201 protein-coding genes, 7 tRNA genes, 1 other RNA gene and 6 pseudogenes (2 of these 215 running past the window's edge) are annotated in these 228754 nt (G+C 73.3%); 57 read left to right on the top strand and 158 right to left on the bottom strand.

Annotated features, from left to right (window positions below):
• The 6 genes from RF647_RS10455 to coaD all read right to left on the bottom strand — a co-directional run.
• Positions 1-616 carry the 5' portion of an NAD(P)-dependent alcohol dehydrogenase gene (locus RF647_RS10455; protein WP_368811635.1) on the bottom strand. 428 nt of this gene lie to the left of the window's left edge, so the window shows 616 of its 1044 coding nt (coding positions 1-616); the start codon lies at positions 614-616; its stop codon lies beyond the left edge, outside the window.
• A 364-nt stretch (positions 617-980) separates the two neighbouring features.
• The gene (gene mutM / locus RF647_RS10450; RefSeq protein WP_368811634.1) at positions 981-1922 is read right to left on the bottom strand and encodes a bifunctional DNA-formamidopyrimidine glycosylase/DNA-(apurinic or apyrimidinic site) lyase; all 942 of its coding nucleotides are present in this window, start codon (positions 1920-1922) and stop codon (positions 981-983) included.
• A gap of 20 nt (positions 1923-1942) precedes the next feature.
• The gene (gene rnc / locus RF647_RS10445) at positions 1943-2641 is read right to left on the bottom strand and encodes a ribonuclease III (protein ID WP_017833173.1); all 699 of its coding nucleotides are present in this window, start codon (positions 2639-2641) and stop codon (positions 1943-1945) included.
• 5 nt (positions 2642-2646) lie between these two features.
• Positions 2647-2850, bottom strand: coding sequence for a 50S ribosomal protein L32 (gene rpmF, locus RF647_RS10440; protein WP_031282896.1), 204 nt, complete (start codon positions 2848-2850; stop codon positions 2647-2649).
• A gap of 2 nt (positions 2851-2852) precedes the next feature.
• Positions 2853-3365, bottom strand: a complete 513-nt coding sequence (locus RF647_RS10435; RefSeq protein ID WP_165440247.1) for a DUF177 domain-containing protein — start codon at positions 3363-3365, stop codon at positions 2853-2855.
• A gap of 170 nt (positions 3366-3535) precedes the next feature.
• Positions 3536-4003, bottom strand: a complete 468-nt coding sequence (gene coaD, locus RF647_RS10430) for a pantetheine-phosphate adenylyltransferase (protein WP_368811633.1) — start codon at positions 4001-4003, stop codon at positions 3536-3538.
• A gap of 83 nt (positions 4004-4086) precedes the next feature.
• Here coaD and RF647_RS10425 point away from each other — a divergent pair.
• The 3 genes and pseudogenes from RF647_RS10425 to RF647_RS10415 all read left to right on the top strand — a co-directional run.
• Positions 4087-4605: pseudogene (locus RF647_RS10425) on the top strand (wax ester/triacylglycerol synthase domain-containing protein); the annotation flags it as partial.
• A gap of 107 nt (positions 4606-4712) precedes the next feature.
• Positions 4713-5348 carry a WS/DGAT domain-containing protein gene (locus tag RF647_RS10420; protein ID WP_368811664.1) on the top strand — a complete coding sequence of 212 codons (636 nt, stop codon included), beginning with the start codon at positions 4713-4715 and terminating at the stop codon, positions 5346-5348.
• Positions 5349-5358: 10 nt separating this feature from the next.
• A complete protein-coding gene (locus RF647_RS10415; RefSeq protein ID WP_368811663.1) occupies positions 5359-6591 on the top strand; it encodes an aminotransferase class I/II-fold pyridoxal phosphate-dependent enzyme in 1233 nt (410 codons plus the stop codon).
• Positions 6592-6687: 96 nt separating this feature from the next.
• Here RF647_RS10415 and RF647_RS10410 read toward each other — a convergent pair whose 3' ends face one another.
• The 5 genes from RF647_RS10410 to thiL form a co-directional block, all read right to left on the bottom strand.
• A complete protein-coding gene (locus RF647_RS10410) occupies positions 6688-8013 on the bottom strand; it encodes a UDP-glucose/GDP-mannose dehydrogenase family protein (RefSeq protein WP_368811632.1) in 1326 nt (441 codons plus the stop codon).
• Positions 8014-8102: 89 nt separating this feature from the next.
• Positions 8103-8702 carry a 16S rRNA (guanine(966)-N(2))-methyltransferase RsmD gene (rsmD, locus tag RF647_RS10405; protein WP_368811631.1) on the bottom strand — a complete coding sequence of 200 codons (600 nt, stop codon included), beginning with the start codon at positions 8700-8702 and terminating at the stop codon, positions 8103-8105.
• A gap of 50 nt (positions 8703-8752) precedes the next feature.
• The gene (locus tag RF647_RS10400; protein WP_368811630.1) at positions 8753-11050 is read right to left on the bottom strand and encodes an ATP-dependent DNA helicase RecG; all 2298 of its coding nucleotides are present in this window, start codon (positions 11048-11050) and stop codon (positions 8753-8755) included.
• A gap of 12 nt (positions 11051-11062) precedes the next feature.
• Positions 11063-11989, bottom strand: coding sequence for a DAK2 domain-containing protein (locus RF647_RS10395; protein WP_109243454.1), 927 nt, complete (start codon positions 11987-11989; stop codon positions 11063-11065).
• Positions 11990-12011: 22 nt separating this feature from the next.
• Positions 12012-13118, bottom strand: coding sequence for a thiamine-phosphate kinase (gene thiL, locus RF647_RS10390; RefSeq protein WP_368811629.1), 1107 nt, complete (start codon positions 13116-13118; stop codon positions 12012-12014).
• A gap of 64 nt (positions 13119-13182) precedes the next feature.
• On the opposite strand from thiL, the gene RF647_RS10385 reads away from it, so the two are divergent.
• Together RF647_RS10385 and RF647_RS10380 are read left to right on the top strand one after the other, a co-directional pair.
• Positions 13183-13674 carry a DUF3515 family protein gene (locus RF647_RS10385; RefSeq protein WP_095651683.1) on the top strand — a complete coding sequence of 164 codons (492 nt, stop codon included), beginning with the start codon at positions 13183-13185 and terminating at the stop codon, positions 13672-13674.
• 142 nt (positions 13675-13816) lie between these two features.
• Complete coding sequence (locus tag RF647_RS10380; protein WP_017833185.1) at positions 13817-14122, top strand: DUF4193 domain-containing protein; 306 nt, start codon at positions 13817-13819, stop codon at positions 14120-14122.
• A gap of 31 nt (positions 14123-14153) precedes the next feature.
• On the opposite strand, the gene RF647_RS10375 is transcribed toward RF647_RS10380, so the two are convergent.
• Together RF647_RS10375 and RF647_RS10370 are read right to left on the bottom strand one after the other, a co-directional pair.
• Positions 14154-15434, bottom strand: a complete 1281-nt coding sequence (locus RF647_RS10375) for an ABC transporter permease (protein ID WP_035928937.1) — start codon at positions 15432-15434, stop codon at positions 14154-14156.
• Positions 15431-16228, bottom strand: coding sequence for an ABC transporter ATP-binding protein (locus tag RF647_RS10370; RefSeq protein ID WP_368811628.1), 798 nt, complete (start codon positions 16226-16228; stop codon positions 15431-15433). The genes RF647_RS10375 and RF647_RS10370 overlap by 4 nt, the downstream gene beginning before the upstream one ends.
• A 482-nt stretch (positions 16229-16710) precedes the next feature.
• Here RF647_RS10370 and RF647_RS10365 point away from each other — a divergent pair, with 482 nt between their 5' ends.
• Both RF647_RS10365 and RF647_RS10360 read left to right on the top strand, forming a co-directional pair.
• A complete protein-coding gene (locus tag RF647_RS10365; RefSeq protein WP_368811627.1) occupies positions 16711-17397 on the top strand; it encodes a hypothetical protein in 687 nt (228 codons plus the stop codon).
• Positions 17398-17595: 198 nt separating this feature from the next.
• Positions 17596-18198 (top strand): class F sortase, encoded by a 603-nt coding sequence (locus tag RF647_RS10360; protein ID WP_368811626.1) that lies wholly within the window; start codon positions 17596-17598, stop codon positions 18196-18198.
• 34 nt (positions 18199-18232) lie between these two features.
• Here RF647_RS10360 and RF647_RS10355 read toward each other — a convergent pair whose 3' ends face one another.
• The 6 genes from RF647_RS10355 to leuC all read right to left on the bottom strand — a co-directional run bounded on the left by RF647_RS10355 (position 18233) and on the right by leuC (position 24851).
• Positions 18233-19351 carry a D-alanine--D-alanine ligase family protein gene (locus tag RF647_RS10355; RefSeq protein WP_368811625.1) on the bottom strand — a complete coding sequence of 373 codons (1119 nt, stop codon included), beginning with the start codon at positions 19349-19351 and terminating at the stop codon, positions 18233-18235.
• The gene (locus tag RF647_RS10350) at positions 19348-20469 is read right to left on the bottom strand and encodes an NAD(P)H-dependent glycerol-3-phosphate dehydrogenase (protein WP_368811624.1); all 1122 of its coding nucleotides are present in this window, start codon (positions 20467-20469) and stop codon (positions 19348-19350) included. Before RF647_RS10350 ends, RF647_RS10355 begins: the two co-directional genes overlap by 4 nt.
• A complete protein-coding gene (locus tag RF647_RS10345; RefSeq protein ID WP_368811623.1) occupies positions 20466-21215 on the bottom strand; it encodes a lysophospholipid acyltransferase family protein in 750 nt (249 codons plus the stop codon). Before RF647_RS10345 ends, RF647_RS10350 begins: the two co-directional genes overlap by 4 nt.
• A gap of 13 nt (positions 21216-21228) precedes the next feature.
• The gene (murA, locus tag RF647_RS10340; protein WP_095651676.1) at positions 21229-22545 is read right to left on the bottom strand and encodes a UDP-N-acetylglucosamine 1-carboxyvinyltransferase; all 1317 of its coding nucleotides are present in this window, start codon (positions 22543-22545) and stop codon (positions 21229-21231) included.
• A 171-nt stretch (positions 22546-22716) separates the two neighbouring features.
• A complete protein-coding gene (gene leuD, locus RF647_RS10335) occupies positions 22717-23316 on the bottom strand; it encodes a 3-isopropylmalate dehydratase small subunit (protein ID WP_109222471.1) in 600 nt (199 codons plus the stop codon).
• Positions 23317-23348: 32 nt separating this feature from the next.
• A complete protein-coding gene (gene leuC / locus RF647_RS10330) occupies positions 23349-24851 on the bottom strand; it encodes a 3-isopropylmalate dehydratase large subunit (protein ID WP_284563613.1) in 1503 nt (500 codons plus the stop codon).
• 114 nt (positions 24852-24965) lie between these two features.
• Between leuC and RF647_RS10325 the strand changes: the two genes are divergently transcribed.
• Positions 24966-25778 (top strand): IclR family transcriptional regulator, encoded by an 813-nt coding sequence (locus RF647_RS10325; RefSeq protein ID WP_368811622.1) that lies wholly within the window; start codon positions 24966-24968, stop codon positions 25776-25778.
• Positions 25779-25847: 69 nt separating this feature from the next.
• Here RF647_RS10325 and RF647_RS10320 read toward each other — a convergent pair whose 3' ends face one another.
• Genes RF647_RS10320 through RF647_RS10305 form a run of 4 tightly spaced genes read right to left on the bottom strand, consistent with a single transcriptional unit; the run spans position 25848 to position 31200 of the window.
• Complete coding sequence (locus tag RF647_RS10320) at positions 25848-27536, bottom strand: dynamin family protein (RefSeq protein ID WP_368811621.1); 1689 nt, start codon at positions 27534-27536, stop codon at positions 25848-25850.
• On the bottom strand, positions 27533-29296 hold the full coding sequence (locus tag RF647_RS10315) for a dynamin family protein (protein WP_368811620.1): 1764 nt from the start codon (positions 29294-29296) through the stop codon (positions 27533-27535). The genes RF647_RS10320 and RF647_RS10315 overlap by 4 nt, the downstream gene beginning before the upstream one ends.
• Positions 29297-29353: 57 nt before the next feature.
• A complete protein-coding gene (locus RF647_RS10310; protein ID WP_368811619.1) occupies positions 29354-30274 on the bottom strand; it encodes an NADP-dependent oxidoreductase in 921 nt (306 codons plus the stop codon).
• Between the two features lie 50 nt (positions 30275-30324).
• Entirely contained in the window at positions 30325-31200 is an 876-nt protein-coding gene (locus RF647_RS10305) for a potassium channel family protein (RefSeq protein WP_368811618.1), read from the bottom strand.
• A gap of 161 nt (positions 31201-31361) precedes the next feature.
• Between RF647_RS10305 and RF647_RS10300 the strand changes: the two genes are divergently transcribed.
• Positions 31362-32609 carry a cation:proton antiporter gene (locus tag RF647_RS10300; RefSeq protein ID WP_368811617.1) on the top strand — a complete coding sequence of 416 codons (1248 nt, stop codon included), beginning with the start codon at positions 31362-31364 and terminating at the stop codon, positions 32607-32609.
• A 51-nt stretch (positions 32610-32660) separates the two neighbouring features.
• The gene (locus RF647_RS10295; protein WP_368811616.1) at positions 32661-33218 is read left to right on the top strand and encodes a DUF421 domain-containing protein; all 558 of its coding nucleotides are present in this window, start codon (positions 32661-32663) and stop codon (positions 33216-33218) included.
• Between the two features lie 68 nt (positions 33219-33286).
• Here RF647_RS10295 and RF647_RS10290 read toward each other — a convergent pair whose 3' ends face one another.
• The 4 genes from RF647_RS10290 to RF647_RS10275 form a co-directional block, all read right to left on the bottom strand.
• The gene (locus RF647_RS10290) at positions 33287-33562 is read right to left on the bottom strand and encodes a hypothetical protein (RefSeq protein ID WP_035928915.1); all 276 of its coding nucleotides are present in this window, start codon (positions 33560-33562) and stop codon (positions 33287-33289) included.
• Positions 33563-33711: 149 nt separating this feature from the next.
• Positions 33712-34413 (bottom strand): esterase/lipase family protein, encoded by a 702-nt coding sequence (locus RF647_RS10285; RefSeq protein ID WP_368811615.1) that lies wholly within the window; start codon positions 34411-34413, stop codon positions 33712-33714.
• On the bottom strand, positions 34410-35189 hold the full coding sequence (locus RF647_RS10280; RefSeq protein WP_368811614.1) for an alpha/beta fold hydrolase: 780 nt from the start codon (positions 35187-35189) through the stop codon (positions 34410-34412). The genes RF647_RS10285 and RF647_RS10280 overlap by 4 nt, the downstream gene beginning before the upstream one ends.
• Complete coding sequence (locus RF647_RS10275) at positions 35186-36346, bottom strand: glutamate--cysteine ligase (protein WP_368811613.1); 1161 nt, start codon at positions 36344-36346, stop codon at positions 35186-35188. Before RF647_RS10275 ends, RF647_RS10280 begins: the two co-directional genes overlap by 4 nt.
• A 305-nt stretch (positions 36347-36651) precedes the next feature.
• On the opposite strand from RF647_RS10275, the gene RF647_RS10270 reads away from it, so the two are divergent.
• From RF647_RS10270 to RF647_RS10255, 4 genes are all read left to right on the top strand, one after another.
• On the top strand, positions 36652-37701 hold the full coding sequence (locus tag RF647_RS10270; protein ID WP_368811662.1) for a TerC family protein: 1050 nt from the start codon (positions 36652-36654) through the stop codon (positions 37699-37701).
• 205 nt (positions 37702-37906) lie between these two features.
• Positions 37907-38293, top strand: coding sequence for a hypothetical protein (locus tag RF647_RS10265; RefSeq protein ID WP_368811612.1), 387 nt, complete (start codon positions 37907-37909; stop codon positions 38291-38293).
• Between the two features lie 121 nt (positions 38294-38414).
• The gene (locus RF647_RS10260) at positions 38415-39671 is read left to right on the top strand and encodes a heparan-alpha-glucosaminide N-acetyltransferase domain-containing protein (protein WP_368811611.1); all 1257 of its coding nucleotides are present in this window, start codon (positions 38415-38417) and stop codon (positions 39669-39671) included.
• A gap of 146 nt (positions 39672-39817) precedes the next feature.
• Positions 39818-40249: an OsmC family peroxiredoxin gene (locus RF647_RS10255; protein WP_368811610.1), complete on the top strand. Its 432-nt coding sequence runs from the start codon at positions 39818-39820 to the stop codon at positions 40247-40249.
• Positions 40250-40418: 169 nt separating this feature from the next.
• Here the strand turns inward: RF647_RS10255 and RF647_RS10250 are convergent, their stop codons facing one another.
• From RF647_RS10250 to RF647_RS10175, 16 genes are all read right to left on the bottom strand, one after another.
• A complete protein-coding gene (locus RF647_RS10250) occupies positions 40419-41387 on the bottom strand; it encodes an NAD(P)/FAD-dependent oxidoreductase (protein ID WP_368811609.1) in 969 nt (322 codons plus the stop codon).
• A 24-nt stretch (positions 41388-41411) separates the two neighbouring features.
• Positions 41412-41750 (bottom strand): hypothetical protein, encoded by a 339-nt coding sequence (locus tag RF647_RS10245; protein WP_017833209.1) that lies wholly within the window; start codon positions 41748-41750, stop codon positions 41412-41414.
• A gap of 198 nt (positions 41751-41948) precedes the next feature.
• Positions 41949-42024 (bottom strand) — tRNA-Glu (locus RF647_RS10240).
• A 151-nt stretch (positions 42025-42175) separates the two neighbouring features.
• Positions 42176-42251 (bottom strand) — tRNA-Glu (locus RF647_RS10235).
• 22 nt (positions 42252-42273) lie between these two features.
• Positions 42274-42345, bottom strand: a tRNA-Gln gene (locus tag RF647_RS10230).
• A gap of 88 nt (positions 42346-42433) precedes the next feature.
• Entirely contained in the window at positions 42434-43012 is a 579-nt protein-coding gene (locus tag RF647_RS10225) for a cupin domain-containing protein (protein WP_368811608.1), read from the bottom strand.
• Positions 43013-43146: 134 nt separating this feature from the next.
• On the bottom strand, positions 43147-44661 hold the full coding sequence (gene gltX, locus RF647_RS10220; RefSeq protein ID WP_368811607.1) for a glutamate--tRNA ligase: 1515 nt from the start codon (positions 44659-44661) through the stop codon (positions 43147-43149).
• Between the two features lie 109 nt (positions 44662-44770).
• Entirely contained in the window at positions 44771-45544 is a 774-nt protein-coding gene (locus tag RF647_RS10215; protein ID WP_368811606.1) for a fumarylacetoacetate hydrolase family protein, read from the bottom strand.
• Positions 45545-45614: 70 nt separating this feature from the next.
• Entirely contained in the window at positions 45615-46724 is a 1110-nt protein-coding gene (locus RF647_RS10210) for a branched-chain amino acid aminotransferase (RefSeq protein ID WP_368811604.1), read from the bottom strand.
• A 98-nt stretch (positions 46725-46822) separates the two neighbouring features.
• A complete protein-coding gene (locus RF647_RS10205) occupies positions 46823-47899 on the bottom strand; it encodes a 3-isopropylmalate dehydrogenase (RefSeq protein WP_368811603.1) in 1077 nt (358 codons plus the stop codon).
• Between the two features lie 79 nt (positions 47900-47978).
• Positions 47979-49541 carry a methionine--tRNA ligase gene (gene metG, locus RF647_RS10200; protein ID WP_368811602.1) on the bottom strand — a complete coding sequence of 521 codons (1563 nt, stop codon included), beginning with the start codon at positions 49539-49541 and terminating at the stop codon, positions 47979-47981.
• Between the two features lie 10 nt (positions 49542-49551).
• Positions 49552-50181 (bottom strand): CPBP family intramembrane glutamic endopeptidase, encoded by a 630-nt coding sequence (locus tag RF647_RS10195; protein ID WP_368811601.1) that lies wholly within the window; start codon positions 50179-50181, stop codon positions 49552-49554.
• Positions 50182-50247: 66 nt separating this feature from the next.
• Positions 50248-51273, bottom strand: coding sequence for a ketol-acid reductoisomerase (gene ilvC / locus RF647_RS10190; protein WP_368811600.1), 1026 nt, complete (start codon positions 51271-51273; stop codon positions 50248-50250).
• Between the two features lie 103 nt (positions 51274-51376).
• On the bottom strand, positions 51377-51886 hold the full coding sequence (ilvN, locus tag RF647_RS10185) for an acetolactate synthase small subunit (protein ID WP_017833218.1): 510 nt from the start codon (positions 51884-51886) through the stop codon (positions 51377-51379).
• A gap of 3 nt (positions 51887-51889) precedes the next feature.
• Positions 51890-53782, bottom strand: a complete 1893-nt coding sequence (locus tag RF647_RS10180; protein WP_368811599.1) for an acetolactate synthase large subunit — start codon at positions 53780-53782, stop codon at positions 51890-51892.
• A gap of 287 nt (positions 53783-54069) precedes the next feature.
• Positions 54070-55077 (bottom strand): NAD(P)-dependent oxidoreductase, encoded by a 1008-nt coding sequence (locus tag RF647_RS10175; RefSeq protein ID WP_368811598.1) that lies wholly within the window; start codon positions 55075-55077, stop codon positions 54070-54072.
• A gap of 166 nt (positions 55078-55243) precedes the next feature.
• Between RF647_RS10175 and RF647_RS10170 the strand changes: the two genes are divergently transcribed.
• Positions 55244-55319: transfer RNA gene (locus RF647_RS10170), tRNA-Lys, on the top strand.
• Between the two features lie 219 nt (positions 55320-55538).
• On the opposite strand, the gene RF647_RS10165 is transcribed toward RF647_RS10170, so the two are convergent.
• Positions 55539-56075 carry a MarR family transcriptional regulator gene (locus tag RF647_RS10165; protein WP_336649761.1) on the bottom strand — a complete coding sequence of 179 codons (537 nt, stop codon included), beginning with the start codon at positions 56073-56075 and terminating at the stop codon, positions 55539-55541.
• A 228-nt stretch (positions 56076-56303) separates the two neighbouring features.
• Here RF647_RS10165 and bcp point away from each other — a divergent pair, with 228 nt between their 5' ends.
• The 6 genes from bcp (at position 56304) to RF647_RS10135 (ending at position 64271) form a co-directional block, all read left to right on the top strand.
• Positions 56304-56777: a thioredoxin-dependent thiol peroxidase gene (gene bcp, locus RF647_RS10160; RefSeq protein WP_368811597.1), complete on the top strand. Its 474-nt coding sequence runs from the start codon at positions 56304-56306 to the stop codon at positions 56775-56777.
• A 36-nt stretch (positions 56778-56813) separates the two neighbouring features.
• A tRNA-Leu gene (locus RF647_RS10155) sits at positions 56814-56897 on the top strand.
• Between the two features lie 78 nt (positions 56898-56975).
• Positions 56976-58583, top strand: a complete 1608-nt coding sequence (locus RF647_RS10150) for an ABC transporter substrate-binding protein (RefSeq protein WP_368811596.1) — start codon at positions 56976-56978, stop codon at positions 58581-58583.
• A gap of 112 nt (positions 58584-58695) precedes the next feature.
• Positions 58696-60180 (top strand): malate:quinone oxidoreductase, encoded by a 1485-nt coding sequence (locus RF647_RS10145; protein WP_368811595.1) that lies wholly within the window; start codon positions 58696-58698, stop codon positions 60178-60180.
• A gap of 202 nt (positions 60181-60382) precedes the next feature.
• Complete coding sequence (locus RF647_RS10140) at positions 60383-63580, top strand: efflux RND transporter permease subunit (RefSeq protein ID WP_368811594.1); 3198 nt, start codon at positions 60383-60385, stop codon at positions 63578-63580.
• A gap of 232 nt (positions 63581-63812) precedes the next feature.
• The gene (locus RF647_RS10135; RefSeq protein ID WP_031282916.1) at positions 63813-64271 is read left to right on the top strand and encodes a MarR family winged helix-turn-helix transcriptional regulator; all 459 of its coding nucleotides are present in this window, start codon (positions 63813-63815) and stop codon (positions 64269-64271) included.
• 19 nt (positions 64272-64290) lie between these two features.
• Here RF647_RS10135 and RF647_RS10130 read toward each other — a convergent pair whose 3' ends face one another.
• Positions 64291-65115, bottom strand: a complete 825-nt coding sequence (locus RF647_RS10130) for a transglutaminase family protein (protein WP_368811593.1) — start codon at positions 65113-65115, stop codon at positions 64291-64293.
• A gap of 172 nt (positions 65116-65287) precedes the next feature.
• Between RF647_RS10130 and RF647_RS10125 the strand changes: the two genes are divergently transcribed.
• The 3 genes from RF647_RS10125 to RF647_RS10115 all read left to right on the top strand — a co-directional run bounded on the left by RF647_RS10125 (position 65288) and on the right by RF647_RS10115 (position 68414).
• Positions 65288-66403: a YihY/virulence factor BrkB family protein gene (locus RF647_RS10125; RefSeq protein WP_368811592.1), complete on the top strand. Its 1116-nt coding sequence runs from the start codon at positions 65288-65290 to the stop codon at positions 66401-66403.
• Between the two features lie 176 nt (positions 66404-66579).
• Positions 66580-67677, top strand: coding sequence for an S-(hydroxymethyl)mycothiol dehydrogenase (locus RF647_RS10120; protein ID WP_368811591.1), 1098 nt, complete (start codon positions 66580-66582; stop codon positions 67675-67677).
• Complete coding sequence (locus tag RF647_RS10115) at positions 67674-68414, top strand: MBL fold metallo-hydrolase (RefSeq protein WP_368811590.1); 741 nt, start codon at positions 67674-67676, stop codon at positions 68412-68414. The genes RF647_RS10120 and RF647_RS10115 overlap by 4 nt, the downstream gene beginning before the upstream one ends.
• A gap of 93 nt (positions 68415-68507) precedes the next feature.
• On the opposite strand, the gene RF647_RS10110 is transcribed toward RF647_RS10115, so the two are convergent.
• A complete protein-coding gene (locus tag RF647_RS10110; protein WP_368811589.1) occupies positions 68508-69815 on the bottom strand; it encodes a hypothetical protein in 1308 nt (435 codons plus the stop codon).
• A 139-nt stretch (positions 69816-69954) separates the two neighbouring features.
• Positions 69955-70893 carry an aquaporin gene (locus RF647_RS10105; RefSeq protein WP_368811588.1) on the bottom strand — a complete coding sequence of 313 codons (939 nt, stop codon included), beginning with the start codon at positions 70891-70893 and terminating at the stop codon, positions 69955-69957.
• 142 nt (positions 70894-71035) lie between these two features.
• Here RF647_RS10105 and RF647_RS10100 point away from each other — a divergent pair, with 142 nt between their 5' ends.
• Entirely contained in the window at positions 71036-72163 is a 1128-nt protein-coding gene (locus RF647_RS10100) for an ADP-ribosylglycohydrolase family protein (RefSeq protein ID WP_368811587.1), read from the top strand.
• On the opposite strand, the gene RF647_RS10095 is transcribed toward RF647_RS10100, so the two are convergent.
• The 8 genes from RF647_RS10095 to clpS all read right to left on the bottom strand — a co-directional run bounded on the left by RF647_RS10095 (position 72132) and on the right by clpS (position 78017).
• Complete coding sequence (locus tag RF647_RS10095) at positions 72132-72779, bottom strand: 3'-5' exonuclease (RefSeq protein ID WP_368811586.1); 648 nt, start codon at positions 72777-72779, stop codon at positions 72132-72134. The genes RF647_RS10100 and RF647_RS10095 overlap by 32 nt on opposite strands.
• A gap of 22 nt (positions 72780-72801) precedes the next feature.
• Positions 72802-73674 (bottom strand): phosphotransferase family protein, encoded by an 873-nt coding sequence (locus tag RF647_RS10090; protein WP_368811585.1) that lies wholly within the window; start codon positions 73672-73674, stop codon positions 72802-72804.
• Between the two features lie 27 nt (positions 73675-73701).
• Positions 73702-74346: an RdgB/HAM1 family non-canonical purine NTP pyrophosphatase gene (gene rdgB, locus RF647_RS10085; RefSeq protein WP_133410885.1), complete on the bottom strand. Its 645-nt coding sequence runs from the start codon at positions 74344-74346 to the stop codon at positions 73702-73704.
• Positions 74339-75124, bottom strand: a complete 786-nt coding sequence (gene rph / locus RF647_RS10080; protein ID WP_035928869.1) for a ribonuclease PH — start codon at positions 75122-75124, stop codon at positions 74339-74341. Before rph ends, rdgB begins: the two co-directional genes overlap by 8 nt.
• A 56-nt stretch (positions 75125-75180) precedes the next feature.
• Entirely contained in the window at positions 75181-76008 is an 828-nt protein-coding gene (locus RF647_RS10075) for an MBL fold metallo-hydrolase (protein ID WP_017833240.1), read from the bottom strand.
• 59 nt (positions 76009-76067) lie between these two features.
• Positions 76068-77003 carry a glutamate racemase gene (gene murI, locus RF647_RS10070; protein ID WP_368811584.1) on the bottom strand — a complete coding sequence of 312 codons (936 nt, stop codon included), beginning with the start codon at positions 77001-77003 and terminating at the stop codon, positions 76068-76070.
• A gap of 115 nt (positions 77004-77118) precedes the next feature.
• Entirely contained in the window at positions 77119-77679 is a 561-nt protein-coding gene (locus tag RF647_RS10065; RefSeq protein ID WP_017833242.1) for a DUF2017 domain-containing protein, read from the bottom strand.
• The gene (gene clpS, locus RF647_RS10060; RefSeq protein ID WP_017833243.1) at positions 77679-78017 is read right to left on the bottom strand and encodes an ATP-dependent Clp protease adapter ClpS; all 339 of its coding nucleotides are present in this window, start codon (positions 78015-78017) and stop codon (positions 77679-77681) included. Before clpS ends, RF647_RS10065 begins: the two co-directional genes overlap by 1 nt.
• Positions 78018-78081: 64 nt before the next feature.
• Between clpS and RF647_RS10055 the strand changes: the two genes are divergently transcribed.
• Both RF647_RS10055 and RF647_RS10050 read left to right on the top strand, forming a co-directional pair.
• A complete protein-coding gene (locus RF647_RS10055; protein WP_260987102.1) occupies positions 78082-79422 on the top strand; it encodes a nicotinate phosphoribosyltransferase in 1341 nt (446 codons plus the stop codon).
• A 126-nt stretch (positions 79423-79548) separates the two neighbouring features.
• Positions 79549-80160 carry an isochorismatase family protein gene (locus tag RF647_RS10050; RefSeq protein WP_368811583.1) on the top strand — a complete coding sequence of 204 codons (612 nt, stop codon included), beginning with the start codon at positions 79549-79551 and terminating at the stop codon, positions 80158-80160.
• 55 nt (positions 80161-80215) lie between these two features.
• On the opposite strand, the gene RF647_RS10045 is transcribed toward RF647_RS10050, so the two are convergent.
• The 6 genes from RF647_RS10045 to RF647_RS10020 all read right to left on the bottom strand — a co-directional run bounded on the left by RF647_RS10045 (position 80216) and on the right by RF647_RS10020 (position 86731).
• On the bottom strand, positions 80216-82018 hold the full coding sequence (locus RF647_RS10045; RefSeq protein ID WP_095651715.1) for a DEAD/DEAH box helicase: 1803 nt from the start codon (positions 82016-82018) through the stop codon (positions 80216-80218).
• Between the two features lie 120 nt (positions 82019-82138).
• The gene (locus RF647_RS10040; protein ID WP_035928859.1) at positions 82139-82474 is read right to left on the bottom strand and encodes a DUF3039 domain-containing protein; all 336 of its coding nucleotides are present in this window, start codon (positions 82472-82474) and stop codon (positions 82139-82141) included.
• 57 nt (positions 82475-82531) lie between these two features.
• Positions 82532-84187 (bottom strand): hypothetical protein, encoded by a 1656-nt coding sequence (locus RF647_RS10035; protein WP_368811582.1) that lies wholly within the window; start codon positions 84185-84187, stop codon positions 82532-82534.
• Positions 84169-85026, bottom strand: a complete 858-nt coding sequence (locus RF647_RS10030) for an ABC transporter ATP-binding protein (RefSeq protein ID WP_035928856.1) — start codon at positions 85024-85026, stop codon at positions 84169-84171. The genes RF647_RS10035 and RF647_RS10030 overlap by 19 nt, the downstream gene beginning before the upstream one ends.
• A 170-nt stretch (positions 85027-85196) precedes the next feature.
• The gene (locus tag RF647_RS10025; protein WP_368811581.1) at positions 85197-86159 is read right to left on the bottom strand and encodes a tetratricopeptide repeat protein; all 963 of its coding nucleotides are present in this window, start codon (positions 86157-86159) and stop codon (positions 85197-85199) included.
• Between the two features lie 230 nt (positions 86160-86389).
• Positions 86390-86731, bottom strand: coding sequence for a hypothetical protein (locus tag RF647_RS10020; protein WP_017833251.1), 342 nt, complete (start codon positions 86729-86731; stop codon positions 86390-86392).
• A 69-nt stretch (positions 86732-86800) separates the two neighbouring features.
• Here RF647_RS10020 and nucS point away from each other — a divergent pair, with 69 nt between their 5' ends.
• Positions 86801-87496: an endonuclease NucS gene (gene nucS, locus RF647_RS10015; RefSeq protein ID WP_031282930.1), complete on the top strand. Its 696-nt coding sequence runs from the start codon at positions 86801-86803 to the stop codon at positions 87494-87496.
• A 324-nt stretch (positions 87497-87820) separates the two neighbouring features.
• Positions 87821-88024 carry a cold-shock protein gene (locus RF647_RS10010; RefSeq protein WP_017833253.1) on the top strand — a complete coding sequence of 68 codons (204 nt, stop codon included), beginning with the start codon at positions 87821-87823 and terminating at the stop codon, positions 88022-88024.
• Between the two features lie 75 nt (positions 88025-88099).
• Here the strand turns inward: RF647_RS10010 and murA (RF647_RS10005) are convergent, their stop codons facing one another.
• The 15 genes from murA (RF647_RS10005) to RF647_RS09935 all read right to left on the bottom strand — a co-directional run bounded on the left by murA (RF647_RS10005) (position 88100) and on the right by RF647_RS09935 (position 102301).
• On the bottom strand, positions 88100-89377 hold the full coding sequence (murA, locus tag RF647_RS10005) for a UDP-N-acetylglucosamine 1-carboxyvinyltransferase (RefSeq protein ID WP_017833254.1): 1278 nt from the start codon (positions 89375-89377) through the stop codon (positions 88100-88102).
• Positions 89378-89506: 129 nt separating this feature from the next.
• The gene (locus RF647_RS10000; RefSeq protein WP_031282932.1) at positions 89507-89782 is read right to left on the bottom strand and encodes a F0F1 ATP synthase subunit epsilon; all 276 of its coding nucleotides are present in this window, start codon (positions 89780-89782) and stop codon (positions 89507-89509) included.
• Between the two features lie 2 nt (positions 89783-89784).
• The gene (gene atpD, locus RF647_RS09995; RefSeq protein ID WP_133410894.1) at positions 89785-91251 is read right to left on the bottom strand and encodes a F0F1 ATP synthase subunit beta; all 1467 of its coding nucleotides are present in this window, start codon (positions 91249-91251) and stop codon (positions 89785-89787) included.
• 55 nt (positions 91252-91306) lie between these two features.
• The gene (locus RF647_RS09990; protein WP_368811580.1) at positions 91307-92218 is read right to left on the bottom strand and encodes a F0F1 ATP synthase subunit gamma; all 912 of its coding nucleotides are present in this window, start codon (positions 92216-92218) and stop codon (positions 91307-91309) included.
• A 60-nt stretch (positions 92219-92278) separates the two neighbouring features.
• The gene (atpA, locus tag RF647_RS09985; RefSeq protein ID WP_133410896.1) at positions 92279-93904 is read right to left on the bottom strand and encodes a F0F1 ATP synthase subunit alpha; all 1626 of its coding nucleotides are present in this window, start codon (positions 93902-93904) and stop codon (positions 92279-92281) included.
• A 151-nt stretch (positions 93905-94055) separates the two neighbouring features.
• Positions 94056-94868, bottom strand: a complete 813-nt coding sequence (locus RF647_RS09980) for a F0F1 ATP synthase subunit delta (protein ID WP_368811579.1) — start codon at positions 94866-94868, stop codon at positions 94056-94058.
• Positions 94868-95419, bottom strand: a complete 552-nt coding sequence (locus RF647_RS09975; RefSeq protein WP_133410898.1) for a F0F1 ATP synthase subunit B — start codon at positions 95417-95419, stop codon at positions 94868-94870. Before RF647_RS09975 ends, RF647_RS09980 begins: the two co-directional genes overlap by 1 nt.
• Positions 95420-95466: 47 nt before the next feature.
• Positions 95467-95670 carry an ATP synthase F0 subunit C gene (atpE, locus tag RF647_RS09970; protein ID WP_017833261.1) on the bottom strand — a complete coding sequence of 68 codons (204 nt, stop codon included), beginning with the start codon at positions 95668-95670 and terminating at the stop codon, positions 95467-95469.
• A gap of 118 nt (positions 95671-95788) precedes the next feature.
• A complete protein-coding gene (atpB, locus tag RF647_RS09965; RefSeq protein WP_133410899.1) occupies positions 95789-96583 on the bottom strand; it encodes a F0F1 ATP synthase subunit A in 795 nt (264 codons plus the stop codon).
• Positions 96584-96616: 33 nt separating this feature from the next.
• Positions 96617-97006, bottom strand: coding sequence for a hypothetical protein (locus RF647_RS09960; protein ID WP_368811578.1), 390 nt, complete (start codon positions 97004-97006; stop codon positions 96617-96619).
• Positions 97003-97437 carry a hypothetical protein gene (locus RF647_RS09955; RefSeq protein WP_368811577.1) on the bottom strand — a complete coding sequence of 145 codons (435 nt, stop codon included), beginning with the start codon at positions 97435-97437 and terminating at the stop codon, positions 97003-97005. The genes RF647_RS09960 and RF647_RS09955 overlap by 4 nt, the downstream gene beginning before the upstream one ends.
• On the bottom strand, positions 97434-98546 hold the full coding sequence (locus RF647_RS09950) for a glycosyltransferase family 4 protein (protein WP_368811576.1): 1113 nt from the start codon (positions 98544-98546) through the stop codon (positions 97434-97436). The genes RF647_RS09955 and RF647_RS09950 overlap by 4 nt, the downstream gene beginning before the upstream one ends.
• Complete coding sequence (locus RF647_RS09945; protein ID WP_368811575.1) at positions 98543-100471, bottom strand: polysaccharide biosynthesis protein; 1929 nt, start codon at positions 100469-100471, stop codon at positions 98543-98545. Before RF647_RS09945 ends, RF647_RS09950 begins: the two co-directional genes overlap by 4 nt.
• A gap of 68 nt (positions 100472-100539) precedes the next feature.
• On the bottom strand, positions 100540-101379 hold the full coding sequence (locus RF647_RS09940) for a glycosyltransferase (protein ID WP_368796825.1): 840 nt from the start codon (positions 101377-101379) through the stop codon (positions 100540-100542).
• 4 nt (positions 101380-101383) lie between these two features.
• Positions 101384-102301, bottom strand: a complete 918-nt coding sequence (locus RF647_RS09935) for a glycosyltransferase (RefSeq protein ID WP_368811574.1) — start codon at positions 102299-102301, stop codon at positions 101384-101386.
• A 238-nt stretch (positions 102302-102539) separates the two neighbouring features.
• Here RF647_RS09935 and RF647_RS09930 point away from each other — a divergent pair, with 238 nt between their 5' ends.
• The gene (locus RF647_RS09930) at positions 102540-103511 is read left to right on the top strand and encodes an NAD(P)-dependent oxidoreductase (protein WP_133410905.1); all 972 of its coding nucleotides are present in this window, start codon (positions 102540-102542) and stop codon (positions 103509-103511) included.
• A 39-nt stretch (positions 103512-103550) separates the two neighbouring features.
• On the opposite strand, the gene RF647_RS09925 is transcribed toward RF647_RS09930, so the two are convergent.
• From RF647_RS09925 to argS, 9 genes are all read right to left on the bottom strand, one after another.
• On the bottom strand, positions 103551-104594 hold the full coding sequence (locus tag RF647_RS09925; RefSeq protein ID WP_368811573.1) for an L-threonylcarbamoyladenylate synthase: 1044 nt from the start codon (positions 104592-104594) through the stop codon (positions 103551-103553).
• Positions 104591-105490, bottom strand: a complete 900-nt coding sequence (gene prmC / locus RF647_RS09920) for a peptide chain release factor N(5)-glutamine methyltransferase (protein ID WP_368811572.1) — start codon at positions 105488-105490, stop codon at positions 104591-104593. Before prmC ends, RF647_RS09925 begins: the two co-directional genes overlap by 4 nt.
• Positions 105491-105504: 14 nt before the next feature.
• On the bottom strand, positions 105505-106587 hold the full coding sequence (gene prfA / locus RF647_RS09915) for a peptide chain release factor 1 (RefSeq protein ID WP_109222118.1): 1083 nt from the start codon (positions 106585-106587) through the stop codon (positions 105505-105507).
• A gap of 108 nt (positions 106588-106695) precedes the next feature.
• Positions 106696-108984, bottom strand: coding sequence for a transcription termination factor Rho (gene rho / locus RF647_RS09910; protein ID WP_368811571.1), 2289 nt, complete (start codon positions 108982-108984; stop codon positions 106696-106698).
• Positions 108985-109309: 325 nt separating this feature from the next.
• Positions 109310-110260, bottom strand: a complete 951-nt coding sequence (thrB, locus tag RF647_RS09905) for a homoserine kinase (protein ID WP_368811570.1) — start codon at positions 110258-110260, stop codon at positions 109310-109312.
• 6 nt (positions 110261-110266) lie between these two features.
• On the bottom strand, positions 110267-111376 hold the full coding sequence (gene thrC, locus RF647_RS09900) for a threonine synthase (RefSeq protein ID WP_368811569.1): 1110 nt from the start codon (positions 111374-111376) through the stop codon (positions 110267-110269).
• A 127-nt stretch (positions 111377-111503) separates the two neighbouring features.
• Positions 111504-112826, bottom strand: a complete 1323-nt coding sequence (locus tag RF647_RS09895) for a homoserine dehydrogenase (RefSeq protein WP_368811568.1) — start codon at positions 112824-112826, stop codon at positions 111504-111506.
• Positions 112827-114275 carry a diaminopimelate decarboxylase gene (gene lysA / locus RF647_RS09890; RefSeq protein WP_368811567.1) on the bottom strand — a complete coding sequence of 483 codons (1449 nt, stop codon included), beginning with the start codon at positions 114273-114275 and terminating at the stop codon, positions 112827-112829.
• Between the two features lie 4 nt (positions 114276-114279).
• Positions 114280-115950 carry an arginine--tRNA ligase gene (argS, locus tag RF647_RS09885; protein WP_368811566.1) on the bottom strand — a complete coding sequence of 557 codons (1671 nt, stop codon included), beginning with the start codon at positions 115948-115950 and terminating at the stop codon, positions 114280-114282.
• Between the two features lie 105 nt (positions 115951-116055).
• Between argS and RF647_RS09880 the strand changes: the two genes are divergently transcribed.
• Positions 116056-116131 (top strand) — tRNA-Arg (locus RF647_RS09880).
• 61 nt (positions 116132-116192) lie between these two features.
• Here the strand turns inward: RF647_RS09880 and RF647_RS09875 are convergent.
• From RF647_RS09875 to RF647_RS09855, 5 genes and pseudogenes are all read right to left on the bottom strand, one after another.
• Positions 116193-117569 (bottom strand): annotated as a pseudogene (locus RF647_RS09875) (APC family permease).
• 58 nt (positions 117570-117627) lie between these two features.
• Positions 117628-117999: a hypothetical protein gene (locus tag RF647_RS09870; protein ID WP_368811565.1), complete on the bottom strand. Its 372-nt coding sequence runs from the start codon at positions 117997-117999 to the stop codon at positions 117628-117630.
• A 140-nt stretch (positions 118000-118139) separates the two neighbouring features.
• Positions 118140-118967, bottom strand: coding sequence for an ABC transporter ATP-binding protein (locus tag RF647_RS09865; RefSeq protein WP_017834405.1), 828 nt, complete (start codon positions 118965-118967; stop codon positions 118140-118142).
• Between the two features lie 3 nt (positions 118968-118970).
• A complete protein-coding gene (locus RF647_RS09860; protein ID WP_031283500.1) occupies positions 118971-119909 on the bottom strand; it encodes an ABC transporter permease in 939 nt (312 codons plus the stop codon).
• Between the two features lie 151 nt (positions 119910-120060).
• The gene (locus RF647_RS09855; protein ID WP_368811564.1) at positions 120061-121065 is read right to left on the bottom strand and encodes an ABC transporter substrate-binding protein; all 1005 of its coding nucleotides are present in this window, start codon (positions 121063-121065) and stop codon (positions 120061-120063) included.
• Positions 121066-121239: 174 nt separating this feature from the next.
• Here RF647_RS09855 and hrpA point away from each other — a divergent pair, with 174 nt between their 5' ends.
• Positions 121240-125277: an ATP-dependent RNA helicase HrpA gene (hrpA, locus tag RF647_RS09850; RefSeq protein ID WP_368811563.1), complete on the top strand. Its 4038-nt coding sequence runs from the start codon at positions 121240-121242 to the stop codon at positions 125275-125277.
• A gap of 12 nt (positions 125278-125289) precedes the next feature.
• On the opposite strand, the gene RF647_RS09845 is transcribed toward hrpA, so the two are convergent.
• Both RF647_RS09845 and RF647_RS09840 read right to left on the bottom strand, forming a co-directional pair.
• A complete protein-coding gene (locus tag RF647_RS09845; RefSeq protein ID WP_368811562.1) occupies positions 125290-125718 on the bottom strand; it encodes an HIT family protein in 429 nt (142 codons plus the stop codon).
• A gap of 57 nt (positions 125719-125775) precedes the next feature.
• Complete coding sequence (locus RF647_RS09840) at positions 125776-126438, bottom strand: MBL fold metallo-hydrolase (RefSeq protein ID WP_368811561.1); 663 nt, start codon at positions 126436-126438, stop codon at positions 125776-125778.
• Between the two features lie 113 nt (positions 126439-126551).
• Here RF647_RS09840 and RF647_RS09835 point away from each other — a divergent pair, with 113 nt between their 5' ends.
• A complete protein-coding gene (locus RF647_RS09835) occupies positions 126552-126983 on the top strand; it encodes a Fur family transcriptional regulator (RefSeq protein WP_017834399.1) in 432 nt (143 codons plus the stop codon).
• The gene (locus RF647_RS09830; protein ID WP_368811560.1) at positions 126976-127932 is read left to right on the top strand and encodes a diacylglycerol kinase family protein; all 957 of its coding nucleotides are present in this window, start codon (positions 126976-126978) and stop codon (positions 127930-127932) included. Before RF647_RS09835 ends, RF647_RS09830 begins: the two co-directional genes overlap by 8 nt.
• A 73-nt stretch (positions 127933-128005) precedes the next feature.
• On the opposite strand, the gene RF647_RS09825 is transcribed toward RF647_RS09830, so the two are convergent.
• The 3 genes from RF647_RS09825 to RF647_RS09815 form a co-directional block, all read right to left on the bottom strand.
• Positions 128006-129088, bottom strand: a complete 1083-nt coding sequence (locus RF647_RS09825) for a hemolysin family protein (protein ID WP_368811559.1) — start codon at positions 129086-129088, stop codon at positions 128006-128008.
• Complete coding sequence (locus tag RF647_RS09820) at positions 129085-130446, bottom strand: hemolysin family protein (RefSeq protein ID WP_368811558.1); 1362 nt, start codon at positions 130444-130446, stop codon at positions 129085-129087. The genes RF647_RS09825 and RF647_RS09820 overlap by 4 nt, the downstream gene beginning before the upstream one ends.
• Positions 130447-130640: 194 nt before the next feature.
• Complete coding sequence (locus tag RF647_RS09815) at positions 130641-132098, bottom strand: GuaB1 family IMP dehydrogenase-related protein (RefSeq protein ID WP_368811557.1); 1458 nt, start codon at positions 132096-132098, stop codon at positions 130641-130643.
• 270 nt (positions 132099-132368) lie between these two features.
• On the opposite strand from RF647_RS09815, the gene RF647_RS09810 reads away from it, so the two are divergent.
• Positions 132369-136214, top strand: a complete 3846-nt coding sequence (locus tag RF647_RS09810) for a multifunctional oxoglutarate decarboxylase/oxoglutarate dehydrogenase thiamine pyrophosphate-binding subunit/dihydrolipoyllysine-residue succinyltransferase subunit (protein ID WP_368811556.1) — start codon at positions 132369-132371, stop codon at positions 136212-136214.
• Between the two features lie 134 nt (positions 136215-136348).
• Positions 136349-136948: a GDSL-type esterase/lipase family protein gene (locus RF647_RS09805; RefSeq protein WP_031283102.1), complete on the top strand. Its 600-nt coding sequence runs from the start codon at positions 136349-136351 to the stop codon at positions 136946-136948.
• Between the two features lie 326 nt (positions 136949-137274).
• Here RF647_RS09805 and rsrA read toward each other — a convergent pair whose 3' ends face one another.
• A complete protein-coding gene (gene rsrA, locus RF647_RS09800; protein WP_133411264.1) occupies positions 137275-137541 on the bottom strand; it encodes a mycothiol system anti-sigma-R factor in 267 nt (88 codons plus the stop codon).
• A gap of 2 nt (positions 137542-137543) precedes the next feature.
• Positions 137544-138212 carry a sigma-70 family RNA polymerase sigma factor gene (locus RF647_RS09795; RefSeq protein ID WP_368811555.1) on the bottom strand — a complete coding sequence of 223 codons (669 nt, stop codon included), beginning with the start codon at positions 138210-138212 and terminating at the stop codon, positions 137544-137546.
• Positions 138213-138521: 309 nt separating this feature from the next.
• Here RF647_RS09795 and RF647_RS09790 point away from each other — a divergent pair, with 309 nt between their 5' ends.
• The 4 genes from RF647_RS09790 (at position 138522) to hisN (ending at position 142429) form a co-directional block, all read left to right on the top strand.
• On the top strand, positions 138522-139061 hold the full coding sequence (locus RF647_RS09790) for a DoxX family membrane protein (protein WP_017833665.1): 540 nt from the start codon (positions 138522-138524) through the stop codon (positions 139059-139061).
• A gap of 17 nt (positions 139062-139078) precedes the next feature.
• Complete coding sequence (gene aroA / locus RF647_RS09785; protein WP_368811554.1) at positions 139079-140461, top strand: 3-phosphoshikimate 1-carboxyvinyltransferase; 1383 nt, start codon at positions 139079-139081, stop codon at positions 140459-140461.
• Positions 140451-141560: a ribosome small subunit-dependent GTPase A gene (locus tag RF647_RS09780; RefSeq protein WP_368811553.1), complete on the top strand. Its 1110-nt coding sequence runs from the start codon at positions 140451-140453 to the stop codon at positions 141558-141560. The genes aroA and RF647_RS09780 overlap by 11 nt, the downstream gene beginning before the upstream one ends.
• A gap of 71 nt (positions 141561-141631) precedes the next feature.
• Positions 141632-142429, top strand: a complete 798-nt coding sequence (gene hisN, locus RF647_RS09775) for a histidinol-phosphatase (RefSeq protein WP_368811552.1) — start codon at positions 141632-141634, stop codon at positions 142427-142429.
• A gap of 71 nt (positions 142430-142500) precedes the next feature.
• On the opposite strand, the gene RF647_RS09770 is transcribed toward hisN, so the two are convergent.
• The 3 genes from RF647_RS09770 to smpB all read right to left on the bottom strand — a co-directional run bounded on the left by RF647_RS09770 (position 142501) and on the right by smpB (position 144396).
• Complete coding sequence (locus RF647_RS09770; protein ID WP_368811551.1) at positions 142501-143268, bottom strand: DUF4190 domain-containing protein; 768 nt, start codon at positions 143266-143268, stop codon at positions 142501-142503.
• Positions 143269-143437: 169 nt separating this feature from the next.
• Positions 143438-143832: a transfer-messenger RNA gene (gene ssrA / locus RF647_RS09765) on the bottom strand.
• 87 nt (positions 143833-143919) lie between these two features.
• On the bottom strand, positions 143920-144396 hold the full coding sequence (gene smpB, locus RF647_RS09760; protein ID WP_368811550.1) for an SsrA-binding protein SmpB: 477 nt from the start codon (positions 144394-144396) through the stop codon (positions 143920-143922).
• Between the two features lie 178 nt (positions 144397-144574).
• On the opposite strand from smpB, the gene RF647_RS09755 reads away from it, so the two are divergent.
• The gene (locus RF647_RS09755; RefSeq protein ID WP_368811549.1) at positions 144575-145810 is read left to right on the top strand and encodes a polysaccharide pyruvyl transferase family protein; all 1236 of its coding nucleotides are present in this window, start codon (positions 144575-144577) and stop codon (positions 145808-145810) included.
• 77 nt (positions 145811-145887) lie between these two features.
• Here the strand turns inward: RF647_RS09755 and prfB are convergent, their stop codons facing one another.
• A complete protein-coding gene (gene prfB, locus RF647_RS09750) occupies positions 145888-147009 on the bottom strand; it encodes a peptide chain release factor 2 (RefSeq protein WP_368811548.1) in 1122 nt (373 codons plus the stop codon).
• Between the two features lie 88 nt (positions 147010-147097).
• Between prfB and RF647_RS09745 the strand changes: the two genes are divergently transcribed.
• Positions 147098-148258: a glucose-1-phosphate adenylyltransferase family protein gene (locus RF647_RS09745; protein WP_368811547.1), complete on the top strand. Its 1161-nt coding sequence runs from the start codon at positions 147098-147100 to the stop codon at positions 148256-148258.
• A 79-nt stretch (positions 148259-148337) separates the two neighbouring features.
• Here the strand turns inward: RF647_RS09745 and RF647_RS09740 are convergent, their stop codons facing one another.
• The 9 genes and pseudogenes from RF647_RS09740 to RF647_RS09700 all read right to left on the bottom strand — a co-directional run.
• The gene (locus RF647_RS09740; RefSeq protein ID WP_368811546.1) at positions 148338-149483 is read right to left on the bottom strand and encodes a glycerol dehydrogenase; all 1146 of its coding nucleotides are present in this window, start codon (positions 149481-149483) and stop codon (positions 148338-148340) included.
• 182 nt (positions 149484-149665) lie between these two features.
• Positions 149666-150559, bottom strand: coding sequence for a LamG-like jellyroll fold domain-containing protein (locus RF647_RS09735; protein WP_368811545.1), 894 nt, complete (start codon positions 150557-150559; stop codon positions 149666-149668).
• A 354-nt stretch (positions 150560-150913) separates the two neighbouring features.
• Complete coding sequence (locus RF647_RS09730; protein ID WP_368811544.1) at positions 150914-151447, bottom strand: pilus assembly protein TadG-related protein; 534 nt, start codon at positions 151445-151447, stop codon at positions 150914-150916.
• Positions 151444-151827: a hypothetical protein gene (locus RF647_RS09725; protein WP_133411272.1), complete on the bottom strand. Its 384-nt coding sequence runs from the start codon at positions 151825-151827 to the stop codon at positions 151444-151446. Before RF647_RS09725 ends, RF647_RS09730 begins: the two co-directional genes overlap by 4 nt.
• A gap of 133 nt (positions 151828-151960) precedes the next feature.
• Positions 151961-152368, bottom strand: coding sequence for a TadE/TadG family type IV pilus assembly protein (locus RF647_RS09720; RefSeq protein ID WP_368811543.1), 408 nt, complete (start codon positions 152366-152368; stop codon positions 151961-151963).
• 2 nt (positions 152369-152370) lie between these two features.
• The gene (locus RF647_RS09715) at positions 152371-152595 is read right to left on the bottom strand and encodes a hypothetical protein (RefSeq protein WP_284563569.1); all 225 of its coding nucleotides are present in this window, start codon (positions 152593-152595) and stop codon (positions 152371-152373) included.
• A 52-nt stretch (positions 152596-152647) separates the two neighbouring features.
• Positions 152648-153592, bottom strand: coding sequence for a type II secretion system F family protein (locus RF647_RS09710; protein ID WP_368811542.1), 945 nt, complete (start codon positions 153590-153592; stop codon positions 152648-152650).
• Positions 153589-154446 carry a type II secretion system F family protein gene (locus RF647_RS09705; RefSeq protein WP_368811541.1) on the bottom strand — a complete coding sequence of 286 codons (858 nt, stop codon included), beginning with the start codon at positions 154444-154446 and terminating at the stop codon, positions 153589-153591. The genes RF647_RS09710 and RF647_RS09705 overlap by 4 nt, the downstream gene beginning before the upstream one ends.
• Positions 154443-154811, bottom strand: a pseudogene (locus tag RF647_RS09700) (CpaF family protein); the annotation flags it as partial. The pseudogene RF647_RS09700 and the gene RF647_RS09705, both read right to left, overlap by 4 nt.
• Positions 154812-155514: 703 nt before the next feature.
• Between RF647_RS09700 and RF647_RS09695 the strand changes: the two are divergent.
• Both RF647_RS09695 and RF647_RS09690 read left to right on the top strand, forming a co-directional pair.
• A complete protein-coding gene (locus RF647_RS09695; protein WP_368811540.1) occupies positions 155515-156987 on the top strand; it encodes a DUF3578 domain-containing protein in 1473 nt (490 codons plus the stop codon).
• Positions 156988-157227: 240 nt separating this feature from the next.
• A complete protein-coding gene (locus RF647_RS09690; RefSeq protein WP_368811539.1) occupies positions 157228-158442 on the top strand; it encodes a hypothetical protein in 1215 nt (404 codons plus the stop codon).
• Positions 158443-158575: 133 nt separating this feature from the next.
• Here the strand turns inward: RF647_RS09690 and RF647_RS09685 are convergent, their stop codons facing one another.
• From RF647_RS09685 to RF647_RS09645, 9 genes and pseudogenes are all read right to left on the bottom strand, one after another.
• The gene (locus RF647_RS09685; protein ID WP_368811538.1) at positions 158576-159007 is read right to left on the bottom strand and encodes a hypothetical protein; all 432 of its coding nucleotides are present in this window, start codon (positions 159005-159007) and stop codon (positions 158576-158578) included.
• Positions 159008-159606: 599 nt separating this feature from the next.
• Positions 159607-160527, bottom strand: coding sequence for a hypothetical protein (locus RF647_RS09680; RefSeq protein ID WP_368811537.1), 921 nt, complete (start codon positions 160525-160527; stop codon positions 159607-159609).
• 16 nt (positions 160528-160543) lie between these two features.
• Positions 160544-160702, bottom strand: coding sequence for a hypothetical protein (locus RF647_RS09675; protein WP_368811536.1), 159 nt, complete (start codon positions 160700-160702; stop codon positions 160544-160546).
• Positions 160703-160878: 176 nt separating this feature from the next.
• On the bottom strand, positions 160879-162213 hold the full coding sequence (locus tag RF647_RS09670; RefSeq protein ID WP_368811535.1) for a DUF3631 domain-containing protein: 1335 nt from the start codon (positions 162211-162213) through the stop codon (positions 160879-160881).
• The gene (locus RF647_RS09665; RefSeq protein WP_368811534.1) at positions 162210-162548 is read right to left on the bottom strand and encodes a hypothetical protein; all 339 of its coding nucleotides are present in this window, start codon (positions 162546-162548) and stop codon (positions 162210-162212) included. The genes RF647_RS09670 and RF647_RS09665 overlap by 4 nt, the downstream gene beginning before the upstream one ends.
• A 357-nt stretch (positions 162549-162905) precedes the next feature.
• Entirely contained in the window at positions 162906-163085 is a 180-nt protein-coding gene (locus tag RF647_RS09660) for a helix-turn-helix transcriptional regulator (RefSeq protein ID WP_368811533.1), read from the bottom strand.
• A gap of 431 nt (positions 163086-163516) precedes the next feature.
• On the bottom strand, positions 163517-164407 hold the full coding sequence (locus tag RF647_RS09655; protein WP_368811661.1) for a recombinase family protein: 891 nt from the start codon (positions 164405-164407) through the stop codon (positions 163517-163519).
• A gap of 69 nt (positions 164408-164476) precedes the next feature.
• Positions 164477-164920: pseudogene (locus RF647_RS09650) on the bottom strand (recombinase family protein); the annotation flags it as partial.
• A 35-nt stretch (positions 164921-164955) separates the two neighbouring features.
• A pseudogene (locus RF647_RS09645) lies at positions 164956-165861 on the bottom strand (CpaF family protein); the annotation flags it as partial.
• Between the two features lie 340 nt (positions 165862-166201).
• Between RF647_RS09645 and RF647_RS09640 the strand changes: the two are divergent.
• Entirely contained in the window at positions 166202-167149 is a 948-nt protein-coding gene (locus RF647_RS09640) for a glycerophosphodiester phosphodiesterase (RefSeq protein ID WP_368811532.1), read from the top strand.
• 16 nt (positions 167150-167165) lie between these two features.
• On the opposite strand, the gene RF647_RS09635 is transcribed toward RF647_RS09640, so the two are convergent.
• Together RF647_RS09635 and RF647_RS09630 are read right to left on the bottom strand one after the other, a co-directional pair.
• Entirely contained in the window at positions 167166-167582 is a 417-nt protein-coding gene (locus RF647_RS09635; RefSeq protein ID WP_109243504.1) for a DUF2304 domain-containing protein, read from the bottom strand.
• 40 nt (positions 167583-167622) lie between these two features.
• Positions 167623-168288 (bottom strand): glycosyltransferase family 2 protein, encoded by a 666-nt coding sequence (locus RF647_RS09630; RefSeq protein WP_240722694.1) that lies wholly within the window; start codon positions 168286-168288, stop codon positions 167623-167625.
• Between the two features lie 143 nt (positions 168289-168431).
• On the opposite strand from RF647_RS09630, the gene RF647_RS09625 reads away from it, so the two are divergent.
• On the top strand, positions 168432-170474 hold the full coding sequence (locus RF647_RS09625) for a DUF6541 family protein (RefSeq protein ID WP_368811531.1): 2043 nt from the start codon (positions 168432-168434) through the stop codon (positions 170472-170474).
• 103 nt (positions 170475-170577) lie between these two features.
• Here the strand turns inward: RF647_RS09625 and RF647_RS09620 are convergent, their stop codons facing one another.
• The 6 genes from RF647_RS09620 to RF647_RS09595 all read right to left on the bottom strand — a co-directional run bounded on the left by RF647_RS09620 (position 170578) and on the right by RF647_RS09595 (position 177234).
• On the bottom strand, positions 170578-171345 hold the full coding sequence (locus tag RF647_RS09620; RefSeq protein WP_368811530.1) for an ABC transporter ATP-binding protein: 768 nt from the start codon (positions 171343-171345) through the stop codon (positions 170578-170580).
• Positions 171346-171347: 2 nt separating this feature from the next.
• Positions 171348-172208: an ABC transporter permease gene (locus tag RF647_RS09615; protein ID WP_017833641.1), complete on the bottom strand. Its 861-nt coding sequence runs from the start codon at positions 172206-172208 to the stop codon at positions 171348-171350.
• Positions 172208-174211, bottom strand: a complete 2004-nt coding sequence (locus RF647_RS09610) for a glycosyltransferase (protein WP_368811529.1) — start codon at positions 174209-174211, stop codon at positions 172208-172210. Before RF647_RS09610 ends, RF647_RS09615 begins: the two co-directional genes overlap by 1 nt.
• Positions 174208-175395, bottom strand: coding sequence for a UDP-galactopyranose mutase (glf, locus tag RF647_RS09605; RefSeq protein ID WP_133411283.1), 1188 nt, complete (start codon positions 175393-175395; stop codon positions 174208-174210). Before glf ends, RF647_RS09610 begins: the two co-directional genes overlap by 4 nt.
• 104 nt (positions 175396-175499) lie before the next feature.
• Positions 175500-176678: a glycosyltransferase family 4 protein gene (locus tag RF647_RS09600; RefSeq protein ID WP_368811528.1), complete on the bottom strand. Its 1179-nt coding sequence runs from the start codon at positions 176676-176678 to the stop codon at positions 175500-175502.
• A 157-nt stretch (positions 176679-176835) separates the two neighbouring features.
• Complete coding sequence (locus RF647_RS09595) at positions 176836-177234, bottom strand: hypothetical protein (RefSeq protein ID WP_109268064.1); 399 nt, start codon at positions 177232-177234, stop codon at positions 176836-176838.
• Between the two features lie 312 nt (positions 177235-177546).
• On the opposite strand from RF647_RS09595, the gene RF647_RS09590 reads away from it, so the two are divergent.
• Positions 177547-177795 (top strand): WhiB family transcriptional regulator, encoded by a 249-nt coding sequence (locus tag RF647_RS09590; RefSeq protein ID WP_017833636.1) that lies wholly within the window; start codon positions 177547-177549, stop codon positions 177793-177795.
• A gap of 73 nt (positions 177796-177868) precedes the next feature.
• On the opposite strand, the gene RF647_RS09585 is transcribed toward RF647_RS09590, so the two are convergent.
• The 4 genes from RF647_RS09585 to RF647_RS09570 form a co-directional block, all read right to left on the bottom strand.
• The gene (locus RF647_RS09585; RefSeq protein ID WP_368811527.1) at positions 177869-179422 is read right to left on the bottom strand and encodes a sensor histidine kinase; all 1554 of its coding nucleotides are present in this window, start codon (positions 179420-179422) and stop codon (positions 177869-177871) included.
• Positions 179423-179473: 51 nt separating this feature from the next.
• Complete coding sequence (locus tag RF647_RS09580) at positions 179474-180856, bottom strand: CpaE family protein (RefSeq protein ID WP_368811660.1); 1383 nt, start codon at positions 180854-180856, stop codon at positions 179474-179476.
• Entirely contained in the window at positions 180856-181131 is a 276-nt protein-coding gene (locus tag RF647_RS09575) for a hypothetical protein (RefSeq protein WP_368811526.1), read from the bottom strand. Before RF647_RS09575 ends, RF647_RS09580 begins: the two co-directional genes overlap by 1 nt.
• Before the next feature lie 144 nt (positions 181132-181275).
• Entirely contained in the window at positions 181276-181509 is a 234-nt protein-coding gene (locus tag RF647_RS09570; RefSeq protein ID WP_368811525.1) for a hypothetical protein, read from the bottom strand.
• 241 nt (positions 181510-181750) lie between these two features.
• On the opposite strand from RF647_RS09570, the gene RF647_RS09565 reads away from it, so the two are divergent.
• A complete protein-coding gene (locus RF647_RS09565; protein ID WP_017833632.1) occupies positions 181751-181966 on the top strand; it encodes a helix-turn-helix domain-containing protein in 216 nt (71 codons plus the stop codon).
• A 27-nt stretch (positions 181967-181993) separates the two neighbouring features.
• On the opposite strand, the gene RF647_RS09560 is transcribed toward RF647_RS09565, so the two are convergent.
• On the bottom strand, positions 181994-182557 hold the full coding sequence (locus tag RF647_RS09560; RefSeq protein WP_368811524.1) for a hypothetical protein: 564 nt from the start codon (positions 182555-182557) through the stop codon (positions 181994-181996).
• 209 nt (positions 182558-182766) lie between these two features.
• Here RF647_RS09560 and RF647_RS09555 point away from each other — a divergent pair, with 209 nt between their 5' ends.
• Together RF647_RS09555 and RF647_RS09550 are read left to right on the top strand one after the other, a co-directional pair.
• Complete coding sequence (locus RF647_RS09555) at positions 182767-183564, top strand: LysM peptidoglycan-binding domain-containing protein (protein ID WP_368811523.1); 798 nt, start codon at positions 182767-182769, stop codon at positions 183562-183564.
• 64 nt (positions 183565-183628) lie between these two features.
• Positions 183629-184150, top strand: a complete 522-nt coding sequence (locus RF647_RS09550; protein WP_368811522.1) for an Rv3235 family protein — start codon at positions 183629-183631, stop codon at positions 184148-184150.
• A 71-nt stretch (positions 184151-184221) separates the two neighbouring features.
• Here RF647_RS09550 and secA read toward each other — a convergent pair whose 3' ends face one another.
• The 10 genes from secA to RF647_RS09500 all read right to left on the bottom strand — a co-directional run bounded on the left by secA (position 184222) and on the right by RF647_RS09500 (position 197117).
• The gene (secA, locus tag RF647_RS09545) at positions 184222-186936 is read right to left on the bottom strand and encodes a preprotein translocase subunit SecA (protein WP_368811521.1); all 2715 of its coding nucleotides are present in this window, start codon (positions 186934-186936) and stop codon (positions 184222-184224) included.
• Between the two features lie 190 nt (positions 186937-187126).
• On the bottom strand, positions 187127-187813 hold the full coding sequence (raiA, locus tag RF647_RS09540; RefSeq protein ID WP_017833627.1) for a ribosome-associated translation inhibitor RaiA: 687 nt from the start codon (positions 187811-187813) through the stop codon (positions 187127-187129).
• 89 nt (positions 187814-187902) lie between these two features.
• The gene (locus RF647_RS09535; RefSeq protein ID WP_368811520.1) at positions 187903-188697 is read right to left on the bottom strand and encodes a ComF family protein; all 795 of its coding nucleotides are present in this window, start codon (positions 188695-188697) and stop codon (positions 187903-187905) included.
• Between the two features lie 95 nt (positions 188698-188792).
• On the bottom strand, positions 188793-190487 hold the full coding sequence (locus tag RF647_RS09530) for an LpqB family beta-propeller domain-containing protein (protein WP_368811519.1): 1695 nt from the start codon (positions 190485-190487) through the stop codon (positions 188793-188795).
• The gene (mtrB, locus tag RF647_RS09525) at positions 190484-192238 is read right to left on the bottom strand and encodes an MtrAB system histidine kinase MtrB (RefSeq protein ID WP_368811518.1); all 1755 of its coding nucleotides are present in this window, start codon (positions 192236-192238) and stop codon (positions 190484-190486) included. The genes RF647_RS09530 and mtrB overlap by 4 nt, the downstream gene beginning before the upstream one ends.
• Positions 192235-192918, bottom strand: a complete 684-nt coding sequence (gene mtrA, locus RF647_RS09520; protein ID WP_017833623.1) for an MtrAB system response regulator MtrA — start codon at positions 192916-192918, stop codon at positions 192235-192237. The genes mtrB and mtrA overlap by 4 nt, the downstream gene beginning before the upstream one ends.
• 184 nt (positions 192919-193102) lie before the next feature.
• Positions 193103-194155 carry a hypothetical protein gene (locus RF647_RS09515; RefSeq protein WP_368811517.1) on the bottom strand — a complete coding sequence of 351 codons (1053 nt, stop codon included), beginning with the start codon at positions 194153-194155 and terminating at the stop codon, positions 193103-193105.
• Positions 194152-194553, bottom strand: coding sequence for a chorismate mutase (locus RF647_RS09510; RefSeq protein WP_368811516.1), 402 nt, complete (start codon positions 194551-194553; stop codon positions 194152-194154). Before RF647_RS09510 ends, RF647_RS09515 begins: the two co-directional genes overlap by 4 nt.
• Positions 194554-194563: 10 nt before the next feature.
• Positions 194564-195766, bottom strand: a complete 1203-nt coding sequence (gene mnmA, locus RF647_RS09505; protein ID WP_368811515.1) for a tRNA 2-thiouridine(34) synthase MnmA — start codon at positions 195764-195766, stop codon at positions 194564-194566.
• A 145-nt stretch (positions 195767-195911) separates the two neighbouring features.
• Positions 195912-197117, bottom strand: coding sequence for a cysteine desulfurase family protein (locus tag RF647_RS09500; RefSeq protein WP_368811514.1), 1206 nt, complete (start codon positions 197115-197117; stop codon positions 195912-195914).
• A 58-nt stretch (positions 197118-197175) separates the two neighbouring features.
• Between RF647_RS09500 and RF647_RS09495 the strand changes: the two genes are divergently transcribed.
• Positions 197176-197643 (top strand): tRNA (cytidine(34)-2'-O)-methyltransferase, encoded by a 468-nt coding sequence (locus RF647_RS09495; RefSeq protein ID WP_017833618.1) that lies wholly within the window; start codon positions 197176-197178, stop codon positions 197641-197643.
• Positions 197644-197689: 46 nt separating this feature from the next.
• On the opposite strand, the gene RF647_RS09490 is transcribed toward RF647_RS09495, so the two are convergent.
• Positions 197690-199165: a S1C family serine protease gene (locus tag RF647_RS09490; protein ID WP_368811513.1), complete on the bottom strand. Its 1476-nt coding sequence runs from the start codon at positions 199163-199165 to the stop codon at positions 197690-197692.
• 279 nt (positions 199166-199444) lie between these two features.
• Here RF647_RS09490 and RF647_RS09485 point away from each other — a divergent pair, with 279 nt between their 5' ends.
• Together RF647_RS09485 and RF647_RS09480 are read left to right on the top strand one after the other, a co-directional pair.
• Positions 199445-201496 (top strand): TPM domain-containing protein, encoded by a 2052-nt coding sequence (locus RF647_RS09485; protein WP_368811512.1) that lies wholly within the window; start codon positions 199445-199447, stop codon positions 201494-201496.
• A gap of 138 nt (positions 201497-201634) precedes the next feature.
• Positions 201635-202378, top strand: coding sequence for a PspA/IM30 family protein (locus tag RF647_RS09480; protein ID WP_133411298.1), 744 nt, complete (start codon positions 201635-201637; stop codon positions 202376-202378).
• 121 nt (positions 202379-202499) lie between these two features.
• On the opposite strand, the gene RF647_RS09475 is transcribed toward RF647_RS09480, so the two are convergent.
• From RF647_RS09475 to RF647_RS09465, 3 genes are all read right to left on the bottom strand, one after another.
• A tRNA-Met gene (locus RF647_RS09475) sits at positions 202500-202576 on the bottom strand.
• A gap of 46 nt (positions 202577-202622) precedes the next feature.
• The gene (locus RF647_RS09470; protein WP_368811511.1) at positions 202623-205610 is read right to left on the bottom strand and encodes a UPF0182 family protein; all 2988 of its coding nucleotides are present in this window, start codon (positions 205608-205610) and stop codon (positions 202623-202625) included.
• A 157-nt stretch (positions 205611-205767) separates the two neighbouring features.
• Complete coding sequence (locus RF647_RS09465; protein ID WP_368811510.1) at positions 205768-206847, bottom strand: PDZ domain-containing protein; 1080 nt, start codon at positions 206845-206847, stop codon at positions 205768-205770.
• Between the two features lie 216 nt (positions 206848-207063).
• On the opposite strand from RF647_RS09465, the gene RF647_RS09460 reads away from it, so the two are divergent.
• Entirely contained in the window at positions 207064-208554 is a 1491-nt protein-coding gene (locus RF647_RS09460; protein ID WP_368811509.1) for a zinc-dependent metalloprotease, read from the top strand.
• Here RF647_RS09460 and RF647_RS09455 read toward each other — a convergent pair.
• A complete protein-coding gene (locus tag RF647_RS09455; RefSeq protein WP_368811508.1) occupies positions 208530-209099 on the bottom strand; it encodes a M48 family metallopeptidase in 570 nt (189 codons plus the stop codon). The genes RF647_RS09460 and RF647_RS09455 overlap by 25 nt on opposite strands.
• Before the next feature lie 163 nt (positions 209100-209262).
• Between RF647_RS09455 and RF647_RS09450 the strand changes: the two genes are divergently transcribed.
• Positions 209263-210075: a hypothetical protein gene (locus tag RF647_RS09450; RefSeq protein WP_368811507.1), complete on the top strand. Its 813-nt coding sequence runs from the start codon at positions 209263-209265 to the stop codon at positions 210073-210075.
• Here the strand turns inward: RF647_RS09450 and RF647_RS09445 are convergent.
• Both RF647_RS09445 and nudC read right to left on the bottom strand, forming a co-directional pair.
• Positions 210066-211898, bottom strand: coding sequence for an ATP-dependent helicase (locus tag RF647_RS09445; protein WP_368811506.1), 1833 nt, complete (start codon positions 211896-211898; stop codon positions 210066-210068). The two genes, RF647_RS09450 and RF647_RS09445, sit on opposite strands and share 10 nt — an antisense overlap.
• The gene (nudC, locus tag RF647_RS09440) at positions 211892-212977 is read right to left on the bottom strand and encodes an NAD(+) diphosphatase (RefSeq protein ID WP_368811505.1); all 1086 of its coding nucleotides are present in this window, start codon (positions 212975-212977) and stop codon (positions 211892-211894) included. Before nudC ends, RF647_RS09445 begins: the two co-directional genes overlap by 7 nt.
• 86 nt (positions 212978-213063) lie before the next feature.
• Between nudC and RF647_RS09435 the strand changes: the two genes are divergently transcribed.
• Positions 213064-214263, top strand: coding sequence for a phosphotransferase (locus RF647_RS09435; RefSeq protein WP_368811504.1), 1200 nt, complete (start codon positions 213064-213066; stop codon positions 214261-214263).
• Here the strand turns inward: RF647_RS09435 and RF647_RS09430 are convergent.
• Positions 214239-217727 (bottom strand): ATP-dependent helicase, encoded by a 3489-nt coding sequence (locus RF647_RS09430; protein WP_368811503.1) that lies wholly within the window; start codon positions 217725-217727, stop codon positions 214239-214241. The two genes, RF647_RS09435 and RF647_RS09430, sit on opposite strands and share 25 nt — an antisense overlap.
• A 50-nt stretch (positions 217728-217777) precedes the next feature.
• Positions 217778-221212, bottom strand: a complete 3435-nt coding sequence (locus RF647_RS09425; protein WP_368811502.1) for an ATP-dependent helicase — start codon at positions 221210-221212, stop codon at positions 217778-217780.
• A gap of 144 nt (positions 221213-221356) precedes the next feature.
• Between RF647_RS09425 and RF647_RS09420 the strand changes: the two genes are divergently transcribed.
• Positions 221357-222211 carry a 3'-5' exonuclease gene (locus RF647_RS09420; RefSeq protein ID WP_368811501.1) on the top strand — a complete coding sequence of 285 codons (855 nt, stop codon included), beginning with the start codon at positions 221357-221359 and terminating at the stop codon, positions 222209-222211.
• Between the two features lie 29 nt (positions 222212-222240).
• Here the strand turns inward: RF647_RS09420 and hemL are convergent, their stop codons facing one another.
• The 7 genes and pseudogenes from hemL to hemG form a co-directional block, all read right to left on the bottom strand.
• The gene (gene hemL, locus RF647_RS09415) at positions 222241-223557 is read right to left on the bottom strand and encodes a glutamate-1-semialdehyde 2,1-aminomutase (protein WP_368811500.1); all 1317 of its coding nucleotides are present in this window, start codon (positions 223555-223557) and stop codon (positions 222241-222243) included.
• 52 nt (positions 223558-223609) lie between these two features.
• Positions 223610-224620 carry a porphobilinogen synthase gene (gene hemB / locus RF647_RS09410; RefSeq protein WP_165979764.1) on the bottom strand — a complete coding sequence of 337 codons (1011 nt, stop codon included), beginning with the start codon at positions 224618-224620 and terminating at the stop codon, positions 223610-223612.
• A gap of 171 nt (positions 224621-224791) precedes the next feature.
• Positions 224792-225586 (bottom strand): annotated as a pseudogene (locus RF647_RS09405) (uroporphyrinogen-III synthase); the annotation flags it as partial.
• Positions 225587-225693: 107 nt separating this feature from the next.
• Positions 225694-226653, bottom strand: a complete 960-nt coding sequence (gene hemC, locus RF647_RS09400; RefSeq protein ID WP_133411311.1) for a hydroxymethylbilane synthase — start codon at positions 226651-226653, stop codon at positions 225694-225696.
• Complete coding sequence (locus RF647_RS09395; protein WP_368811499.1) at positions 226644-227852, bottom strand: ferrochelatase; 1209 nt, start codon at positions 227850-227852, stop codon at positions 226644-226646. The genes hemC and RF647_RS09395 overlap by 10 nt, the downstream gene beginning before the upstream one ends.
• The gene (hemQ, locus tag RF647_RS09390) at positions 227849-228601 is read right to left on the bottom strand and encodes a hydrogen peroxide-dependent heme synthase (protein WP_095650638.1); all 753 of its coding nucleotides are present in this window, start codon (positions 228599-228601) and stop codon (positions 227849-227851) included. The genes RF647_RS09395 and hemQ overlap by 4 nt, the downstream gene beginning before the upstream one ends.
• A 3-nt stretch (positions 228602-228604) precedes the next feature.
• On the bottom strand, positions 228605-228754 hold the final stretch of the coding sequence (gene hemG, locus RF647_RS09385) for a protoporphyrinogen oxidase (protein ID WP_368811498.1). It continues 1389 nt past the right edge of the window; the window shows 150 of its 1539 coding nt (coding positions 1390-1539); the start codon falls outside the window, past its right edge — the gene reads right to left on this strand; it ends in the stop codon at positions 228605-228607.

The raw sequence follows: 228754 nt of genomic DNA, 5'->3' as shown, positions 1-228754 counted from the left end.
GGGAGAGCACCGTCACCTCCGCGCCCATGGCGTGGGCGATCTTCACGCCCAGGTGCCCCAGCCCGCCCAGACCCACGACGGCGACCTTCTTGCCGGGGCCGGCCTTCCAGTGGTTCAGCGGGGAGAAGGTGGTGATGCCGGCGCACAGCAGGGGCGCGGCGACGTCGAGCTCGATGCCCTCCGGGATGCGCAGCACGAAGTCCTCGGTGACCACCACGTGGGTGGAGTACCCGCCTTGGGTGACGGTGCCGTCGCGGTCCTCGGCGCCGTAGGTCATCACGGCGCCGTCGAGGCAGTACTGCTCGTCGCCGGCCCGGCAGTTGGCGCACTCGCCGCAGGAGTTCACCATGCACCCGACCCCGACCCGGTCGCCGACCGCGTGGCGGGTGACGTCGGCGCCGACCTCGGTGACGATCCCGGCGATCTCGTGCCCGGGGGTCAGCGGGTACTGCTGGGGGCCCCAGTCCCCCTGGACGGTGTGCAGGTCGGAGTGGCAGATTCCGGCGTACTTGATCTCGATGAGGACGTCGTGGGCGCCGAGGTCCCGGCGCTCGAGAGTGGTCGGGACCAGCGGTGCGCCGGCGGACGGGGCGGCGTAGGCGTTGACGGTGCGCAAGAGGTGCTCCTCGGAGGGTGTGGGTGCAGAAGTGCGGGTGCTGAAGAATGCGGGCAGCAGTGCGGGTGCCGCGGGAGGGGATCCCCGGGGTGCCCGACCGGGCGCACGGCGGCCCCCGGAACCGGGTGCGGCTCCTGGTGCCGGCGGTGACCGGGGGACGCGACCGCAGGGGCGGCCGCCACGGAAGGTGGAGGACGGTGCGGGGTCTCCCCGACGGGATCATGTCGGGCCGCACGTCCCCGACGAGCCTACACGCGCAGGAAGTTGGAAAGGAAGCTGATCGATCCCGGGCCGCCGGGGGCCGGCGCCCCCGCGCCCAGCGTGGCACGGACCGTGACCCGTACGCCCGCCCGGGGGCCCGGTCTCAGAACCGGGCGTTGCGGGGCGTGCGCTGGCAGACCGGGCAGCGGTAGGAGGAGCGGTTCATGAACTGCTCCCGCACGATCAGGGTGCTCCGCCCCTCCTCCGCGCAGCGCGGGCAGGGCAGGGAGGCCCGGCCGTAGGCGGAGAGGGAGCGGGCGAAGTAGCCGGACTCGCCGTTGACGTTGACGTAGAGGGAGTCGAAGCTCGTCCCGCCGGCCGCCAGAGCGCGGTCCATGACCTCGCGGACGGCCGCGACGAGGCGCAGCGTCTCGGGCCGCCGGAGCGTGTCGGTGGGGCGCGCCCAGTGCAGGCGCGCCTGCCACAGGGCCTCGTCCGCGTAGATGTTGCCGATCCCGGAGACCAGCGCCTGGTCCAGCAGGGCGCGCTTGAGCCCCGTCCGGCGCCGGCGCAGCCGGTCGTGGAGGCGCTCCGCGTCGAAGGCGGCGTCCAGCGGGTCCCGGGCGATGTGGGCGGCTCGGGCGGGCACCAGCGGGGCGCCCGTGGCCGAACGGCCGCCAGGGGCGCCGTCGTCGGTGAGGACGAGCCGGTCGAGGAGCATGCCGCCGAAGATCCGCTGGTCCACGAAGCGCAGCTCCGCCGGGGTGCCGGGGCGCTCGGACAGGCCCAGCCGCACCTTCAGGTGCTTCTCGTCGGGCAACCCGGCGTCCTTGACCAGCAGCTGCCCGCTCATTCCCAGGTGCACCAGCAGCGCCTCCTGCGGCGGGGCGCCGTCCGCCCCGGTCAGCGGCAGCCACAGGAACTTGCCGCGGCGCACCGCGTCGGCCACGACCGCGCCGTCGAGCTCGTGGCCGAAGGAGACGGGGCCGGGCTCGTGGCGGCGCACCGAGCGGGGGTCCAGGACCTGCACGGACTCGATCCGGCGGCCGACCACCCAGCGCTCCACCCCGCGGCGGACCACCTCGACCTCGGGCAGCTCAGGCACGGGCGCTCCGGGGCGCGCGCTCAGCCACCGCGGCGGGCCACCAGGGTCGCGTAGGCCTGCGCCGCGGCGGAGCGCTCGGCCTCCTTCTTGGTGGTACCGGTGCCCGTGCCGTGGTCCTGACCGCCGACGAGCACGTGCGCCTCGTAGCGGCGGTCGTGGTCGGGGCCCGTGCCCTCCACGGCGTAGCGCACGGGGCCCAGGGCGCGGGCCGCCGCGAGCTCCTGGATCTCGGTCTTCCAGTCCCGGCCCTCGCTCATCACGAAGCCGTCCTCGAGCAGGGGCACCACGAGCCGCAGCACGAAGGCCCGGGCCGCGTCGAGGCCGGTGCTCACGTACACGGCGCCGATCAGTGCCTCCATGGTGTCGGCGAGGATCGAGGCCTTCTCGTGCCCGTTGGTGCGCACCTCGCCCTTGCCCAGGCGGATGTGGGGGCCCACGTCCAGGGACCGGGCGAGGTCGGCGAGCGTGCGGGTGCTGACCACGGCCGAGCGGATCTTCGCGAGGTTGCCCTCGGAGTCGTCGGGGTAGCGGTGAAAGATCTCGTCGGTGACCGCGAGACCCAGCACGGAGTCCCCGAGGAACTCGAGCCGCTCGTTGTGGCCCTGTCCCTCGTGCTCGTACGCGTAGGAGCGGTGGGTCAGGGCAAGACGAAGCGTCCCGGCGTCGATGTCGACGCCGAGACGCTCCAGCAGGTCCTGAGGTGTCGCGGTGGAGGTCACCGTGGTCAGGCGTCGGCCACCTTGCGGCCCTTGTACTCCAGGAACAGCGCGGTGCCGGCGGAGTCGGTCACGACCTTCGCCTGGTGCGGCAGGCTGTAGGTGACCTTGCCGTTCTCGACGGTCTTGACCAGCTTGGGCGCGGTCGCCTTCCACTGCGAACGGCGTGCACGGGTGTTGGCACGGGACATTTTCCGCTTCGGAACAGCCACGGCTATCTCTCTTCTCTCGGTTCGGTCGTCTGGGTCGAGGTGTCCTGCTCGAGCAGCCCCGACAGGGCGCTCCAGCGAGGATCGAGCACCTCGTGGTGGTGTCCCGGGTCGTCCTCCAGACGCGCGCCGCACTGGGCGCACAACCCCTGGCAGTCCTCCCGGCACACCGGTTGGAACGGCAGCTGCGTGATCACTGCGTCCCGAAGCATGGGCTCGAGGTCGATGGTCTCGTCCTGAACTTCATACATCTGGTCGTCCTCGGAGTCCTCCCCACCGTCGGCGGCGGGGTCGAAGACGTAGAGCTCCTGCACGTCGACGTCCAGATCGTAGTCGATCGGGTCGAGGCACCGGCTGCACTCGCCGTGGATGGCCACGGCGGCCGTGCCGGACACCAGGATCCCGTCGTGGACGGATTCCAGCCGGAGGTCCAGGTCGATGTCCGAGCCCTCCGGGGCGCCGATGAGTGCGTTGCCGAAGTTCTCCGGCGCGGGCACAACTTCTTCCAGGCGTCGCATCGTCCCCGGGCGGTGCTCGAGGTCCCGGACACCGATGGTGAGGGGCGAACTGTTCTCGCGACTGATGACTGACTCCTGGTGAAATTCTGACCGACAGACCATGTTAGCGTGCCGCCCCGCGCGTTCTCAAACGGACCGGGTCCGGGCGCGCCGGGACGGGGCGCGCCCGCTCAGCCCTGCAGGGCCCGCAGCACGGGCGCCGGCACGAACCCGGAGACGTCGCCGCCGAGGCCCTGGACCTCCTTCACGAGGGTCGAGGACAGGTGCAGGAACCGGGGGTCGCCGGGCAGGAAGACCGTCTCCACCCCCGTGAGGTGGCGGTTCATCGTGGCCATCGGCACCTCGTACTCGAAGTCCTCGCCCGAGCGCAGCCCCTTGACCAGGGCCACCGCCCCCCGCTGCGCCGCGTACTCCGCGAGCAGGCCTGCGCCCATGGGCTCCACGACGACGCCGGCGACGTCCGCGAGGCTCTCCTCCACCAGGGCCAGCCGCCGGTCCGCGTCGAAGCGGTAGCGCTTGTGCGGGTTGGTGGAGACCGCGACGACGACCTCGTCGAAGAGCGCCGCGGCGCGCGCGACGACCTCCACGTGGCCGTTGTGCAGGGGGTCGAAGGAGCCGGGGCAGATCGCTCGGTGCATGGATGCCATCCTAGGGGCGCCTCGCGCCGGGGCGGCGTACCGTGGTGGACGAGGGAGTCCTCCGGCCAGAGCGGAGCACCGACATGGGCATGCAGTGCCGCCGGGCGCGGACCGGGGAGCGGATCAGCGTCCTGGACGAGGCCAACCTGCGCGTGGAGCGGCGCGGGGTGCCCATGCACGTCGCGGCCCTGGCCCTCCTGGAGGCCGGTCCCCTGCTCGATGCCGGCGGGCGCGTCCGGCTGCCGGAGGTCCGGGAGCACGTCGAGCGGCGCCCCCGGGACGTCCGGCGGCTCCGCCGGCTGCTCGCCCGCCCCGGGGGCGGACGCCCCGTGTGGCTCGACGACCCGGTCTTCGACGTCTCCCGGCACGTGCGCAGCCGTCCGGTGCCGCCGCCCGGGGACGAGGAGAGCCTCCTCCGGGTGTGCGCCGGGATCGCCGCCGTCCCGCTGCCCCGGGACCGGCCCCTGTGGGAGCTGTGCCTGCTCCCCGGCCTCGCCGGCGACCGGGTCGGCCTGCTGATCCGGTGGCACCACGTGCTCGCCGACGGTCTCGCGGCGCTGACCCTGCTCGCGCCCCTGTTCGATCCCGCGCCCGGCGGCGCCCCGCGCGCCCCGGACGCGCCGGGTCGCCCGGGGACGGGCGGCGGCCCGCCGCCCGAGCCTGCCACGGCCCGCGCTCCGGCCCGCGCCGCGGCCCGCACCACCGGGCCGTGCTGGTGCGCGCCGACCTGGCGGCGGTCCGGGAGCGGGCCCACCGGCACGGCGGGACGGTCAACGACGTGGTGCTCACCGCCGTGGCGGGCGGCGCCCGGCGGCTGCTGGCCGCGCGCGGCGAGCTGGCCGGCGTGCCGGAGCTCACGGTGTCGGTGGCCGCCTCCGTGCGCGCTGCGGGGGACCCCGCCGGCGGCAACCGGGCCGGCGTGCGCGTCGTGGCCGTGCCCGTCGACGAGCCCGACCCTGTGGCCGGGCTGCGGCGGATCGCGGCCACCACCTCCCGGCAGCGGGCCCGCCCGCCGTACCGGCCGGGCGGCCGCCTGGCCCAGCGCTGGATGGTCCGGGTCATGGACCGGCAGCGGCTCGTCAACGTGCTGCTCAGCAACGTGCGCGGCCCCGCGGCACCCCTGCTCTTCGCGGGGGCGCCGGTGCTCGAGCTGTTCCAGCTCGGCGCCGTGCAGGGCAACCTGGCTCTCGCCGTGGGCGTCGTCTCCTACGCGGGGACCCTGGGCATCGACGTGGTGGCCGACGCCGACGTGGTGCCGGACCTCCCGGTGTTCGTCGAGGGGTTGGCCGGGACCCTCGTGCGGCTCGGCGCCGGGCCGCCGCCCGGAGCCGCCGCGGGACCCTAGACTGGCGGCCATGGATGCCACCGACGCCGCCGTCCCGTCCACGCACACGTCCGGCCCCCCGTGGGAGCGGATGGCCCGCGGGGGCGGTCTGCTGACCGGTACCGGGGAGCTCACCGGGACCGTCTTCGAGGAGATGTCGCGGCTGGCCGCGCGCACGGGCGCCGTCAACCTGGGCCAGGGTTTCCCGGACGTCGACGGGCCGCGGGAGATGCTCGACGCCGCGGCGGCCGCGCTGCACGGCGGCGGCAACCAGTACTCGCCGGTGGCGGGTCTGCCGCTGCTGCAGGAGGCCGTCGCCGCGCACCAGCACCGGTTCTACGGGATCGACCTGGACCCGGCCTCCGGGGTGGTCGTGACCGTGGGCGCGTCCGAGGGGCTGGCCGCGAGCCTGCTCGCGTTCCTGCGCCCCGGGGACGAGGTGGTCGTGTTCGAGCCGCACTACGACCTCTACGGCGCCGTGGTGGAGTTCGCCGGCGCGCGGCTGGTCACGGTCCCCCTCGAGCCGCCGCGCTTCTCCCCCGATCTCGACCGCCTCGCCGCGGCCTTCGGACCCCGCACCCGCATGGTGATCCTCAACGACCCGCACAACCCGACCGGGACGGTGTTCGACGACGCCGTCCTGGCCCGCGTGGCCGGACTCGCCGCCGAGCACGACTGCGTGGTGGTGACCGACGAGGTCTACGAGCACCTGCGCTACGCCGGCGGGCACCGGCCGCTCGCCGCACTGCCGGAGGCCTTCGAACGGACCCTCACCGTCTCCTCCGTGGGCAAGTCCTTCTCGGTCACGGGCTGGCGGGTGGGCTGGGTCAGCGGGCCGGCGCACCTCGTGGGCCCGGTGCGCGCCACGAAGGCCTATCTCACGCACAGCGCCGCCACGCCGCTGCAGATCGGGGCGGCCACCGCCCTGGGCCTGCCGGACGGGTTCTACGACCGGCTCACGGAGGACTTCCGGCGACGGCGCGACGTGCTCGTGCGGGGCCTGGCCGCGGCGGGCGCCGAGCCGTTCGAGCCGCAGGGCACGTTCTTCGTCGTGGCGGACGTTCGCGGACTGTGCGAGCGGCACGGGGTCGAGGACGCCGCGCACCTGGCCCCGGTGCTGGCCGAGCGGGCCGGCGTGGTGGGCGTGCCCGTGCCGGCCCTAGCCTCCGCGGAGCACCGGGAGATCTACGCGTCCTGGATGCGCTTCTCGTTCGGCAAGCGCCTGGACGTCCTGGAGCGGGCCGGGCGGCAGCTGGCCGGCTGAGCCCGTCCGCACGGCGGGGAGCTCGCCGCCCGCCGGCGTGCCGGCTCCCCGGCGGCGGGAAACCGGCACGCGGGGCGCCGCCCCGCGCGCCGCGGCTCAGACGGCGCTCGCCCGGCGGCCCAGGGCCCGGTAGGTGAAGCCGGCCGCGGTCCAGCGGTCGGGGTCGAGCACGTTGCGGCCGTCGAGGATCTGCGGGACGGCCACCAGCGGGTCGAGCTGCTCCGGGGTCATCGCCTTGAACTCGGCCCACTCGGTCAGCAGCACCACGACCTCGGCCCCGGTGACGGCGGCCTCGAGGGAGTCCACGTAGTCCAGGCGCGGATAGCGCTTGGCGGCGTTGGCGTTGGCCTTGGGGTCGTAGACGGCCACCTCGGCGCCGATCGAGTGCAGCCGGGCGGCGATGTCCAGGGCCGGGGAGTCGCGCACGTCGTCGGAGTCCGGCTTGAAGGCCGCCCCGAGCACGGCGACCTGCCGGCCCACCACGGTCCCGCCCAGCATCTGGGTGACCGTCTCCACCGTGTGGCCGCGGCGGCGGACGTTGATGTCGTCGACCTCCGCGAGGAAGCGCACCGACTGCTCCACCCCGAGCTCCGCGGCCCTGGCGCGCAGGGCGCGGATGTCCTTCGGCAGGCAGCCGCCGCCGAAGCCCACGCCGGCGTTGAGGAACTTGCGCCCGATCCGCTCGTCGAGGCCGATCGCGTCGGCCAGGGTGCGGATGTCCCCGCCGACCGCCTCGGTGAGCTCGGACAGGGCGTTGATGAAGGAGATCTTGGTGGCCAGGAAGGCGTTGGCCGCGACCTTGACGAGCTCGGCGGTCTCGAAGTCGGTGACGATCAGCGGGACGCCGGCCTCCAGCTGCCGGGCGTAGACCCGGCGCATCACGGCCTCGGCGGCCGGGTCCTCGGAGCCCAGCACCATCCGGTCCGGGGCCAGGGTGTCCTCCACGGCGTAGCCTTCGCGCAGGAACTCGGGGTTCCACACCAGGGACACGTCCACGCCCTGCCGCGCCGAGGCCTTCGCCAGGTCCGCCAGGCGGCGGGCGGAGCCCACGGGGACCGTGGACTTGCCGGCGATCACGCAGTCCTTCGTGGCGGCCGCGGCGATGGAGCCGACCGCGGCGTCGACGTAGCGCATGTCCGCCGCGAAGCTCCCGGCCCGCTGCGGGGTGCCGACCCCGACGAAGTGGACGTCGCCGAAGGCGCCGGCCTCCTCGTAGCTCGTGGTGAAGCGCAGCCGGCCGGTGCCCACGTGCTTGCGCAGCAGCTCGCCCAGGCCCGGCTCGTGGAAGGGCAGCTCGCCGCGGGACAGGGCGTCGACCTTCTCGGGGTCCACGTCCAGCCCCAGCACCTCGAAGCCCATCTCCGCCATCGACGCGGCGTGCGTGGCCCCCAGGTAGCCCGTTCCCAGAACCGTGATCCTCATGGACGTCCTCCGTCTCTCCCGGGCCGGGGCCCGTGCTCGATGCTGCCTGTCGAATCTTGTCAAAGGGGGTGCGCCCAGCGGCGCAGGTGTCAGTCCGGCGCGCCGAGGGACGCGGGCGATGTGACGTCCGTCTCGGCGAACCACACGGTGGTCTCCCCGTGCCGCTTCTGCTCGAAGCGGCGCAGCCCGGCCGGCCAGCCGGGCTCCGGGGACCGGGTGGAGCGCTCGACCACGAGCACCCCGCCCTCCCGTAGCCGGCCCACCAGCGGGGCGAGGACCGCGGCGAGCTCCGCCTCCGGAAGCGGGTAGGGCGGGTCGGCCAGCACGAGGTCCCACGGCCCCTCGGCGGGATCCGCGAGGTAGCCGCCCACCGCCCCGTGCCGGACCGTGACGATGTCGTCGCGCCCGAGGGCCCGGTGGACCGTCGCGGCGTTGGCGCGGCAGACCCGCGCCGCGCCTGCGTGCCGCTCCACGAGGGTCACGGCGGCCGCGCCGCGGCTCGCTGCCTCGCAGCCGAGGGCCCCGGAGCCCGCGAAGAGGTCGAGGACCCTGGCGTCCCGGAGCATGCCCCACGCCTCGAGCCGCGCGAAGAGGGACTCCTTGACCCGGTCGGTGGTGGGCCGGGTGTCCCGGCCCGGCACGGGCTGCAGGCGCAGCCCCCCGGCGGCCCCGGCGATGATCCTGCTCATGGGTGCTCCTCTCGGGTGCCCGGCGGCACGCGGCTCGGCGGCACGGGGGCTCAGCCCCGGTCCAGGAACGCCTCGGCGTCCGGGTCGAGGTAGCGCTCGATGGCCTCGGCCAGCTCGGGGTGCTCCAGCAGCTGGGGGTCCTCGCCCAGGATCGTCACGGCGTCCCGGCGGGCGCGCTCGATGAGCTCGGCGTCGTCGAGGGCCCGCAGCAGGCGCAGGGTGGAGCGGCCGCCGGACTGCGCGGCGCCGAGGATGTCGCCCTCGCGGCGCAGCTCGAGGTCCGCCCGGGCCAGCTCGAAGCCGTCCGTGGACCCGGCCACCACCTCGATCCGCTCCCGCGACGGGTGCTCGGCGGGGCGCCGGGTGACGAGCAGGCACGTCCCGGCGTGCCCGCCGCGCCCGATCCGGCCGCGCAGCTGGTGCAGCTGGGAGATGCCGAACCGGTCGGCGTCGACGATGATCATCAGCGTGGCGTTTGGCACGTCCACGCCGACCTCGACCACGGTGGTGCACACGAGCAGCTGCACGTCCCCCGCCGCGAACTCCTCCATGAGCCGGGACTTCCTGTCCGTGTCGAGCCGGCCGTGCAGCACCTCGGCGCGCACGCCGGCCAGGACGGGCTCGGCGGCCACGAGCTCGGCGAGCCAGGTGACGGACGCCATCGTCGCCTCGGACTCCTCGTCCTCGGAGGCCGCCGCGAGGGCGGACTCCGCGAGGGAGGCGTGGGGCGGGGGCTCGTCGTCGTCGCCGATCTTGGGCGCGACCACGTAGACCTGGCGGCCCGCGTCGATCTCCTCCCGGGCGCGTCGCCACAGGCGCCGCTCCCAGCCCGGGTGCTCCACGAGCCCCACGGTGTGGGTGGCGATCGGCTGCCGGCCGGCCGGGAGCTCGTCGAGGACGGAGACGTCCAGGTCGCCGAAGACGGTCATGGCCACGGTGCGCGGGATGGGGGTGGCGGTCATCACCAGCAGGTGCGGGGGCCGCCCGGCCTTGTCCCGCAGCCGGTCGCGCTGCTCGACGCCGAAGCGGTGCTGCTCGTCCACCACGACCAGTCCGAGGTCGGCGAACTGGACGACCTCGGAGAGCAGGGCGTGGGTGCCGATGACGATCCCGGCCTCCCCCGACGCGATCTGCAGCAGGGCCCGCTTGCGCGCCGCGGCGCCCATGGACCCAGTGAGCAGCACGACCTGCGTGCCGTCCGGGTCCCCGCCGAGCAGGCCGGCCTGCGCGAGCGGGCCCAGGGAGCGGACCACGGAGCCGTGGTGCTGGGCGGCGAGCACCTCGGTGGGGGCCAGCAGCGCCGCCTGCGCGCCGGTGTCCACGACCTGCAGCATCGCGCGCAGGGCCACGAGCGTCTTGCCCGAGCCGACGTCGCCCTGGAGCAGCCGGTTCATGGGACGGGTGCCCGCGAGCTCCGCGGCGAGCTGTTCCCCCACAGTCCGCTGCCCGGCGGTGAGCTCGAAGGGCAGCCCGGCGTCGAACCGCGCGAGCACCCCTGCGGGGACGCCCGGGCGGGCGGTGGTGGGGTGGGCGGCGAGCTCGGCGCGGCGGCGGGCCAGGGCGCACTGGAGCAGGAACGCCTCCTGGTAGCGGAACCGGCGGCGCGCCTCCCCGTGCGCCCGGGTGTCCCTCGGGCGGTGGACCTGCCAGTACGCCTCCTCGAGCCCCATGAGCCCCTCCCGCTCCCGGATCCCGTCCGGCAGCGGGTCCGGGACGGCCCCGAAGTCCACGACGGGCAGCAGCGAGTGCACGGCGCGGGCGATCTTGTCCGTGGTCAGCTTGGCCGTGGCCGGGTAGATCGGGATGGGCCGGCCGGCGCGCTCCTCGGCGGTCTCCCCGGCCTCCGGGGCGTCCGGGTCGAGGATCGCGTAGTGCGGGTTCGTCATGGTCACGCCGCCGTTGTACAGCCCGACCTTCCCGGAGAACAGGGCGTGCGTTCCGGGGGGCAGGTCCCTGGCGGCGGTCCAGGCGTTGAAGAAGCTCAGCCGCATCGTCCGGCCCGGGCCCGGGTCGCCGTCCGCGAAGAGCCGCTGCGGGTCGGAGGAGACGCGGTCCGTGATCACCACGTCCGTGATGGACCCGCGCCGCGAGCGCATCTGGCGGGTGGAGGCGTGCACGACCTCGGCCACGATGGTGACCTGCTGGTCGATGCGCAGCTCCGAGAACGGGGTGAGCTCGCCCCGCGGCATGTACCGGCGGGGGAAGTGGTCGAGCAGCTGCCCGATCGTGGACACCGAGAGCTGCCGGGCCAGCTGGTCGGCCGTGGTCCGCCCCAGCAGCCGGGCCAGCGGCTGGTCGAGCTCGGGGACCGGGTCGGGGAACGCCCCGCCGCCGTGGGTCGGGGTCATCTCAGGGGTGCCTCATCCGTCCGCCTCCGAGAGGGAGGTCACCGTGAGGTTGACGGCCTTGCCGCGGGCGCCGATCACCGTGAGGGCGTCCTCGGGCCGCGGCACGTGGACGTGCACGCGCCAGCGGTAGCCGTCACCCGTCTCGGTCACCGCGCTCATGATCACGCTGGTGCCCACCTCGCTGAGCTCGTGGCGCAGCTCCGCGGCGTCCAGCGGGGTCAGCTCCACGGTGCACATCACCTCCACGCCGCCGTGCACGGTGTGCGGGGCGTCCTCGGCGCCGGCGGCCCGGGCCGCGGCGGCGTCGATCAGCGCGTCGAGGGCGTTCTCGTCGCCGGCGTCGTCGCCGCCCACGGTGCGGGCCAGGGCGTCGAAGACCACGAGCATGCCCAGGGCGCCGGCGTCGACCGTGCCGGTCTCGCGCAGGATCTCGAGCTGGTCCGGCGTGACGAGGACCGCGGCGCGGGCGGCGGTGCTGACGCCGGCCAGGAACTCCTTGAGCTGCTGGTTGGACCCGTCCTCCACGCCCTGCGGCACGGGCACGGCGGCGGCGGCCTCCAGGACGGAGAGCATGGTCCCGTCCACGGGGTCCGTCAGGACGCTCCAGGCGCGCACGTGGCCGGCGTGCAGGGCCAGCCGGACGGACTCGGCGCTCATCCTGGTGCTCCCCTCGAGGGAGCGGCCCACGGCCGTGAGGAAGACGGAGAACAGGGTGCCCGAGTTGCCGCGGGCCTCCTCGAGGGCGGCCTGGCCGGCGAGGGAGAGCAGCTCCCCGACGTCGCCGGTCTCGAGCACGGCGGCGGCCTCGGCGGCGGCGCGCACGGTGGTCGCGAGGTTGGTCCCGGTGTCGGCGTCCGCGACCGGGAAGACGTTGAGGGCGTTCAGGACGGGGCTGTGGCGCACGAGATCACGGTGGGCCAGGTCGAGCCACCGTCGCATGACGGCCGCGTTCGATCCGATCCTATGGTTCAAAGTGATCCCATCCTTCGCCGACCGGGTGCCCGAGAGCGAGGTGCGGCGCTCGTCCGTCGAGCAGCACCCCGGGGAGGGTGTCGTCGTGCGCGGGGGGCGCGGGCGCACACGAGCCTATCGCACGGAACATCCCCGGCAGCGGCACGCCCCGGGGGAAGACGGCGAGCAGCCCGTGGTCCTCGCCCCCGGTCAGCACCCAGTCGCGGGGGTCCGCGCCGAGCAGCCGGGCGGCCGGGCGCAGGGGCTCGGCGAGGCCTGCCACGGCCGCGCCGTCGAGGTCGACGACGACCCCGCTGGCGGCAGCGACCCGCCCGGCGTCGCGGAGCAGGCCGTCGGAGAGGTCGATCATCGCGGTGGCCCCGGCGCGGGCGGCCGCGGGGCCGGCGGTCACCGGGGCGCACGGCCGCAGCTGCGCCGCCGCGAGCCCGTCCAGGAGCGCGTCCCGGCCGGGCCGGTAGCGGCGGTCCTCGAGCAGCGCCACGCCCGCGGCCGCCCGCCCGGTGGTCCCGGCGAGCGCCACCGTGCCGCCCTCGCCCGCTCCGGAGCGGCGCACCGGGTCCCGGCCCTCGAGGTCGCCCGTCACCGTGGCGGTGACCGACAGCTCCCGGCCGGCGCCCAGGTCCCCGCCGACCACGGCGCAGCGGTCCGCGCCCATGGCCTCGAACCCGGCCACGAGGCCGCGGGCGAAGTCCTCGGGCCAGGACACGGGCGTGCCCGGCGGCAGGGTGAGCGAGACGACGGCGGCCGACGGGACGGCGCCCATCGCGGCGACGTCCGCGAGGTTCTGCGCCGCGCACTTCACCCCGGTGTCGTAGCCCGTGGTGACCGCGCCGCCGGTCCAGGCGAGCCGGAAGTCCTGGTCCTGCACCTGGGTGTCCGTGGTGATCACGTACCGCCCGTCCGGGGCCGCGACCACGGCGCAGTCGTCGCCGGGGCCGAGCAGCACCAGGTCCGCTCCGGGGCGGGGGGCGGCGGGGCGCAGGAGCAGCGGGAGCACCCGGGCCAGCAGCTCGGCCTCGGAGAGGTCCCCGACGGTGGGCCCCGGACCGGGCGGGGCGTCGGGCACGGGGGACAGCTCCGCTGGGGGTCGGGTCATGGCGCTCATCCTAACGACGGCCCCGGACGCGGGAACGGGCTCCCCCGAGGATTACGCTGGGGGCATGCCCTCGCCCTCCCTGTCCCGATCCGCCCGTGCCCTGCTGGGGGCGGGAGCCCTGGTGGCGGTCCTCGCGGGGTGCTCCCCCGCCGTCACCGTGGACCCCGCCGAGAACGCCGCCGACCCGGGGTGCGCCCCGGCGATGCTGGCCATGCCGGAGACCGTCGGCGAGCACGAGAGGCGCGAGACCACCAGCCAGGCCACCACGGCCTACGGCGAGCCCACGGCGGCGGTCGTGCGGTGCGGCGTGACCCCGCCGGGGCCCACCACGGACGCCTGCTCGTCCGTCAACGACGTCGACTGGCTGATCCGCCAGGACGAGGACGGGAGCACCTGGACCGCCACGACCTACGGCCGGGACCCGGCCGTCGAGGTGGTCTTCGACAGCACCGCTGTGGCCTCCTCCACCCTGCTGGTCGAACTGGGGTCCGCGGTGGAGCAGATCCCCGCCGAGCGCCGGTGCCTGGACCTCCAGGACACCGTGGAGGGCCTCTGAGCCGGGGCCGGACGGAGGGGTCCGCCCCCTCCCCCGGGACGTCCCGGGGGCTCGGGAATAGGCCCGTGCCCCGCCCGGTTGTGGCGTGGACACGCACGCGAGCCCACCACGCCCCACCACCACGCCAGAAGGAGGCACATCCGTGGCCACCGATTACGACGAGCCCCGCGTCAAGCCCGAGGACGAGCCCGCCAACGAGTCCCTCGAGGTGATCCAGGCGCAGCGCAGCGCCACCGCGCAGAGCCCGGCGATCGACGTCGACGACTCGGACACGGCGGAGGGCATCGACCTGCCGGGGGCGGACCTGTCCCAGGAGGAGCTGCTCATCCAGGTGGTGCCCGAGCAGGACGACGAGTTCACCTGCATGTCCTGCTTCCTGGTCCGCCACCGCAGCCAGCTCGCCCGCGAGCAGGACGGCGCCCGGTACTGCATCGAGTGCGAGGGCTGACGGCCGCGGCACCCGCCCCGGGCCCGCCCGGTCACTCGTGGCGCAGGGAGGCGATGGGGTCCTTCCGCGCGGCCCGGACGGCGGGGATCGTCCCGGCCAGGAACGCGATCCCCATGACCGAGAGCACGATCAGGGCCACCCGCCACGACTCGAACGCGAACAGCGACAGCCCCGGCAGCCCGGACAGGAACCCGTCGGCCAGCGCCCCGCTCAGGGCCGACCCGCCGACGACGCCCGTGACGGCGCCGACGACCGCCCCGAGGAACCCGATGAAGACGGCCTCGAGGGAGAACAGGCCGAAGACCCTGCCCCCGCTCATGCCCATGGCCTTCATCAGGCCGATCTCCCGGGTCCGCTCCTGGACCGACATCAGCAGGGTGTTGACGATGCCGAGCCCGGCGGCCACGAGCGCGATGACGGCGCAGGCGTTGAGGATCCACACGATGGCGTTGATGACGGCGCGGAACATGCCGAGCTGGTCCTCGACGGTGAGCCCGAGCATGTCCTGCTCCTCCAGCCGCGCCTGGATCCCGGGGGCCAGGGCCATGTCCTCGACCGTGACCGTGGCCATCGCGAAGCTCTCCGGGACCTCCTCCGGGACGCCGCTGACCTGGTAGTCGTAGAGCCGCTCGTTGAACGTGTCCGACGGGATGGGGTTCAGGGAGGTCCCGACGAGACTGGCCTGCGTCACCCCGGAGATCGTGGCGGGGAACGCCCGGTCCTGCTCCGCCATGTTGGTCATGACCACGTCGACGCGGCCTCCGACGGCCTCCTGCGCGGAGGAGAAGCCCAGGTCGGCGACCCAGCTGTCGGGGACCGCGATCTCGTCCCGGCCCGCGGCGGGCGCTCCTCCGGCCACCATCTGCAGGCCCACGGCGTCGACGGGGATCCCCGGGGAGAGCTGGAAGCGGCTGCCGTCGGCGGCCTCCAGGTAGGTGGGGGCCACGGAGTACATCGGCTTCACGGAGCGCACGCCGTCCAGGTCCTCGATGACCTCGATGTCCTCGGGGGTCAGCCCTTCGAAGGACACGCCGAACCCCGTGCGGATCCGGGTGGTGTCCGGGTCGTACTCCCGCGGGCCCGAGGTCGAGGACAGCTCGATGAGGGGCTGCGACTTCTGGACGTAGAGCGCGTCGGCGTCGCCGAACGCCGCCACGGTGTCGTCGATGTACCGGTTCACCCCGGTGCCCATGCCGGAGGTGAGGGTCAGGGCGAACGCACCGATGAAGACGGCGAGCACGGTCAGGGTGGCGCGGATCCTGGCGCGCGCGGTGTTGGCGACCGCGGAGGCCAGCAGGTCGGACCACCTCACCGGGCACCTCCGACCGCTCCGACGACGACCTCGTCGTCCGCGCCGGCGTCGTCCCCTCCGGCGTCGTCCCCTCCTGCGTCCTGCGCCCCGGCGGCGGGGGCCTGCCGGGGTGGAGGGGCGTCCACGACGAGACCGTCGTGCAGGTGCACCTGGCGTCCGCAGCGCCGGGCGAGGTCCTCGTCGTGGGTGACGACGACGAGCGTGATGCCGCGCTCCCGGTGGAGCTCGAGCAGGAGGTCCTGGACCACCGCGCCGGTGGCCGAGTCGAGGTTACCCGTGGGCTCGTCGGCGAAGATCACGGAGGGGTCGTTGACCAGGGCCCGGGCGATCGCGACCCGCTGCTTCTGCCCGCCCGACAGGTCGGCGGCACGGCTGGAGGCCTTCTCCGCCACGTCCAGGCGCTCCAGCACGTCTAGGGCGCGGCGCCGGCGCGCTCCGGGGCGGACCCCGGCGATCCGCAGCGGAAGCACCACGTTCTCCAGGACCGTCTGGTCCGGGGTCAGGTAGAACTGCTGGAACACGAACCCGAACGCGGCGTTGCGCGTCTCGTTGAGCTCACGGGCCGTCATCGACGCCGCCGGCCTGCCGTCCAGGGACACCGTGCCGCGGGTGGGCGCGTCGAGCAGCGCGAGCAGGTGCATCAGGGTCGACTTGCCCGAGCCGGACTTCCCGACGACGGCGACGGACTCCCCGTGCCGGATGCGCAGGTCCACGCCCCGTAGCGCGGCGAAACGGGTGTCCCCCCGGCCGTAGATCTTGACCAGGTTCTCGGCCTCGAGCACCGCGGACGTCATCGAATTCCCCCTGTCGGGGCGACCGTCCCCCCCGGACGGCCGCCGCGGGACCACGTCCCTCCCCCATCATGTGCGCAAGCGAATGGTGGCGGCGACCCGATCCGTGTCCCCACTAGTGCTGTCCCGTGACCCGCGCGGACCGGGACGGCCGGCGACGACACCCGCGGCGGACCGGTCACGAGGGGGCCGGAGGCGCTCGCCGGGTCCGGTGCCGAAGGCCGGGACTCCTCCCGTCACGTAACAGTTCACCCTTGCTAATGCCGGGATGTGGACGATAGTTAACAGCACAGCTGTTCTTCGGCAGGGGGGTTCCGGCTCCGCAGGACGGGCGCACGCCCCGTCCGCGCCGAACGACGAGCGGCACGACGTGACGGGGGTCCGTCCGCGCGGGGGCGCGGCAAGGACCCCGGTGGGGCCGTGCGGCGCGCTGGCGGTCCTGGGGTGGGCCCGGGCCGACTACGGAGTACAGGAGACGCATCGACATGACAACTACGAGAAGACTGGCCGTTGCCGGTGCCTCGGCGACCGTGCTGGTGGGGGGCCTGTTCCTGGGCGTCCCGGCGGCCGTCGCGGCACCGGGCGACGCCCCACCGGGCGCGGCCGCATCCACCGAGGTGGCCGGTGCCGTGGCGGAGCTGCCGGCCGCGGCGCCCGCGGACGTCCCGGTCGCCGAGGTCCTGGTCGCCGAGGCGGCTCCGCCCGCACCGGCGGAGGTCCCGGTCGCCGAGCCCGCACCGGTCGTCGCCGACGTGGCGGCGCCCGAGCTGCCGGCCGCGGCCCTCGCGGACGTCCCGGTCGCCGCGCCCGTGGACGTCCCGGCTGCCGCGCCCGTGGACGTGCCGGCCGCCGAGGTGGTCCTGCCCGCACCGGCGGAGGCGCCGGCGCCGTTCGTCGCCGACGTGGCGCCGGAGGCACCGGCGCTGTCCGACGCGGCACCCGCCGCGCCGGCCGCAGCCGCGGTCCAGCAGGCGGTGGCCCCGGAGCTCGCGCCCCAGGAGGCAGCCGCCGGGGCCGCGAACCCGGGGCTCAACGTGGACACCCGCCTCACCGCGGCCCCGATGGGGCAGGCAGCCGGCGCCGGTCTGCTCACGGCGCTGCTCGCGGCGGCAGTGGCCCTTCCCGGTGCGCTCGCGTACCGGGCCCGGAGGCTCGGGCGCAGCGGCGCCTGAGCCGCGTGCCGTGCCGGTGGCGCCCGCGGGGCGGCGCCGGCACGGCACCGCACCCGGCGCGCCCGCGCCGGACGGCTCGGGCCGGTGCAGATCGCGCCGGGCCGGGTTAGGTCAGAACGTGCCGGGCCGGGTGAGGACCGGCCGCGGCGGAACGCGCCGGGTCGGAGAACAGGTCAGGTCGGAGGAGGACAGCACAGCATGGCAACGAGCACCGTGGCGGGACCGCCGCGCCCCGTCCCGGCCGAGGAGAGGGATCCCCTGGCCCGGCGGGCGGCGGTGGTGACGCTGTGCGCCGCCGTGCTGTGGGTGGCGCTCATGAACCAGTGGTTCCTCGCCCAGCACCTCCTGGGGCACGTGCCGGCCGCGGCGTCGCCGGTGCGCCTGAGCATCGACTCGGTCGGCTTCGACGCCGACGTGCTCCCCTACGACCCGACCGACGAGGACCTCGAAGGCGGGTCGCTCGTGCCGCCGCAGACCTACAGCGGCTACCGGCTCACGCCGTACGGGATGCCCGGCGAGGGGTCGACGAACACCACGTACATCGCGGGGCACAGCTACGACAAGGTGGAGCTGCCCTTCAACAAGCTGAGCGACCCGGCCCTGGTCGGGGAGGAGCTCGAGGTCGAGACCGTGGACGGGACCCTCGACTACGTGGTGGACTCGGTGACCACCTACGAGAAGGACACGCTGAAGGACAGCGAGATCTGGCGGATCGTCCCGAACCGCATCGTCCTGATCAGCTGCTACACCCAGGACGCGGTCGGCAAGAACGTCGTCGTCACCGCGTCGCCCGCTCCGTGAGCCGGGGGCTCCGCCCCCGGTGGCGTGCCGCGGCTCAGCGCAGCCCGACCGGCCGTTCCAGGGCGAGGCCCAGGAGCTCGTCGATCAGCTCGGCGTAGTCGAGCCCGGAGGCGGCCCACATCCGGGGGTACATCGATATCGGCGTGAACCCGGGCATCGTGTTGATCTCGTTGATGACCACCCGCCCGTCGGGGGTGTAGAAGAAGTCGGCCCGGCACAGGCCCTCCCCGTCCAGCGCCTCGAACGCGGTCACGGCGCTGCGGCGGATCGTCCCGATCGCCTCCTGCGGCAGGTCAGCGGGGCAGCTGAGCCGCGCGGAGGCCTGGGAGACGTACTTCGCCTCGAAGTCGTAGAACGCGTGCTCGTCGACGATCTCGATCTCGCCGGGCATGGAGGTCCGGGCGGCGGCGGTCCCGCGGCCCTGGAGGACGGCGCACTCGATCTCCCGCCCCACGATCCCCGCCTCGACCACCAGCTTGCGGTCGTGCTCGCGGGCGGTCTCGATCGCGGAGTCCAGATCCTCGGCGCGCTCCACCTTCGTGATGCCGAAGGAGGACCCCGCCCGGGCGGGCTTGACGAACACGGGGAAGCCCAGTGCGGCGATGCGCTCGCGCACGTCCTGGGGGTCCACGGTCCACTGCCGGTCGGTCACCACGGTGTAGGGGCCCACCGCCAGGCCCGCAGCCTCGAAGGCGAGCTTCATGAAGTGCTTGTCCATCCCCACCGCGGAGGCCGTGACGCCGCAGCCCACGTAGCGCAGGTCGGCGAGCTCGAGCAGACCCTGCAGGGTGCCGTCCTCGCCGAAGGGCCCGTGCAGCAGGGGCAGCACCACGTCGATGTGCCGGTCCCGGCTGACGGTCTGTCCGCAGGGACCGTCCTGGCGCACGATGAGCTCGCTCTCCCCGACCTTCAGCGGCAGGCTCACGAGCTCGTCGCCCACGGGCAGCTCGGCGATCGGGTTCGCGTCCAGCAGTGCCTCCAGCTCCTCCTGCGGGCAGAGGAACCACTCGCCGGAGGTGGCGATGCCGACGGTCACCACGTCCCACTTGTCCCGGTCGATGGCGCGCAGGACCCCGAGGGCGGTGATGAGGGAGATGGAGTGCTCGCTGGAGCGTCCGCCGAACAGCACGGCGACGCAGGGGCGGGGGGTCATGGGGCGGTCCCTTCGGATTTGATCTCGCGGCCCAGCAGGAGCGGGGCCACGTCGTCGATGGTGATCTCCTCGCGGAGGATGGCCACGACGGCCTCGGTGATGGGCATGTCCACGCCGTGGCGGCGGGCCAGGGCGAGCACGGCGGGGGCGGACTTGATGCCCTCGGCGGTCTGGGTCATCTCCTCCTGGACCTCCGCCGGGGTGAGGCCCAGGCCGAGGAGCCGGCCCGCGGTGCGGTTGCGGGACAGCGGGGAGGAGCAGGTGGCCACGAGGTCGCCCAGTCCGGCGAGGCCGGAGAGGGTCTCCAGCCTCCCGCCGAGGGCGAGCGCGAGCCGGGTCGTCTCGGCGAGCCCGCGGGTGATGATGGAGGCCTTGGAGTTCTCCCCGAAGTGGCGGCCGTCGGCGATGCCCACCCCGAGGGCGATGACGTTCTTGACGACGCCGCCGATCTCGGTGCCCACCACGTCCGTGTTCGTGTAGGGGCGGAAGTAGCGGGTGCGGCAGGCGTGGGCCACCCAGGTGGCCAGGTCCGCGGCGGGGGCCGCCACGACGGAGGCCGTGGGCTGCTCCTCGGCGATCTCCATGGCCAGGTTGGGTCCGGACAGCACGCACGTGCGCGCCCGCCAGTGCCGGGGACCCAGCCCGGTGGCCCGTCCCAGCTCCTCGGCGACGACCTCGCTCATCCGCAGCCCCGTGTCCCGCTCGAGACCCTTGGCCAGGGACAGCACCACGGCGTCGCGCTCGAGGTGCCCGGCCACGGCGGTCAGCTGGGCGCGCAGGGACTGGGCGGGCACGGCGAGGACCACGAGGTCCGCGCCGCGCACGGCGGCGGCGAGGTCGGCGGTGATCTCCAGGCGCTCGGGCAGCCGGATGCCGGGCACGTAGCGGTCGTTGACGCGGGTGCGCGCGGTGTGTTCCATCGCGGGGGCGCTGCGTCCCCACAGGGCCACGGTCCGCCCGATCGGCTCGGCCCGGGCGTGGGCGGACTCACGGGCGCTGTCGGCGAGGATCTTGGCGAAGGTCGTGCCCCAGGACCCGGCGCCCAGCACGGCGATCCTCCGCGGCCCGGCGGCGGGCAGGCCGCCAGCAGGGGCCGCGGCGGTCTCGGGGGGCGTCACAGGCGGCCTCCCCGGCGCCGGTCCCAGAGGGCGGCCGGCGCGTCCGTGCCGCGCAGCACCGCGAGCTCCTGGGTCACGGCGCGCATGACGGCGTCGGTGGCGTCCTCGAGTCGCGCCGCGTGGCGGCCCACCGGATGGGTCAGGTCGGGGACGTCGTCCCGCCACGGGGTGAGGTCCACGGGCGGGCCGATCCGCACGCGCACGTCCTTCCGGGGGAACAGGCTGACCGTGCGCCGGCCGGTGGAGCGGTCGTGGTCGAGGACCTCCTGGTCCCCCCAGTGCGCCACCGGGACCACCGGGGCCCCGGTCGCGAGGGCCAGGCGCGCGGCGCCCGTGTGCCCGGTCATCGGCCACCGGTCGGGGTCCCGGGTGAGGGTGCCCTCGGGGTAGATCACCACGGCGCCGCCGGAGGCGAGCTCGGCGCGGGCGGCCGTGAGCGCCGCCGCGGCGTCGGCCGTGCCGCGCAGCACGGGGACCTGGCCGGTGGCCCGGAGCACCGTCCCCACCCCGGGGGCGCGGAACAGGGACTCCTTCGCCAGGAACCTCGGCATGATCCCGTTGTCGTAGAGCGTGATCGCGACCGTCAGGGGATCGAGCTCGGTGAGGTGGTTGGGCACCACGATGAACCCGCCCTCGGCGGGCAGGTGCTCCTCCCCCGTCCAGCCCAGCCGGGCCACCAGCCGGTAGGCCGGCTTGACGACGCCCGCGAGCACGCGGAAAAGGCGGCGGTTCGAGGTGCGGCTCATCGGCGGGCCCGGCTCACTCGCCGTCGAGCTCGAAGGAGGCCCCGAGCCCCGTCAGCTTGTCGGTGAAGTGCTCGTAGCCGCGCTCGATGAGCTCCACGCCCGTGACGTGGGACGTGCCCTCGGCGGCCATCGCCGCGATGAGGTGGGAGAAGCCGCCGCGGAGGTCGGGGATGTTGATCTCGGAGGCCTGCAGCGGGGTGGGCCCGGAGATCACGGCCGAGTGCACGAAGTTGCGCTGGCCGAAGCGGCACGGCACGGAGCCCAGGCACTCGCGGTGCAGCTGGATCGTGGCCCCCATCCGATTGAGGGCGGCGGTGAAGCCGAAGCGGTTCTCGTAGACGGTCTCGTGCACGATGGACACGCCCGTGGCCTGGGTCAGGGCGACCACGAGCGGCTGCTGCCAGTCGGTCATGAAGCCGGGGTGGACGTCGGTCTCCACGATGAGCGGGTTGAGGTCCCCGCCGGGGTGGTAGAAGCGGATGCCCTCCTCCCGGATGTCGAGGCCCCCGCCGATCTTGCGGAACGTGTTGAGGAAGGTCATCATGTCGGACTGCCGGGCCCCGGCCACGAAGATGTCGCCGCCGGTGGCGAGCGCGGCGGAGCCCCAGGAGGCGGCCTCGATGCGGTCGGGCATGGCGCGGTGCCGGTAGCCGGTGAGCTCGGGGACGCCCTCGATGCGGATCACCCGGTCGGTCTGGACGGTGATGATGGCGCCCATCTTCTGCAGGATCGCGATGAGGTCCATGATCTCGGGCTCGGTGGCGGCGCCGCGCAGCTCGGTGTGGCCGTCGGCCCGGGTGGCGGTGAGCAGCACCTGCTCGGTCGCGCCGACCGAGGGGTAGGGCAGCTCCACCTTGGCGCCGTGCAGGCCGTGCGGGGCGCTCATCCGGATCCCGGACTCCAGCTTCTCGACACGGGCGCCGAAGTGGCGCAGCACGTCGAGGTGGTAGTTGATGGGCCGGTCGCCGATCTTGCACCCGCCGAGGTCGGGGATGAACGCCTCGCCGATGGCGTGCAGCAGGGGCCCGCACAGCAGGATCGGGATCCGGGAGTCCCCGGCGTGGGCGTCGATGTCCGCGTGCCGCGCCGTGGTGACGTTGCAGGGGTCCAGTGACAGCCGGCCGTCCTCGCGCCCCACGTCGACCCCGTGCAGCGCCAGCAGGTTGGTGACGACCTGGACGTCCTTGATCTGGGGCACGTTCTCCAGGACGGACGGTGTGGAGCCCAGGAGGGCGGCCACCATGGCCTTGGGGACGAGGTTCTTGGCACCTCGCACGGTGACCTGCCCGGACAGGGGGATTCCGCCCGTGATGTGCAGTGCGCTGCTCATGACCTTCCGATCTGCTGTTGCCGGGCCACCCCCGAGCGGGAGCGGCACCCGTACAGTGTAGGTTCCCCGGCGCGGGCCCCCGCACAGGGGCGGGCGTCGTGCGTGTCCGGGACAGCACGACGGCCCGGCGGGCCGTGGGGGCTCCGCCGGGCCGTGCCGGGCGTGACGAGGTCAGGTGCGGGCGGGCAGCGTGGTCGGCTTGAAGGCGGGACGGCCCGCCTCGAACGCGGCGATGTCCTCCTCGCGCTGGAGGGTGAGGCCGATGTCGTCGAGGCCCTCCATGAGGCGCCAGCGCGTGTAGTCGTCGATCGAGAACGGCACGGTGACCGTGTCGCACGTCACCGTGCGGGACTCGAGGTCGACCTCGATCTCGGTGCCGGGGTGCTCCTCGATCAGCTTCCACAGCAGCTCGACGTCCGCCTGGTCGACCTGCGCGGCCAGCAGCCCCTGCTTGCCAGAGTTGCCGCGGAAGATGTCCGCGAACCGGGAGGAGATGACGGCCTGGAAGCCGTAGTCGCGCAGCGCCCACACCGCGTGCTCCCGGGAGGAGCCGGTGCCAAAGTCGGGCCCGGCCACCAGCACGGAGCCGTGCCGGTACGGCTCCCGGTTGAGCACGAAGTCCTCGTTCTTGCGCCAGGCGGCGAACAGGGCGTCCTCGAAGCCGGTCTTGGTGATCCGCTTGAGGTAGACGGCCGGGATGATCTGGTCGGTGTCCACGTTGGACTGGCGCAGCGGGACGCCGACACCCCGGTGGGTGGTGAACTTCTCCATGGCAGGGCCTTTCTGGGCTTCGGGTCGAGGGCTCAGGCGCCGGCGGACGCGAGGTCCGTGGGGGCGCCGGCGGGCTCGAGGTCGGACGGGGAGGACAGCGTGCCGCGCACCGCGGTGGCGGCGGCCACCACGGGCGAGACGAGGTGGGTGCGCCCGCCCTTGCCCTGCCGGCCCTCGAAGTTGCGGTTCGACGTCGAGGCGCACCGCTCGCCGGGGGCGAGCTGGTCCGGGTTCATGCCCAGGCACATCGAGCAGCCCGCGAAGCGCCAGTCCGCGCCGAAGTCCTTGAACACCCGGTCCAGGCCCTCGGCCTCGGCCTGCAGCCGCACCTTGGCCGAGCCCGGCACCACCATCATCCGGACGTTCTGCGCCTTGGCGCGGCCCTTGACGATCTCCGCCGCCGCCCGCAGGTCCTCGATCCGGGAGTTGGTGCAGGAGCCCAGGAAGACGGTGTCCACCGGGATCTCCTTCATCGGGGTGCCGGCGGCCAGGCCCATGTACTCGAGGGCCCGGCGGGCGTTGGCCTTGTCGTTCTCGTCCCCGATGTCCTCGGGGTCGGGGACGGACTGGGACAGCGGGACGCCCTGGCCGGGGTTGGTGCCCCAGGTGACGAACGGCTCGAGCTCGTCCGCGTCGAGGAAGACCTCGGCGTCGAAGACGGCGTCCTCGTCGGTGCGCAGGGTCCGCCAGTACTCGACGGCCGCGTCCCAGTCGGCGCCCTGCGGCGCGTGCGGGCGGCCCTGGACGTAGTCGAACGTGGTGTCGTCGGGGGCGATCATGCCCGCGCGGGCGCCGGCCTCGATCGACATGTTGCAGATGGTCATCCGGGCCTCCATGGACAGGGCGCGGATGGCCGAGCCCCGGTACTCCAGGACGTAGCCCTGTCCGCCGCCGGTACCGATCTTGGCGATCACGGCCAGGATGATGTCCTTGGCGGACACCCCCGGGCGCAGCGTGCCCTCGACGTTGATGGCCATGGTCCGGAACGGGGCGAGCGGCAGCGTCTGGGTGGCCATCACGTGCTCGACCTCTGAGGTGCCGATGCCGAAGGCCAGGGCGCCGAACGCGCCGTGGGTGGAGGTGTGGGAGTCGCCGCAGACCACGGTCATCCCGGGCTGGGTGAGGCCCAGCTGGGGGCCCACCACGTGCACGATGCCCTGCTCGGCGTCCCCGAGCGGGTGCAGGCGCACGCCGAACTCGGCGCAGTTGGCCCGCAGGGTCTCGATCTGCTTGCGGGACGTGTCGTCGGCGATGCGGGAGAAGATGTCCTGCGTGGGCGTGTTGTGGTCCTCGGTGGCGATCGTGAGCTCGGGTCGGCGCAGCGGGCGGCCCGCCAGGCGCAGCCCCTCGAAGGCCTGCGGCGAGGTGACCTCGTGGAGCAGGTGGAGGTCGATGTAGAGCAGGTCCGGCCGCCCGTCCTCGCCCTGGCGCACGAGGTGGTCCGCCCAGACCTTCTCGGCGAGGGTGCGCCCGCCCCGGGGTCCGGAGGGTGCGGCGGAGGTCGTGGAGGGGGTCGAGGACTGGTAGTCCGGCATGGCGGATCCTTCCGTGCTGCCTGTGCAACGTGTTTCCTCCATGGTCGGCGCCCGGCTCGCGACGGGCCAGCTTTCGGGCTTGCTTCTCACATTCTGAGACGTCAGTATCAGTGCATGGACACATCTGGACACATGGATCCGTCCGGCGCCCCGCTCGGCACGCCGCTCGGCGGGCAGGGCACCGGGGAGTCGCTCGCGCTGACCGCGACCACCGCGCCCAGCGGGGTGGGGGTGGTCGACAAGGCCGCGATGATCCTCGACGCCCTCGAGGCGGGGCCGGCGACGCTGGCCCAGCTGGTGAGCGCCACGGGCCTCGCCCGGCCCACCGTGCACCGGCTGGCCGTGGCACTGGCCCACCACCGGTTCGTGGGACGGGACATCCAGGGCCGGTTCGTGCTCGGCTCCCGGCTCGTGGAGCTGGCGTCCGCGGCCGGCGAGGACCGCCTGATCGCGGCCGCCGGCCCCGTCCTGATGAACCTGCGGGACGCCACCGGGGAGTCCGCGCAGATCTTCCGCCGGCAGGGCGACTGGCGCGTGTGCGTGGCCTCCGCCGAGCGGCCGATCGGGCTGCGGGACACGATCCCGGTGGGCACGCAGCTGTCGATGAAGGCGGGCTCCGCCGCGCAGGTGCTCGTCGCGTGGGAGGACCACGACCGCCTGCTCGACGGCCTGCGCCACGCGCGGTTCTCCGCGACCGTGCTGGCCGGGGTGCGCCGCCGGGGCTGGGCGCAGTCGCTGGGCGAGCGCGAACCGGGCATCGCCTCCGTCTCGGCCCCGGTGCGCGGGCCCTCGGGCCGGGTGATCGCCGCGGTGTCGATCTCCGGGCCGATCGAACGGCTCACCCGCCAGCCGGGCCGGCTGCACGCCGAGGTCGTGGTGCAGGCCGCGCGCCAGCTCACGGAGGCGGTCCGGGCCACCACCCAGTAGCCGGGCGCCGGCGGCCCCCGCCCCTCCGTCCCCCGCCGTGCGGCGGGGGACGCTCCGCGGCCGCCGCGCTCAGCCGCGCAGGACGGCCAGCGCCCTCCGGAAGGCGGCGAAGGCCTCGAGCTCCGCCCGCACGGGGTCGACGACGGTGCGCCGGGCGGTCTCGGCCACCGACTCGCGCAGTCGGCGCCGCACCGAGCGCTCCCGCATCCGGGCGCCGAAGCCGGCGAGGATCCGGCCGGTCAGGGCCGTGAAGATCCCGAGCACCACCCCGGCGAGGACGAGCAGCGTGGGCACGGGCAGCGGGAAGCCCTCCACGTACGGGGGCGGCGGGACGGGGATCTGGAACCACTCGAGCAGGAACAGGCCCAGGAGCCACAGCAGACCCGCGACCACCGCGAGCATCGCGAGCCACTGGACGACGTCGAGGACGAGCCACCACCAGGAGTTCCGCCCGGCCCGGAAGTCGGTGCGGGCGACGGCCTGGTCGATCGCGTCCGGCAGCCTCTGCTCGTGGGTGCGCGCGGCCTGCCGGACCGACCGGGTCCACGGTTCGGCGGCCCCGTCCGCGGCGTCGTGGGCGAAGGTGCGCACCGCGGAGTCGGCCGCAGCCCGCTGGGCGGCGCCCATGGGCGGCAGGGACGTGCGGTTGACCTCGGGGTTCACGGTCCCGCCCCGGTCGAGGTTCAGCCGACGCATCGGGTCCTTGCGGAACCTCAGCAGCCACCGGGTGGGGATCCACCCCGTGTGCCCCGCCGCGTGCAGGGCGTAGGACCTCCCGGCGGCCCGGGCGATCCCGGGCACGTTGGCGGCCTGCGCCAGGCCGTCGGTGAGCCGCTCCTGCGCCTGCTCGGTGATCCCGGCAGGCTCCCCGTCCCCGGAGGCCTCGGCGAGCAGCGCGGCGGCGTCGTCCACGTCGGCGTCGAGCCGGGCGCCGGCCGCCGCCCGGGTGTCGGCCATCTGGCGGATCCGCGCGCGGAGGGCCTCGACGCCCTCCCCCGTCACCGCGGAGACGGCCACCGGCTTCGACAGCCCCGTGGTGGGCAGCCCGTCCTGGGCCACGAGCTCCTCGAGGGAGGCCATCACGGCGGGGACCTCGGCAGCCGGCAGCCGGTCCACCTGGTTCATCACCACCATGGTCACGGCCCCGTGGCGGGCCAGCGGCGCGATGAACTCCTGGTGGATGACCGCGTCGGCGTACTTCTGCGGGTCCACGACCCACACCACGACGTCGACCATGCCGACGAGGCGCTGCACGATGGTGCGGTGGTGCAGGCTCACGGAGTCGAAGTCCGGCAGGTCGAGCAGGATCAGCCCGCCGGGCGCCTCCGCGGCGGGCGCGCCCGTGATCCGCTCCTTGACGCGCGTCCACCGGCCGGCGTCCGCGTGCCCGGTGGGCAGGGGCGTGTCGACGTGGTGGCGCTGGGTGACGCCGAGCCAGTCCAGCAGGGCCTCGCTGCCCGGCTCCCCCCAGACGGCGGCCAGCGGCTCGGAGGTGGTGGGGCGGCGGGCGGCGGCCCGGGCGATGTCCCGTCCCACGACCGCGTTGAACAGGGTGGACTTCCCGGACCCGGTCGCCCCGAAGAAGCCCACCACGGTGTGGTCGGCGGACAGGGAGCGCCGCTCGGCGGCGCGGTCCAGGACGGTGCGGGACGCCGCCACGGCCTCGTCGTCGAGCCGGCCGGAGGCCAGCTCCGTGGCGCGCGCGAGCGCGGTGAGCCGTTCGGAGAGGCTCGGCGCCGCCTGCCGGGCGGGGCTCATGCGCTCTCCCCCAGCGTCCGCCCCGCGGCGCGGATGCGCTCGGCCACGGCCACGAGCTCGTCGGCCTCCGGGTGCCCGTCTAGGACGTCGAGGCGCCGCAGGAACACGGACGCCTGCTGGTCCATGACCGTGTGGATCCGGGACTCGAGGTTCTTGCGGGCGTCCTCGGCCATCCGCCGCACGGCGTCCTCCCCGAAGACCGCCTCGAGCAGCTTGGTGCCCACCACGCCGGAGCCGCCGGCGATGCCGACCTCCAGCCCGGTGAGCCCGCCCGTCATGGAGAACACGCCGATCATGAGGATCACGGTGAGCGCGTTCACGCCCAGCGACATGGCCCGCGCCCTGGTCCGCTTGTCCGCGCCCTCGCGCTGGATCAGCTCCATGAGGTCGCCCTGCCAGGCGCGCACCTGCTCGGCCGTGCGCTCGCGGAAGTCCGGGGGCAGCGAGCCGAGGTCGGACCCGCCGAGCAGGACCCGGCCCGCGGGCTCGTCCAGCCAGCGGCGCTCCGCGGTCTCGGAGGCGCGCGCGGCCTCCTCCACGATCACGGTCTGCAGACCGGTCTCGATGGCCTCCTCGACCTGGACCTCGGGTGCCGGCCTCCCGCTGAAGAAGGCGGTGAGCCGGTCCCGCATCCGGCCGATCCCGGCCTCGAGGTTGCGGAAGAACTCGCCGGTGCCCACGAAGTCCTGCCAGCGGGCGAGGACCTCGCCGCGCAGCAGGGTCCCGTCCCGGGTCGACTCGATGACGGCGGCGAGCGCCTCGTCGAAGGCGCGGTCCACGTCGTGGCGCAGCTGCGCCTCGACGCGGTGCTGGGAGAGCACCGCCGTCCCGGCCGCGCCGGTGCGCTCGGCGATGGAGCGGACCGCGCCGCCGAGGGTCCGGCGGGCGATCTCCGAGCGGGAGGCGGCGTTGCGCCCCAGTTCGGCCAGGAAGTCCACCACGGGGGCGACGACGTGGGGCGGGAGCATGCCCATCTCGTTGAGCGGTGACTCCGGGACGGTGAACACCGGGGCGTCCTCGAGGCCCTGCTCGGCGAGCATCCGCCGGAGGTCGTGCTCGATCTCGGCCTCGAGCCCGTGCGGGACCCGGTCGAGGACCACGGCCACCGTGATGTCCCGCTGGGCGGCCTCGACGAGCAGCCGCCACGGCACGGCGTCGGCGTAGCGGTTCGCGGTGGTCACGAACAGCCACAGGTCGGCGGCGGCCAGCAGCTGCCCCGCGAGCCGGCGGTTCTCGTCGGAGATCGAGTCGACGTCCGGGGCGTCGAGCAGCGCGACGCCCTCGGGGATCCGCGGCTCGGCGAGCAGCACGAGGGCCTGGCCGTCCGCGGTGCCGGGCAGCGCGGACGGGGAGGCGGTGTCCGCGGCGGTCGAGCCGGCGGGGATGACCTTCCGCGCGTGGATCCGGCTCAGGTGCGGGAGCACCCGCTGGGTCGAGAACGCCTCGGCGTCGCGCGGGTGGTGGATCAGGATGGGCTGCCGGGTGGTCGGGCGGATGGCCCCGGACCGGGTCACGGGGTGCCCCACGACCGCGTTGACCAGGGCCGACTTGCCGGCGCCCGTGGAGCCGCCGACCACCGCGAGCAGCGGCGCGTCGAGGGAGCGCACCCGGGGCAGCACGTAGTCGTCGAGCTGGGCGACGGCACGGTCGATGTCCTCGCGCTCGCGCAGCACGTCGGTCGTGGACAGCGGAAGGGTCGACGCCGCGAGCAGCGCCCGCGCGTCCTCGAGGGCGCTCAGAATCTCTGTCTGGTCGGTCACAGGGACATTGTGCCAGTCAGCCTGCTGTGCACCTACGCGGCGCGGGACGCCGGGGGCTCACGCCATCCGGACGGCGATCTTGCCGCGGACGTGCCCCTCCTGGCTGAGCCGGTAGGCCTCCACGCCCTCGGCCAGGGGCACGCTGCGGGCGAGCTCGATCCGGAGCGCGCCCCGGTCCACCAGACGGCCCAGCTCGGTGAGGTCCTCGGCGGAGGGACGCACCCACATCCACGTCCCGCCGTGGGCCTCGACCGCGTCGTCGGCCACGGAGGCGTGCCGCCCCCCGTCCTTCAGGACGGCGAGCGTCTGCTCCACGACCCCGCCCACGAGGTCGACCACGACGTCCACGCCGTCCGGAGCCAGCTCCCGGACCCGTTCGGGCAGCCCGTCCCCGTAGGCCACGGGCACCGCGCCGAGACCGCGCAGGTACTCGTGGTTGGCCTCCGACGCCGTGCCGATCACGCGGGCGCCCCGGGCCACGGCGAGCTGGACGGCGTAGCCGCCCACGCCCCCGGAGGCGTTGTGCACGAGCACGGTGTCTCCCGCGGCCACCTCCAGGCGGCCGAGGACCTGGTAGGCCGTAAGCCCGGCCAGCGGCAGCGCGGCCGCCCGGTCCCAGTCCACGGAGGCCGGCTTCGGCGCGAGCAGGCGTGCGGGCAGGGCGACGTACTCGGCCATCGTCCCGCCGTGCACCCAGTCCGTGCGGGCATAGGAGATCACCTCGTCGCCCGGGGCCCACTCCGGGACGTCGATGCCGACGGCCTCCACGACCCCGGACACGTCCCAGCCGGGCACCACCGGGAACTGGACCTCCATCAGCGGATCGAGGCCGCCGGCCATGATCTTCCAGTCCACGGGGTTGATCGCGGCGCTGCGCACCTTCAGGAGCACCCAGCCCGGGGGGACCTTGGGCTCGGGGAGGTCGGTGAGCTCGAGGACTTCGGGGCCGCCGTAGCGGGCGTACGTCAATGCCTTCATGCTCCGCGCAACCGACGGTCCCCGGGGATTGTTCCCCGGGGACCGCCGGCTCAGCGGCGCAGGTCCCGCCCGTGGTCCTCGGCGTAGGCGGCGAAGACGTCCGCGGGCGTCTCCCCTGCGCACCCGGAGTTCTCCCGCAGCTCGTGCGCGAGCTGCTCGAGGGCCAGTCCCAGCCGCCGGGCGCCGGTGCGCACCCGCGGCGCGGAGGACGCGGCGGCCCGGTCGCGCAGCTCGAGGGCATAGGCCAGCTGCCGGGCCAGGGAGAGGTCCGGGTCCTCCTCCTGGAAGTAGTACGTCTCGCCGTGCTGGGTGAAGTCGATCCGCGCCTTGGCCACCTCCGCGGCCAGGCCGTCCAGCACCCGGGCCGCCGTGACCGGGTCCTCCTCCGCGATGCCGTCCGCGTAGTCCACCTCGGCGAGGGACGTCAGCTCGAGCGCGAGGGCCCGGCGGCGGGACAGCGGCGGATAGATCTGCGTGAACCACGTCAGTGCCGCCGTGAGCAGGGCGAACCCGGTCAGCGCCTCGAGCGGGGTGGCGAGCCGGAGCCAGGGGCCGGTGGCCACGACGTCCCCGAACCCGAGCGTCGCCAGGGTGACGAACGAGATGTAGAGGGCCTCGAGGAGATCCGGGTAGGCGGCGGGGTCCACCCCCGGCGAGTACGTGAAGCCCCCGGGGACGTGCGGCAGGTAGACCAGGGCCCAGCCGAGTCCCTGCAGGAGCACCCACAGGAGCACCACCGTGATCATCGAGCCCGGACCCACGGCCGAGCCGAAGCGGTGCCCGGTGCGCCGGGAGACCCACCAGACGGCGGCCTGCACCCTTCCACCGATGGCGCCCGTGCCGCTGGGGTGCAGCAGGCTGTGGTACATGTCCCGCAGGCCGAGCACGATCACCGTGGTCCCCAGCAGCGTCAGCAGCACGTCCACGTCGTCGCTCCGTTCCCGTCCGCCGGTGTCCTTTCCCCGCGACCCTACCCGGTGGCTCCCTCTCGGGACCGCCCTTGGCCGCGTGACCATCAGCAGGGTTACGGTAGTGGCACGCGGCACCCCGGGCGGCGCCGTGAGCCCGATGCGACGGAAGGACGCCCATGGACATCAACCTCGTACTGGCACTGTTCGCGGGCACCGTCCTGCTGATCTCGGCGTTCTCGACGCTGCTGCAGCGGGCCGGTCTTCCCGGCCCGGTGCTCGCCCTCGCCTTCGGCGCGCTGATCGGCCCCTACGCGCTGGACCTCGTGCGGATCGAGGACTTCGGCCTGCCCCCGGGAACGCTGCTGGAGCAGGCCGCGCGGATCACCCTGGCGGTGGGCCTGGCCGGGGTCGCCCTGCGCCTGCCGCACGGCTACTGGCGCAGCGACGCCCGCTGGATCGCCGTGGTCATCGGGCTGGGCATGGCCCTGATGCTCGTCGTGGCCACCGGCGTGCTGTGGGCGGCGCTGGGCGTGCCGTTCCTGGTGGCGCTGCTGCTGGGCGCGATCATCACCCCGACCGACCCCCTGGTCACCACCCCGATCGTCACGGGTTCCCTGGCCGAGGAGCGGATCCCCGAGCGGGTCCGGCACAACCTCTCGGCCGAGAGCGGGCTCAACGACGGACTGGCCTACCTCTTCGTCCTCCTCCCGGTGCTGCTGCTGACCGATCCGGACCGGGCGTGGCACGAGCTGCTGACCACCGTCCTGCTGTGGGAGGTGCTCGGCGCGGCGGTGTTCGGGGCGCTGGCGGGCTTCCTGCTGGGCAGGCTGTTCGTCGTCGTCCGCCGGCACGGGCTCATGGAGGAGAGCTCCTACCTGGCCTTCGTGGTGCCGCTGGCACTCGTGCTGCTCGGGACCGGCAAGCTGCTGGGCACCGACGCCCTGCTGGCCGTCTTCGTGGGCGTCGCGGTCTTCGGGCAGGTGATCCCCCAGCGGGACGAGGCACAGGAGGACAAGGTCCAGGACGCCGTGGCACGGCTGTTCCTGCTGCCGGTGTTCATCCTGCTCGGCCTGGCGCTGCCGGTCGGAGAGTGGGCGGAACTGGGCTGGGGTGCTCCCCTGGTCCTCGGCGCGGCGCTGCTGCTGCGCCGCTTCGTCGCCCTGTGGGCGCTCCGGCCACTGCTGCGGGGCGTGCACGACCGCGCCGAGACGCTCGTCCTGAGCTGGTTCGGACCCATCGGCGTCTCCGCCCTGTTCTACGCGACGCTGGCCGAACGGCACACCGGCAACCACGAGATCTTCGTCCACACCACCCTGGCCATCACCCTGTCCGTGCTCGTCCACGGGCTGTCCACCGCACCGCTGAGCGCGTGGCTCCAGCACCGGGAGCCGGAGCGCAAACAGGAGGAGGAGACCCCCGCATGAAATGGCAGCAGCCCTGCCCGACGAACCCGACCACCGACCGGAGGCCGTTCCGTGTGGTTTGACTCCTGGTCCGACATCCTGCGGATCGTCCTCGTCGGCGCCGCCTCCTACACCACGCTGGTGGCGATCCTGCGCCTGTCCGGCAAGCGCACCCTCGCCCAGCTCAACGTCTTCGACTTCGTGGTCACGGTCGCCCTCGGCTCGACCCTCGCCACGATCTTCCTCAGCACGGACGTCTCCTGGGCCGAAGGCGCCACTGCCCTCGGCCTGCTCGCCGCCCTCCAGCTGCTCGTGGCCTGGATCTCCGCGCGCTGGCCGCGGATGCGCGGTGCCTTCACCGCCGAACCGGCGCTGCTGCTGGCCGGGGGACGGTTCCGCCACGACGCGATGCGGCGGAACCGGCTCACCGAGTCGGAGCTGCGCCAGGCCGTGCGGATGCAGGGCACCGGCGACCTCTCCCGGGTCGAGGCGGTCGTGCTCGAGACCAACGGCAAGCTCAGCGTCATCACGTCGAGCTCCTACGGCGACGGGTCCGCGCTCGCGGACGTCCGGGGGGTCGAGGCCCTGGGCGACGACGACCGGCGGGGACCGGCCGGCCCGGAGGCGTGAACCGCACGGCGCGGTTGCGCTGTGCCGGGCCCGGTGCTCGCGCATGCCCGCCCGCTGTCCCGGGGCGGTCAGGGGCCGGAGCGGCCCTCCTGCTCGAGCAGCCGCAGCCGCTCCCGGTACTCGTCCTCGGTGAGCTCTCCGGCGGCGTGGCGCTCCAGCAGGCCGTCACGGGCCCGGCGCAGGCCGAGGCGGGTGCGCGACCTGCGGCCCCAGCGGGTGTTCTGCCCGTAGCGCCCCACGAGCCACCGGACGCCCCGAGCGACTGTCCACACCGCGGCGGCGGCCAGCAGGGCCCAGGACATCACCTCCCAGCCCTGGAAGGGGGTCAGTCCCAGTTCGCCCACGGTCCCACCGTCCCTCCGGCGTCGTCCGTCGTGCCTGTCTCCGGCGGCGCGCCGTCCGGGGCGCGCTCGGTGGCCGAAGAGTAGCAGTCGCCTCCGACGCCCGGGCGGTCCGGTCAGGACGGGTCGGCGGCCACCGGGCCCCGGCGGGGTCAGCGGGTGAGCGTGCCGATCCCCTCGAGGATCGCCTCGTGCACGCGCGGGTCGCTGAGCGGCAGGAAGTGACCGCGCGTGCCGAGCTGGACGTTGCGCGCCCCTTCGAGGTGGCTGCCGCCCGGGATGTGGGGGTCGAACAGGCCGTAGACGGAGACGATGTGCCGGTTGACCTCCCGGCGGGTGGTCAGCGCGGTGAGCTCCGGGGAGTGGGGCAGGAACACCCGGATCGTCGGGAGGGGCAGGAGCCGGGCGAGCTCGGAGCCCGTGAAGGGGGTGTTGACGGCCACGAGCCCCTGGATCACGGTGCCCTCGTTGTGGTGGGCCAGGAGGTGCTTGCCGATCAGCCCGCCCTTGCTGTGCGCCACCAGCACGCAGCGCTCGATCCCCTCCCGGCGGATGTGCTCGTCGACCAGCGCCGCCATGTCCTCGATGGTCCCGGTGTTGAACCTCAGGTCCTCCACCACGTGGACGTCGTGGCCGTGCTCCCGCAGCAGCCCGGCCACCGGGAGCATGAACGTCCACGACTCGTAGATCCCGGGGATCAGCACGACCGAAGTCCGCCCCGGCTCTCCCGGGCCCCGGTAGTGGGCGGGCTCCCACCGGCCGAGGACGCCCGCGGCCTGCCACCGGACCGCGTAGACGTAGTCGCGGGCCCAGGCCGCGAGATTCGCGGCCGCCGCGCCCAGCCGCGGGATCACACGGGGCTCCCGGGACGGCAGGCGGCGAGGAAGGGCGCGCACGCCGCGGCGAGCTCCCGGGGGTCGGTGTGCTGGACGTTGTGCGGGGCCCCGGGGATCTCCAGGAAGCGGGCGTCGGGGGCCGCCCGGGCCAGCCGGCGGGACCAGTCCCGCCGGGCGATGGGGTCGCGGGAACCGCGCACCACCAGCCCCGGGGGCGTGCAGCCCCGGATGTCCTCCTCGATCCGGTCGCGGAGCATGTGCCGGGCAGTGCGCAGATAGCGGAGCGGGCCCATCCGGAGGTAGTCGCGGACGACCACGGCGTTGGTGCGCGGGGGCTCGCGCAGGGTGTCCCGCAGCAGCCGCCACCCCTGGCCGAGCAGACTGCGCGCGGTGGGGTCGACGGTCGGTCCCACCAGCACGTAGCCGGCGCACAGCCCGGGGTGGTCCCTGACCGCGTCCACGACGACCTGGCAGCCCATGGAGTGCCCCACGACCACGGGAGCCCGCAGCCCCAGCGCCTCGACGGCCCCCGCGACCACGCGGCCGAGCTCGGGCACCGACAGGGGCCGGGCGGGGCGCGGCGAGGACCCGTAGCCCGGCAGGTCGACGGCGTAGACGTCGTGCGTGGCCGCGAGCGCGTCCGCGAGCCGCAGGAAGTACCGGCCCGACATGCCGATGCCGTGCACGAGGACCACCGGGGGCCGCGCACGGTCGAAGGTCCCCCGCACGTCGACCGCGTGGGTGCCGGCGACGACGCGCCGCCGCTCGAGCCCCGGGTGCCCCCGCGCCCTCACCGGTGGCTCGCCTCGAGCGCCACGCGCACGACGTCGAGCGGGTCCCGCCGCGCGGCGTGGGCCGCCAGCTGCCGGCGGGCGCCGGAGCCGTCCCGCAGGACGCCGGCCACCACGGACTCCACCTGTGCGGCCTCGTCCCACTCCGCGAGCACGGGGCGCACGACGGCGAGCAGCTCCGCCACGACGTCCGCGGCCGGGGCGGGAGCGCCGGAGGCCGGGCTGATCAACGGCCCCTCGACGCCGGCCCTGCTGGCCTGCCAGGACCAGGTCCGTAGCTGCGCCGCGCTCACCGGCGGCGCGGGGTGACCCGCCCGCCACTGGCGGGCGGCCGTCTCGACCAGCGCCCGGCCGAGGGCGGCCAGCACCCCGGCGTGCTCCGCGTCCAGGCACACGTCGGTGATCCGGATCTCCACGGTGGGGTAGCGGGCCGAGAGCCGGGCGTCGAAGTAGATCATGCCGAGGTCGAGGGGCACCCCGGAGCGCAGCAGGGCCTCGCGCTGCCGGTCGTGCTCCTCGACCGAGCCGAAGACCTCCGTGGGACCGGAGGTGGGCCAGCGGACCCAGGCCTGGTAGCGGTAGCTGCTGAAGCCGCTCTCCCGGCCGTACCAGAACGGGGAGTTGCCGCTCAGGGCGAGCAGGACGGGCAGCCACACCCGGATGCGGTCCAGTACGGCCACGCCCTCCTCGCGGCTGCCCACGCCCACGTGGACGTGGAGGCCGCAGGTCAGCTGCTCGGCGGCCACCAGCCCGAAGCGCTCCTGGAGCCACCGGAAGCGCGGTGTGGGCACGAGGTGCGGGGCGCCCGCCGTGACCGGTGAGGCGAGGGCGACGGCGCGGGCACCCACTGCGCGGGCGGCGGCGTCGGCCAGGCGGCGCCCCTGACGGATCGCGGCGATCTGCTCCGCGAGACCGGTCAGCGGAGGACTCGCGACCTCGAGCTGCTCCTGCTGCAGCTCGGTGGTGACCTGGTGCGCCGGTGCCGTCGCCGGGGAGGAGCGGACGCCGGCGGCGTGCGCGTCCACGGCGTCCGGGCCGGCGGCGGCGGGCTCCAGCGTCACGGCGTCCACGAGGAGCAGCTCCTCCTCCACGCCGAAGGTGCGGGTGGGGCCGGTGGTCGCTGCGGGGGACGGGTGCGGGAAAACGGTGATCACCACCATCCGGGAGAGGCTGGAGCGGTGCGGACGGGCGGGGCGGGAGACCCCGCCGTCGTCGCCGGGCGGATCTCCCGGCTCACTGCGGAGCGTAGCACCGGGGACCCGTCGGACCGACCTGCGCACCGCCGCCGCGGGGGTTCGCGACGCCTCTTGACGCGGAGGGCGGGGCGGGGTTCGCTGGAGGGGCCAGGAGGGGAGTATCCCCCCGCGCAGCGTCGTCACGACGGTCCCACCGCAGGATCCGGCGCGCGGGCCCGGAACGGGCCGGGAGAGACCTCCGGTCGGGAACCGGAGGGTGGCTGGTGGCGATGGACGTCCCGTTCTGGGGGTGGGCCGCGGTGATCGGCGGCATCGTGGTCCTGCTGGCCGTGGACCTGCTCGCCCACCGGCGCCCGCACGCGATCGGGCTGCGCGAGGCCGCGGTGTGGACGGCGGTGTGGGTGGCCTGCGGGACGGGCTTCGGGGTGGTGGTCTGGGCTGTCTTCGGGTCGCAGGCCGGCCAGCAGTACTTCGCCGGGTACCTGATCGAGAAGTCGCTCTCGGTGGACAACGTGTTCGTCTGGGCGGTCCTGCTCACGTACTTCGCCGTCCCCCGCGCCTACCAGCACCAGGTGCTGTTCCTGGGCGTCTTCGGGGCGCTGGTGCTGCGCGGCGGCTTCATCACCGCGGGCGCGGCGCTGATCCACGCCTTCGAGGGAGTGCTCTACCTCTTCGCCGCGTTCCTGCTCTACACCGGGTGGCGGATGCTCCGGCAGCGGGACGCGCGTCTGGACCCGGACCGGTCGGCGGTGCTGCGGGTCTTCCGCCGCTGCGTGCCGATGACCGAGGTCTTCTACGGGCAGCGGCTCGTGGTGCGCGTCGGCGGGGCCCTGCGGGCCACGCCGCTGCTGGCGGTGCTGGTGCTGATCGAGGCCACCGACGTGGTCTTCGCCGTCGACTCGATCCCGGCCGTCTTCGCGGTCACCGACGAGGTCTACATCGTCTTCACCGCCAACGCCTTCGCCGTGCTGGGGTTGCGGGCCATGTACTTCCTGCTGGCGGACCTGATGCACCGTTTCGTGCACCTGCGCGCCGGGCTGGCCCTGGTCCTGGTGTGGGTGGGGGTGAAGATGGCGCTCAAGGTCGACCTGGTCGACATCCGCACGGGGGTCTCCCTCGCGGTGATCACGGCCGTCCTGGTCGTGTCGGTCGGCACGAGCCTGCGGGCCACCCGCGGGCAGGGGCGGCGCGCGCCGCAGTGCCCGGAGGCCCCGCCGTTCCGGACCGCGACCCCCGCGGAGCTCGCGGCGCTCCAGCCCCTGCGGCTGTCCCGGGCCGCCTCCGCCGACCGGGGCGAGGGCGGCCGCGGCGGGGTCTGAGGGGCGCGGACCGCGCCCCGTGGGAGGGTCGCCGACCCCGCCCGCCCGCCCGGGAACGGGCCTGGGTCCGCTCCCGACCGCGCGGGGTGCCGCGTTTGCGGCCCGACCATAAGGTGGCTTACGGTTTGTCGGTGCCCGCAGAACAGGGCCCTCATCGTCCATCGGGCGGGGCCGGTGGCCGCCGCCCCGTGAAGGAGCCGACCCCGTGCACCGCAAGCTCTCCGTCCTCGTCGAGGTGGACCCCGACGGCCGGTTCGTCCGGGTCAGCGTGACCGGTCCCCTGACCCGCGCGAACCAGCAGGCCCTCCACCCCGTCCTCCGGCGGACCCGCACGACGCTCCCCGCGGCGAGGGTAAGCGTGGACCTCACCTGTGTGCACGAGCTCGAGCCGTCCGCGCTGGATCTGCTCCGCCGGACCGTCGCACGCGACGAGGACCTGCGGGAGGCGGTCGAGGTCCTCGGACCCGAGGCGGAGCCCGCGGCACCGGCCGCGGCCGTCCTGGACGCCCGGCGCCGGATGCGGGCCAAGGTCCTGCACCGCCGCTGCGCGGGCCTGCCCGTGCCGGGGCCGGCGCTGCGCGAGGCCTCCTGAGCCTTCCGGCGCAACGTTGCCGCGACAACCGGCGTGGATGCGAAGATTGGCGGCAGTGCACACGACATCCTGAGCGCGACCCACCGTGGGGCCGGGGATGAGGAACAGGACGGCGGGACCCATGAACGACCACCCCACGAGAGACCGGGCCGCGGAGGCCACCGGCGGGCTCGACCCCCGCCGGTCGGCCGGGCGCCTGGTCGCCGTGGACGCCGCCCGGGGACTGGCTCTCGTCGGGCTGACGGCAGTCCACTTCCTGCCGCAGTCCTATCCCGACAACGACCGGCCGACGCTGTCCTGGCTGCTGTTCGCCGGGGACTCCGCGGCACTGTTCGCCCTGCTCGCCGGGGTCGGCCTCGCCTTCTCCACCGGCGCCCGCAGACCCCGCAGGGGCCGGGACCTCACCGCCGCCCGCGCCGGGATCGCGGTGCGCGCGCTGCTGATCATGGTGATCGGGCTGACCGTCGGGTACCTGATGCCGGCGGACCCGCCGGCCGTCGGCATCCTGGTCCACTACGGGCTCTTCTTCCTGCTCGCGCTGCCCTTCCTGGGGCTGCGGGCACGGACCCTGCTCCTGTGCTCGGGCGCGTTCCTGCTCCTCGGGCCCCTCCTGATCCACTGGCTGGGCGACGTGGTGCCCGAGCACAGCTCCGCCAACCCGACGTTCGCCCACCTCGTCACCGAACCGGTCGCGCTCTTCTGGCAGCTGACGCTGACCGGCACGTACCCGGCCGTGACGTACATGGCGTACCTGCTCGCCGGGCTCGCCCTCGGCCGCCTCAACCTCAAGAGCCTGCGTCTGCAGAGCCGCCTACTGGCCGCGGGACTCGGCCTCGCGGCCCTCGCCAAGCTCGTCTCCTGGGTGCTCCTCTACGGCATGGACGGCTACAACGTCCTGCTCTACAGCATCGTCTCCCTCACCCGGGCGGACCTGGACCACCTCGTCGTCTTCGGCGCCGACGGACCCCTGCCGACGTCCTCGCTGTGGTGGCAGGCGCTCTCCGCCCCGCACACCAATACGCTCCTCTCGGTGGCCTGGAGCCTCGGGGTGAGCACGGCCGTGCTCGGCGCCTTCCTGCTCGCCGGCCGCGAGTTCGGCAAGTGGCTGCTGCCGCTCACGGCCATGGGGGCCATGACCCTGTCCCTGTACACGGGACAGCTGGTCCTGCTGGCCACCGAGGTCCACTACAGCAGCCCGCTGCTCTGGTTCGCCGCCTGCCTCCTCGTCTCGGCACTCGTGGCCCTCGCCTGGCGGCACGCCTTCGGACGGGGTCCGCTGGAACGGCTCGTGTCCGCGGCCGCGCACGCGACCACCCGTGCCGTCGCCGATCGGGGGACGCCCCGCGGCCCGGAGACCCCCAGGAGGCCCCTGGGGTAGCACGTGCCTCCGCCGGCCGGCCACGCGCCGACGGCTGAAACACGGCCCCGGCCGCTCGCGGGCCGCACGGATCCGCTAGCGTGACAGCAGCGCCGCCCGGCGCCGGCAGGCGGAGCGCCCGCCTGCCGTGGATCTCAGGAGGAACCATGCCGAAACCCGTCATCAGCAAGGCCAGCACCGTCTGGACCGGCGATCTGTTCAACGGCTCGGGCACCACCAGCCTGACCGGCTCGGGCCTGGGCCCCTTCGACGTGGACTGGGACACCCGCGCGGAGAGCGGTACCGGCGCCAAGACGAGCCCCGAGGAGCTCCTGGCCTCCGCGCACGCCACCTGCTACGCCATGGCGTTCTCCAACATGCTCGCCCAGAACGAGACCCCGCCCACCCGACTGGACTCCTCGGCCGAGGTGACCTTCGTGGCGGGCGAGGGCATCAAGGGGGTCGAGCTGACCGTGGTGGCGCAGGTGGAGAACATCTCCGCGGAGGACTTCGCGCGCATCGCCGAGGAGGCCAAGGCCGGCTGCCCGGTCTCCCAGGCCCTGTCCGTGGACATCACCCTGGACGCCTCGCTGGCCTGATCCGGTGCCCGGCCCCGCCGGCCCGGGCGCTGCCCGGGCCGGCGGGGCCCGCCGCCTCCTGCGTACCGGTGACGGCGGCGGACGGCGGCCCGGGCGACGACAGCGTGGCAGGTCGCGCGCCCGCTCCTGTTCCTCGTGGATCCGCTCCCGGCCGACCGGACCCGTGACGTCAGGCGCGGTCGCGTTCGGCGAGCGCCCGGCCGAGGTCCTCGGCCTGCAGGTCGGCGTTGACGGCTGTTGCGGTCGTGAGCCCGGCCGCCGCGGCGGCGAGGACCTGGGCGTGGAGGTCCGTGACGTTGCCCGCCACGTAGACTCCCGGCACGTCCGTGCCGCCCGTGGGCGCGGAGGGCACGTACGTGCCGACGGCATGGCCCTTCTCCTCCACGTCGGCCGTGCGCAGACCGAGGGAGTCGATGAGGGCGGAGCGGACCGTGAAGCGCGGCACCACGACCACGGCCCGGCACGGCACGAGCTCGCCGGAGACCAGCCGCAGACCGGTGATCCGGTCCCCCGACACCTCCACGCGCCGCACCTCGCCCGCCACGCACGCGATGCCGAGGGCCGCCAGGTGCTCGCGCTCCTCGTCGTCCGGCGCCGGGGCGGTGTGCTGCACGAAGGTGATGTCGTGGCTCCACTGCCGGAACAGCTGCGCCTGCTGCACGCCCAGAGGGCCGGTGCCCAGCACCGCCAGCGGCTCGTCCCGCCACTCCCAGCCGTGGCAGTAGGGGCAGTGGACGACGTCGCGGCCCCACCGCTGCGCCACGCCCGGGACGTCCGGCAGCTCGTCGGTCAGTCCGGTGGTGATCAGCACGCGGCGCGCCCGCACCGACCGGCCGTCCTCGAGCGCCAGCCGGAACCGGACGCCGTGGCCGCCCTCCCCGGCCGGGCGGGCGGAGACCACCGTGCCGTCGACGACGTCCGCTCCGTAGCCGGTGACCTCGGCACGCCCGTCCGCGAGCAGCGCGCCCGGGGCGTCGCCGTCGCGGCCGAGGTAGTTGTGCACGTGCTCCGCGGGGTCGTTGCGCGGGGCCCCGGCGTCCACCACGAGGACCGTGCGCCGGGCGCGGGCCAGGCACAGCGCCCCGGCGAGGCCCGCGGGCCCCCCACCGACGACGACCACGTCGTAGCTCTCGTTCACGGTGCGCTCCTCTCCCGCGCAGGGTCAGCGGGGCTGGGCCGGGTTGAAGGGCGTGCCCTGGGACGGTGGGTTGATCGGAGGCCCGGAGGTCTCCGGCGAGACGGGCGAACCGCCGCTGGTCCCGGACACCTCCGGCGCGGCCTCGGGCACGGCGCCGCTGGGCTCGGCCCCCTGCCGCAGCGCCTCGATCCGTCGCTCCAGGACCTGCACCACGGGCAGCCGGTCGGCATGCGCCCGTTCGTAGTCCAGCAGCTGCTGCACCCCGCGCTCGTCGAGGCCCGAGATCTTCGAGCCGAGCACACCCACGGGGAGGTGGTCGTAGTCGGGCAGCGGGAGGTCGTCGTGCTGAGAGATGTCGTTCACGTCTGCTCCTCGGCTCATGGCCGCCGATCCGGACGTCGGCGGCGACGGTCCTGCCACGGTAACAGCCCGACCGCCACAACGTAAGGGTGCTTAGTGCTCGGCGTCGAGATCGGCGCGGCCTCCCCTGCCGGCGCTCCCCGGGCGCTGGGGTGGAACGACGACGTCCCCCGGACCGTGTGGTCCGGGGGACGTCTTCCGTGGTGACCCCAGCGGGATTCGAACCCGCGTTACCGCCGTGAGAGGGCGGCGTACTAGGCCGCTATACGATGGGGCCGCACCGATCCGGTCCGCGGTTTCCCGCGACCGGCCTCGTACACTGTACCAGGTCCCGCGACCTGTTCCGGACGCCGGCCCTGCTCCGGCAGCGCAGCGCACCCCGGACACGAGAACACCCCCGGACCGTGTGGTCCGGGGGTGTTCCGCGGTGGTGACCCCAGCGGGATTCGAACCCGCGTTACCGCCGTGAGAGGGCGGCGTACTAGGCCGCTATACGATGGGGCCGTACTGATCCGATGGAGCAGCGCTGGGATACCAGGACTCGAACCTAGAATGACGGTACCAGAAACCGTAGTGTTGCCAATTACACCATATCCCACTGTCGTCCCCGGTCCGGCGGTTTCCCGCGGCGACCGGCGCAACGCAAAAGAACTATACCGGCCTTCCGGCACGGCGGCAAATCGGTGTCAGGCGCAGTAGCGTTCCTCGAGCTCCCGGTCGATCCCCCGGCGGCGGGCGATGCCCGCCAGCGCCCGGACGACCGGCCCCAGCCAGCGGTAGAGCCCCGGGAGGTTGATGTCGGTCCACTGGATGAGTAGCGCCGTGCGGAGCAGGCTCCGCGGCCGGCCGTCCCGGCGGGTGCGCCCGTCCCGGGCGAGCCCGTACAGGGCCACCAGGCCCTTCTCGAAGCCCTCGTGGGCGGGCCGCACCTTGACCACGAAGCGTGCCGGCGACCCACTCGGGTTCTTCCAGCGGAACAGGTGCTCCGGGGGCACCTCGACCTCGCCGCCCGCCCCGAGGTCCCGCACGACGTGGCCGACCTGGACCCGCAGCACGCCCTCGAGGACCCGCACGCGCACCCCGAACCGGCGGTGGTAGTGGGCGAGCACCTCTCCCCCGGGCTCCACCTCGACGTGCAACAGGGCGTGCTCGCCCCCGGTCTCCGCGCCGGTGCGCAACCACGTGATGGTGTCCCGCTGCACGGGATTGCGGTGCTGCGGGCGTCCCGCGCGCATCGCCTCGATCTGGTCGTCCGTCCGGTCCATGCTGATCGCCCCCGTGTCCCAGGCTACGCCGGAGCGCCCGGGGTGTGTGCAGATGACGTCCACGCCGACGACGACGGTCCGGCCCGCCCTCCGCGGAAGGCGGGCCGGACCGTCGTCGTCGGCGGGCAGGGCGCTCAGCCGAGCTGGGCGGCGAGGGCGCTCAGGCGGGTCAGCGAGGAGTCCTTGCCGAGGATCTCGAGGGACTCGAACAGGGGCGGCGAGATCCGCCGGCCCGAGACGGCGGTGCGGACGGGCCCGAAGGCCAGTCGCGGCTTGATGCCCAGCCCGTCCACGATGGCCTCGCGGAGCGCGGTCTCGAGGGTGGCGGCGCTCCAGTCCTCGAGCGGCTCCAGAGCGGCAAGGGCGGCCCGCAGGACGTCGCCGGCGGAGTCCTTGAGCTGCTTGCGGGCGTCGTCGGCGACCTCGATCTCGTCGTCGGCGGCGAAGAGGAAGGACAGCAGCTCGGGGGCCTCGCCGAGCAGGTTCATCCGCTCCTGGACCAGCGGGGCGGCCCGGTCGAGGATGTCCCGCTGGCGCTCGTCCAGAGTGTCCCCCAGTACGCCGCCGGCCTGCAGATAGGGGACGAGCCGGTCGCGGAAGTCCTCGGGGGCGAGCCTGCGGACGTGGGTGCCGTTGATCGCGGTGGCCTTCTTGAGGTCGAAGCGCGCGGGGTTCGCCAGGACGTCGTGGACGTCGAAGTGCTCCACGAGCTGCTCCACGGTGAAGACGTCCTCGTCCGCGGACAGGGACCAGCCCAGCAGGGCCAGGTAGTTGAGCAGGCCCTCGGGGACGAAGCCGCTGTCCTTGAGGTGGAAGAGGCTGGACTCGGGGTCGCGCTTGGACAGCTTCTTGTTGCCCTCGCCCATGACGTAGGGCAGGTGGCCGTACTCGGGCACGTACTTCGCGAAGCCGATCTCGACCAGGACGCGGAACAGCGCGATCTGGCGCGGTGTCGAGGAGAGCAGGTCCTCCCCACGCAGCACGTGGGTGATCTCCATCAGGGCGTCGTCCACGGGGTTGGTGAGGGTGTACAGCGGCTGGCCGTTGGCGCGCACCACCACGTAGTCCGGAATGGAGCCGGCCCGGAAGACGATCTCACCGCGGATCATGTCGTGGACCACGATGTCCTCGTCCGGCATCCGCATCCGCAGCACCGGTTCGCGGCCCTCGGCCCGGTAGGCCGCGACCTGCTCCTCGGTGAGGTCGCGGTCGAAGTTGTCGTAGCCGAGCTTGGGGTCGCGGCCGGCCGCCCGGTGCCGGGCCTCGACCTCCTCCGGGGTGGAGTACGCCTCGTAGACCGCCCCGTGCTCCCGGAGCCGGGCGGCCACGTCGCGGTAGACGTCAAGGCGCTGCGACTGCCGGTACGGGGCGTGCGGACCCCCGGTCTCGACGCCCTCGTCCCAGTCGATCCCCAGCCACGCGAGCGCCTCGAGCAGCTGCTGGTAGCTCTCCTCCGAGTCGCGCAGGGTGTCGGTGTCCTCGACACGGAAGACCATGGTGCCGCCGGTGTGGCGGGCGTGGGCCCAGTTGAACAGCGCGGTGCGGATCAGCCCCACGTGCGGGGTGCCCGTCGGGGACGGGCAGAAGCGCACGCGCACGGGCGAGGGGGTGGTCGAGGCGGTGGCCGGGGTGGCGGGCGTGTCGGTCATGGCTCTTTCGTGGATCGCTCGGGGTCTGGGCGGGGTCGTGCGGTGGTGCGGGGCGCCGCGGTGCCCGCACGGGTCGGCGGTGCGGACCGGCGCCGGCCGGCGGTGCGGGTCAGCGGCGCAGGACGGTCGGCAGGACGCCGATGCCCTCAACCTCCACCTCGATCCGGTCGCCCTCGTCGACGATGCCGACGCCGGCGGGCGTGCCCGTGAGGATGACGTCGCCGGGCAGGAGCGTGAACGCCTGGGAGACGTAGGAGACGAGGAACGGGACGTCGAAGACCATGTCCCGGGTGTTGCCGTCCTGCTTGGTCTCGCCGTTGACGCGGCTGCGCACGGCGAGGGCGGAGGTGTCGAGGTCCGTCTCGATCCAGGGCCCGAGCGGGCAGGCCCCGTCGAAGCCCTTGGCGCGCGCCCACTGCCCGTCGGTCTTCTGCACGTCGCGGCCGGTGAGGTCGTTGGCGGCGGTGTAGCCGAAGACCACCTCGGGCACGCGCTCCACGGGGACGTCCTTGCACATCCGTCCGATGACGACGGCGAGCTCGGCCTCGTAGGAGACCTGCTCGGTCCACGCGGGCAGGGTCACGGGGTCGCCGGGGCCGGCGACGGACGTGTTGGGCTTGAAGAACAGCATCGGCGAGGTGGGCAGCTCGTTGCCCAGCTCCGCGGCGTGGTCGGCGTAGTTGCGGCCGACGCACACGATCTTGGAGCGCGGGATCACGGGGGCGAGGAGGCGGACGTCGGCGATGTCGTGGCGCTGCTGGGTGGGGTTGATCCCGGTGTAGAAGGGGTCGCCCGCGAGGACGGTGACCGTCTCCTCGCCGGCGGCGCCCTGCACCGCGCCGAAGTGGATCTCGCTGTCGACCGTGCACCTGGCAATTCGCATGGGACCAGGCTATCCCACGGTCCGCGGGCGGCCGCGCGGCCCCGGTGGCGCCACCGGGGCCGCGCGGGGCTCAGACCAGGCGGGTCAGCCAGCCGTGCGGGTCCTCCGCGCGGCCCGTCTGGATTTCCAGGAGCTGCCGGCGGATGTCCATGGTGACCTCGCCGGGCCGGGCCCCCACGTCGCCGATGGTCTCCTCGGTGGAGACGAGCCGGCCGATGGGGGTGATGACGGCGGCGGTCCCGCACGCGAACGCCTCGGTGATGGTCCCGGCCTGCCAGCCCTCGCGCCACTCGTCGAGGGTGAAGCGGCGCTCCTCGACGGTCATCCCGCGGTCCTTCGCGAGCTGGATGATCGAGCGGCGGGTGACGCCCTCGAGGATCGTGCCGGTGAGCTCGGGGGTCACCAGGCGGCCGTCGTCGTAGACGAAGAACACGTTCATGCCGCCCAGCTCCTCGACGGCGTCGCCGCGGTCGCGGTCCAGGAACATCACCTGCTGGCACCCGTGGGCGTCGCCCTCCATCTGGGCGATCAGGGAGGCGGCGTAGTTGCCGCCGCACTTGGCCGCTCCCGTGCCGCCGCGGCCGGCCCGGGCCCAGTCGCGGGAGAGCCAGATGTCCACGGGCTTCACCGGGCCGCCGAAGTAGTTGCCGGCCGGGGAGGCGATCACGGAGTACAGCACCTGGCGGGACGGGCGCACGCCCAGGAACGCCTCCGTGGCGATCATGAACGGGCGCAGGTACAGGGACTCCCCGTCCCCGTCGGGCACCCACTGCTCGTCCACCGACACGAGCTCGCGCAGCGAGTCCAGGAACAGCTGCTCGGGCAGCTCCGGCAGCGCCAGCCGACGGGCCGACAGGTTGAGCCGGGCGGCGTTGGCCTCGGCCCGGAACGTCCACACGGAGCCGTCCGCGTGCCGGTAGGCCTTGAGCCCCTCGAAGATCTCCTGGCCGTAGTGCAGCACGGCCGCGGCGGGGTCCAGGACCAGCGGTCCGTACGGCTCGACCCGCGGGTCGCTCCAGCGGCCCGTGCCCTTCTCGACGTCCCCGAACCAGTCGATCTTCACCATGTGGTCCGTGAAGTTCGTGCCGAAGCCCGGCTCGGCGAGGATGGCCGCCCGGACCTCCTCCGGGACCGGGTCCTGGCTGAGGTGGTGGGCGAAGGTGGTGGGCTGTGTGGTCACTGCGTCTCCCTGCGAGGTCGACCCCGTGGCGACCGGCACGCGGGGCTCAGCTGTTGGTTCCGTGCCCCAGCCTATCCCCGGAGCACGGCCGGATCGGCTCAGGCGAGGGCGGCGAGCACGCCGTCGCCCACCTGGGCGGTGGTGCGGGACTCGTTGCCGTGGGCCGCGAGGTCCTGCTGCACGGCGGCCTCGATCCGGGCCGCCGGCCCGGAGTGGCCGAGGTGCTCCAGCATCATGGCGGTGGCGAGGATCGCCGCCACGGGGTTCGCCTTCTGCTGCCCGGCGATGTCCGGTGCGGAGCCGTGGACGGGCTCGAACATCGAGGGCGCCGTGCGGTCCGCGTTGATGTTGCCGGCCGGGGCGAGTCCGATGCCGCCCGTCACCGCGCCGGCGAGGTCGGTGAGGATGTCCCCGAAGAGGTTGTCGGTGACGATGACGTCGAAGCGCGCCGGGTCGGTCGTGAGGAAGATCGTGGCCGCGTCCACGTGCAGGTAGTCGACGGCGACGTCGGGGAACTCGGCGCCGATCTCCTCGACGAGGCGCGCGTAGAGGCGGCCCGCGTTGACGAGCACGTTGTGCTTGTGGACGAGGGTCAGCCGCTTGCGCTCCCGCCCGGCGGCGAGCTCGAAGGCGTAGCGCACGAGGCGGCGCACGCCGTAGGCGGTGTTGAGCGAGACCTCGGTGGCGATCTCGGCGTCGGTGCCGCCGCGAAGCACCCCGCCGTTGCCGGCGTACGGGCCCTCGGTGCCCTCGCGCACCACCACGAAGTCGATGTCCCCGGGGTGGGAGAGCGGGCTGGTGGTGCCCGGGAAGAGCCTGGACGGGCGGAGGTTGACGAAGTGGTCGAGGCTGAAGCGCATCTTCAGCAGCACGTCGCGCTCGATGATCCCGGACGGGACCCGCCGGTCCCCGGGGGCGGCGCCGACCGCGCCGAACAGGATGGCGTCGTGGGTCCGCAGCTCGTCCAGCGTCCGGTCCGTGAGGGTCTCCCCCGTGTCCAGCCAGTGCTGCGCGCCGAGGCCGAACTCCGTCCTCTCCACCGTGACGCCGGCCGCGGCGGTCACCGCGTCGAGGACCTTCACCGCCTCGGCCACGACCTCGGGGCCGATGCCGTCACCGGGGACGAGGGCGATCTTCAGGTGGGCGGGGGCGGCTGCGGGCGTCGGCTGGCTCATGGCCCCAGGATAGGAGCCGACCGACCCGTACGACCACGGTGTGGACGGACGTCTCGCATGGTGGACAGCCGATCGCCGCTCAGGACTGGAGCGCCGCGGGCTCCTCGTAGCGCGGGAACACCGGCGCGGGCGGGGGCAGCTCCGTGCCGGCCACGAGGGGCGTGTCCAGGGCGGTGAACAGGCGGGCGTCGCCCTCGGCCTGGCCGAGCACGTCGAGCAGCCGGGCGGCGGCGTCCGGCACCACCGGCTGGACCAGGATGCCGACCACGCGCACCACCTCGAGCGTCACCCAGAGCACGGTGGCCATCCGCCCGGCGTCGGTCTTGCGCAGCTTCCAGGGCTCCATGGCGGTGAAGTACCGGTTGGCGTCGGCGACCACCCGCCAGATCCGCTCGAGCGCCCGGTGGAACTGCTGCTCGTCGAACTCGGCGCGCACCGGCGCGCAGAGCCCGGCGGCGGCGGCGAGCATGGCCCGGTCCTCGGTGGTGAGCTCGCCCGGCGCGGGGACCCGGCCCTCGCAGTTCTTGGCGACCATCGACAGCGAGCGCTGCGCGAGGTTGCCGAGGTCGTTGGCGAGGTCGGAGTTGATGCGGTTTTTGATCCCGTCGTGCGAGTAGCTGCCGTCCTGGCCGAACGGCACCTCGCGCAGCAGGAAGAAGCGCAGCGGGTCGAGGCCGTACTCGGCCACGAGGGCGTGCGGGTCGATGACGTTGCCCACGGACTTGGACATCTTCTCGCCCTGGTTGAACAGGAAGCCGTGGGCGAAGACGCGGCGGGGCAGGGGCAGGCCGGCGGACATCAGGAACGCCGGCCAGTACACGGCGTGGAAGCGGGCGATGTCCTTGCCGATCACGTGGGCGTCGGCGGGCCAGTACCGCTGGAACGTCTCGGATGCGGTGTCCGGGAAGCCCACGCCGGTGAGGTAGTTGGTGAGGGCGTCCACCCACACGTACATCACGTGGTCCGGGTTGCCGGGCACGGGCACGCCCCAGTCGAAGGTGGTGCGGGAGATGGAGAGGTCCTCCAGGCCCGAGCGCACGAAGGACGCGATCTCGTTGCGCCGGGTCTCGGGGTGGACGAAGCCCTCCCGCTCGTAGAGCTCCAGCAGCCGGTCCTGGTAGGCGGAGAGGCGGAAGAAGTAGGACTCCTCCTCGGTCCAGGTGACCTCCGTGCCGGTGCCCGTCGAGCACCGCACGCCGTCCGCGCGGAGCTCGGTCTCGTCCTCACCGTAGAACGCCTCGTCGCGCACGGAGTACCAGCCGGCGTACTTGCCGAGGTAGATGTCCCCGGCCTCCTCCATCCGGCGCCAGAGGGCCGCCGACGCCGCGTAGTGGTCGGCGTCCGTGGTGCGGATGAAGCGGTCGTAGGAGATGTTCAGGGCGTCGTCCATCTCGCGGAAGCGCGCCGAGTTGCGGTCCGCGAGCTCCCGGGCCGTGAGGCCCTCCTTCTCCGCGGTCTGCTGCATCTTCTGGCCGTGCTCGTCGGTGCCGGTCAGGAAGCGGACGTCGTAGCCGTCCAGCCGCTTGAACCGGGCCATGACGTCGGTCGCGATGACCTCGTAGGCGTGCCCGATGTGCGGGGTGCCGTTGGGGTACGCGATGGCCGTGGTGATGTAGTACGGGGTGCGGTGGGAGGAAGTCACGGCCTCCACTCTACCGACCGCGGGGGCCGTGCGCGCCCGGGGCGGCCGGGGCTCGGGGCCCGGCCGGGTCGGCCCACCGCCGGGGGCTCCCCGCGCCCAGACGCCCGCGGGTGAGGGCCACGACGAGCAGCGCGGCCCCGGCGTAGGTGCCGAACGGGACGAGGTCCACGGTGTCCAGCGGCCCGGTGTGCACCGGCTCCGCGGCCAGCAGGACGAGGTGGTCCTGGGCCGGTGTGAAGCTCGCGTGCAGCAGCACGCTGCCCGTGCGGTTGTACAGCGGGGTGCAGAGGAACGCGAGGACGAACGGCACCGCGAAGCCCAGCGGCCCGTAGAGCGGGACGTGCCAGACCCCCCACAGCGAACCGAGCAGCGCGGTCGCCCGGAGTGGGCCCAGCCGCTCCTGCAGCCGGGGCAGCGCGAAGCCGCGCCAGCCGGGCTCTTCCAGGCCGCCCCGAGCACCGCCACGAGGGCGAAGGTCGCCAGGTAGGCGGGGGCCCGCTCGAGGGCCTTGGACCAGTCGACCTCCCGGCCCAGCGCCGCGAGCAGGGCGTTGACGACGGCGTACAGCAGCGCGGGCAGCCCCAGGGTAGGACGCCGGACACGGCCGAGGGGCCGCGTCCGCACGGAATGCTCGGCGCATGACGTGCGGACGCGGCCCCTCGGCCGGTGCCCCGGCGCCGGGCGCGGCGGTGGGGGCGGGTGCGGATCAGCGGGCCGCGGTGCCCTCGACGTAGTCGGCGTCCGGCGAGGTCCACGCGAAGAGCTTGCGCAGCTCCCGGCCGGTGACCTCGATCGGGTGGGACTCCTCCTTCTCGCGCAGCTTCTTGAACTCGGCGCCCCCGTTGTCCTGGTCCTCGATGAAGCGCTTGGCGAAGGTGCCGTCCTGGATGTCGGCCAGCACGGCCTTCATGTTCTCCTTGACCGTGGGGCTGATCACCCGGGGGCCGGAGACGTAGTCGCCGTACTCGGCGGTGTCCGAGATGGACCAGCGCTGCTTGGCGATGCCGCCCTCGACCATGAGGTCCACGATGAGCTTGAGCTCGTGCAGGACCTCGAAGTAGGCGATCTCCGGCTGGTAGCCGGCCTCGGTCAGGGTCTCGAAGCCGTACTGGACCAGGTGGGACATGCCGCCGCACAGGACCGCCTGCTCGCCGAAGAGGTCGGACTCGGTCTCCTCGGTGAAGGTGGTCCTGATGACGCCCGCACGGGTGCCGCCGATGCCCTTGGCGTAGGACAGGCCCAGCTCGAGGGCCTTGCCGGAGGCGTCCTTCTCCACGGCCACGAGGGCGGGCACGGCGCGGCCGGCCTCGAACTCGCGGCGCACGGTGTGGCCCGGGCCCTTCGGGGCGACCATGACGACGTCGACGCCCGCGGGGGCCTCGATGTAGCCGTAGCGGATGTTGAACCCGTGGGCGAAGAAGATGGCGTCGCCCTGCTCCAGGTTCGGGGCGATCGACTCGGCGTAGACGTGGCGCTGGACCTGGTCCGGCGTCAGGATCATGATGACGTCGGCTTCCTTGACGGCGTCCGCGACGGTGAGCACCCGCAGGCCCTCGGCCTCGGCCTTGGCCCGGGAGCGCGAGCCCTCGGCGAGGCCGATGCGCACGTCCACGCCGGAGTCGCGCAGGTTCAGCGCGTGGGCGTGGCCCTGCGAGCCGTAGCCGATGACGGCCACGGAGCGGTCCTGGATGATCGAGAGGTCGGCGTCGTCGTCGTAGAAGATCTCTGCCATGGGATTGTCTCCTTGAAGCATGGGTGGGCGCGGCGGGGGCACCGCCGCGAGGTGGTTGGGGTGTCTGTGGGCCGGCGCCCGCGTCCACCGCCGCCCGGGGGCGTCAGTGGCGCAGGGCGCGGTCGCTCATCGACTTGGGACCACGTCCGAGGGCCAGCGTACCGGCCCGGACGATCTCCCGGACGCCGAAGGGCTCCAGGATGTCCAGCAGCGCCCGGAGCTTCTCCGGGGCGCCGGTGGCCTCGATGACGAGCGACTCGGTGGAGACGTCGACAACGGTGGCCCGGAACAGGTCCGCGGCTTGGGTGACCTGCAGACGGGTCGCGGCGTCGGCGCGGACCTTGACCATGATGTGGTCGCGCTGCACCGACGAGTCGGGGGTGAGCTCGACGATTTTGATCACGTTGATGAGCTTGTTCAGCTGCTTGGTGACCTGTTCGAGCAGCTCGCCCTCGGCGTCCACCACCACGGTGATGCGGGAGACGCCGTCGAGCTCCGTGGGTCCCACGGCGAGCGAGTCGATGTTGAAGGCGCGGCGCGCGAACAGTCCGGCCACCCGGGTCAGCACGCCCGGCTTGTCCTCGACCAGCACGGAGAGGGTGTGTCGGCTCATGGGTCAGTCCTCCTCGTCCCAGTCGGGGGTCATGTTGCGGGCGATCTGGATCTGGTCGTTGGACACGCCGGTGGGCACCATCGGCCACACCATCGCGTCGGCGGAGACCACGAAGTCGATCACCACGGGGCGGTCGTTGATTTCGAGGGCCTGCCGGATGACGTCGTCCACGTCCTCGTCCCGGGTGCAGCGCAGGGCGGCGCACCCGTAGGCGTCGGCGAGCTTGACGAAGTCCGGCACCATGATGCTGTCGTGGCCCGTGTTCAGGTCGGTGTTGGAGTACCGGCCGTCGTAGAACAGGGTCTGCCATTGGCGCACCATGCCCAGCGAGGAGTTGTTGATCACCGCCACCTTGATCGGGATCTTGTTGATCGTGCAGGTGGCGAGCTCCTGGTTGGTCATCTGGAAGCAGCCGTCGCCGTCGATCGCCCAGACCACGCGGTCGGGCTGGGAGACCTTGGCGCCCATGGCGGCGGGGACGGCGAAGCCCATGGTCCCCAGTCCGGCGGAGTTCAGCCACTGCCGGGGCCGCTCGTACTGGACGAAGTGGGAGCTCCACATCTGGTGCTGGCCCACGCCGGAGACGTAGACGGCCTCCGGGCCGGTCAGGGCGGAGATCCGCTCGATGACGTGCTGCGGCGAGCCCAGCCCGTCCGCCGGCTTGGGGTAGCCCAGCGGGTAGGTGGCCTGCAGGCTGCTGAGCGCGGTCCACCACGAGGAGAGGTCGGGGCTGCCGCTGCGCTCGAACTCCTGGCGCACGGCGGTCACGAGGTCCGGCAGGATCTCCCTGACGTCGCCCACGATCGGGACGTCGGCGGTGCGGTTCTTGGAGATCTCGGCGGGGTCGATGTCCGCGTGGATGATCTTGGCCGTGGGGGCGAAGGTCTCCAGGTGGCCCGTGACGCGGTCGTCGAAGCGGGCGCCGAGGGTCACCAGCAGGTCGGCCTGCTGCATCGAGTACACGGCCGGGACGGTGCCGTGCATCCCGGGCATCCCCAGGTTCTGCTCGTGGGAGTCCGGGAACACGCCCCGGGCGGTCAGCGTGGTCACCACGGGGGCGCCGGTCAGCTCGGCCAGCTTCATGAGCTCGGCGGCCGCGTCGGCGCGCACCGTCCCGCCGCCCACGTAGAGCACGGGCCGCTGGGCCGCCGCGATGAGCTTGGCGGCCTCCCGGATCTGCTTGGCGTGCCCGCGCGTCACGGGCCGGTAGCCGGGCAGGTCCATCCGGGGCGGCCAGGAGAACGTCATGGTGTCCTGCTGGGCGTCCTTGGCGATGTCCACGAGCACCGGGCCGGGGCGCCCGGTCGAGGCCAGGTGGAACGCCTCGGCGAGCACCCGCGGGATGTCCTCGGCGTGCGTCACCAGGTAGGAGTGCTTGGTGACCGGCATCGTCATCCCCACGATGTCCGCCTCCTGGAAGGCGTCGGAGCCGATCACCTTGGACGAGACCTGCCCGGTGATCGCGACCATGGGGATGGAGTCCATGTGCGCGTCGGCGAGGGCGGTGACGAGGTTCGTGGCGCCGGGGCCGGAGGTCGCGATGCAGACGCCCACGCGGCCCGAGGCGAGGGCGTAGCCCTCGGCGGCGTGGCCGGCGCCCTGCTCGTGGCGGACCAGGATGTGGTTGATCCGGTCCGAGTCCAGGAGCGGGTCGTAGGTCGGCAGGATCGCGCCGCCGGGGAGGCCGAAGACGTCGGTGACGCCGAGCTCCTCCAGCGCCCGGATGACGGCCTGGGAGCCGGTCATCTCCGTGGGGGCCACTGTGCTGCCCGGGCCCATGACGGACGGGACGGCGGGGACGGACTTCTCCGGGGCCCCCGGGGGCCGGTGGTCAGCGGCGGTCTCCGCGCGCTTGGTGGCCATCAGCGCTGGGCTGATCGGCTGTCCCTTGCTCATGTCACTGTCCTTCTGGTCTGGCCTTCTGGGCTGGTGCTGCTGTTCCGGCTCGACTGTCGCTCCGCCGTGGGCGCCGGGCAAGAAAAAAGGCCCTCGCGGCACCGGGAGGTGCGACAGGGCCCGTGCGCTCGACCGGTCGTCGGCTCAGGCCCCGCGTCCGACGAGGACGCGTACCGTGAGCTGGACGACACCGTGGCTGAGTTGCATGCTCCCATGCTCTGCCGCCCGGCCGGGCGTGTCAATCTTCGGACTCCCTGTCCCACGATGTGAGACAGGGCACGTCCGGATCACCCCTCCGCGTCCGCCGGGACGTCCAGCCGCCCCTCCTGCTGCAGGAACAGGGGCCGCTCCCCCGCGGCGATGCGCTCGAGCTGAGTCCGCAGCAGCCGCCGCACGCGCGGCTTGTAGGATGTGCAGGAACCACCGGTGTGCGGGGTGAGGATCGCCCCGCGGGCGCGGAACAGCGGGTGGTCGCCGGGGAAGGGCTCGGGCTCGACGACGTCGAGGGCGCAGCGGAGCCGCCCGGACACGACCTCAGCGGTCAGCGCGGGGGTGTCGACCACCCGGCCGCGGCCCACGTTGACCACCAGGGCGTCGTCGGGCAGCAGGGACAGCACGCGGGCGTCGACGAGGCCGTCGGTCGCCGGGCTCGCGGGCAGGGCCACCACGAGCACGTCGGCCTCGGGCAGCAGGGCAGGCAGCTCGTCGATGCCGTGCACGGGGCCGCGCTCGTCGGTGCGGGCCCGGGAGGCCACCCTCGTGACCTCGACCTCGAAGGGGAGCAGCCGGTCGACCACGGCGGAGCCGATCTCGCCCACGCCCAGCACCAGGACACGACTGTCGGCCAGGGTGCGGGTCTCGAAGCGGCGCCAGATCCCGTCGCGCTGCTGCAGGACGGCGCGGTCGAGCTCCCGCTGGGCGGCGATCATCAGCCCCAGGGCCAGCTCGGCGGTCCCGGCGGCGTGCACCCAGCCCGCCGTCGAGAGCGCGAGGTCGGGCCCGATGGCCTCCGGCACGCCGTCGAAGCCGGTGCTCTGCAGCTGCACGAGCCGCAGGCGGGTCGCGGCGGGCAGGGCCCCCACCCAGCGGCCGGTGAAGTACGGGGCCACCGCCACGTCGATCTCGTCGGCGCGGGCCCCGACCGGGTCCCCGGCCATGTCCCACAGGACGTAGCGGAAGCCCGGGACGCGGTCGCTCAGGTGGTCCACGAGCTCCTGCTCCGGGAGGGAGACCACGCGGAGCTCGGAGAGCGGGACGGACGGGGCGGACGGCGCGGGGGTCTGTGCGGAGGGCATGACCGCCATGGTAGACGCCGCCGCCGTCCGGACGGCGGCGGCGGAATGGACAAGGCGGGACGAGCTGGTAGAGTACTTTCTCGTTGCGAGGCGGGACCCGGCGGAAGCCGGTCGGCGCGATTCGGCCCCGGGCCGGGAGCGTGCTAGTGTTCTTGCCGCACCACCAGCGCCTCTAGCTCAATTGGCAGAGCAATTGACTCTTAATCAATGGGTTCTCGGTTCGAGTCCGAGGGGGCGCACCACAGGAGGACCCCACCGCGGAGCACCGCGGTGGGGTCCTTCGTCGTCCCCGGGGCGGGACGGGCCGCGGGTACGAAAAAACCCGGGGTCATCGTGCCCCGGGTGCTCCCGCCGGAGGCCGCCGTCCGGCGACCTCGCGCGCCCTCGTGCCGGGGCCGTCCTCGACCCCGTGCCGACCCGCCCCGCGCCCGCCCGTGCCGGGACCGCGGGCCGCGGGCGCCTCAGGACGCGGCGTCCCCCGCCGTGCCGGCCTCGGCGATGTCGCGCGACTGCTCGGGCGTGGTCGCGTCGGCGGACCCGGCGTCCGTGACGGTCCCGTCCGGCTGGACCCGCAGTTTCCAGCGGGCGCCGCCGAGCGTGGTGATGATGTCGGCCAGCGTGCGGCGCAGGTTCTCGTCCGTGAGCAGCCCGTGGTCCACCAGCTCGTCCTCGAGCTGGGTGGCGGCCTCGAGGATGCGCAGGCCCTCCGGGGTGATCGACACGAGGTGGCTGCGGCGGTCGTGGACGTTCTTGGACCGGTTGACGTGGCCGTGCAGCTCGAGCCGGTGCAGCGTCTTGCCCATGGTCTGGGCCTGCACCCGGACGCGGTGCGCCAGCTGGGCCTGCGTCATGCTCCCCGCCGTTTTCAGCACGTCCAGCGCCATGACGCCCGCGTGGGTCACCCCGAGCGTGGCCAGGCGCTCGTTCCACGCGTGCTCCACGAGCCGGGCCGCGGTGGAGAGCAGTCGGTTGGTCGGCCATTGAGTGGTGAAAGGCATGCAAAGCAGTCTACCGACCTGCACCACGGAATACAGCACCATGCTAAGCAAACTGACGAGCATTTCTCCGCGGGCGGATCCGTGGCGGCCCCGAGCGCTCCCCCGGGGCCGCCGGGACCGCCGAGACGAGCGCCGGTAGTGTTCGTGGTCCGGGGCCGCCCTGCGGCACCCGACCCACGCCCGGGCCCGGCCCGGACGGCACCACCGACCAGACGGAGGAACATCCCCATGGCAGCACGTCTCGAACCCGGCAGCCCGGCCCCCGGCTTCTCCCTGACCGACGCCCAGGGCCGGACCGTCTCCCTCGCCGACCACCGCGGGCGGCGGGTGGTCGTCTACTTCTACCCGAAGGCCTCAACCCCCGGCTGCACCACGCAGGCGTGCGACTTCCGGGACAGCCTGGAGCGCTTCGCCGCGGACGGGTTCGCCGTGCTCGGCATCTCCCCGGACTCCCCGGAGGCCCTCGCGCGGTTCGCCGAGGCCGAGTCCCTCACCTTCCCCCTGCTCTCCGACCCGGACCACCGGGTCGCCGAGGCGTACGGCGCCTGGGGCGAGAAGAAGAACTACGGCAAGACCTACGAGGGCCTGGTGCGCTCCACCGTGGTGGTCGGGCCCGAGGGCGAGGTGGAGCTCGCGCAGTACAACGTGCGCGCCACGGGCCACGTGGCGAAGCTGCGCCGCGACCTCGGCCTGGAGGGCTGAGGCTAGGATGGGCGGGGGCCCGGACGGGCCCCTTCGGCGCGAGTGGTGGAACTGGCAGACACGCAGGATTTAGGTTCCTGTGCCCTGACCGGCGTGCGGGTTCGAGTCCCGCCTCGCGCACCCCGCCGTCCCCGGGCACGCCCCGGGGCCGGCCCACGACGACACCCACGACCGATCCGGTGAGGCAGCGAAGGACCCATGGCGCCCAGGCGAACCCCCCGCACCGAGGCCGCGCTCGCGCTCGTCGCGGGGCTCCTCGCCCTCGGCGGGTGCGCCCCCGCGGGCGAGGGACCCGGCACCCCGACCGCCTCCCGGTCCGTGCCGAGCGCGGAGTTCGTGTTCGCCAACGCCGCCGCCGCCCCCACCCTGGACCCGGCCACGGTCAACATCCTGGAGACGTCCCGGATCGGGGCCCAGATGCTCGAGGGGCTCGTCTCCGCCGACCCCTCCACGGGCGAGGCGGTGCCGGCCCTGGCGCGGTCGTGGGAGACCTCCGAGGACGGGCTCACCTACACCTTCGACCTCCGCCGGGACGTGCGCTTCCACGACGGCACCGCCCTGGACGCGGCGGCGGTGTGCGCGAACTTCGAGCGCTGGGAGGCCCTCGCCGCCGACGGGGCACGGACCCCCTTCGCCACGGTCCTGCGCGCCGGCGCCCCCGGCATCGACCCCCTCTACGCGGGGTGCGCCGCGGCGTCGGAGTCCGCGGTGGAGCTCTCGCTGACCGCGCCGCACACGCCCCTGCTCCGGGCGCTGACGCAGCCCGCGTTCGGGATCGCGTCCCCCGCGGCCCTGGCGGCCGGCACGCACGAGACGCACCCCGTGGGCACCGGCCCCTTCCGCTACGAGTCGGGGGACGGGACGAACGTGGTGCTGGTCGCTAACCCCGACTACTGGGGGGAGCTCGGGGACATCGGCCGGCTCGAGTTCCGCACGATCGCCGAGCCGGAGCTGCGCTACGTGGCGCTGCGCCTCGGCCAGGTGGACGGCTACGACCAGGTGGGCCTGGACTCTTTCGCCCCGCTCGCGCGCGAGGGCGTGCAGGTCCTCCAGCGCGACCCGTACTCCGTGTCCTACCTCGGCATCAACCAGGACGTGGAGCCGCTGGACGACCCCGAGGTGCGGGAGGCGATCGCCGCCGCCGTGGACCGCGGTGCGATCGTGCGCGAGCACTACCCCGACGGCACCCGGGTGGCGAACCAGTTCCTGCCCGCCCGCTTCGCGATGGACGGGACCGACCTGCAGGTCCCGTCCTACAACCCGCAGCGGGCGCGCGAGCTGCTGGCGGCGTCCTCCTACGCCGGCGAGCCGCTGCGGTTCTACTACCCCCGCGCCACCTCCCGCACCTACATGCAGGAGCCCGAGAAGATCTACGCCGACATCGCGGCCCAGCTCGTGCGGGCGGGGTTCGTGATCGAGCCCGTCCCGGTGGACTGGTCGGACGGATACGTGCAGCAGATCCAGGACCCGGAGGGCGACCACGCCCTGCACCTGCTCGGCCTCAACGGCGGCTACCGCGACCCGGACTACTTCACGGCCGCCCTGTTCGGCGCCCCCCGCGGGGAGTTCGGTGTGGACGCCGTGTCACTGTTCGGCGCCGTCAACCGCGCGGCGGCGCTGCCCGACGGCGAGGACCGCTCGAGCGCGTACGTGTCGATCAACAACCGCGTCTCGCGGCTGCTGCCCGCCGTCCCGCTCGCCCACCCGATCTCCGCGGTCGCCGTCGGGGACTCCGTGACGTCCTTCCCCCTGAGCTCCACCGGCAACGAGGTCTTCAACCGGGTGGACCTCGGCACCGCGCCGTGAGCACCGGCCCCGGCACGCGCCCGGCCGCATTCGGGGTTCGTCCGGGCGTGGCGATAGTCTGATCCCGACCATTCACCGGCGCAGCGCCGGCCGTTCAACGGGAGCATCGACTGTGACATCACCTCAGACAACGGAATCGACCGACGTCCTCCTGATCGGCGGAGGCATCATGAGCGCCACCCTCGGCGTGTTCCTCAAGGAGCTCGAGCCGCAGTGGGACATCACGATGCTTGAGCGCCTCGACCAGGTGGGCGCGGAGAGCTCCAACGTCTGGAACAACGCCGGCACCGGCCACTCCGCGCTCTGCGAGCTCAACTACGCGCCCCAGGCCGCCGACGGGTCCGTGAGCCCGGAGAAGTCGCTCGGCATCAACGAGCAGTTCCAGCTCTCCCGCCAGTTCTGGGCCTCCCTCGTGTCCGAGGGCAAGCTGCGGGAGCCCGGCTCCTTCATCAACCCGGTGCCGCACATGTCCCTCGTCTTCGGCGACGCGCACAGCGACTACCTGCGCCGCCGCTGGGAGGCCCTGCAGCCGAACAAGCTCTTCGAGCGCATGGAGTACACCGAGGACCGCGAGAAGATCGCCGAGTGGGCGCCGCTGACCATGCACGGCCGCGGGGCGGGGCGCGTGGCGGCCTCCTGGTCCCCCGAGGGCACCGACGTCGACTTCGGCGAGCTGACCCGGCAGCAGGTCGCCCACCTGCAGGTTCGGGGCGGGGAGGTGCGCTACGGCCAGCAGGTCACGGACCTCGACCGGCAGGGCGACGGCACCTGGGTGGCGAGGGTCAAGAACCGCCTCAACACCGAGGGCGACCGGCTCGTGCGCGCGAAGTTCGTGTTCGTGGGGGCCGGCGGCGGCGCCCTGCCGCTGCTGCAGAAGTCCGGCATCCGGGAGGCCAAGGGCTACGGCGGGTTCCCGGTCTCCGGCCTGTGGCTGCGCAACTCCGACGAGGACGTGGCGGCCCAGCACAACGCCAAGGTCTACGGCCAGGCCTCCGTGGGCGCCCCGCCCATGTCCGTCCCGCACCTGGACACCCGCTACGAGCACGGGCGGCGCGCGCTGCTGTTCGGCCCCTACGGCGGGTTCAAGCCCAACTTCCTGAAGCAGGGGTCCTACCTGGACCTGCCCCTGTCCGTGCGCCCGCACAACCTCTACCCGATGACCCGCGCGGGCCTGGCCAACCTGGATCTCGTGAAGTACCTGCTGAGCGAGCTGGCCAAGTCCAAGGGCCAGCGGGTCGAGGCGCTGCAGCAGTTCTACCCGACCGCCGACGGCTCGCAGTGGGAGCTGATCGAGGCCGGCCAGCGCGTGCAGGTCATGAAGCGGGACAAGCAGAAGGGCGGCGTGCTCCAGTTCGGGACCGAGCTGATCACCGCCGCGGACGGCTCCATCGCCGGCCTGCTGGGGGCCTCCCCGGGCGCGTCCACCGCGGTGCCCATCATGCTCAACCTCCTGGCGAAGTCCTTCCCGGCGCGGATGTCCGGGTGGGAGCCGCGGATCAAGGAGCTCATCCCCTCCTACGGCGTGAAGCTCAACGACAACCCGCAGCTCGCGGACGAGGTCATGGGCCGCACCGCCCAGGTGCTCGGCATCAACTGACACCGCCCGGACGGGCACCGCGCCGCACGCCGCGGTGCCCGTGCGACGAGGCCCTGGACCGGTCGGTCCGGGGCCTCGTCGTCGTCGGGTCCGCCCCGGCCCGGGAGGCCCGGGTGACCTGTCGGTAGGCGGCGGTACGCTGAAAGGCGTGCGTCCCGGCCCGGCCGGGACGCCCTCGCCCATCCCTCCCCAAGGAGCACGAGTGTTTCTCCTCGCCCGCGCGTCGATGGCCAACCGCGCCCTGATCGTGCTCATCACGCTGTTCGTCGCCCTCTTCGGGGTGCTCAGCATGCGCTCCATGAAGCAGGAGCTCATCCCGTCCCTGGAGATCCCCGCCATCAGCGTGGTCTCGGCGATGCCCGGCGCGTCCGCGGAGGTCGTCGACGAGCAGGTGGGCCGGCCCCTGGAGCGGGCGCTCAACATCGTGGAGGGCCTCGAGAGCTCGACGTCCACCTCGCGCAGCGGGCTGTCCGAGATCCGGCTCGGCTTCGAGTACGGCACCGACCTGGACCGGGCCCGCAACCAGGTGGAGCGGGCGATCTCCAACGTGCGCACCCAGCTGCCCGACGACGTCGAGCCCACCGCGTTCGCCGGCTCCGTCGCCGACTTCCCCATCGTCTTCCTGGCCGTGTCCTCCGACGAGGACCTCAGCCCGCTCGCCGCCGACCTGGAACGGCTCACGGTCCCGGACCTGCAGCGGATCGAGGGCGTGCGCTCCGCCGAGGTCAGCGGCGCCCCCGAGCAGGTCGTCTCGATCCTGCCGGACCGCGCCGACCTCGCCCGGGCGGGCGCCACGCCCGCGGACATCCGCACCGCCCTGGAGGAGAGCGGCGGGCTGGTGCCCGTGGGCACCGTGGACGACGGGGCCACGACCCTGCCCGTCCAGGCCGGCTCCCCCCTCGACTCCCTCGAGGCCGTGGAGAACGTCCCGCTGCCCCTCCCCGAGGACGCGCCCGACGGCGCCGAGCCCACCACCGTGGGCGCCGTGGCCACCGTGGAGCTCGCCGAGCAGGAGCAGACCTCGATCACCCGCACCAACGGCGCCCCGACGCTCGCCCTGTCCGTCACCAAGACCCCGGACGGGGACACGGTCGGGATCTCCCAGGCGGTCGGGGAGACGATCCCCGAGCTCGAGGAGGACCTCGGCAACGGCGCCGAGATCACCGCGGTCTTCGACCAGGCCCCCTACATCGAGCAGTCGATCGAGGACCTCACGGTCGAGGGCCTCCTGGGGCTCGCGTTCGCCGTGCTCGTCATCCTGGTGTTCCTGGCGTCGCTGCGCTCGACCCTGGTCACCGCGATCTCCATCCCGCTGTCCCTGCTCGCCACGTTCATCGGGATCAACGCCCTGGGCTACTCGCTGAACCTGCTGACCCTGGCGGCCATCACCCTGTCCGTGGGGCGGGTCGTGGACGACTCGATCGTGGTGATCGAGAACATCAAGCGCCACTACGGGACGGTCGACCTGCGCACCGAGCCCGCCAACGCGAAGCGCCGGGCCATCCTCACCGCCGTGCGCGAGGTCGCGGGGGCGATCACCGCCTCCACCCTCATCACGGTCGCGGTGTTCGTGCCCATCGCGTTCGTGGGGGACGTCACCGGCGAGCTGTTCCGGCCCTTCGCCCTGACCACGACCATCGCGCTGCTGTCCTCGCTCGTGGTGTCCCTGACCATCGTGCCCGTGCTGGCCTACTGGTTCCTCCGGGACCCCCGCCTCGCGCGGCGGGCCCGCCGGGCGCCGGCGGGGCGCTCCGCCCCCTGGGCCGACGGCACGGCCGATTCCCCGCCCGGCGCCGCGGCCGGGACGCCGCCCCGGCTGGCACAGGGCTACCTGCCGGTCCTGCGCGGCACGCAGCGCCGCCCGTGGGCCACCCTCGGGGTGAGCGTCCTGATCCTCGGCGGCACGGCCGCCCTGCTGCCGGTGCTGCCCACCAACCTGCTCGGGGACACCGGGCAGAACACCATGACGATCGAGCAGGACCTGCCGCCCGGCACCGCGCTCGCGGTGACCTCCGAGCAGGCGGGCCGCGCCGAGGAGGTGCTCGACTGGACCGAGGGCATCGAGGACGTCCAGGTCACCATGGGCCCCGGCGGCGGCTTCTCCGCGTTCCTGCCGGGCAGCGGCACCAACAGCGCCACGTTCTCCGTGACGACGGACGCCGCGGTCGACCAGGAGCGACTGCGCCGCACCGTCGGCGAGCGCCTGGACCGGCTGGACGGGGCCGGCGAGTTCTCGGTGCGGGGCGCCCAGGGCTTCACGAGCAACGACGTCGAGATCTCCGTCACCGCCACGGACCAGGCGACGCTGGCGGAGGCCGACGACGCCGTGGTGAGGGCCATGCGGGAGCTCGGCTCCGCCGGGCAGGTCACGAGCAACCTGGCCGCCACCCAGCCCACCGTCGTGGTCAGGGTCGACCGGGCGGCCGCCGCCGCCCGCGGCCTGAGCGAGGAGCAGGTCACGGGGGCGCTCGCCGGCACCGTGAACCCCCTCCCCGCCGGGTCCATCGACCTGGACGCCGACTCGGTGGCGGTGACGATCGGCGAGGGCCGCGCCGTCGAGGACCTCGAGGCGCTGCGGGCCCTGCCGGTGCCGGCCGCGGACGGGACCGTCCGCCTCGACGAGCTGGCCGAGGTCGAGGAGGCGCTCACGGTCGAGACCATCACCTCGAGCAACGACCAGCGCACCGCCACCGTGGCCGTCACCCCGGGCGGCGACGACCTCGGCGCCACGAGCGCGGAGGTCAGGGACGCGCTCGCGGGCCTGGACCTGCCGCAGGGCGCGGCGGCCGAGCTCGGCGGGGCCGCCACGGAGCAGGAGACCACGTTCCGGCAGCTGGGCCTCGCTGTGCTCGCCGCGATCGCGATCGTCTACGTGGTGCTCGTGGCGACCTTCAAGTCCCTGGTCCAGCCGCTGGTCCTGCTGGTCTCGATCCCCTTCGCGGCGACGGGCGCGGTGCTCGCTCTGCTGGCCTCCGGGGTGCCGCTCGGCCTCGCCTCGCTGGTGGGCGTGCTGATGCTCGTGGGCATCGTGGTGACCAACGCGGTCGTGCTGATCGACCTCATCAACCAGTACCGGGGCCGGGAGCACCGCATGGACCTGGAGGAGGCCATCGAGAAGGGTGCGACCCGCCGGCTGCGCCCCATCGTGATGACGGCCCTGGCGACCATCCTGGCGATGACGCCCATGGCGCTGGGGATCACGGGGCAGGGCAGCTTCATCTCCCAGCCGCTGGCGGTCGTGGTGATCGGCGGGCTGATCTCCTCGACCCTGCTGACCCTGGTGCTCGTACCGGTGCTGTACCGGCTCGTCGAGGCGCGCAAGGAGGCACGGCTCCGGCGCCGGGAGGAGCGGATCACGGCGCTGGCCGCGACCCCGGGGCGCAGCGCCCACGGAAGGTGACGTGACGCTCGTCACCGTGCGCTCTTTCGTGGACGTTTGCTTCCGAAAATACAGGCGGGCGCACCCCGGCCACTCCCCGCCCACAGGGCTCAGAAGGTATCATCGGCGCTGGTCACAGGGGGAATCGGTGCTGTGGAGCGGGCGGCGTGCCGGACGCCCGAGGGAGGAATCCCCCGAAAGGGGGGACACCGGGGCCCGGTGCACCGATGTAACCGGGTCGTAGCATTATCCTGTGACCCGCAGAGAAACAGATCGTGTGCAGAACAGCGCCGACGCCTGGGAGGCCCTCTTCAGGGCCCAGGTGACGGTCATGCGGCGTCTCCAGCGCCAACCCGAGTTCGCGGAGCTCTCCGCCCGCGAGTACGACGTCCTCTTCAACCTCTCCCGCTCCGACGAGGCCGGCATGCGGCTCAACGAGCTCAACGAGTACGTGCTGCTCACCCAGTCGAGCCTCAGCCGGATGCTGGAGCGTCTCGAGCTCAAGGGGCTGGTGCACCGCTGGCAGGACCCGCAGGACCTGCGGGGGCTGCGGATCCGGCTGACCGACCGGGGCCGGCAGATGCAGGTGCAGATCGCCGAGCAGTTCCGGGTGCACGTGCACGAGCTGATGTCCGCGGGCCTGGACCCGGAGGAGCTGCGCATCCTGACCCGGCTCGCCGACCGCTTGCGGGAAGCCGTCAACGAGCTCTGAGCCGGGCTCCCCCGCCGCGCTACAGCGGGAGGACGACCCTGGCTCTCGGGTCCTCGCGGCCGGGGACGGAGGACTCCGCGGACACCCGCATCCCGCCCAGCGTGATCTCCCCCTGGAGCGTGGTCAGGAACGCCGTCTCGGAGGCGTCCGCGCCCGTGGCGATGCGCACGAACTCCGTGCGCGGGGCGAGCCCGGTGGCGTCGAGGACGTACCAGGCGCCGTCGTGCCAGGCCTCGACCACCGCGTGGAAGTCCATGGGGGACAGCCCGGGCGCGTAGACCGACGCGAGCCGCGCCGGCACCCCGAGTCCCCGCAGCAGGGTGATGAGCAGGTGGGCGTAGTCCCGGCACACGCCCTGCCGGGTGAGGAACGTGTGCACCGCGGTGTCGGTGGCCGACGAGGAGCCGACCACGTAGTCCAGGTGCTCGTGCACCCAGTCCCGCACGCGTTGGAGCGTCTCGTAGCCGCCGCCGCGGGCCCCGGGGAAGAGGGCGTCGGGGGTGCCGGCCATCTCGTCGAAGGGGCAGAAGCGGCTGGGCCGGGTGTAGCGGACGAAGTCGACCGGTTCCGCCGGAGGCGGTGACCCCGCGGGGCCGTCCAGCTCCAGGGCATAGGACACCGTGCACTGCGTGCCGCCCGGCACCCGGCCCAGGTGCAGCCGCGTGCCGTGAAGGTCCTCCGCCTCCTCGAGCGCGACCTCGGTCCCGTCCACGCGCAGGCTCAGGTGCTCGCCGGGACGGGCGCGGGCGCCGGGGCGGGCGGCCGCGAGGGAGAACACCGCCAGGTGGTCGGTCTCCGACGCGAAGTCGACCTCCGCGGAAACGGTGCGCCGGGTGGTGGGCACGAAGGGCCTCCTGGTCGGGGGGAATGTGCGGACGGACCGGTGGGCCGTCCGCTCCATTGTCGCTCACGAGGGCGATTCATCAGTACACTGATCCACGAGACATCCCCCACACGCCCCGCCGCCGGCCGGAGCCCGCGCACCGCATCCGGCGGCCGACCGCGAAGGACGCAGCATGGCCCAGGACACCACCCAGGACAGCCGCTCCAAGGAGCGCACCGCACCGGATCCCGAGGATCCCCGCAAGCCCGACAGCCCTACTGAGATCAGCAAGCCCTCGTGGGGCTACGTCGTCAAGCGCGCGCTCTCCGAGTTCTCCAAGGACGACTGCACCGACCTCGCCGCGTCCCTGACGTACTTCGCGGTGCTCTCCCTCTTCCCCGCGCTGCTCGCCATCGTCTCCCTGCTCGGCGTGTTCGGCCAGGGGCAGGCCACCACCCAGGCGATCACTGGCTTCCTCGAGGGTGCGGCCCCGCCCGAGCTCGTGACCCTGCTCGAGGAGCCCATCAACAACCTCACCTCCGGCACCGGCGCCGGGCTCGCCCTGGTCGTCGGCATCGTCGGCGCCCTGTGGACCGCCTCCGGCTACACGGGGGCCTTCGGCCGGGCCATGAACCGCATCTACGAGGTCGAGGAGGGCCGGCCCATCTGGAAGCTGCGGCCGATGAACCTCTTCGTCACGCTGATGCTGGTCCTCATCGTGGTCCTCATCATGCTCATGGTGCTGCTCTCCGGCGGCATCGCCCAGTGGGTCGGCGACCTGGTGGGGCTCGGCACCACGGCCGTGACGGTGTGGAACATCGCCAAGTGGCCGGTCATCGTCATCCTCGCCGTCCTGCTCATCGCGGTGCTCTACTACTTCACGCCCAACGTCCAGCAGCCCAAGTTCCGCTGGATCAGCATGGGCTCGATCGTCGCCCTCGTCGTGGCGGCCGTGGCCGCACTGGTCTTCACCTGGTACGTGAGCAACTTCGCGTCCTACAACGCCACCTACGGCATCATCGGCTCCGTCATCGTCCTGCTGCTCGGTCTGTGGATCATCAACAACGTGCTGCTGCTGGGCGCGGAAATCGACGCCGAGGTGGAGCGCGGCCGCCAGCTGCAGGGCGGGATCAAGGCCGAGGAGACCATCCAGCTCCCGCCGCGCGACACCCGCCAGGTCGACAAGAAGGAGAAGAAGGAGGAGAAGCTCGTGGACCAGGGCCGGAAGCTGCGCCTCGAGCACGAGCACCTCGACTACTCCTCGGACGACTCCGGGAAGGACGCCGACAAGGCCTCCGGCAGGAGCTGACGGCCGACCCCGGCGGCGGACCCGTGGTGCTGATCCACGGGTCCGCCGCTTCGTCGTGCCCGGGCCGGGGCAGCCGCGCTCCGGCGCCGCACCGCGCGCCCCCGGCGTCCTTCCCTAGACTGGGGAGCGGTGTTCCGGACCGGAACCGTCACGTCGTCCGCAGGAAGGTCCCACTCATGCACGAGGTCAGAGCCGTCGTCGTCACGGCGAAGAACGCACCAGCCACCCTCGAGACGATCCTCGTCCCGGACCCCGGGCCCGGGGAGGCGCTCGTGGACGTCCTCACCTGCGGGGTCTGCCAGACCGACCTGCACTACAAGGTCGGCGCCGTGGGCGACGACTACCCCTACCTGCTCGGCCACGAGGCCTCCGGCGTGGTCGCCGCGGTGGGTGAGGGCGTCACCGAGGTCGCCGTCGGGGACAAGGTCATCCTCAACTGGCGCGCGGTGTGCGGGGAGTGCCGGGCCTGCCGCAGGGGCGAGCCCTGGTACTGCTTCGCCACCCACAACGCCACCCAGAAGATGACGCTCGCCGACGGCACGGAGCTCTCCCCCGCCCTGGGCATCGGGGCGTTCGCCGAGAAGACCCTGGTCGCGGCAGGGCAGTGCACCAAGATCGAGGGCGAGCTCGAGGACCACCAGTACGCCGCGGTCGGTCTGCTCGGCTGCGGCGTGATGGCCGGCATCGGCGCCGTCCTCAACACCGCGAACGTCCGGCGCGGGGAGTCCGTGGCCGTGATCGGCTGCGGCGGCGTCGGCACCGCGGCGATCGCCGGGGCCCAGCTCGCCGGGGCCACCACGATCATTGCCGTGGACCTCGACGACGAGAAGCTCGCCACGGCGCAGAAGTTCGGCGCCACCCACACGGTGAACTCGAAGGAGCAGGACCCCGTCGCGGCGATCCAGGAGCTCACGGGCGGGCACGGGGCCGACGTCGTGGTCGACGCCGTGGGCGTCGCCGCGACCTTCCAGCAGGCCTTCGAGGCCCGCGATCTCGCCGGACGGCTGGTCCTGGTGGGCGTGCCCGCCCCCGGCACCACGTGGGAGATCCCGCTGGACGAAGTCTTCGGCCGCGGCGGGGCCATCAAGTCCGCCTGGTACGGCGACACCCTGCCGAACCGGGACTTCCCGATGCTCGTGGACCAGTACCGGCTGGGCCGGCTGGACCTCGACGGCTTCGTCACCGAACGGATCGGGATCGAGGACGTCGAGCCCGCCTTCGAGCGGATGACCGCCGGCAAGGTGCTGCGCTCCGTCGTGGAGCTCGACCGATGAGCGCCGTCGACGGCCACGACGGCGAGGCCCTGCCCGACCGGGAGCGCGCCCACCCCGCCGACCGCGGCGCCGTCCCGGTGCGGCCCGCCGAGGGCGCCGGCCGGGCCCGCATCGACCGGCTGGTCACCTCCGGGACGTTCTCCCTCGACGGCGGGATCTGGGACGTCGAGAACAACGTGTGGATCGTGGGCGACGACGACGAGTGCGTGGTGATCGACCCGGCCCACGACCCCGCCGCGGTGGTGGAGGCCGTCGCCGGGCGCACGGTGACCGCGGTCCTGCTCACCCACGCCCACGACGACCACATCCGCTCCGTCAAGGAGGTGGCCGGGCAGGTGGGCGGGACGATCCACCTGCACCCGGAGGACACGGTGCTGTGGGAGCAGGTCTACCCGAAGACGCCCTTCGACGCGGCGATCGCCGACGGGGACGAGTTCACCGTGGCGGGGACGACCCTCACCGCGCTGCACACCCCGGGCCACTCCCCCGGGTCCGTGTGCTTCTGGGCCCCGGGACTGGGCGGGGGCGGGGTGCTGTTCTCCGGGGACACCCTCTTCCAGGGGGGTCCCGGCGCCACGGGCCGGTCCTGGTCGGACTTCCCCACGATCGTGGACTCCATCCGCGAGCGGCTGCTGACGCTGCCCGAGTCCACGGAGGTGCTCACCGGCCACGGGGACACCACCACGATCGGTGCGGAGGCCCCGCACCTGCAGGAGTGGATCGACCGGGGCCACTGACCGCGCCCCCGGCCACCCGCCGCGGCCTCTGGGCCCGGCGGGTGGCCCGGGACGGCGGTGCCCTCTGCCGGCGCGGTCCCGGGCCCGGTGGGCTCAGAGGTCCCCGGGATCGATGCGCCGCCAGCGGTGCACGAAGGTCAGGGCCGTGGCCAGCAGGACCGCCGCGGAGAGCACCGGCACCAGTGCCGCGCTCCGGTAGCCCCAGGACTCCCCCCACCACCCGGACAGGGCGAGCCCCCCGGTCAGCCCCACGCTCATCACCGCGGTCATGACCGTGGTGAGGGCCGTGACCCGGGAGCTCGGGGCCACGAGCCGGGCGATCTCGTAGACCGCCACCAGGCACGGCCCGGTGGTCAGCCCGGCCAGCGCCAGCACGACCACCATCCCCGCGGAGTCGTCCGGGATGGTCAGGAGCATCGCGGCGAGCACCGCCCCGGCGGCCGCCGCCACCCAGCGGTTCCACAGCCGCAGCTCCTCGGTGCGGGCGGACGCGGCCACCGCGGCCAGCGCCGAGGTGAGCCCCGAGACCGCGTACAGCCAGCTGACCGAGACCACCGCGTCCACGGCGGTCGCGAAGACGAGGACCGCTCCCAGGGTCGACCCCACGAGGGCCCCCAGCGCCCCCATCCCCAGCACGGGGAGCAGCCGGAGCTGCCGCGCCCGGCGGCGGCGGTTGCGGGCCGCCCGGTTCGGTGCGGCCGCGACGGGCGGCAGGAAGTGGATGAGTCCCCGCGGCAGGCGGGCCGAGCAGTGCAGCAGGAACACGGTGGTGCCCACGAGCGTCAGGGTGGCCGCGAGCACCAGCACGGCCACCGGACCGAGGGTCACGGCCACGAGCCCGGTCACCGCGGCCGCCAGGACGGTGGCCAGCGAGTCCATGACGCTCTCGTGGCGCAGCGCGGTGTCGAAGAGGTCCTCCCGGGAGTCCCGGCGCAGCAGGGACCACCAGCGCAGCCGGCACGCCACGCCCATCTGCGGGAGCACGAGCCCGGCGAGCAGGCACGGGAGCACCAGCTGGGCGGGGGCCGCCTCGGGGTCGGCGGCGAGGTCCGGGAGCCGGCGCACGAGCCACCACACCACCAGCGGGTTCACGAGGGTGAGCAGCACCAGGCCGAGCTGGCGCCGGCGCCACGAGGCGGCCGCGCCCATGGCGAGCCCGCACACCGCCGAGCCGAACGTCACGGCGGCGGCGCAGAAGGCGCCCAGGGCCGGGGACCCGGAGATCAGCGCCACCGTGGTCAGCACGCCGAGGGGGACCATGGTCTGGGGCAGCCGCACGAGCAGGGTCAGCACGGGGTACAGGGCGCCGCTGACGGCGGCGAGCTCCCGGGAGTCGGCCAGGGGCGAGCGGGCGGCCGTGCTGAAACCCCCGAGGGGCTCGGCGGCGCGCGCACTGCTCACGAGGTACCTCCGCATCCTCCCGACGGCGGCCGGGCACGGACCAGCCTAGCCCCGCCGCCCGGAGGATGACGGAAAGCGTCGGCCCCCCGCGGCGGGCGGAGGATCCAGCGGCCCTGCCGGACCCGGCAGGGCCGCCGGCTCACCGCTCCCGGTCCGGCGCGGCGGACGCGGCGGGCGTGACCTCCGCAGCCTCCACCGCGGCGGGCGCCCCGGCGCCGCGGCGCGGCCGGGAGAGCGTCGCCGAGCGGTGGACGAGACCGGCGACGAGGCCGCCGAGCAGCGGGGCGACCCAGAACAGCCACAGCTGGCCCAGGTGGCCGGCGCCGGCGACCACGGCGGCGCCGGTCGAGCGGGCAGGGTTCAGCGACCCGCCGTCGAACGGCGCGGTGATCGTGAGCAGGAACGCGAGGGCCGCACCGATGGCCACGGGGGCGAGCACCGCGTTGGCCCGCGGCGCGGTGGAGCCCAGCACCACGAGGGCGAACAGGGCGGTCGCCACGAACTCGACGAGCAGCACGGTGGTCCACCCGGCCTGGGAGGTGGAGTTTTCCCCGAAGCCGTTGGAGACCGCGCCGAGGACCTGCGCGGTGGTCGAGGAGTCGAGCAGGCTGATGAGCACCGCCCACAGCACACCGGCCGCGGCCAGGGCGCCGAGCACCTGGGCCACCACGTAGCCGATCGCGGCCCGCGCGGGCGTGCGCCCGGCCACGACCGCAGCGAGCGTCACCGCGGGGTTGAAGTGCCCCCCGGAGACGTGCCCGAAGGCGACGATCGCGGCGACCAGGCCGAGACCGAAGCCGAGCGCGGAGTCGATGACCTCGGTGGCGAACATGCCCGTGCCCAGCCCGGCGAAGACCAGCAGCGCCGTCCCGGCGAACTCGGCGGCCCACTGGGCCGGCGCGGACGCGGCCTCCGGGGCGCCGGCGGGCACGGTGTCCTTGCGCGCGGCGACGGGCACGGGCGCCGCGAGGCCCGCCGTGCCGGGGGCGGCGTTGTCGTGGACGGCGCCGTCGTGGGCGGCGCTGTCGGCACCGTCGGCGCCGGGGCGCGCGGTGGTGCCGGGAACGTGGTGACTCATGGAGCTCTCCTCAGGGATCGGGGCGGCACGGTGGGGGTGCCGTGCCGGCGGGGCGCCGGGCGCCCGTGCCATGCAACCACAGTGACCTGAAGGGCGGTTGAACCCGCCCCGGGCCGTGTCGGCCGCCGACTACACTGACCGCATGCCCGCACCCCTGCTCTCGCCCGACGCCGGCCTCGACCCCGCCTGGCCCGAGTACGCCGACTCCGTGCGCGCCGCCCTGCTGGGCGGGGCCCTCGGGGACGCGCTGGGCGGCCGCGCGGGCTCCGGTCCGCGCTCCCGCTCCGCGGCGGCCGGCGCGGACGCCCCCGCCGAAGCCGCCGAAGGCACCGCGGTGCTGCGGATCTCCGACGCCACCCAGCTGACCCTCTACACCCTGGACGCCCTGCAGGAGGTCGTCGAGTGGGCGAACCAGGGCCACGGCGCCGACGAGACCGCGTGCCTGTGGCTGGCCTACCTGCGCTGGCTGGGCACCCAGGGCGGGCGCCACCCGGCCGAGGCGCCGCGGCCCCTGCCCCGCCCGATCGACGAGCACGAGGTCCTGCACGCCGTGCGGGAGCCGGACGAAACGGTGCTGGAGGCCCTCCGCTCCGGCCGGATGGGCGAGGTCGAGCGCCCCCTGCAGCCGGAGGCCAAGGGCGCCGGACCGGTGCTGCGCTCCTCGCCGTTCGGCCTGCTCCCCCACGTCGGCTGGCGCACGCTCGCGCCCCTGGCCATCAACGGCGCCGCCCTGACCCACGGGCACCCCGAGGCGCAGACCGCGGCGGCCGTCCAGGGCTTCGTGGTCCACGCCGCCGTGCGGGCCCGCCGGGAGGGCCTGCCGCGGCCGGTCGCCGCCGCCGTGGCCGCCGCCCGCGAGACCGCCGGGAATCTCACGCGCCCGGTGACCGAGACCCTCGCCCGGCTCGACGACGCCGTGCGCGCCGCCGCGCGGGAGGACCCCGACCCTGCGGCGCTCGACCGGCTGCTCGGCGCGGGCGGGGCCGCCCCGGAGACCCTGGCGGGCGGCCTCGGCGCGGCCCTGCGCGCGGAGGCCGAGGCCCCGGGCGCCGGGGACCCGCAGGCCGTGTTCCGCCGCGCGGTGGAGCTGGCCACCGCCCGCACCGGCCACCCGGCCGCGGCGGGGGCGATCGCCGGCGCCGTGACGGGCGCGGCCCTCGGGACGGCTGCGCTGCCGCCGGAGTGGCGCGCCCGCCTGGAGGCCGGGGACGTGGTGTCGGAGACGGCCGAGCGCTGGCTCAGGGAAGTGGGGGCGCCGCCAACCGTCTGACGCTCAGTCCCGCGCCGGCGAGCAGCTCCCGGACCGTGCCCGCACCGGCCCGGTGGACCAGGTCCACCACGATCCCCGCGCAGGCCCGGGCGTCCTCGAGGGCGTCGTGGTGGCGGCGCAGCGGCACCCCGGCGGCCTCGGCCGCCCGGGGCAGCGCGTAGGACGGCAGGTCGTAGCCGCGCCGGGCCAGCGCCAGGCTGCACGCGTACGCCAGCGGGGCGTGCCGCGTGTCCGTCTCCGCGCACGCGGCGCGGATCACACCCATGTCGAAGGCCGCGTTGTGCGCCACCACGAGCTCGTCGGGGTCCTCGGCCAGGATCCAGTCCTCGATCCGTGGCCACAGCTCGGCGAAGCCGGGATGGCCCGCCACCGTGTGCTCGGTGATCCCGTGGATGCGCGTGTTCCCGGGGTCGAAGTCCGCGCAGGTGCGCGGCGGGCGCATGTAGGCGGAGCGCTCCGCCACCACCCGGCCGCCGCGGACCCGCACGAGGCCCACGGCGCACGGCGAGCCGATGAAGCGGTTCGCGGTCTCGAAGTCGATGGTTGTGAACGAGAGGGACGACGGATCCGCGGCGGGCCGGTCGGTGGTCGTGTCGGGGGAAGCGGGACGAGGCACCGGAACAGCCTACTGCTCCCGCTCAGGCGGAGACACCGCGCAGGTTGGTCTCGATCCAGTCGTCGGCCCGGGCGATGGACTGGTTGACCTGGGCGGTGTCGAGGTCGTGGTGCAGCGCGTACGCGACCGCCTGCAGCGGGAACGTGCGCGCATGCAGCCGGGCCCGCTCGTAGACGGTCTCAGAGACGGCGGCGCGCAGGGTGTCCCAGCCGTACCACAGCCCGAGGGACGCGGCGTCGTGCGCGGGGTCGGACAGGCAGGCGTGGTCCCAGTCGATGATGCCCGTGAGCTCGTCCCCGCCCCCGTCCCACAGCATGTTGTGCCCCATGAGGTCCCCGTGCACCAGGGTCGGCGCCACGGTCGGCAGCGCCGCGAGCTCGGCGACGGCCCGCCGCGCGGCCTCCTGGTTGCGGGGCAGCAGCCGCGGGATGACCTCGTCGAGCAGCACGTGCCGCCGCCGGTGGCCGCCCCAGTGCTGGCCGGGACGGTCGAGGTACCGTGCGAAGCCCGCGGTGTCGACCTCGGCCAGCTCGGTCAGCACCCGGTGCAGCACGGCCGGGTCGCCGTGCCCGGGCGGGTGCGGGTGCCCGGGCAGCCACGTCAGGCCCACCCCGGTGTAGCCGTGGGAGACCACCACGCCGGTGAGCGGCCGCGGGGTCGCGAACGAGAAGCGGGGCAGCCTCCGCAGCACCTCCGTGCGGCGCTGGACGTGCTCGCAGACCGTGGCGTTCTTGGCGATCCGCACGGAGATCACGTGGCCCACGTTCACCACCACGTGGGCGGACCCGCCGGCGTGGACCTCCCACTGGCCGGGGTCGGCGCTCATGCCGGCTTCACGCAGCACGGCCTCGACGGCGCCGGCGAACGGCAGGTGGTGGAGCTGCGACCAGGGCATGGTCAACTTCCTCGGTTCGGACGTGGGTCAGTCGGGGACGGCGGCGGGGTCGAGGGCGGTCAGCAGGTGCGGGAGCAGGGCCCGCATCGCGCGCCCGCGGTGGCTGATGGCGTTCTTCTCCGCGCGCGTGAGCTCGGCGCAGGTCCGGTCGGACCCGTCGGGGCGCAGCACGGGGTCGTAGCCGAAGCCGCCGTCCCCCGCGGGCTCCCGCAGCAGCGCGCCGCGCAGCGTCCCGGTCTCCACGTGCTCGCGGCCGTCCGGGGTGACGAGCGCGGCGGCGCACACGAACTGCGCGCCGCGGTGGGCGTCGGGGACGTCGGAGAGCTGGGCGAGCAGCAGCCGCAGGTTCGCGGCGTCGTCGCCGTGCCGGCCGGACCAGCGCGCGGAGAAGATCCCGGGGGCCCCGCCCAGCACGTCGACGGCCAGGCCGGAGTCGTCGGCCACGGCGATCAGCCCGGTCGCCGCGGCGGCGGCGCGGGCCTTGAGCAGGGCGTTGGCCTCGAAGGTGGTGCCGTCCTCGACGACGTCGGGGGCGCCGGCCGCGGCGGCGTCCACGACCAGCCGCTCGACGTCGGCTCCGGGCAGCGCGGCCGCGAGCAGGTCCCGCAGCTCGGCGAGCTTGCCCCGGTTGTGCGTGGCGAGCACCACCCGTGCGCCGTGGTGGTCACCCATCGCCGGCCTCGCGCAGGGTCTCGACCTGGATCTGGGTGAGCTGGGCGCAGCCGGCCAGCGCGAGGTCGAGCAGGGCGTCCAGCTCGGCGCGGTCGAAGGGGGCGCCCTCCGCGGTGCCCTGCACCTCCACGAAGTCGCCGGACCCGGTGACCACCACGTTCATATCGGTCTCGGCCCGCACGTCCTCGACGTACGGGAGGTCCAGCATCGGCACGCCGTCGATGATGCCCACGGACACGGCGGCCACCGTGTCGGTGAGCGGCTGCGCGCGGCGGGCGACGAGCCCCTCGGCCCGGGCCCACCCGATCGCCTCGGCGAGGGCCACGTAGGCGCCGGTGATGGCCGCGGTGCGGGTGCCGCCGTCGGCCTGGAGGACGTCGCAGTCGAGGACCACGGTGTTCTCGCCCAGGGCAGAGAGGTCGATGACCGAGCGCAGGGAGCGGCCGATGAGCCGGGAGATCTCGTGGGTGCGCCCGCCGATCTTGCCCTTCACGGACTCGCGGGCGGACCGGGTGGACGTGGCCCTCGGGAGCATGGCGTACTCGGCGGTCACCCAGCCGCGGCCCTCCCCCTTGAGCCAGCGCGGGACGCCCTCGGTCACGGACGCGGTGCACAGCACCCGGGTGCTGCCGAACTCGATGAGGGCGGAGCCCTCCGCCTGCTGGGACCAGCCGCGGGTGATCGTGATGGGCCGCAGCTCACCGGGCGAACGGCCGTCCGACCGGGTCACCCCCGAGGTCGAGAGGGCCGGTGCGGTCTGGTCGACGGGGGAATCCATGTGGTCCACCTTACCCCGCGGCACCGACCGACCGGCCCGGCCGCCGGCGGCGGGGCTCACGGCCCGACGGCGGCCGCGGGACGGCCGCTCCCCCGGCGGACGATCCGGTAGGTGTAGGCGGGCTCGGCCACCCCGATGGGTCCCGCGAAGACCTCCTGCGCCTCCTCCACGGCCCGCGTCGGGGAGTTCCACACCGGCAGGTGCGTCAGCAGCAGCTGGCGGGCCCCGGCGTCCCGGGCGGCCTCCGCGGCGCGCCGGCCGGTCAGGTGGATGCCGCGCAGCGCGTCGTCGCGCCCCTCGTGGTAGGCGGCCTCGCACAGGAAGACGTCGGCGTCACGCGCGGCGCGCACGAGCCCCTCGCACGCGTCGGTGTCCCCGGAGTAGGCCAGGGTGCTGGGGCCCATGACGCCGTCGTAGTCGATGCGCAGGGCGTAGGGCTCGGGGGTGGGGTGCTCCACCCGGAAGGGCGTGATCGCGAACGGCCCCACCCGCACGGGCTCCTCCGGGACCCAGGTGTGGAAGTCGAACTCCCCGTGCATCCCGGGCTCCGTGGGGAGCCCGTGGGTGCTGCTGAGGTACTCGTGGAGGCCGGTGGGCGCCCACAGCGGGATCGGGGGTCGGCCCCAGCCGCGCGGGTCCCACTTGATCGCCACGTGCAGTCCGGCCAGGTCGATGCAGTGGTCGGGGTGCAGGTGGCTGACCAGCACGGCGTCGATGTCGTGCAGGTCGATGTGGCGCTGCAGCACCCCGAGGGCGCCGTTGCCCATGTCCAGCAGGATGCGCCAGGTCCGTCCCTCGGCGTCCTCGCCGCTAACGAGGTAGCAGGAGGCCGGGGAGTTCGGCCCCGCGAAGGAGCCGGTGCATCCGATGATGGTGAGTTTCATGGGCGAGAGCCTTCCAGGAGGTGCCGGTGGGACGGCGGCCGCACCGGCCGCGGAGCTGCTCAGGGCGCGGACGGGCCCGTTCCCCCGATCATCTCCGGGGTGATCCGCGCGAGCGAGCCCGTGGGGTACTGCTCCGCCACGGAGCTGGTGTGCCGGACGCGGGCGACCTCCGGCCCCAGGAACCGCCGGGCGAGGACCTCGAAGGACGCGGCGTCCCCGGTGGCGAGGAACTCGTGGTGGGCGGGCAGGCTCGGATCCCGCTCGAGCCCGTGGCCGACCAGCGCGCGGTAGACGTCCTTGGCGGTCTCCTCCGCGCTGGAGACCAGCGTGACGGCGTCGCCCATGACGTAGGAGATCACGCCGGTGAGCAGGGGGTAGTGGGTGCAGCCCAGCACCAGCGTGTCCACGTCGGCCTCGCGCAGCGGGTCCAGGTAGGCCTGGGCCGTGGCCAGCAGGCCGGGCCCCGTGGTGACGCCCGCCTCCACGTAGTCGACGAACGCGGGACAGGCGACCGAGTCGATCCGCAGGTGGGGGGCGGCGGCGAACGTGTCGTCGTAGGCGCGGGAACCGACCGTCGCCTCCGTGCCGATGACGCCGATCCGGCCGTTGCGGGTCGAGGCGACCGCTCGGCGCACCGCCGGCTGGATGACCTCGACCACCGGGATCCCGTAGACCCGGGTGTAGCGCTCCCGGGCGTCGCGCAGCACCGCCGCGGACGCCGTGTTGCAGGCGATCACGAGCAGCTTGACACCCGAGTCGACGAGCTCGTCCATGATCCGCAGGGCGTGCGCCCGGACCTCGGCGATCGGCAGCGGCCCGTAGGGCCCGTGGGCGGTGTCCCCCACGTACACGATCTCCTCGTGGGGCAGCTGGTCGATGATGGCGCGGGCCACGGTGAGACCGCCCACCCCGGAGTCGAACACGCCGATGGGTGAACCGGGGTTGGGGCGCCGGGCGGTCCGGCCGCCGGCCCCGAAGACGTCGTCATCCTGCATATCGTCAAGAGCGTAGTCCCGGGCGTGCCGCCGTCCCAAACCGCGCCGCGGCCGTGCCGCCGTGAGCCGCGTCACCCCTTGCCGGGGCGGGGGCCGTACGGGGTGTCGTGCCCGGTCAGTCCCGGGGCAGGTCGTGGAGAAGGGCCTCCATGAGGGTCTCCTGCAGCCACGAGACGAAGTTGTACAGGAGCGACATGTACGTCTCGACGTCCTCGATCGCGGACCAGTCGTCGTAGCGTCCCACGCGCTCGGCGTCGGCCTCGCTGCGGATCCCGAGCCGGTCCGCCAGCACCAGCCGCACGTCGTTGAGGGCCTGCCCGAAGGCCTGCGCCTGGGCGGGGTCCAGCCGCACGGGCTGGGCCTCCAGCGCGAGGGCCGCCTGCTGCAGCACGCCGCGCTTGGTCTCCCGAAGCCCCCGCTCCGTGTACCGGCGGAACTCGGCGGCGCGCTCGGGGTCCAGGCTCCCGTCGGGCAGCAGCCGCCGCAGCGCGGAGTCGTCGGGGACGGTGGCGTCCCCGGACACGCCGAGCATCCGCTCGAGCGAGTCCTCCGAGGCCGGCTGCTCGGGGGCGAGCGCCTGGGCGACGTCCGCGAACAGCTTCTGGAGCAGCTCCTTCTCGGGCTCCTCGAAGCGGGCGGTGATGCCCCGGCGGGTGGACCGGAAGCCCTGCGCCATCAGTGGCCCCCCGCCTGCTCGAAGGTGGCCCACAGTCCGAAGCCGTGCATCGCCGCGGTGTGGGTCTCGGCCTCCTCGAGGGAGCCGCTGGCCACCACGGAGCGCCCGTGGTGGTGGACCTCCAGCATCAGGGAGCGGGCCTTCTCCTCCGGGTAGCCGAAGTAGGAGCGGAACACGTAGGTGACGTAGCTCATGAGGTTGACGGGGTCGTCCCACACGACCACGTTCCACGGGGTCTCGGTCTCCGTGGCCACGGACGTCGCGCCGGTGGGCCGGGTGCCGGTCTCCGGGGTGGCGGTGGCCGCGGGGCGGGCGGCGGCGGGAGTAGCGCAGTGCATGGTCCGTCCATCGTAGCGAGTGCCGGAGGCGGGGCGCACCGGCGGCGTCGCTAGAGTGGTGCCCGTGAACCAGCGCAGCCACCGGTGGGCCCCGCCGCCCACGTCCCTGATGACCGACCACTACGAGCTGACCATGCTGCAGGCCGCCCTGCACGCCGGCACCGCGCAGCGGCGCAGCGTGTTCGAGGTCTTCGCCCGGCGACTGCCCGCTGGGCGGCGCTACGGCGTGGTGGCGGGCACGGGGCGCCTCCTCGAGGGGCTCGGGAGCTTCCGCTTCGGCGACGAGCAGCTGCGCTTCCTGGCGGACACCGGCGTGGTCAACCGCGCCACTCTGGACTACCTCGCGGACTTCCGCTTCACCGGCTCGATCTCCGGCTACGCCGAGGGCGAGGCGTACTTCCCCTCGTCGCCGCTGCTCGTGGTCGAGGCCACCTTCGCCGAGGCCTGCGTGCTCGAGACGTACTTCCTGTCGGTGCTCAACTACGACAGCGCCGTGGCCTCGGCCGCCTCCCGCATGGTGGGTGCCGCGGCGGGGCGCCCGTGCATCGAGATGGGCTCCCGGCGCGCCCACGAGGAGGCCGCCGTCGCGGCCGCGCGGGCGGCGGTCATCGGCGGCTTCGACTCGACGTCGAACCTCGAGGCCGGGCACCGCTACGGGATCCGGACGGTCGGGACGGCCGCCCACTCCTTCACGCTCCTGCACGACACGGAGGAGGACGCCTTCCGCGCCCAGCTCCAGTCCATGGGCCGGGACACCACCCTGCTCGTGGACACCTACGACGTCGAGACCGCGGTGCGCAAGGCCGTGGAGCTCGCGGGTCCCGGGCTTGGAGGCGTGCGCCTGGACTCGGGCGACCTCGTGACCCAGGCCGCCTGGGTGCGCGGGCTCCTCGACGAGCTCGGCAACCCGGACACCCGCATCACCGTCACCTCGGACCTGGACGAGTACGCGATCGCGGCCCTGAACGCCGCGCCCGTCGACGCGTTCGGCGTGGGCACCCGCGTGGTCACCGGCTCCGGCGCGCCGACGTCGTCGATGGTCTACAAGCTGGTGGCCCGCGAGGACTCCTCCGGCGAGCTGCGGCCCGTGGCGAAGGCCGCGAAGGGCAAGGTGTCCGTGGGCGGGCGCAAGCACGCCCTGCGGCGCCGGGACGAGCGGGGCACGGCGACCCACGAGATGGTCGGCATCGGCCGGCTGCCCGACGACGACGGCGACGACCGGCCGCTGCTGGAGGACTTCGTCCGCCGCGGCGAGCTGCTGGACGGCTGGACGGGCCCGGAGGGGGTCCGCCGGGCTCGGGAGCGGCACGCGGCGTCCGTGGCGGAGCTGCCCCGCTCGGCCCGGCGGCTCAGCGAGGGCGACCCCGTGATCCCGACCGTCCTAGGGCCGGAGGCCCCGGCCTGAGCGGCCGTCCGGACGGCGTGCTCCGGGTGGGATACGCCCAGCGGCACCCACCGGAGGAGCACCACCGGGCGAGAAGCACCGAGTGAGAGGCACGAGCGTGAAGCACCGAACAGAGGGAGGAACACCATGAGGACCGCACTGATCGTCGTCGACGTGCAGAACGACTTCTGCGAGGGCGGCTCGCTGCCCGTCGCCGGAGGCGCGGCGGTGGCCGCCGCCGTGTCGGAGCACCTGGAGGACCACCACGGGGACTACGCGGCCGTCGCGGCCACCCAGGACTGGCACGTCGACCCCGGGGCGCACTTCTCCGACGAGCCGGACTACGTGCGGTCCTGGCCGGTGCACTGCGTCGCCGAGTCCCGCGGGGCCCACTCCCATCCGGACCTGGACACGGACTGGATCCAGGCGTGGTTCCGCAAGGGCGAGCACGACGCCGCCTACTCCGGTTTCGAGGGACTGCTCGCCCCGGACGCGGACGTGCCGATGGGCGACGACGAGGACGTCGACGACGAGCCGGACGTGAGCCTCGACGACTGGCTGCGGGAGCACGAGATCGAGGCCGTGGACATCGTGGGCCTGGCGACCGACCACTGCGTGCGGGCGACCGCCCTGGACGCCGTCGAGGCCGGCTACGACACCCGGGTGCTGGTGGAGCTCACCGCGGGCGTCGCCGCGGAGTCCACGGAGCGCGCCCTGCGGGAGATGGCCGAGGCGGGGGTCGAGGTCGTCCGGCCCTGACCCGTGCCCGGCAGCGGACCGCCCCGTCCCGGGCGGTCCGCGTCCCGGGCGCGGCTCACTTGCGCCCGATGAACCAGTCCTGCAGCTTCTTGACCCGCGCCTGGAGCTGCGCCTCGTTCGCCTGCGCCACCGCGGGTCCTCCGCACACCCGGCGCAGCTCGTTGTGGACCATGCCGTGCGGGGTGCCGGTGCGGGACGCCCAGGCCGAGACGTTCTTGGACAGGGTGGCGCGCAGCTCCTTGAGCCGCCGGTGGTCGGGCACCGCCGGCTGCTCCGGGGTGCGGGCGGCGCCGGGGCGCCGGCGGGCGTGCTGGGACTGCCGCTCCCGCAGCAGCGCCGAGACCTGGTCGGCCTCGAGCAGGCCCGGGATGCCGAGGAAGTCCGCCTCCTCCTCTGAGCCCACCGCCACGCCGCCGCCGAAGGCGCCGCCGTCGAAGAGGACCCCGTGGAAGGACGCGTCCGAGCCGATGGCCTCGAACCGGCCCTGGGCGAGGGCCGCGGACGCCTTCTCCTCCCGGTTGGCCTCCTCGAGCAGGTCGTCGTCCCAGCCCTCCTCGAGGGGGTCGGCCGGCAGGCCGGTCTCCTCCGCGGCGGGCTTGTCGAGGGCGTGGTCCCGCTCGGCCTCCATCTCGTTGGCGAGCTGCATCAGCGCCGGCACGGACGGCAGGAACACGGAGGCCGTCTCCCCGCGCTTGCGGGCGCGCACGAAGCGGCCGACCGCCTGGGCGAAGAACAGCGGCGTGGACGTGGACGTCGCGTAGACGCCCACGGCGAGCCGGGGGACGTCGACGCCCTCGGAGACCATCCGCACGGCCACCATCCAGCGGCTGTCCCCGGCGGAGAACTCGTCGATCCGGTCCGAGGCGCCCTTGTCGTCGGAGAGGACCACGGTGGGGTTCTCCCCGGTGATCCGGCGCAGCTGCGCGGCGTAGGCCTTCGCGTCCTGGTGGTCGGTCGCGATGACCATCGCCCCGGCGTCCGGCACGGTGCGCCGCACCTCCGTGAGCCGCTGGTCCGCGGCCTGGAGCACCGACGGGATCCACTGCCCGTTCGGGTCGAGCGCCGTGCGCCACGCGTGGGCGGTGATGTCCTTCGTGAAGCCCTCGCCGAGCTCCGCGGCCATCTCCTCCCCCGCGCTGGTGCGCCAGCGCATCTGCCCCGAGTAGGCGAGGAAGATCACGGGCCGGACCACGTGGTCCTTGAGCGCGTCGCCGTAGCCGTAGGTGTAGTCGGCGCTCGAGCGGCGGATGCCGTCCCCGTCCTCCAGGTAGCGCACGAACGGGATCGGCGCGGTGTCCGAGCGGAAGGGGGTGCCGGTCAGGGCGAGCCGGCGGGCGGCGGGGTCGAAGGCCTCCTGGAGCCCGTCGCCCCACGTGAGGGAGTCCCCGGCGTGGTGGATCTCGTCCATGATCACCAGGGTCCGGCCCGCCTCGGTGCGGGCCCGGTGCAGGAGCGGCTTCATGGCCACCTGCGAGTAGGTCACGGCGGCGCCCAGGTAGTCCCGGCCGTGGGAGCCGTCCGCGTTCTTGAAGTTCGGGTCGATCGCCAGGCCCACGCGGGCGGCGGCGTCCGCCCACTGCCGCTTGAGGTGGTCCGTGGGCGTCACCACCGTGATCCGGTTGACGGTCCCGCGGTCGAAGAGCTCCTTGGCCACGCGCAGCGCGAAGGTCGTCTTGCCGGCCCCGGGGGTCGCGACGGCCATGTAGTCCCGGGGCTGTGCCTCGAAGTAGCGCTGCAGCGCCTCCGCCTGCCAGGCGCGCAGCTTGGGGGCCGTGCCCCACGCGGCGCGGTCCGGATAGGCCGGGGGGAGGTCGGCGGCGGCTGCGCCGAACAGGGAGAGCTGGTCGTCCTGGGACACTCTGGCGACGTCCTTTCGCTCGTGGTGCCGCGGCCTGGTGGCCGCGGTGGATGACGGGGGGCGGCGGCGGGCCACGCAAAAGCGCCCGCCGGCGGCGGGCGCTTGCTCGGCCGGGAATGCTCAGCCCTGGTCGTCGCCCTGGTCGTTCGGGGGGCGGAGTCCGTCGTAGATCTCCTTGCAGGTCGGGCACACCGGAAACCGCTGCGGGTCGCGGCCGGGGACCCAGACCTTGCCGCACAGGGCGATCACGGGCTCGCCGGAAAGGGCGGACTCCATGATCTTCTCCTTGCGCACGTAGTGCGCGAAGCGCTCGTGGTCGCCCGGCTCCTGGAGCTCCCTGGTCTCCTCGCGCTCGATCGTCGAGGTGCCCCCGGCCGGCTGCGCCGGATCGGCTCCGTACGGGGTGTCGTCCGGGCCGTTCGTCGGGGTGCCGGTGGTCGCCGCTGAGACATGCATGGGCGCCAGTTTACCTCGTCCCCGCCGGCCCCCGTGCGCCGGGAGCGCCCGTCCCGCTCAGCGGAACTGGGCGACCTCCTGGAGCAGCTCGGGGGCCCGCCGGTCGTACCAGCGCCCGCCGAGGACGATCCCGCCCCAGCACAGCAGCGGGCCGAGCACCGCCCCGGCGGCCAGGCCCGCCCAGCCCCACACGGGGTCGCCGGTGAAGACCTGCACGAGGAGGGGGACGGCGGCCGGCAGCACGAGGACGAGGATCAGCCCCAGCGCCACGAACTGGACGAGGACGTTCAGGACGGTGAAGCCCTGCGGCGTCTTCAGCGGGGACGCGCCCGGCGGGGCCACGGGGTAGGTGTACCTGGCGGACATCACCGAGGACAGGCCTGCCCCGCCCAGCAGCGCCAGCAGCGCGGTGCCCGCGACCCCGGGCAGCAGCTGCCACCGGCCCTCGACCGCGAACGGCAGCAGCAGCCCGGCCGCCGTGAGCGGCACGGCGATCACGAGCAGCGCGAGCACCCGGCCCGCGCGGTCGTGGACTCCCCGCACACCGGTGAGGACGTGCAGGTGCAGGGCGGTGTTGTCGTAGGACGCGTCGCCCGAGATCTGGTACGCGAGCAGCGCCGCGATCATCGGGCCCAGGGCGTAGAGGAAGACGCTGCCTCCCTCCGGGTCCCGGGAGGACCACATGAGCACGGCGAGGGCCGGGATGACGAGCAGACCGGCCGAGTAGCGGGGGTCCCTGACCCAGTAGACCAGGCACCGGGCCGCGACGGCCGCCCACGGGCGCCGGGGCGCGTGGTCGAGGAGCCCCGCGCCGGCGGCCCCCTCGCGCGGGGCCGCGGTCCGCCCGCCGGCCGTGCTGGTGAGGGCCCGCTCCTGCGCGACCCGCCAGACGAGGACGAGGACGACGACGGTCAGGACCGTGAGGGCCAGCCGGGCGGCGGCGGGGCCCCACCGGCCGGCGGCGACGTCGGCCGGGACCGCCCAGACGGCTCCGACCGGCGTCCACGCCAGCACGCCGGCGTACTGCGGCAGCCGGTCCCACAGCCGCTCCAGCCCGCTCAGCAGGCCGGTGAGGATCGGGCCGAGCAGCACCAGGGCCACGAGCGCGGCCAGCGAGACCAGCTCCGTGAGGCGCCGGCGGCGGCCGAGACCGACGGCGAGGGCGGTGACGCAGCGGGATCCGGTGACCACGAGGGCCAGCGCGAGCGGCACGCACAGGAGGGCCGCGAGCAGGGCGGCCGCCGACGAGCGCCAGGAGCTCACCGTGGCGAGGAGCGCCACGACGGTGAGCGCACCCGGCACGCCGACGACCGCGCCGAGGGCCTGGCCCCACTGCACCTGGCCGACGGACAGGGGCAGGAGGGCGAGGCGGGCCGGGTCCAGCGTGGCGTCGGCCCGCGCCGCGAGGATGGGCAGCAGCCACCAGGCCAGCACGGCCGCCGACCCCGCCAGCACGAGGACGGTGCGCACCAGGGACAGGTCCTGACGGCCCAGCAGGAACAGCGCGACCACGGCCAGGCCCAGCAGGAACACGAAGTAGGCGGCGCCCAGCACGGTGCCCACGAGCACCCAGGTGCTGCGGGTCAGGGTGTTGACGAGGATCCTCGCCTTGAGGCCCACTAGGCGCCAGGCCAGGGCGGTGGTGCCCGCCCGGGCGGGGCCGAGGCCGTCCGGGGCCGGGGCGAGCTCCGGGCTCACTCCGGGCGCAGCCACGGCAGGCCCTCCCCCGTCTCCCGGCGCCCGCCGACCAGTTCGACGAACCGGTCCTCGAGCGTGGCCCCGGCCCGGACCGCGTCGACCGTCCCGGCGGCCAGCACCCGGCCGCGGTCCATCACGGCGACGTGGTCGCACATCCGCTGCACGAGGTCCATGACGTGGCTGGAGACGACCACGGTCCCGCCGGCGGACACGAAGCCGTGCAGGATCTCGCGGATGTTCGCCGCCGAGACGGGGTCGACCGACTCGAACGGCTCGTCGAGGACGAGCAGGCTCGGGGCGTGGATGAGGGCGCCGGCCAGCGCGATCTTCTTGGTCATGCCGGCGGAGTAGTCCTGGACCTGGGTCCCGGCGTCGGCCGTGAGGTCCATGGCCCGCAGCAGGTCGTCCGTGCGCTCGGCCACGACGTCCCGGTCCATGCCGCGCAGCAGGCCGGCGTAGGTGACGAGCTGGCGTCCGGTGAGCCGGTCGAACAGGTGCAGGCCGTCCGGCAGCACGCCCATGAGCTGCTTGGCCCGCCGGGGCTCGGCCCAGACGTCGACACCGGCCACGCGGGCGCTGCCCGCCGTGGGGCGGAGGAGTCCGGTCGCCATGGACAGCATCGTGGTCTTGCCGGCGCCGTTGCGTCCCACGAGGCCGAAGAAGGAGCCGCGGGGGACGTCGAGGTCCACGCGGTCCACGGCGACCTTGGCCTCGGGGGTGCCGGGGCGGCCGAAGACCCGGACGAGCCCGCGCACGCTCAGCGCCGGCGGACCGCCGGACGGGGGCGCCGGGGTGTCCGGCGCGGGGGCGCCGGTCCGTTCCGGGGCGGCCTGCGGGAGGTGCTGGTGGCTCATGCCCCCAGCGTAGGCAGGCGGGGACCGGGCGCGCCTCCGGCGCGCGGCGGAGCCCGCCCCACCGGCGCGCGGGGCGCCCTCCACCGTGGGGCGGAGGACGCGCCCCGCGCGCCGGCGGACCGTGGCCGCGCGGGCGCCGGGGCGGTCAGGGGGGCATCAGGGGCGGGGGCTCAGAACAGGGCGCGCATCAGGGCGCCCCGGGCGGTCACCACGCGCGGGTCCTCGGCGCCCACCACGTCGAAGAGCTCGAGCAGGCGCAGCCGGACGACGTCCCGCTCCTCCCCGGTGGTGCGCCGCACCAGGTCCAGCAGCCGCCGGAAGGCGTCCTCCACGTGGCCGCCCGAGACGTCGAGGTCGGCGACGGCCAGCTGCGCCGCCACGTCCTCCGGGGCGGCGGCGGCCTCGGCGCGGACCGTCACGGCGTCCAGCGGCAGCACCCGCTGGAGCAGGTGCACCTGGGCGAGGGCGAGCTTCGCCTCCCGGTCCCCGGGGTTCTCGGCGATCGCCTTCCGGTAGGCGGCCTCGGCGGCGTCGACGTCCCCGGCCTCGAGGGCGTCCACGGCCTCCTGGTGCAGCGGGGGCAGCGGCTCCGGCTCGTCGTCGGGACGGACGGGCTCCACGGTGCCCGTGATCCCGTTCTGCTCGGCGAGCGCGAGCAGCTCGTCCAGGAGCTGGGTCACCTGCTCGGCCGGGACCGTGGAGTTGAACAGCGGGACGGGCCGCCCGCCGAGCAGCGCCACCACGGTGGGCACGGACTGCGCCTGGAACATCTGCGCGATCTCGGGAGCCGCCTCGGCGTCCACGGAGGCCAGCAGGAGCCGTCCCCGGTAGCGGTCCACGACCTGCTCCAGGGTGTCGGTGAACGCCACGGACTGCTCGCTGAAGCGGGCCCAGAGGGCGAAGACCACGGGGACCTGGGTGGAGAGCTCGGCGACCTCCTGGAAGTCCGCCGCCGTCACCTCCCGGCGGTACCCGCCCGGCCGGTCCTCCCCCGCGGGCGGCCCGCCCGGTCCGGCGGCGGGCACGGCGCCCAGGTCCACCGCTCCCCGCACCGATGACGGGAGCGGGGCCTCCTGCGGCGGCGGAGCGGTTTCGGCGGTGCGGCGGGGCTGCTGGTGCTGGAACTCGTTCACGGGGCGTCTCCTGAGGGCTCGACGACGGGCACGGCGGTCCGCTCGGCCGTCGGTGTCGGGGCGGGATCGGTGGTCCGGTCCGGGGCGGCGGCCGGTCCGGGGCGGCGCCCGGCGGGCGCCGCGGGTCTTCCACGATTATCGGCCGCCGGGGGCGGCGCGGCCACCGGTGCGCCCGCGTGTCCGCTCCCGGCGTGACGCCGTGACGGCGGCCGCGCCGGGCGGGGCCGGGCTCAGCGGCGGGTGCGCCAGCAGCGCTCGTGCCAGTGGCGGCGGTCCTCGAAGGCGCTGCGCGCCCCCAGCAGGGAGTCCTGCTGCCAGACGACCAGGTGCGCGATCCCCGGCGGGATCGAGCGGCCGCAGCCGGGACAGGTGTAGGTCTTGACCGCGTTGGCGGGCCGGACGTGGCGGACCAGCCAGTCCCCGTCCGCCGAGCGCTCCACCGTGGGCGCCGGCTCCAGGACACGTTCGACCGACCACGGCTCCTGGGCGGCGCCGCGCTGCCACTTGCTCGCGCGCGGGCCGCTGCCGGGGCCGCCGTGGCGGCGTCGGGAGGAGTGGTTGGAGCGTGGCACGGCGCCATCGTCTCACAGCGGGGGCCTCCGGGTCCGGGCCGGGTCCCGTGGAGCGCTAGGCTGGTCCGCGTGCGTCTCGTCATTGCCGATTGCTCCGTCGACTACGAAGGGCGTCTGCGCGCCCACCTGCCCGCCGCCCGGCGTCTTCTCCTCGTGAAGGCGGACGGCTCCGTGCTCGTCCACTCGGACGGCGGCAGCTACAAGCCCCTGAACTGGATGAGCCCGCCCGCCCGCCTGCACGTCGGCGAGCCCGAGGCCGAGCTCGCGGCCGAGGGCGTCCTGCAGACGTGGACCGTCCAGGCCGCCAAGAGCGACGACCGCCTCGTCATCCAGGTGTTCGAGATCCACGAGGACGTCTCCCACGAGCTGGGCACGGACCCCGGGCTGGTGAAGGACGGCGTCGAGGCGGACCTGCAGCGCCTGCTCGCCGAGCAGATCCACCGCCTGGGCTCGGGGCACACCCTGGTCCGGCGCGAGTACCCCACCGCGATCGGGCCCGTGGACATCCTGGCCCGCGACGCCGCCGGCGCCACCGTGGCGGTCGAGCTCAAGCGCCGCGGCGACATCGACGGCGTCGAGCAGCTCACGCGGTACCTCGAGCTGCTCAACCGGGACCCCCTCCTGGCGCCCGTGCGCGGGGTGTACGCCGCCCAGCTCATCCGGCCCCAGGCCCGGGTGCTCGCCGAGGACCGGGGCATCGCGTGTCTGACCCTCGACTACGACGAGATGCGCGGGCTCGACGACAGCGGCTCGCGCCTCTTCTGAGCCCACTCCTGCGAGCCCACCGGCTCGGGCCCGGGTCCGCCCCGGGCGCCGCCGGGGTCACGCGGTCGGCGACCAGCCCGCAACACGCGATGATCAGCAGGCGAACAACGTTGACCGCCCCCGGGGAGTGTGTGAAGCTGAACGTGTTCTTCGTTCCATGTTTTGCATGCTCGCAGAACGGGTAAGCGAGCGTGACGTTCGACCCTGGCCCTGGTCCCCCTCCTTCGGGAACGGAGACCGCGGCCCTCGGCTCATCTCGTGGTACCGCCCTTCCGTGCACGACCTGTGCACACGTTTCGCACCATCTCGCAAGGAGAAATCTTCATGGCCCAGGGCACCGTCAAGTGGTTCAACGCCGAAAAGGGCTTCGGCTTCATCACCCCCGACGACTCCGACTCGGACGTCTTCGTCCACTACTCGGAGATCCAGTCGGGCGGCTTCCGCACCCTCGAGGAGAACCAGCGCGTCGAGTTCGAGATCGGCCAGGGCCAGAAGGGCCCGCAGGCCACCGGCGTCACGCTCATCTGATCCGCTTCCCGCGCACCGGCTGAGCACGGAGCCCCGCACCCGTCCCGGGTGCGGGGCTCCGTCGTGCCGGCGTGCTCAGTACGCGGTGCCGACCAGGTGCCGTTCGACGGCGGCCCCCGCGGCCCCGAGCTGCTCCACGAAGTGCTCGTAGCCGCGGTCGACGTGCTGGACGCCGCTCACGTCGGTGGTGCCGACGGCGGCCATGCCCGCGATCACGAGGGCCGCGCCCGCCCGGATGTCCATGGCCTCCACCGGCGCCCCGGAGAGCACCGGCATCCCCGCCACCAGCGCGTGGTGGCCGTCGAGGCGCACGCTCGCGCCCAGCCGTTCGAGCTCGGCCGTGAAGCCCCAGCGGGCCTCGAAGACGTTCTCCGTGACCATGCCGGAGCCCTCGGCCACCGCGTTGAGGGCCACCACGAACGGCTGCAGATCGGTGGGGAAGCCCGGGTACGGCAGCGTGGACACGTTGATCGCGCGCGGACGCCGCGGGCCGGCGACCACGAAGCGGCCCCCGTCCGTGTCCACGCGGCAGCCCGCGGAGCGCAGCTTGTCCAGCACCACGGTCAGGTGGCCGGGTTCCGCGCCCTCGATCTCCACCGTCCCCCCGGTCACGGCCGCGGCGAACGCCCAGGTGCCCGCCACGATCCGGTCGGGCACCGTCCGGTGCTCCACCGGGCGCAGGGACGCCACTCCGGCGACCGTCACGGTGCTCGTGCCGAGCCCCTCGATCCGGGCGCCCATCGCCTGCAGCATCCGCCCGATGTCCACGATCTCCGGCTCGCGGGCCGCGTTGTCGATGACGGTGGTGCCCTCGGCCAGCGTCCCCGCCATCATGAGATTCTCCGTGGCGCCCACGGAGGGGTAGTCCAGGCGGAAGTGCGTCCCGCGCAGGCTGCGGGGCACGGACGCCACGAGGTAGCCGCGCTCGATCTGCAGCACCGCGCCCATGGCCTCGAGACCCGCCCGGTGCATGTCCAGGCCGCGGGAGCCGATGGCGTCCCCGCCGGGCAGGGCGACCTCGGCCACGTGGCACCGGGCGACCAGCGGACCGAGCACGGAGATCGACGCGCGCATCGCCCGCACCAGGTCGTAGTCCGCCTGGTGGTGCAGGACCGCCGGGACGTCGATGCGGACGGTCTTCTCGGCGCGCTCGTAGACCACCCCGCAGCCGAGCCGGCGCAGCAGCTCGGCCATGATCGTGACGTCGTGGATCTCGGGGACGTTCGTGATGGTCGACTCGCCCTCGGCCAGCAGGGTCGCCGCCATCAGCTTCAGCACGCTGTTCTTCGCGCCGGAGACGCGCAGGGTGCCGTTGACCGCGGTGGGTCCGTGCACGACGATCTTCTCTTCCATCCACTCTCCTGGGCGGTCTCGCCGGGGTCCCTGCGGGGCCCCGGGTACGGCCGCGGCCTCCGCACCGGTGGTGCGGAGGCCGCGGCTGTGCTGGGCGCGCGGGGCGGGGCCCCGCGCGGACGGGCGGGATCAGGCGGCGGCGGCGCCGGGCAGCTCCACGTTGTCCGCCACGATCGTCACCCGGTCGTTGTCGACGAACACGAAGCCGGCGTCGATCGTGCCCTCGAGCCGGGAGCCGTCCACGGGGTCCACCGCGAAGTCGCCGGGCTTGAGGATGCCGGCCACGGCCTCGTGGCCGGGCAGGATACCGATGTCGCCCTCGGACGTGCGGACCCGCACCATCCGGGCGGTGCCGGTCCACACGGCCTGCTCGAGGGAGACGATTTCGACGATCATCTCAGCCATGACTACTTGCCACCGGTCCGCTGCTTGATCTGCTCCCACTGCTGCATGACGTCGTCGAGACCGCCGACGTTGTAGAACGCCTGCTCCGGCACGTGGTCGAACTCGCCCTCGCAGATCTTCCCGAAAGCCTCGATGGTCTCGGCGAGCGGGACCGTGGAGCCCTCGACACCGGTGAACTGCTTGGCGGTGTAGGTGTTCTGGGAGAGGAACTGCTCGATGCGGCGCGCGCGCGAGACGACGACCTTCTGCTCCTCGGAGAGCTCCTCGACGCCGAGGATCGCGATGATGTCCTGCAGCTCCTTGTTCTCCTGCAGGATCGACCGGACGCGGATCGCGACGTCGTAGTGCTCCTGGCCCACGATCTGCGGGTCGAGGATGCGCGAGGTCGAGGTCAGCGGGTCGATCGCCGGGTACAGACCGCGGGAGGCGATGTCACGGGAGAGCTCCGTGGTCGCGTCCAGGTGGGCGAACGTCGTGGCCGGGGCCGGGTCGGTGTAGTCGTCGGCGGGCACGTAGATCGCCTGCATCGAGGTGATCGAGTGGCCGCGGGTCGAGGTGATGCGCTCCTGGAGCACGCCCATCTCGTCCGCCAGCGTCGGCTGGTAGCCCACGGCGGAGGGGATGCGGCCCAGCAGGGTCGACACCTCCGAGCCGGCCTGGGTGAAGCGGAAGATGTTGTCGACGAAGAGCAGCACGTCCTGGTTCTGCACGTCGCGGAAGTACTCCGCCATCGTGAGCCCGGTCAGGGCCACGCGCAGACGCGTTCCCGGCGGCTCGTCCATCTGGCCGAACACGAGGGCGGTGTCCTTGAGGACGCCCGCCTCCTCCATCTCGACCCAGAGGTCGTTGCCCTCACGGGTGCGCTCGCCCACGCCGGCGAAGACCGAGGTGCCGCCGAAGTTGCGGGCCACACGCGTGATCATCTCCTGGATGAGCACGGTCTTGCCCACGCCGGCGCCGCCGAACAGGCCGATCTTGCCGCCCTTGATGTAGGGGGTCAGCAGGTCGATCGACTTGATGCCGGTCTCCATCATCTCCGTGGAGCCCTCGAGCTCCGCGAAGGACGGCGCCTTGCGGTGGATCGGCCAGCGCTCGGTGATCTCCAGGGACGAGGTCTCGACGTCGAGGGCCTCACCGAGCACGTTGAAGATGTGGCCCTTGACCACATCGCCCACGGGCACGGAGATCGGCTCGCCGGAGTCCTTGACCTCGGTGCCGCGCACCAGGCCGTCGGTCTGCTGCAGGGCGATCGCGCGGACCATGTTGTCGCCCAGGTGCTGGGCGGTCTCGAACGTGATCGTCCGCTTCTCGCCGTTGAGCTCGTACTGGGCGGTCAGGGCGTTGTAGATGCCGGGCACGGCGTGCTCGGGGAACTCGACGTCGACGACCGGCCCGATGACCCGGGCGATGCGTCCCGTGGCACCGCCCGAGACCGGCTGCCCGGCCTGTTCGCTGATGGTGGCAGTCATATCTCTCACTTCACTTGTTCGTGGTGGACACTTGCTGGATCGCCGGGACGGCCCGTCACAGGGCCTCGGCGCCGCTCACGATCTCGGTGAGCTCGGTGGTGATCTCGGCCTGGCGGGCGTTGTTCATCAGGCGCGTGTACTTCTTGATGAGGTCGTCGGCGTTGTCGCCGGCCGCCTTCATCGCCCGCTGCCGGGCCGCGAGCTCGCTGGTGGCGGCGTGCGCCAGGCTCGCGAAGAGTCGGGCGTCGATGTAGCGCGGCAGGACGGCGTCGAGGAACTCCTCGGGGTTCGGCTCGAACTCGAAGGTGCTGTCGGGCTCCTCCAGCTCCTCGAACTCCCGGGCGACCTCGTCGGTCAGCGCGTTGGCGTCCACGACCTCGAGCGGAAGCAGCCGGAGCACCCGGGGTTCCTGGACGACCATCGACTGGAACGACGTGTAGACGAGGTGGATCTCGTCGACGCCGCCGTCCTCGTACACGGTCTCCAGGTCCTCGATCAGCACCTTGCGCAGCTCCCGCGCGCGGTCCGGCCGGGCGTTGTCCGTGTCCCCGGTCCAGTTCCGCTCGTACGGGCGGCTGCGGAAGTCGAAGTACGCCTGTGCCTTGCGGCCGATCAGGTAGACCTTGGTCTCCTTGCCCTCCCCGTGCAGCAGCTCCAGCAGGCCCTCGGCCTCCTTGAGCACGTTGGACGAGTAGGACCCGGCCAGACCGCGGTCCGAGGTCATGATCACCACGGCCGACCGGCGCACCTCGTCGGCCCTCGTGGTCAGGGCATGGGAGACGTTGTGCTGGGTGGCGACCTGTGAGACCGCCCGGGTCAGCGCGTTCGCGTAGGGACGCGCCGCCTGCAGACCCTGTCGGGACTTGTTGATGCGCGAGGTCGCGATCATCTCCATGGCCTTGAAGATCTTCTTCATGGACTTGGTCGACGCGATCTTGTTCCGGTAGACCCGAATCTGCGCTCCCATGTGACTTCCTTTCGTCACCGTGCCCGGTGCGCCGCCGCGGCGGCGCACCGGACCGACCGGTTACTTCCTGACGATCCGTTCCTGGTCGACCGCGGACGCGTCGAGGGGCTCGTGCTCCTCGTGGCCCGGCTCGATCCCGTGCTTGGTGCCCCGGAAGTCCCGCTTGACCTCGGCGACGGCCGTCTCCAGCGCGGCGACGGCGTCGTCCTCGAGCTTGCCGGAGCCGACGATGGAGTCCATCACGTTGGTGGTGCGGCGCACGTGCTCCAGCAGGGCCTGCTCGAAGTCGAGCACGTCGGCGACCTCCACCTCGTCGAGGTGGCCGTTGGTGCCGGCCCAGATGGACACGACCTGGTCCTCGACCGGGTACGGGGTGTACTGCTTCTGCTTCAGCAGCTCCATCAGCCGGGCGCCGCGGGTCAGCTGCTGCCGGGACGCGGGGTCCAGGTCGGAGGCGAACATCGCGAAGGCCTGCATCGAGCGGTAGGACGCCAGCTCGAGCTTCAGCGTGCCGGAGACCTTCTTCATGGCCTTGACCTGCGCGGCGCCGCCGACGCGGGACACCGAGATGCCCACGTCCACGGCCGGGCGCTGGTTGGCGTTGAACAGGTCCGACTGCAGGAAGATCTGGCCGTCGGTGATGGAGATGACGTTGGTGGGGATGAACGCCGAGACGTCGTTGGCCTTCGTCTCGATCATCGGCAGCCCGGTCATCGACCCGGCGCCCAGCTCGTCGGAGAGCTTGGCGCAGCGCTCGAGAAGGCGGGAGTGCAGGTAGAACACGTCGCCCGGGTAGGCCTCGCGTCCCGGCGGGCGGCGCAGCAGCAGCGAGACCGCACGGTAGGCCTCGGCCTGCTTGGACAGGTCGTCGAAGACGATGAGGACGTGCTTGCCGCCGTACATCCAGTGCTGGCCGATGGCCGAGCCGGCGTAGGGGGCGAGGTACTTGATGCCCGCGGCCTCGGAGGCGGGAGCCGCCACGATGGTCGTGTACTCCAGGGCCCCGTTGTCCTCGAGGGTCTGGCGCACGCCGGCGATGGTGGACGCCTTCTGGCCCACGGCCACGTAGATGCAGCGCACCTGCTTGTTGACGTCGCCGGACTCCCAATTGGCGCGCTGGTTCAGGATGGCGTCCACGGCGATGGCCGTCTTGCCCGTCTGCCGGTCGCCGATGATGAGCTGGCGCTGACCGCGGCCGATCGGGATCATCGCGTCGATGGCCTTGATGCCGGTCTGCAGGGGCTCGTGGACCGACTTGCGCATGGTCACGCCGGGCGCCTGGGTCTCGAGGGCGCGGCGGCCCTCGGCCTCGATGGGGCCGAGGTCGTCGATGGGCGTGCCCAGCGGGTCGACCACGCGGCCCAGGAACGCGTCGCCCACCGGCACGGAGAGGACCTCCCCGGTGCGCTGGACCTCCTGGCCCTCCTCGACGCCGCGGAAGTCGCCGAGGATCACGACGCCGATGTCGCGGGTGTCGAGGTTCTGCGCGAGGCCGAGGACGCCGTTCTCGAAGCGCAGCAGCTCGTTGGCCATGACCGAGGGCAGGCCTTCGACCCGCGCGATGCCGTCGGAGGCGCTGCTGACGCGGCCGACCTCGGTTCGTTCTGCGGTGCCGGGCTCGTAGGACGCGGCGAATTCGCTCAGCGCGCTACGGACGTCGTCGGCATTGATGGTGACTTCGGACATGTCCTGTCCCTGCTCTCCTAGTTCGTGATCACTGCCGTCAGCGGTGACCGTGAGTCCAAATCTGTGGCGGAACGCTGCGCTGGTCCACCGGCTGCTGCCGTTCGGCCGGTGGGGCGCCCGCCCGCGGCGGCGTCGTGGGCGCCCCCGGCGCTCAGGCGCCGATCCGCTGGCGCAGCTCGTCGAGCCGGGCCGCGACGGAACCGTCGATGACCTCCTCGCCGACCTGCACCTTGAGCCCGCCGAGCAGCGCCGGATCGACGTCCACGGTGAGCTTGAGGTCCTTGCCGTACAGCGTGTTCAGCTGCTGCTGCAGCCGGCCGCGCTGGTCCTCGGTCAGCGGTCGCGACGTGGTCACGTGCGCGATCCACCGCTGCCGGCGGGCCGCCACCTCCTCCGCGAAGCGCTCGACCAGACGGCCGACCAGGGCTCCGCGGGGCGAGAGCACGGCCTGCTCCACGAGGAGCAGTGCCTCGTCCGAGGCGCCCGGGGTCAGCCGGTGCGCCAGTCGCGTCTTGGCCTCGACCCCGGCGCGCTGGTCGCTGAGGGCGCGCTGCAGCTCGTGCGAGCCGTCCAGCACCCCCTTGAACGCGATCAGCTGGTCCACGACCTGCTCGAGGCCCTGGAGTCCGGCGCGGTTCTCCGCGGACGCCGCGGTGAGGGCCACCCCGGCGTGCTCGAGGGCGTCGGCGAACTCGCGGTCGTCGCTCCAGCGTCGACCGGCGAGGTGCGCGACGATCTCCACGGCGTCCGGGGAGACCTTGTCGGCGAAGATCCGGCGCACGACCTGCTCGCGCTGCGGCCCCTCGTAGGAGGGGTCGGCCAGCGCGCGCCGCAGGGCGCCGTTCTCGTCGAGGATGGCGAGCACGGCGAACAGCTCACGGGCGAGCGCGGGGCCGGCGGAGCCGGCCCAGCGCTCGACCTCACGAGCGCTCTGCTGGGTGAATTCGTTCGCTGCGTCTGCCATTACCGCGCCGCACCTGCGTTCCGCTCCTGCTCCTGCTCGAGGTCGGCGAGGAAACGGTCGACCACCCGGTTGGACCGGGCGTCGTCGTCGAGGGACTCGCCCACGATCTTCGCCGCGAGCGTGGTCGCCAGGGCGCCCACCTCGTTGCGCAGGGAGACCACGGCCGCCGAGCGCTCCGCCTCGATGGTGCGGTGCGCGTTCTCGGTGATGCGCGCCGACTCGGCGTTCGCCCGGTCCTTGAAGTCCGCGAGGATCTTCTCCCCCTCGAGGCGGGCCTCCTCGCGGATCTTCTGAGCTTCCAGGCGCGCGCTCTCGAGCTGCTGGTTGTACTCGTCGCGGGCGGCGGCGGCCTCGGCCTGCGCGGCCTTCGCCTTGGCCAGGCCACCTTCGATGGCCTCGGTGCGCTCACGGTAGACCCGCTCGAACGCCGGCACGACGAACTTGACGACGAGGAAGAGCAGGATCAGGAACCCGATGAGGGTGATCGCCACTTCCCACAGGTTGGGGACGAGGGGGTTCGCCCCTTCCTCGGCTGCCAGCAAGAGTGTCATGTGCGCGATTCCTGTTCTCTAGGAAGGACTTGTACGGGATGCGCCACTCAGGCGATGAACGCGAGCACGAAGCCCAGAATCGCGAGCGCCTCGACCACGGCGAAGCCGAAGAACAGCATCGGCTGGAGCACGCGCTGCGACTCCGGCTGGCGGGCGACGGACTGCATGTACGCGGCGAAGATCAGACCCACGCCGATGCCGCCGCCGATGGCAGCCAGACCGTAACCGATAGCACTGAGCGAACCAGTCATGAGGGGTATTTCCTTTCTAGGTGCCCGGGGGCCGGGCGTCGTAGCCGTGTCGGCTCTGAACATTTCGGGGATGGACTGCGGGGGTCCGGCCGGGGCCGGACCGCTTCTTCCACCGGTGTCAGTGGCCCTCTTGCAGGGCGCCCTGGACGTACACGGCGAAGAGGAGGGTGAAGATGTAGGCCTGGAGGACCTGGATCAGGATCTCCAGGAAGTAGATGAACACGCCGAGCACCGTGGAGCCCACGGAGACGATGCTGAGCAGGCCGCCGTTGGTGATGAGGTAGGCGGTCATCGAGGCCGCGACCATCAGGGCGAGGTGACCGGCGAACATCGTGGCGAACACACGCAGGGCGTGCGTGACGGGGCGGATGATCAGGTTCGAGAGGAACTCGATCGGGATGAGGAAGACGTACAGGGCCTTCGGGACGTCCGGCGGCATGGTCATCTTGCTCATGAACCCGCCGAGGCCGTGGCGCTTGATGCCCATGAACACCCACGTGACGTAGGCGATCCCGGCGAGGGCGTAGGCGGAGCCGGCGTGGGAGAGCGTCGGCAGCTGCAGCACCGGGATGGAGCCGAAGAGGTTGTTCACCAGGATGAAGAAGAAGAACGTGAACAGCAGCGGGACGTAGGGGCGGAACTCCTTCTCACCGATGATGTCCCGGCCGAGGTGGTTGCGCACGAACCCGTAGCCGCTCTCGGCGAGGTACTGGGACTTCGACGGGACGAGCGCGTTGCGGCGGATGGCCCACATGAAGAAGCCGGCGATCAGGACGACCGACAGGAGGACCAGCAGCATCTGCTTGCCGAAGCCGAAGGAGCCCACCTCGAAGAAGTAGGGCAGGTGCATCTCGTCGACGGTCGGGGCGGTGAATCCTCCGGTGGCGGGGAGCCTGATGAGGGCGGCGTTCAATGCGGGTCCTTTCTGCAGTGCTCTGGCCGGTGGTCACGGTCGGGGCGCCGAGTCCGGGCCGGACTGGTGCGGGTTGTGAGGATCTGCACCGTCGGAGGACGGACTCCGACGGAGTCCCTCCTGCATGTGGAGATACACGACGTAGATCCCGGACGCGGCGCCGATGCACGCTCCCAGGACCACGATCCACCGGGTTCCCAGCACGCGATCCGCCCCCCACCCTACCAAACTCCAGAACCCCATCCCGATCACCACGTAGAGGAGTGTCGTGAAGCCTCCGGAGAGCCCTCCGCCCTCCACGAGCTCCCCCGCGGTGCGCAGTCCGGGGCGCTCCGCGGGCCCGTCCCGCGGGGGCCTGGGGCCGTCCTCCGGCGGGGGCGTCCCGTCCGGGCGGGCCGTGTCGTCGCGGTCATCCGCGCTCATGGTCGTCCGTGCTCATGGTCGTCCTGCTTCCTGTCGTCAGGGGTCCTGCCGTCGTGCGTGCCGTCGCCGGCGGGGCCGGGTGCACGCGGGCCGTCCGGGTGCTCGGCCGCCGCCCGCCGCCGGGCCTCCAGCACCGGTCCCAGGGCGGTGCGGGTGCCGCGGGCGCCGGCGCGGGCCGCGAGCGCCAGCGAGACGACGAGCGCAGCCAGCACCCCGGCCGCGACCCAGCCCGGGACCAGCCAGCCGGGGGCCGGCACGGTGAGCAGGACCCAGCCGAGCAGGAGCACCTTCAGCACGTACGTCGCGGCGAGCACGGGGGCGGCGACCGGCCCGTCCGTCCCGGCGGTGGCCCGCGCCACGAGCACGGTCACCAGGTGGCTCGCGACGATCAGCCCCGCGCCGAGCAGGACGCTGAGCAGGGCCGCGCTCACGGGCGGGTCCCCGTCCGGGAGCGGACGGCCGCACGGCGCCCGAGCAGCGCGGGCAGCACCAGGTAGAGCGCGAGCACCGCCAGCACGAACGCGCCGGCCACGGCCGTGGCGACGGGCCCCGTGCGCAGGCCCACGACCGAGGCGACGCTGACGAGGACGGTCGCGGCCGTGACGACGAGCGCGGAGCCCGTGTGGGACAGGCCCACGTCGGTGAGCTTCTGGTAGACGTGCTGGCGGTGCGGCCGGTACCAGGCCTCCCCCGCGCGGACGCGGCGGAGCAGGGTCACGGAGGTGTCGGCCACGTAGACCGCGAGCGGGGGCAGGAGGTACTCGACGTAGACGCCGGAGAGGAAGGCCGCGACCGCGATGCCGGCCAGCGAGCCGCCCAGCAGGTAGGAGCCGACGTCGCCGAGGAACACGGTGCCGCGGCCGAGGTTCCAGGGCAGGAACCCGGCGAAGCCGCCCGCCACGGCCAGGCCGGCGGCGATCATCCACGGCAGGTCGTTGGAGGCGCCGGCCCAGGCGTACAGCAGTCCCGCGGCGAGGCCGTGCAGCCCCGAGATGCCGTTGATCCCGTCCATGAAGTTGGCCATGTTCACGTAGGCGGCGATTGCGATGGTGCCCACGGGCAGCCACCAGGCGGAGGTGCCGAGCACCGCGACCAGGACGGCCGTGGCGGCCAGGCCGATGCCCAGCTGCGCGGCCAGGCGCGCCCGCACGGACACGCCCCGGTAGTCCTCGGCCCAGCCGAGGGCGGCGAACAGCCCGGTCACGGCCAGGACCACGAGCGCGACGGAGCGGTCGACCTCGATCGCGCCGGTGAGCAGGGCGGAGCCGTAGGCGACGAGCACGGCGAGGGCCACGGCCAGGCCCATGCCCCGTACGACCGTGCGGTGGTGGGAGGAGCGCTCGTTGGGGACGTCGAGCACGCCCCACCGGGCGAGCAGCGGCTTGACGGCCAGGGGCAGTAGGAGACTGAGCACGAGGGCAGGGACACCGACCGTGAGGACGAGCTCCCCGAGCCGGCGCAGCTCCTCCGGGTCGGGGGCGGCGCCCGGGTCGGTGAGATCGAGCCCGGCGGGGAGCAGCACGACCGGGGCCGGGCTCACGACGCCCGCCCCGAGGAGCTGCGCGGGCGCTGGACCGACGTGGGCGGCGGCTGCGTGGACGGTCTGACGACAGGGATCGTGCCCGTGTAGACCATGCCGCCGCGCACCTTCCAGGTGTGCCGGTCCAGCTGGGCGGGGTCGAGGCGGTCGGCGCGCGCGTGGGAGATCTTGGGGTGGAAGGGCCGCTCGTCCTTCTCGCCGAGGCCGATGAGGTCCTCGTGCAGCTTCTCCCCCGGGCGCAGCCCGGTGATCTCGATCTCGATGTCCTCGCGCCCGCTCATCACGCGCAGCCGCTCGGCGATGTCCATGATCCGCACGGGCTCGCCCATGTCCAGGATCAGCACCTCGCCGCCGCGGGCGATCGCCCCCGCCTGGATCACGAGCTGGCAGGCCTCCGGGATGGTCATGAAGTAGCGGGTGGCCTCCGCGTGCGTCACCGTGATCGGGCCGCCCTGCCGGATCTGCTCGGTGAAGAGGGGGAGCATCGAGCCCCGGGAGCCGAAGACGTTGCCGAAGCGCACCGAGACGTACCGGCGCCCGGTGCGGTCCGCCATCCACGCGGTGAGCTTCTCGGCGACGCGCTTGGAGTGGCCCAGGGCCGTGGTGGGGTTGGCGGCCTTGTCGGTCGAGATGTTGACGAAGACCTCGACCTCCGCCTCCTCCGCGGCCTGAAGCACGTTGAGGGTGCCGACGACGTTGGTCTTCCACGCCTCGTCCGGGTACTGCTCGAGCAGGGACACGTGCTTGAGGGCGGCCGCGTGGAAGACCACCTGGGGGCGGCGGTCGCGGAAGATCGCGCCGACCGACTCGGGGTCGCGGATGTCGGCGAGGACGGTGTCGCGGCCGTCGAGCAGGCCGCGCCCCGTGATGGAGATCTGGGTGCCCTGCAGCGCGGACTCGTCGCGGTCCACCATGATCAGCTCGGCGGGCTCGAAGCCGACGAGCTGGCGGCACAGCTCGGAGCCGATGGAGCCGCCGGCGCCGGTCACCAGGACGCGGCGGCCCTTCACGTAGCCGGCGATCTCCTCGACGTCGATGTCGACGGGGCGGCGGCCGATGAGGTCCTCCATGCTGATGTCCCGGAAGTCCGCGCCCTGGTGCTTGGCGGTGAGCACCTCGCCGAGCGGGGGCATGGTCATGACCCGGATCCCGGTGCCGGCCACGGCGTCCGCGACCCGGTGCATGATCCGGGGGTCCGCGCCGGACATCGCCACGATCAGCACCGAGGCGCGGGTGCGGGCCATGACGTCGCGGAGGTCGTGCAGGGTGCCGAGCACGGGCACGGAGGAGATCCGCAGGTGCTTCTTGGCGGGGTCGTCGTCGAGCAGGGCCACGGGCAGGAACTCCGAGTGCGGGTCCTGCATCATCCGCTGGATGAGGAAGGTCCCGAGGTAGCCGGCGCCGTAGACCACCACGTGCTGGGCGGAGGCGCCCGGACGGGCGGAGGCCTCCTGGTACATCCGCTTGAGGTAGCGGAAGGCGGCCATGAACAGGCACGCGAAGGGGAACGCGATGAGGGCGGTGGAGCGCGGGATGCCGATGCTCGTGCCCACCACGAGGAGCAGCACCTGGACCACGGCCGTGACGATGAGGGTGACCACCACGAGGAGCTTGGCCTCGTCGAAGCTGCCGAAGGAGTACCGCCCCTTGTACAGGGCGAAGGAGAAGCCGACGACGAGCTGGGCGGCCACGGCCACGATGGACACCAGCAGCAGCCCGGGGGCGCTGATGAACTGGAGCTCCATCTCGTAGCGCAGCACCAGGGCGAGCACGAGGGCCACGACCCAGGCGACGGAGTCCAGCAGCATCTGGATCCACAGCCACGCCACGGGCCTGTCCTGCGGGGCGCCGCGGGGCGGGAACCCCGCGGCGGGACCCCCGGGGGGCACCGCCGTGCCGGCGGTGCGCTCGGGCGAACCACTCATCGCGTCGTTCCTTTCGTGGTCGGTGCCGGAACCGGGGGCCGGGCGGGGAGGGTGCCGGTGCGGGACGGTCAGCGGCGGGGTGCGCCGACCATGGCCCGGTAGGCCAGCTCCCGGAGCCGGGTGGGGACGAACCGGTAGCCGCCGCGCACCACCACGTTGCGCACCCATTGTAGGAACCCGACGTGGCCGATCCCGCGCAGGCGGGCCTGGAGGGCGAGCTCCGCGCGGAGCACGCGCCACCCGCCGCGCCGCTCGTAGGAGCCCGCCGAGACCCGGTAGCCGACCAGCGGCTCGGCCACGTTGCGCACGTCGGCGCCCGCGCGCAGCATCCGCACCCACAGCCAGTAGTCCTCGGCCAGGGGCACGTGCTCGTAGCCGCCGGCCGCCCGCACCGCCGAGCGCCGGAACACCACCGTCGGGTGGCTCACGGGGTTGCGGCGCCGGGAGACGGAGAGGATGTCCCGCTCCCCCACCGGGGCGCGGCGCAGGGCGATCGGGGTCCGCTCGTCGTCGCCGATCTCGTGCATCGACGAGCCCACCAGGTCGGCCCCGGCCTCGATCACGGGCAGCTGCACCGCGAAGCGGCGGGGGTAGGAGACGTCGTCGGCGTCGGCGCGGGCCACCACGTCGTGCCGGCACCGGTCCAGGCCGGCGGTGAGCGCCGCGGTGAGGCCCTCGTTGCGCTCCAGGTCGACCCGCACCACGGGCACGGGGAGCTCGCGCACCAGGCGGTCCAGCTCGGCCTCCAGCGCCGCGGGGACGGGGCCGTCCCGCACGACGACGAGCTCGGCGGGCCGGCGCCGCTGCTCGACGGTGGCCGACTCGGCCGCCCGGCGCACCCGCTCCGCGGTGTCGGCGCGGTAGACGGGCATGAGCACGGAGAACTCGAGAGCGGGGTGCGGGCTCACGGGGTCACCGCGGCCCGCCGAAGCCGCGGCCGCGCATCCCGCCGGCGTAGCGGCTCGCCCAGGACACGAGACCGCGCACGTCCCGCCGGCGCAGGTAGAAGAGGGGGTAGCCGACGAGGTCGGCCCCGAGCTGGACGACCCGCTTGTACCGCCACGTGGTCCAGCCCCGGTTGCGGAAGAAGTGCTCGCGCTTGAACTCCGTCCCGGGCACCACGACCTTGAGCCGGCCGGGGACCACGACGTGCTCCTCGTCCCAGCCCGGCGGGTGCGCCACGGCGGTGCGGGTGGTGGTGCCGAAGGGCAGCCCGGAGCGGCGCAGCCGCACCAGGAAGTCGACCTCGTCGCCGCGCAGGAAGAGCTTGAGGTCCGGGAGCCCGACCGTGAAGAAGACGTGCTCGGACATCAGGGCGCCGTTGAAGAAGGTGGCGTAGCCGGGCAGGAAGCCGAGCGGCTCCAGGTCGGCCCGGGAGTGGGTCATCCGCCCCTCGAGGCGGTAGGAGAAGGCCAGCGCGCCGTGGTCCTGGGGTGCCACGACGAGCGGGGAGACGACCGACAGCTCCCGCCGCGCGGCCTCCTGCAGGAGGATCTCGAGGCAGTCGGGGCTCTCCGGGTGGGCGTCGTCGTCCATGAGCCACACCCGGTCCGCACCGGTGGCGAGCGCGGTCAGGATCGCGAGGGAGAACCCGCCGGCCCCGCCCAGGTTGGCGAGGGAGCGCACGAGCTCGAGCGCGAACCGGCCGCCGATCGCCTCCTCGAGCACCTCCCGCGGCAGCGCCTCGCGCCCCGCGTCGACGAGGCACAGGGAGGCGACGGGCACCGTCTGCTCCCGCAGCGCGGCGACGAGCGCGAGGACGTCCTCGTGCCGGTCCTGGGTCACGCAGGCCACCGCCACCGTGGGGGTGGGCGTGGGGTCGGACGGCATGCGGCTCCTCCAGGGGGTGACGGGCTGTGCGGTGATGGGCAGTGCGGGAACGGGTGCGGGGTCCGGCGCGGTGCCGCGGGCGGGCGCCGGAACGTGCCGAGTCTAGCAAGCGGCGCCCGGACGGCCGGGCCGGCGGGCCGCGTCGCCCCGCCCCGGCGGTGGGCCGGTCTGTACGATGAGCGCAGGAATCCGGGCCCGGACGACGGCGACCGGAAGCGACCGGCAGAGAGGAAGCACCGTGACATCGACGACGTGGGCAGTCCTGGGAGCGACGGGGTTCGTGGGTTCCGCGACCGTGGCCCGGCTGCAGGCGGACGGCCAGACGGTGGTCCCGGTCTCCGCGCCGCGGCTGGGGTCCGGGGCGCGCACGGTCCACCACCTGCTCCAGCAGGCCGGCCGGCTCGAGTCCGTCATCGACTACCTCGCCGAGTCCTTCGCCGGTGCCCACGTGGTCGTCAACGCGGCGGGCCTGGCGGCCCCGGACCAGACGCACGAGGAGTCCCTCGTGGGGGCGAACGCGCTGCTGCCGGTGCTCGTGGCGCTCGCGGCGCGCCGCACGAGCGTGCGCCGGATCGTGCACGTCAGCTCCGCGGCCGTCCAGGGCGACGTCGACGTCCTCGACGAGACGCCCGCGGTCCGGCCGTTCTCCCCCTACTCCTTCTCCAAGGCCCTCGGCGAGAGCGCGCTCCTGAAGCTGCGCCGCGACTGGGCGGGCGAGGACGGGGCGCCGGCGATCACGGTGCTGCGCGCGACCTCGGTGCAGGGCTCCGGCCGGCGCACCACCGCGCGGCTGGCCCGCTTCGCGTCCTCACCGCTGAGCTCGGTGGCCGGCGACGGCGGCGCGCCCACGCCGGTGACGTCCGTGCACGCCCTGGCCGAGTTCGTCTCCCGGGTCGGGCGCCACCGGGAGGCGCTGCCGCCGGTCGTGCTGCAGCCCTGGGAGGGCGCCACGACCGGCTCCATCCTGCGGGACGCGGGCCGCCGGGAGCCGCGCCACCTCCCCGTGCTGCTGTGCCGGCTCGTCGTGGACGCCGGGTTCGCGGTCTCGGCCCTGGCCGGGCACCGGTGGCACGGCGTGTTCCGCCGGCTCGAGGTCACCTGGTTCGGTCAGCGCCAGGTGCGCGGCTGGGCGGAGGAGCACGACGCGGTCCCCGAGCCGCGGATCAGCGAGGTCCTGCGCCAGGCGCACCTGGCCGCCGGCCGGGGCTGAGCCCCGCAGAGCTGCTCGGGGCCGCTCCCGGGACGGCGCTCAGGCCTCGCCGCTGCCCCGCGCCACGAGCCGGGCGGCCTCCTCGACCGGCAGCGGCCGCGGCTGCCCCGGCGACCCGGGCCGCTGGACGCGCGTGCGGTCCTGGTCCACGGCCGGGCGCGCGCCCGCCGTGGAGCGCGCCACGAGCGCGGCGGCCAGGCCCTGCGCCGTCGCGGCCCGCGCCGGCCCGGGCGCCGGGGGCTGCCGGTCCGCGGGTGCGGCCGCGCCCTCCGGGTCGGCGGGCTCCGCCGCCGGCGGCACGGCCTCCGGATTGGGCTCGCTCACGGCGTGTGATCCCGAGGCCGCCGGGCGGCCGGCGCCGGGCTCCGCGGGGGCCGCACCCGCCGCGGGGGCGCTGTCGAGCTCCTCGTCGCCGTCCGCCGGCACCACCGAGGGCACCACCGAGCGCAGCCGGGCGAGGCTCACGGTGCCGTGGCGCACCAGCAGCGGGGTCTCCCCCGTGCAGTCCACGATCGTGGAGGGGACTGGGTCCCGGTCGGCGGGTCCGCCGACGGGCCGCGGGCCGCCGTCCAGGTAGAGCTCCACGGAGTCCCCGAGCATGTCCACCGCGGCCCCGGCCGTCGACGCGGCCGGGTGGCCGGTGCGGTTGGCCGAGGACACGGCCAGCGGGCCGCTCTCGATGAGCAGCGCCTGGGCGAGCTCGTCGTCGGGCACCCGCAGGGCCACGGTCCCGTGGGTCTCCCCCAGGTCCCAGCCCAGCGAGGGGTGGGAGTGGAAGATCAGGGTCAGACCGCCGGGCCAGAAGGCCCGGGCCAGCGCGCGGGCGTCGTCGGAGACCTCGTCGGCCAGGCCGTCGAGCACCCCGGCGTGGGCGATGAGCACGGGCGGGGGCATGGCCCGGGACCGGCCCTTGGCGGCGAGCAGGGTCGCGACGCCCCGGGCTGAGAACGCGTTGGCCCCGATCCCGTAGACGGTGTCGGTGGGCAGGACCACGCACGCGTCGGCCGCGAGGGCGCGCGCGGCGTGCTTGAGCCCGGCGGTGCGCTGGGCGATGCTGCTGCAGTCGTAGACGGTGGAGTTCACGGCGTCCATTCTCCCATTCCGGTCGTGGGGGCGCGGCCCTCGAGGGGCGTCCGGCCGGCCGTGGCCCGGTCCCGGCCCGTCAGGTCCTGGTGGCCCTCGACGTCCTCGAGGCCCGCGGCCCGGAAGGCGTGCGCCACGGCGCGGGCCTGCACCTCGGCGTGCTCCATGACGAAGAACCCCCCGGGGCGTAGCAGCCGCAGGGCCGAGGCCAGGGCCGCCCGCGGGAGGTCGAGCCCGTCCTCCCCGCCCCCGTACAGGGCGAGGTCGGGGTCGTGCTCCCGGGCCTCCGGCTCGCGCGGGACCGCGTCCGCGGGGATGTACGGCGGATTGGAGACCACCACGTCGCAGCGTCCCTCGAGCTCCGGGAACGCGGTGCGCAGATCGCCCCGGACGAGCTCCGCGCGCGTCCCGCGCAGGTTCTCGGCCGCCCAGGCGTGGGCGGTCCCGGACAGCTCCACGGCGTGCACGCGGGCCTGTGGCACCTCGTGGGCCACCGAGGCGGCGATCGCCCCGGAGCCCGTGCCCAGGTCCACCACGTGCGGGCGGTGCACGCCCGCGGCCAGCTGCTCGCGCAGCTCGTCGACCACGGCCTGCACTACGGTCTCCGTCTCGGGCCGGGGCACGAACACCCCGGGCCCGACCGCCAGCGTCAGGTAGCGGAAGTGGGCGACGCCCGTGAGGTGCTGCAGCGGGATCCGGCGGGCGCGCTCGGCCACCAGCTCCGCGTACCCCGCGGGCTCGTCCCCGCCGATGATGGCTCTCGCCTCGACCTCCCCCCGGGACAGTCCGGTGAGGTGGCCGGCGAGCAGCAGCGCGTCGGTGCGCGCGGAGTCGATCCCCGCCTCGGCGAGCACCTGCTCCGCCCAGCGCACCGCCTGGCCCAGTGACCTCGTCATCCCGGGGCCCCCGCTCAGCCGTCCTGCTGGCCGATGGCCTCGAGCTGGGCCTGCTCGTCCATCTCGATGGCCGAGCGCACGACCGGCTCGAGGTCCCCCGCCATGACGTGGTCGAGGTTGTACGCCTTGTACCCGGTGCGGTGGTCGTTGATCCGGTTCTCGGGGAAGTTGTAGGTGCGGATCCGCTCGGACCGGTCCATGGTCCGGACCTGGGAGCGGCGCTGCGCGGCGTTGTCCGCGTCGATCTGCTCCTGCTGGTGGGCCAGGATGCGGGCGCGCAGCACCCGCATCGCGGCCTCCCGGTTCTGCAGCTGCGACTTCTCGTTCTGCATCGCCACCACGATGCCGGTGGGCAGGTGGGTGATGCGGACCGCGGAGTCGGTGGTGTTGACGGACTGACCGCCGGGTCCCGAGGAGCGGTAGACGTCGATCTTCAGGTCGTTCTGGCTGATCTCGACCTCCTCGGGCTCGTCGACCTCCGGGAAGACGAGCACCGCCGCGGCGGAGGTGTGGATCCGGCCCTGCGACTCGGTGACGGGCACGCGCTGGACGCGGTGCACCCCGCCCTCGTACTTCAGCCGCGCCCACACGCCCTCGGCGGGGTCCGTGGCGTTCGACTTGATCGCGACCTGCACGTCCTTGTAGCCGCCCAGGTCGGAGTCGTTGGTCGAGATGAATTCGGTCTTCCAGCCGCGGGACTCCGCGTACTTGAGGTACATGCGCAGCAGGTCCCCGGCGAAGAGCGCGGACTCGTCGCCGCCCTCCCCCGCCTTGACCTCGAGGATCACGTTGCGCCCGTCGTCGGGATCGCGCGGGACGAGCAGCCGGCGCAGCTTCTCGCGGGCCGCCGTGAGCTGCTCCTCGAGGGCCGGGATCTCCTCCGCGAACTCGGGTTCCTCGGCGGCGAGCTCGCGCGCCGCCCCCAGGTCCTCCTCGAGGCGGTGCACCCGGTGGTGGGCCTCGACGATGCCGTTGAGCTCGGCGTAGCGGCGCCCGAGCTTGCGCGCCCTGCCCTGCTCCGCGTGCACGGCGGGGTCGGCGAGCTGGCGCTGCAGCTCGGCGTGCTCGTCGAGCAGGGACTGGATGGGATCCGGCATGGGGCGCTCCTTCGGAGGCGGCGGAGAGGGTCGGGCGGCGGTGGGCACGACGACGCCGCCGCGGCCCCGTCCGGTCGAACCGGTCGGGGCCGCGGCGGCGGGGGCGTGCTAGCGGTCGCTCTCGGCGCGGGCCGACAGCGTGGTCTTCTGCACCTGGAGCAGGAACTCGGTGTTGGACTGGGTGTCCCGCAGCTTGTTCGTGAGCAGCTCGAGGGCCTGCTGCTGGTCGAGCCCGGAGAGGACGCGGCGCAGCTTCCACATGATCTTGATCTCGTCCGGGGAGAGGAGGTTCTCCTCGCGGCGGGTGCCCGAGGAGTTGACGTCCACGGCAGGGTAGATCCGCTTGTCCGCGAGCGAGCGGGACAGGCGCAGCTCCATGTTGCCGGTGCCCTTGAACTCCTCGAAGATGACCTCGTCCATCTTGGACCCGGTCTCCACGAGGGCGGTCGCGAGGATCGTGAGCGAGCCGCCGTTCTCGATGTTGCGGGCCGCGCCGAAGAACTTCTTCGGCGGGTACAGCGCCGCGGAGTCCACGCCGCCGGAGAGGATGCGGCCGGAGGCGGGGGCCGAGAGGTTGTAGGCACGGCCCAGGCGGGTCATGGAGTCCAGGAGGACCACCACGTCCATGCCCATCTCCACGAGCCGCTTGGCGCGCTCGATCGCGAGCTCGGCGACCGTGGTGTGGTCGTCCGCCGGGCGGTCGAAGGTCGAGGCGATGACCTCGCCCTTGACCGTGCGCTGCATGTCCGTGACCTCCTCGGGGCGCTCGTCGACGAGCACCATCATGAGGTGGACCTCGGGGTTGTTCGTGGTGATCGCGTTGGCGATCGCCTGCAGCATCAGCGTCTTGCCGGCCTTCGGCGGGGAGACGATCAGCCCGCGCTGGCCCTTGCCGATGGGGGCGACGAGGTCGACGACGCGGGGCCCGATCTTCTTGGGCTCCGTCTCGAGGCGCAGGCGCTCCTGCGGGTACAGCGGGATCAGCTTCCCGAAGTCCACGCGGTCCTTGTTCTCCTCGGTCTTCTTGCCGTTGACCGTGGTGAGCTGGACCAGCGCGTTGAACTTCTGCCGCGTGGCGTTCTGCTGCTCGCCGTCGCGGGGGGCGCGGATGGCGCCGACCACGGCGTCGCCCTTGCGCAGGTTGTGCTTCTTGACCTGGGCGAGGCTGACGTAGACGTCGTTCGGGCCGGGGAGGTAGCCGGAGGTGCGCACGAACGCGTAGTTGTCGAGCACGTCCAGGATGCCGGCGACGGGCAGCAGGACGTCGTCCTCGGTGAACTCCGTGTCGTCGACCTCGGGGCCGGTGCTGCGCCCGCGGCGGTTGCGCCGCTCGTTGCGCTCGGCGCGGTCGTTGCGTTCGTTGCGGTCGCTGCGGTCCCGGTCGCGGTCGTTGCGGTTGCGGTTGCGGCGGCTGCGGCGGCTGCCGCCGTCGTCCTGGCGGTTGTCCTGGCCGCCCTTGTCCTGGCGGTTGTCCTGGCCGCCCTTGTCCTGGCGGTTGTCCTGGCCGCCCTTGTCCTGGCGGTTGTCCTGGCCGCCCTTGTCCTGGCGGTTGTCCTGGCCGCCCTTGTCCTGGCGGTTGTCCTGGCCGCCCTTGTCCTGGCGGTTGTCCTGGGACTTCCCGCCCTCGGACCGGCCGTCGCGCCGGCCGCGGCCGTCGCCCCGGTCCTGGCCGCCCTTGTCCTGGCCCCGGTTGTCCTGGCCGCGGTTCTCGTTGCGGCTCCGGTCCTGCTTCGACCGCTCGTCGTCACGGCCCTCGGCCGAGGAGCGCGCCTCGTCGGTCTCCTGCCCGGAGTCCTGGGCTCCGCCGCTCTGGCCGCCGTTGCTCTGGCCGTTGTCGTCGCGGTTGCGGTTGCGGCGGCTGCGGTTGCGGTTGCGGCCGCCCTCGCCCTCGGCGCCGGAGGCGTCCTCGGCGGGAGCGGGCTGGTCAGCCGGCTGCTGTTCGGTGGAGCCCTGCGCCGCGGTCTGCTGGGCGGCGTCCTGCTGCTCGGAGCCCTGCTGCGCGGGGGCGGACACCACACCGGTGCTCGTGGCGCGGCGGGAGCGCGAGCGCCGCTGCGGCTGGCCGCCGTCGGCGCCCTGCGCGGCGGAGGAGTCCTCGCCCGTCGTGGCGGCGGCCGGGGCCGTGCCCTGGTCGGCGCCGCCGTCGGCGGTCTTCTCGACCGTCTGCGCGATTTTCTGCTCGACGGCCTGGTCCCGGTCGGCGACGGCGCCACCGCGCTGGTGGGCGGCGATCGCGTCGACCAGCAGGCTCTTGCGCATCCGGCGGGCGCCGGTGATTCCGAGCTGGGAGGCGAGCGCCTGCAGCTGGGCCAGCTTGAGCGCGGACAGTCCCGCGTTCCGGGGGTCGCTGGTGGTGGTCTCTTCCGTACCCGTGGAAAGGTCGGTGGTCTCGGTCACGAAGTGTCCTTCTCCCTCGGTGGGGGGCCCATGGATCTCAGAGTCCAGGACCGTGGATGGTTCCCGGCGGGCCGCGATCGCGGGCCGCCTGCGGCGGGGCGCACTTCAGGGCGCGGCAGCCTGGGCGAACAAGGTGTCACCCGGAGATCATGGTGCGCTCCGGTCCGTGTCGGTGCGGGCCGGGGCGCCGACGGCATCGAAGAAGCCGGTGCCGGCGGGGGATCACCGGAGAATCTGAGGCGGTGGAGCCGAGGACCCCGGGGCATCCGACCGGGGCGCTGCCCCTCATGATGCCCGCTGTCCTCGCCGCGCCGGGCGCGGTCTCCTACCCCTGGATCTGCTGCGGGTGCCTCTCCAGCTTAGCACCCTGACCGTCGACGCGCAGACGGAGGACACGCCAGGAGACGGAATCGGCTCCGGGGGCGACGAGCTCCGCGAGGGCCTGCTCCGTCTCCTGCGCCTGGTCCCGGTCCGCGGCGAGGACCAGGACGGTCGGCCCGGCCCCGGAGATCATGGCCGGCAGCCCGCGGGCCCGCAGCGCGGCCATCAGCCGCGCGCTGGGGGGCATGGCCGAGGCCCGGTACGGCTGGTGCAGCCGGTCCTCGGTGGCGGGCAGCAGCAGCTCGGGGCGCCGCGTGAGGGCTTCGACGAGCAAGGCCGTCCGGCCGGCGTTGACCGCGGCGTCGTGGTGCGGGACGGTCGCGGGCAGCAGGGAGCGGGCGAGGCGGGTGGGGACCTCGAAGTCGGGGATCGCCACCACCGGCACGACGTCCTCGTGGACGGTCACGGGGGCGCTGCGGTAGCCGTCCGCGTCGGTCCAAGAGATCACGAGCCCTCCGAAGAGGGACGGGGCCACGTTGTCCGGATGGCCCTCCATCGCGGCGGCGACCTGGAGCAGGCGCCGGTCGTCGAGGGCGCGCTCCGCGGGCAGCAGCGCGTTCGCCGCGAGCACGCCGGCCACCACGGCCGAGGCGCTCGAGCCCATCCCGCGGCCGTGCGGGATCCGGTTGGTCGCCTCGAGCCGCAGCCCCGGCAGCTCCTCGACGCCCGCGGCCCGGAAGGCGGCCCGCATGGCGCGGACCACCAGGTGCTCCGCGGACCGGGGCACGGACGCGGAGCCCTCCCCGTGCAGCTCGAACTCCAGGCCGCCGCCGGTCACGGTGACGGCGAGGTCGTCGTAGTGGCCCAGGGCCAGGCCCAGGCTGTCGTAGCCCGGGCCCACGTTGCCGGTGGAGCCGGGGACGCTCACCGCCACCCGCTGGCCGATCTCGAACATCCGGGACTACTCCAGGCCCAGCGCGGCGGCGACGGCGACCACGTCGAAGGGCACGCGCGTGGGCTCGGCCAGCGAGGGGTCCTCCCGCTCGGCGGCCTTGATCGCCCACTGCGGGTCCTTGAGACCGTGGCCGGTCACGGTGATGACCACCGTCTGCCCCGTGGGGGCCTCCCCCGCGGCGTGCTTCTGGAGCAGGCCGGCCACGCCTGCGGCGGAGCCCGGCTCGACGAACACGCCCTCCTTGGCCGAGAGCCACCGGTGGGCGGTCAGGATCTCGTCGTCCGAGACGGAGCCGATGAGCCCGCCGGACTCGTCGCGGGCGGCGATCGCCGAGTCCCAGGACGCGGGGTTGCCGATCCGGATGGCGGTCGCGATGGTCTCGGGCTCCGTGACGGGGTGGCCCAGGACCAGCGGGGCCGCGCCCTCGGCCTGGAAGCCCCACATCACGGGCAGTTTCGTCGAGACGGCCGGCAGCTCCCCCGCCGTCGCGGACGCGTAGGGCCGGGCGTACTCCTGGTAGCCCTTCCAGTACGCGGTGATGTTGCCGGCGTTGCCGACCGGCAGGATGTGCAGGTCCGGGGCGTCGCCGAGGGTGTCGACCACCTCGAACGCCCCGGTCTTCTGGCCCTCGATCCGGTACGGGTTCACGGAGTTGACGAGGAACACGGGGTAGGACTCGGAGAGCTTGCGGGCCACCTCGAGGCAGTTGTCGAAGTTGCCGTCCACCTGGATGATGTCCGCGCCGTGCGCCACGGCCTGCGAGAGCTTGCCCATGGCGATCCGCCCCTCCGGCACGAGCACCGCGCACGTGAGCCCGGCCTGCTTGGCGTAGGCCGCGGCGGAGGCGGAGGTGTTGCCGGTCGAGGCGCACACGACGGCCTCGGCGCCCTCCTCCTTGGCCTTCGTGATCGCCATGGTCATGCCCCGGTCCTTGAACGAGCCGGTCGGGTTCATGCCCTCGAACTTCAGCCAGACGGTGTTGCCGGTGAGCTCCGAGAGGGCGCGCGCCCGGATCAGCGGCGTACCGCCCTCCCCCATCGTGATGACCTCGGTGGAGTCGGAGACCGGCAGCCGGTCCCGGTACTCGTTGATGACGCCCTGCCAGACGTGTGCCATGTGCTGGATCTCTTCCTGTGGACTCGGTGGTGCGGAGGGGGGGTGCTCGTGCGGGGTGCTCGCGGGGGGCGTGCGGCGGCACCCCCTCCGGGTGCGGTGCCGCCCGCAGGCGGCACCGCGGGGCGGATCAGTCGGCGTGCTCCACACGGATCACGCCGGCGACCTCCTCGACGAAGGGCAGCTCGCGCAGGGCGTCCACCGTGGCCACGAGGTCCTTGTTCGCGCCCCGGTGGGTCACGAGCCGGATCTCCGACAGCTGCGGGTCGCCGTGCGGGTGGTCCGTCTGCTGCATCGTGAAGATCGACACGCCGTGGTCGGCGAAGACCTGGGCGATCCGCGCCAGGACGCCGAGCCGGTCCTGGACCGTCAGGGTGATCGAGAAGCTCGTGCGGACGTCGTCCATCGGCGCGGCGGCGAGCTGGGCGTGGGGGTCCGCGCCCTGGGCCGGGCCGCCGAGCACGAGCCGGCGCGCGGCCGAGACGAAGTCGCCCAGCACGGCCGAGGCGGTGGCGGCGCCGCCGGCGCCCGCGCCGTAGAACATGAGGGACCCGGCGTTCGCGGCCTCGACGAACACGGCGTTGTAGGCGCCGTGCACGCCGGCCAGCGGGTGCTCCCGCGGGATCATGGTCGGGGTGACCCGCAGGTTCACCCCGCCCGGGCAGCGCTCGCACACCGCCAGGAGCTTGATGACGTAGCCGGCCTCGCGGGCGGCGGCGACGTCCGCGGCGGTGACGCCGGTGATGCCGCGGCAGTACACGTCGTCGATGGTGAAGGTCGAGTGGAAGGCCAGGGACGCGAGGATCGCGGCCTTCGCCGCGGCGTCGTGACCCTCCACGTCGGCGGTGGGGTCCGCCTCGGCGTAGCCGAGCTTCTGCGCCTCGGCGAGCGCGTCGTCGAACTGCTCGCCGGTGGTGTCCATCTGGTCGAGGATGTAGTTCGTGGTGCCGTTCATGATGCCCAGCACGCGGTCCACCCGGTCCCCCGCGAGGGAGTCCTGCATGGGGCGCACGATGGGGATCGCCCCGGCCACGGCGGCCTCGTAGGACAGGGGCACGCCGGCGGCGTCGGCCGCGTCCTGGAGCTGGCGGCCGTGCCGGGCGATGAGGGCCTTGTTGCCCGAGATCACCGGCTTGCCGGCGTGCAGGGCCCGCAGGATGCGGCTGCGGGCCGGCTCGATGCCGCCGGTCAGCTCGATGACCACGTCCGCGGCGTCGACGAGGGCCTCGGCGTCGGTCGTGAGCAGCTCCTCGGGCAGCTCGACGGTCCGCCGGGCGGCGAGGTCCCGTACGGCGACGCCGATGAGCTCCACGGGCGCGCCCACGCGGGCGGCGAACTCGGGGCCGTGGTCGAGCAGGGTCCGGGCCACCTCGGCGCCGACGTTGCCGGCACCGAGCAGGGCGACCTTCACGGTCGAGGGCGGGCGGGTGGTCTCAGGGGTCGAGGCGGTCAATCAGGCTCCCAGGTCGCGGGCGAACAGGTCTTCTTCGGTCTCGCCCCGCACGATGAGCCGGGCCTCCGGCCGGCCGCCGGCGGCGCGCACGGCGACGACCGGCGGGCGGGCGATCCAGTTGTAGTTGCTGGACAGGGCCCAGCAGTAGGCGCCGGTGGCGGGCACGGCCAGGACGTCCCCGGGGGCGAGGTCCTCGGGCAGGTAGACGTCCCGGACCACGATGTCACCGGACTCGCAGTGCTTGCCCACCACCCGGGAGAGCACGGGGGCCCCCTCGGCGCGGCGGTTCGCGAGCACGGCCGTGTAGTCGGCCCCGTAGAGCACGGGCCGGGCGTTGTCGCTCATCCCGCCGTCCACGGAGACGTACCGGCGCTGCGCGCCGGACTCCGCGGTGACGGTCTTCAGGGTGCCCACGGTGTAGAGGGTGCACGCGGCCGGCCCGGAGATCGCGCGGCCGGGCTCGATGGACAGGTGCGGGACCGCCATCCGCAGGGACCGGGCCGTGGTGGCCACCTGGTCCGCGAGGGCCTCGGCGATCTCGCGGGCCGGCCGGGGGGTGTCGGCCTCGGTGTAGGCGATGCCGTAGCCGCCGCCGAGGTCGAGCTCCGGGAGGGTCAGGCCGAAGCGCTCGTCGGCGGCGGCCATGAAGGCGAGCACCCGCTCCGCGGCCATCCCGAAGCCGTCGGCGTCGAAGATCTGGGAGCCGATGTGGCAGTGGATCCCGCGCAGGTCGAGCTCGGGCTCCAGGACGCACGCGGCGACGGCCTGCATCGCGGGGCTGTCCCCGCCGCCCTCGGGCGGGGCGAGGGACAGGCCGAACTTCTGGTCCTCGTGGGCGGTGGCGATGAACTCGTGCGTGGACGCGTGCACGCCGGGGGTGACCCGGATCAGCACGGGGGCGACGACGCCGAGGGTGCGCGCCAGGTGGGCCACGAGCTCGATCTCGGCGAGGGAGTCCACGACGATCCGGCCGAGGCCGTGGTCGAGGGCGCGGGTGATCTCGGCGGCGGACTTGTTGTTGCCGTGCAGGGCGATCCGGGCGGGCTCCATGCCGCCGCGCAGGGCGACGGCCAGCTCCCCGCCCGAGGCGGTGTCCACGTTGAGGCCCTCCTCGCGCAGCCAGCGCACCACCTCGGTGGTCAGGAAGGACTTGCCGGCGTAGTAGACGGAGACCTCGGCCCCGATCCGCGCGAACGCCTCGGTGAAGGCGGTGCGGAACTCGCGGGCGCGCGCCCGGAAGGTGTCCTCGGAGTAGACGTAGGAGGGAGTGCCGTAGCGCTCGGCGAGCTCCGGGACGGGGATCCCCGAGACGGCCAGCACGCCGTCCTCGCCGCGGCGGAACGCCTCGGGCCAGATGACGGGGTCGAGGGCGTCGAGGTCCTCGGGGACGCTGAGCCAGGCCGGCGCCAGGGGGGAGCCCCCGGTGCGGGTGGTCGGGTCGGCGGTCATGCGATCACATCCTCTCCGGCGCGGACACGCCGAGCACGCCCAGGCCGTTGGCCAGGACCTGGCGTGCGGCGTCGTTGAGCCACAGGCGGGTGCGGTGCAGGTCGGTGACCTCGTCCTCGCCCTGCGGCGCCACGCGGCAGGCGTCGTACCAGCGGTGGTAGGTCCCGGCGAGCACCTCGAGGTGGCGCGCCACGCGGTGCGGCTCGCGGAACTCGGCGGCCTGGGCGAGCACCGACGGGTACTGGCCGAGGGCGGCCAGCAGCTCCCCCTCCATCGGGTGGTCGAGCAGCGAGGCGTCGAACACGGCCTCCCCCCGCTCGTCCGTGCGGGCGACCCCCGCCGCCTCGGCGTTGCGCCCCACCGCGCACGTGCGGGCGTGGGCGTACTGGACGTAGAACACCGGGTTCTCGTTGGAGCGCCGGGTCAGCAGGCCCAGGTCGATGTCGATGTTGGAGTCCACGGAGAAACGGGTCAGCGAGTACCGGGCGGCGTCGACGCCGACGGCCTCCACGAGGTCCTCCATGGTCACCACGTTGCCGGCACGCTTGGACATCCGCACGGGCACCCCGTCCTTGACGAGGTTGACCATCTGGCCGATGAGGACCTCGACCCGGTCCGGGGCGTCGCCCAGGGCGGCGGCGGCGGCCTTGAGCCGGGCCACGTAGCCGTGGTGGTCGGCGCCGAGCATGTAGATGCACAGGTCCGCGCCGCGGTCCCGCTTGTCCTTGAAGTAGGCGATGTCGCCGGCGATGTAGGCGGCCTGGCCGTCGGACTTGATGACCACCCGGTCCTTGTCGTCGCCGTAGGCGCTCGAGCGCAGCCACCAGGCGCCGTCCGCGAAGTAGAGGGCGCCGGAGGTCTTGAGCTGCTCGAGGAGCTTCTCCACGGCGCCCTGGTCGAACAGGGACTGCTCGTGGAAGTACACGTCGAAGTCCACGCCGAAGTCGTGCAGCGAGGACTTGATCTCGGCGAACATCAGCTCGACGCCCGCGGCGCGGAACGCCTCCTGGGGGTCCCCGGAGTCGAGGACGCCGGGGTTCTCGGCGACGATGCGCGCGGCGATGTCGGTGATGTACTCCCCGCCGTAGCCGTCCTCGGGGGCGGGCTCGCCCTGGGCGCGGGCCAGCAGGGAGCGGGCGAAGCGGTCGATCTGCGCGCCGGCGTCGTTGAAGTAGTACTCGCGCACCACGTCCGCGCCCTGCGCCTCGAGCACGCGGGCGAGGGAGTCGCCGACCGCGGCCCAGCGGGTGCCGCCCAGGTGGACCGGGCCGGTGGGGTTCGCGGAGACGAACTCCAGGTTGACGGACGTCCCGGCCAGCGACCGCGCCCGGCCGAAGGCCTTGCCCTGCTCCACGACGGTGCGGGCGATCTCCCCGGCGGCGGCGGCGTCCAGGGTGATGTTGAGGAAGCCCGGCCCGGCGACGTCCACGGCGGCCACGCCCGCGGTGCCCTGGAGGCGGTCCCGGACCACGGCGGCGACGTCGCGCGGGGCGCGCCCCACCTTCTTGGCCAGCTGCATGGCGACGTTGGTCGCCCAGTCCCCGTGCTCCCGGTTCTTCGGTCGCTCGATCCGCACCTCCGGCAGCGGAGCGCCGTCGGCGAGGGCGAGGTCGCCCCGGGCCACGGCGTCCTGCAGGCATGCGGATACGGCGAGGGAAAGTTGTTCTGGAGTCACCGGACCAGTGTAACCGGGCGCCGTGGAGCGCCGGCGCCGGGTGGTCCACGAGCACCCCGCGAAACCTGCTAGTATCGTCGAGGTTCATCGCTGCGGCGGTGAAAGGCCCGCGTAGCTCAGGGGATAGAGCGTCTGCCTCCGGAGCAGAAGGCCGTAGGTTCGAATCCTACCGCGGGCACCACTCGGGACGAAGGCCCCGGACCACTCGGTCCGGGGCCTTCGTCGTGCCCGGCCCGGGCCGGTCAGCGGCGCTCCGCGGGTCGGCCGGTGCCGGCTCCCCGGTCCCCCGCCTCCTCGGCCCGCCGGTACCGGACAGGCTGCCCGCCGCGGACCCGAGCGACGGCGTAGAGCAGCACGCCCACGGCGAGGACGATCCCACCGCGTGCCCACACCCCGGCCTCCAGCTGGGTCAGCAGCACGAGGCAGGACAGGACGGCGAGCACCGGCAGCGGCGTCCAGGCGCGGAAGTGCCGGTGCTCGACCATCTCCCGGCGCAGCACGAGGACGGCGACGTTCGTGCTGATGAAGACGATGAGCAGCAGCAGCACCACCGTCTCCGCCAGCACGGCCACCCCACCGGTGAGGGTCAGCGCCAGCGCGGCGAGGGTCGTGACGACGATGGCCACCCAAGGGGTGCCGCGGCCCGGCAGGACCCGGCCCAGCACGGCGGGGAAGAGTCCCTACACGGCCATGCCGTAGGTGAGGCGGCTGGCCATGATCATGGTCAGCAGGGCCCCGTTGGCCACCGCGACCAGGGCGAGCAGGCTGAACAGCCAGCCGGGCACCGGGACCCCGGTGGCCGTCACCACGTCCAGCAGCGGGGCGCTCGAGGACTCCAGCCGGTCGGCCGGCAGGGCCACCGACGCCGCCGTACCGACCAGCACGTACATCGCTCCGGCCACCAGGAGGGACCCGAACAGGGCCCGGGGGTAGACCCGCGACACGTCGCGGACCTCCTCGGCCATGTTGGCCGAGGTCTCGAAGCCCACGAAGGAGTAGTACGCGAGCAGTGCGGCGCCCAGCACGCCCAGCAGCGGGTCGACGTCCTCGCCGAAGCGCACCGCGCGCCCGACGTCGCCGCCTCCGCCGCCGAGCATCACGGCGACGGCCACGACGACCAGGACCAGCCCCGAGACCTCGAGCGCCGTCATGACGACGTTGGCGCGCAGCGACTCCTTGATCCCGCGCGCGTTGAGCAGGGCGATGGCGACGAGGAACACGATGGCCCCGACAGCCGGGGGCACGTCCACGAAAACCGCGAGATAGTCCCCGCTGAAGGCCAGGGCCAGCGCGGACGCGCTGACCACGCCGGCGGTGAGCATGCAGAAGCCGACGAGGTAGGGCACGATCGGGACGCGGAAGGCGCGGTGGGCGAAGACCGCCGCCCCGCCCGCCCGCGGGTACTTGGTGACGAGCTCGGCGTAGGACGCGGCCGTCAGCAGGGCCAGCAGCAGCGCCACGAGCATCGGTGCCCAGGTGACGCCGCCCACCTCCCCCGCGATGATGCCCACGAGGGCGTAGACCCCGGCGCCGAGGACGTCTCCGAGGATGAACAGGAATAGGAGGGGCCCGGTGATGTGCTTCTTGAGGCCCGGACCGTCAGCAGGCTGATTGAGCATGTGACGAGTCTAGGCCGACCGCCCGGCGCAGGAAGCCGGAGCCCCGGTCGTGGGCCCGTCAGTTGCGGGCGCCGGGGTCCCGGCGCCCCGGGCCGCGGAACTCGTCCGGGTCGTAGGGGCGCACGGGTCCGTCGCCGAACTGCTCGTCGAGCAGCCGGTCCTCGGCGCTGGAGCCCTCCCCCGCCGAGCGGCGCCAGTTGAACCCGGCGATCGCCAGGGCCCCGCCGCCGAGCAGGGTCACGGCGCCCACCACGACGACCACCACCGCGCGCCCGCTCAGGCCCGTCCCGTCCTCCGTCGAGACGCGCGCCAGGTGGTGGATGGCCTCGGGCACGGTGAACGTGGAGACGAACAGGGCCACCACGCCCACGGCCACCAGCCACCCCCTGGTGCGTCGGCGGGCGTGGTGCGGGTCGGGGGTCTGGCTCACGGGGCTGCTCTCCTGGCTGCTGGACGTGCTGCTGGGCTCGACCTGGCGGACCGCCCGGCGACGCGCGACGGGGCGGGCCGTGCCCGGCCCGCCCCGTCCTCGTCCGCGCCGGTCGTGGGCCGGCGGCCGGTGCCGTCCGGTCAGGAACCGTCCTCGGTCTTGACGCTCTCGAACAGCGTAGCGTCGTCGAACGCCTCCTGCCCCGCCCCCGGCTGCAGCCGGCGGAACTGCTCGAGCAGTCCGGGCACCGTCATCGACTGCTTCTGCGCGGCGTCGAGCTCGAAGAGGATCCGGCCCTCGTGCATCATGATGAGCCGGTTGCCCAGGCGCAGGGCCTGGTCCATGTTGTGCGTGACCATCACCGTGGTGAGGTGCTGCTCGGCCACGATGTCCGCCGTGAGCCGGGACACGAGGTCCGCGCGCTGCGGGTCGAGGGCCGCCGTGTGCTCGTCGAGGAGCAGGATGCGCGGCTCGGAGAACGTCGCCATGAGCAGGGACAGCGCCTGCCTCTGGCCGCCGGAGAGCAGGCCCACCTTGGCGCCCAGCCGGTTCTCCAGGCCCAGCTCGAGGCTGGCCAGCTTGTCGCGGAAGAGCTGGCGGCGGGCGCTCGTCAGCCCCGGGGCGAGCCCGCGGGACTTGCCCCGCTGGTACGCGATCGCCATGTTCTGCTCGACCGTCATGGTGGGCGAGGAGCCCTTCATGGGGTCCTGGAACACGCGGGACAGGTACCGGGCTCGCTTGTGCTCGGGCAGCCGGGTGACGTCGGTGTCGTCGACCCGCACCGTGCCCGTGTCCGGGATCAGGCTCCCCGAGATGGCGTTGAGGATCGTCGACTTGCCGGCGCCGTTGGAGCCGATGACGGTGAGGAAGTCGCCCTCCGCCAGGGTCAGCGAGACGCCGGCGAGGGCGCGCCGCTCGTTGACGGTCCCGGCGAAGAACGTCTTGTGGACGTTGTCGATGGTGAGCACGGCTCAGGCACCTGCCTTCGTGGTCGCGGGGGTGTCGGTGAGGTCGTCGACGAGCCGCGCCGCCTCGCTCGCCAGGTGCCGCTCCCTGCGGCGCCGGAAGAACTGCAGCTGGGGCACCACGAGCGCGGCCACCACGAGGACCGCGGAGATCAGCTTCATGTCGGACGGGTTGAGGCCCGCCTGCAGGGCCACGGTGATGACGAGACGATAGACGACCGAGCCGAGGACGACGGCGAGGGTCGCCATCACCACCGTGCGCGAGCCGAAGAGCCCCTGGCCGAGGATCACGGAGGCGAGGCCGACGACGATGAGGCCGATGCCCATGCCGATGTCGGCGAAGCCCTGGTACTGGGCCACGAGGGACCCGGCGAGGCCCACGAGCCCGTTGGACAGGCACAGGCCCAGCATCTTCTGGTGGTCCGTGTTCACGCCGAAGGAGCGGATCATCTCCGGGTTGTCGCCGGTGGCCTGCATGGCGAGGCCGGCGTCCGTGTAGAGGAACCAGTCGAGGAGGACCTTGACCACGGCCACCCCGAGCAGGAACAGGGCGATGCCGATCCACGTCCCCTGCACGCCCATCTCGGCGAGCGGGGTGAAGACCGTGTCCTCGCGCAGCAGCGACAGGTTCGCGCGCCCGTCCATGACGCGCAGGTTGATGGAGTAGAGCGCGGTCATGGTGAGGATGCCCGCGAGCAGCCCGTTGATGTGGGCCTTGGTGTGGAGCAGGCCCGTGATGAGCCCGGCGAGCGCACCGGTCAGGAAACCGGCGGCGGTGGCGAGCCAGGGGCTGCCGCCGCCGAGGATGATCATCGCCGTGGTGGCGGCGCCCGTGGTGAAGGACTGGTCGACCGTCAGGTCGGGGAAGTCGAGCACCCGGAACGTGAGGTAGACGCCCAGCGCCATGACCGCATAGAGCAGTCCGAGTTCGATACCGGCTATCACTTCTGCTGGATCCGTTCTGGTTGGTCGGAGACGGGGGCCGTCCGCCGATCGGGCGGGCGCGTCCTCCGTCGGAGGGGTGCCGCGGGGGCGGGGGCCGGGCGGGCCGGCGTCCGGGGTCTCCGGACGCCGCCGCCGTCCCGGCCGCCGGGGACTACTCGATGACCTGGTCGGCGGAGTCCTGGAGCTCCTGGGGGACCTCCACGCCCATCCGCTCGGCGGCCTGCAGGTTGATGATCAGTTGCGTGTCCTCCTGTGACTCGACGGGCATGGAGGCGGGGTCCCCGCCCTCCTTGAGGATGCGCACGGCCATCTCGCCGGTCTGGCGGCCGAGCTGCTCGTAGTCCAGGCCCTGGGTGATGAGGGCGCCGCGCTCCACGGAGTCGCCCTCGCCGGCGATCAGGGGGATCTGCTTGGACTCGGCGGCGGAGATCACGGCCTCGAGGCCGGAGACCACCTTGTTGTCGGTGGGCACGTAGATGGCGTCGGTGTCCAGGGACTCGGCGGCCTGGGCCACCTCGGAGGTGTTGGTCACCGACTTCTCGACGACCTCCAGCCCCTCCTCCGCGGCGGCCTCCTTCGCGAGGTCCACCTGGACCTGGGAGTTGGTCTCGCCCGAGCTGTAGATGATGCCCACGGACTCCGCCGCCGGGTTGAGCTGCTTGATCAGCGCGATCTGCTCGGCGACCGGGTTCATGTCGGTGGTCCCGGTGACGTTGCCACCGGGGCTCTCGAGGGAGTCGACCAGCCCGGCCTCGACCGGGTCGGTGACGGCCGTGAACAGCACCGGTCGGTCGGTGACCGACTGGGCCAGGCCCTGGGCGGACGGCGTCGCGATCGCCAGGACGAGGTCCGCGTCCGAGGACGCCATGTTGGAGGCGATGCTGGTGGAGGTGCCCTGGTCCCCGGAGGCGTTCTGGAGGTCGACGGTGAGGTTCTCCCCCTCCGTGTAGCCGCCCTCCTCGAGCGCGGCGAGGAAGCCCTCCCGGGCGGAGTCGAGCGAGGGGTGCTCCACGAACTGGCTGATCCCGACGGTGGCCTCCTCGGCGGCCTCGCCGCCGCCCCCGCCGCCGGCGGGCTCGGTGTCGGAGCCGCCGCAGGCCGTGAGGAGCAGGGCGGTGGAGGCGAGGGCCGCCGTCATCGGGAACAGTCGCTTCATGGTGGGTCCTTTCGGGAACGAGTGGTGTCAGCGATATTACCTTCCGTTCGGTCACAAAATGAGAGGCAGCTCACAAGTGGTGACATAACGGCTCCGACGGCGTGTCGGAGGTGCCCGATCGTCCACCGGGACCCGGCCCTCCGCGGCCCGCGTCCCCGGTAGGATCGGGAGGTCATGTCAGCATCCCTGAGCAGCCCCCGAACCATCGTCTACCCCGAGAACCTCCCGGTCTCCGCGCGCCGCGAGGACATCATGGGCGCGATCGCCGCGCACCAGGTGGTCGTGATCGCCGGTGAGACCGGGTCCGGCAAGACGACCCAGATCCCCAAGATGTGCCTCGAGCTCGGCCTGGGCGAGCGCGGCCTGATCGGCCACACCCAGCCGCGGCGGATCGCCGCGCGCTCGGTCGCGGAGCGGATCTCCTCGGAGCTCGGCGAGAAGATCGGCGGCACGGTCGGCTACCAGGTGCGCTTCACCTCCGAGGTGGGCGCGGACTCGCGGGTCAAGCTGATGACGGACGGCATCCTGCTCGCCGAGATCCAGCACGACCGCCTGCTGCAGAAGTACTCGGCGATCATCATCGACGAGGCCCACGAGCGCTCCCTCAACATCGACTTCCTGCTGGGCTACCTCCGGCGGATCCTGCCCCGGCGCCCGGACCTGAAGGTGATCATCACCTCGGCCACGATCGACCCCGAGCGCTTCGCCCGGCACTTCGCGCCGGAGGCGGCCGAGGGCGACGAGCCGGGACGGGCCCCGGTCATCGAGGTCTCGGGCCGCACGTACCCGGTGGAGATCCGCTGGCGCCCGCTGGCCCAGCCGCGCTCCGGGGACGGCGGCCAGGACGCCGAGGACGCCGGCGACGGGCTGGAGGACGAGGACCGGGACCCGATCGACGCCGTGTGCGACGCCGTCGAGGAGCTCTCCGCGGAGCCGCCCGGGGACATCCTGATCTTCTTCGCCGGCGAGCGGGAGATCCGCGACGCCCAGGAGGCGCTGCAGGGCACCCTGAAACGGGTGCGGGGCCTGGCCGACGCCGAGATCCTGCCCCTGTTCGGCCGGCTGTCCATGGCGGAGCAGCACCGGGTGTTCGCGCCGTCGGGCCGCCGCCGGATCGTGCTGGCCACCAACGTGGCCGAGACGTCGCTGACCGTCCCCGGCATCAAGTACGTGATCGACCCGGGCACGGCCCGCATCTCGCGCTACTCGGCGCGGACCAAGGTGCAGCGCCTCCCGATCGAGCGGATCTCCCAGGCCTCGGCGAACCAGCGGGCGGGGCGCTGCGGGCGCGTCTCGGACGGCATCTGCATCCGGCTGTACTCGGAGGAGGACTACCTCTCCCGCCCGGAGTTCACCGACCCCGAGATCCTGCGCACGTCCCTGGCGGCCGTGATCCTGCAGATGACCTCGGTGGGGGTCGTCAAGGAGCCCGGGGACATCGAGCGCTTCCCCTTCGTGGAGCCGCCGGAGTCCCGGGCCGTCAAGGACGGCGTGGCCCTGCTCCGGGAGCTGGGCGCCCTCAAGGAGCCGCGGGGCGCGTCCCCGCGGGGCGGGCGGGACGACGACGCCCGCGGCGGGCCCCTGACCCCGGTGGGCCGGCAGCTGGCGCAGCTGCCGGTGGACCCGCGGCTGGGCCGGATGATCGTGGAGGCGGACCGGCGGGGCTGCGCCCGGGAGGTCATGGTCCTCGCGGCGGCGCTGACCGTCCAGGACCCCCGCGAGCGCCCCCTGGAGAAGCGGCAGCAGGCGGACGAGCTGCACAAGCGGTTCTTCGACGAGAACTCCGACTTCACGAGCTGGCTGCTGCTGTGGCGCTACGTCCAGGAGCAGCAGGAGGAGCTCTCCTCGACGCAGTTCCGGAAGCTGTGCCGGCGGGAGCACCTGAACTTCCTGCGCATCCGGGAGTGGCAGGACCTCTACGCACAGCTGCGCCAGATGGGCCAGCCGGTCGGCATCCGGGTCGGCAAGGGCCGCGAGGTGGACCCCTCCGGGAAGGAGCGGGAGATCCACCTCTCGCTGCTGGCGGGGCTGCTCAGCCACATCGGGCTCAAGGACGAGCGCAAGCGGGAGTACCAGGGCGCCCGCGGCTCGCGGTTCGCCGTCTTCCCGGGCTCCAACCTGTTCAAGAAGTCCCCCGACTGGGTCATGTCCGCCGAGCTCGTGGAGACCTCCCGGCTGTGGGCCCGCGTCAACGCCGCGATCGACCCGCTGTGGGCCGAGGAGCTGGCCCCGCACCTGGTCAAGCGCAGCGTCTCGGAGCCCCACTGGTCCCGGGCGCAGGGATCCGTGATGGCCTACGAGAAGGTCACCCTCTACGGCGTGCCCGTCGTGGCCCAGCGCCGGATCAATTTCTGGCGGGTGGACCCCGCCCTGGCGCGGGAGCTGTTCCTCCGCCACGCCCTCGTGGAGGGCGACTGGCAGACCCGGCACCGGTTCTGGGCGCGCAACCGCAAGCGCCTGGCCGAGGTCGAGGAGCTCGAGAACCGGCTGCGCCGCAAGGACCTGCGGATCGACGACGAGGCCCTGTTCGCGTTCTACGACGCCCGGATCCCCGAGTCCGTGGTCTCGGCACGGCACTTCGACGCGTGGTGGAAGAAGGCCCGCCAGCAGGACGAGCACCTCCTGGACCTGGACCCCGAGGACCTGATCGCCGAGGAGGCCGGCGGCTACGACGAGTCGCTCTACCCGCGCCAGTGGGTCCGGCGCACCCGGGACGGGGAGCTGGTGCTGGACCTCGCCTACGAGTTCGCCCCGGGCTCCGACCAGGCGGACGGCGTGACCGTGCGCGTGCCCGTGCTGTTCCTCAACCAGCTGGACCCCGAGCAGTTCCGGTGGCAGATCCCCGGGTTCCGCACCGAGCTCGTCACCGCGCTCATCAAGTCCCTGCCGAAGGCCGTGCGCCGCAACTTCGTGCCCGCCCCCGACGTCGCCCGCCAGGCGGTGGCGATGCTCGACGCCGACTTCGACCCCGCCGTCGACGCCCTCGAGCCGTCCCTGGAGCTGGTCCTGCGCCGGCTCAAGGGCCACGTGGTCCCGCCGGGCTCCTGGAACTGGGAGGCCGTCCCGGCCCACCTGCGGATGCGCTTCGAGGTGCGGGACCGCCGCAACCGGGTGCTGGGCGAGGGCGAGGACCTCGAGGCGCTCCGGGCGGAGCTGCACGACGAGATCCGTGCCGCCCTCGCCGAGTCCCTCGGCGCGGTGCCCGGCGCGGCCCCCGGCGCCCCGGCCGGCGGCCCCGCCCGGAGCGGCCCGCGCTCCCCCGCGCCCCGGCCCCCGGACGCGGCGCCGGCCCCGCCGGCGCTCGAGCGCTCGGGGCTGACGGCGTGGCCCGAGGAGGATCTGCCGCGCAGCGTGGAGACGACGGTGGCGGGCCAGCGGATCACCGGGTGGCCGGCGCTCGTCCCTGAGCGTCCCCGGGCCGCGGGGAGCCGGCCTGCCGGCCGGGAGGCCACGGTGGCCGTGCGCATCCTGTCCTCCGCCGCAGAGCAGGGGGCCGCCCAGCGCCGCGGGGTGATCACGTTGCTGCAGCTGCGCATCCCCTCCCCCGAGCGGTACGTGCTGGAGCACCTCAACAACCGGGAGAAGCTGGTCTTCACGCAGAACCCGCACGGGTCGGTGACCGAGCTCATCGCGGACTGCACGGTCGCGGCCATCGACAAGCTCACGCCGCCCGAGCCCCCCTTCACCCGGGCGGAGTTCGACGCGCTGCACGAGCACGTGCGGGCCGAGCTCATCGACACCGTCTTCCAGGTCACCGCGCTCGTGGAGCAGGTGCTCTCCGGGGGCGCCCGGATCCGCAAGCAGCTCAAGCGGTCGTCCTCGCTCGCCGCGGTGAACTCGCTCAACGACGTCAAGGCCCAGCTCGAGCACCTCGTGCACCCGGGCTTCGTCGCCGCCACCGGCTACGACCAGCTCCAGCACCTGCCCCGCTACGTGCGGGCGATGGAGGTGCGGCTCGAGAAGCTCGCCGGCCACCTGCAGCGGGACACGGTCGGGATGCTCGCCGTGCAGAAGCTCGAGGACGACTACGACGCCGCGCTGGACGCCCTGCCGCCGCATGCCCCGGTCCCGGACGAGCTGCGCCGGGTGGCCTGGATGATCGAGGAGCTGCGGGTCTCGCTGTTCGCCCAGGAGCTGGGCACCGCCCACACCGTCTCGGAGAAGCGGATCCGCAAGGCCCTCAAGGACGCCCTCGGGGCCGCCCGGGCCTGACCCGGCGGCGGGTCAGGCCTGCGGCACGGCGGACCCGTGCCCGGCCTCGACGAGGGCGTTCCGGATCCGCTCCGCGGCCTCGTCCATCCAGGCGGGGTCCGGGTCGCGGAGCACGTTGACGAACTGGAACTGCTCGACCGTCTCCGCCGGCCACACGTGCACGTGGGTGTGCGGGACCTCGAAGCCCTGGATCATCTGGCCCACCCGCGCCGGCCGCCAGACGGCGTCGATGGCCCGCCCGATGCGCTGGGAGACCACCATCAGGTGCGCCGCCAGGTCCTCCGGCAGGTCGACCCAGTGGTCGTGCTCCTCGCGCGGGACCACGAGCGTGTGGCCCTGCGCGAGCGGGTCGATCGACAGGAAGCCGACGCAGCGCTCGTCCTGCCAGACGAAACGGCCGGGGATCTCCCCCTCGATGATCTTCGTGAAGACGGTGCTCACAGGTGCTCCCTTTCGGTGGTGGGTCGGGTGCGGTCGGCGGGCCGCGCGGGCCCGCGGCTACAGGACGACGCGCTCGCCGGTGGCGAGGTGGCGGTACTCGGCGCCGTACTTGGCGGCGAACGAGGTGAGCTGGCCCTCGATCACGCCGAGGCCGTTGTCGGAGAGCAGACCGTCGTGGATCTGGAAGACCCGCTCGGGGCGCACGGACACCACGAAGTCGACGACCTCCGCCAGCTTGTTCCACGGCGCGTGGATCGGCGCCAGCAGCACGGGGGCGGAGAGCCCGTGCGGGACCACCAGCGAGTCGCCGGGGTGGTAGACCGTGTCCTCGACCAGGTAGCCGATGTTGTCCACGGTGCGGATGAGCGTGTGGATCAGGGCGTGCTGGCCGCCGAACGTCCGCACGGTGAAGCCTTCGAGCTCCAGCACGGTCTCGGGCTCGGCGTCGTGGATCGCGTGGCCCTCCCCCAGGGCCTCCCGGAGCCCCGCGGCCACCGGGGCCGGGGCGTACACCTGCACCTCCGGGTGCGCCCGGAGGTGCGCGTGCACCGGCTCGGGGTCGAGGTGGTCCGGGTGCTCGTGCGTGACGAGCAGGACGTCGGCCCCGTCGAGGGCCTCCGCCAGCTCCTCCCGTCCGGAGAACTTGCCCGGGTCGATCACCAGGACCCTGCCCTCGTTCTCGAGCCGCACGCACGAGTGGGTGTACTTGATGAGCTCCATGGGCCCACCCTAACCCCGGGTCCTCCCGGGTCCCACCGGCCGGCGGGGCACGTTCCGCGCGGTCCTTGTTAAGCTGGTGCTCGGCCCGGGCACCAGCGACGAGAGGACGAGGCGTGAGCGTGAGAACCAGCGGGGGGAGCGCCGGGGAGGTCCGCAACACCCGGCAGCGCCGCGCCGTCGCGCGGGCGCTCGCGTCCCTGGAGGACTTCATCTCCACGCAGGACCTGCACGCCCTGCTGCGGGAGCGCGGCGACTCCGTCTCCCTGGCCACGACCTACCGGATCCTGCAGTCGATGTCCGAGCTCGGCGAGCTGGACGTCCTGCGCAGCGACGACGGCGAGGCGATCTACCGCCGCTGCGCCGCCGAGCACCACCACCACCACCTGGTGTGCCGCCGCTGCGGCGCCGCCGTGGAGCTCGAGGCCCCCGCGGTCGAGGAGTGGGCCGGGCGCACCGCCGCCGCCCACGGCTTCACCGAGGTGGACCACACGGTCGAGATCACCGGCCTGTGCGCCGCCTGCGCGGCGCGGCGGGCCGATGGCTGAGCCGGGCCCGTCCCGCGGCGTCTTCGTCCTGGCGGTCAACCCGTGCGCCGGCCGCGGCCGGGCCCTCGAGGACGCCCACCGGGCCGCGGAGCTCCTGCGGACCGGCGGCGACGAGGCCGTGGTGCTCTCCGCCGCGGACCTCGGCACCCTGGTGGGGCTGGTGCGCGACCGGCTGCGGGCGCACGCCCTCACCACCCGGGGGCTCGTGGTCGTGGGCGGGGACGGGATGGTCCAGGCCGGCCTCGGTGTGCTCGTGGAGCTCGCCGCGCAGGGCGTCGACATCCCACTGGGCGTGGTGCCCTGCGGGACCGGCAACGACCTGGCCCGCCACCTGCGCGTGCCGCTCCGGGACCCGGTGGCCGCGGCCGGGCGGATCCTGCGCCGGCTCGACGACCCCCGGGCCCGCCGCCTCGACGTGGGTCGGGTGCGCTTCGCGGACGGCCGCACGTCCTGCTTCGCGACCGCCCTGTGCGCGGGCTTCGACGCCGTGGTCAACGAGCGGGCCAACCGGTGGCTGCGCCCGACCGGCTCCTCCCGCTACCTGCTGGCCGTCCTGATGGAGATCGCGCGGCTGCGCACCGTCCACTACCGGCTCGAGATCGAGGACGCCGGCGGCCGGCGCCGCACGGAGCGCCGGGACGGGGTCCTGCTGAACGTCGCCAACACGTCGTCGATCGGGGGCGGCCTGCGGATCGTGCCCGACGCCCGGGCGGACGACGGGCTGCTGGAGCTGTTCACCGTGGCGCCCCTGGGCCGGGCCCGGTTCCTGCTCCTGTTCCCCCGGCTGTTCTCGGGCCGGCACGTGGCGCTGGAGAGCGTGCGGATCGAACGGGTCCGCGCCGTGGCCGTGGAGGCCCCGGACGTCACCGTCTACGCGGACGGGGAGCGCCTCGGCCCGCTGCCCGCGCACGTGGACGTGCTCCCCGCGGCGGTCCGCGTCCTGGCCTGAGCCGGGGCCCGGTCGCGGCACCGGGCGCCCGGCGCCGCCCGCCGCGGAAGTCCCCGCGGCGGGCGCCGGCCGTTCAGCGCGGCGGCTCCGAGGTGTCCACCCGGTCCCCGCGGCGCTGCCGCCGGTCCTGGGTGGTGTCCCGGATCTCGCCCACCAGCTCCTCGATGACGTCCTCGAGGAACAGCACGCCCAGGGTCTGCCCGCCGGCGTCGACCACGCGCGCCAGGTGCGAGCCCGTGCGCTGCATCGCCGCCAGCGCGTCGTCGATCTCGATCCCGGGACGCAGGTTCGCCAGCGAGCGCACCCGGGTCACCGGCACCGGCTCGTTGTAGCGGCTCTCCGGGATCGAGAGCACGTCCTTGATGTGCAGGTAGCCGTTGAGCTCGCCGTCGTCCTCCGTGAGGGCGAAGCGGGAGAAGCCCGTGCGGGCCACCGCCTTCTCGACGTCCGCCGCGGAGGCGCCCTCGGGCAGCGTGACGAGCTGGTGCAGCGGCACCATCACGTCGGCGGTGCGCTTGGACGAGAACTCGAGCGCGCCGGAGAGCAGGCCCGTCTGGTCCGCCACCGTGCCCTCCTTCGTGGACTCCGCCACGATGGACTGGAGCTCGTCCAGGGTGAAGGTCGAGGAGACCTCGTCCTTCGGCTCGATCCCCATGAGCTTCAGGACGTGGTTCGCCGCCCAGTTCAGCGTGGCGATCACGGGCTTGACCATGCGGGAGACGAACACGAGCGGGGGCGCCAGCAGCAGCACGGCGCGGTCCGCGGCGGACACCGACATGTTCTTCGGCACCATCTCGCCGAACACCACGTGCAGGAAGGTGACCACGAGCAGGGCCGTGAGGAACCCGCTGACGTCGGCGACCTCGGCCGGCACGCCGAGGTGGACCAGCGGGCCGGAGACGATGTGGTGCAGCGCCGGCTCGGAGATGTTGAGGATCAGCAGGGAGCACACGGTGATGCCCAGCTGGCAGCAGGCCAGCATGAGGGACACGTGCTCCATCGCGTACAGCGCGGTCCGGGCCCGCTTGTTGCCCTCCTCGGCCAGCGGCTCGATCTGGCTGCGCCGTGCGGACATGACGGCGAACTCGCCGCCCACGAAGAAGGCGTTGCCCGCCAGGAGCACCACGAGCCACGCGAGGCCTGCCCAGTCGCTCATCGTGCGTCCTCCTCTCGTGCGCCGCTCTCGCGGGCCCCTGCGGGGGCGTCCTCGGGCTCGGCCGGTGCGGGTACGAACCGGATGCGGTCCACGCGGCGCCCCTCCATCCGGGCGACCTCGAGCACGCCGCCCTGGACGGGGACCAGGTCCCCGGGCTTCGGGATCTGCCCGAGCCGGTCCATCATGAACCCGCCCATGGTCTCGTAGGCGGGACCGTCCTCGATGTCGAGCTCCGTGATCTGCTCGGAGACCTCGTCGGGGCGCATCAGCCCCGGGAAGTACCACTCGCCCGCCGCGGACTGCAGGGCGCCGAGGCTGAGCCGGTCGTGCTCGTCGGAGACCTCCCCGACCACCTCCTCCACGAGGTCCTCGAGGGTGACGACGCCGGCGGTGCCGCCCCACTCGTCGACGACGACGGCCATCTGGAGCCCGCCGGAGCGCAGCTGCACGAGCAGGGAGTCGAGGTGGACGGTCTCGGGCACGCGCAGGACGTCCTCCATGATCGCCCCGCACTCGAGGGCGGCGCGGCGCTCCGACGGCACGGCCACGGCCTTCTTGACGTGGACCACCCCGCGGACGTCGTCCGGGGAGTCGTCCATCACGGGGAAGCGGGAGTGCCCGGTGCGGGAGGCGACGGCCACGACGTCCGCGACGGAATCGTGGGAGTCGAGCATCTGCACGCGGATCCGGGGCGTCATCACGTCCGCGGCCGTGCGCTCGGCGAAGGTGAGGGTCTTCGCGACGAACGCGGCGGTGCCGGCGTCCAGGGTGCCCATCTTCGCGGAGCGGCGGACCATCGAGGACAGCTCCTCCGGCGAGCGCGCGCCCGAGAGCTCCTCCTTGGCCTCCATCCCGAACAGGTGCAGGACCCGGTTGGCCACGCCGTTGAGGGTGACGACGAACGGCTTGAACACCGCGGTGAACACGAGCTGGGGACGGGCGACCAGCCGCCCCACCCGGAACGCCTCCGCGATGGCCCAGTTCTTGGGCACGAGCTCGCCCAGCAGCATGGACAGCAGCGTGGAGATGAGCATCGACAGCGCCAGGGTCGCTCCCCCGGCGCCCGCCACGGACAGGCCGGTGAGCTCGGCGATCGGTTCCCGCAGGAAGGACTGGAGCGCCAGGTCCAGGGTGTAGCCGGTGAGCAGCGTGGTCAGCGTGATCCCCAGCTGGCAGCTGGAGAGCTGCGTGGACAGGGACTTGAGGCACTTCAGCAGCGGTTCCGCCGCGCGGTCGCCCTCGGCGATCGCCCGGCGCACCGTGGTCTGGTCGAGGGCCACGAGGGAGAACTCCACGGCCACGAAGAAGCCCGTGCCGAGGATGAGCAGCAGGCCCGCCGCCAGGAGCAGCCATTCCATCAGGAGCGGCCTCCCGCCGCGGCTCGCCGGGCGGGGACGGAGCGGTCGGCGGCCGGGCGGCCGGGGGTGGAGCGGGGGACGGTGGGCGAGCCGGCTCGGGGGCCGCGGCGGGGGGCGCCGCGGCCGGGCCGGCAACTACTGAACGAGTCCATGAGAGCTCCAGGGTACCGGAGCGGGAGCCCCTCGGCGCCGGTTCAGGACCAGCTGACGGGGCGCGCCCTGCCCTCCTCGTAGCCGGACGCGGACTGGATGCCGACCACGGCCCGGGCCGCGAACTGCTCGAGGGTCGTGGCGCCCGCGTAGGTCATGGAGCTGCGCACGCCCGCGGTGATCTGGTCCACGAGGTCCTCCACGCCGGGGCGCTCGGGGTCGAGGTACATCTTGGAGCTCGAGATGCCCTCCTCGAAGAGCCCCTTGCGGGCCCGGGCGAAGGCCCCCTCGCCGCGGGTGCGCTCGCGCACGGCGCGGGTCGAGGCCATGCCGAAGCTCTCCTTGTACATGCGGCCGTCGGCGTCCACGTTCAGCTCGCCCGGGCCCTCGTGGGTGCCGGCGAACCAGGAGCCCACCATGACCTGGCTGGCCCCGGCCGCCAGGGCGAGGGCGACGTCCCGGGGGTGCTTGACGCCGCCGTCCGCCCAGACGTGCCGGCCCAGCCCGGCGGCGGCCTCGGCGCACTCGAGCACGGCGGAGAACTGCGGCCTGCCCACGGCGGTCATCATCCGGGTGGTGCACATCGCACCGGGGCCCACGCCGACCTTCACGATGTCCGCGCCGGCGTCGACGAGGTCCTGGACGCCGTCCGCGGTGACCACGTTGCCCGCCACGACGGGCACGTCGGGGGCCGCCGCGCGGACCAGCTCGAGAGCCTCCACCATCTTGCGCTGGTGGCCGTGGGCGGTGTCCACCACGAGCACGTCCACGCCGGCGTCGAGCAGCGCCCGGGCCTTGCCCCGGACGTCTCCGTTGATGCCCACGGCGGCGCCCACCCGGAGCCGGCCCGCCGCGTCCAGGGCGGGGGTGTAGATCGTGGAGCGGACCGTGCCCTTGCGGGTCAGCACGCCCACGACCGTGTCGCCGTCGAGCACCGGCGCCACATGGGCGCGCGTCTGCGCGAGCCGGTCGTAGGCGGCGGCGAGGACGTCGTCGCCGGACCCGGCGCGGACCTCCGCCAGGGTGAACACCGGGGCGTCGGTGCGCATGATCGAGCCGAGCTGGGTGAAGCGGTCCACCTCGGCGCAGTCGGCCGCGAGCACCACCCCGCGGTAGGCCCGCCCCGGACCGCACACCACCACGGCGCCGTGGGGCCGCTTGTGCATGATGCCCAGGGCGTCGTGGACGGTGTCCTCGTCCCCGAGGACCACGGGCGTCTCGAAGCGCGGCGAGCGCTCCTTGACCCAGGACGTGACGTCCGCGATGACGTCGAGCGGGATGTCCTGCGGCAGGATGCCCAGACCGCCGCGGCGGGCCAGCGTCTCGACCATTCGGCGCCCGGTCACGGCGGTCATGTTCGCGGCCACCAGCGGCACGGTGGCGCCCGTGCCGTCGCGCGGGGTGAGGTCGACGTCGAACCGGGAGGTGACCCGGGAGCTCGAGGGGACGAGGAAGACGTCGCTGTAGGTCAGGTCGGACGTGGGGGTGTTGAGAAATCGCACGCCCGCCAGTCTAGCCGGGGCCCGCGACACGCGCCCCGGGGCCGGGCCACGGACTAGCCATGCCGCCGCGCGGATCACTAGACTCGCCGGAGGTACGGCCGCGCCCGGTCGACGACCGTCCGGCAGGTTCCGGAGGCGGACGCCGCCGGCTGTCACGGGAGACGGCCGGCGAGGAACACCGGCGGCGGGTCCGGACGCTGCCGGGACCGACACTGTGGAGACCGGGCAGACGGCCTCCACGCGATCAACCATGGAAGAGGCGTATTCCCCGTGCCACATCAGCCACAGCACCCCATCCCTGAAGAATTCGCAGGTAACGAGTGGCTCGTCGACGAACTGTTCGAGAAGTACCGGACGGACAAGAACTCGGTGGACGAGAAGTGGTGGCCGATCTTCGAGTCGATGAGCGCGGACAGCAGCACCGCCGCGGAGCCGGCGGGCGCCGCGCAGGCCCCCGCGCCGAAGGCGGCCCCGGCGGCCGCCCCCGCGCAGCCCAAGGCCGCCGCCGCCCCCCAGCCGCCCGCGGCCCAGCGCACCGCCGCCCGCACCTCCCCCGCCCCGGCGGCGAAGCCCGCCACGCCGCCCGCGCCCACCAGGTCCGGCGCCAAGGCCGAGGGCCGGCCCGAGACCGACCAGGGTGAGACCGAGGCCTCGGACGCCAAGAAGCCCATCCCGGCCCAGCCCGCCCGCGCCCGCGCCACGGCCCCCAACCACGACGCGCCGGCCGAGGACAAGGTCGTCAAGCTGCGTGGGCCGGCGAAGGCCGTGGCCGCCAACATGGACGCGTCCCTCACCGTCCCCACCGCCACCACGGTCCGCGCCGTCCCGGCGAAGCTGCTGATCGACAACCGGATCGTGATCAACAGCCACCTCTCCCGCAACCGCGGCGGCAAGGTGTCCTTCACGCACCTGATCGGCTACGCCGTGATCAAGGCGCTGGCCAACTACCCGTCCCAGAACGTCGTCTACGACGAGCAGGACGGCAAGCCCGTGGCGGTGCACCCCGCCCACGTCAACTTCGGCATCGCCATCGACATCCCGAACAAGGACGGCTCCCGCAACCTCGTGGTGCCGAACATCAAGGGCGCCGAGGCCATGTCCTTCATGCAGTTCTGGAACGCGTACGAGGACGTCGTCCGCCGCGCGCGCGCCAACGAGCTGACCATGGAGGACTACCAGGGCACCACGGTGTCCCTGACCAACCCGGGCGGCATCGGCACCGTCCACTCCGTGCCGCGGCTGTCCAAGGGCCAGGCGTGCATCGTCGGCGTGGGCGCGCTCGACCACCCCGCCGAGTACCGGGGCTCCTCCCCCAAGACCATCGCGCGGCACGCGGTCTCGAAGATCATCACCCTGACCTCGACCTACGACCACCGCGTTATCCAGGGCGCGGGCTCCGGTGAGTTCCTGCGCCTCATCGAGTCCTACCTGCTGGGCGGGGACGACTTCTACGACGAGATCTTCGAGGCCCTGCGGATCCCCTACGAGCCCGTGCGCTGGGCCGTGGACAACCAGGTCAACCCCGAGATCCAGGTCAACAAGGTCGCCCGGATCCAGCAGCTCATCCACGCGTACCGGGTCCGCGGCCACCTCATGGCGGACACCAACCCGCTCGAGTACGTGATGCGCAAGCACCCGGACCTCGACATCCGCACCTACGGGCTGTCCCTGTGGGACCTGGAGCGCGAGTGGCCCACCGGCGGCTTCGGCGGCGCGGACGTGCTGAGCCTGCGCACCATCCTGGGCCGGCTGCGGGACGCCTACTGCCGCACCCTCGGTGTGGAGTACATGCACCTGCAGGAGCCCGAGGAGCGCGAGTGGTTCCAGGACCAGCTCGAGCACGGCTACCAGAAGCCCAGCCGCGAGGAGCAGTTCCGCATCCTGGGCCGGCTCAACGCCGCCGAGGCGTTCGAGACGTTCCTGCAGACCAAGTACGTGGGCCAGAAGCGCTTCTCCCTCGAGGGCGGCGAGTCCCTGATCCCGCTGCTGGACGAGATCATCTCCGACGCCGCCGACGCCGGGCTCGCGGGCGTCGGCATCGCCATGGCCCACCGCGGCCGGCTCAACGTGCTCACCAACATCGCCGGCAAGTCCTACGCCCAGGTCTTCCGCGAGTTCGAGGGCAGCCAGGACCCGCGCACCACCGAGGGCTCCGGCGACGTGAAGTACCACCTCGGCACGGAGGGCTCCTTCACCTCCGACAACGGCAACGAGACCCAGGTCTACCTCGCCGCGAACCCGTCCCACCTCGAGGCCGCCGACCCGGTCATCGAGGGCATCGCCCGGGCCAAGACCGACGTCCTGGGCGCCGGGCCCGAGGGCGACGGCACGTTCCCGGTGCTGCCGATCCAGGTGCACGGCGACGCGGCCTTCGCGGGCCAGGGCGTGGTGGCCGAGGTCCTGCAGATGGCGCTGCTGCCCGGCTACACCGTGGGCGGCACCGTCCACGTCGTCGTGAACAACCAGGTGGGCTTCACCACCGCGCCCGCCGCGGCCCGGTCCACCACCTACGCGACGGACATCGCCAAGGGCCTCCAGGCGCCGATCTTCCACGTCAACGCCGACGACCCCGAGGCAGTCACGCACGTGGGCCAGATGGCGTTCGCGTACCGGCAGACGTTCCACAAGGACGTCATCATCGACCTCGTGTGCTACCGGCGCCGCGGCCACAACGAGGGCGACGACCCCTCGATGACCCAGCCGCTGATGTACAACCTCATCGAGGAGAAGCGCTCGACCCGCAAGATCTACACCGAGAACCTCGTGGGCCGCGGCGACATCACCCAGGAGGAGGCCGACCGGGCGCTGAAGGACTACCAGGAGCGCCTGGAGCGGGTCTTCGCCGAGACGCACGAGGCGCAGACGTCCTCCATCCCGCTGGTCACCGGGGACTCCGCCGCGATCTCGAACATCGAGCGGCCCTCCGCCCAGCAGGCGGACTCCGGGGTCTCGATCCCCCGCACCACGGCCATCTCGACCGAGGCCGCCCAGCGGATCGGCGCGGTGCACGTGGAGGTCCCCGAGGACTTCGCCGTGCACAAGAAGCTGCGCAAGCTCCTCGAGCGCCGCGAGGCGATGACCCGCGAGGGCGGCGTGGACTGGGGCATGGGCGAGCTCATGGCCTTCGGCTCCCTCATGATGGAGGGCATCCCGGTCCGGATGAGCGGCCAGGACGTCCGGCGCGGCACGTTCACGCAGCGCCACGCCGTGTTCTACGACTCCGGCACCGGCGCGGAGTGGACCCCGCTCAACCACCTCTCCGGGAACCAGGCGCAGCTGGCGATCTACAACTCGCTGCTGTCCGAGTACGGTGTGCTGGGCTTCGAGTACGGCTACTCCGTGGAGCGCCCGGACGCCCTGACCGTGTGGGAGGCCCAGTTCGGCGACTTCGTCAACGGCGCCCAGATCATCCTGGACGAGTTCGTCTCCTCCGCGGAGCAGAAGTGGGGCCAGCGCTCGTCGCTGGTCATGCTCCTGCCGCACGGCTTCGAGGGGCAGGGCCCGGACCACTCCTCGGCCCGGATCGAGCGCTTCCTGACGCTGTGCGCCGAGAAGAACATGGTCGTGGCCAACCCCTCGACCCCGTCGAACCACTTCCACCTGCTGCGCCGGCAGGCTTACAGCCGCCCGCGCAAGCCGCTGGTGGTGGCTACGCCGAAGCAGCTGCTGCGCCTCAAGGCGGCGGCCTCCCCGATCGAGGAGTTCACCTCCGGCGCGTTCCGCCCGGTGATCGGCGACCAGGCGGGGCTCGAGGCCTCCGAGGTCACCGACGTGGTGCTGGTCTCCGGCCGGCTCTACTACGACCTCGCCGCGGCCCGCGAGGAGCGCCAGGACCGGAGGACGGCGATCGTGCGCGTGGAGCAGCTGTACCCGCTGCCCCTCGCGGAGATCCGGGAGGAGCTCGGCAAGTACCCCGAGGCCCGCCTCACGTGGGCGCAGGACGAGCCCGCCAACCAGGGCGCCTGGCCGTTCATGGCGGTCAACCTCCTGCCGCAGCTCGACCGGCCGGTCCGGCTCGCCTCCCGCCCCGCGTCCGCGTCCCCGGCCAACGGCTCGGCCAAGCGCCACGCGGCCGAGCTCGAGACCCTGGTGCAGACGGCCTTCGAGCGCGACTGAGCCCGTCCCGGGAGGGTGGGGGCTTGTGCCCCTGCCCTCCCGCACGTCTCCAGCGAGTCCGGCGCCGGCCCGTGCCCACGGGCCGGCGCCGCTCGTCCCCCCGACATCCCGCACCCCCGATCAGAAAGAACGACGTGGAGCAACGAAGGATCAGAATTGTCGCAGTCGGTGACGAGCTGCTGGCCGGCGAGGGCGACCCCCGGGGCCTCGGCTGGTTCGGGCGGGTCATGGCCCGGACCCCCCACCACGTGGCCCCCGTGTCCGCCTACAACCTGGCGGCGCCCGGCGAGGGCAGCGAGTCGCTCAACGAGCGCTGGTTCGAGGAGGCGGCCCGCCGCTTCTCCCCGGGCCACGACAACCGCCTGGTCATCGCGCCCTCCACCCTGGACATCGACCTGTCCATCACGAGCGCGCGCTCCCGGCTGAACATGGCCAACATCATCGACACCGCCTCCCAGCACAACGTGCGGGTCCTCGTGGTCGGCCCCCCGCCCACGATGGACGCCGAGCGCAACCGCCGGATCGCGGACCTCTCGGCCGCCTACGCGGATGTCACGACCCGGCGCAACCACGTCTACGTGGACACGTTCAACCCGCTGCAGCACCACGAGCAGTGGCGCAAGGACCTCGCGGCCAACCACGGACACCCCGGCCAGGCCGGCTACGGGCTGATGGCGTGGCTCGTGCTGCACCGCGGCTGGTACGACTGGCTGGACCTGCCCGAGCCCCGGTGAGCCCCGCCCGTCCCGCGTGTGAGAGAATGGCGGGCAGTGCCTCGTCCGGCCGCCGCTGACATCACCAGACCACGCGGGAACGGACGCCGACACCCACGATCCGCCGCGGGCGACCGCGGACAGACAGGAGGCTCGCATGAGCAAGCGCGGACGCAAGCGCAAGGACCGCCGCAAGGGCGGCGCCAACCACGGCAAGCGCCCCAACGCCTGAGGTCCTTCCCGGACCCCGGCGACGCCGTGACGGAAGGGCCCCGGACCGCTGACGCGGTCCGGGGCCCTTCCGTGTGCCCGGGGGTCCTGCCGCGCCCGGGACCGGGGCGCCGCGCTCAGGCGGCGGGCGGGTCCTGGCGCGCGCCGTGCAGCCGGGCGAGGATCGAGACCCGCAGGTCGGCGGGCGCGGTCTCCGCGCAGGACCGCCGGACCACGGAGCGGATCACGCACTCCAGGTCGTACTCGCGGGCGCACTCCGGGCACTCGAGGAGGTGGCCGTGGATCTCGTCGAGGTCCTCCGCCGGGAGCACCCCGTCGAGGTACTCGTAGATCAGGCGGATCCTCTCGTCCGTGCAGCATCCGAGGCTCTCGCAGTCGGCCATGTCTACTTGTCCTTTTCCTTCTTCTTGTCGCCGGTCACCCTGGACGTGTCGAAGCCGCGCTCGGCGGCGTAGTCGGCGAGCTTCTCGCGCAGCAGCTTCCGCCCGCGGTGCAGGCGGGACATCACCGTCCCGATCGGCGTGTCCATGATCTCGGAGATCTCCTTGTAGGCGAAGCCCTCCACGTCGGAGAAGTACACCGCCAGCCGGAACTCCTCGGGCAGCTCCTGCAGGGCGCGCTTGACGTCGCTGTCCGGCAGGTGGTCCAGCGCCTCCACCTCCGCGGAGCGCAGACCCGAGGACGTGTGGGACTCGGCGCGGTGCAGCTGCCAGTCCTCGACGGTGTCGGTGTTCGCCTGCAGCGGCTCGCGCTGCCGCTTGCGGTAGAGGTTGATGTACGTGTTCGTGAGGATGCGGTACAGCCACGCCTTGAGGTTCGTGCCGGGCTTGTACTGGTGGAACGCGGAGAACGCCTTCGTGTAGGCCTCCTGCACGAGGTCCTCGGCGTCGGCCGGATTGCGAGCCATGCGCAGGGCGGCGGCGTAGAGCTGGTCCACGTACTCCATGGCGTCCTGCTCGAAGCGCGCCTTCCGGTCCTCGGGGGACTCGGCCTCGACGTCGACGGGCGGCTCGGTGCGCTGGGGGGCGGCCCCCTGCTGGTTCTGCTCGTTCATCACGGACCAGTCTACGGGGACGCGCGTGCGGGCCGGGGCGGGCTCGAGAACGCTCGTGGGGGCGGTGATGGCTGCTCCTCTCCCCCGCCGTGCGGGTCCCTTCGAAAACCTGTGCCGGTGGCCTGCCCCGGACGGGGCGGCCGCTGTCCTGCACAACGGGTGTCACCGTCGCACCTATTCCCACCGCGCCCGGCCCGTGCTCGCCCCGTGCGCGGTCCCCGTGGCTAGGATGGGACGAGCGGCGCCGTCCGCCGATCCAGACCCGCCCGACACAGCCCCGCGGTACCGTCTGCCGCCGAGGAGGAACCCATGAGCATCGTCCGTCGCATCGCCCGCCCGCTGCTGGCCACCGGTTACGTCGCCAACGGGGTGGAGAGCTTCCGCAACTCGTCCCAGGCCGCCCAGCACCTCGCCCCGGCGATCTCCGCCGCCACGAAGGCATTCCCCCAGGCCGGACCCGCGCTGCAGAACCACGCCGTGGTGGCCCAGGGCCTGGCCGCGGCGCAGCTCGGCGCCGCCGTGCTCTTCGGGCTGGGCAAGCTGCCCCGCCTCTCGGCCGGCGTGCTCGTCACCACCACCGCGCTCAACGCCTACGCCGACTACCGCGCCGCGGAGGCGAGCACCCCGGAGCAGAAGGCCGCCCGCCGCTCCACCGCTTTCAAGAACTCCTCCCTGGTGGGCGCCGTCATGCTCGCCGCCGTGGACACCGAGGGCAACCCGTCCCTGCTGTGGCGCGCCGAGCACCTCGCCGGGGACGTCCGCAAGAACGCCTCCAAGCTGGGCAAGGACACCCAGAAGCAGGTGGCCAAGGCCGAGAAGGCCCTCCAGCACGCCGTCAAGCAGGGCTAGGCCCCGGTCCCCCTGTCGTGATGCCGCCGGAGTCCTCCGCCCCCGCAGCCCGTCCCGACGCCGCGGAGCCGGCCCCGCAGCACGAGCTGTGGCCGGCTCCGTTCGTCGGGCCCCGTCCCGTCGTCGCCGAGCTGACGGTGCCGGGCTCGAAGTCCCTCACCAACCGGTACCTGTTGCTCGCCGCCCTGGCGGACGGTCCGTGCCGGCTGCGCTCGCCCCTGCACTCCCGCGACTCGCGGCTGATGGTCGAGGCCCTGCGGGCCCTGGGGGCCCGCGTCGAGGAGGTGGCCGGGGACGGCGGCTTCGGCCCCGACCTGCTGGTCGAGCCCGCCCCGTGGGACGCCACCGAGCCGGTCACGGTCGAGTGCGGGCTGGCCGGGACCGTGATGCGCTTTGTGCCGCCGGTCGCCGCCCTCGCACGGCGTCCCGTCACCTTCGACGGCGACCCGGGCGCCCGGGTGCGCCCCATGGGACCGGTGATCGACGCCCTGCGCGCGCTCGGCCTGCAGGTCGAGGACGACGGCCGGGGCCGGTTGCCCTTCACCGTGCACGGCACCGGCGGCGTACGCGGCGGGGAGCTGGAGATCGACGCCACCGGCTCGAGCCAGTTCGTCTCGGCCCTGCTGCTCGCGGGCGCCCGGTTCGACGACGGGCTCGTGCTGCGCCACCGCAGCGCCGACGGCTCGGGGCGCGGTGTCCCGTCCATGCCGCACGTCGAGATGACCGCCGAGGTGCTGCGCGGCCTCGGCGTCTCCGTGGACGACTCCGTGCCCGACGAGTGGCGGGTCTCCCCCGGGCCGGTGCGGGCCTTCGACGTGACCATCGAGCAGGACCTCTCCAACGCCGGCCCCTTCCTGGCCGCGGCCGTGGTGACCGGCGGACGGGTCTCGGTGCCCCGCTGGCCCGACCGCACCACCCAGGGCGGCGACCACTGGAAGCACATCCTCCCGGCCTTCGGCGCGGCGGTGGAGCTCACGGACGGGACCTTCACCGTCACGGGACCGGACGCGGTGACCGGGGTCGACCTCGACCTCGGCGAGGCCGGGGAGCTCGCGCCCACCGTCGCGGCCGTGTGCGCGGTCGCCGGCACACCCTCGCGGCTGCGCGGCATCGCCCACCTGCGCGGCCACGAGACCGACCGGCTCGCCGCGCTCGTCACGGAGATCAACCGGCTCGGCGGCGACGCCGAGGAGACCGCGGACGGGCTGCTGATCCGACCGGCCCCCCTGCACGGCGGGACGTTCCACAGCTACGAGGACCACCGGATGGCCACCGCCGGCGCCGTGATCGGCCTCGTGGTCCCGGACGTCCGGGTCGAGAACATCGCGACCACCGCCAAGACCCTCCCCGAGTTCCCCCGGCTGTGGGCGGAGCTCACGGGCACGAGCCGTGACGCGTAGGGACTCCGTCCGGCGCGACTGGGACGAGTCGGACGTGCGCGTCCGTCCCAGCAAGACCGGCTCCCGCCCGCGCACCAAGGAGCGGCCGGCGCACGAGGACGCCGTCACCGGCCGCATCGTCACCGTGGACCGCGGCCGCTACACCGCGATCCTCGAGGAGGACACCCCCGGGGAGCGGCTGGTCGTGGCCGTGCGCGCCCGGGAGCTGCGCCGCCGGCCCGTGGTCGCGGGCGACCTCGTGGGCCTCGTCGGCGACGTCAGCGGCGCCCCGGACAGCCTGGCCCGCCTCGTGCGGATCGAGGAGCGCTCCACCGTCCTGCGCCGCAGCGCGGACGACACCGACCCGGTCGAGCGGGTCGTGGTGGCCAACGCCGACCAGCTCGTGGTCGTCGTGGCCGCCGCCAACCCCGAGCCCCGCACCGGGTTCATCGACCGCTCCCTCGTGGCCGCCTACGACGCCGGCATCGAACCGCTGCTGTGCATCACCAAGACCGACCTGCGGGACCCCGCCGAGCTGATCTCCCACTACACGGCGCTCGAGCTGCCCGTGCTCGTCTCGGGCCCCGCCCGCGACGTCCCGGCCGACGACGACGGGACCACGCTGCCCCTCGACCCCGCGCTCGTCGAGGCCCTGCGCGGGCGTCTCGACGGCCACGTCTCGGTGCTGCTGGGCCACTCCGGCGTGGGCAAGTCCACCCTCGTCAACGCCCTCACGGGCGCCGACCGGGCCACCGGCGGGGTGAACGCGGTGACCGGACGGGGCCGGCACACGTCGTCGTCGGCCCTCGCCCTGAAGATCGAGGACGCCTCCCCCGGGTCCTGGATCATCGACACCCCCGGCATCCGCTCGTTCGGCCTGGCGCACGTGGACCACGACCGGATCGTGGAGTCCTTCGACGAGCTCGCCGAGGCGATCGCCGAGTGCCCCAAGGGCTGCCGGCACACGGGGACGTCCCCCGGCTGCGCCCTGGACGCCTGGGTGGCGCAGGGCCGCGCCGGGGAGGCGGGCGAGTCCCGGCTGGTCTCCCTGCGCCGGCTGCTCGGGGCCGGGGAGCGCCCCGGGGAGGCCCGCGAGGACAAGGAGCTCGGCGTCCAGTGAGCCGCCGGGCAGGGTGCCTCCCACCCCCGCCCGACCAGGCCCGGGACCGCAGTTCGGGGTAGGTTGGACCAATGCGCAGCCCCAGCAACTACACCGACGACCTCCGCCTCGCCCACATCCTGGCCGACGCCGTGGACCGCCTGACCATGCGCCGGTTCAAGGCCCAGGACCTCACGGTGGAGACCAAGCCCGACCTCACCCCCGTGACGGACGCCGACCGCGAGGCCGAGCAGCTCATCCGCACCCAGCTGGGGCGCGCGCGCAACCGGGACGCCGTGATCGGCGAGGAGTACGGCACCACCGGCAGCGGCGCCCGGCAGTGGGTCGTGGACCCCATCGACGGCACCAAGAACTTCGTGCGCGGCGTGCCGGTGTGGGCCACCCTGATCGCCCTCGTCGACGAGGGCCGGCCGGTGGTCGGCGTGGTCTCCGCGCCGGCGCTCGGGCGCCGCTGGTGGGCGGCGGCCGGCACGGGCGCGTTCACCGGCAAGTCCCTGGCCAACGCCCAGCGGATCCACGTCTCCCAGGTGGGGCGGCTGTCCGACGCCTCGCTGTCCTACTCCTCGCTCACCGGGTGGCGGGACCGAGGGGTGCGCGAGCGCTTCCTGGAGCTCACCGACGAGGTCTGGCGGACCCGGGCCTACGGCGACTTCTGGTCCTACTGCCTCCTCGCCGAGGGCGCCGTGGACATCGCCTGCGAGCCCGAGCTCAGCCTGCACGACATGGCCGCGCTGGTGCCCGTGGTCGAGGAGGCCGGCGGCCGGTTCACGTCCCTCGAGGGCGAGCCCGGGCCCTTCGGCGGCAACGCGCTGGCCACCAACGGCCTGCTGCACGACGAGGTGCTGGGGCTGCTCGCGACCGGCTCCTGACCCGCCCGCGCAGCGACGGGGGCCCGCACCGACCGGTGCGGGCCCCCGTCGTCGTCGGTCTCCGGCCGGGGTCAGAGGTCCTGGCTGGTGAATCCCATCTCCCGCTCGATGCACTGCTGGAACGCCGCCTGGTCCGAGGAGTACTGCGAGCAGGCCTCCATGGCTGGCCCGAACTCCCCGAACAGCGCCCCGAAGAGCACGAGGAAGAGGATGCTCGCCAGGATTGCCAGGACGCTGAGCACGATGCCGATGATCGGCAGGGCCTTGGACGCGCCGGGCGTCCTGCCCAGCTTGCGCAGCGCCACGATGCCCAGCACGAGGCCCACGAGGCCCGGGACGATGCCGAGCACGAACCAGCACGTCAGCAGCGCCACGATGCCCAGCACCAGGGAGGCGATGCCCAGCCCCGTGCCGGCGGGCCGCGGGCTCGCGCCGTACTGGTTCATGTCGTACTGCCCCTGGTAGCCCGGGCCGCCGTACTGGCCCTGGCCCTGGTAGCCCTGGCCCTGGTAGCCCTGGCCGCCGTACTGTCCCTGGTCGTACTGGCCCTGGCCGTACTGACCCTGGCGGTACTGGTCCTGGTAGCCCTGCTGCCCCTGGCCGTAGGAGTCCTGGCCCTGGTCGTACTGGCTCTGGTAGCCCTGCTGCCCCTGGCCGTACTGCGGCGTGGCGTACGGGTCGCCGGCACCGCCCTGGCCGGAGCGCGGCGGCTCGTAGGAGGGTCCCGAAGGCGCTCCCTCGACGCGCTGACCGTACTCGGGCGGGTCATGGCGACCGGAGCTCGACGACCCGCCGGCACCGGTGCCGCTCTGGTCTGGCGTGTTGTCGTTGTGGCTCATGGCGTTGCCCTTTCGGTCGTCTGCGGTACGCCACCAGCTTGTCACACGGCCCGCCGGGACGTTCCCCTTCCCCCTTCCCCGGGCGGCGGCACGGCGCCCGCCCTGCCCCGGAATGGTCCGGGCACGAAAAAACCGGGGAACGCCTCGCGGCGCTCCCCGGTCAGGGATCTCGTGGAGATGGGGGGAATTGAACCCCCGTCCGATGCAGCATTGTCAGGGCTTCTCCGGGTGCAGTCTGCGTGACGTTTTCTCAGTCCCGGCCCTCGTGCAGACACGTGGCCGACGGACTCAGTCGCGAAAGTGTTCTCCAGACGCCCGCGACGAACGGCTGGAGCAGTGGCCTCCTGATTGATGCCAGACCCCGGGTCGAAGGCGAACCCGGGCTGACAGTCACCTAAGTAGTCTGGTTGCGCTTACGCCGCGAGGGCGAAGGCGTTCTGAGACTTGGCGACGTTGCTCTGAGAATTGGCAACTATTGTTTTACAGAGAGCGTTTACGAGATAACTCTGCGTCCTCGACCCGCTTCCCCTGTCTCAACTCACATCGTCGAAACCGATCATCCCCATATTTTGTTGTCAAGCATCCCGCCGCAGCGGGATACACCACTCTACCGCGCGGTACTCGCCGACCGCAAGCATTCGCCCCGGACGCTCAGCCCAGGTTCTTGTAGCGCATGGCCCGCTGGGCCTCGCGGTTGTCCTGCTGCTCCCGCAGGGTCTGGCGCTTGTCGTACTCCCGCTTGCCCTTGGCCACGGCGATCTCGACCTTGGCCTTCTTCCCGTCCACGAAGTAGAGGGACAGCGGCACGATCGTGAAGCCGGACTCCCGCGTCTTCTGCTGGATCTTGTCCATCTCGCTGCGGTGCAGGAGCAACTTGCGGCGGCGGCGAGCGGAGTGGTTGGTCCACGACCCCTGCAGGTACTCGGGGATGTGGACGCCCTCGAGCCACAGCTCCCCGTCGGTGAACTGGCAGAACCCGTCCATGAGCGAGGCGCGCCCCATGCGCAGGGACTTCACCTCGGTGCCCATGAGCGCGAGACCCGCCTCGTAGGTGTCGAGGATGTGGTAGTCGTGTCGGGCCTTCTTGTTGTTGGCGACGACCTGGCGACCGGTGTCCTTCTTGGCCATGGGCCTCCTCCCTGGGGACGGTGCGGACGGGAACACGCCGCGCACCGGGGCACGCGGCAGATCCTCCATCCTACGCCACGGCCATCGCGCGGGACCACGGCCTGCTCCCGGACCCGGCGGCGCCCCGCCCAGGAGCGTTGCCCCAGGTCACCCCCGCCGCACCCGGTAGGCTGGGCGGATGCTGGAGCCAGTCCCCACCGAGCGCCCGCCCGCCGCGGACGTCCTGTACCTCGTCGGCACGAGCGGTCACCCCAACTTCGGCGACGAGTTCATCGCCGCCTCGTGGCTGCGCTTCCTCGCCCGCGCCCGGCCCGGCGCCGAGGTGTGGCTCGACTGCCCCCACCCGGGGCTGGCGTCCCACCTCTTCGACGGCCTGCACCCGGGGCTGCGGACCACCGACACCCTGTGGCGGCTCGCCTTCGAGACGACCGGGATGGACCCGGCCGCGGCGGACGCCCACGTGGACCGGGTGGTGACGCACCTGGGGTCCCCGCGCTACGACCTCGGCCTGCTCGGCGCCCGGCGCGCGGGCTCCGTGCACTTCCTCGGGGGCGGGTACCTGAACTCCATCTGGCCGCACCACGCGCGCCTGCTCCGGGCGGCGCTGCGGCTGCGCGAGGTCTCCGGGGCGCGGCTGGCCGCCACCGGTCTGGGCCTGGCCCCCGCCACCGACGCCGAGGGCCTGCGTGCCGCGCTCGGCGCCTTCGACCACGCCACGGTCCGTGACGCGCCCAGCGCCCAGCTCGCCCGCGCCGACCGCGCCCCCGACGACGCCTTCCTCGGCCTGCCCGGCCTCGCGGGCTTCACCGGCGCGCCCGCCGAGGGGGCGGGCGACGGCGACGTGTGGGTGTGCCTGCAGAGCGACATGACCGAGCCCGGGATCCTCGACGGCGCCGTCGCCGCCGTGCGGACCGCGCTGACGGGTCCGGCCCTGGCCGGCCGGACCGTGCGCTACCTCGAGGCGATCCCCGGCGCGGACCGCGCGGCCTTCGACCGGCTCGCCGACCTCGTCCCCGAGGAGAATTTCGTGCCGTTCACGCGGCTCTGGCAGGAGGGCTTCCCCGCCCGGCCGGGTCAGACGTGGCTCACCTCGCGGTTCCACTTCCACCTGCTCGCCGCCGCGTGCGGCGCGGAGGGCACCGCGCTGGAGGTCAGCCCCGACTACTACCGCGTCAAGCACCAGTCGCTGCTCGAGGCCGGCACGGGGTGGTCCGTCACACCCACCGGCGGCACGGAACCGTCCGCGCCCGCCCGGTCGCACGCCTTCCCGGCCACGGCCGCGCGGCTGCACCGCACCAAGCTGCGGGAGGCGGAGGAGCTGTACCCGGCGGCAGCGGCCCCCGAGGACGGCCCCGCTGAAACGGAGCCCCGCACCCGGCCGGGACGGACGGTGGCGCGCTTCCTGCGCCGCTGAGCGCCCGCCCTCCCAGGGCGCCGGGCCCCGGCCGGTCGCGGGACCGGCCGGGGCCCGGGCAGGGGTCCCGCGGGAGCTCAGGCGTCGGCCGGGGCGTGGCGCTGATCGGCGCGCCAGCGGATCCCGGCGTCGACGAAGCCGTCGATCGCGCCGTCGAAGATCGCGGAGGGGTTGCCCTCCTCGTGGTTGGTCCGCAGGTCCTTGACCATCTGGTACGGGTTCAGGACGTAGGAGCGCATCTGGTCGCCCCAGGACGCCTTGACGTCCCCGGCCAGCTCCTTCTTCTTGGCGCTCTCCTCCTCCTGGCGCTGCAGGAGCAGCCGCGACTGGAGCACGCGCAGCGCGGCGGCGCGGTTCTGGAGCTGGGACTTCTCGTTCTGCATGGACACGACGATGCCCGTGGGGATGTGGGTCATCCGCACGGCGGAGTCCGTGGTGTTCACGGACTGCCCGCCGGGACCCGAGGAGCGGAAGACGTCCACCTTGATCTCGGACTCGGGGATCTCGATCGAGTCGTCCTGCTCGATGAGCGGGATGACCTCCACCGCCGCGAACGAGGTCTGGCGCCGCCCCTGGTTGTCGAAGGGGGAGATGCGGACGAGCCGGTGGGTGCCGGCCTCGACGGACAGGGTGCCGAAGGCGTAGGGGGCCTTGACCTCGAAGGTCGCGGACTTCAGGCCCGCCTCCTCCGCGTAGGACGTGTCCAGGACGGTGGTCGGGTAGCCGTGGCGCTCCGCCCAGCGCAGGTACATGCGCATGAGCATCTCGGCGAAGTCGGCGGCGTCCACGCCGCCGGCGCCGGAGCGGATGGTCACCACGGCCTCGCGCTCGTCGTACTCGCCCGAGAGCAGGGTCTGGACCTCCAGCCGGGAGAGCGCCTTCTTGACCGCGGCGAGCTCCTCCACGGCGAGCTCCAGGGTCTCCGCGTCGTCCTCCTCGGCGGCCAGCTGCACCATGACCTCGATGTCGTCGATGCGGCCGCCCAGCATCTCGAGCCGCTCGAGATCGGACTGCTTGTGGGAGAGCTTGGAGGTGATCTTCTGCGCCGCGGCCTGGTCGTCCCACAGGTCCGGGGCGGTCGCCTGCTGCGAGAGCTCGGCGATGTCCCGCTTGATGGCGTCGACGTCGCTCACGGCCTCGATGGACGCGAACGTGGAACGGAGGGCGGAGATCTCTGCCGGGAAGTCAAGGGAGGCCATGGAAGCCAAGATTATCCCATGGGGGCAAATCACCCCGGCCCGGCCCGGCGCCCCTCTGGCAGGATGGTGCCGAGAGGAAGGAAGCACGATGCGCATCCCTCGCACGCTGGCCCTGGTCCTCGCCGGCGGGAAGGGCTCCCGGCTCGGCGCCCTGACCGAGAAGAAGGTCAAGCCCGCCCTGCCCGTGGCGGGCACCTACCGGCTCATCGACGTCGCCCTGTCCAACCTCGTGCACTCCCACCTCTCGGACGTGTGGGTCGTCGAGCAGTTCCTCCCGCACAGCCTCAACCAGCACCTGGCCAACGGGCGCCCCTGGGACCTCGACCGCACCCACGGCGGGCTCCAGCTCCTGCCCCCGTACCAGGGCACCGAGGGCGAGGGCTTCGCCGAGGGCAACGCGGACTCGCTCTACCGGCAGAAGGACCTGATCCGCGACTTCGCCCCGGACCTCGTCCTGGTGCTCAGCGCCGACCACCTGTACACGCTGGACTTCCTCGACGTGATCGACACCCACCTCGAGCAGGGCGCCGACCTGACCGTGGTCACCACGCTCGTCGACGAGAACCCCTCCCGCTACGGCGTGGTGCAGACCGACGACGACCGCCGCGTCACCGGCTTCGACTACAAGCCGGACGAGCCCCGGGGGCGGCTGGTCGCCGCTGAGATGTTCCTCTACGACGCGGAGAAGCTGCTGGAGGCCCTCGACCTCGTGCACGAGCAGGAGGGCGGGCTCGAGGACTACGGCAACGACCTGGTCCCGTGGTTCGTGGCGCACCGCACGGTGGTTGAGCACCGTCTGGACGGGTACTGGATGGACCTGGGCACCCTGCAGTCCTACTGGACCGCCCACATGCAGATGCTCGACGGCGACGGCGTGGCCCTGGACGACCCAGGCTGGCCGATCCTCTCGGCCCAGCCGCAGCGGGTGCCCGCCCGGATCGCCGGCAGCGCCGAGCTGCGCGGGTCGATGGTCGCCGCGGGCGCGACCGTGCGCGGCGCCGTGGAGCACTCGGTGCTCGGCCCCGGCGTCGTCGTCGAGGAGGGCGCCACGGTGCGCAGCTCGGTGCTGCTGGACGGCGTCCGGGTGGGGCCCGGGGTGACCCTCGAGAACGTCCTCGCCGACACGGGAGCCGACATCTCCGCGGGTGCGCACGGCGCTGCGGGCGCCGTGACCCTGATCGACGGCACGGGCGCCGTGGCGGCCACCGAGGAGTTCGACCGCGGGGCGGTCCTGCCCCGCGGTCACTGAGCCCTCCGAGGACTGGTCCCACCGGGGCAGGACCCGCCCGGGACGGGACCGCCCGGACGGATCGTGTCCGGGCGGGACGCTAGTGGGCGTGGCGGTAGGGCTGCGGCTCGGGCAGGCCGGCGCGGGCACGCACCCGCCGGCCGAGGCGCTCGATGGAGGTCAGCGCCGCGGCGACGTCGTCCGCCCGCACGGTGAAGGGCATGCTGTGGATGGTCTCGTTCTCCACGGTCGCGGCCCGCGCCACGGCCCGGATCTCCTCGGTGTCCTCCGCGCGCAGCCCGATCTCCGTGAGGGTGGTCGGCAGCCCGACCCGGGTGGTGAACTCGATGAAGTCCACGATCTCCGAGCTCGGGGCGCCCTCCAGCACGAGCTGGGTGATGGAGCCGATGTTGACCTTCTGCCCGTGGGCCAGGCCGTGGGTCTGCGGAGCCGCGGTCAGGCCGTTGTGGACGGCGTGGGCCGCCGCCAGTCCGCCGGACTCGAAGCCGAGCCCCGAGAGCAGGGTGTTGGCCTCGATGACCTTCTCCAGTGCCGGGGTCACGACGTGGTCCCGGGCGGCGTCCATCGCCACGAGGGCGTTGTCCCACAGGACGTCCCAGCTCAGCCGGGCCAGGGCGGTGCCCGTGAGGGTGGCCGTGCCCCCGGCCATGGTCAGCGACCCCGACGCGGCGGTGGCCCTGGCCTCCAGCCAGGTGGCCAGGGCGTCGCCGATGCCCGCCGCCAGGAACGTCGCCGGCGCGTTGGCCACCAGCTGGGAGTCGACGAGGACCAGGTCGGGGTTGCGGGGGAAGAACCGGTACTCCTCGAAGACGCCCTCGTCGGTGTAGACGACCGCCAGCGCCGAGGTCGGTGCGTCGGTGGAGGCGACGGTGGGGACGCTGACCCACCGGATCCCGGCGAGGAACCCCGAGGCCTTGACCGCGTCGATGGTGCTGCCGCCGCCCACGGCCACGGCCACGTCGGCCCCCGCCGCGCGGATGACCGCCGTGAGCCGGTCGATCTCCCCGGCCGAGGGGATGCCGTTGAAGGTCTCGCGCGTGGTCGCCATGCCGGCCCGCGTCAGGGACGCCTCCACGTCGTGGCCCACGAATCCCCAGACGACGTCGTCGGCCACCACCAGGGGTGTCCGCCCGACGGCGGCGAGATACTCTCCCAGGCGTGCGATGGCGCCCGGTCCCTGGACGTAGCGTCCTGGGCTGATGACGGAGCGGACGGGAGCGTCCATGGCCTTCTCCTTCGACGACGGGGCCGGCAGGTCGTTCCCCCTGCCGTCCGGGATGCTGTCCCGGGTGCCCGCCAGCGTATGAACGCCACGGTGGTGGGCACCAGGGACGTTCTCGCCGGTTGAGAAACCGGGTACGCGTCGCCGTCTCGTCCCGCCGTCCGGGCCGGACGGCGTCCCGGTCCTCACCGCGTGGTCATCACCCGGTAGTGCTCCTCGACCTGCTTCCGGGGCAGCTCCTTGGTGTAGACCGCCACCTTGCCGACGGCCCCGTCGAAGAACGACCTCAGGTCCCGGGTGCCCACGCGGAACGGCGCGCTGCCGCGCCGGGGCACGACGACCGTGCCGTCGTGCTTCAGGTCGTCCTGGTCCATGCGCTGCCCGTTGCGGTAGATCTTCGTGTAGCCGTTCGGATAGTCCCCGCCCTTGACGTTGGCATTGATGACGAGCACATAGTGGATCCACTCCCCCTTGCGCACCGGTACCTGGAAGTAGGAACCCGGCCCCTCCCCTCCGGACGGGTTGAACGCGTAGCCGGAGATGCGGTTGGGCCGGTTCTCGGAGTTGCTCTTCGAGTACATCCGTGCCACGTACTCGTGGTTCCTCGGCGCGCCCTTGCCCATCCAGTGCACGTACCCCGAGCCCTCCTGGGACCGGAAGTCCAGCGCGTCGGGGCGCATCCACGCCTCGACGGTGAGCACGCCGCGCGTGCCGGCGCTGACGGCGGCGGCGTCGGGCACCTGGAGGTACTGACCGGTGCCGTCGAAGTCCGCGGCCGTGTCGCCGTTGGGCAGGGTCGCCCGCTTCGGCTTGCCGTGGTAGCTGCCGTGGAGCCTGCCCACCAGGTCCTGCTCCGTGCCCGCACCCGGGCTGCGCATGGCCCAGTAGGCGGCGGGTCCGTCCTTCCGGACGGTGTCGTCGTAGGAGAGCGGGCGGGCCGCGCTCCGCAGGACGTCCCCGGGATCGTCCCGGGCGGCCGACGGCGGAAGCCCTGCGATGCCCAGCGCCAGCGCGAGCAGCAGCGTCAGCACGCCCTGCACCGGCGCGCTCCACCGCCCCCGCGCGCGAACTGTACTCATGTCGAGACCTCGATGTGGTGTCGGACGGGACCGCCTGTACCGGTTGCTCCCGTGGTGCGCGTCCCGCTCACTGCGGTGCCGGCCGTGGGGCCGCACCGGTCGTCGTCGCGACACCTCCTCCCCACCAGGACCGATGCAATCGTGAGGATCGGCCCGGAAGAACATCCCTCGGCACCAGCGTGCGCCGCCGTTCCCGGGTGGTCAATGAGATCGCGCCGAACAGCACCCGAACGGTGATCATCTCCGTCGCCTGGTCCGGGGCCGGCCCTGACGTCTGCGAGCGCCGCGCCTGCCGCGCCGGCCGTGCCGCCCCCCGGAGCGGCCGCGCGGGTCAGCGGAACCGGGTGGGCCACGTCATCGACCCAGTCGCGCGCGGGCCTCGCTCGTGGCGGTGATCGGGATGCCGTCCGGCACCAGGAGGTTGACCACCGGCGGGTGCACGACGGCGGCCAGGCTCACCTCCGCGGTCCGCCCGTCCGGGCTCCCGGTTGGTGCGGCCAGGGTCAGGCCCGGCGTCCCGGCCCAGGCGCTGACGGTGTCGAGGTAGGCGGTCGCGGCCCCCGCCACGGCGTCGTCGTCCAGGACCGTGACGGGCGGGGCGCCGCCCGTCCCCGGCTCCAGCGCCACGAACGTGTCGGCCGCGGCGAGCGCGGCGTTGTCGGCCAGCACCTGCAGCTTGCGCTCCCCCACGTAGACCGCGGTGACCCCCATGACCACGACCGTGAGCAGGAGCAGCACGACCGCGAAGCCGATGACCAGGATCGTCACCTGCCCGTCGTCCCGGTCCTCGCCCCGGTGGTGGTCCCGGTCGTGGCCCCGGTGGTGGTCCCGGTCGTGGCCCCGGCTCCCGTCCCGGCGCGGGCCGGGGCCGGCGGTCCGCCCGCTCATCCGTAGCGGCCGATCACGACCGTGGCCGAGGACGTCAGCACGGCCACGTCCAGATCGGTGAAGCCGGGCACCAGCGGCAGCGGGACCTCCAGGGTGGCGTGCACCGTGGCCACCGCACCGGGCGCCGCGCACGCCCCGTCGGAGCACTCCAGGCGGAGCGCCAGCCGGTCGGGGGCGAAGCCCTGGTCCGCGGCCGCCAGCTGCGCCGCCGCGGTCAGCCCGGTGTCCGAGAGCGCACCGGGCTCGGCCCGGGCCAGCACCTGGGACGCCTGCTGCGCGGCGGCCACCACCCCGAAGGCCCCGGCCTGGACCTGGGCCACCGCGAGCACGAAGTAGACCACGGGAACGAGCAGCAGCGTGCCCAGCGCGACGAACTCCACGACCGCGCTGCCCTCGTCACCGCCCGCAGGGCCCCCGAGCACATCGGGCGGCCCGGCCGCACGGGCCGCCGTGGTCGAGGCGGTCGACGCAGCCGTAGCCGTCGATGCCGTTGCTCCGGTGGAGGCAGTGGCCTCAGTCGCCGAGGACGGCATGGCCGCGCACCTCCAGGGAGTCGGGCGGACCGAACAGCGCCACCACGGGCAGGGGCGAGACCACCGTGATCTCCAGGGTCCGCAGCTCGCCCACCGCCGCGGTGGTCGCGACGACATCCTGGGCGTACCGGGGGCCGAGGGCACCGGAGACGATCCGGCGGGTCCGCTCGACCCCGTCCTCGGGCGAGCGGTCGGCCAGGGTGCCGTACCGGGGGCCGGCCGCGGCCGCGTCGATCAGCGTGTTGCGCGCGTGCAGGGCCAGGGCCAGCTGCAGCGTGGCCGCGAAGATCATCGCCACGAGGCCGGCCACCATCACGTACTCGACCACCGCACTTCCCCGGTCCGTCTCCGGGGGCCCGGCGCCCGGCCGGGCGCGCTCCTCGTCCATCCTCAGTTCTGGCTCACGCGCGCCATCGCGTCCTGGAAGAGCCCCTCCAGGGCCGGCTGCGCCACCAGCAGCAGCCCGGCCACGAGCACCGCGGACATCAGGGTCAGCATCACCCAGCCGGGGACGTCCCCGCGGTCCGGATCATCGGCGGCGAGCCGCTCGCGCAGCGCGGCGAGGGCCAGGGCGAGGACGCCGAGCAGGGCGGCGAGCCGGTGGAGGTGTGTCATGGGTGTGTCCTTTCCTGGAGGGCGGCCGGTCCCCGGCCGCCCGGATGAGAGGTCAGAAGCCGAGCTCGAGCACGGCGATCCCGGGGAACACGGCGAACACGACCGTCAGCGGCAGCACGCAGAACACGAGGGGCACCATCATGGCGATCTCCTTGCGCCCGGCGGCCTCCACCAGCTCGCGCTTGTCGTTGTCCCGCACGTCCTGGGCCTGGGCCCGCAGCACGTCCGCCAGGGGCGTGCCGCGCTCGATGGCCACGACGATGCCGTCCACGAACCGCCCGATGGGCGCCACCGGGGTGCGCGCGGAGAAGTCCTGGAGGGCGTGCACGAGTCCGGCGCCGGACCGGGTCTGTGCGAGCACCGCGCGGAACTCCGCCGTGAGCTCTCCCTCGGCGACCCGGCACACCCGCTCGAGCGAACCCACCGCGCTCTCCCCCGCGCCCACCGACAGCGCCATCAGCTCGGCGACGGCGGGGAACTCGGCCAGCATCCGGGCCTCGCGGAGCCGGATCCGCCGGCTCAGCAGGTGCCCGCGCAGCAGGTGCCCGGCGGCCGTGGCCGCGCCCACGGCCGGCAGCACCCCGCCGGGGCCCGTGCCCCAGCGCGCCTCGGCGGCCACGCCGAGCAGGACGCCGAGCAGCAGGCCCCCCGTCGCGCACAGGAGCTGCTCGGCGCGGAAGTCCGCCGCCGTGGTGCTGACGCCCGCCCGGACCTGGCGTCTCTCCAGGGCCGCCGACGGGGCGGCGTGCCGGAACACGCGGTGGGCCAGCCCGCGCACGATCGGGTCCAGCCCCGCTGCGGCCCGGCCGGGGGCCCGGGCCGAGCGGTGCCCGGGACTGGCGAGCAGCGCCGACTCGACCTCCACCGATCGCAGCTGCGGGGCGATCCGGGTTGCGAAGGACGGCCGGCCGGTGACCCGGGCACCGGTGAGCACCAGCCACAGCCCGGCGGCGTGCACCAGGCCGAGGAGCACCAGCAGGGCGGGGGAAGCACTCACCGCAGCACCCGCTTGGGCTCGGGCAGCGCCCCGATCCGCAGCATGAGGCGGTAGGCGATCGTGGAGACGAGCAGCCCGCCGATCAGCACCAGGGCGCCGGCCGGGGTGTCGTAGGCCCGGATCGCGGCGGGCTGGGTGGCCATCAGCGCCAGCACGATCCACGGTGCGGCCACCGCCAGCCGGGCGGCGTTGACCGTCCAGGACTGCCGGGCCTCCAGCTCGCCGCGGGTGCGGGCGTTCTCCCGCAGGAACTCGGACAACGTGCCGAGCAGCCGGCCGAGGTCGGTCCCGCCCACTTCCCGGGTCACCCGCAGGGCCTCGACGATGTTGTCGGCCACAGGGTCGGCCAGCCGGTCCTTGAGCAGGGTGAGCGCGCCCTGCAGCTGCCCCGAGGCGCGGTAGTCGGCGGCGAACCGGGCGAAGGCAGGGCGCACCGGCTCGGGTCCGCGGTACTGCAGCTGGATCAGCGCCTCGGGCAGGGACATCCCGGCTCGGATCGCCGAGCGCAGGTGGCCGACCACGTCGGGCCACACCTCGCGCAAGGCGGCCGCCCGGTGCCGGGCCCGGTGCTGGACCACCGCCAGGGGAACCCATCCGCCCAGGACGGCGGCGCACAGGCCGAGGACCGCCGCGTCGGTGACCGCGGCGACGAGCAGTCCGCTCAGCGTCCCGGACGCGGCGCAGGCGGCCAGCAGTCCCGCCGGACCGACCCGGGCCAGGTCCGCGCGCAGCAGCAGCTCGCGCAGCCGGCCGGGCCGGCGCGGGCCGGCCGCGCGCGGCGCCTCCTCGGCCCAGCAGGACCACCAGAGCAGGAACACGCCCGCCCCCAGCAGCACGCCCAGCGCCGCGCTCACCGCGCTGCTCCGACCGGGCCGTCGTCCGCCAGCAGCTCGCTCACCCGGTGCCCGGCCTGCTCGAACTTCCACGCCGCCGGCGCCTCGGCGGCCACTGCCAACAGGGCGCCGTCCGTCTCGGCGAAGACCGGGTACGTCTCGATCACGCCGTTCTCGACCCGGTTGCCGATCGCGAGGATCTCGCTCACCCGGCGGCGGCTGTGCCGGTCCCGGTGGCAGTGCACCACGAGGTCGAAGCACGAGGCCACCGTAGGCACCACGAACCCGGAGCTGATGTTCTCCCCCGCCAGCAGCGGCAGGGTGCAGATCTTGGTCACGGCGTCCCGGGCGGAGTTGGCGTGCAGACTGCACATCCCCGGGAGCCCGACATACCGTCGAGACGCAACACAGAAAGTGCCCCGGCGAGCTACCAACTCCCGGGGCACGGAACACGGCATTACGGGCCGTGCTCAGGGTGCATTCTAGCCATGGCTGCCACCCCTGGACACCCGGTAGAGCCATGCTCCCGGGTCTTCTCTCTACGTCTCTGGACCCGTTACCCAACTAGTGAATGACGTCCGGCAAACAGCTCTGTGCACGCCCTGAACCGGAGGGGCGAGGCGCGCCCGGCCAAGCGCTGCCCAACCCATGACAAAGACGCCCTCATTTCTGAGGGGGTCTAGCCGTCGTGGCCCGTTCCGGGATTTCGTGGGGAGCCGGTAGCCGGGGCGCTTTGGGGAGAGGGTCAAGGGCTGCAGCCCCGCGCAGCGGGTCCATGCTCCCCGCCACCGTACTCGACCCCACACAACCAACACGCACAAACGTCTTGGGCCACCTTCACCGCGCCCCGCCGGCGACTTGACCTACCTACGAACAGTGGATCCAGAACCTTCCACTAATGATTGTCGGGCGTTGCGGAAGGTGGTTTGCCGCGTGATGCCGCGGTTTATGTGGGTGTCGGTGATGGACGGGAGTAGAGCTTTTGCGGGCCTCTTGCGGACTCTGTGCGGACTGCCAAGACATTGGTCCCACTCGGGACACGCCCGGTTGGCGTGCCCAAGTGCGCGACATAGGCGATACGGTCGCATTATGGCTTTGGGAGACCTTACCGATCCAGTTGCCGTCGTGGCTGCCCTGGATGAATTTGATGCCGTGGGCCGTGAAGCGTTCCTGTCTAAGTACCGCTTTGGACCGGCTCGCAGCTACTTCGTTACTCGGGGTAAGAAGCGCTACGACTCGAAGGCTGTCGTTGGTGCCGCACACGGGTATCAGCATGGGAAGCCGCTGCGCAACTCGGAGTTCAGCGGCGGTGACGCAACCGTCGTTCGCGTGCTGGCTCGGATGGGCTTCCAGGTAACGATGGAGAACACACCGGGCCCTCTGAATGACTTCCTCGAAGAGGTCCTGCTCCTGCAACCTGATTGGAGCCACCGAAAGACCGTCGCCATGGATCGACGTGGTCAAATTGTGCGCAATGAGATTCCCAGCTGGCTGCGCTCCCATTTCGACGTGCTGATGCGGTCGGTGACCTGGCCTGAGGAGGACCTCGCGGTAGAAGGGCGTGACGGGACGGGCCCGAAGACAGAAATACCTTGGACACGCCTGTACTCCGAATCACGGAGTTCGTCAGCTACAACCGGGTGGTACGTCGTCTTCCTGTTCAGCGCGCTTGGCGACCGTTGTTACTTGTCGCTGTGTCACGGAGCTACTCGATGGGACGGATTCGAGTTCAAACCTCGACCTCTCCAAGAAATGCAGGCCTCGATGCGGTGGGCCCGTTCCGTCCTGCAGTCGAGGCTCGACCACGAAAGATTGCGAGACGGTATTGCGCTTGACGCCCGACGCAGTCTCCTCGGTCCCTCATACGAAGCAGGCACCGTAGCGGCGTTCGAGTATCAGCTAGATCTCATGCCTTCGGATGATGACGTCCTCCAAGACCTAGGACTGATGCTCGACCTGCTGTCGCAGCTGTACGTGGCCGAGGACGCAGATCCTCGCGCTCCTGGAGTTCCAGCACCTGAGGTCGAGTTTGTCACCGATGCGGTGGCTGAGGCAGCCGGCAAGCGGAAGAGGAGAGGGCGACAGGGCTTTGGACTCACCAAGCCCGAACAACAGGCCGTTGAACGCCGGGCAGTCGAGGTGGCGACTTCTCACTACGTGGCCCAGGGGTGGAAGGTGAAGGACGTTGGTGACCGGGAGTCCTATGACCTGCGCTGCGTGCGGGAGGGTCAGCGACTGTTCGTAGAGGTCAAGGGAACGACGTCCCTCGGGGAGTCGGTTCTGCTTACCAAGAACGAAGTCGCGCTACACCGCGTCGAGTACCCCAACAATGCACTGGTAGTTGTTCACAGCATCGTTCTCGCCCCGCGAGGAGAGAGCGCCGTCGCACACGGCGGGGAGTTGGAGGTAACCAGTCCATGGCACTTGGAGGATGCGGACTTGACCCCCATCGCCTACACCTATCGGAGAACTGCGGGCAACGCGGATACGGCACACGATGCCGCCGTTGAGCTGCTGGGTGACGCATTAGACCTCATAGATGTCGCGGCTAGCGACGAGTAAGGGCATATGTGCACCATCACGATTTTTCCCCCGCTTCAACACAGGCTGCACCCCCGCACGGGGCACATTGACCTGATCGTCGTAGGCGTCGTAGACCGAGCCGATTGACAGGGCCCTGCCCCCGGTGCCACATGCTTGGTGAATCCGCCTCATTGTGAGGACAACATCACGGGGACGCCTCTAGCTGCCGATGTCACAGCACCTGCTATGAGAGCATCGGCTGTAACGATGGAGGGACATATGTCGGTGAACGAGCCAACTCAAGTCACACCCGAAGAACAAGGTGAGAATCCAGTTGCGGATGAGAGGCTTTTCGCCCGCTTCGGAAATTTCATACTGAAGCTGCCCCATGGAAGTTTGTCATCTGATGAAGTTCATGCGGCACTAATGGAAGCACTAAGAGCCGACAGTCGTGTAAAAGCTCTGGCTAATAACACACCCGAACATTCCTGGACAGAAAATGATCGCTGGTATCCCGCATGGTCAAATGCTGAATGGGATCAACTTGTGAGTGGGTCGGACAGTTTTTACTCGAAGCGATTCTTCAGTCCGATAGCATTTGAAGTTTTTGTTCCCCTAAAGAATCAGCCGAAGATACACGGCGAGAACCCCATGGTGGATACTTATGACGTAGCTTGGGACGGCTGTACTGCCGTAGTAACGTGGCATCGCGGGGATGCTGAAGAGGACGCCCCGCCCGCAGTCGGTCAAGTAGTCGTCGATATTCTTCGGGAAGTTTGCAAGAATGCGGGATATGCACTCTATGTGCAAGCATGCAGCGTCGCATGCGAGCACCTTTTTGTGCATAAGGAGATCAGAGTCAACCGCTGGGATGCAAAAGATTATTCTGAGCAATTCCACCCTGAAGGTTCGAGAGAAATCGACCTGAACGTTTATGGACGTTATGGGCGTCTTCAACTCGTACTTCTAGTACACAACCTACTGGCATCCCCCTCTGCGGATTTCGCAAGACTAAAAAACATAGCTCGAAGAACGCTAGATCTCGACTATGGATCCCAAATTACAATGCATGAGTTAATTGCGCATGACTATGAGACTCTACGACGTTCACAAGAAGGAATACTTAAGCGACTCGGATTTCTCATTACGGGATCCTGGGGGGCCATTAAAGGCAATGGACGGCGAAAGCGCGCCAACTTCCTGATTGCATCGCTATGGCTCGCAATGTCGAACCTGGAGGCATTGCAGCGCTTATTTCGAGAAGCTGAACGCCGGTACAACGACTCCGTCCGGCATTCTGCTGATCCAGAATTATTTATCGGTGATCTCAAGTCGGACGAGGCGCGAGTGGGAGAAATCAATCCCTTTTTTGCTCGGGCAGCAGTCGAACATAAGGCCACGCGGCTGGATAATACCATTGTTGTATGGGCGACTGCTGGCGGAGCCATAACAGGAGCAGCGATCACGGCCGCCGCAGGTGGCCTCTTGAATTGAAGTAGCAACATAAGATGTCAGGAGTCCTGCGGAGCGGGGAGGCGGAAGCTTTCCGCGCAAGGGAGGTTGCGCGAATCTAAGAAAAACCGCTCAGTTTCGGAATGTCAGATCAGACCGCTTTTCACTGGCATTGTTAATGGTCAATCGAATTTCCAGGGCCGCGAATAAGGCCCCGAATGTATCGCAGAAGCTTGCTAATCAGCCAGACGAGCCCCGCTGTAATTAAACCCAGGATGATGGTGTAGGGCCACTGAGCATCAACGCTCATACGAGCAATCGTATAGCCCATCAATCGCCAGAGCAAGAACAGGATGACGGCGGCCCCTACGAATCCAGCTAGAACGACGCCGATCATAGCTAGAACTCCACGAAAACTGAAAAGTCGGTCCACCTTGGAGCCAATATCTTCAAGCCTTCGCAAGGTCCGCGCAGTACGCTTTTCCGTCAGCGCTGAATGATGGAGACCCAACCACATTCCCTCGCCCAAATTAATGGCGTCTGGTAGGTCAGCCACATCCAATTTATCTTGATCGGAAAGACTTTCGAGGTACTCCTCGTATTCCACGACACTCCTATGATGCACTTAGGGGAAAACAGCTAATAAACCGTCCATATTGATTAGGTAAATCGTCTATACGCACCTCAGATCTGGAAGTGTCTCAGTCCGACTGGAATTGGGGGTAAGCGCATCGGGTATGGCAGGTCCAGCCACTGGCGTCCTCGCGGGGGGGTGGAGGTGGCTGGTCCCGAGTCTAATGGCGTAGCAGGGTCCCCAGGATCCACTTGGTGAACCGCCGTGAATGTTCGCCCCATATGCAGGGGCTAGGCAGGTAAAAGTCCTGCCTTGTAGCTGGTCCGCCAATCCTGCAGCACTTCCACGCCCCTTTCGGCGGGACGCTTTCAGATGGACCGTTGTCTTTTATCGACTGGTAGGTAGTACTACTAAGACAAGGCTGCCACCTCGGGGAGAGATACCGCTATGCCGTAGGGGGTCGGCGGAAGGCCGGGGGGCAGGGGTGGTCCCCCTCCCTTTGCGGGGTCGGGCGTCCAGGTCCGCGGGATTGAGGGGGCGTCGGGAATTTGGCGGGCCGGCGGAACGTGGCTGGTCGTACCGCCGGCCCGGTCAGTGCCGAGCTGCTAGGGGTGCTCGGTAGGGGGTGGCGCCTAGATCAGCACGGCGCTGGTACGACCGGGGGCCGTGGTGGCATCGTTGACCCAAACCCGCTCATAAGCGGCAGTGATCTGTTGCCGCGTGTGCTGGTTTTGCCCGGTGCTGTTGAGCCTGAGGCTGACGCCCTCATAGTGGCCGGCGACGATTCCGAGGATTGCGCCGTCGATGTCGTCGCGGGCGTCCTTGGTGAGGCGGCGGACGGCGCGCGTGGTGCCGAGCTTACTTTCGTTCGTGGTCCTGAGGTCCTGGCCGATGCTCCGGATGCAGACTTCGGCCATGGCTCCGTCAACGGCCAGGACGGGGACCAGCGGGACCAGGCCCACGGCAACGATGTCGGACAGCGGCCCCGTGGCGCTAATGCCAGCGAACACAGCCAGCCGCGCCAGCTCACGGCGGGCCGTGGTCAGCGCCGCACCGGCGTCCCGGGCAACGGCGGCCTCGGCATCCAAGGAGATAGGCCCGGGGGCCCCCTGTCCGGAGGGGTCTCGGGGGGCGCCCTTGGCGGGGGTGCCCTGGGGGGCCAGTTCGGCAACAGCCCCCCGGAGGGCATCCACCGTCGCGGCGAAAGCCGGGGCGAGGTCCTTGGAGGCCTTGTCGGTGACCTGGGGCAGGTGGGCGGCCGTGATGGTGCGCCCGTGTTTGCCCCACTGCTCCCTGAGCGCGTCATTGGCCTGGGCGTCAGACACGCGGCGCCGGGCCTGGGCGAGGAACTTGGCTGGCGGCTCCTCGGTGTCGTGGGCCTCGGCAATGATCGTTCGGGCCACGGTGGCGGCGTCGGGCAGCGCGCGGAGAGCGGCCTGAATCCGCTCCTCGGGCGGGGTTGCCCGGTCGATGCCGGCCAGAGCGTATGCCGCGGCGAGGGTTTCGGGCACAAAAGCGGAGATGTTCGCTGGGGCGCGGTAAATGGATGGCATGAGGGATTCCTTAATCTCAGTGGGAGCGGTTGAGGAAGGCGGCGAGACTGCGCGCCTCGGGGGTCTCATTGGAGGGGGTGAACCGCTCAGCGGCCCAAGCTCCGAAAAGCTCGGCATGCGAGGAGTTGGGGGTCCTGTCGTGGGGATCGATGGGCAGGTGCTCAGACATAGTCATGGCTTTCTGTGAGTTGGTTTGTGTCAGATCGGTGGGTGGGCGACACAGTGGATGGAACTTGCTGTTGTTGCTCGGGTGAAGGGGGTAGGAGCACGCGGCGCACCAACGACCTGTTACGGGAACGGCATGGCCGTCTTGGTCGACATACCGGGGCAGGCCGCTCAGCGGGTCATCGCTCATGCCGCTCCCTGGGCCTCGGCCAAGCACTGCTGGCACGAAGCATTCGACGCGGTGTCGTGGCGGCAGGCCCCTCCCGTACGCGGGAACTCGGTAACAGCGGTTCCCTCGGTCACGCCGCCGGCCTTAGGCAGGTAGCCCCTTCCCGCCTGGTCGAGAAAGACGGGGGCATAGGTATCCGCGGCCTGGTTCGAGGCCGCCGAGATACCGTCCTGACCAGCACGGTGACCGTCGTTACCGTTGTCACCGGTTTCAGGGGATAGGGGGGCGAGGTAGCGCGACCAGGCATCCGCGAAGTGAGACCGGCGGTAACCCTTAGCGGTCGTGCCCCCAATTCGGATGGTGTTGTTGGTCGGGACCTCGTACTTGCTGACCATCTGGGCGAAGGTACGGCTGTCGAGGGGCTCGCCCTTGATAGCTGCCCACGGCGCGGTTTCCATGGCCCGCAAGGCGGAGAGCAGGTCGACGGTCGTCATGGCATCACGGTTTTCGAAGACCGTGCGCACGTCCTCCAACAACCGCACGCCGAGCGTGACGGGCTTGGCCTTGGCCGCCTTGACCAATGTGGTCGCCGCGTCCCGTGCCGTGCGGGGCCAGTGCGAACCGGCAGCATCGGCAATGGCGATCAGCGGCTCCCAGATATCCGCGTCCCGGTCCTCGATCCCCTCGGGCAGCACAGGCCAGGCATCCCGGACCTCGTCAAAGACGCGGGCCGTGACCCGGGCCAAGCGGTCCCTGAGCTCCTGCGCCTCAGCCGCGTACCTGCGACGCCGGTAAGGCTGCAGAATCTGGTCCGGGCGGCGCTTCTTCATCGGCACGACGATCGAACGGGTCATCAGCGTGTCGGGCAAATTGCCGAGACCGGCCAGGGCCACGGGGCAGAAACTGGGCCAGTCCTCGGGGATCTGCTCGCCGCCGCGGGTGACCACACGGCCTGCGGTGGCGCCCTTGCGGTAGCCGGAGTTGAGCAGTCCGCGCAGGTCCTCGTTGCCCTCGGCCTTCTTGGGGCTGAACACCGCGTCGGCCTCGTCCATGAGTAAGGTCGGCAGGCCGTTGGGGTCGCTGATCTTGCGGAAAACGTAGGCCACCGAAGCGTTGACAGTGAGCACCGCGCGCGGAACAAGAGCCTCGGTGATCTCCATGGCCCTGGACTTGCCCGACCCGGGTTCGGGAGACAGGAACGAGAGCCTGGGGGTATTTTCGAACGCGTCCACGACATGCGCGTGGGCGATCCACAGGGCATGCACCGGGGCGATCTCGTTGGTCGGGTAAGCGATGAACCGCACCGCGAACTCCTGGACGTGGTCGAGCACCTGCGCAAGGTCATCACTCACGCGGCACCCCTTCCCGCAGCACTCACGGGACGGCCTGTGAAGAAGTTCACCGGGCCACCGACGTAAGTGCAGTGCTGCCGAGCCCATTCCCCCGCCTCGCGACGGGCCTCGACCACCTCGGAGAACGTGCCAACGGCGCGCGTGAGGCGGCGACAGTCGGCGTCCTCGACCGTCATCGCGTAGAACACCCGGGCGGCATGCTCGGCGCGGGCCGCATTGCACTCGGCCGTATCGATGACGCCCTGCCTGTACCCGAGAGCAATACCGTCGAGACGGCCAGCCTGATAGTGAAGGAAAGTGCACTCGGTGAGCGCCGCATGGGGCTGCTCAGACATCGTCTTGCTATAATGATTCTGATGCATAGGGGTCCTTCCTAATGCGTCGGTCAGCTTATGACCCCCGGTGGTGAAGCACCGGGGGTTTTTGCTGTATTGGGCCTGGCAAAATGATTGAAGACTGTTTTTTTACGCTCGCTCCCCAGACTGCCGAAAAAGAACGCCGAGGCGTGCGATCTGCTCGGAAGTAAGTTCGGGCCAAGAACCAACTAGCTCACGGGCATAAACTGCAGGGTCATAATCACTAACTGCCTGATGTTTGGGCATAGGACCTCCAAGGGATCCTTAGGCAGTTTCAAGATGCGATTTTGTAAATACAACTGATAGCGGCCTGTTCATAAAAGAGCAAATAGCGCATCAGGCGCCGATCCCACGCTTCTGCTCCCATGCCTGAAGTGCCAATAGGGAATACCGCACATGTTTCCCCACCCGAATGTACTGTGGACCAGTACCCCGGTGATTCCATCGGTAAATAGTTTTCCTGGGCACTTGATATCGTTTGGCCACATCCTCAACCGTGAACCAACGATCTGTCATATCTTCTCCATTCGTGGCATGACTAAGGGCCAGCGCAAAAGTGCACTGGCCCTTTCGTTTGCTTAATTTACGATGCAGCTAGCATAGCTTTTTGGACGGCTTCCTCACCGGTAGGATCCGCGAAGTCCAAGAAGCGGTGCAGTTCAGGATCAAAATCCCCTCTTCTGATTTTGCGAGCTATTTTCTCGGCTCGATTCGAGCTGATCGGATACCCGCTCAACTCAGCGATTTCTTGTAGGGCGCATCGCAGTTCCCTGCCGCCCATCCCGGGATATATGTGCATCTCGTCCTTTGGGAGTACCGCGCCGGCTCCTCCGTCCGACTTGTTGCCCATTACTTTGCCTTATTCCCCTTATGAGGGTCCTTGAAGGGCGTTGGGCAGGAAATTTTACGGCGCATGTTCGCGGGTACGACGACCATTGCAGGTGGGATTACGTGTTCTGGGGAACCCGAGGCAAAATCCGCACACTCCTCGGGTCGAAGGTCTTGCCATGCGCCTTGCCCATGGCCAGCACCTCGACCGACATGAGGGCGGTCACCACAGCCCTCCGCGTCTCTATGTCTGCCGCGTCCCAGGCTTCCTGGACATTGCCTGAGGCCAACATGGCACCCACGGCCGGGGACGACTGCGCTTCCGCCATGGCTTCGGAAACCGCGGCCAGCTTGTCGTGAATACGGGCCGAAATCGTGGCCAGTTGACCCGCGGAGATGCCGCCCTCGGCACATTGTTCTGTGGCATCGTCCAACCGTTGCTGCAACGCGATGGATTCTCCTCGAAGCGCATCCATATCGACGCTGTCGTTTGAAGCAAAGACAATCGCCGCGTCGGACTGAGACAACCGTGCAACTGCAACTTCGGCGACAAGCTGATCCAACGCCGCGGCATTTCTCACTGGGTGACCCGCCTGAACCGACTTGCAACGATAGACCGTTCGTTTCGTTCCATCCCGATTGCTAGCCGAGGCGGATTTCATCGGCTGACCGCAGACGGCGCACACGGCCAGCCCTGACAACAGGTGCTTGACGCGCGTGCTCTGCGACTTACGTCGCGCCGGATCGGTCAGAACACGGCGAACAGCTTCCCACTCCTCACGAGAAACGATGGGAGGGAAGTCGGAGTTCCCAAGAATTTCGTCGTTCCAGCAGGTCAGCCCTGCGTTTCGCGGACGAAGCAGCATCTGTCGCAAGGTGGCATACGTGAACGGCCGGCCTGTTCTCGTGGTGATCCCGCGGGCATTCATACTTCGGATGACCGACCCCAAGGACCGCCCAGCCAGAACGTCCCGAACCGCCTGGGCAACTTCGTTCGCTTCCTCAGGCACCAAGGTCGGACTACCTGACTCCATAGCCCAGCCGAACGGGACGAGTCCGCCAGTGAACTTTCCTGCGGCCGCACGCTGATGCATGGCCCGCTTGACGCGTTCGGCCTTATGCTCCGACTCGTACCGCGCCCATGCGCCAAGCGTGCGTGCTACAGCTCGTCCAGACGGCGATGACAGGTCAACCTTCCCAGCCTGCACGCTGTGCGTTGCGACCCCGTACTCCTCCGCGATAGCAATGTACTCTTCCAGCTCAACAGGAGACCGGTGCAAGCGGTCCGTGTGCCAGCAAAGAACCTCCTTAACGGCTCCCGTCCGGAGAAGGTCGAGCAACTCGTTGTACGCCGGCCGCCGCCTTCCGGAGTAGGCGCTGACGTCATTGTCTACGAGGACCCGCGACACCTTCCAGCCGTGACGGCCGGCAAGGGCCCGACAGTCATCCTCCTGACGCTCAACCCCGAGGCCTGCGCCCGTGCGGTCTTGGCTGATGCGGACGTAAATTACTGCGCTACACATGTTCGCAGTCTACATTTGCATTGTCCCTTGACTTATCCCGGGAGTCCGCTGTTGAGCGCGATGAGCATGTCCAGGCTCTCCGCCTCCCTGACCTCCCCGACCACGAGGCGGTCCGGGCGCATCCGCAACGCCTCCTTGACGAGCCGGCGCAGGGGGATCTCGCCGGTGCCCTCGAGATTGGGCTGACGGCACTGCATCCCCACGACGTCGCGCAGCGGGACCTGCAGCTCGAAGATCTCCTCGACCGTCACCACCCGCTCCCGGGGGCCGATCGAGGCGCACAGACAATTCAGCAGCGTGGTCTTGCCCGCCTGCGTGGCGCCGGAGACGAGGATGTTGAGCCCGCTGGCCACGGCCGCGTCGAGGAAGCGCGCGGCGCGCGGCGGCAGCGCGCCCAGCTCCACGAGGTCGTCCAGCCGCCGGGCCCGGGCCACGAACTTGCGGATGTTCACGGCCCAGTGCCGGCGCGTCACGTCCGGGATCACCACGTGCAGGCGGGACCCGTCCGGCAGCGCCGCGTCCACGAACGGGGAGGACAGGTCCAGACGACGGCCCGAAGACTTGAGCATCCGCTCCACCAGGTTGCGGATCTGGGCCTCGGTCAGCACGAGGCTCGTCAGCTCGGACTCCCCGCCGCGGGCGGCGTAGACCTCCGCGGGGCCGTTGATCCAGATTTCCTCGATCCGCGGGTCGTCGAGCAGCGGCTGCAGCGGGCCGAACCCGGCGACCAGGTCCAGCAGCACCCGCCGGGCGGCGTCCAGGTCCGCCAGGGCCGGCAGCACCCCGCGCGCCGAGCGCTGGTCGTAGTCGCGCACCGCGGCGTCCACCAGCTCCCGGGTCCGCTCCAGCTCGAGCACCGGGTCCAGGCCCCGGCGCCGGATCAGCTCCCGCACCTCGGCCTCGACCAGCCCGAGCGCGTCCTCGGAGAGCAGTGCCGTCATCCGTCCCCCTGCGCGTTCCCCGGCGCGGGATCCGCGCCGGCGGCGCTCCCCCCGGAGCGCATGCACAGGAACATAGGCCGATCCGGCGTCGTCCCCACAACCCCCGTCCGGGCTCCTGTGGACAGCCGTCGCTAACCCGCGACGTTGTTCCCGTCCGGAAACACATGAAGTGTCACAGGATGCGGGCGCATGAAACCAGGTCGGCGAGGGCCACGTCCTGAGAGGGCGTGCAGGCCGGGCCGCCGGGCCGTAGGGTGGCGGGCGAACACGCTCCCCACCGGGCGTCCGCGTCACGACACCGCCCGTGCCGCACGCGCTGCCCCCGATCGCAAGGACCGCCGTGACCCATGTGACCACCGAGCAGGACGGCACACGCCCCGACGTCGCCGCTCGCCTCCGGGCGCTGCTCCGCGCGGGCGTCCCCTTCGCCGGGAACCTGCTCACGAGCGCGGCCGGAGCGGCCCTCGGCCGGCACCTGATGGCCCCGTCGCCGGTCCCGAGGGCAACCGTGCCCCGGGACTGGCCGGCCGTCTTCGCGCACCGGGGCGGCGCCGAGGTCGCCCCGGAGAACACCCTCGAGGCGTTCCGGGCCGCCGCGGCTCTCGGGGACGTGGTGCTGGAGCTCGACGTGCAGGCCTCCGCCGACGGCACGGCCGTGCTGATGCACGACCTCACGGTGGACCGCACCACGGACGGGACCGGCGCCGTCGCGCTGATGTCCACCGCGGAGCTCCAGCGTCTGGACGCCGGACACGCGTTCACCCTCGACGGCGGGACCTTCCCGTGGCGGGGGCGCGGAGTGCACGTCCCCACGCTCGCGGAGGTCTACGAGGCGTTCCCCGAGCACCCCGTGGCGATCGAGCTCAAGGGCAACCGTCCCGGCGCCGAGGAGATCGTCTGGCGGGCCGTCCGGGCGGCGGGTGCTCAGGAGCGCACGCTCGTCGCGACGAACCGCACGGCCTCGATCCGGCGGTTCCGCCAGGTCTCGGGCGGGGCGGTCCCCACAGCGGCCTCCCCCACGGAGTTCGCGGCCTTCCGGCTGCTGTGTCTGCTGGGCCGGCACCAGCACCACACGCTCCCGTTCCAGGGCCTGCAGCCGCCGGACTCGCTCCTGGGCCTGCGCGTGCTCACGCCCGGACTCGTGCGCAGCGCCCAGCAGGCGGGTCTGCGGGTGGACGTCTGGACCATCGACCGGGAGGACGACATGCGCCGCCTGCTGGGGTGGGGGGTGGACGGCGTCATGACGGACCGGCCGGACCTGCTGTCCCGGGTGCTCCGGGAGGCCTGATCCGCGCCGGGGCCGGTCAGGCCGCGGGGCGCTGGGCCGGAGAGGTCTCGGCGAAGTCCCGCACTGAGGCGCGCTGGGCGTGCTCGGGGGCCGGGGCCCAGGGCCGCTCCGCCTCGGCGACGGCGATGTGCCGGGCCAGCCGGGTCACGTTGACCTCCTGCTGGCGGTTGCGCAGCGCGGAGGTGGCCTGGGTGATCATGAAGATCACCACGAAGCCGTACAGGACGAGGTCGGTGCCGCGTCCGATCCCGAAGAAGTGGGCCACGCCCGTGAGCAGGTCGGGGAAGAAGATGGACAGCGCCGCGAAGACGAAGAAGGCCAGGCCCACCACGCGGCGGATCGCCTGGTGCTTCGCGTTGGCTCCGCCGCGGATCAGGGCGAGCGCGCCGTAGCCCACGGCCAGGACCAGCAGGATCTGGACGGCGTAGATCATCGGACGGCTTTTCCCTTCGACGGTGCGGACTGGGTGCGGACTACTTGACGAACAGCTCGGCGAGGATGTTCACGCCGTTGAGCAGCGACTGCCCCTTGGACTTCGAGTAGTCCGTGTAGATGATCTCCACCGGGTGCTCGACCCAGCGGGGCCGGATGTCGGCCAGCTGGTTGACGATCTCCGAGGCGTGCGCCATCCGGTTCTGGGTCAGCCGGATCCGGGTCAGGGTGCCCCGGTCGATGGCGCGCAACCCGTTGTGGGCGTCGGAGAGGTCCATGCCGGTGGACAGCTTCGAGAAGAACGCGGCGGTGCGCAGCACGACCCGCTTGAGCGGGGAAATCCGGGTGCGCCCGTCAAGGAAGCGGGAGCCCAGCACGACCTCGGCCTCGCCCGAGCGGATCCGCTCGACCATGTCCCACGCGTCGGTCACGCGGTGCTGGCCGTCGGAGTCGAAGGTGACCACGCAGTCCATCCCGGGGTCCTGCAGGGCGTACTCGAAACCGGTCTGCAGCGCCGCGCCCTGCCCCAGGTTGATGGGGTGCTGGACGACGACGGCGCCGGCCTCGGCGCAGATCCGGGCCGAGTCGTCGGAGGATCCGTCGTCGACGCAGACGACGTGCGGGAAGGTCTTCCGGAGCTCCTTCAGCACCTCTCCCACGACGGCCGCCTCGTTGTACACGGGCATGACGATCCACGAACGACTCACCCGGACATTCTCGCACAGCGCGCCGGACCCGCCCGTCAGGTCGGCGGCCGGACCCGGGCCGGCCGCTATGATCGACCCGACCCTTCCCCCCACCGTGAGGACAAGACCGTGCCCGCTGCCAGGCAGAGCCCCGCAGGACCGACGTGCTGACGGACTGGGGACCTCATCTGCCGGCGTTCCTGGTCCTGCTGGCGTTCCTGTGGCTGCCTGGGCTGGCGCTGCTGTGGGCCTTCGGGCAGCGCGGGGGCCGGATCCTGCTGACGGCACCGGTCTTCAGCGTCGCCGTCGTCGGGCTCACGGGCGTGGTCCTGGACCTGGCGGGCATCCCCTACGGCGCGCTCACCCAGGTGGCCGCCGCGGTGGTGCTGGCGGCGCTGGCGTGGCTGGTCGGCCGGCTCCTCCCCCGGGGCGGCCACGCGCCCGGCCCGCACGACGCCGGGGCGGACCCGGCCGACCCGGCAGAACGCTCCGGCGGCGCGGGCCGCTGGCTCTTCCCGGCGGGCGCGGCCGCCGGGCTGGCGATCGGGGCGGTGCTGCTGGTGCGCCGGATGGCGTCCGTGATCGGACACCCGGAGGCGATGGCCCAGCGCTGGGACAACATCTTCCACCTCAACGCCATCCGCTACGTCGTCGAGACCGGCAACGGCTCGACCCTGACCCTGAACCGGATGGTCAGCCCGGAGAGCACCATCGCGCTGTACCCCGCGGCGTGGCATCAGCTGGCGTCCCTCGCGGTGCCCCTGGCCGGCGACAGCGTGCTCGTGGCCCACAACCTGACGCTGCTCGCGGTGGGCGGGCTCGTCTGGCCCGCCTCGTGCATCTTCCTGGTCCGCTGCCTCGTCGGCCCGTCCCCCGTGGCGGCCGTGGTCGCCGGCACGGCCGCCGCCGGGTTCAGCGTCTTCCCGCTGGGTCTGATGGCCTGGGGGCCGCTCTTTCCCAACATCCTCGCCCTGGCGCTTGCCCCCGTGTCCCTCGGCCTGCTCGTGCGGCTGCTCGGCCCTGGGGTGAGCGCGGACCGGACGGCGCGCACCCCGGACGCGGCCGGCCGGGTCCGGCTGGCCGCCAGCCTGGTGGTCACCCTCGGCGCGCTGTTCGTCTCCCAGCCCAACGCGTTCCTCGCCCTGCTCGTGGTCGCGGTCCCCCTGGCGGCCACGGCGTGGTGGCTCGGGCTGCGGGCGGCCGCGGGCGCCCGGCGCCGAGGTCCCGCCCTCGGGCTCACGGCGGTCGCGGTCGTCGTGGTCACCACGTGGCTGCTCCTGTGGAACGTCCTGACCACGGACCGCGCGTGGGACCCCTTCACGTCCTTCGGCCGGGGCGTGGGCGAGGCCGTCATGTTCACGGCGAACGGCCGCGACGACGTCCCGTGGGTGCTCGTGGTGCTGACCGCGGCGGGGGTCTACGCCGCGATCAGCCGCCGCCGGCTGCGCTGGCTCGTGCTGGGGCACCTGTCGCTCGTGCTCCTGTACGCGGTCTCCGCCGGCGGGGAGGAGGGCCCGTGGCGGGAGTGGCTCACCGGGGGCTGGTACGTGGACTCCTACCGCCTGGCGGCCACCCTCCCGCTGACCGCGGTCCCCCTCGCCGCCCTCGGCGCCGCGCACGTGGTGGAGGGCCTGGCGGCCGGCGCCACGGCGCTCGCCTCGTTCGCCGGCCGGCCCCGGGCCGCCCTTCCCGTCGCGGCCGTCGTGGTGCTCGCCCTCGTGGTCCCCTACTCCCAGGTCGGGTCCCTCACCCAGGCCACGCGGTGGGGCAAGCAGTACTACGCGTGGGAGGGCGCCGAGAGCGTGCTGACCCGGGACGAGTACGAGCTCCTGGAGGACCTCGACGAGCTCACGGACCCCGAGGACGTCATCGCCGTCAACCCGTGGAACGGCGGCTCCCTGGCGTTCGCGGTCGGTGAGCGGCCCGTCACCCAGTACCACGTGGGGACGCCCGGCCCGGAGGTGCGGGAGATCGTGACGGGCATCGACGCCGCCGTCCCCGGCAGTCCCGCGTGCGAGGCCGCCGAGGAGCTCGACGTCCGCTACGTCCTGGACTTCGGGACCCAGTTCATCATCCCGGACGAGCCGTCCGCCCTCGCCTACACCGGGGTCAACGCCGTGGACCCGGCCGTGGACCTGAACCTGGTGCTGGTCGAGCGCAACGGGCAGGCCGCGCTCTACGAGATCGTCGGCTGCGACGGCGCCTGATCCTGCGGCGGGACCCTCGTCCCGCGACGGACGACGGGCCGTCCGGTTCCTCGCGGAGCCGGGCGGCCCGTCGTCGTCCGCGGGGCGCGGGCAGGAAGGATCGTCAGCCGGCGTTCTCCGCGGCGCGGAACTGCTCGATCACCTCGTCGATGGGCCCGTCGCTGCGGACCTGGCCGTGCTCGATCCACACCCCGCGGTCGCAGACCTTGCGGACCACGTCGAAGTCGTGGCTGACGACGAGCAGCGTCTTGCCCTCCTCGGAGAGCTCCTTGACCCGGCCCAGGCTCTTGCGCTGGAAGGGCTCGTCGCCCACCGAGAGGATCTCGTCGATGATGAAGATGTCCGGGTCGGTGAACACCGCCACGGCGAAGGCCAGGCGCAGGTACATGCCGGACGAGTAGAACTTCACCTCGGTGTCGATGAACTGCTCGATCTCGGAGAACGCCACGATCTGGTCGAACTTCCGGTCGATGTCCTCCTTGGACATGCCGAGGATCGCGCCGTTGAGGTACACGTTGTCGCGGCCGGTGAGGTCGGGGTGGAAGCCGGCGCCGACCTCGATCAGCCCGGCCACGCGCCCGTTGACCACGAGCGAGCCTCCGTCGGGGCTCATCACGCCGGAGACCAGCTTGAGGAACGTGGACTTCCCGGAGCCGTTGAGCCCCACGAGCGCCACGCTCTCCCCCGGCCGGATGCTGAGGCTGAGGTCCTCGAGGGCGCGGAAGCGGTTGGAGATGTCCTGGCGCCGCCCCCGCGCGAGCCACATCACCGTCTCCTTGAGGGAACGGGCGTGGCGGAGCGAGAACTCCTTGGCCAGGTGCTCGGCCACCACGGCAGGCTCGGCCGGCGGGGTGGTGCGGTCGGTGCTCATCGTCACAGCTCCTGCGCGAATCGGCCCTCGAGGCGACGGAACAGCAGGTCGCCCAGGAACATGACGACGGTGACCACCAACAGAGCCACCGGCGTCCAGAGGGAGAACAGGTGGGGCGGCACCTCGTGGGCGCCGGGGGTGGTGGTCGGCAGCCAGAACGCCGCGTGCGAGAGCTCCACGGCCACGGTCAGGGGGTTGAGCATGAACCCGGCGAACCACACCGGGCCCAGGACGTCCCGGACCATCGTCCACGAGTAGAGCACCGGGGCGGACCACGTGCTGACCATGACGATCAGGTCCACGAAGTTCTCGGCGTCGCGGAAGAACACGTTCGCCGCGCCGAAGAGCATGCCCAGCCCGGCCCCCAGCAGACCCACGATCAGGAGCGCCGCGGGCACGGCCAGCAGCGAGATCCACGTGGGCGACCAGCCCACGATGAGGGCGGCCAGGAGCATGACCACCAGCTGCGGCATGAGGTGCACGCCGGCGACCCACACGGAGGCCACCGGGAACATCTGCCGGGGCAGGTAGATCTTCTTGATCAGGCTCGCGTTGGCCACGATCGAGCGCGCCGCGTTGCCGAAGGACTCCGAAAAGAAGTTGATCAGGATGATCCCGGAGAACAGGTACACGGCGTAGTTCTCCATCCCGCGCTCCAGGCCCAGGAAGATGCCCAGGGCCACGTAGAAGACCACGAACTGGATCCCCGGCTTGACGTAGGACCACAGCAGCCCGAGGACCGTGCCCCGGTAGCGGATCTGCAGCTCCTTGTCGACCAGCAGCTTCAACAGGTAGCGCTGGCGGAACACCGCCGGCAGCCCCGTCCCGGGGGACGGCCTCCGGACGACCGTGGCAGCCGGCATCAGGCGCCGATCTCCGAGTGCTCGCGGAAGGTCGCCTCCCAGGCCGCCATGGAGGTGACCTCCGGCAGCGCGGCCCGGTAGCGGCGGGACAGCTCCGGCCATCGCCGGGCCAGCTGGGCGTGCAGCCGCAGGGACTCCGCCATCAGGGCGCGGGCCTCCCGGGGCGAGCGCTTGTACCAGGTGTAGCCGGTGCCGTCCGAGGCGGAGACCAGGGCGCTGTCGTAGCGGGCGAGCCGCCACCACCGGGCGTCCTGGTAGGGCAGGTGCACCTGCGGGTGCTGCTCGGCCTGCTCCTGCGGGCGCACGGCGAGGTGGCGCACCACGGCGGTGGTCGCGGAGGTGAGCACCTTCAGCCCGTGCGGGGCGGAGAGCCGCCGGGTCCGTAGGGGCTTGGCCGACGCGACCGTGGGGTAGGCGTCGAGGTCCGCCTCGTAGACGGCGTCGGAGTGCTGGGTCATCATCCGGCGCACGTCGCGGATCCGCTGGGGCAGCAGCTCGTGCAGGGCCTCGGGCCCGGCGAGGACGTCCCGCAGGGCCAGGACCCGGGCCTCCTCCGCGAAGTACTGCATGGACAGCAGGTGCCGCAGGTCCTTGATCCCGTTGCGCCCGAGCACCTCGCCGCCGCGGTCGAACGGGGAGTGCAGCAGGGCGGCCACGAGCTGGTTGCGCTTGTGGAAGTACGCCTGCCAGCTGATGGTGTCGTCCTTGTCCGCCCAGGCCAGGTGCCACACGGCCACGCCGGGCAGGGACACGGTGCGGTAGCCGGCCGCCTTGGCGCGGATGCCGTACTCGACGTCGTCCCACTTGATGAACACGGGCAGCGCCAGGCCGATCTCGCGGACGACCTGCGTGGGGATCAGGCACATCCACCACGCGTTGTAGTCCACCTCGATGCGGCGGTGCATCCACGCGGTGCTTCGCAGGTTGCTGCGGCGGAAGTCGTGGCCGATCTCCACGCCCTCGCCCGCGGGGCCGTACTGGAAGCTGTACGGGTCCATGGCCTCGCCGAAGTTGTGGATCTTCGTCGGGTTGAGCAGGTCGATCATGTGCCCGCCGACCAGCGTGGGCCGCTTGCAGAAGTCGGCGAACACGCTGATCCGGCGCACGGCCTCGGGCTCGATCTCGACGTCGTCGTCCATGAGCAGCACGTAGGTGCTGTCGGCGCGCACGGCCTCGTACATGCCGCGGGCGAACCCGCCAGCCCCGCCCAGGTTGCCCTGGTCGATGACGCGCAGCCGGTCGCCGAAGCGCTCCTGGACCTCGCTGAAGCCCGGCTCGTCGACGACCTTCTGGTTGCCCTGGTCCACGATCACGACCTGCGCGACCTGCGGCAGGTGCTCGCGCTGCTCGTCCAGGAGGCGGGCGTTGGTGAGGCAGTAGGAGGGCTTGTTCATGGTCGTGATCTGGAGGGTCACGGACCCCTCCGTGGTGCCCGTGCCGTCGCCCAGCCACTGGGCGCCCAGGACCTCGAGCTCCTGGTCCGCCGCGGTGGCGTCGAACCAGTACCACCCGCCGTCGGCGAAGGCCTTCAGCGGCAGCACGACCTCGGTCAGCCGCTCGGCGCCGGAGACCTCGTGCACCGACACGGGCACGGACTCGCCGCGCGCGTTGGAGCTGTGCACGTTCACCGAGCCGCGGCCCGTGGTGCGCACGCGCAGCACGACCTCGCGCAGGTGGGTGTTGTGCCGCCAGTAGCTGGCCGGGAACGCGTTGAAGTACGTGGCGAAGGACACGGTGCTGCGGGCCGGCACGCGCACGGAGGTGCGGCCGAGGATCGCCACGCCGCTGGCTGCCCCGGCGTCGGAGGCCACGTTGACCACGATCTGGGGCCGCTGCTCCTTCGTGTCCTCCTGCTGGGCGGCGGTGCCCGTGTCCGCCCGGGAGTCCAGGTAGAGGGGCTGGGTCGGGAAACGGTCCTTGGCCGGGAAGACGAGCTCCTGCAGCACCCGGTAGGAGGTGCCCTCGGTGCCGGTCCGTTCGGTGTCCTGGGTCGTCGCGGTCACGCGTCCACTCCCCCGCTCTCGATGGTGGCCCCGCCGGTGAAGTGGGGCTTGAGCTTGTTGTCGACCATGGACAGCGCGGCCCCGATGGCCATGTGCATGTCCAGGTACTTGTAGGTGCCGAGACGGCCGCCGAACAGGACCTTGTCCTCGCCGCGGGCGAGGTCGCGGTACTTGAGCAGCTTCTCGCGGTCCACCGAGGTGTTGACCGGGTAGTACGGCTCGTCGCCCTTCTCCGCGAAGCGGGAGAACTCGCGCATGATCACCGTGGCGTCCGTGGTGTAGTCCCGCTGCGGGTAGAAGTGGCGGAACTCCAGGATCCGGGTGAAGGGGACGTCGGGGTCCGGGTAGTTGATCACCGGGGCGCCCTGGAAGTCCTCGATCGGCAGGACCTCCTGCTCCAGGTCGATGGTCCGCCACGAGAGATCGCCCTCGGCGTAGTCGAAGTACCGGTCCACGGGGCCCGTGTAGACGACCGGGACCTGCCCGGAGACGGCGGAGCGGGAGTAGTCGTGGCCCTCGTCGAAGAAGTCGGTGTCCAGCCGGACGTCGATCTTGGGGTGGTCCGCCATGCGCTCGAGCCACGCGGTGTAGCCGTCCACCGGCAGGCCCTCGTACTTGTCGTTGAAGTACCGGTTGTCGTAGGTGTAGCGCACGGGGAGCCGGTTGATGATCGAGGCGGGCAGGTCCTTGGGGTCGGTCTGCCACTGCTTGCCCGTGTAGTGCTTGATGAACGCCTCGTAGAGCGGCCGGCCGATGAGCTGGATGCCCTTGTCGTTGAGGTTCTGCGGGTCCGTCCCCGCGAGCTCCCCGGCCTGCTCCTGGATCAGCGCCCGGGCCTCGGCCGGTGAGTACGCCGCGCGGAAGAACTGGTTGATCGTGCCGAGGTTGATCGGCATGGGGAAGACCTCGTCGTGGTGCCGCGTGTAGACCCGGTGCACGTAGTCCGTGAAGTCGGTGAACCGGTTCACGTAGTCCCAGACCCGCTCGTTGGAGGTGTGGAACAGGTGGGCGCCGTAGCGGTGCACCTCGATCCCGGTCTGGGGCTCGTTCTCCGTGTAGGCGTTGCCACCGATGTGGGGCCGCCGGTCGATGATGGCCACGTCGAGGCCCAGCTCGTTGGCGGCCCTCTCGGCCACGGTCAGGCCGAACAGGCCGGACCCTACGACGACGAGATCTGCGTTCACGGGCTAACTCCTGGGGTTGGTGTCCTGGTGGGCCCGACCGGCGTCCGGCCGGTGAGGGGGCGGCACGGGCGCGCCGGGCGTGCGCTGCGTACCAAAGTACCTGATCAGTCGGGGAAGCCCTGGAGCAGCCACTCGGCGGCGAGGCGACCGGAGGCCGCCAGGGAGGCGTTCTCGGCCGCCCACGCGGCCCGGCGGCGGCGCTCCCGGTCGTCGTCCTCGGCCAGCGCCGGGTCGAGCCGGCGGTCGAGGGCGGCGATCATGGCCTCGGCCACCGCGTCGGCGTCGTGGTCGACGGCCGCGCCCAGGCCGTTGTCCTGCACGAGTTCGGCCGCGACCCCCGCCCCCGCGTAGACGACCGGCGTCCCGCACGCGGCGGCGGCGTAGATCTTGGTGGGCTTGGTGAAGTCGTAGCCGATGCCCGGGAGCACCGCGCCGAGGGCGGCGACGGCCCCCCGGGTCCACTTCGCGGTCTCGGCGGCGGGGCGCAGCCCCTCGAAGAGCACGCTCCCCGGGGCGAGCCGCTCGGCGATCTCCTGGACGCGGTCGATGTCGGAGCCCCTGCCGAAGAAGCGCAGGCGGGCGTCGGGGTGGGCCTCGAGGACGCGGGGCATGGCGCGGACGAAGACGTCGGCGCCCTGCCACTCGGACATCGACCCGGCGTAGACGAAGTAGGGGGCGCCGGGCTCGGCCACCGGTCCGTCGGGGCGAAAGACGTCGGTGTCGATGCCGTTCTCCGCCACGAGCACCTTCTCCCAGACCACGCCAGTGACGGACTGCAGCTCGCGGCCCATGGCCTCGGACACAGTGAGCACGCCCGCGGCCCGCCGGGCCGCGAGGGTCTCCATGACGCGCATGGCCCGCTTCACCGGCGCGGAGACCTCCATCTTCTCGGCGGCGGTGGTCCAGATGTCGGGGGCGTACCAGACGTAGGGACGGCCCCGCAGGAGGGAGGAGACGAGCACGGCCATCCCCGTGGTGGGGGGCGGTTCGCTGACCACGAGGTCGGCCCGGGTGGCCAGCAGCCGGAAGAGGACGGGGACGTCGAAGCTGAGGTACTGGACGATCCCGCGCACGTAGTCGAACCGGTCGCGCAGGACGGGCCACCGGCGCACGTCGTAGGGCTCCGGCTCGATGACGGACCCGGCGGGCGGGCGCGTGGTGAGGACCGTGACCTCCGCCCCTGCCTCGGTCAGGCCACGGGCCAGGGCCCGCAGCCGGAAGGACGCGGCGGCCGGCTCGGGGGCGAAGATGCGGCTGACGATGACGATGCGGCGGGGAGTCACGGGACCACCTGTTCGGAGCTGCTCGACGGGAGGGGACGGAACGGACGGGGGCCGGGCACGACGACGTCGGCCACGGGCGCTCCAACTGTACTGGTCTTGCCCGGCCGTCCCGGGCGGGCGCGCCCCGGGGCCGCGGGGGCCGGCCGGGCGGACCCGCTCACCGGACGGTGCGGCTCGTCCACGCGAGCACGCCCGGCCGGAAGAGCAGGACGAGCACGACGACGGCCGGCACCGCCGTCGCCAGCCCGGGCCCCCACTGCCCCGACCGGAGCAGGGGGTAGGCGAGCACCAGGAGGAAGAGCTGGACCACGAGCGCGGCCGCGCGGGGCCACCGGAAGCCGCGCCAGAGGCCCCGTCCCACGCGCAGCAGCCACAGGGCGCCCCCGGCGAAGACCGCCGCGAGGAAGACCGTTCCGCCCACGGTCAGGGGCTCCTCGAACAGGAGGGACCAGACCAGCCGCAGGGCGGCCCCGGCGAGGACCAGCGCCTCGAGCAGCACCACGCCGGTCAGGACCGCGACCGCGCGGGGCCGGGCGTCCCGGGAGGGGGTGGGCATGGGGTTCTCCTTCCGGCCGGGCGGCGGGCCCCGGCGCTCCCCGCCACCCTAGTCCGCCCGCCGCCGGCGCGGCCCGCCGTGCGGATCGTGCGACGGCCCGTCCCGGGCGTCCTGTGAGCAACGCCTCACCGACCCGGCTGTGACGCGCCACCCAAAGCCCTTGTCCGCACCCCTCCGGCGTGGGAAGGTGGACGTCAGTTCTTCACAAGGCCCGTGCGAATGGGCCTTTTCTCTTGTCCCGGACGCGGCCGCCGCAGGATCCTTCTGCCCTGCCCTGACGGGACCCACCCTTGAAAGGAGCGATCGCTGACCATGGATTGGCGTAGTCGCGCAGCATGCCTGGAGAAGGATCCCGAGCTGTTCTTCCCCGTGGGCAACACCGGACCTGCTCTCCTGCAGATCGAGGAGGCGAAGGCCGTGTGCCGCAGCTGCCCGGTGATGGACACCTGTCTGCAGTGGGCCCTCGAGTCCGGCCAGGACGCGGGCGTCTGGGGCGGGATGAGCGAGGACGAGCGCCGCGCCCTCAAGCGCCGCGCCGCCCGCGCCCGCCGCGCCTCCTGAGCGCTCCGCTCGCACCGAGGACCGGGAACCCTGCGGGGTCCCGGTCCTCGCCGCTTCCCGGGCCCTCGCCGGATCAGTCGTCGAGACGGGCGCACACCGTCACCTCGGTGCCCCCGCCCTGCCGCGGTTCCCAGCGGATCCAGCCCCCGAGCTCGCCCGCCACGAGGGTGCGCACGATCTGCATCCCGAGCCCCTCGCCGCCGCCCGCCCTGCGGAAGGCGCCGACCCCGGACTCCTCGATGACCACGTCGCCCATCCCGGCGCCGTCGTCGCTCACCACGACCTCGAGCAGCTGACCGGCGCCGTCCTCGTCCTGCACCCTGGACGCCTCCAGGGTGACCGTTCCAGTCCGCCCGGCGAGGCCGTGCTCGACCGCGTTCGTGACGAGCTCGTTGATCACGAGCGCCAGCGGGGTGGCCAGGCGGGTCGGCAGCTCCCCGAACTCCCCGATGATCCGCGTGTGCACCGTCTGCTCGGGCGCGGCCACCTCCGCCGCGAGCCGGAACTGCCGGGCGATGAGCTCGTCGAAGTCCACGTTCTGCGTGAACCCCTGGGAGAGCGTCTCGTGCACCATCGCGATGGTCGCGACCCGGCGCATGGCCTGCTCCAGCCCGTGCCGCGCCTCGTCCGAGGTCATCCGCCGGGCCTGCAGGCGCAGCAGCGCGGAGACCGTCTGCAGGTTGTTCTTGACGCGGTGGTGGATCTCCCGCACGGTCGCGTCCTTCGAGACGAGCTCCAGGTCCCGGCGGCGCAGCTCGGTGACGTCCCGGCAGAGCAGCACCGCGCCGAGCCGTCCGGACCGGTCCCGCAGCGGGACGGAGCGGAAGTTGACGCTCACGCGCGCGCCCTCCACCTCGCTGCGCCACGCCGTCCGGCCGCTGAGCACGGGGGCGAGGGTCTCGTCCGCGTCCGCCCCCGGCACCAGCACGGGAGGCACGAGGTCCATGAGCCGCTCCCCGAGCAGCTCGCCGTCGATCCCCAGCCGGCGCAGTGCCGACTCCGCGTTGGGCGAGACGTAGGTCACGCGGTCCTCGGCGTCGAGCCGGATCGCGCCGTCCCCGACGCGCGGCGCGCCGCGGCGCGAGCCCGTCGGGGCGGAGAAGTCCGGCCACAGGCCCTCGTTGGCCATCCGCAGCAGCGCGTCGGCGGTCTCGCGGTAGACGATCTCCTGCCGGGAGACCACCTGACCCGGTGCCCGTCCGGCGTGCAGGGTCAGCAGGGCGAGCGTCCGCCCCTTGCGCACGAGCGGGACCACCTTGACCGGCCCGGAGGCACCGGCCCCCTCCCCCGACGGGCGCACCCGCTCGATCCGCCGGCCGACCCAGGCGGCCCGCAGGGGCCCGCTCAGCCCGTCGGGCAGCAGCTCGCCCACCATGTCCTTGTGGAAGACCGTGGGACCCGTCGCCGGCCGCACGTGGGCGAGCACCCGGAACGAGCTGCCGGGGGTCGGCATGCCGCGCCCGTTGCCGCTGCCCGCGGCCGGGATGTAGTCGGCCGGGAAGCTGAGGATCAGGTCGCCGAAGGCGAGGTCGGAGATGAGCTGCCAGTCCCCCACGAGCAGGTGGAGCCACTCGTAGTCCCCGGGCCCGAAGTCCTTGGTGTCCCTGAGCGGTTCCGTGAACGCCACGTCGCCTCCGGTGGTCGCAGGTGGGGAGGGGCCGGACGGCGCCCCCCGCGATCAGCGCCGCAGCCAGGCCCCGATCCTGCCGCCCAGCCTAGTACCGCGCACGAGCGGGTCCTCGTCCGCCCCCGCCTCCCCGGGCTCGGCGAGCACCCGGCCGGCCAGCTCCCGGAGCGCGGCCCGCACGGAGGATCCCGCCGCGGTCTCCGCGAGGACGGCCCCGGCCAGCAGCGCCTCGTCGCAGGTCTCCGGGTCCCACGGCACGAACAGCTCGACCGCCGGGCCGGAGCCGAACCGCGCCCACGCCTCCCGGACCCCCAGCTCGGGTGAGCGTCCCGCCGCCGAGCGGCGCAGCTTGTTGACGGCGACGACGAGCCGGGCCCCGGGCGCGGCCGCGGCGACGTCCGGCAGCCCCTTCAGCAGCCTCGGCACGCCGATGGTGTCCGCGGCGCCCACGGCCACCACCACGTCGGCGCGCTCCAGGACCGTGAGGGCCGCCGCGTGCCGGCGGGGAGCCATGGTGTCGACGGTGAGCTCCTCGTCGGCCTCCAGCGCGAAGCCGCAGTCCACCACCGTGGTGCCGAACTCCTGCACCGAGCGCTCCAGCACCGCCGCCACGGCGCTCGAGCGCAGCTCCGGCCAGCGGTCCTGACGGGTCAGCCCCGTGAGCACCCGGACGGTGCGCCCGGCGACGGCCACGTCCGCGGCCGTCCGCCGCAGGTTCGCCCCGTCCAGCCGCCCCTGGTCGGCGAGCCGGCACGCCTGGGCGAGACTCGCCGCCTCGTCCAGCATCCCGAGGGCCGCGGCCACCGAGGGTCCGTAGGTGTCCGCGTCGACGAGTGCCGTGTCCTGCCTCAGGAGCGCGAGCTCCGCGGCGAGGTTGACGGCCACCGTGGTCCGGCCCGGTGCTCCGGTGGGCCCCCACACCGCCACGATCCGCCCGGCGCCCCGGGGAGCCGGGAACTCGGCGCCGTCGCTGTCCTCCCCCTCCTGCGGGTGCCCGCCGGCCGCGGGGGCGGGCGCGCCGGGCACGGCGGCCGTTGCGTCGGCGCGGCCCGCCGCGACGACGTCGGCGTAGCCCACCGCGCTCCATGCGCCCGACACGGCGGCGACGGCCTCCTCGACGAGGCGGGCGGCGTCCTCGGGGGCTGCTCGCTCCGGGACGACCACGGCGCCGAGACCGGCGAGGCGGCGGTGGTCGTGGCCCTCCAGCACCAGCAGCGCCGCGCCGCCGAGCCGGATCTGCTCGAGCAGGCTCGCCGTGAGGTCCTCGGCGCCCTCCGCCACGAGGGCGGCCCGGCCGAGTCCGGCGCGCGCCGCGGCCAGCAGCTCCGTGAGGTCGAGGCAGCGGCGGACCACCGTGACCGGTCCGTGCAGCCGTTCGATGCCGTCGACGAGGGGCCAGGTGGAGACCCCGAGGGCCATGACCGGGAGGACCATCACCGGCCGCCCGCGAGATTCCACACGAGCGTGACGCGGGCGTCGTTGCCGAGCGCGTCCACGAGCTCCTCCATCGGGTCCTCGTCGACCAAGACGTGCACCACGGTGCCGCGGCCCGCGCCGAGGGCGGTCTGCTCCGTCTGCACGGCGGCGACCTCGGCCGCCGGGAGCAGCAGGCGGGCCGGCTCGTGGCCGCGGCCGGAGGGCTTCTGGGCGGCGACCCAGACGTCCACGCGCGTTCCCGCCCCGGCGTCCTGGGGCAGCGGATGGTCCACCGGGACGGCGACCGGCTTGCGGCCCAGCCGGTCCGCGGTGCCCAGCGCGGATCCTGGCAGCAGCTGGCCCGCCGGGATCCGCTGCGTCGCGACCGTGCCCGGCCCCGGTGCCGCGTCCGCCGGGACGTAGAGGTCCGCCGCGTCCTACAGCCGGACGTCGACGGCCACTAGGTCCTCCCCGGTCACGTCCTGGCCGACCTCGATGTCCCGGGCGGCCGCCAGGTAGGGGTCCGTGCGGTTCGTGGCGGTGACCACGGCGGTCACCCCGGCGACGGAGAGCAGCACGAGCAGCAGCCCGGTGAGCAGCCTTGGGTCCCGCCAGGTCGGTCTCCGGAACCGGGCCGACGGGGCGTCCGTGCCCCTGACCGTGCCGCTCATCGGCGACCGCCTCTCTCGTTGCCCGGCACGGCCGTGGGGACCGTGCTCGTGGCCCACATTCTGCCCGCGGCCGTGGTGCCCCGGGAACCTGTCGGTGCACAACTGGGGACAGGATGCGCGCCCCGGCCCCCCGTGCCCGCCCGAGGCGGGCGGTGGCGACGCCGCATGTGGACGGGGAGCAGTTGCGCCTCTTCGGTGGCAGACTGGAACGGGAGAGCAACCACGAGCAAGGAGGCGGAGGATGGCGCAGCAGCGCTTCCTGACCTTGGCGGACGTCGCCGAGATCCTCAACATCTCGGCGACGCAGGCGAGGGCTCTCGTGCGCAGCGGGGAGCTGCCCGCCATCCAGGTGGGCGGCCGCGGCCAGTGGCGCGTCGAGACCGCCAAGCTGGAGGAGTACATCGCCCGCGGCTACGAGCGGACTGCGGAGGCGGTGCGCTCGGGCGCGCTCGACTGATCCACCGGGACGGCGCCGCCGACCGTCTCACCCCGCCGTGAGCGAGGAGACGCAGACCAGCGCGGGGAACGGCACGGCGCGCAGCGCGGTCACGCTGCCCCGTCTGCGGTAGTCGTCGTCGGGGTGCAGGGCCAGGTCGAAGAAGTCCGCGCCTACCTGATCGACCGTCCCCTCGAGCTCGCCCAGCGGTCCACCGCCGGCGAGCCGGATCCGCACCCCGGCCCTGGCCCGGGCCAGGGCGCGCAACGCGTGCCCCAGGCCGAGCCGTAGGGCCAGCGGGTCGTCGCCGGGCGCCCACCCCCGGCCGAGGGACTCCCACCACAGGACGGACCCCAGCGGCACCAGGTGCTCGGTGCCCCGGTCCTCAAGGACGACCCAGCCGGAGCCCACCGTGCGCACCCGGCCCTCGAGCGGCACGGCCTCGGTGAGCAGGACCCGGACGGGTTCGCCCTGCCGGAGGCGCAGCCGGTCGGTCAGGCGCACCCGGGAGTACTCCGCGCGGGCCTGCTCCGCCGCCTCCTCCTCCACGCCCTGCTGGTGCGCGGAGGCCAGCTGCGCCTCCAGGTCCGCGAACAGCTGCTCCCAGCGCACTGCAGAGCCTCCCCTTCCGGCTCCCGGGCCGTCCGGTCGCGCAGGGCCTCAACGTAGGCGTCCGCCCTGCCCTCGTCAAGGAACGCCATGTCCCCCGCGGACCGCTGAGGCCTTTACACGGGCACCGGCGAGTGCTAACAATGTCTCACGACGTCAAACAGCAACAAATGCTGTCAAATGACATGAAACGTCACTTTCCGGGAGATCAGATGATCAGCACGCCAGGATCCGCGAGCACCGCGTCCGCTCCGCTGTGGTCGGTGCTCCTGGTGCCCGCCCTGGGTGCGGCCACCGCGGCCTGCGGCGCCGCCCTGGCCGGTGCGGGCGGCGTCCGCACCGCCGGGGGGCCGGACACCGGGACGCTGATCGGGCTCGCGGCGGCCGTGCTCGGCTGCGCCGTGGTGGCGGCCTGGATCCTCGCCGCCGCCCTGGCGGTGCTCGCGGTGCTGGCAGGTCACCACCGCTGGGAGCGCCTGGCCGGGATCTGCGGGCGGTGCTCCCCCGCTCTGCTGCGCCGCGCGGCGGCCACGGCACTGGGCCTGCAGCTGCTCGCGGCCCCGGCGGCGGTCGCCGTCGATGCACCCTCCCCGTTCTGGGGCGCCGGGGCGTCCGCGCAGGAGACGACCCCCGCCGCGGAGGAGACGACCCCCGCCCCGGAGGCGCCGGGCCCGGCGCCCGCCCCCGGTGCCGGACCTCGGCCCGGCCCCGACCGCGAGTCCGCCCCGGGCGGGGAGTCCGCCCCCGCGCCGTCGACGGCTCCAGATCCCTGCTTCCCGCGGACCGGCCCCTCGGTGGCGGAGCGCACGGTGGACGGCGCCGTCACGGTCGTGCGCGGGGACACATTGTGGTCCCTGGCCGCCTCCCACCTGGGCCCGGAGGCCTCCGACGAGCAGGTCGCCCGTGCATGGCCCCGCTGGTACGAGCTGAACCAGCCGGTGCTCCCGGACGGACCGCACCGGCTCCTGCCGGGTCAGCGGCTCGTCGTGCCCGGCGCCGGGGGGCCCTGACCCGCCCCGGCTCCGCGGCACCTCACCATCGACACACCGCAGCACCGTTCCCAGGAGGCCCGTCATGAACGCACCCACCGCCGGTTCCGACCCCGTTGCCCGTCCGCTCGCGCCCGAGCGCGGACGTCCGGCGGCCGGGTCCCCCGCCCGCCGGGGGCGCCCGGCGCCGCCCACGGCCCCCGGCGGCTACACGTGGGGCGCCACGCGTGTGCTGGGCCACGACGTCGAGGACGAGCTGGGCCGCGTGACGGCGCTGGCTCGGTCCATCGGCCAGGCGGCCGTGGAGGTGCTGGGCGGGAGTCGGCCGGCGGCACAGCTGGGCCGCTGGACCACCCCGGAGATCGTGGAGCGCTTCCAGCAGCGCGCCGACATGCTCCGGCTGCTCCAGGAGCAGTTCGAGGGCAAGGCCGCGCTGCAGGAGCTGCACCGGAATCCCCACGTGCGCAGGTGCCGGGTCTGCCGGGTGGACCGCGGGGTCTACGAGGTGGCCCTGGTGGTGGTCGAGCCGAGGCGCAGCCGGGCCGTGGCCATGCGGGTGGAGCGGCTGGGGCGGGGCTGGAGCGTGACGCAGCTCGAGGTCGGCTGACCCCGCCTTCCCGCCCCTGCGCATTCGACCCAGGCGGACTGAGCCCCCGGCGGACCCGGTCCTCGGCGGGCTCAGCCCTCCGCGGACTCGGCGCTGGCGGCCCGGGCGCGGGCCCGGCGCCCGGCCCGGTTGGCGGAGGCCGCGGCGGCGTCCGCGTCGTCCTCGCCGCGGCCCGCCGTGGTGGGCTCCGTGCGGGTCTGCGTGCCGCCGGTCTCGGCGGGCGCGGTGTACTGCAGGAAGCTGGGCTGGCGAGGGATCTGCAGGTCGACGGGTCCGCCGTCGGCGCCCACGCGCTGGCGGCGGATCTCCATCCGGTACAGGGTCGAGACCGTCTCCTCGCGGATCGCGCCCATCATCTCCTGGAACATCGCGTAGCCCTCGCGCTGGTACTCGACGAGCGGGTCGCGCTGGGCCATCGCCCGCAGGCCGATGCCCTCCTTAAGGTAGTCCATCTCGTAGAGGTGCTCGGGCCACTTGCGCCCGATGACCGACAGCAGCACGCGCCGCTCCAGGTTGCGCATGGCCTCCGCACCCACCTCCTCCTCCCGCTGGTCGTAGACGAGGCGGGCGTCCGAGAGGATCTGCTCGCGCAGGAACTCCGCCGTGAGCCGCGTGCGGCCCCCGGCCTCCTCCACGACCTCGTCGACCGACAGGGTCACGGGGTAGATGGTGCGCAGGGACTCCCACAGGCCGTCGAGGTCCCAGTCCTCGGGGTGGCCGACCGCCGTGCGGTCCTGGACCGTGGAGGTGACCACCTCGTCGACGAACTGGACGATCTGCTCCTGGAGGTCGTCGCCCTCGAGGACCCGGCGGCGGTCGCGGTAGACCGCCTCGCGCTGGCGGTTGAGGACGTCGTCGTACTTGAGGACGTTCTTGCGCTGCTCGGCGTTGCGCCCCTCGACCTGGCTCTGCGCGGAGGCGATGGCGCGGGAGACGATCTTGTGCTCGAGCGCGGTGTCGTCCGGCGCCCCCGCCATGAGCCGCTGGGCGGCACCGGCGTTGAACAGCCTCATGAGGTCGTCCGCGAGGGAGAGGTAGAAGCGGGACTCGCCCGGGTCCCCCTGCCGCCCGGAGCGCCCGCGCAGCTGGTTGTCGATGCGCCGCGACTCGTGGCGCTCGGTGCCCAGGACGTAGAGACCTCCGACGTCGACCACCTCCTGGTGTTCGGCGCGGGTCTCCTCCTCGCAGCCGGCCACCACGTCCGGCCACACGCGCTCGTACTCCTCCGCGTCCCGCTGCGGGTCCAGGCCCTTCTCCCGCATCCGGTCCACGGCGTTGAACTCGGCGTTGCCGCCGAGCATGATGTCGGTGCCGCGGCCGGCCATGTTGGTGGCCACGGTCACCGCGCCCTTGCGGCCGGCCTGCGCGACGATCGCCGCCTCCCGGGCGTGGTTCTTCGCGTTGAGAACCTCGTGGCGGACACCGCGCTGGGCGAGCAGCTTGGAGAGGTACTCGCTCTTCTCGACCGACACGGTGCCCACGAGAACCGGCTGGCCCTTCGCGTGCCGCTCCTCGATGTCCTTGACCACCGCGGCGAACTTCGCGACCTCGTTCTTGTAGACGAGGTCGGGGCGGTCGATGCGGACGAGGGGGCGGTGCGTCTCGATGGACACGACGCCCAGCCCGTAGGTGTTCATGAACTCCGCGGCCTCGGTCTCGGCGGTGCCGGTCATGCCCGCGAGCTTCTCGTAGAGGCGGAAGTAGTTCTGCAGGGTGACCGTGGCGAGGGTCTGGTTCTCCGCCTTGATCTCGACCCCCTCCTTCGCCTCGATGGCCTGGTGCATGCCCTCGTTGTAGCGGCGCCCGGCGAGGATGCGCCCGGTGTGCTCGTCGACGATCATGACCTCGCCCTTGAGCACCACGTAGTCCTTGTTGGCGCGGAAGAGCTCCTTGGCCTTGATGGCGTTGTTGAGGAAGCCGATGAGCGGGGTGTTCTGGGCCTCGTAGAGGTTGTCGATGCCGAGCCAGTCCTCGACCTTCTCGATCCCGGACTCGAGCACGCCGACGGTGCGCTTCTTCTCGTCCACCTCGTAGTCGGTGCCAGCGTCGAGCCGCTGCACGAGGCGGCCGAACTCGGTGTACCACCGGTTGGCCTCGCCGGAGGCGGGCCCGGAGATGATGAGCGGGGTGCGGGCCTCGTCGATGAGGATGGAGTCCACCTCGTCGACGATCGCGAAGCTGTGGCCGCGCTGCACGAGCTCGTCGGGGCTCCACGCCATGTTGTCGCGGAGGTAGTCGAAGCCGAACTCGTTGTTCGTCCCGTACGTGATGTCGGCGACGTACTGCTGGCGGCGGGTCGCCGGGTCCTGGTTGGCCAGCACCACGCCGGTCTCCATGCCCAGGAACCGGTAGACGCGCCCCATGAGGTTGGCCTGGTACTCGGCCAGGTAGTCGTTCACGGTGACGACGTGGACGCCCTTGCCGGAGAGGGCGTTGAGGTAGGCGGGGGCCGTCGCCACGAGGGTCTTGCCCTCGCCGGTCTTCATCTCGGCGATGTTCCCGAGGTGCAGGGCGGCGCCGCCCATGAGCTGGACGTCGTAGTGGCGCTGGCCCAGGGTGCGGGACGCGGCCTCCCGGACCACGGCGAAGGCTTCGGGCAGCAGCCGGTCCAGGGACTCGCCGTCGGCGACCCGGGCGCGGAACGCGTCCGTCTCGGCGCGCAGCTCTGCGTCGCTGAGCTCCCGGAAGCCGTCCTCGAGGCTGTTGATGGCGGTCGTGTAGGACCGCAGCCTTGTCAGGACCTTCTTGTCTCCGGTCCTGAGGACTTTCTCCAGGAATGACGCCACGTGCACACGCTCCTCGTGTTCGACTGCCGTGCTGGGACTGATGGGGGGGTGTCCGGCACCCGCTCCAGTCTACGGGAGCCGGTGCCGGTCTCCGGGCGCGGACGAGCCCGGTGGCCGCGACCACCGGGCTCTTCCGGGGCGGGACCCGGCCGGCACCCAGCCGGACTGGCCCGCCGACACGGGGGTGCGGTCAGCCGGCGGGCTCGGGCTGGTAGGCCCGGACGCTCTCCTCGGACTCCTCGCCGTTCTCGCTGAGGCTGATGACGCCGTAGCTCCAGCCCTTGCGGCGGTAGACCGCGGAGGGCTCGCCGGTCTCCTTGTCGACGAAGAGGTAGAAGTCGTGGCCGACGAGCTCCATGTGGTCGACGGCCTCGTCGACGCTCAGCTCGGAGGCCGGGAACCGCTTGCGCCGGATCTCGACGGGGGTGACCGCGTCGGTGAGGCTCACGCTCTGGTCGAACGCCTCCTGCTCGGCGGTCGCGAGCTCCGCGGCGGTGGTGTAGATGGGTCCGGAACTGGGGACCACGGGCAGGGCGCCGGTGGCCTCGTGAACGGCCGTGGGACGGTGGGCGCCGCGGTGCACCTTGCGGCGGTCGCGGGCCCGGCGAAGGCGCTCGAGGAGCTTGCTGTAGGCCTCGTCGAAGGCGGCGAACTTGTCGTCGCCGCGCGCCTCGGCCCGCAGGACGGGGCCGCGTCCGGAGACCGTGATCTCCACTCCCATGCCCTGGTGGCCGGGCAGCGCGTGGTCCTTGGTGACCTTGACATCAATGCGCTGGACCTTCTCGCCCAGCTCCTCGAACTTGACGACCTTCTCGGCGGCGTACTCCTTGAACCGCTCCGGTACGGCGACGTTGCGCCCCATGACGTTCAGTTCCATGATGCCCTCCAAATCTCGGGGGTGACGTGGGCGGATGGGGCCGCCCACCCGGGAGGATTGTTGCGTCCCGTGACTCAACGTTAGTTGAATCACACGGGATATTCACCCGGCCGGGCCGGACCCGAATCAGCGGTGAGCGGAACTGCCGGCGGCCGCACGGCGGCGAGCACCACCGCCCCGAGCACCTCGGCCCCGCCGGCCCGCAGCGCGCGGGCCGCCTCCCCGAGGGTCGCCCCCGTGGTGAGCACGTCGTCGACGACGACGCACCGGGCGCCGGGGGCCGCGGCGGCCCGCATGGACCCCGCGGGGCGGGCCCGCCGGCCCGCGGTGCCCAGCCGCTTCTGCGCCGGCCCGGTCAGCGAGGCCCCGGCCGCCCGGTGCCGCAGCCCGCGGCTGACGACCGCGCCGGCGGGGAGCGCGCCGCGGCGCGCGCAGTCCTCGAGCAGCAGCCGCACGGGGTTGAACCAGCGCCGCCGCAGGGCCGCGGGGCTGGTGGGCACCGGGACGAGCAGCACGGGCCCCGCCGGCCAGCCGGGGGCGGCCGCGTGCAGGGCCGTGGCCAGGCAGGCGGCGAGCACGGGGACCAGGTCGGTGCGCCCGGTGCTCTTGAGCGCGAGCAGACAGGTGGCGAGTTCGTGGGCGTAGCGGCCGGCGGCGACGACGGGCAGCGGGGGGTCGAGCAGCGGCGCGGCCGAGGACGCCTCGAAGGGGCGGGCGCAGGACCGGCGCAGCAGCAGGCGGCAGGCACGGCACAGCGCGGTGCCCGGGGCGCGGCACACGGCGCACTCCACGGGCAGGAGCACCTCGGCGGCCTCGGCCAGCCGGTCGAGGGCGCGGGCGGCCGCCCGGTCGAGGGCGCGGGCGGTGGGCGGGGTCGCGGGCATGCGGCCATCCTGGCCCGTGCCGGACGGCCCGGCCGGGGTGCGGCCGACGATCCGGACGGCCCGGGCTGTGGACCGCGGTCGGGCCCGGCGGGCCGTCAGCCGGCGAACGCCGTGTCCAGGACGTCCTCGCTCTGCGGCGCCCAGGCGTTGCCGGTGAGCATGTGCAGCGTGCCGCCGGCCACGGCGTAGACGGAGGACGTGCCGTTGCCCCCGCTGAGCCCGGTGAGGCCCTCGATACCGGGCAGCTCGCGGAAGCGCCCGGACACGTCGTAGATGCGGGGCCGGACGGAGCCTGTGCCGCCGAGCGGGGCCGCGACGAACTCGCGGTCGCTGAGCCACAGGGCCGCGTCCGCGTCGACGTCCGCGGCCACCCGGAACGGCTCGTTGAGCCGGCGGGGCGTGCCGTCGGGCTCGCGCACCACACCGGTCAGCCAGATCTGGGAGACCCCTTCGTCCTCGGTGACGACGAGCGCCCGGGTGCCCCCGCGCGAGACCCGCAGGGAGGTCACGGTCCGCGCGGCGAGCCACGAGGCCTCGACGCGGACCGGGTCCCCGGCGCCCGGGACGGCGCGCACTGCCCGGACGGTCCCGGCGGAGTCCCCGGTCCACACCCACCCGTGCTCGTCGAAGCTCGGTCGGGTCAGGCCGGTCCCGCTGAACTGCTCGACGGGCTCCTCCTCCCGGGCCACGGTCACGAGCGAGCCGGTGCCCGTGTCCACGAACGCGAAGTGCTCGGCGGCGGCGTCCATCGCGGGGCTGGACGGGTGGTGGCCGTCCAGCGGCGGGATCCCGTCCACGTTCTCGGTCTGGCCGCCCTGGTAGAACACGAGGTCGCCCTCGCGCAGCCCCACCTGACGGGACGGGACGGTGACGTCCTGGACGGGCGCGGCGTCCGTCCACCCCGCGCCCAGCTCCACGGGCGCCCCCTCGACGAGCAGCTCCACGTCGTTCACCGCGGTCAGCGACCGGAGGCTCAGCGCGAGCTGGTCGTGCATCCGGCGGTTGATCTCGATGTTCGCGGGGTCGAACTCGGGCACACTGAGCTCCACCGTGGCGGTGCCGTCCCGCACGGGCACCGCCGAGCGGGCGAGCGTGGTGCCCGGCGGGAACGCCGAGGTCACGGCCCCCCGGAGGTAGGGCGCCGGGCCGCCGAGCAGGGCCCGCACGATCGACGTCGAGACGGGCACCCGGTCCGGGAACCACCGGGGGTCGACCACCACGTTGGACAGGTCCTCGTCCGCGAAGTAGAGGTGGTGGGGCTCGAAGATGTCCTCGAAGTCGGCCGGGGTGAGCGCCGTGGCGTCGGGGGCGTCGGAGATCCGCCACTGGCCGTCCACCTGGACCACGTCGAAGTCGAGCACCTCGGTGGCGCCCGCCGGCTTGCGCTCGATCACGCCGCTGCCGTCCACCACGCTGTCCACCTCGAGGTTCACCCGGTACTCGTTGTCCTCGAGCCGGGGCACGGGCGCGGCGTCGCCCCGGTGCACGAGGGTGCGCGCGTCGGGGTGCCAGGTGCCCGCGAGCTCGGGGGTGAGGTACTCGCGGGCCACGGAGTAGTCGTCGGCCACGCCGGTCCCGGCCGCGAGGAAGCCCCGCACGATCTGCTCCGGCGTCGCGCCCTCGCGGGGGCCGGCCGGCTCGACGTCGTAGCTCGGCTGGACCGCGGACCGGGTGGGCTCCGCGTGCCGGTGCACGGGTCCCGTCCGGGGAATGGCTCCGCAGCCGCCGAGCGCCACGGCCGCGGCCAGGGCCAGTGCTGCCGTGCGGGTCGGCCGCCGGGTCCTGCTCATGGCCGGTCCTCCTCGACGTCGGTCGGCTGGGCCGCGGCGGGGGGCGCCGGCTCCGCCGCGGCCGCGGAGGCCAGGGCCAGGGTCCCCGTCCTCGTCACCACCGCGGTCTCCGGGTACGCGTCGGCGTCGGGCGGCAGCCCGAGCGGGCTCTCGTCGTCGGGCACGAGCCGCCGTCCGCGGGTCCGGGGCAGGGTGAGCCGGAAGCACGCGCCCTCTCCCGGGGCGCCCCAGACGTCGAGCCGCCCGCCGTGCAGCCGCGTGTCCTCGGTGGCGATCGCGAGGCCCAGCCCCGTCCCGCCGGTCGTGCGGGCCCGGGCCGGGTCAGCGCGCCAGAAGCGGTTGAACGCCTTTGCGGCCTCCTCCTCGGTCATCCCGATGCCGTGGTCGCGCACCGCCACCGCCGCGGCCACCTCGGAGGCCCCCACCACGATGTCGATGGGCCGGCCCTCCCCGTGCTCGAGGGCGTTGACCACGAGGTTGCGCAGGATCCGCTCGATCCGCCGCTGGTCGCCCTGGACGGTGCAGCGGGACAGCTCCGAGCGCACCCGCACCGTGGAGCCGGACGAGACGGCGAGCGGGGCGGCGGCCTCCACGACGTCGTGCACGACCGAGAACAGCTCGACGCTGGCCACCTCGAGCCGCGCCGCCCCCGCGTCGAAGCGGGAGATCTCCAGCAGGTCGGCCAGCAGGGCGTCGAAGCGGTCCACCTGGTGGTAGAGCAGCTCGGCGGAGCGCCGGTTGACGGGGTCGAAGTCCTCGCGGGCGTTGAAGAGCACCTCGGCCGCCATCCGCACCGTGGTCAGCGGGGTGCGGAGCTCGTGGGAGACATCCGAGACGAAGGTCTGCTGCATCGAGGAGAGCTGCTCGAGCTGGGTGATCTGGTCCTGCAGGCTGTCCGCCATGCGGTTGAAGGACCGGGCGAGACGGGCGACCTCGTGCGAGCCGCTGACGGGCATCCGCACGCCCAGGTCGCCGTCCGCGAGCTGCTCGGCCACGCGGGCGGTGCTGGACACGGGGCGGACCACTTCGCGGGTGACGTACCAGACGATCGCGCCCACGAGCAGCAGCAGGACGACCACCGACAGCAGCAGCACCGCGTGCATCGCGTCGAGGGTGCGCTGCGGCTCGGAGAAGTCGTAGACGAGGTAGAGCCCGTAGCGGCTGTTTTGGTAGAGGTCCACCACCGTGCCGACGACGATGACGGGGGCCTCCTCCCCGTTCTCCGTGACCCGGACCGAGGCGGGCTGCCAGAACACCCCGTCCTGCTCCGCGAGCCGCTCTTGCAGCTCCGGCGGCACGGTGCTCGAGGTCATCCAGGGGCTCTGGCTCTGCGCCGGGATGAGGGTCTGCCCGCTCGTGAAGTCCATCGGGAGCAGGATCCAGCGCTCCGTCTCCGCGCCGTCGACCGAGAGCGAGCCGAGGGTCGAGGCCACGAGCGCCTGCAGCTCGTCGCGGTCGGAGGCGTCCGAGGCGTCGAAGCTGGCCTGCACCTGCTCGAAGTCCGCGGTGGCCGAGGCGAGGACCTGGTCCAGCCGTTCCGAGAACAGCCGGTCCGCGATCTGGTGGGAGAGGAAGCTGCCCGTGACGAAGAAGGCCAGCGCGGTCAGGGAGAGGGACACGGCGATGGCCCGGAACTGCAGGGACTGCCGCCATCGGCGGGCCAGCAGGAGCCGCCCCAGCCGCAGCCGCCGGGTCGCGGCACCGGCCGGCCCGCGGCGCCGGAAGGAGACGGCGGCGTCCGACGGGGTCATCGGGCGGACGTGCCCGCCTTGTAGCCGACTCCGCGCACGGTGACCACGATCTCGGGGCTCTCCGGGTCCCGCTCGATCTTGGAGCGCAGCCGCTGCACGTGGACGTTGACGAGCCGCGTGTCGGCGGCGTGCTGGTAGCCCCAGACGTCGCGGAGCAGCATCTCGCGCGAGAACACCTGGTGCGGTGCGCGCGCCAGGGCGGTGAGCAGGTCGAACTCGAGCGGGGTGAGACCGATCTCGTGGTCCCCGCGGTGCACGCTGTGCCCGCTCACGTCGATGGTGAGGTCGCCGATCCGCAGCTCCTGCGAGTTGGCGCGCTCCACGGGGCGCAGCCGGGCCTTGACCCGGGCCACGAGCTCGGCAGGCTTGAAGGGCTTGGGCACGTAGTCGTCGGCCCCGGCCTCCAGGCCGCGGACCACGTCGACGGTGTCCGACTTGGCGGTGAGCATGACGACCGGGACGTCGGAGATCGTGCGGATCTCGCGGCAGACCTGGATGCCGTCCTTGCCCGGGAGCATGAGGTCGAGCAGCAGCAGGTCCGGGCGTACGGCCCGGAAGGTGTCCACGGCGGTAGCACCGTCGTAGCAGAAGACGGGCTCGAAGCCCTCCGCGGTCAGGACGATCCCGATCATCTCCGACAGGGCGGCGTCGTCGTCGACGACCAGTATTCGCGCGTTCATCGCCTCTCCGGTGGTGTGGGGCGGGCCCGCCGGGGCGGGGGCCGCCGTGGCCCGGGGCGTCCGGGGCGTCGTGGCCAGGGTGTCCTGGGCGTCGTGGTGGACCGGGGTCCACCTGCATTGTGGCCGATTGCGGCCCGCCCCGCACCTCGGCGCGTAGTGTGTCGGTCCACCGGGTGGGACGTGCTCACGCGTCGGCGGCCGTCCGGGCCAGCGCGGAGGCGGTTCCGGTGACCCGCGCGAGGACCTCGCGCAGCTCGGCTGGGCCCAGGGCGTCGAGCTCCTCGCGCGGTGTGATCCGGACCCGGTCGAGGGCGGCGGCGGGCAGCCCGAGGTCCCGCCACACGGACCACACGTCCGCGGCGAGGGCGCGGGCCGTGCCGCCGGCCGCGGGGACGAGACCCAGCCACAGCTGCATGCCGTCCTCGACGAGCGCGGCGAGCGGCTCCCAGTCGTGGACGGTGCCGGCGGGGGCCGGGACCTGCACGGCGTCCGCGCCGGTCTCCCGGGCGAGCCGGGGATCGACCCCGGGCGGCAGCCGCAGGGCGACGCCGGCGGCGCCGGCCGACCGGCAGGCCTCGACGACGGCGGTGAGCGAGTGCCGTGCCTCCGCGGCGGGGACCGCGCGCAGGGTCCGGTAGCCGCTCACCGTGGGCAGGCCGCCCGCGAGCACCCGGGCGAGCTCGGGCTCGTCCAGCTGGACGAGGACGTCCCGTCCGGGGGCCGCGGCGCGCACCGCCCGGACGTGCTCGAGGACGCCGGAGGCCAGGGAGTCCGCGATGTCGCGGCGGGCGCCGTGGTCCTTGAGCGCCCGCTCCCCCGCGTGCAGGTGGAGCCGGGCGGCCAGGCTGAGCGGGCCGACGAGCTGGGTCTTGACCGGGGCGTCGTCGGGGCCGCTCTCGGCGCCGATCACGTCGGCGAGCACGTTGACGTCACCGGCCAGCAGCGCCCGGGCGGACCGGGAGTCCTTGCCGGGCACCCCGGAGACGCGCAGCCCGTGGGGCTGCCGGTCCGCGTACAGGTCGTCGAGCACCGCGGCGGTGCGGGCCACGGGGTCGGCGGCCGCACCGCGGGCGGGCAGGACGGGCAGGAACGAGATGTGCGGGGCCCCGAGCTCGCCGCGCAGCAGCGTGACGGACTCGACGACGTCCGTGCCCGGCATCGCGCCGAGGGCCGTGCCCACGACGCCGGGGACGTCGGGGTCGGTGCGCCGGGGGCCGGGCGGGGCGCTGCGGGTCACTGGCGGTCGTCGTCCTGCCGCCGGTGGTCCTCGGAGAGGGCCACGTGGTGGCGGATGACCTCGCTGATGATGAAGTTCAGGAACTTCTCCGCGAACTCGGGGTCGAGCTGTGCGGAGGCCGCGAGCGCCCGGAGGCGGCCGATCTGGGCGGCCTCGCGCTCCGGGTCGCCGGCGGGCAGGCCGTGGGTCGCCTTGAGGACGCCGACGCGCTGGGTCGCCTTGAACCGCTCGGCGAGCAGGTGCACCAGGGCCGCGTCGATGTTGTCGATGGTGCCGCGGATGGACTGCAGCTCGGCGAGCACGCGGGGGTCGGCCTGCTCCTGGAGCGAGGACGCGGTGGCGTCGAAGTCCTGGTGGGCCCGGACGTCGGCGGAGGCGTGGGGGTGCGGTGCGGTCATGGCCGCCAGTCTATCGGGCGGGATCGGGCCGGCCCGCACCACCCGGGACGTCGGGGCGGGCCAGCGAGTGGGCGCGGTCGACCGTGGCCTGGCCGAGGACCCGGGTGCCCTGGTAGAGCACGACCGACTGTCCGGGGGCCACGCCGCGCATCGGCTCCTCGAGCCGGACCACGAGCTCGGGCAGCGGACCGTCGTCCCCCTCGACGAGCTCGAGGTGGGCCCGGGCGGGGACGGGGTCCCCGTGCGCCCGGACCTGGGCGAGGACGGGGAACGGGGCCGACGCCGCCCCGGCCGCGGCACCGGGCCGCAGGAGCGGCGCCGCCTCGGGCACGGGCGCCCCGGCCCAGGAGGGGCGGATCCCGCGCAGCTCGTCGACCGCCAGCATCGCCTGCGGGCCCACGACGACCTCGTTGGTCCGCGGCCGGATCTCCAGGACGAAGCGCGGCTTGCCGTCGGGGGCCGGGGTGCCGATGCGCAGGCCCTTGCGCTGGCCCACCGTGAACGCGTTGGCGCCGGGGTGGGTGCCAACCACGTTTCCCTCGACGTCCTTGATCTCGCCCTCGGTCATCTCGATGCGCTCCGCGAGCCAGCCGCGGGTGTCGCCGTCGGGGATGAAGCAGATGTCGTGGGAGTCGGGCTTGCTCGCCACGGACAGCCCGCGGCGGGCGGCCTCGGCCCGCACCTCGGCCTTGGACGGGGTGTCGGCCAGCGGGAGCAGCACGTGCTCGAGCTGCTCGGTCGTGAGGACGCCGAGGACGTAGGACTGGTCCTTCGCCCAGTCCGCCGCGCGGTGCAGCTCCCGGCCGCCGGCGGGGTCCTCGACCACCTTGGCGTAGTGCCCCGTGCACACGGCGTCGAAGCCCAGGGCGAGGGCCTTCTCGAGCAGGGCGGCGAACTTGATCTTCTCGTTGCACCGCAGGCACGGGTTGGGCGTGCGTCCGGCCGCGTACTCCGCGACGAAGTCGTCGACGACGTCGGCCTGGAAGCGCTCGGAGAAGTCCCACACGTAGTACGGGATGCCCAGGACGTCGGCGGCGCGCCAGGCGTCCCGGGAGTCCTCGATCGTGCAGCAGCCCCGGGACCCGGTGCGCAGGGTGCCGGGCGTGCGCGAGAGGGCCAGGTGCACGCCCGTCACGTCGTGGCCGGCGTCGACGGCGCGGGCCGCCGCCACGGCCGAGTCGACGCCACCGCTCATGGCTGCCAGTACTCGCACGGTGAGATCGTCTCCAGGGGTCGGGGTCGTGGTCCGTGTCGTCAACGGGGCGCGGCCGGCCGGTATTCCCCGGCCGCGGCGGGGCGGGTCCCGCGGGCCCCGCCGGTGCGGGATCGGACCGGCGCGGGATCGGACCGGCGCGGGCTCAGACGGGCGCCGCGCCGGAGAGCCCGGCGCGCAGCGCCCGCCGGTGGACCTCGGGCAGCGCGGCGAGCAAAGCGTCGACGTCGGCGCCGGTGCTCGTGCGGCCCAGGCTGAAGCGCTGCGCACCGCGCGCGGTGGCCTCCTCCAGGCCCATGGCCAGCAGCACGGAGGACGCGCGGGGCACCCCGGCGTGGCAGGCCGAGCCCGTGGAGGAGGCGATCCCGGCGCCGTCCAGCAGGAACAGCAGGGAGTCGCCCTCGCACCCGGGGAAGGTGAAGTGGGCGTTGCCGGGCAGCCGGGCGCCCGTGTGCTCCCGGTCCTCCGGTCCGCGCAGCACGGCGTCCGGCACGATCCGGCGCACGCCCTCCACCAGCCGGTCGCGCAGGCCCGCGAGCCGCTCCGCCTCGGTCTCCCGCTCCGTGGCGGCCTCGCGGGCCGCCACCCCGAAGCCGGCAAGCGCGGCGGCGTCGAGGGTGCCGGAGCGCACCGTGCGCTCCTGCCCGCCCCCGTGCTGGACGGGCGCCAGCCCCACCGTGCGCCCGGCTACGAGGGCCCCGGCGCCCACCGGTCCGCCCACCTTGTGGGCCGAGACGGCCAGCGTGGTGAGCCCGGGCAGGTGCGCGTCGACGGGCAGCGCGCCGAAGGCCTGCACGGCGTCGCAGTGGAAGGGGACCCCGAACTCCTCCGCGAGGGCGGCGATCTCCGCGACGGGCTGGACGGTGCCCACCTCGTTGTTGGCCCACATGACGGCCAGCAGCGCGGTGGCGCCCGGGTCGCGGGCCAGTTCCTCCCGCACCGCGGCCGGGTCCACGCGGCCGGCCGCGTCGACGGGCAGCCAGACGGCCTCGGCGCCCTCGTGGGCGGCCAGCCACTCGACGGTGTCGGACACCGCGGCGTGCTCCACCGCGGAGACGAGGACGCGGCGGCGGCCGGGGTCCTGCTCGCGCCGGTGCCGGTACAGGCCCTGGACGGCCAAGTTGTCGGCCTCGGTGCCCCCGGAGGTGAAGACCACCTCGATGGGCTCCGCGCCCAGGGCCGCGGCGACGTCCTCGCGGGCCTGCTCGACGACGGCGCGCGCCGCGCGGCCGGGGCGGTGCAGCGAGGACGGGTTGCCGCCGCGGGCCAGCTGCTCGGCGACCGCGGCGAGCGCGGAGGGCCGGAGGGGCGCAGTGGCGGCGTGGTCGAGGTAGACGGACTCGTGCGGCACGGACGCCAGTCTAGGGCCCCGGCCCGGGCGTGCGACCGGCGTCCGTAGACTGGCGGTCATGCTCCGCATCCTCTTCCACACCCCCGAGATCCCGGGCAACACCGGCAACGCGATCCGCCTCGCCGCGGTCACCGGGGCCGAGCTGCACCTCGTGGAGCCGCTGGGCTTCGACTTCGGCTCCGCGCACCTGCGCCGGGCCGGCCTCGACTACCACGACCTCGCGGTGCTGACCGTCCACCCGGACCTGGACGCGGCCTGGGCCGCCCTGGCCCCGGAACGGGTCTGGGCGTTCACCACCGACGGCGAGGTCTCGCACACGGACGTCGCCTACCGCCCCGGGGACGTGCTGCTGTTCGGGCCCGAGTCGGTGGGCCTGCCTGCCGCGGTGAAGGCGGACCCGCACGTCACCGCGCGGGTCCGCATCCCCATGCTGCCGGCCCGGCGGTCGCTGAACCTCGCGAACTCGGCGTCCATCGCCGTCTACGAGGCCTGGCGCCAGCTGGGCTTCGCGGGCGCGGGGAGCTAGCCCCGGCGCGGGCCCCGGCGACCGGCCGCCCGCCGGGGCCCACCGCTCACTGCTGCTCCTCGGCGTCGCCGACCGTCACGTCCGCGGTGCGCTCCTCGCCGTCCCGCACGAACGTCATCGTCCCGGTCCCGCCGGCGGGCAGCTCGCGCACGGCCGCCGTCAGGGAGCTCGCGTCCTGGATGCGGTGGCCGTCGAACTCCGTGATCACGTCGCCCACCTCCAGTCCGGCCTCGTCGGCCGGCGAGCCGGGCACGACCTCCTCCACCGCGGCGCCGTCGGAGAAGGCCCGGCTCCGGCCGTCCGCGCCCGGGGCGGCGCTCACGCTCGTGCCGAGGTAGCCGTGCGTGGCCCGGCCGTTGTTGATGATCTCCACGGCCACCCGCTGCGCGGTGTCGACGGGGATCGAGAAGCCCACGCCGATGTTGCCGGCCTCCGTGCCGGAACCGGCCGAGGCGATGGCCACGTTGATCCCGATCACCTCGCCGTCCGTGTCGATCAGCGGCCCGCCGGAGTTGCCGGGGTTGATGGCCGCGTCGGTCTGGATCACGTTGAGGAACACCGACGGCGAGGAGCCCTGCGAGCGGCCGCCGGAGCCGCCGTCCTCGTCGGGGAAGTTGAAGAAGAAGTCGTTGCCGCCGCCCTGCTCCTGGCCCTCGCCATCGCCCTCCGACGGCGTGGACGGCGCGGCGGAGGAGGCCACCGTGATGGTCCGGTTGAGGGTGGAGACGATCCCGTCGGTCACCGTGCCCGCGAGGCCCAGCGGCGCGCCGATCGCGATGGCCGTGTCGCCCACGTTGACGTCGTCCAGGGAGCCCAGGGTCGCCGGCGTCAGCCCCTGGGCGTCGACCTTGAGCACCGCGAGGTCGGACAGCGGGTCGGTGCCGACCACCTCGGCCGGCAGCACCCTGCCGTCGTCGAGCTGCACCTCGAGGGAGGGGCTGCTCGTGGTCCCGTCGAGGGTCACCACGTGCGTGTTGGTGAGGATGTGGCCCTCGTCGTCGATGATCACCCCGGAGCCGGAGCCGTTCTGGCCGCCGCCGGACGCGGAGATCGTCACCACGGACGGGGACGCCTTCACGGCCGCCGCGGTGACCGCGTTCACCTCGTCCTGGTCGTTGACGATGACCGAGCTGGACGTCGACCCGCCCGCCGCCGGTGCCGCGCCGCCGCCGTCCAGCAGGGCGTCCGTCCCGACGGCCGCCCCCGCCCCGACCAGTGCGGCCAGGACCATGCCCGTCACGAGCGATCCCCCCGAGAAGCGCCGCCGCTCCCGGCGACCCCCGGTGCCGCTCCCGGCGCCGCTCCCCCACGGGCGCCGGGCGGCGGGGTCCCCGGCGCCCTGCCACGCCCCGGCGTAGGGGCCCGCGTCCTGGCCGCCGGCCTGCGGTGCCCCGTGGCCGGCGCGCGCGTCCTGCTCGGCGCCGGACGCCCACGGGTCGTGGGCCGGACGGCCGTAGACCGGCGGGAGGGGTTGCGTGAGCTGCGGATCGGCACCGTACCGCGGGTCGCGGGGCTCGGACATGAGGGTCTCCTCCTGGAAACGGACGGGCCCGGCGGGCCCCGGTGCGGCCGGGGTGGCACGGGCGGCTCTGTCCCCAAGTATCCACGTCCGCACTGAGACGACGCTGAGAGCCCTGGCCGTTCCCCGGGCGCCGCCCGGACGGCGGCCGGGCACTACCGGGGCCCGCCCGCAGGTCATCAGCCGCCTTGTGGTTTCGCCCTGCGCGTAGGTCCGGCGCCGATCGCCACGCCGTGACGCCCTCGCCCTAGAATCGGGAGCACCGACCACGTGAGGGAGATCATGCACTGGCGCCCCATTGCCCGCCGGACCGCCGCCGGCTGCGGCCTGACGCTCGCCCTGTTCGCACCCGCGGGAGCGGCTCTCGCCCAGCCGCCCGTCGACGTGCCCCCGGGCGAGCGGATCGTCGACGAGTCCGGGGTGCTGGAGGATCCCTCCGCGCTGGCCGCGAACGTGCGCGAGCTCGCCACCCAGGAGGGGATCACCCTCACCGCCGTGTTCGTCGACTCCTTCACCGACCCCTCGGATCCCGACGAGTGGCTGCAGGAGTTCGCCGAGCTCAACGGGCTCGGCAGCTCGGACGCGGTGCTGGTCGTCGCCACGGAGGACCGGCAGCAGCGCTTCTCCGCGTACTCCACGGGGCCCCTCAGCACCGAGCAGCAGGAGCGCATCAACCGGCAGTTCATCACCCCGGCGCTCGCGGCCGACGACTGGGACGGCGCGGTCGCGGGGGCCGTCGAGGGCATCGAGACCGAGCTCTCCGGCGCCCCCGCCGGGACCGGGGAGAGCTCGGACGGGGGCGGCGCGGGCTTCGGCCTGCTCGGTCTCGGGGCGCTCGGCCTCGGCGGGCTCGCCGTCTACGGCATGGCCTCCCGCAACAAGAAGCGCCGGCAGCAGGGGTCCGCCCCGCAGCGCGGGCCCGGCGGCCGAGGCGCTCCGCATGGTCCCGGCGGCCCCTACCAGGAGGTCCCTGTGCCGGAGCTGCGCAAGCGGGCCGGGGAGCTGCTGGTGTCCACCGACAACGCCATCCAGCACTCCGAGCAGGAGCTGGCCTTCGCCCAGCTGCAGTACGGGGACGAGCAGGTCGAGCCGTTCCGCCGCGCCGTCCAGGACGCCAAGAAGCACATGCAGGCCTCCTTCGCCCTCCAGCAGCAGCTCGAGGACCACATCCCCGACACCGAGGAGCAGCAGCGGGCCTGGCTCGGCGAGATCATCGCCCGCTCCCAGGACGCCCAGCGCCCGCTCCAGGAGCACCAGGAGGCGTTCAGCTCGCTGCGCCGGCTGGAGTCCCGCGCCCCGCAGGCCCTCGAGGACGTGCGGCGCCAGGCCGCGGCCGTGCGCCCCCGCTTCGGCACGGCCGACGCCCGGCTGCGGGAGCTCACCGCCCGCTACAACGACACGGCGCTCGCCCCCGTCAAGGACAACATCGACCAGGCCCGGGACCGGCTCGACTTCGTGGACACTGCCGTGGAGGAGGCCCGCACCGACCTCGCCGCCGGGCGCACGAGCGACGCCGTGCTGGACATCCGCGCCGCCGAGGAGGGCGTGGGGCAGGCCGGGGGCCTGCTCGACGCCGTGGAGCACGCGGCCACCGAGCTCGCCCACGCCGAGGAGTCCCTCAAGGACGCCGTGACCATCGCCCAGCGGGACGTCGCCGAGGCGGACGCCCTCGTCCGGCGCGGCTCCAACCCGGAGCTCGCCGGGGCCGTCGCCGGCGTCGGCGCCGTCCTGCGCACCGTCGAGGAGCAGATGGGCGCGGGCCGGATCGACCCGCTCGGCCTGAGCCGGCGCCTGGCCGTGGCCAAGGACGAGCTCGACAAGGGGCTCGCGTCGGTGCGCTCCCAGAACGACCGGGACCGCTCCGCGCGGGAGACCCTCGCCCACACCCTCGTCTCCGCGCAGGCCCAGCTGAGCTCGGCGAGCGAGTACATCTGGGCCCGCCGCGGCGGTGTCGGCCCGGAGGCGCGCACCCGTCTCGCGGAGGCCGAGCGCTACCTGGAGGCCGCCCAGCAGGCCCGGAAGTCGGACCCCTCCGAGGCGCTGACCTGCGCCAACGAGGCCGTCCGTCTCGCCGGCGAGGCCCAGTTCATCGCCCAGCAGGACGTCGACTCCTTCTCCTACGGCGGCTTCGGCACGCCCGTGGGGATGGGCGGCCACCGGGGCCGCTCCAACAGCGGTCTGGGCGGCGCGATGCTCGGCGGCATCCTCCTCGGCTCGATCCTCAACGGCGGCGGGGGCGGAGGCTTCGGCGGTGGCGGCGGAGGCTTCGGCGGCAGCTTCGGCGGCGGGTTCGGGGGCGGAGGCTTCGGCGGCGGCATCGGCGGAAGCTTCTGATCCGCGCCGACCGGTCCCCGCCGCTGCCGGACGGGCACCGCGCACCGCCGCCCCCTGACCCCCGTCCGCCCCGTGACCCCTGACCGACCCACCATCCCGGGAGCCCCTCCCGGGAAGCACCAGAGGAGAGAAGGAACCATGATCAAGCAGTCCATCTTCGGCCGCATCGCCCAGCTCGCGAAGGCCAACATCAACGGCATGATCGACGCCGCCGAGGACCCCCAGCTCATGCTGGACCAGATGGTGCGCGACTACACCGAGAACATCCGCGAGGCCGAGGCCGCCGTCGCGCAGACCATCGGCAGCCTGCGCCTGCTCGAGCAGGACCACGCGGAGGACGTGCGCGAGTCCCAGGAGTGGGGCAACAAGGCCCTCGCGGCCTCGAACAAGGCCGAGGAGTACCGGGGCGCCGGCAAGTCCTCCGAGGCCGAGAAGTTCGACAACCTCGCCAAGGTCGCCCTCCAGCGCCAGATCCAGTACGAGACGGAGGCGCGCGGCGCCGAGCCGCAGATCCAGTCCCAGACCCAGGTCGTGGAGAAGCTCAAGGACGGGCTCAACAAGATGCGGGGCAAGCTCCAGGAGCTGTCCAACAAGCGGGACGAGCTCAACGCCCGGCAGAAGACCGCGCACGCGCAGTCGCAGGTCCAGGACGCGCTCAAGGCCTTCGACGTGCTCGACCCGACGAGCGAGGTCTCCCGCTTCGAGGACAAGATCCGCCGCGAGGAGGCCCGTGTCCTGGGCCAGCAGGAGCTCGCCGCGTCCTCCCTGGACGCGCAGTTCGAGTCCCTCGAGTCCCTGGGCCAGCAGTCGGAGATCGAGGCCCGGCTCGCCGCCCTGAAGTCCCGCAACGCCGAGCGGATCGTCTCCTCCGAAGAGGTCTGACCCGGTCCCGTCCCCGGGCACGGAAGAGCCCCCACGGCCGAGGCCGTGGGGGCTCATTCCCGCCCGGGGTCCTCCGGGCAAGGCGAAGGCCCCCGGACCGTGACGGTCCGGGGGCCTTCCGTGGTTGCGGGGGCAAGATTTGAACTTGCGACCTCTGGGTTATGAGCCCAGCGAGCTACCGAACTGCTCCACCCCGCGGCGACATGTATGACTATACGTGCCGCGGGGTGGACCCGCAAATCGGCTACTCGGCGGGCTGCTCGGCCGGCTCCTCGGGGGCCAGGGCGCCCTCCGCCTCGGGGGCGACGACACCGTCCGCCTCGAGCGCCCGCTCGATGGCGTCCTGCAGCCGCTGCTGGGCCTCGCCGTAGGACGTCCAGTCGCCGTCCTGCAGGGCCTCCTCGGACTCCTGGATCGCCTGGTTGGCGTCGCTGAGGGCGTCCTCGAGGCTGGCGCCGCCGGCCGGGGCCTCGGCCCCGTCCTCGCCGGCGTCGTCCGGGCTCCCGGCCTCCGCCTCGTCGACGCCCGCACCGGACGACGTCTGGGCCCCGGAGTCGCCCTGGAAGACCTCGTCGAGTGCCTCCTCGAGGGTCGGTGCGAAGCCCACCTCCTCGCCGAAGCCGACGAGCACGCGCCGCAGCGTCGGGTACGCGGCGTCGCCCGAGGACTGGACGTAGACGGGCTGCACGTAGAGCATGCCGCCGCCCGCGGGCAGGGTGAGCAGGTTGCCGTTGATCACCTCGGAGGCGCCCTGGCGGAGCAGGTTCAGCTCCGTGGAGACGTCGGTGTCCGAGTTGAACAGGTTCTGCGCCTGGCCCGGGCCGGGCACCACGGAGGAGCGCGGCAGCTCCAGGAGGCGCAGCGTCCCGTACTCGTCGCTCTTCACCCCGTCCTCGCCGGTGCCGGCGTCGGAGTTGGCGGAGAGGTACCCGTACATCACGTTGCGGGTGTTGCCCGTCTCCGACTGCTGCGGGATGAAGGAGGTGGTGAGCGAGAAGTTGGCCTCTTCCTCACCGGGCATCCGCATCGACAGGTAGTACGGGGGCAGCGCCACGTCCGAGTCCTGCGTCGGGTCGTTGGGCACGGACCACACGTCGTCGTTCTGGTAGAAGCTGCCGGAGTCCGTGACGTGGTAGCGGTTGAGCAGCTCCCGCTGGACCTTGAACATGTCCTGCGGGTAGCGCACGTGCGCCATGAGCTCCGCCGACATCTCGGAGTAGGGCTTGAGCGTGCTCGGGAAGATGTTCTGCCAGGCCTTCAGCACCGGGTCCTGGTCGTCCCACGCGTACAGGTTCACCGAGCCGTCGTAGGCGTTGACCGTGGCCTTGACCGAGTTGCGGATGTAGTTGACCCGCTCCGGCGGCAGGGCCGCCGCGGCGCCCTGGGCCGTCTGCGTGTCCTGCGTCGCCTCCTGCAGCACCGACGGCGTCGAGTACGGGAAGGCGTCCGAGGTGGTGTAGGCGTCCACGATCCACTGGACCTGACCGTCGATGATGGCCGGGTACGGGGCGCCGTCGACCGTCAGGTACGGGGCGACCTTCTCGATGCGCTCGCGCGGGTCCCGGTCGTAGAGGATCTGCGACTCCGGGCGCACGGCGTCCGAGAGCAGCATGTCCGAGGACTGGAACTTGATGCCATAGGCGAGCCGGTTGAAGAAGTTGCCGATGCTGGGCCCGCCGTTGCCGGCGAACGTCGTCTTGGCGTCGCCGGCCTCGTCGCCGGCCGTCTGCGGACGGTCCAGCTCGAGGGGCTCGTCGCCCTCGGCGCCGCCCACGATGGAGTACAGCGGGGAGTTCTCGCCGAAGTAGATGCGCGGCTCGTAGTCGTCCGAGATCACGCCCCGGGACGGGATGCCGGACTGCATGAACTGCGGCTTGCCGTCCACCTCGACCCGGTTGCCGTAGGCGGCGACCACGCCGTAGCCGTGGGTGTAGACCACGTGCTGGTTGAACCACCCCTGGTTCTGGTCGGGGTTCAGCTCACGCGTGGCGATGACGGTGTCCTGGACCTCGCCGTCGATCTCGTAGCGGTCCACGTTGAGGGTGTCCGGGAACTGGTAGTAGGGGCGGAACTGCTGCAGCTGCGAGAACGCCGCCGAGACCACGTTGGGGTCCAGCAGACGGATGTTCGAGGTGGTCTCGGTGTCCTGGCGCAGGGCGCCCTGCTCGGTCTCCGTGGTGGCGTCGTACGGCATGACCTCGGCCGCGTCCAGCCCGTAGGCCGACCGGGTGAGGTCGATGTTGCGCTGGATGTACTGGCTCTCCAGGGCCTGCTCGGTGGGCGTGACCTGGAAGCGCTGGACGATCCACGGGTAGATCCCGCCTGCCACGACCGCGACCACGAGCAGCATGGCGGTGCCGATGACCGGCAGCCGCCAGCGGCCGATGAAGGACGCGACGACGAAGAGGATCGCGACGATCAGCGCGGCCGCCGCCAGGATCGCCTTGGTGGGGATCACGGCGTTGACGTCGGTGTACAGCGCGCCGGTCCACGTCCCGGACGTGGACTGCAGCGTGGAGTACCGGTCCAGCCAGAAGTTCGCGGCCTGGAGCAGCAGGAACAGCGCGGCCAGCACCCCCAGGTGCACGCGGGACGCCCGGGTGGTGCTGAGCCCCCGCTCGGTGATCCGGATGCCGCCGTAGACGTAGTGCATCAGGATCCCCGCCACGCCGGCCAGCAGGATCGCCGAGACCAGGAACCCGATGAGGAAGCGCAGGAACGGGAGGGTGAAGACGTAGAAGCCGATGTCGAGGCCGAACTGCGGGTCCTCCTGGCCGAACGGCTCCTGGTTGAGGAACAGCAGCACGGTGTCCCACTGGGTCATCGCCGTGCTCGCCGCGAAGAGCCCGAAGAGCACGGGCACCACCACGATGACGATCTTGCGGACCGGCTCGAGGGCCTCCTGGTAGCGGCGCAGGTTGTCGTCCACGATGGACTCGGCCGTGATGGGCCGGCTGCGGTAGGCGAGGAAGAGGCTGGCGAACATCAGCGCCGCCACGAGCACGGCGGCGACCACGAAGATCACGATCTTCGTGACGTTCTCGGTGACGAACACGCTGAGGTAGCCCAGCTGGTCGTACCACAGCACGTCCGTGTAGAGCTGCGTCAGTCCCACGAAGGCGGCCACGAGGACCAGGACGACCACGACCGTCGGCCACAGCGCACCCCGTTTCCGCCGCTGTCCTGCTGGCTGCTGCCTCGGTGGTCGGGGGGCTGTGGGTCCGGCGGTCACTGGTTACCTCTGCAATCGGGGTCGTTCGTCAGGTGTGGTGCGTGAAGTCGTGGGGTGCGGCCTGCGTCGAGGAGGAGCGCCGCCGGCGGGTCGCCGGGGCACCCCGTCCATTCTGCCCGCGGGCTTCTCGGGGGTGCAATCGTGCACACGGCGCCCGTCATCGGGCGGCGCACCCCGGCAGCGCGGAGAGGTCCTCGCCGCTCCGGGCGGCCTCGGCGGCGGCCACGGCGTCGTCGAGGGTGCGCACGGACACGACCGTCAGCCCCTCGGGGACGTGACCCTGCGCCTCGGCGCAGTTGTCCGCCGGGGCGAGGAAGACCTCCGCCCCGGCCGCCGCGGCCCCCTCGAGCTTCTGCCGGATGCCGCCGATGGGCCCCACCTCCCCCTCCGGGGTGATGGTGCCGGTGCCGGCCACGTGCCGGTCCCCGGCGATCGAGCCCGGGGTCATCTCGTCGACGATCCCCAGCGCGAACATCAGCCCCGCGCTGGGCCCGCCGACCTCGTCGAGCTCGAACGCCACGTCGATCGGGAAGTCGTAGGCGGCCAGCAGGAACACGCCGAGCTGCCAGTCCCCCGACGCCTCGTCGCGCACGGTGTCCACCTCGACGTCGCGCGGCGACCCGGCCCGCTCGACCTGCAGGGTGACGCCGCGCTCCCCCGCCGCGTCGAGAGCCGACTTGAGGGACGGCAGCGACGGGACGGGCTCCCCGTCCACGCCGCGCAGGACGTCGCCGTGCTCGAGCACCCCCTCCGCGGGGCCGCCCGGGACCGTGTCCTGCACGGAGAGCCGGGTGCTGAAGTCCTGGCCCAGGTGCGTCAGCGCGGCGGCGACCGAGTCCTCCTGCGAGCTGCTCATCGCCGCCATGCTGTACTGGTCGGCCTCCTCCCCCGACACGTCCCGGGGATAGAGGGTGTCGGCCGGCACCACGGAGGCGGACGGGTCCAGCCAGGACCCGAGGACGGTGAGCACGTTGACGTTCTTGTTGGGCCCGCCGGTGACGTAGACCGTGGTCAGGTCCAGGACGGAGTCGCTCGGGTAGGTCGGGGCGCCGGACACCCCCAGCAGCTGCCGGCCGTCGTGCTCCCCCACCGTGTTGAACGTGGGCCCGGGAGCCTCGATCACGAACGGGGCGGGCAACACCGTCCCGGCCAGCAGCAGCCCCGCGGAGCCCAGCAGCGCCCAGGACTCGAGGCCGCGGCGGCGCAGGGCGCGGCGCGGGCGGGGGGATGCGGTCACGGGCGGTCCTCGGCGTCGTCGTCGGAGGGACCGGAGGCTGTGAGGCCGCACGGTCCGGACGGTCCAGCTTATCGCGCGGGACCCGGCCCTGAGCTTCCAGCGAACTGGGAGTTGGCTCATGGTCGGCCCTGTCCGGTGCTCGCTACGCTGGGAGCAGAGACGTCGGGCGCGCCCGTGCCGCCCGATCCCCCGACCCGATCGAAGAACGGTGGACCCATGACTCCCCAGCCTCCCAACGACCGCCCCGGGAACACCCCGGGGGACGACTCCGGCGACGGCCCCAAGGACCCCTTCCAGGAGATGCTCGAGCGCCTCATGGGGCAGAGCGGGATGAGCCCGGAGGACCTCCAGCGCGCCGGCGTGCCGGTGGACCCCCAGGCGATGTCGATGATGTTCCAGCAGATCCAGTCCATGATGGGCGCCGGGGCGTCCGAGGGACCGGTCAACTGGAAGCTCGCCCACGACCACGCGCGGCAGATCGCCGCCGCCGACGGCGACCCGTCGGTGACCCCCGCCCAGCGCGGCGCGGTCGAGGACGCGATGCGCCTCGCCGAGCTGTGGCTGGCCGACCACACCGAGTTCGGCCAGACCTCGATCCGGCCCCAGGCGTGGTCCCGCGCGGAGTGGATCGAGGCCACCCAGGAGACCTGGAAGGACATGACGGGCCCGGTCGCGGAGTCCGTGACCAAGGCGCTCACCGACGCCCTCACCCAGCAGCTGCCCCCCGAGCTGTCCGCCATGATGGGCGGGGCCTCGGGAATGCTCGCGGGCGCCGGCGGGATGCTGTTCGGGATCCAGCTGGGCCAGGCCATCGGCGGCCTGTCCCGCGAGGTGCTGTGCTCCACCGACATCGGCCTCCCGCTCGCGGAGGGCCGCTCCGGGCTGCTGCCCGCCAGCATCAGGGCGTTCGGCGAGGGCCTGGACATCCCCGCGCAGGAGATCATGCTCTACGTCGCCGTGCGGGAGGCGGCGCACGTCCGGCTGTTCGCGGCGAACCCGTGGCTGCGCCAGCACATCCTGGACCTCGTCAAGCGCTTCTCCGCGGGGATCCACATCGACATGTCCCGCATCGAGGAGGCCGCCCGGGACATCGACCCGATGGATCCCTCGAGCATGCAGGAGGCCCTGTCCTCCGGGATCTTCGCCCCGCAGCAGACCCCGGACCAGGAGGTCACCCTCAAGCGGCTCGAGACGGTGCTCGCCCTCGTGGAGGGCTGGGTGCACGTGGTCACCGTCGCCTCGACCGCCAACCTGCCCTCCGGGGAGGCCCTGTCCGAGACCGTCCGGCGGCGCCGCGCCGCCGGCGGGCCCGCCGAGCACGCGTTCGGCTCCCTCGTGGGGCTCGAGCTGCGCCCGCGCCGGCTGCGCGAGGCCGCGCAGTTCTGGGAGTACGTCGGCGAGCGCCGCGGGGTGGAGGACCGGGACGGCCTGTGGGACGCCGCGGAGCTGCTGCCCACCGACGAGGACCTGGACGACCCCGCGGGCTTCTCCGAGCGCCGCGGGCTGCTCACCGCGTCCGAGGACGAGGTCGACGCCGCGCTCCAGCGGCTGCTCTCGGGCGGCTACGAGGGCCCCGACGGCGGGCCCGGCGCGGACGGCGGTCCGGCCACGGACCCTGCTCCCGGCGCGGACGGCGGGCCCGCCACGGGCGGCGGTTCCGGGCGGCCGGAGGACGACAAGCCTCAGGACGGGGACGGTTCCCGCTGATCCGCGCCGGTGCGTCCGGCGTGCCGGTGCGCCCACGCGGCGCCGTCCAGGAACGCCCGGGCCTTCTCGGCGAGGGGGTAGCGGGCCTCGAGCTCCCGGAACCGGGGACTGTGGTCGGCCTCGAGCAGGTGCGCGAGCTCGTGCACCAGCACGAAGTCGAGCACCCACTCCGGGGCCTCCTGCAGCTGCGCCGAGATCCGGATGACGCCGGTGGCCGGCGTCGCGGAGCCCCACCGGGTGTGCTGCCGCCCGGACCACCGCACGTCCGAGGGCCGGGCGCGGCCGTCGAGGTGTCGCCGCGACAGCTCGTGGGCGCGCTGCAGGAGGTGGTCGTCGGAGCGCCGGTCGGCGCCCTTGGCCGCCTCGCGGCGCCGACGCTCCACGACCCGGGGCACCAGCTCCCGGGTCCAGTGCTCGATCTCCCGCCGTGTGGCCGTCTGGGGGACCGAGAGCACCACCATGTCCTCGCTCCAGTGGGCGGACACGGTCTTGCGCCGGCGGGCGGAGCGGCGCACGACGACCTCGGGCTGCGACGGTACGGGCATGGGGCCATTGAACACGCCGCGGGCACGGGCCGCGAAACGCCGGCCCGCGCCCGTGTGCACAGCGCTCCGCCGTGCACTGTGGACGACCCGCCGGCGGGCGCGCCGCGGGCACGGTCCGGGCGAGAGTGACGACGTCCCGCCCGCGCGTCCCGGAAGGCGTCCCGTGCCCACCACCCCGTTCCCCGGTCCTCCTCAGGGTTCCCCGCACGATCCGGAACTGCGCCTGTCCTGTCTCGAGCGACCCCGTCCGGACGAGGTGCACGTCCTGCTCCTGGGCCTGGACGGTCTCGCGGCGGCGCTGGCCGTGCGCCTGCTACGCTGCGGCGTGCTCGGGCTCAACGTCAACGACGCCGCGCCCGTCGCGGCCGCCGACCTCGGGACCGGCGCGTACCGGCCCGCGGACGTCGGCCGGTCCCGCGAGGCGGCCCTGCGCCGGCGGCTGCGCGAGCTCGACCCCCGGTGCGCCCCCGTCAGCGCGCCGGAGCTGTTCCCCGGGGCGCTGCTGCCGGGCACGGTCGTGGTGCACAGCTCCGGGCGGCCCGGCCCGGACGACCCGTTGCCGCCCGGAGCGGTGGAACCGGAGGCGTGGGCGGGGATCGACCCCCGCCACCCGGTGGTGTCGCTGCACCACGCCGACGAGGTCCTGCTGCGCTGGCCCACCGTGCCCTGGGCGCACCGGTCATGCCCGGACTGCGTGCGGGCGACGCTCGAGCACACGCAGCCCCGCACGGCGCCGCACGGCCCCGCCGCCGTCCTCGCGGCGTGGGCGGGCGCGGCCCACGCGGAGGCCGTCGCGGTCCGCCTGGCCGTCGAGGTGCTCGCGGTGGCCCTGGACTCGCTGTGCGGCGCCGGAGCCGGGGGGCACGGGCCCCGGGAGCAGGGCGGCGCCGTCCTCTTCGCCCCGCCGTGGCCGGACGCGGTGTCCTGGCCGGAGCCGGACCGGAGCCGGTGCCTGTGCGGCCTCGATCAGGCGTGAGCGCGGGCGCCGCCCGGGCGGGACCGGCGCGGGGCCGGGCGGTCTCCGCCGGTCTCCCGCAGGGCGTCGAGGAAGCGTGAGGGCTTGCGCGTGGGCCGGCCGCCCGGGGTGCGGGACAGGGTCCAGGACAGGACGAGGTGCTCCCGGGCGCGGGTGATGCCCACGTAGAGCAGCCGGCGCTCCTCGTCGATCTCGTCGGCGGTCTCGGCGAAGCCGATCGGCATGAGCCCCTCGCTGAGGCCCGCCAGGAACACGGCGTCCCACTCGAGGCCCTTCGCCGAGTGCAGGGACGCCAGGGTCACCCCGTTCATCACGGGGGCGTCCTGCTGGGCCATGCGCCGCTCGAGCTCCGCGGCGAACTCGGGGAGCACGAACTGCTCCTCGCGGGCGGCGGCCTCCGCGGCCATCCGGTCCGCGAGGGAGACCAGCGCGGCCAGCGACTCCCACCGCTCGCGCACCGCGCCCGTGGAGCGCGGCGCGCGGTCCGAGTAGCCCAGCGAGGAGAGGATGTCGCGCACCAGGCGCGTGGGCTCGTCCGAGGCCTCGGCGGCCCGCGCCGCCGTGCGCAGCTGCACCACGGCCTGCTTGACCTCGGGCCGGTTGAAGAACCGTTCCGTGCCGCGCAGCTGGAAGCCGATGCCCGCCTCCGCGAGCGCGGTCTCGAAGGCCTGCGACTGCCCGTTGGTGCGGAAGAGGACGGCGATCTCGGACGCGGGCACACCGTCGTCGACCAGGTCCCGGATGCGCGCCGCCGTCCCCGCCGCCTCGGCCTCGTCGTCCGCATACTCGTTCCAGGACGGGGGCGGCCCGTCCGGGCGCTGCGCCACGAGGCGCAGCGGGGTGGCCCAGGCGCCGGGGGTCGAGCCCCGCGCCGGCCGGCGGGCCGCGAGCAGGCGGTTGGCGGTCTCCACGACCTGCGGGGTGGAGCGGTAGTCGCGCACGAGCTCGATCACCCGCGCCTGCGGGTGCCGGGCCGGGAACTCGAGCAGGTGCCGGGAGGTGGCCCCGGTGAAGGAGTAGATCGTCTGGGAGGCGTCGCCCACCACGCAGACGTCGTCCCGGCCCCCGAGCCAGGCGTCGAGGAGACGCTGCTGGAGCGGGGAGACGTCCTGGTACTCGTCGACCACGAAGTGCCGGTACTGCTCGCGCACGGTCGCGGCGACGCGCTCGTCCTCCTCGAGCACGGCCACCGTGAGCAGCAGGACGTCCTCGAAGTCGATCAGGTGCCGGTCGGTCTTGAGCTCCTCGTAGGACTGGTACAGGCGCTGGACCGTGCGCACGTCGTAGTTCAGCGGCATCTCCCGCCCGGCGGCCTGCGTCGGATAGGTGTCGGGGGTCAGCATCGAGACCTTGGCCCACTCGATCTCGGCGGCGAGGTCCCGCACGGCCGCGCGGTCCGTGGACAGGCGCATGTTCTGCGCGGCCTCGGTGATGAGCCGCGCCTTGTGCTCCACGAGCCCGGGCAGGGGCCCGCCCACGGCCTGGGGCCAGAAGTACTGCAGCTGGCGCAGGGCCGCGGCGTGGAACGTGCGCGTCTGCACCCCGGCGGCCCCGAGCTCGCGCAGCCGGTTGCGCATCTCGTTGGCGGCGCGGGCGGTGAACGTCAGGGCCAGGACCTTCTGCGGGGTGTAGACGCCCGTGGCGATGCCGTAGGCGATCCGGTGGGTGATGGCCCGGGTCTTGCCCGTGCCGGCGCCCGCGAGCACGCACACGGGTCCGCGCAGCGTGGTCGCGACCTCCCGCTGCTCGGGGTCCAGGCCGGCGAGAATGCGCTCCTCGAGGGTCGACTCCACGTCCGTGCCGGTCTCGCTGCTGGTCACCACGCGGTCTCCGGCAGGTCCTCGCCGAGCCAGTGCGCGATGAGCGCGTGCGCGATCGAGACCCGCCCGGGCAGGGTCACGGACCCGGTGCGCGCCGCCTCCCGCAGCTGCGCCCGCGTGAACCAGCGCAGCTCCAGGATCTCCTGGCCGTCCGGGACGGCCGCGCCGGAGCGCACCACGGCGCGGCAGCCGAGCATCAGGGAGCGCGGGAACGGCCAGGGCTGGGAGCCCAGGTACTGCACGTCCCCCACGGTCAGGCCCGCCTCCTCGGCGACCTCGCGGACCACGGCCTGCTCCAGGGACTCCCCCGGCTCCACGAACCCGGCGAGGGTCGAGAACCGGTTGCCCTTCCAGAGCGCGGAGCGGCCGAGCAGCAGCCGCTCCCGGTCGGGGTCGGGATCGCCGTCGCTGACCGCCACGATGATCGCGGGGTCGGTGCGCGGGAAGTGCAGCGACTCGTCGTTGGGGCACCGCCGGGCCCAGCCGGACCGGATCACCTCGGTGGGCTCCCCGCACTGCGGGCACCGGGGGTGGTCCCGGTGCCACAGTCCCACGGACTGGGCGGTGACGAGCAGCGAGGTGTCCCCGGTCGGGAGCACCGGGCCGAGCTCCCGCAGGCCGGCCCAGCGCAGCTCCTCCCCGCCCCGGCCGGCGGCGAACGCGGTGACGGCCGCCACCAGGGGCTCGGGCACCGCGAAGGGCTCCGCCGCGGCGTCCTCGCCCCCGGGTTCGGGGGCGGCGACGGCGCGCAGCAGGACGCGGGGGCCGGGGGCCCCGTCGGCCCCGGGCAGCCGGCCCAGGTAGACCTCCGGCCGGCGCGGGTCGTGGGACACGGCCGGGAGCTCGGCCGCGGGCACCAGGACCAGGGCGTCCCCGGCCACGGGGGCGAGACCGCCCGCGAGCACGAGCACGAGCGTGGTGGGGTCCTGCGCGGCGAGCACGCGCACGTCGTGGAGCTCGCGGTCGACGGCGTCGCGGTCGAAGGCCGTCGCCGCGAACGGCAGGCGGGCCGGCGACAGACGCTCGGGGGCGGGCACGGGGCGGGAGCCGGAAACGGGCTCGGAAGGGGTGGAGGCGGGCACGTCCCCCACTGTAGCGACCCGGGCGGACCACGGGTCCGGCGGGTGGGGACGGGGACGGCTGCCGTGCCTCTTGTAGGGTGGATGGCGTGAGCACGTCCCTCGAGCACCTGGCCGCCGTCGCCGCCGCAGGCGTCCCCGGACTCGCACCCGTGGCCGTGGGGCCCTCCCCCGACGACGACGCCGACTTCCGCTCCGCCGTGGTCCTCGACGCCTCCGGCCGGCGCTGGCGGGTGCGCTCCCCGCTGAGCCCCGAGGCGAGCGTCCGCCTGGAGACCGAGCACCTCGTGCTCCGCTCCTTCACCCCCGCCGTCCGGTCGCGTCTCCCGTTCCTGGTCCCCACCGCCGCCGGCTCCGTGGCGCACGGGGACCTGCACGCCTTCGTGCACTCCCACATCGAGGGCGCCCCGCTGGACATCGACGCGCTCGCCCGCATGGCCGCCGAGCCGGATCCCGAGCACCACCGGCACGTGCCGAGCGCCGAGCCGCCCCCGACGCTCACCGTGCAGCTCGGGCGGCTCCTGGCAGCGATCCACGCCCTGCCGCCCGCACTGGTCCTGGACGCCGATCTGCCCGGCTACACCGCCGAGCAGTGCCGGCAGCGGCGCCGCACGGAGCTGCGCCGGGCGGCCGACACGCGGCGCGTGCCGGCCGCGCTGCTGCACCGGTGGGAGCAGGTCCTGGAGGACCGTGCCGTGTGGCGGTTCCGGCCGCGCGTGGTCCACGGCGATCTGCAGGAGGACGACCTCGTGATCTCCCGCGGACGGGTGCGCGGGGTGACCGGGTGGACCGACCTGCACGTGGGGGATCCCGCCGAGGACTTCGCGTGGCTCTTCGCGGCGCGCGACGCCCGCCTCGCCGAGGGGGTGCTCGAGGCCTACGCCGCGGCCTGCCGCCGCACGTCCTTCCAGGCGCCCGACGGGGCACCGGACCCGCACCTGCTGGACCGGGCCCGGCTGGACGCCGAGCTCGCCCTGGCGCAGTGGCTCGTGCGCGGCGTGGACCGCGGCGCGCAGGACCTGGTGGCCGACGCGGAGCAGATGCTCGCCACGCTCGAGCAGGACGTCGCCCGGCGCCCCGAGCCGGAGCCGGTCGCGGCCGCACCGGAGACCGCGCCGGCGGCCCCGGGGCAGGACGACGCCTCCCAGGACGCGGCCCCGGACCGCGCGCCCGAGGACACCGCCCCGGAGGCCCCCGCCCCGGCCGGCGTCCCCGAGGCCCCCTCCGGCCGGACGCCGCCGACGGGATCGGGCGGCGGCTCCGCTCAGGGGCGCAGCACCACGTCGTAGGCCTCCCGGACCACCGCCTCGAGCTCCTCGGCCCCCGACAGGTCATGCGGACGGACGACCCGGTCCTCGGCCACGTAGTAGAAGGCGGCGGTGACCTCCTCGAGCGGGACGGCCCGCAGCCGGGACCACGCGAGCCGGTACACGGCCAGCTGCGCCGACCGCTCCTGCAGCTCCCGGCCGGAGGGTGCCCGCCCCGTCTTCCAGTCGACCAGTTCCCACGTGCCGTCGCCGTTGCGGAAGACGGCGTCCACCCGGCCGCGGACCGTGACCCCGGCGATCGGGGTCTCGAGGGGGAACTCCACGGCGTACGGCTGGCGGTCGGCCCACGGGCTGGAGCGGAACGTCGCCGCGAGCTCGGGGAGGTCGTAGGCCGCGTCGACGTAGTCGTCGGCGGTCCCGGGCAGCTCCCCGACGTCGAAGATCGCGGAGCTGCCGTAGTACTGCTCGATCCAGGCGTGGAAGGTGGTGCCCCGCCGCGCCGCGGTGCCGGGCCGGCGCGGCATGGGCCGGCGCAGGCCCGACACGACCTCGAGCGGATCGCGCGCGAGCGCCACCAGGGTCGAGGCAGAGACGTGGGACGGCATGGGGACGGTCCGCTCGGCCCGGCCGTCCTCGTGCCGGGCGAGCAGGATCTTCGCCTCCTCGGACCATCGGCGCGGGTCCGGCGCGAGCCCGTCCCGCTCCGCGACGCCGAGCAGGTCCTCGACGTCGAGGTCCGCGGTGTCCTCGAAACCGCGCTCCCGCACCGCGCGGGCGGCCCGCTCGAGCACGGCCCGGCGGCCCCGGTGCGGGGGCGGGCTCACGCGCACGGCGCTCTGCCCGTTCTCGTCCGTCACGGTCTCGGTGACCTCGGGGCCCTCCAGCGGGTCGTACGGCCAGGGGGCGCTCAGCACGGTGGCGGCGGCCGGGTTGCGCGCCCCCTCCGGGACCTCGGCCCAGGGGCCCGGGCGGACGGGCGGCTCGGGGCCCTCGGTGAGCGGTGCCAGCTCCGCGACGAACACGGAGGGCTCCTGGCCCTTCGCGGCCGTGCCCCGGAACACGGTGCAGGACAGCTCCAGGACCTCGCGGGCCCGGGTCACGGCCACGTAGGCGAGACGGCGCTCCTCGTCCTCGGCGTGCTGGGCGGCGAGCTCCAGGAACTCCGTGTGGGAGTCCTCGAGAGCCTTGAGGTCGCTCGTGTCCACGGCCCACTGCGGCAGGAACCGGGCGTCACCGCGCAGCGGCCAGGCCAGGGTCCCGGTGTCGAGGGTCCAGCGGGAGGGCCTGTCGGTCGGGAAGTTCCCGGCGTTGAGTCCCGGGACGTAGACGTGGTCCCACTCGAGGCCCTTGGAGGCGTGGACCGTGACGAGCTGGACGGCGTCGTGCCGCGTGCGGTCGGGGCCGGGTTCGAGACCGTTCTCCTCCGCCAGGGTGACGTCGAGCCACGCGAGGAACGCCGAGACGTCGCTGCTCGCGGAGAACGCGGTGAAGGACTGCGCGGCCTCGTGGAACGCGTCCAGGTTGCGCCGCGCCTGGTGGACGGGGCGGTGGGGGTGCGCGGCGACCTCGACGTCGAGGCCGAGCACCGTCTCGACCTCGTGCAGCAGGCTCGGCAGGTCGTCGGAGAGGAAGGAGCGCAGGTGGTCCAGCTCCGTCCGCAGCCGGATCAGGCGCTCCCGCGCGGTCTCGGACAGGGTGCGGGCGTGCGCGGACGTCCAGCCCCGCCACGGGAGGGTCTCGAGGGCCTCGATCAGCGACGCGTGGTCGGAGAGGTCGGGCTCGACGAGGGCGTCCTCCTGGGCCTCCTCCGCGGTCACCGGGCTCTCGAGGTCCTCGGCCCGGCCCGCCTGCGCGGCCTCCGTGCGGCGGCGTTCCAGGTGGGACGCCCAGTCGCCGAGGGCCATGAGGTCCCGGGTCCCGATCCGCCAGCGGGCCCCCGCGAGCAGCCGCACGAGCGCGTCCGAGCGGCCGGGGTCGTCCAGCACCCGGAGGGTCGCGACGACGTCGGAGACCTCCGGCGTGCTGAGCAGCCCGCCCAGGCCCACGACCTCGTAGGGGATGCCGCGGGCGGCGAGTTCCCGGCGCACGGGCTCGATCTGGGAGCGCTTGCGGCAGAGCACCGCCATGGTGGGCATCTGCTCCTCCGGGTCGCCGCGGTGCTGCTCCCGGCGCTCCCGGACGCGCTCCGCGAGCGCGACGGCCTCCTCGACGTCGGTCGCGTACCGGCTGATCCGCACCCGGCCGGTGCCCGCCCCGGGACGCGGGGTGAGCTCGGGGACGGCGAGGGAGGACGTGCTGCGCGCCCACGCCGGCAGGGTCCGCAGGGGCGCGGCGATGGTGTTGGCGACGTCCAGGATGCTCGCGTCGTTGCGCCACGCCGTGGTGAGGAAGCTGGGCTCCCCGTCCAGGCCGGGCGCGACCGGGAAGGAGTCGTAGAAGCCGAAGAGCTGCCCGGACGACGCCCCGCGGAAGCCGTAGATCGACTGCTGGGGGTCGCCCACGGCCATCACGGAGTGCCCCTGCCCGAAGAGCGCAGCGAAGAGCCGCAGCTGGGCGTGCGAGGTGTCCTGGAACTCGTCGAGCAGCACGACCCGGTGCCGCTCCCGCTCGGTCCGGCGGGCTGCCGGGTCCTGCTCCGCGAGCCGGGCGGCGGCGGAGAGGAGGTCGCCGAAGTCCATGGCCTGGGCCTCGTGCTTGCGCCGGGAGAAGTCGGTCACGAGCTCGGCGAGGACCCACGCCGTGCGCTGGTTGTCCTCGACCTTCTTCAGCTGGGCGCCCAGGGTCTTCTTCCGGCGCCCCGGCGGTGTCGTGGCCAGCGCGCCGAGCAGCTCGGCCGCGAAGCGCTCCACGTCCGCCGGGTCCACGAGGTGCTCCGCGCACGCCGAGGCGAGGTCGAGGACGGCGGCGACCATGGTCGACTTCGCGGGCATGGTCTCGAGCAGCTCCCCGGTCCAGGCCTCCACGGTCTGCGCGGCGAGCTGCCACGTCCGGGCCTGGCCCAGCAGCGTGGTGTCCGGCTCGATCCCGATCCGCAGCCCGTAGTTGCGCACGAGCGTGTTGGCGTAGGAGTGGTAGGTGCTGACCGTGGGGTCCTGGGGAGCGGCCGGGAGGTCCTCCTCCTCGGCGTGGGCCGGAGCGACGAGCCCCTGGGCGCGCAGCCGGGCGAGCCGGGAGCGCATGCGCTCCCCCAGCTCGCCGGCGGCCTTGCGGGTGAAGGTCACGCCGAGGACCTGGTCCGGGGCGACGACCCCGTTGGCCACGAGCCAGACCACCCGGTCGACCATGGTGGCGGTCTTGCCCGAGCCCGCGCCCGCGACCACCAGCCGGGGGGTGAGCGGGGCCGAGATCACGGCCGACTGCTGGGCCGTGGGGAGGTTGCCGCCGAGCAGCTCGGCCAGCTCCTCGGGACTGTACCGGGGCTCGACGCCGCCGTAGGGGTGCTCGGCGGCGTCGTGCCGGGAGCGGTCGTCGGGGGCGTCGGTCATGGGCGCTGTCGTCTCCTGCTGTCCGGGTGGGACGGGGCCGGGATCCGTCCTCATGGTTCGCTCACCTGCCGCCCCTCGGCGCACAGCGGGCAGATCTGCGGCAGCTTGCACCCGTGCCCGTTGAAGGCGCCCTCGGCCTGGTCGTGGCGGGCGGTGAACCGTTCCCCGGCCACGAGCTCCGCGGCCCGGGTGATCAGGTCCCGCGCCCACGTGGCGTCCGGGTCGAGGGGGTCCTGCTGCTGCACGGAGGGGGACTTGGCACGGGTGCCGAGCTGGACGAGCAGGGCGCCGCCGGAGAGCTCCGTCACGGTGCCGCCGGGCAGCTCGAGGACGGTCTCGTCCTCGCCGGCGACCATGGCCGTGCCAGCTCCCGCCGTGAGCGCCACCTGGTAGGCCGCGAGCTGCGGGTGCTCGGCGATCTTCGCCCCGGCGGGCTGGTTCCGGCCGGTCTTGAGGTCGACGACGACGTAGCGGCCCTGCTCGTCGAGCTCGAGCCGGTCCACGCGGCCCCGGAGCAGGGCGTCGCGCGCCCGCCCCTGGACGAGCACGCTGAACGCCCCCTCCACGGAGGCCAGCCGGCGGCCGTGCTTGCTGCGGGCGTCCAGGACGTACTGGGCGAACTTTCGCAGCATCTGTTGGGCCCGCTCGAGCTGGACCGCGGACTCCCAGGTGTCCGGCAGCCCTAGCGTGGGCCAGCGGTGCTCGAGCTCGGCGACGAGCTCCGAGCCCGACGCCTCCGGCAGTTCCTCGGCGATGGCGTGCACGAGCGAGCCGAGGCTGCGGCTGAGGTCGGTCGCGGCCTCGGCCCGCGAGGCGGCCACGAACCAGTCGAGGGGGGACCGGTGGATGGTCTCGATCCGGGACGGGGAGACGGGCACGGGGGCCCCGTCGTCGAAGACGGGCGCCGTGCTGGAGAGCGTCGCCGCGCCCCACCAGGTGTCGGGGTGGGCGCCGGGCACCGGGCGCGGGGAGGAGGAGATGCGGTGGAGCAGCCGGGCCGCGGCCTCCGAGCGTACGGGGTCCTCCTCGTGCAGCTGGACCCACTGCCGCAGCTCGGCCACGAGGGCCCGCAGGGTCATGGGCCGGGGGGCGTCCACCACGGCCCGGGCACCGTCCCCGGGGCGGGAGCCAGGGGGGTCGACGAGGTCGAGGAACTCCGAGGGCTGCTCGTCCTCGCCGGAGGCCGCCGTGACCACGAGCGTGCCGCAGCTGCGGGAGACGGCGGCGGAGAAGGAGCGCAGCTCGTCGTGGCGGACCTCGCGCATCCGGGTGACCGGGGTGACCCGCGCGGCCTGGTCGACGCCGAGGTCGAGCGCGTCCGTGAGCAGGTCCGCGCCGAGCAGCTGCCCGCGCAGGCGGGTGTTGGGCCACACGCCCTCCTGCACGCCGGCGACGAAGACCACCGGCCACTGCCGGCCCGCGGCGGTGGCGGGCGTCATGATCTCGACCGTCTCGTCGGTCGGGGCGCGGGCGGCCAGGGTGTCCATGGGCAGCTCCTGGTTGTCGATGTAGTCCAGGAACTGGGCGGGGCCGGCCCCGGGAAGGTGGTCCACGTAGCGCTCGGCGGACTCGAACAGGCCCACCACGGCGTCGAGGTCGCGGTCGGCCCGCTCCCCCGCCGGGCCGCCCTCCAGTGCCCGGCGCCGCCAGGGCTCGGCGACCCCGGCTGCCTCCCACAGCGCCCACAGGACGGTCTCGGCCGTGGCGCCCTCCTCCCGGAGGGCACGGGTTCCGGCCGCGAGCATCCGGGCGATCCGGCGGGCCGGCACGGAGCGCACGCCGGCGGCGTCGAGCGCCCCGGGGGCCACGAGGGCCTCCACGAGCAGGTCGTCGCTGGTGCGCAGGCCCCCCGCGGCGAGCTCCTCCGCCCGGAGCCGCTGGCGGAGCCGGCGGACGTCCATCGGGGAGGCGTTGCCGATCCGCGAGGAGAGCAGGTCGACGGCCGCCTGGACCGTGAGGGCACCGAAGTGCGCGTCCTCCTCGCGGTTCGCGGCCGCAGCGGCGGCCTCGGTCACGATGCGCAGGGCACCCAGCAGCGGGCGCACCGCGGGCTCGTCGCGCACCGGCGTCTCCGCGGCGGAGGTGCTGACGGGCACGCCGAGGGCGGAGAGCTGGCGCTCGAGCCCCTCCAGGTAGCGGCCGTTGCGCACGATAACGGCCATGTTCGCCAGCGGGACGCCGTGCACCAGGTGGCGCTCCAGGACCTGGTGCGCGATCCAGCGGGCCTCGTGCAGCGGTGAGGAGAGCACCACCGTGGTGACCTCTCCGGGCACCGCGCGGTCTCCGGCGCCGTCCACCGCGACGTCCACCGGCGCGGTCGCGGCGTCCGCGCCGTGGCCCGTGTCCGCAGCGCCCGGGGTGCTCCCGGCGGGCCGGAGGGCGCGGGGGTGCCGGGCCCCGGCCACGGCCGGGATCCGCTCCGCCACGCGCTGCCACACCTCCGCGACGGCCCCGGGCATCCGCCGGCTCGTGCCCAGGGGGTGCCGCCGCAGGGGGCGCGCGGGCTCGGCGAGCCGGTCCTCGAGGGTGCGCAGCAGGTCGGGACGGGCCCCGCGGAAGCCCTGGACCACGGTGTCCGTGCAGGCGGTCAGCACGGTGTCCCGTCCCCGGCACAGCACGGCGAGCAGTCGGTGGATCGAGGGCGTCGCCTCGTGCAGGTCGTCGACGAGCACGAGGTCGAGGCGCTCCTGCTCGGCCCGCAGGAACTCCGGCTGCTCCTCGAGGACCCGCGCGGCCTCCGTGACGAGGGCCGCCGGGTCGTAGGACTCCGGCATCCGCAGCCGGCGCACGGCCTGGTACTCGGCCTGCATCGTGGCGGCCGCCGCCCAGTCCGGGCGCTCCAGGCGCCGGGCGAGGCGGCGGAGGTCGTCGGGGGCGAGGTCGTACTCGGACATGCGGTCGAAGAGCTCGCGCACCTCCTGCCGGAAGCCGCGGGTGGCGAGCGCCTCCCGGAGGTCCGGGGGCCACACGACTGGGGCCCCGAAGCCAGCGGCGTGCCCGGCCATGAGCTCGCCGATCAGCACGTCCTGCTCCGGGCCGGACAGCAGCTTGGGCCCGTGCGCGACGCCCGGGAGCAGCCCCTGGTTCTGGGCCCGCCGGAGCAGGTCGAAGGCGTAGGACTGCCAGGCCCGCACGGGCGGGGAGCTCATGGTGGCCGAGACCGCGGCCGTGAGGTCGTCCCGCAGCCGGGCCGCCGAGAGCCGGGACGGCGTGAGCACGAGCAGCCGGTCCGGGTCCAGGCCCCCGCCGATCCGGCGCGCCGCCAGCTCCACGAGCACCCGGGTCCGCCCGGTCCCAGGGCCGCCGAGCACGAGCCGGGGGCCGCACCCGGCCGGGAGCCCGGCGATCTCCTCCTGCTCGGGGCTCGGCCGCCACGGGGCGCGCTCCGGCGCGGAGCCGTGCGGCGGCACCAGGGTCCAGCGCACCGGCCCCGCCCCGGGCAGGGCGGAACTCGTGGCGTGGGTGCTGTCCTCGGTGTGCCGCATGGGTCTCATCTCATCACGGGACTCCGACGGTCTAAGCGCTCCGCGTCCGCGCGCCCCGGACGGTTCCCGCCCGGTGCGCACGGAGGCGGAGGCCGGGGCGGCCGCGTCCGTGCCGGGTCGGAGGGGGCCGGTACGGTGGGAGCCATGTCCTCGCCCTCAGGCCCCGCCGGCCCCACCGACCAGCTGCCCCTGTTCGACGCCGCCCCGCTGCGCGCGCCGAGGCCCGCCCCGCCCGCGCCGGACGACGCCGCGGAGCAGGACGTGCTCTTCGACCTCGAGGGGTCCGCGGGCGCCCCGGAGGCGTCCCCCGCGTGGACCGAGGGTCCGCGCGCCTCCTTCGACCTCGAGACGACCGGCCGCGACCCGCACACGGCCCGCATCGTCACGGCGTCCGTCGTGCGCACCGACGCCGCGGGCGCCGTGACGGACGAGTGGGAGTGGCTGGCGGACCCGGGGGTGGAGATCCCCGAGGAGGCGGCCGCCGTGCACGGGGTGAGCACCGAGCGGGCCCGCGCCGAGGGCCGGCCCGCCGCGGAGGTGGTCGCGGAGATCGCGGGCGTGCTGGCCGACCTGTTCGCCGCGGGCACGCCCGTGCTGGTCTTCAACGCCTCCTACGACTTCACGGTCCTCGCCCACGAGGGCCGGCGCCACGGGGTGGAGGTCCCGCAGCCCTTCCCGGTGCTGGACCCCTACGTCCTCAACAAGCAGGTGCACCGGTACCGGCGCGGCAAGCGCACCCTCGGGGCGCTGTGCGAGGAGTACGGGGTCGAGCTCACCGCGGCGCACACCTCGGCGGCGGACTCGGTCGCGACGGAGCGGCTCGCGGTGCTGATGGCCCGCCGCTTCACCGAGCTGGTGCGTCCGGCGGCCGCGCTGCACGCCGACCAGGTCGGATGGGCGGCCGAGCAGGCGGCGAGCCTCCAGGAGTACTTCCGCCGGACCCGCCCGGACGCGGTGGTCGACGGCGCGTGGCCGCTCCGCCGCCCCAAGGACGCCTGAGCGCTCCCCGGGACGGCGGCCGGCCGGGGTCAGGCGGCCGGCCGGGCCTCGGCGGCCGCGCGCGCCGCGGCCGGCAGGGCGGAGACGATCCGGTCCATCGCGGCGTCGTCGTGCGCGGCGGAGAGGAACCACGCCTCGAACACCGACGGGGGCAGGTAGACGCCCTGGTCGAGCATCGCGTGGAAGAACGCCGGGTAGCGGAACGTCTCCTGCGCCTTGGCCTGCGCGTAGTCGTGCACGCCGGCGGCGGAGGTGCCGAAGGCCACCGAGAACAGGCTGCCGGCCGACTGGATCGAGTGGTCGACCCCGGCCTCGGTCAGCGCCGCGCGCACCGCCTCCTGCAGCTGCGCCGAGCGCCGGTCGACGGTCTGGTAGGCGATCCGGTCCGCGGTGCGCAGGGTCGCCGCGCCCGCGGCCATCGCCACCGGGTTCCCGGACAGGGTCCCGGCCTGGTAGACGGGGCCCAGGGGCGCCAGGTGGTTCATGACCGCGGCCCGTCCGCCCACGCCGGCGACCGGCAGCCCGCCGCCGATGACCTTCCCGAACATGAACAGGTCGGGCTCCCAGCCGTCCTCGCCCGCGGCGGTGAGACCCCAGTAGCCGGCCTCGTGCACGCGGAACCCGGTCAGCACCTCGTCGAAGATCATCAGCGCCCCGTGCTCGCGCGTGAGCCGGCGCAGGCCCGCGTTGAAGCCTTCGCCGGGGGTGACCACACCCATGTTGGCGGGCGCGCCCTCGGTGATGACGGCGGCGATCCGGCCGGGGTGGGCGGCGAAGGCCTCCTCCACGGCGGCGAGGTCGTTGTAGGGCAGCACCAGGGTCTCGGCCGCGGTGGCCGCGGTGACCCCGGCGGAGCCGGGCAGGGCGAGGGTCGCCACGCCGGAGCCCGCCTCGGACAGCAGGGAGTCCACGTGCCCGTGGTAGCACCCGGCGAACTTCACGACGAGGTCCCGGCCGGTCACGCCGCGCGCCAGGCGGATCGCGGTCATGGCCGCCTCGGTGCCGGTCGAGACCATGCGCAGCTCGTCGATCGCGCCGATCCGCTCGACCACGAGCTCGGCCAGCTCGGTCTCCCCGCGGGTCGTGGCCCCGAAGGACAGGCCGCGCTCCACGGCCTCGTGCACGGCCTCGATGACGGCCGGGTGGGAGTGCCCGACGAGGGCGGGCCCCCACGAGCTGACGAGGTCGACGTACTCGCGGCCGTCGACGTCGGTGAGGTACGGCCCCTTGGCCGCGGTGATGAAGGGCGGGGTGCCGCCCACGGACGCGAAGGCCCGCACCGGGGAGTTGACCCCGCCGGGCATGACCTTGCGCGCGCGGTCGAAGAGTTCCTGGGAAACGCTCATGGGTTTGTCTGCTTCCTTCCGCCGGGGGTGCCGGCTCGGGGGACGGTGGGGGTCAGGAGAGGCCGTTCTCCTCGCGGAACCAGTCCGCGAGCTCGACGGCGAAGTAGGTGAGCACGGAGTCGGCGCCCGCGCGGCGGATGGACAGCACGGACTCCTGGATCGCGGCCCGGCGGTCGATCCAGCCGTTGGCGGCGGCGGCCTCGATCATGGCGTACTCGCCGGAGATCTGGTACGCGGAGACGGGCACCGGGGAGACCTCGGCCACGTCGCGGAGGATGTCGAGGTAGCTCATGGCCGGTTTGACCATGACCATGTCGGCGCCCTCGTCCAGGTCCAGCTGCAGCTCGTGCAGCGCCTCCCGGCGGTTGGCGGGGTCCATCTGGTAGCTGCGGCGGTCGCCCTGCAGCTGGGAGTCCACGGCCTCGCGGAATGGGCCGTAGAACGCGGAGGAGTACTTCGCGGAGTAGGCCAGGACGGCGACGTCGGGGTGCCCGGCCTCGTCGAGGGCGGAGCGGATCACGCCGACCTGGCCGTCCATCATGCCGGAGGGCCCGAGCACGTGGGCGCCCGCCTCGGCCTGGGCGACGGCCATCCGGCCGTAGATCTCCAGGGTCGCGTCGTTGTCCACGGTCCCGTCCTCGGCCAGGACGCCGCAGTGCCCGTGGTCGGTGAACTCGTCCAGGCACAGGTCGGCCATGACGACGAGGTCGTCGCCGACCTCGGCGCGCACGGCGCGCAGCGCCCGGTTCAGGATGCCCTCGGGGTCGCACCCGGCGCTGCCCTCGGGGTCCCGCTCGGCGGGCACGCCGAAGATCATGAACCCGCCGAGGCCCTTGGCCGCCGCCTCGGCGGCGGCGCGCCGGAGCGAGTCCATGGAGTGCTGGACGACCCCCGGCATGGAGCCGAGCGGGGCGGGCTCGGCGAGGCCCTCCCGGACGAACACGGGCAGGATGAGGTCGGACGGATGGACCCTGGTCTGCGCGGCGAGCCGGCGCACGGCCGGGGTGGTGCGCAGGCGGCGGGGGCGGGACACCAGGTCGTAGCGGGGGGTTCGGTGGGTCACGGAGTTCGTCTCCTCGGTCGCAGGGATCGGTGTCGTCGGGATCGGTGTGGTCGGTGCGGCCGGCGGCGGAGCCGCTGCCGTCGGGGTCGGGGCGGGCGCCCCCGGGACCGCCCGGGAGGCCCGCGCGGGGGCGGCGAGGGCCCGGGCGAGGGCGTCACGGATCCCCTCCGGGGTGGGCAGGGACGCGGCCACGGACGGCAGGCCGCGCTCGGCGGCGGCGCGTCTCGTCGGCTCGCCGATGGCCACGAGGACGGTGCCGGCCAGGACGGCGGGGTCGTCGCGCACGAGCTCGGCGAGGTGGGACGGCGCCGTGAGCACCACGGCGTCGGCCTCGCCCGCGGCCAGGACCCGCAGCAGGTCGGACCGGTGGAGCTCGGCCGCGGGCCCGTCCACGCCGCGGTCCGTGTCGTCGGCCGTGTCGTCGTCCGTGCCGTCGGCCGTCCCCTGGGCCGCGGCCCGCCGCACGAGGGGCGCGGGCGCCGGCCAGGGCACGGTCTCGTAGGCCGTGGCTGTCAGCACCCCGTACCCCCGCGCGGTCAGACCGGTCTCGAGGGTGGGCCGGGCCCGGGCGGAGAGCGGCAGCAGGACGGTGCCGGGAGCCGGCTCCGGCGGCCAGTCGGCGAGCAGCCCGACGGCCGAGTGCACCGCGCCGGGCACGAGGTCCGGCGGCAGCCCGGCGGACGTGAGGGCCGCGGCCGTGGCGTCCCCCACCGCGGCCACGCGCAGGCCGGCCAGCCGTGCCGCGGCGAACCGGTCGCCGAGTGCCGTGCCGGACGGCTCCCCCGCGACCGCGCGCAGGGCCCGGACGGTGGTGACCGAGGTGACCACCAGCCAGGACCCGGCGGCGGCCCCCGGGTCCGCCGCCCGCTCCAGCAGGGCGGTCACGGGACCGGTGTCCCCGGGGAGGGTGGCCTCGAGCAGCGGGGCGAGCCGGACCCAGGCCCCGTGCCCGTGCAGCAGCGCCACGAGCTCCCGGGCCCGGTCGGCGGAGCGGGTCACGACGACCCTGGCCCCGCGCAGGGCGGCGGCCGGGTCGGCGGAGCGGTCGGCGGGGCCGGGGTGCGGCACGGGTCTCAGAGCGTCAACCGGGCCAGCCGGCCGGCGCCGTCGGCGAGCAGCTCGTCGCCCAGCCGGTGGCCGAGGGCGCGGGCGTCGTCGACGCCGCGCTCCGCGGTGCGGCCGCTGCGGCGCATGACCCGGCTGCCGTCCGGGTCGGCCACGACGACGTCGAGCACGAGCACGCCGTCCTCGATCCGCGCGAAGGTGCCCACGGGGGCCGCGCAGCCGGCCTCGAGCCGGGTCAGCAGCGCCCGTTCCGCGGTCACGGCCAGGCGGGTCTCCAGGTGGTCCACCGCGGCGAGGGCGGCGGCGAGCGGGGTGTCCCCCGAGGCGTCCTCGGTGCGGCACTCCAGGGCCAGGGCGCCCTGTCCGGGGGCGGGGAGCATGACGGACGGGTCGATCAGCTCGGTGATCGCGTCCTCCAGCCCGAGCCGCCGCAGCCCGGAGGCGGCGAGCACCACGGCGTCGAGGTCGCCGGGGGCCACCCGCCCCAGCCGGGTGCCCACGTTGCCGCGGATGTCGACGATCTCCAGGTCCGGGCGCGCCGCGCGCACCTGCGCCGCGCGCCGCGGGGAACCGGTGCCGACCTTCGCGCCGGCGGGCAGACCGGTGAGGGTGAGCCCGTCGCGGGCGCACAGCGCGTCCCGGGGGTCCTCCCGCTCCGGCACCGCGGCGACCTCGAGGCCCGGCACGGGAGCGGTGGGCAGGTCCTTGAGGGAGTGCACGGCCAGGTCCACGGATCCCGCCAGCAGCGCGGCCCGCAGGGCCGTGGCGAAGACCCCGGTGCCGCCCATCTGGGACAGGGGCCCGGTCAGGACGTCGCCCTCGGTGCGGATCGTGACGAGCTCCGGCTCCAGCCCGCCCGCCGCCGCGACGGCCCGGGCCGCCGTGGTGGTCTGGGTGAGCGCGAGCCGGGAGCCGCGGGTCCCGACCCGCAGCACCGGGAGCCCCTGCGCCGCGGCCGTCACGACCACCGCACCTCCCCCGCCTCGTCGAGGGCGACCGGGAGGGGCTCGCCCTGGGGGCGCTGCGCGATGGTGGGACGGGGCTCGGTGGCGCCGCGCAGCACCTTGACGCAGCAGTCCGGGGCGCAGTCGTCGAACCACGTGCCCTCGGCGCACGCGGAGAGCCGCGGCGGGGCGGCGCGCCCGGCGACGCGCTGCTCCACGAGGTCCGCGAGCCCGGCCACGAACGCCGGGTGGGTGCCCGCGGTGGGGGTGCGCACGGCCGGGAGGCCGAGCCGTTCGCAGGTCTCCAGAGCCTCCGTGTCGAGGTCCCACTTGACCTCCATGTGGTCGGAGACGAAGCCCAGCGGCACGAGGACCACGCCGGCGACACCGCGCTCGGCGAGCTCCTCGAGGGCGTCGTTGACGTCCGGCTCGAGCCACGGCACCTGCGGCGGCCCGGAGCGGGACTGGTAGACGAGGTCCCAGGTATGGTCCCCGAGCTCCTCCGGCCCCACGCGCTCCAGCACGGTCCGGGCCACGGCCAGGTGCTGGGCGACGTAGGCGGAGCCCTCCTCGAAGTCCATCCGCGCCGGCCCGGAGGCCTCGGCGTCGGTCGTGGGGATGGAGTGGGTGCAGAACAGGACCGCGATCCTGCCGCCGTCGGCGCCGAGCCGGTCGCGCACCTGCGCGAGGCCCTCCCGGAGCCCCTCGACGAAGGGCTGCACGAAGCCCTCGGAGTCGTAGTACTGGTGGACCTTGTCGACCTGCATCTCGTCCGTGAGGCCCAGCTCCTCGAGCGCCACGCCGTAGTCCTCGCGGTACTGGCGGCAGCCGGAGTAGCTGGAGTAGGCGCTGGTGGCGAGCACCAGGAGCTTGCGCAGCCCGCGCGCGTGGCACTCCCGCACCACGTCCGCCACGTAGGGCGCCCAGTTGCGGTTGGCCCACAGCACGGGCACGCTCAGGCCCCTGCCGAGCAGCTCGGCCTCGAGGGCGGAGCGCAGCGCGCGGTTCTGGGCGTTGATGGGGCTGACGCCGCCGTTGGCCCGGTAGTGGGTGGCGACCTCCTCGAGCCGCTCGTCGGGGATGCCGCGGCCCTTCGTGACGTTGCGCAGGAACGGCAGGACGTCGTCCTGCCCCTCCGGCCCGCCGAAGGACGAGAGGACGACGGCGTCGTAGTGCTCCGGCGGGTGCGCGCGGGCCCGGGACAGGGCGTTCTCGGCGCTCATCGGAGCACCTCCGCGAGCTCCTCGGAGCGGATCCGGCGGCCCGTGTAGAACGGTGTCTCCTCGCGCACGTGCAGCCGGGCCTCCGTGTTGCGGAAGGCCCGCATGACGTCGACGAGGTCGACCAGCTCGGGGGCCTCGAGCGCGAGCAGCCACTCGAAGTCGTTGAGCCCGAAGCACGCGATGGTGTTGGCGAGGACCTGGGGGTAGTCGCGCGCCGCCATGCCGTGGTTGCGCAGCATCTCGGCGCGGCGCTGGGCGTTCATGTAGTACCACTCGTAGGAGCGCACGAACGGGTAGACGCAGACCCAGTCCTCGGGGGCGACGCCGCGGGCGAAGGACGGCGAGTGGTTCCGGGTGAACTCGGCGTCCCGGTGCACCCCCATCGCGTTCCAGGCCTGCGCGGTGCCGGCCAGGAGCTCCGTGCGGCGCAACCGGCGGACCGCCGACTGGAGCGCCTGGGGGTCGTCGCCGTGCAGCCACGTGAGGACGTCGGCGTCCTCGCGCATCCCCGAGACGTCGTAGGCGCCGCGCAGCGTCACGCCCTCGGCCGCCAGCTGCTCGACGACGCCGTCGAACTCGGCGGCCGCGGAGGCGTCGTCGCCGGCCGTGCGGGCCGCGGCGCCGCCGGCGGGGCGGGCGAACACGGACCAGACGGCCCAGTGCAGCCGCTCCGCGCCGCCGTCCTGCGTCGGCTCGGGCGTGGCTGCGGGGTGACCGCCGTGCTCGTGGGGGCTGGTGTCGTGGGACAAGGCTCAGTCCTTTCGTCGGGTGCTGGTCGGTGGGGTCCGTGCCGGTTCGGTGGCGGCCGGCGCGGCGTCGTCCGGGACGCCCGCCTCGGCGAGCAGGGCACGGACCTGGGCCCGGGTGTCGGCGACGACGGAGGCGAGGCCCGTGCCCGCGAG

It is taken from the genome of Kocuria sp. CPCC 205263 (assembly GCF_040981075.1).
GTDB lineage: Bacteria > Actinomycetota > Actinomycetes > Actinomycetales > Micrococcaceae > Kocuria > Kocuria rosea.
This window is presented reverse-complemented; position numbering and strand designations above follow the sequence as displayed.

Bases quoted from the DNA above. Each gene is read 5' to 3' on its own strand.
- RF647_RS09790 (WP_017833665.1), top strand. From the start codon at position 138,522: ATGAGCATCGTCCGTCGCATCGCCCGCCCGCTGCTGGCCACCGGTTAC.
- RF647_RS09565 (WP_017833632.1), top strand. From the start codon at position 181,751: ATGGCGCAGCAGCGCTTCCTGACCTTGGCGGACGTCGCCGAGATCCTC.
- RF647_RS10175 (WP_368811598.1), bottom strand. From the start codon at position 55,077: ATGCCCTCCGCACAGACCCCCGCGCCGTCCGCCCCGTCCGTCCCGCTC.
- RF647_RS09695 (WP_368811540.1), top strand. From the start codon at position 155,515: ATGGCTTTGGGAGACCTTACCGATCCAGTTGCCGTCGTGGCTGCCCTG.
- RF647_RS10260 (WP_368811611.1), top strand. From the start codon at position 38,415: ATGAACGACCACCCCACGAGAGACCGGGCCGCGGAGGCCACCGGCGGG.
- RF647_RS09555 (WP_368811523.1), top strand. From the start codon at position 182,767: ATGATCAGCACGCCAGGATCCGCGAGCACCGCGTCCGCTCCGCTGTGG.
- RF647_RS09510 (WP_368811516.1), bottom strand. From the start codon at position 194,553: ATGACCGCACCGCACCCCCACGCCTCCGCCGACGTCCGGGCCCACCAG.
- bcp (WP_368811597.1), top strand. From the start codon at position 56,304: ATGGCAGCACGTCTCGAACCCGGCAGCCCGGCCCCCGGCTTCTCCCTG.
- RF647_RS10100 (WP_368811587.1), top strand. From the start codon at position 71,036: ATGCCCGCACCCCTGCTCTCGCCCGACGCCGGCCTCGACCCCGCCTGG.
- RF647_RS09620 (WP_368811530.1), bottom strand. From the start codon at position 171,345: ATGAGCACCGACCGCACCACCCCGCCGGCCGAGCCTGCCGTGGTGGCC.
- RF647_RS09485 (WP_368811512.1), top strand. From the start codon at position 199,445: ATGCACTGGCGCCCCATTGCCCGCCGGACCGCCGCCGGCTGCGGCCTG.
- atpD (WP_133410894.1), bottom strand. From the start codon at position 91,251: ATGACTGCCACCATCAGCGAACAGGCCGGGCAGCCGGTCTCGGGCGGT.
- gltX (WP_368811607.1), bottom strand. From the start codon at position 44,661: ATGACCGACACGCCCGCCACCCCGGCCACCGCCTCGACCACCCCCTCG.
- murA (WP_017833254.1), bottom strand. From the start codon at position 89,377: ATGGAAGAGAAGATCGTCGTGCACGGACCCACCGCGGTCAACGGCACC.
- RF647_RS09550 (WP_368811522.1), top strand. From the start codon at position 183,629: ATGAACGCACCCACCGCCGGTTCCGACCCCGTTGCCCGTCCGCTCGCG.
- atpE (WP_017833261.1), bottom strand. From the start codon at position 95,670: ATGACTGGTTCGCTCAGTGCTATCGGTTACGGTCTGGCTGCCATCGGC.
- RF647_RS09830 (WP_368811560.1), top strand. From the start codon at position 126,976: ATGGCTGAGCCGGGCCCGTCCCGCGGCGTCTTCGTCCTGGCGGTCAAC.
- RF647_RS09735 (WP_368811545.1), bottom strand. From the start codon at position 150,559: ATGAGTACAGTTCGCGCGCGGGGGCGGTGGAGCGCGCCGGTGCAGGGC.
- hisN (WP_368811552.1), top strand. From the start codon at position 141,632: ATGCGCAGCCCCAGCAACTACACCGACGACCTCCGCCTCGCCCACATC.
- RF647_RS10365 (WP_368811627.1), top strand. From the start codon at position 16,711: ATGACAACTACGAGAAGACTGGCCGTTGCCGGTGCCTCGGCGACCGTG.
- RF647_RS09715 (WP_284563569.1), bottom strand. From the start codon at position 152,595: ATGACACACCTCCACCGGCTCGCCGCCCTGCTCGGCGTCCTCGCCCTG.
- RF647_RS09430 (WP_368811503.1), bottom strand. From the start codon at position 217,727: ATGACCGACGCCCCCGACGACCGCTCCCGGCACGACGCCGCCGAGCAC.
- rsrA (WP_133411264.1), bottom strand. From the start codon at position 137,541: ATGGCCGACTGCGAGAGCCTCGGATGCTGCACGGACGAGAGGATCCGC.
- RF647_RS10225 (WP_368811608.1), bottom strand. From the start codon at position 43,012: ATGGACCGGACGGACGACCAGATCGAGGCGATGCGCGCGGGACGCCCG.
- RF647_RS09980 (WP_368811579.1), bottom strand. From the start codon at position 94,868: ATGGCAGACGCAGCGAACGAATTCACCCAGCAGAGCGCTCGTGAGGTC.
- RF647_RS09615 (WP_017833641.1), bottom strand. From the start codon at position 172,208: ATGCCGGCTGCCACGGTCGTCCGGAGGCCGTCCCCCGGGACGGGGCTG.
- RF647_RS10165 (WP_336649761.1), bottom strand. From the start codon at position 56,075: ATGCCTTTCACCACTCAATGGCCGACCAACCGACTGCTCTCCACCGCG.
- RF647_RS10370 (WP_368811628.1), bottom strand. From the start codon at position 16,228: ATGACGTCCGCGGTGCTCGAGGCCGAGAACCTGGTCAAGATCTACGGC.
- RF647_RS10270 (WP_368811662.1), top strand. From the start codon at position 36,652: ATGGACGTCCCGTTCTGGGGGTGGGCCGCGGTGATCGGCGGCATCGTG.
- hemL (WP_368811500.1), bottom strand. From the start codon at position 223,557: ATGAGCGTTTCCCAGGAACTCTTCGACCGCGCGCGCAAGGTCATGCCC.
- murA (WP_095651676.1), bottom strand. From the start codon at position 22,545: ATGAGCAGCGCACTGCACATCACGGGCGGAATCCCCCTGTCCGGGCAG.
- RF647_RS09420 (WP_368811501.1), top strand. From the start codon at position 221,357: ATGTCCTCGCCCTCAGGCCCCGCCGGCCCCACCGACCAGCTGCCCCTG.
- RF647_RS10360 (WP_368811626.1), top strand. From the start codon at position 17,596: ATGGCAACGAGCACCGTGGCGGGACCGCCGCGCCCCGTCCCGGCCGAG.
- coaD (WP_368811633.1), bottom strand. From the start codon at position 4,003: ATGCACCGAGCGATCTGCCCCGGCTCCTTCGACCCCCTGCACAACGGC.
- RF647_RS10090 (WP_368811585.1), bottom strand. From the start codon at position 73,674: ATGCCCTGGTCGCAGCTCCACCACCTGCCGTTCGCCGGCGCCGTCGAG.
- RF647_RS09535 (WP_368811520.1), bottom strand. From the start codon at position 188,697: ATGCCCGCGACCCCGCCCACCGCCCGCGCCCTCGACCGGGCGGCCGCC.
- RF647_RS09945 (WP_368811575.1), bottom strand. From the start codon at position 100,471: ATGAGTGGTTCGCCCGAGCGCACCGCCGGCACGGCGGTGCCCCCCGGG.
- RF647_RS09855 (WP_368811564.1), bottom strand. From the start codon at position 121,065: ATGAAGCGACTGTTCCCGATGACGGCGGCCCTCGCCTCCACCGCCCTG.
- thrB (WP_368811570.1), bottom strand. From the start codon at position 110,260: ATGTTCGAGATCGGCCAGCGGGTGGCGGTGAGCGTCCCCGGCTCCACC.
- RF647_RS10125 (WP_368811592.1), top strand. From the start codon at position 65,288: ATGGCCCAGGACACCACCCAGGACAGCCGCTCCAAGGAGCGCACCGCA.
- RF647_RS09395 (WP_368811499.1), bottom strand. From the start codon at position 227,852: ATGAGCGCCGAGAACGCCCTGTCCCGGGCCCGCGCGCACCCGCCGGAG.
- RF647_RS10320 (WP_368811621.1), bottom strand. From the start codon at position 27,536: ATGAGCCCCGCCCGGCAGGCGGCGCCGAGCCTCTCCGAACGGCTCACC.
- hrpA (WP_368811563.1), top strand. From the start codon at position 121,240: ATGTCAGCATCCCTGAGCAGCCCCCGAACCATCGTCTACCCCGAGAAC.
- murI (WP_368811584.1), bottom strand. From the start codon at position 77,003: ATGCAGGATGACGACGTCTTCGGGGCCGGCGGCCGGACCGCCCGGCGC.
- smpB (WP_368811550.1), bottom strand. From the start codon at position 144,396: ATGGCCAAGAAGGACACCGGTCGCCAGGTCGTCGCCAACAACAAGAAG.
- atpA (WP_133410896.1), bottom strand. From the start codon at position 93,904: ATGTCCGAAGTCACCATCAATGCCGACGACGTCCGTAGCGCGCTGAGC.
- RF647_RS09840 (WP_368811561.1), bottom strand. From the start codon at position 126,438: ATGGAGCTCATCAAGTACACCCACTCGTGCGTGCGGCTCGAGAACGAG.
- RF647_RS09770 (WP_368811551.1), bottom strand. From the start codon at position 143,268: ATGAGCCACAACGACAACACGCCAGACCAGAGCGGCACCGGTGCCGGC.
- RF647_RS09720 (WP_368811543.1), bottom strand. From the start codon at position 152,368: ATGGACGAGGAGCGCGCCCGGCCGGGCGCCGGGCCCCCGGAGACGGAC.
- RF647_RS10385 (WP_095651683.1), top strand. From the start codon at position 13,183: ATGCCCTCGCCCTCCCTGTCCCGATCCGCCCGTGCCCTGCTGGGGGCG.
- RF647_RS09635 (WP_109243504.1), bottom strand. From the start codon at position 167,582: ATGATCTACGCCGTCCAGATCCTGCTGGTCCTGGCCGTGGGCTACGGC.
- RF647_RS09660 (WP_368811533.1), bottom strand. From the start codon at position 163,085: ATGACAGATCGTTGGTTCACGGTTGAGGATGTGGCCAAACGATATCAA.
- RF647_RS09740 (WP_368811546.1), bottom strand. From the start codon at position 149,483: ATGGACGCTCCCGTCCGCTCCGTCATCAGCCCAGGACGCTACGTCCAG.
- leuC (WP_284563613.1), bottom strand. From the start codon at position 24,851: ATGCCGGACTACCAGTCCTCGACCCCCTCCACGACCTCCGCCGCACCC.
- RF647_RS10180 (WP_368811599.1), bottom strand. From the start codon at position 53,782: ATGAGCAAGGGACAGCCGATCAGCCCAGCGCTGATGGCCACCAAGCGC.
- RF647_RS10275 (WP_368811613.1), bottom strand. From the start codon at position 36,346: ATGGTGGTGATCACCGTTTTCCCGCACCCGTCCCCCGCAGCGACCACC.
- RF647_RS10415 (WP_368811663.1), top strand. From the start codon at position 5,359: ATGGATGCCACCGACGCCGCCGTCCCGTCCACGCACACGTCCGGCCCC.
- RF647_RS09590 (WP_017833636.1), top strand. From the start codon at position 177,547: ATGGATTGGCGTAGTCGCGCAGCATGCCTGGAGAAGGATCCCGAGCTG.
- thiL (WP_368811629.1), bottom strand. From the start codon at position 13,118: ATGACCCGACCCCCAGCGGAGCTGTCCCCCGTGCCCGACGCCCCGCCC.
- ilvC (WP_368811600.1), bottom strand. From the start codon at position 51,273: ATGGCAGAGATCTTCTACGACGACGACGCCGACCTCTCGATCATCCAG.
- RF647_RS10115 (WP_368811590.1), top strand. From the start codon at position 67,674: ATGAGCGCCGTCGACGGCCACGACGGCGAGGCCCTGCCCGACCGGGAG.
- RF647_RS09975 (WP_133410898.1), bottom strand. From the start codon at position 95,419: ATGACACTCTTGCTGGCAGCCGAGGAAGGGGCGAACCCCCTCGTCCCC.
- RF647_RS10000 (WP_031282932.1), bottom strand. From the start codon at position 89,782: ATGGCTGAGATGATCGTCGAAATCGTCTCCCTCGAGCAGGCCGTGTGG.
- RF647_RS09665 (WP_368811534.1), bottom strand. From the start codon at position 162,548: ATGTCTGAGCAGCCCCATGCGGCGCTCACCGAGTGCACTTTCCTTCAC.
- RF647_RS10355 (WP_368811625.1), bottom strand. From the start codon at position 19,351: ATGACCCCCCGCCCCTGCGTCGCCGTGCTGTTCGGCGGACGCTCCAGC.
- leuD (WP_109222471.1), bottom strand. From the start codon at position 23,316: ATGGAGAAGTTCACCACCCACCGGGGTGTCGGCGTCCCGCTGCGCCAG.
- RF647_RS09675 (WP_368811536.1), bottom strand. From the start codon at position 160,702: ATGACTATGTCTGAGCACCTGCCCATCGATCCCCACGACAGGACCCCC.
- RF647_RS10105 (WP_368811588.1), bottom strand. From the start codon at position 70,893: ATGAGTCACCACGTTCCCGGCACCACCGCGCGCCCCGGCGCCGACGGT.
- thrC (WP_368811569.1), bottom strand. From the start codon at position 111,376: ATGGCACACGTCTGGCAGGGCGTCATCAACGAGTACCGGGACCGGCTG.
- RF647_RS09460 (WP_368811509.1), top strand. From the start codon at position 207,064: ATGACTCCCCAGCCTCCCAACGACCGCCCCGGGAACACCCCGGGGGAC.
- RF647_RS10310 (WP_368811619.1), bottom strand. From the start codon at position 30,274: ATGAAGGCATTGACGTACGCCCGCTACGGCGGCCCCGAAGTCCTCGAG.
- RF647_RS09570 (WP_368811525.1), bottom strand. From the start codon at position 181,509: ATGAGCGGCACGGTCAGGGGCACGGACGCCCCGTCGGCCCGGTTCCGG.
- RF647_RS09680 (WP_368811537.1), bottom strand. From the start codon at position 160,527: ATGCCATCCATTTACCGCGCCCCAGCGAACATCTCCGCTTTTGTGCCC.
- RF647_RS10395 (WP_109243454.1), bottom strand. From the start codon at position 11,989: ATGCGACGGTGGCTCGACCTGGCCCACCGTGATCTCGTGCGCCACAGC.
- mtrA (WP_017833623.1), bottom strand. From the start codon at position 192,918: ATGAACGCGCGAATACTGGTCGTCGACGACGACGCCGCCCTGTCGGAG.
- RF647_RS09820 (WP_368811558.1), bottom strand. From the start codon at position 130,446: ATGGAATGGCTGCTCCTGGCGGCGGGCCTGCTGCTCATCCTCGGCACG.
- RF647_RS09730 (WP_368811544.1), bottom strand. From the start codon at position 151,447: ATGAGCGGGCGGACCGCCGGCCCCGGCCCGCGCCGGGACGGGAGCCGG.
- RF647_RS09960 (WP_368811578.1), bottom strand. From the start codon at position 97,006: ATGAGCGCGGATGACCGCGACGACACGGCCCGCCCGGACGGGACGCCC.
- RF647_RS09935 (WP_368811574.1), bottom strand. From the start codon at position 102,301: ATGCCGTCCGACCCCACGCCCACCCCCACGGTGGCGGTGGCCTGCGTG.
- RF647_RS10410 (WP_368811632.1), bottom strand. From the start codon at position 8,013: ATGAGGATCACGGTTCTGGGAACGGGCTACCTGGGGGCCACGCACGCC.
- RF647_RS09825 (WP_368811559.1), bottom strand. From the start codon at position 129,088: ATGAGCGACTGGGCAGGCCTCGCGTGGCTCGTGGTGCTCCTGGCGGGC.
- RF647_RS10040 (WP_035928859.1), bottom strand. From the start codon at position 82,474: ATGCATGTCTCAGCGGCGACCACCGGCACCCCGACGAACGGCCCGGAC.
- RF647_RS10075 (WP_017833240.1), bottom strand. From the start codon at position 76,008: ATGAAACTCACCATCATCGGATGCACCGGCTCCTTCGCGGGGCCGAAC.
- ilvN (WP_017833218.1), bottom strand. From the start codon at position 51,886: ATGAGCCGACACACCCTCTCCGTGCTGGTCGAGGACAAGCCGGGCGTG.
- RF647_RS10215 (WP_368811606.1), bottom strand. From the start codon at position 45,544: ATGCGAATTGCCAGGTGCACGGTCGACAGCGAGATCCACTTCGGCGCG.
- RF647_RS10065 (WP_017833242.1), bottom strand. From the start codon at position 77,679: ATGGCGCAGGGCTTCCGGTCCACCCGCCGGGGCATCACCGCCCGCTTC.
- RF647_RS10030 (WP_035928856.1), bottom strand. From the start codon at position 85,026: ATGAGCCACCAGCACCTCCCGCAGGCCGCCCCGGAACGGACCGGCGCC.
- RF647_RS10400 (WP_368811630.1), bottom strand. From the start codon at position 11,050: ATGACCCCGACCCACGGCGGCGGGGCGTTCCCCGACCCGGTCCCCGAG.
- lysA (WP_368811567.1), bottom strand. From the start codon at position 114,275: ATGACCGCCGACCCGACCACCCGCACCGGGGGCTCCCCCCTGGCGCCG.
- RF647_RS10255 (WP_368811610.1), top strand. From the start codon at position 39,818: ATGCCGAAACCCGTCATCAGCAAGGCCAGCACCGTCTGGACCGGCGAT.
- RF647_RS09580 (WP_368811660.1), bottom strand. From the start codon at position 180,856: ATGGTCCTCCCGGTCATGGCCCTCGGGGTCTCCACCTGGCCCCTCGTC.
- prfB (WP_368811548.1), bottom strand. From the start codon at position 147,009: ATGGCCTCCCTTGACTTCCCGGCAGAGATCTCCGCCCTCCGTTCCACG.
- RF647_RS10010 (WP_017833253.1), top strand. From the start codon at position 87,821: ATGGCCCAGGGCACCGTCAAGTGGTTCAACGCCGAAAAGGGCTTCGGC.
- prfA (WP_109222118.1), bottom strand. From the start codon at position 106,587: ATGCCGGATCCCATCCAGTCCCTGCTCGACGAGCACGCCGAGCTGCAG.
- RF647_RS09495 (WP_017833618.1), top strand. From the start codon at position 197,176: ATGCTCCGCATCCTCTTCCACACCCCCGAGATCCCGGGCAACACCGGC.
- RF647_RS09490 (WP_368811513.1), bottom strand. From the start codon at position 199,165: ATGTCCGAGCCCCGCGACCCGCGGTACGGTGCCGATCCGCAGCTCACG.
- RF647_RS10120 (WP_368811591.1), top strand. From the start codon at position 66,580: ATGCACGAGGTCAGAGCCGTCGTCGTCACGGCGAAGAACGCACCAGCC.
- RF647_RS09755 (WP_368811549.1), top strand. From the start codon at position 144,575: ATGCTGGAGCCAGTCCCCACCGAGCGCCCGCCCGCCGCGGACGTCCTG.
- prmC (WP_368811572.1), bottom strand. From the start codon at position 105,490: ATGACGAGGTCACTGGGCCAGGCGGTGCGCTGGGCGGAGCAGGTGCTC.
- RF647_RS09425 (WP_368811502.1), bottom strand. From the start codon at position 221,212: ATGCGGCACACCGAGGACAGCACCCACGCCACGAGTTCCGCCCTGCCC.
- raiA (WP_017833627.1), bottom strand. From the start codon at position 187,813: ATGGAACTGAACGTCATGGGGCGCAACGTCGCCGTACCGGAGCGGTTC.
- clpS (WP_017833243.1), bottom strand. From the start codon at position 78,017: ATGCACTGCGCTACTCCCGCCGCCGCCCGCCCCGCGGCCACCGCCACC.
- RF647_RS10195 (WP_368811601.1), bottom strand. From the start codon at position 50,181: ATGCGCCGAGCATTCCGTGCGGACGCGGCCCCTCGGCCGTGTCCGGCG.
- RF647_RS09480 (WP_133411298.1), top strand. From the start codon at position 201,635: ATGATCAAGCAGTCCATCTTCGGCCGCATCGCCCAGCTCGCGAAGGCC.
- RF647_RS10435 (WP_165440247.1), bottom strand. From the start codon at position 3,365: ATGCGACGCCTGGAAGAAGTTGTGCCCGCGCCGGAGAACTTCGGCAAC.
- rdgB (WP_133410885.1), bottom strand. From the start codon at position 74,346: ATGGGTGACCACCACGGCGCACGGGTGGTGCTCGCCACGCACAACCGG.
- RF647_RS10050 (WP_368811583.1), top strand. From the start codon at position 79,549: ATGAGGACCGCACTGATCGTCGTCGACGTGCAGAACGACTTCTGCGAG.
- RF647_RS10300 (WP_368811617.1), top strand. From the start codon at position 31,362: ATGGACATCAACCTCGTACTGGCACTGTTCGCGGGCACCGTCCTGCTG.
- RF647_RS10150 (WP_368811596.1), top strand. From the start codon at position 56,976: ATGGCGCCCAGGCGAACCCCCCGCACCGAGGCCGCGCTCGCGCTCGTC.
- RF647_RS09990 (WP_368811580.1), bottom strand. From the start codon at position 92,218: ATGGGAGCGCAGATTCGGGTCTACCGGAACAAGATCGCGTCGACCAAG.
- rsmD (WP_368811631.1), bottom strand. From the start codon at position 8,702: ATGAGCAGGATCATCGCCGGGGCCGCCGGGGGGCTGCGCCTGCAGCCC.
- rph (WP_035928869.1), bottom strand. From the start codon at position 75,124: ATGGATTCCCCCGTCGACCAGACCGCACCGGCCCTCTCGACCTCGGGG.
- RF647_RS09455 (WP_368811508.1), bottom strand. From the start codon at position 209,099: ATGCCCGTACCGTCGCAGCCCGAGGTCGTCGTGCGCCGCTCCGCCCGC.
- RF647_RS09690 (WP_368811539.1), top strand. From the start codon at position 157,228: ATGTCGGTGAACGAGCCAACTCAAGTCACACCCGAAGAACAAGGTGAG.
- mtrB (WP_368811518.1), bottom strand. From the start codon at position 192,238: ATGACCCCGTCGGACGCCGCCGTCTCCTTCCGGCGCCGCGGGCCGGCC.
- RF647_RS09530 (WP_368811519.1), bottom strand. From the start codon at position 190,487: ATGAGCAGGACCCGGCGGCCGACCCGCACGGCAGCACTGGCCCTGGCC.
- RF647_RS09745 (WP_368811547.1), top strand. From the start codon at position 147,098: ATGCGCATCCCTCGCACGCTGGCCCTGGTCCTCGCCGGCGGGAAGGGC.
- RF647_RS10205 (WP_368811603.1), bottom strand. From the start codon at position 47,899: ATGAGCCAGCCGACGCCCGCAGCCGCCCCCGCCCACCTGAAGATCGCC.
- RF647_RS10325 (WP_368811622.1), top strand. From the start codon at position 24,966: ATGGACACATCTGGACACATGGATCCGTCCGGCGCCCCGCTCGGCACG.
- RF647_RS10345 (WP_368811623.1), bottom strand. From the start codon at position 21,215: ATGAGCCGCACCTCGAACCGCCGCCTTTTCCGCGTGCTCGCGGGCGTC.
- RF647_RS09595 (WP_109268064.1), bottom strand. From the start codon at position 177,234: ATGCCCACCCCCTCCCGGGACGCCCGGCCCCGCGCGGTCGCGGTCCTG.
- RF647_RS09795 (WP_368811555.1), bottom strand. From the start codon at position 138,212: ATGAACGAGCAGAACCAGCAGGGGGCCGCCCCCCAGCGCACCGAGCCG.